185 protein-coding genes, 1 tRNA gene and 1 pseudogene (1 of these 187 cut by a window edge) are annotated in these 230,686 nt (G+C 64.2%); 98 read left to right on the plus strand and 89 right to left on the minus strand.

What is annotated here, in order from left to right; genetic code table 11:
• Positions 1-183: 183 nt before the first annotated feature.
• The gene (locus AC1TPF_RS05290; RefSeq protein ID WP_482136166.1) at positions 184-1,035 is read left to right on the plus strand and encodes an alpha/beta fold hydrolase; all 852 of its coding nucleotides are present in this window, start codon (positions 184-186) and stop codon (positions 1,033-1,035) included.
• 207 nt (positions 1,036-1,242) lie between these two features.
• Entirely contained in the window at positions 1,243-2,160 is a 918-nt protein-coding gene (locus AC1TPF_RS05295) for a L,D-transpeptidase (protein WP_482142966.1), read from the plus strand.
• Between the two features lie 76 nt (positions 2,161-2,236).
• Here the strand turns inward: AC1TPF_RS05295 and AC1TPF_RS05300 are convergent, their stop codons facing one another.
• Together AC1TPF_RS05300 and AC1TPF_RS05305 are read right to left on the minus strand one after the other, a co-directional pair.
• Positions 2,237-4,243 (minus strand): M13 family metallopeptidase, encoded by a 2,007-nt coding sequence (locus AC1TPF_RS05300; RefSeq protein ID WP_482142967.1) that lies wholly within the window; start codon positions 4,241-4,243, stop codon positions 2,237-2,239.
• A 31-nt stretch (positions 4,244-4,274) separates the two neighbouring features.
• Positions 4,275-4,952: a PAS and ANTAR domain-containing protein gene (locus tag AC1TPF_RS05305; RefSeq protein WP_482136163.1), complete on the minus strand. Its 678-nt coding sequence runs from the start codon at positions 4,950-4,952 to the stop codon at positions 4,275-4,277.
• A 416-nt stretch (positions 4,953-5,368) separates the two neighbouring features.
• Here AC1TPF_RS05305 and AC1TPF_RS05310 point away from each other — a divergent pair, with 416 nt between their 5' ends.
• The 3 genes from AC1TPF_RS05310 to AC1TPF_RS05320 all read left to right on the plus strand — a co-directional run bounded on the left by AC1TPF_RS05310 (position 5,369) and on the right by AC1TPF_RS05320 (position 8,190).
• A complete protein-coding gene (locus AC1TPF_RS05310) occupies positions 5,369-6,280 on the plus strand; it encodes an ABC transporter permease (protein ID WP_482142969.1) in 912 nt (303 codons plus the stop codon).
• Positions 6,281-6,350: 70 nt separating this feature from the next.
• On the plus strand, positions 6,351-7,409 hold the full coding sequence (locus AC1TPF_RS05315) for a taurine ABC transporter substrate-binding protein (protein WP_482142970.1): 1,059 nt from the start codon (positions 6,351-6,353) through the stop codon (positions 7,407-7,409).
• Positions 7,375-8,190, plus strand: coding sequence for an ABC transporter ATP-binding protein (locus AC1TPF_RS05320; protein ID WP_482142972.1), 816 nt, complete (start codon positions 7,375-7,377; stop codon positions 8,188-8,190). Before AC1TPF_RS05315 ends, AC1TPF_RS05320 begins: the two co-directional genes overlap by 35 nt.
• A 6-nt stretch (positions 8,191-8,196) precedes the next feature.
• Here AC1TPF_RS05320 and AC1TPF_RS05325 read toward each other — a convergent pair whose 3' ends face one another.
• Positions 8,197-8,967, minus strand: a complete 771-nt coding sequence (locus AC1TPF_RS05325) for a pirin family protein (protein ID WP_482142974.1) — start codon at positions 8,965-8,967, stop codon at positions 8,197-8,199.
• A 171-nt stretch (positions 8,968-9,138) separates the two neighbouring features.
• On the opposite strand from AC1TPF_RS05325, the gene AC1TPF_RS05330 reads away from it, so the two are divergent.
• The gene (locus AC1TPF_RS05330) at positions 9,139-10,782 is read left to right on the plus strand and encodes an NTF2-like N-terminal transpeptidase domain-containing protein (protein ID WP_482137278.1); all 1,644 of its coding nucleotides are present in this window, start codon (positions 9,139-9,141) and stop codon (positions 10,780-10,782) included.
• A gap of 7 nt (positions 10,783-10,789) precedes the next feature.
• Here the strand turns inward: AC1TPF_RS05330 and AC1TPF_RS05335 are convergent, their stop codons facing one another.
• The 3 genes from AC1TPF_RS05335 to AC1TPF_RS05345 all read right to left on the minus strand — a co-directional run bounded on the left by AC1TPF_RS05335 (position 10,790) and on the right by AC1TPF_RS05345 (position 14,183).
• Positions 10,790-12,148, minus strand: a complete 1,359-nt coding sequence (locus AC1TPF_RS05335) for a phosphotransferase family protein (RefSeq protein ID WP_482142976.1) — start codon at positions 12,146-12,148, stop codon at positions 10,790-10,792.
• The gene (locus AC1TPF_RS05340) at positions 12,148-13,419 is read right to left on the minus strand and encodes an acyl-CoA dehydrogenase family protein (RefSeq protein WP_482136157.1); all 1,272 of its coding nucleotides are present in this window, start codon (positions 13,417-13,419) and stop codon (positions 12,148-12,150) included. Before AC1TPF_RS05340 ends, AC1TPF_RS05335 begins: the two co-directional genes overlap by 1 nt.
• 188 nt (positions 13,420-13,607) lie before the next feature.
• A complete protein-coding gene (locus AC1TPF_RS05345) occupies positions 13,608-14,183 on the minus strand; it encodes a TetR/AcrR family transcriptional regulator (RefSeq protein ID WP_482142977.1) in 576 nt (191 codons plus the stop codon).
• A 142-nt stretch (positions 14,184-14,325) separates the two neighbouring features.
• On the opposite strand from AC1TPF_RS05345, the gene AC1TPF_RS05350 reads away from it, so the two are divergent.
• Positions 14,326-15,162 (plus strand): alpha/beta fold hydrolase, encoded by an 837-nt coding sequence (locus tag AC1TPF_RS05350; RefSeq protein WP_482142979.1) that lies wholly within the window; start codon positions 14,326-14,328, stop codon positions 15,160-15,162.
• A gap of 9 nt (positions 15,163-15,171) precedes the next feature.
• Here the strand turns inward: AC1TPF_RS05350 and AC1TPF_RS05355 are convergent, their stop codons facing one another.
• Positions 15,172-15,912, minus strand: a complete 741-nt coding sequence (locus tag AC1TPF_RS05355; protein ID WP_482142980.1) for an SDR family oxidoreductase — start codon at positions 15,910-15,912, stop codon at positions 15,172-15,174.
• Positions 15,913-15,995: 83 nt separating this feature from the next.
• On the opposite strand from AC1TPF_RS05355, the gene AC1TPF_RS05360 reads away from it, so the two are divergent.
• On the plus strand, positions 15,996-16,892 hold the full coding sequence (locus tag AC1TPF_RS05360; protein WP_482142982.1) for an RNA polymerase sigma-70 factor: 897 nt from the start codon (positions 15,996-15,998) through the stop codon (positions 16,890-16,892).
• 10 nt (positions 16,893-16,902) lie between these two features.
• On the opposite strand, the gene AC1TPF_RS05365 is transcribed toward AC1TPF_RS05360, so the two are convergent.
• Positions 16,903-17,301 carry a DUF3054 domain-containing protein gene (locus AC1TPF_RS05365; protein WP_482136152.1) on the minus strand — a complete coding sequence of 133 codons (399 nt, stop codon included), beginning with the start codon at positions 17,299-17,301 and terminating at the stop codon, positions 16,903-16,905.
• Between the two features lie 30 nt (positions 17,302-17,331).
• Entirely contained in the window at positions 17,332-18,471 is a 1,140-nt protein-coding gene (locus tag AC1TPF_RS05370; RefSeq protein WP_482136151.1) for a lysylphosphatidylglycerol synthase transmembrane domain-containing protein, read from the minus strand.
• Positions 18,472-18,608: 137 nt separating this feature from the next.
• Here AC1TPF_RS05370 and AC1TPF_RS05375 point away from each other — a divergent pair, with 137 nt between their 5' ends.
• From AC1TPF_RS05375 to AC1TPF_RS05395, 5 genes are all read left to right on the plus strand, one after another.
• Positions 18,609-19,871, plus strand: coding sequence for an AI-2E family transporter (locus tag AC1TPF_RS05375; RefSeq protein ID WP_482136150.1), 1,263 nt, complete (start codon positions 18,609-18,611; stop codon positions 19,869-19,871).
• 8 nt (positions 19,872-19,879) lie between these two features.
• Entirely contained in the window at positions 19,880-21,103 is a 1,224-nt protein-coding gene (gene macS, locus AC1TPF_RS05380; protein ID WP_482142983.1) for a MacS family sensor histidine kinase, read from the plus strand.
• Positions 21,103-21,777, plus strand: coding sequence for a response regulator (locus tag AC1TPF_RS05385; protein WP_482136148.1), 675 nt, complete (start codon positions 21,103-21,105; stop codon positions 21,775-21,777). The genes macS and AC1TPF_RS05385 overlap by 1 nt, the downstream gene beginning before the upstream one ends.
• A gap of 322 nt (positions 21,778-22,099) precedes the next feature.
• Positions 22,100-23,899 (plus strand): DUF2339 domain-containing protein, encoded by a 1,800-nt coding sequence (locus tag AC1TPF_RS05390; protein ID WP_482142985.1) that lies wholly within the window; start codon positions 22,100-22,102, stop codon positions 23,897-23,899.
• 135 nt (positions 23,900-24,034) lie between these two features.
• Positions 24,035-24,691, plus strand: coding sequence for a TMEM175 family protein (locus AC1TPF_RS05395; protein ID WP_482136146.1), 657 nt, complete (start codon positions 24,035-24,037; stop codon positions 24,689-24,691).
• Here AC1TPF_RS05395 and AC1TPF_RS05400 read toward each other — a convergent pair.
• Positions 24,679-25,326, minus strand: coding sequence for a TetR/AcrR family transcriptional regulator (locus AC1TPF_RS05400; RefSeq protein ID WP_482136145.1), 648 nt, complete (start codon positions 25,324-25,326; stop codon positions 24,679-24,681). The genes AC1TPF_RS05395 and AC1TPF_RS05400 overlap by 13 nt on opposite strands.
• A 65-nt stretch (positions 25,327-25,391) precedes the next feature.
• On the opposite strand from AC1TPF_RS05400, the gene AC1TPF_RS05405 reads away from it, so the two are divergent.
• Positions 25,392-26,771 (plus strand): DHA2 family efflux MFS transporter permease subunit, encoded by a 1,380-nt coding sequence (locus AC1TPF_RS05405; protein WP_482136144.1) that lies wholly within the window; start codon positions 25,392-25,394, stop codon positions 26,769-26,771.
• Positions 26,772-26,858: 87 nt separating this feature from the next.
• Here AC1TPF_RS05405 and AC1TPF_RS05410 read toward each other — a convergent pair whose 3' ends face one another.
• The 3 genes from AC1TPF_RS05410 to trmB form a co-directional block, all read right to left on the minus strand.
• Positions 26,859-30,221 carry an MMPL family transporter gene (locus AC1TPF_RS05410; RefSeq protein WP_482142986.1) on the minus strand — a complete coding sequence of 1,121 codons (3,363 nt, stop codon included), beginning with the start codon at positions 30,219-30,221 and terminating at the stop codon, positions 26,859-26,861.
• A gap of 110 nt (positions 30,222-30,331) precedes the next feature.
• Complete coding sequence (locus tag AC1TPF_RS05415) at positions 30,332-31,075, minus strand: NYN domain-containing protein (RefSeq protein WP_482136142.1); 744 nt, start codon at positions 31,073-31,075, stop codon at positions 30,332-30,334.
• Entirely contained in the window at positions 31,072-31,905 is an 834-nt protein-coding gene (gene trmB, locus AC1TPF_RS05420) for a tRNA (guanosine(46)-N7)-methyltransferase TrmB (RefSeq protein ID WP_482144033.1), read from the minus strand. The genes AC1TPF_RS05415 and trmB overlap by 4 nt, the downstream gene beginning before the upstream one ends.
• A gap of 126 nt (positions 31,906-32,031) precedes the next feature.
• Here trmB and AC1TPF_RS05425 point away from each other — a divergent pair, with 126 nt between their 5' ends.
• The 6 genes from AC1TPF_RS05425 to AC1TPF_RS05450 all read left to right on the plus strand — a co-directional run bounded on the left by AC1TPF_RS05425 (position 32,032) and on the right by AC1TPF_RS05450 (position 40,722).
• Positions 32,032-32,892: a hypothetical protein gene (locus tag AC1TPF_RS05425; protein ID WP_482142987.1), complete on the plus strand. Its 861-nt coding sequence runs from the start codon at positions 32,032-32,034 to the stop codon at positions 32,890-32,892.
• Entirely contained in the window at positions 32,883-34,292 is a 1,410-nt protein-coding gene (locus AC1TPF_RS05430) for a hypothetical protein (protein ID WP_482136140.1), read from the plus strand. The genes AC1TPF_RS05425 and AC1TPF_RS05430 overlap by 10 nt, the downstream gene beginning before the upstream one ends.
• 90 nt (positions 34,293-34,382) lie before the next feature.
• The gene (locus AC1TPF_RS05435) at positions 34,383-34,745 is read left to right on the plus strand and encodes a DUF6802 family protein (RefSeq protein WP_482136139.1); all 363 of its coding nucleotides are present in this window, start codon (positions 34,383-34,385) and stop codon (positions 34,743-34,745) included.
• Between the two features lie 489 nt (positions 34,746-35,234).
• Entirely contained in the window at positions 35,235-37,064 is a 1,830-nt protein-coding gene (locus AC1TPF_RS05440; RefSeq protein ID WP_482136138.1) for a phosphoenolpyruvate carboxykinase (GTP), read from the plus strand.
• Positions 37,065-37,402: 338 nt separating this feature from the next.
• Complete coding sequence (locus AC1TPF_RS05445; protein ID WP_482136137.1) at positions 37,403-38,185, plus strand: ABC transporter ATP-binding protein; 783 nt, start codon at positions 37,403-37,405, stop codon at positions 38,183-38,185.
• Positions 38,185-40,722 carry an ABC transporter permease gene (locus tag AC1TPF_RS05450; RefSeq protein WP_482142988.1) on the plus strand — a complete coding sequence of 846 codons (2,538 nt, stop codon included), beginning with the start codon at positions 38,185-38,187 and terminating at the stop codon, positions 40,720-40,722. Before AC1TPF_RS05445 ends, AC1TPF_RS05450 begins: the two co-directional genes overlap by 1 nt.
• A gap of 98 nt (positions 40,723-40,820) precedes the next feature.
• On the opposite strand, the gene AC1TPF_RS05455 is transcribed toward AC1TPF_RS05450, so the two are convergent.
• Positions 40,821-41,591, minus strand: coding sequence for a class I SAM-dependent methyltransferase (locus tag AC1TPF_RS05455; RefSeq protein ID WP_482142990.1), 771 nt, complete (start codon positions 41,589-41,591; stop codon positions 40,821-40,823).
• Between the two features lie 91 nt (positions 41,592-41,682).
• Here AC1TPF_RS05455 and AC1TPF_RS05460 point away from each other — a divergent pair, with 91 nt between their 5' ends.
• A complete protein-coding gene (locus AC1TPF_RS05460) occupies positions 41,683-42,837 on the plus strand; it encodes a glycosyltransferase family 4 protein (protein WP_482144035.1) in 1,155 nt (384 codons plus the stop codon).
• Here AC1TPF_RS05460 and AC1TPF_RS05465 read toward each other — a convergent pair.
• From AC1TPF_RS05465 to AC1TPF_RS05475, 3 genes are read right to left on the minus strand one after another with little or no spacing between them, the layout of a single operon-like run.
• A complete protein-coding gene (locus AC1TPF_RS05465; protein WP_482136134.1) occupies positions 42,827-43,276 on the minus strand; it encodes a nuclear transport factor 2 family protein in 450 nt (149 codons plus the stop codon). The two genes, AC1TPF_RS05460 and AC1TPF_RS05465, sit on opposite strands and share 11 nt — an antisense overlap.
• Positions 43,273-45,003 (minus strand): MmpA family trehalose lipid delivery protein, encoded by a 1,731-nt coding sequence (locus AC1TPF_RS05470; protein WP_482142992.1) that lies wholly within the window; start codon positions 45,001-45,003, stop codon positions 43,273-43,275. The genes AC1TPF_RS05465 and AC1TPF_RS05470 overlap by 4 nt, the downstream gene beginning before the upstream one ends.
• Before the next feature lie 52 nt (positions 45,004-45,055).
• Positions 45,056-46,450: an aminotransferase-like domain-containing protein gene (locus AC1TPF_RS05475; protein ID WP_482142993.1), complete on the minus strand. Its 1,395-nt coding sequence runs from the start codon at positions 46,448-46,450 to the stop codon at positions 45,056-45,058.
• Here AC1TPF_RS05475 and AC1TPF_RS05480 point away from each other — a divergent pair.
• The 3 genes from AC1TPF_RS05480 to AC1TPF_RS05490 are packed head-to-tail and all read left to right on the plus strand — an operon-like array spanning position 46,449 to position 49,641.
• Positions 46,449-47,456, plus strand: a complete 1,008-nt coding sequence (locus AC1TPF_RS05480) for a DMT family transporter (protein WP_482142994.1) — start codon at positions 46,449-46,451, stop codon at positions 47,454-47,456. The two genes, AC1TPF_RS05475 and AC1TPF_RS05480, sit on opposite strands and share 2 nt — an antisense overlap.
• 5 nt (positions 47,457-47,461) lie before the next feature.
• Positions 47,462-48,664 carry a lipopolysaccharide biosynthesis protein gene (locus AC1TPF_RS05485; RefSeq protein WP_482142996.1) on the plus strand — a complete coding sequence of 401 codons (1,203 nt, stop codon included), beginning with the start codon at positions 47,462-47,464 and terminating at the stop codon, positions 48,662-48,664.
• A complete protein-coding gene (locus AC1TPF_RS05490; RefSeq protein ID WP_482142998.1) occupies positions 48,661-49,641 on the plus strand; it encodes an LLM class F420-dependent oxidoreductase in 981 nt (326 codons plus the stop codon). The genes AC1TPF_RS05485 and AC1TPF_RS05490 overlap by 4 nt, the downstream gene beginning before the upstream one ends.
• A gap of 78 nt (positions 49,642-49,719) precedes the next feature.
• Here AC1TPF_RS05490 and pgfA read toward each other — a convergent pair whose 3' ends face one another.
• Positions 49,720-51,084, minus strand: a complete 1,365-nt coding sequence (pgfA, locus tag AC1TPF_RS05495; protein ID WP_482143000.1) for a cell envelope lipid trafficking protein PgfA — start codon at positions 51,082-51,084, stop codon at positions 49,720-49,722.
• Between the two features lie 124 nt (positions 51,085-51,208).
• Between pgfA and AC1TPF_RS05500 the strand changes: the two genes are divergently transcribed.
• Positions 51,209-52,459 carry an acyltransferase family protein gene (locus tag AC1TPF_RS05500; RefSeq protein ID WP_482136127.1) on the plus strand — a complete coding sequence of 417 codons (1,251 nt, stop codon included), beginning with the start codon at positions 51,209-51,211 and terminating at the stop codon, positions 52,457-52,459.
• Here the strand turns inward: AC1TPF_RS05500 and AC1TPF_RS05505 are convergent.
• From AC1TPF_RS05505 to AC1TPF_RS05515, 3 genes are read right to left on the minus strand one after another with little or no spacing between them, the layout of a single operon-like run.
• A complete protein-coding gene (locus tag AC1TPF_RS05505) occupies positions 52,367-56,551 on the minus strand; it encodes an alpha-(1->3)-arabinofuranosyltransferase domain-containing protein (RefSeq protein WP_482143002.1) in 4,185 nt (1,394 codons plus the stop codon). The genes AC1TPF_RS05500 and AC1TPF_RS05505 overlap by 93 nt on opposite strands.
• Before the next feature lie 29 nt (positions 56,552-56,580).
• Positions 56,581-56,781: a DUF2613 domain-containing protein gene (locus AC1TPF_RS05510; protein ID WP_482136125.1), complete on the minus strand. Its 201-nt coding sequence runs from the start codon at positions 56,779-56,781 to the stop codon at positions 56,581-56,583.
• A complete protein-coding gene (locus AC1TPF_RS05515) occupies positions 56,778-57,353 on the minus strand; it encodes a universal stress protein (protein WP_482136124.1) in 576 nt (191 codons plus the stop codon). Before AC1TPF_RS05515 ends, AC1TPF_RS05510 begins: the two co-directional genes overlap by 4 nt.
• A gap of 89 nt (positions 57,354-57,442) precedes the next feature.
• Between AC1TPF_RS05515 and AC1TPF_RS05520 the strand changes: the two genes are divergently transcribed.
• Positions 57,443-58,636 (plus strand): glycoside hydrolase family 3 N-terminal domain-containing protein, encoded by a 1,194-nt coding sequence (locus AC1TPF_RS05520; RefSeq protein WP_482136123.1) that lies wholly within the window; start codon positions 57,443-57,445, stop codon positions 58,634-58,636.
• Positions 58,637-58,716: 80 nt separating this feature from the next.
• A complete protein-coding gene (locus AC1TPF_RS05525; RefSeq protein WP_482136122.1) occupies positions 58,717-59,313 on the plus strand; it encodes a TetR/AcrR family transcriptional regulator in 597 nt (198 codons plus the stop codon).
• Between the two features lie 81 nt (positions 59,314-59,394).
• On the opposite strand, the gene AC1TPF_RS05530 is transcribed toward AC1TPF_RS05525, so the two are convergent.
• Together AC1TPF_RS05530 and AC1TPF_RS05535 are read right to left on the minus strand one after the other, a co-directional pair.
• On the minus strand, positions 59,395-60,270 hold the full coding sequence (locus tag AC1TPF_RS05530; protein WP_482143004.1) for a MaoC/PaaZ C-terminal domain-containing protein: 876 nt from the start codon (positions 60,268-60,270) through the stop codon (positions 59,395-59,397).
• Position 60,271: 1 nt separating this feature from the next.
• A complete protein-coding gene (locus AC1TPF_RS05535) occupies positions 60,272-61,642 on the minus strand; it encodes a 3-oxoacyl-ACP reductase (RefSeq protein WP_482136120.1) in 1,371 nt (456 codons plus the stop codon).
• Positions 61,643-61,831: 189 nt separating this feature from the next.
• Between AC1TPF_RS05535 and AC1TPF_RS05540 the strand changes: the two genes are divergently transcribed.
• The gene (locus AC1TPF_RS05540; protein ID WP_482137275.1) at positions 61,832-63,157 is read left to right on the plus strand and encodes an acetyl-CoA C-acetyltransferase; all 1,326 of its coding nucleotides are present in this window, start codon (positions 61,832-61,834) and stop codon (positions 63,155-63,157) included.
• 165 nt (positions 63,158-63,322) lie between these two features.
• On the opposite strand, the gene AC1TPF_RS05545 is transcribed toward AC1TPF_RS05540, so the two are convergent.
• A complete protein-coding gene (locus AC1TPF_RS05545) occupies positions 63,323-64,126 on the minus strand; it encodes an S-methyl-5'-thioadenosine phosphorylase (RefSeq protein ID WP_482136119.1) in 804 nt (267 codons plus the stop codon).
• Between the two features lie 67 nt (positions 64,127-64,193).
• On the opposite strand from AC1TPF_RS05545, the gene AC1TPF_RS05550 reads away from it, so the two are divergent.
• From AC1TPF_RS05550 to AC1TPF_RS05600, 11 genes are all read left to right on the plus strand, one after another.
• Positions 64,194-65,072 (plus strand): siderophore-interacting protein, encoded by an 879-nt coding sequence (locus AC1TPF_RS05550; RefSeq protein WP_482143006.1) that lies wholly within the window; start codon positions 64,194-64,196, stop codon positions 65,070-65,072.
• Between the two features lie 183 nt (positions 65,073-65,255).
• Positions 65,256-67,034, plus strand: coding sequence for an ABC transporter ATP-binding protein (locus tag AC1TPF_RS05555; RefSeq protein WP_482143007.1), 1,779 nt, complete (start codon positions 65,256-65,258; stop codon positions 67,032-67,034).
• Positions 67,031-68,824, plus strand: a complete 1,794-nt coding sequence (locus AC1TPF_RS05560) for an ABC transporter ATP-binding protein (protein ID WP_482143009.1) — start codon at positions 67,031-67,033, stop codon at positions 68,822-68,824. The genes AC1TPF_RS05555 and AC1TPF_RS05560 overlap by 4 nt, the downstream gene beginning before the upstream one ends.
• Before the next feature lie 239 nt (positions 68,825-69,063).
• Positions 69,064-70,356, plus strand: a complete 1,293-nt coding sequence (locus tag AC1TPF_RS05565; protein ID WP_482137274.1) for a lysine N(6)-hydroxylase/L-ornithine N(5)-oxygenase family protein — start codon at positions 69,064-69,066, stop codon at positions 70,354-70,356.
• The gene (locus tag AC1TPF_RS05570) at positions 70,346-70,600 is read left to right on the plus strand and encodes an MbtH family protein (protein ID WP_482143010.1); all 255 of its coding nucleotides are present in this window, start codon (positions 70,346-70,348) and stop codon (positions 70,598-70,600) included. The genes AC1TPF_RS05565 and AC1TPF_RS05570 overlap by 11 nt, the downstream gene beginning before the upstream one ends.
• Entirely contained in the window at positions 70,600-71,007 is a 408-nt protein-coding gene (gene panD / locus AC1TPF_RS05575) for an aspartate 1-decarboxylase (RefSeq protein ID WP_482136114.1), read from the plus strand. The genes AC1TPF_RS05570 and panD overlap by 1 nt, the downstream gene beginning before the upstream one ends.
• 70 nt (positions 71,008-71,077) lie before the next feature.
• On the plus strand, positions 71,078-72,022 hold the full coding sequence (locus tag AC1TPF_RS05580; protein WP_482136113.1) for a methionyl-tRNA formyltransferase: 945 nt from the start codon (positions 71,078-71,080) through the stop codon (positions 72,020-72,022).
• A 136-nt stretch (positions 72,023-72,158) separates the two neighbouring features.
• Positions 72,159-73,169: an ABC transporter substrate-binding protein gene (locus AC1TPF_RS05585; protein WP_482143012.1), complete on the plus strand. Its 1,011-nt coding sequence runs from the start codon at positions 72,159-72,161 to the stop codon at positions 73,167-73,169.
• A gap of 175 nt (positions 73,170-73,344) precedes the next feature.
• Positions 73,345-85,239: a non-ribosomal peptide synthetase gene (locus AC1TPF_RS05590; RefSeq protein ID WP_482143014.1), complete on the plus strand. Its 11,895-nt coding sequence runs from the start codon at positions 73,345-73,347 to the stop codon at positions 85,237-85,239.
• A gap of 29 nt (positions 85,240-85,268) precedes the next feature.
• Positions 85,269-94,247, plus strand: a complete 8,979-nt coding sequence (locus AC1TPF_RS05595; RefSeq protein WP_482143016.1) for an amino acid adenylation domain-containing protein — start codon at positions 85,269-85,271, stop codon at positions 94,245-94,247.
• 161 nt (positions 94,248-94,408) lie between these two features.
• Positions 94,409-95,308: an AMP-binding protein gene (locus AC1TPF_RS05600; protein WP_482143018.1), complete on the plus strand. Its 900-nt coding sequence runs from the start codon at positions 94,409-94,411 to the stop codon at positions 95,306-95,308.
• On the opposite strand, the gene AC1TPF_RS05605 is transcribed toward AC1TPF_RS05600, so the two are convergent.
• Positions 95,286-97,190 carry a hypothetical protein gene (locus AC1TPF_RS05605; RefSeq protein ID WP_482143020.1) on the minus strand — a complete coding sequence of 635 codons (1,905 nt, stop codon included), beginning with the start codon at positions 97,188-97,190 and terminating at the stop codon, positions 95,286-95,288. The two genes, AC1TPF_RS05600 and AC1TPF_RS05605, sit on opposite strands and share 23 nt — an antisense overlap.
• A 73-nt stretch (positions 97,191-97,263) precedes the next feature.
• A complete protein-coding gene (locus AC1TPF_RS05610) occupies positions 97,264-98,418 on the minus strand; it encodes an isochorismate synthase (RefSeq protein ID WP_482143022.1) in 1,155 nt (384 codons plus the stop codon).
• A 102-nt stretch (positions 98,419-98,520) separates the two neighbouring features.
• Between AC1TPF_RS05610 and AC1TPF_RS05615 the strand changes: the two genes are divergently transcribed.
• Entirely contained in the window at positions 98,521-100,266 is a 1,746-nt protein-coding gene (locus AC1TPF_RS05615) for an ABC transporter ATP-binding protein (protein ID WP_482143024.1), read from the plus strand.
• A complete protein-coding gene (locus tag AC1TPF_RS05620) occupies positions 100,263-102,062 on the plus strand; it encodes an ABC transporter ATP-binding protein (RefSeq protein ID WP_482143026.1) in 1,800 nt (599 codons plus the stop codon). The genes AC1TPF_RS05615 and AC1TPF_RS05620 overlap by 4 nt, the downstream gene beginning before the upstream one ends.
• Here AC1TPF_RS05620 and AC1TPF_RS05625 read toward each other — a convergent pair.
• Complete coding sequence (locus AC1TPF_RS05625; RefSeq protein WP_482143028.1) at positions 102,034-103,317, minus strand: serine hydrolase domain-containing protein; 1,284 nt, start codon at positions 103,315-103,317, stop codon at positions 102,034-102,036. The two genes, AC1TPF_RS05620 and AC1TPF_RS05625, sit on opposite strands and share 29 nt — an antisense overlap.
• Before the next feature lie 86 nt (positions 103,318-103,403).
• Here AC1TPF_RS05625 and AC1TPF_RS05630 point away from each other — a divergent pair, with 86 nt between their 5' ends.
• Entirely contained in the window at positions 103,404-104,045 is a 642-nt protein-coding gene (locus AC1TPF_RS05630) for an MSMEG_1061 family FMN-dependent PPOX-type flavoprotein (protein ID WP_482143030.1), read from the plus strand.
• 49 nt (positions 104,046-104,094) lie between these two features.
• The gene (locus AC1TPF_RS05635; RefSeq protein ID WP_482136102.1) at positions 104,095-104,871 is read left to right on the plus strand and encodes an SDR family oxidoreductase; all 777 of its coding nucleotides are present in this window, start codon (positions 104,095-104,097) and stop codon (positions 104,869-104,871) included.
• Between the two features lie 28 nt (positions 104,872-104,899).
• Here AC1TPF_RS05635 and AC1TPF_RS05640 read toward each other — a convergent pair whose 3' ends face one another.
• Entirely contained in the window at positions 104,900-106,036 is a 1,137-nt protein-coding gene (locus AC1TPF_RS05640; protein ID WP_482143031.1) for a DUF222 domain-containing protein, read from the minus strand.
• A gap of 125 nt (positions 106,037-106,161) precedes the next feature.
• Positions 106,162-108,720, minus strand: a complete 2,559-nt coding sequence (locus tag AC1TPF_RS05645) for a hypothetical protein (protein WP_482143033.1) — start codon at positions 108,718-108,720, stop codon at positions 106,162-106,164.
• Positions 108,721-108,873: 153 nt separating this feature from the next.
• Here AC1TPF_RS05645 and AC1TPF_RS05650 point away from each other — a divergent pair, with 153 nt between their 5' ends.
• Positions 108,874-109,485: a hypothetical protein gene (locus AC1TPF_RS05650; protein WP_482143035.1), complete on the plus strand. Its 612-nt coding sequence runs from the start codon at positions 108,874-108,876 to the stop codon at positions 109,483-109,485.
• A gap of 57 nt (positions 109,486-109,542) precedes the next feature.
• Here the strand turns inward: AC1TPF_RS05650 and AC1TPF_RS05655 are convergent, their stop codons facing one another.
• The 3 genes from AC1TPF_RS05655 to AC1TPF_RS05665 form a co-directional block, all read right to left on the minus strand.
• Positions 109,543-110,424 (minus strand): DMT family transporter, encoded by an 882-nt coding sequence (locus AC1TPF_RS05655; RefSeq protein ID WP_482143036.1) that lies wholly within the window; start codon positions 110,422-110,424, stop codon positions 109,543-109,545.
• A gap of 36 nt (positions 110,425-110,460) precedes the next feature.
• Positions 110,461-111,315, minus strand: a complete 855-nt coding sequence (locus AC1TPF_RS05660) for an HpcH/HpaI aldolase/citrate lyase family protein (protein ID WP_482143038.1) — start codon at positions 111,313-111,315, stop codon at positions 110,461-110,463.
• Between the two features lie 79 nt (positions 111,316-111,394).
• Positions 111,395-113,227 (minus strand): acyl-CoA dehydrogenase, encoded by a 1,833-nt coding sequence (locus AC1TPF_RS05665; RefSeq protein ID WP_482136096.1) that lies wholly within the window; start codon positions 113,225-113,227, stop codon positions 111,395-111,397.
• A 223-nt stretch (positions 113,228-113,450) separates the two neighbouring features.
• On the opposite strand from AC1TPF_RS05665, the gene AC1TPF_RS05670 reads away from it, so the two are divergent.
• The gene (locus tag AC1TPF_RS05670; protein ID WP_482136095.1) at positions 113,451-114,182 is read left to right on the plus strand and encodes a GTP pyrophosphokinase; all 732 of its coding nucleotides are present in this window, start codon (positions 113,451-113,453) and stop codon (positions 114,180-114,182) included.
• Positions 114,183-114,189: 7 nt separating this feature from the next.
• Here AC1TPF_RS05670 and AC1TPF_RS05675 read toward each other — a convergent pair whose 3' ends face one another.
• Positions 114,190-114,966 (minus strand): deoxyribonuclease IV, encoded by a 777-nt coding sequence (locus AC1TPF_RS05675; protein WP_482136094.1) that lies wholly within the window; start codon positions 114,964-114,966, stop codon positions 114,190-114,192.
• A gap of 130 nt (positions 114,967-115,096) precedes the next feature.
• Between AC1TPF_RS05675 and AC1TPF_RS05680 the strand changes: the two genes are divergently transcribed.
• On the plus strand, positions 115,097-116,494 hold the full coding sequence (locus AC1TPF_RS05680; protein ID WP_482136093.1) for a WS/DGAT/MGAT family O-acyltransferase: 1,398 nt from the start codon (positions 115,097-115,099) through the stop codon (positions 116,492-116,494).
• On the opposite strand, the gene AC1TPF_RS05685 is transcribed toward AC1TPF_RS05680, so the two are convergent.
• Positions 116,491-117,393 (minus strand): alpha/beta fold hydrolase, encoded by a 903-nt coding sequence (locus tag AC1TPF_RS05685; protein WP_482136092.1) that lies wholly within the window; start codon positions 117,391-117,393, stop codon positions 116,491-116,493. The genes AC1TPF_RS05680 and AC1TPF_RS05685 overlap by 4 nt on opposite strands.
• 106 nt (positions 117,394-117,499) lie before the next feature.
• On the opposite strand from AC1TPF_RS05685, the gene AC1TPF_RS05690 reads away from it, so the two are divergent.
• On the plus strand, positions 117,500-117,784 hold the full coding sequence (locus tag AC1TPF_RS05690) for a hypothetical protein (RefSeq protein WP_482136091.1): 285 nt from the start codon (positions 117,500-117,502) through the stop codon (positions 117,782-117,784).
• 1 nt (position 117,785) lies between these two features.
• Here the strand turns inward: AC1TPF_RS05690 and AC1TPF_RS05695 are convergent, their stop codons facing one another.
• Both AC1TPF_RS05695 and AC1TPF_RS05700 read right to left on the minus strand, forming a co-directional pair.
• Positions 117,786-118,901, minus strand: coding sequence for a DNA adenine methylase (locus AC1TPF_RS05695; protein WP_482143039.1), 1,116 nt, complete (start codon positions 118,899-118,901; stop codon positions 117,786-117,788).
• Positions 118,902-118,958: 57 nt separating this feature from the next.
• Positions 118,959-119,174, minus strand: a complete 216-nt coding sequence (locus AC1TPF_RS05700) for a hypothetical protein (RefSeq protein ID WP_482136089.1) — start codon at positions 119,172-119,174, stop codon at positions 118,959-118,961.
• A gap of 169 nt (positions 119,175-119,343) precedes the next feature.
• Between AC1TPF_RS05700 and AC1TPF_RS05705 the strand changes: the two genes are divergently transcribed.
• The gene (locus AC1TPF_RS05705; protein ID WP_482143041.1) at positions 119,344-120,471 is read left to right on the plus strand and encodes a phosphatase PAP2 family protein; all 1,128 of its coding nucleotides are present in this window, start codon (positions 119,344-119,346) and stop codon (positions 120,469-120,471) included.
• On the opposite strand, the gene AC1TPF_RS05710 is transcribed toward AC1TPF_RS05705, so the two are convergent.
• A complete protein-coding gene (locus AC1TPF_RS05710) occupies positions 120,459-121,484 on the minus strand; it encodes an EamA/RhaT family transporter (protein WP_482143042.1) in 1,026 nt (341 codons plus the stop codon). The genes AC1TPF_RS05705 and AC1TPF_RS05710 overlap by 13 nt on opposite strands.
• 113 nt (positions 121,485-121,597) lie before the next feature.
• On the opposite strand from AC1TPF_RS05710, the gene AC1TPF_RS05715 reads away from it, so the two are divergent.
• Positions 121,598-122,764 carry an ATP-grasp domain-containing protein gene (locus AC1TPF_RS05715; protein WP_482137273.1) on the plus strand — a complete coding sequence of 389 codons (1,167 nt, stop codon included), beginning with the start codon at positions 121,598-121,600 and terminating at the stop codon, positions 122,762-122,764.
• A gap of 6 nt (positions 122,765-122,770) precedes the next feature.
• On the opposite strand, the gene AC1TPF_RS05720 is transcribed toward AC1TPF_RS05715, so the two are convergent.
• The 6 genes from AC1TPF_RS05720 to AC1TPF_RS05745 all read right to left on the minus strand — a co-directional run bounded on the left by AC1TPF_RS05720 (position 122,771) and on the right by AC1TPF_RS05745 (position 127,304).
• A complete protein-coding gene (locus AC1TPF_RS05720; RefSeq protein ID WP_482143044.1) occupies positions 122,771-123,604 on the minus strand; it encodes an alpha/beta fold hydrolase in 834 nt (277 codons plus the stop codon).
• Between the two features lie 18 nt (positions 123,605-123,622).
• The gene (locus AC1TPF_RS05725; protein ID WP_482136085.1) at positions 123,623-124,435 is read right to left on the minus strand and encodes an acyl-CoA thioesterase domain-containing protein; all 813 of its coding nucleotides are present in this window, start codon (positions 124,433-124,435) and stop codon (positions 123,623-123,625) included.
• Positions 124,425-125,675, minus strand: coding sequence for an MFS transporter (locus AC1TPF_RS05730; protein ID WP_482143046.1), 1,251 nt, complete (start codon positions 125,673-125,675; stop codon positions 124,425-124,427). Before AC1TPF_RS05730 ends, AC1TPF_RS05725 begins: the two co-directional genes overlap by 11 nt.
• Positions 125,672-126,331: a GntR family transcriptional regulator gene (locus tag AC1TPF_RS05735; protein ID WP_482143048.1), complete on the minus strand. Its 660-nt coding sequence runs from the start codon at positions 126,329-126,331 to the stop codon at positions 125,672-125,674. Before AC1TPF_RS05735 ends, AC1TPF_RS05730 begins: the two co-directional genes overlap by 4 nt.
• Positions 126,332-126,392: 61 nt before the next feature.
• Entirely contained in the window at positions 126,393-126,830 is a 438-nt protein-coding gene (locus tag AC1TPF_RS05740; protein ID WP_482143050.1) for a hypothetical protein, read from the minus strand.
• Positions 126,831-126,947: 117 nt separating this feature from the next.
• A complete protein-coding gene (locus AC1TPF_RS05745) occupies positions 126,948-127,304 on the minus strand; it encodes an SH3 domain-containing protein (RefSeq protein WP_482136081.1) in 357 nt (118 codons plus the stop codon).
• A 154-nt stretch (positions 127,305-127,458) separates the two neighbouring features.
• Here AC1TPF_RS05745 and AC1TPF_RS05750 point away from each other — a divergent pair, with 154 nt between their 5' ends.
• Positions 127,459-128,865, plus strand: coding sequence for a YibE/F family protein (locus AC1TPF_RS05750; protein ID WP_482136080.1), 1,407 nt, complete (start codon positions 127,459-127,461; stop codon positions 128,863-128,865).
• Between the two features lie 22 nt (positions 128,866-128,887).
• Here the strand turns inward: AC1TPF_RS05750 and AC1TPF_RS05755 are convergent, their stop codons facing one another.
• From AC1TPF_RS05755 to AC1TPF_RS05765, 3 genes are read right to left on the minus strand one after another with little or no spacing between them, the layout of a single operon-like run.
• A complete protein-coding gene (locus AC1TPF_RS05755) occupies positions 128,888-129,880 on the minus strand; it encodes a fumarylacetoacetate hydrolase family protein (protein ID WP_482136079.1) in 993 nt (330 codons plus the stop codon).
• The gene (locus tag AC1TPF_RS05760) at positions 129,877-130,872 is read right to left on the minus strand and encodes an MBL fold metallo-hydrolase (RefSeq protein WP_482136078.1); all 996 of its coding nucleotides are present in this window, start codon (positions 130,870-130,872) and stop codon (positions 129,877-129,879) included. Before AC1TPF_RS05760 ends, AC1TPF_RS05755 begins: the two co-directional genes overlap by 4 nt.
• A 28-nt stretch (positions 130,873-130,900) precedes the next feature.
• Entirely contained in the window at positions 130,901-131,929 is a 1,029-nt protein-coding gene (locus AC1TPF_RS05765; RefSeq protein ID WP_482136077.1) for an ABC transporter permease, read from the minus strand.
• A gap of 112 nt (positions 131,930-132,041) precedes the next feature.
• On the opposite strand from AC1TPF_RS05765, the gene AC1TPF_RS05770 reads away from it, so the two are divergent.
• Together AC1TPF_RS05770 and AC1TPF_RS05775 are read left to right on the plus strand one after the other, a co-directional pair.
• Complete coding sequence (locus AC1TPF_RS05770) at positions 132,042-132,632, plus strand: TetR/AcrR family transcriptional regulator (RefSeq protein ID WP_482136076.1); 591 nt, start codon at positions 132,042-132,044, stop codon at positions 132,630-132,632.
• A 41-nt stretch (positions 132,633-132,673) separates the two neighbouring features.
• Positions 132,674-133,264, plus strand: coding sequence for an HdeD family acid-resistance protein (locus AC1TPF_RS05775; protein WP_482136075.1), 591 nt, complete (start codon positions 132,674-132,676; stop codon positions 133,262-133,264).
• Here the strand turns inward: AC1TPF_RS05775 and AC1TPF_RS05780 are convergent.
• Together AC1TPF_RS05780 and AC1TPF_RS05785 are read right to left on the minus strand one after the other, a co-directional pair.
• Entirely contained in the window at positions 133,258-134,064 is an 807-nt protein-coding gene (locus AC1TPF_RS05780; protein ID WP_482136074.1) for a lytic transglycosylase domain-containing protein, read from the minus strand. The genes AC1TPF_RS05775 and AC1TPF_RS05780 overlap by 7 nt on opposite strands.
• 288 nt (positions 134,065-134,352) lie before the next feature.
• On the minus strand, positions 134,353-135,024 hold the full coding sequence (locus tag AC1TPF_RS05785) for an acyl-CoA-like ligand-binding transcription factor (RefSeq protein ID WP_482136073.1): 672 nt from the start codon (positions 135,022-135,024) through the stop codon (positions 134,353-134,355).
• 125 nt (positions 135,025-135,149) lie between these two features.
• Between AC1TPF_RS05785 and AC1TPF_RS05790 the strand changes: the two genes are divergently transcribed.
• Together AC1TPF_RS05790 and AC1TPF_RS05795 are read left to right on the plus strand one after the other, a co-directional pair.
• Positions 135,150-136,097 carry an AAA family ATPase gene (locus AC1TPF_RS05790; RefSeq protein ID WP_482136072.1) on the plus strand — a complete coding sequence of 316 codons (948 nt, stop codon included), beginning with the start codon at positions 135,150-135,152 and terminating at the stop codon, positions 136,095-136,097.
• 69 nt (positions 136,098-136,166) lie between these two features.
• Entirely contained in the window at positions 136,167-137,087 is a 921-nt protein-coding gene (locus AC1TPF_RS05795) for a vWA domain-containing protein (RefSeq protein WP_482136071.1), read from the plus strand.
• A 1-nt stretch (position 137,088) separates the two neighbouring features.
• Here the strand turns inward: AC1TPF_RS05795 and AC1TPF_RS05800 are convergent, their stop codons facing one another.
• Complete coding sequence (locus AC1TPF_RS05800; RefSeq protein WP_482137272.1) at positions 137,089-137,853, minus strand: DUF1542 domain-containing protein; 765 nt, start codon at positions 137,851-137,853, stop codon at positions 137,089-137,091.
• 164 nt (positions 137,854-138,017) lie between these two features.
• On the opposite strand from AC1TPF_RS05800, the gene AC1TPF_RS05805 reads away from it, so the two are divergent.
• Positions 138,018-138,584, plus strand: a complete 567-nt coding sequence (locus AC1TPF_RS05805; RefSeq protein ID WP_482136070.1) for a DUF4334 domain-containing protein — start codon at positions 138,018-138,020, stop codon at positions 138,582-138,584.
• A 6-nt stretch (positions 138,585-138,590) separates the two neighbouring features.
• Here AC1TPF_RS05805 and AC1TPF_RS05810 read toward each other — a convergent pair whose 3' ends face one another.
• Positions 138,591-139,775, minus strand: a complete 1,185-nt coding sequence (locus tag AC1TPF_RS05810; RefSeq protein WP_482143052.1) for a DUF4185 domain-containing protein — start codon at positions 139,773-139,775, stop codon at positions 138,591-138,593.
• 232 nt (positions 139,776-140,007) lie between these two features.
• Between AC1TPF_RS05810 and AC1TPF_RS05815 the strand changes: the two genes are divergently transcribed.
• Entirely contained in the window at positions 140,008-140,649 is a 642-nt protein-coding gene (locus tag AC1TPF_RS05815) for a nucleoside/nucleotide kinase family protein (RefSeq protein WP_482136068.1), read from the plus strand.
• On the opposite strand, the gene AC1TPF_RS05820 is transcribed toward AC1TPF_RS05815, so the two are convergent.
• The 3 genes from AC1TPF_RS05820 to AC1TPF_RS05830 all read right to left on the minus strand — a co-directional run bounded on the left by AC1TPF_RS05820 (position 140,646) and on the right by AC1TPF_RS05830 (position 142,358).
• A complete protein-coding gene (locus tag AC1TPF_RS05820; RefSeq protein ID WP_482136067.1) occupies positions 140,646-141,152 on the minus strand; it encodes a hypothetical protein in 507 nt (168 codons plus the stop codon). The genes AC1TPF_RS05815 and AC1TPF_RS05820 overlap by 4 nt on opposite strands.
• Positions 141,153-141,430: 278 nt before the next feature.
• Positions 141,431-141,895 (minus strand): DIP1984 family protein, encoded by a 465-nt coding sequence (locus AC1TPF_RS05825; protein ID WP_482143053.1) that lies wholly within the window; start codon positions 141,893-141,895, stop codon positions 141,431-141,433.
• Positions 141,896-142,112: 217 nt separating this feature from the next.
• The gene (locus AC1TPF_RS05830) at positions 142,113-142,358 is read right to left on the minus strand and encodes a hypothetical protein (protein ID WP_482136065.1); all 246 of its coding nucleotides are present in this window, start codon (positions 142,356-142,358) and stop codon (positions 142,113-142,115) included.
• 187 nt (positions 142,359-142,545) lie between these two features.
• On the opposite strand from AC1TPF_RS05830, the gene AC1TPF_RS05835 reads away from it, so the two are divergent.
• Both AC1TPF_RS05835 and AC1TPF_RS05840 read left to right on the plus strand, forming a co-directional pair.
• On the plus strand, positions 142,546-142,863 hold the full coding sequence (locus tag AC1TPF_RS05835) for an antibiotic biosynthesis monooxygenase family protein (protein ID WP_482143055.1): 318 nt from the start codon (positions 142,546-142,548) through the stop codon (positions 142,861-142,863).
• Positions 142,864-143,244: 381 nt separating this feature from the next.
• Positions 143,245-143,769, plus strand: coding sequence for a CarD family transcriptional regulator (locus AC1TPF_RS05840; protein ID WP_482143056.1), 525 nt, complete (start codon positions 143,245-143,247; stop codon positions 143,767-143,769).
• 41 nt (positions 143,770-143,810) lie between these two features.
• Here AC1TPF_RS05840 and AC1TPF_RS05845 read toward each other — a convergent pair.
• Positions 143,811-143,884: transfer RNA gene (locus AC1TPF_RS05845), tRNA-Gly, on the minus strand.
• Positions 143,885-144,009: 125 nt separating this feature from the next.
• On the opposite strand from AC1TPF_RS05845, the gene AC1TPF_RS05850 reads away from it, so the two are divergent.
• Complete coding sequence (locus AC1TPF_RS05850) at positions 144,010-145,782, plus strand: HNH endonuclease signature motif containing protein (protein WP_482143058.1); 1,773 nt, start codon at positions 144,010-144,012, stop codon at positions 145,780-145,782.
• Between the two features lie 100 nt (positions 145,783-145,882).
• Complete coding sequence (locus tag AC1TPF_RS05855) at positions 145,883-146,521, plus strand: class I SAM-dependent methyltransferase (protein ID WP_482143060.1); 639 nt, start codon at positions 145,883-145,885, stop codon at positions 146,519-146,521.
• An 11-nt stretch (positions 146,522-146,532) separates the two neighbouring features.
• On the opposite strand, the gene AC1TPF_RS05860 is transcribed toward AC1TPF_RS05855, so the two are convergent.
• A complete protein-coding gene (locus AC1TPF_RS05860; protein ID WP_482143061.1) occupies positions 146,533-147,411 on the minus strand; it encodes a sigma-70 family RNA polymerase sigma factor in 879 nt (292 codons plus the stop codon).
• A 97-nt stretch (positions 147,412-147,508) separates the two neighbouring features.
• On the opposite strand from AC1TPF_RS05860, the gene AC1TPF_RS05865 reads away from it, so the two are divergent.
• The 3 genes from AC1TPF_RS05865 (at position 147,509) to AC1TPF_RS05875 (ending at position 150,054) form a co-directional block, all read left to right on the plus strand.
• On the plus strand, positions 147,509-147,970 hold the full coding sequence (locus AC1TPF_RS05865; protein WP_482136059.1) for a carboxymuconolactone decarboxylase family protein: 462 nt from the start codon (positions 147,509-147,511) through the stop codon (positions 147,968-147,970).
• A 25-nt stretch (positions 147,971-147,995) separates the two neighbouring features.
• Positions 147,996-148,574: a dCTP deaminase gene (gene dcd / locus AC1TPF_RS05870; protein WP_482136058.1), complete on the plus strand. Its 579-nt coding sequence runs from the start codon at positions 147,996-147,998 to the stop codon at positions 148,572-148,574.
• A gap of 76 nt (positions 148,575-148,650) precedes the next feature.
• Positions 148,651-150,054, plus strand: a complete 1,404-nt coding sequence (locus AC1TPF_RS05875; RefSeq protein WP_482143062.1) for a UDP-glucose dehydrogenase family protein — start codon at positions 148,651-148,653, stop codon at positions 150,052-150,054.
• 4 nt (positions 150,055-150,058) lie between these two features.
• On the opposite strand, the gene AC1TPF_RS05880 is transcribed toward AC1TPF_RS05875, so the two are convergent.
• The gene (locus AC1TPF_RS05880) at positions 150,059-150,820 is read right to left on the minus strand and encodes a MerR family transcriptional regulator (protein WP_482143064.1); all 762 of its coding nucleotides are present in this window, start codon (positions 150,818-150,820) and stop codon (positions 150,059-150,061) included.
• Positions 150,821-151,138: 318 nt separating this feature from the next.
• Between AC1TPF_RS05880 and AC1TPF_RS05885 the strand changes: the two genes are divergently transcribed.
• The gene (locus AC1TPF_RS05885; protein WP_482143066.1) at positions 151,139-152,413 is read left to right on the plus strand and encodes a hypothetical protein; all 1,275 of its coding nucleotides are present in this window, start codon (positions 151,139-151,141) and stop codon (positions 152,411-152,413) included.
• Between the two features lie 45 nt (positions 152,414-152,458).
• Here AC1TPF_RS05885 and AC1TPF_RS05890 read toward each other — a convergent pair whose 3' ends face one another.
• Complete coding sequence (locus AC1TPF_RS05890; protein ID WP_482136054.1) at positions 152,459-153,067, minus strand: TetR/AcrR family transcriptional regulator; 609 nt, start codon at positions 153,065-153,067, stop codon at positions 152,459-152,461.
• Positions 153,068-153,185: 118 nt separating this feature from the next.
• Here AC1TPF_RS05890 and AC1TPF_RS05895 point away from each other — a divergent pair, with 118 nt between their 5' ends.
• On the plus strand, positions 153,186-154,790 hold the full coding sequence (locus AC1TPF_RS05895; RefSeq protein ID WP_482136053.1) for an MFS transporter: 1,605 nt from the start codon (positions 153,186-153,188) through the stop codon (positions 154,788-154,790).
• Between the two features lie 3 nt (positions 154,791-154,793).
• Here AC1TPF_RS05895 and AC1TPF_RS05900 read toward each other — a convergent pair whose 3' ends face one another.
• Genes AC1TPF_RS05900 through AC1TPF_RS05915 form a run of 4 tightly spaced genes read right to left on the minus strand, consistent with a single transcriptional unit; the run spans position 154,794 to position 160,162 of the window.
• Positions 154,794-156,323 carry a flavin-containing monooxygenase gene (locus AC1TPF_RS05900; protein WP_482143067.1) on the minus strand — a complete coding sequence of 510 codons (1,530 nt, stop codon included), beginning with the start codon at positions 156,321-156,323 and terminating at the stop codon, positions 154,794-154,796.
• A gap of 30 nt (positions 156,324-156,353) precedes the next feature.
• Positions 156,354-157,472 (minus strand): PDR/VanB family oxidoreductase, encoded by a 1,119-nt coding sequence (locus AC1TPF_RS05905; RefSeq protein WP_482143069.1) that lies wholly within the window; start codon positions 157,470-157,472, stop codon positions 156,354-156,356.
• A complete protein-coding gene (locus tag AC1TPF_RS05910) occupies positions 157,469-158,344 on the minus strand; it encodes a metal-dependent hydrolase (RefSeq protein ID WP_482143070.1) in 876 nt (291 codons plus the stop codon). The genes AC1TPF_RS05905 and AC1TPF_RS05910 overlap by 4 nt, the downstream gene beginning before the upstream one ends.
• 24 nt (positions 158,345-158,368) lie before the next feature.
• Positions 158,369-160,162, minus strand: coding sequence for an SDR family oxidoreductase (locus tag AC1TPF_RS05915; protein WP_482143072.1), 1,794 nt, complete (start codon positions 160,160-160,162; stop codon positions 158,369-158,371).
• A 279-nt stretch (positions 160,163-160,441) separates the two neighbouring features.
• Here AC1TPF_RS05915 and AC1TPF_RS05920 point away from each other — a divergent pair.
• Positions 160,442-160,675 (plus strand): annotated as a pseudogene (locus AC1TPF_RS05920) (hypothetical protein); the annotation flags it as partial.
• Positions 160,676-160,755: 80 nt separating this feature from the next.
• Here the strand turns inward: AC1TPF_RS05920 and AC1TPF_RS05925 are convergent.
• Complete coding sequence (locus tag AC1TPF_RS05925; RefSeq protein ID WP_482136047.1) at positions 160,756-162,009, minus strand: pyridoxal phosphate-dependent aminotransferase; 1,254 nt, start codon at positions 162,007-162,009, stop codon at positions 160,756-160,758.
• A gap of 232 nt (positions 162,010-162,241) precedes the next feature.
• The gene (locus tag AC1TPF_RS05930) at positions 162,242-165,607 is read right to left on the minus strand and encodes a (Fe-S)-binding protein (RefSeq protein ID WP_482143074.1); all 3,366 of its coding nucleotides are present in this window, start codon (positions 165,605-165,607) and stop codon (positions 162,242-162,244) included.
• A gap of 195 nt (positions 165,608-165,802) precedes the next feature.
• Between AC1TPF_RS05930 and AC1TPF_RS05935 the strand changes: the two genes are divergently transcribed.
• Positions 165,803-166,408: a SanA/YdcF family protein gene (locus AC1TPF_RS05935; protein ID WP_482143076.1), complete on the plus strand. Its 606-nt coding sequence runs from the start codon at positions 165,803-165,805 to the stop codon at positions 166,406-166,408.
• Here the strand turns inward: AC1TPF_RS05935 and AC1TPF_RS05940 are convergent.
• Positions 166,350-167,612: an acyltransferase gene (locus AC1TPF_RS05940; RefSeq protein WP_482143077.1), complete on the minus strand. Its 1,263-nt coding sequence runs from the start codon at positions 167,610-167,612 to the stop codon at positions 166,350-166,352. The genes AC1TPF_RS05935 and AC1TPF_RS05940 overlap by 59 nt on opposite strands.
• Positions 167,613-167,714: 102 nt before the next feature.
• Here AC1TPF_RS05940 and AC1TPF_RS05945 point away from each other — a divergent pair, with 102 nt between their 5' ends.
• The 3 genes from AC1TPF_RS05945 (at position 167,715) to AC1TPF_RS05955 (ending at position 169,532) form a co-directional block, all read left to right on the plus strand.
• The gene (locus tag AC1TPF_RS05945; protein ID WP_482143078.1) at positions 167,715-168,488 is read left to right on the plus strand and encodes a TSUP family transporter; all 774 of its coding nucleotides are present in this window, start codon (positions 167,715-167,717) and stop codon (positions 168,486-168,488) included.
• Positions 168,489-168,637: 149 nt separating this feature from the next.
• On the plus strand, positions 168,638-169,048 hold the full coding sequence (locus AC1TPF_RS05950; protein ID WP_482143079.1) for a helix-turn-helix domain-containing protein: 411 nt from the start codon (positions 168,638-168,640) through the stop codon (positions 169,046-169,048).
• 19 nt (positions 169,049-169,067) lie between these two features.
• A complete protein-coding gene (locus AC1TPF_RS05955; protein WP_482136041.1) occupies positions 169,068-169,532 on the plus strand; it encodes a VOC family protein in 465 nt (154 codons plus the stop codon).
• 28 nt (positions 169,533-169,560) lie between these two features.
• Here AC1TPF_RS05955 and AC1TPF_RS05960 read toward each other — a convergent pair whose 3' ends face one another.
• Complete coding sequence (locus AC1TPF_RS05960) at positions 169,561-171,714, minus strand: acyltransferase family protein (protein ID WP_482143081.1); 2,154 nt, start codon at positions 171,712-171,714, stop codon at positions 169,561-169,563.
• Positions 171,711-173,891 (minus strand): acyltransferase family protein, encoded by a 2,181-nt coding sequence (locus AC1TPF_RS05965; RefSeq protein WP_482136039.1) that lies wholly within the window; start codon positions 173,889-173,891, stop codon positions 171,711-171,713. The genes AC1TPF_RS05960 and AC1TPF_RS05965 overlap by 4 nt, the downstream gene beginning before the upstream one ends.
• A gap of 214 nt (positions 173,892-174,105) precedes the next feature.
• Here AC1TPF_RS05965 and AC1TPF_RS05970 point away from each other — a divergent pair, with 214 nt between their 5' ends.
• Entirely contained in the window at positions 174,106-175,302 is a 1,197-nt protein-coding gene (locus AC1TPF_RS05970) for a hypothetical protein (RefSeq protein ID WP_482143083.1), read from the plus strand.
• A 62-nt stretch (positions 175,303-175,364) separates the two neighbouring features.
• Complete coding sequence (gene map, locus AC1TPF_RS05975; RefSeq protein ID WP_482136037.1) at positions 175,365-176,132, plus strand: type I methionyl aminopeptidase; 768 nt, start codon at positions 175,365-175,367, stop codon at positions 176,130-176,132.
• A 101-nt stretch (positions 176,133-176,233) separates the two neighbouring features.
• On the opposite strand, the gene AC1TPF_RS05980 is transcribed toward map, so the two are convergent.
• Positions 176,234-177,112: a universal stress protein gene (locus tag AC1TPF_RS05980; protein WP_482136036.1), complete on the minus strand. Its 879-nt coding sequence runs from the start codon at positions 177,110-177,112 to the stop codon at positions 176,234-176,236.
• Between the two features lie 98 nt (positions 177,113-177,210).
• Positions 177,211-178,683: an MFS transporter gene (locus AC1TPF_RS05985; protein ID WP_482136035.1), complete on the minus strand. Its 1,473-nt coding sequence runs from the start codon at positions 178,681-178,683 to the stop codon at positions 177,211-177,213.
• Positions 178,684-179,094: 411 nt separating this feature from the next.
• Here AC1TPF_RS05985 and dnaK point away from each other — a divergent pair, with 411 nt between their 5' ends.
• From dnaK to AC1TPF_RS06010, 5 genes are all read left to right on the plus strand, one after another.
• A complete protein-coding gene (dnaK, locus tag AC1TPF_RS05990; protein WP_482136034.1) occupies positions 179,095-180,942 on the plus strand; it encodes a molecular chaperone DnaK in 1,848 nt (615 codons plus the stop codon).
• Positions 180,939-181,556, plus strand: coding sequence for a nucleotide exchange factor GrpE (gene grpE, locus AC1TPF_RS05995; protein WP_482136033.1), 618 nt, complete (start codon positions 180,939-180,941; stop codon positions 181,554-181,556). Before dnaK ends, grpE begins: the two co-directional genes overlap by 4 nt.
• Before the next feature lie 107 nt (positions 181,557-181,663).
• Positions 181,664-182,860 (plus strand): molecular chaperone DnaJ, encoded by a 1,197-nt coding sequence (gene dnaJ / locus AC1TPF_RS06000; protein WP_482136032.1) that lies wholly within the window; start codon positions 181,664-181,666, stop codon positions 182,858-182,860.
• Between the two features lie 80 nt (positions 182,861-182,940).
• Complete coding sequence (locus AC1TPF_RS06005; RefSeq protein WP_482137271.1) at positions 182,941-183,300, plus strand: heat shock protein transcriptional repressor HspR; 360 nt, start codon at positions 182,941-182,943, stop codon at positions 183,298-183,300.
• Positions 183,301-183,379: 79 nt separating this feature from the next.
• Positions 183,380-184,621, plus strand: coding sequence for a DUF7159 family protein (locus AC1TPF_RS06010; RefSeq protein WP_482143085.1), 1,242 nt, complete (start codon positions 183,380-183,382; stop codon positions 184,619-184,621).
• Between the two features lie 39 nt (positions 184,622-184,660).
• Here AC1TPF_RS06010 and AC1TPF_RS06015 read toward each other — a convergent pair whose 3' ends face one another.
• Positions 184,661-185,815, minus strand: coding sequence for an FAD-binding oxidoreductase (locus tag AC1TPF_RS06015; protein ID WP_482136030.1), 1,155 nt, complete (start codon positions 185,813-185,815; stop codon positions 184,661-184,663).
• Positions 185,816-185,997: 182 nt separating this feature from the next.
• Here AC1TPF_RS06015 and AC1TPF_RS06020 point away from each other — a divergent pair, with 182 nt between their 5' ends.
• Positions 185,998-187,194: an amidohydrolase family protein gene (locus tag AC1TPF_RS06020; RefSeq protein ID WP_482136029.1), complete on the plus strand. Its 1,197-nt coding sequence runs from the start codon at positions 185,998-186,000 to the stop codon at positions 187,192-187,194.
• A 1-nt stretch (position 187,195) separates the two neighbouring features.
• On the opposite strand, the gene AC1TPF_RS06025 is transcribed toward AC1TPF_RS06020, so the two are convergent.
• Positions 187,196-188,917, minus strand: a complete 1,722-nt coding sequence (locus AC1TPF_RS06025; RefSeq protein WP_482143087.1) for an NAD(P)/FAD-dependent oxidoreductase — start codon at positions 188,915-188,917, stop codon at positions 187,196-187,198.
• Positions 188,918-189,039: 122 nt separating this feature from the next.
• On the opposite strand from AC1TPF_RS06025, the gene AC1TPF_RS06030 reads away from it, so the two are divergent.
• The 10 genes from AC1TPF_RS06030 (at position 189,040) to AC1TPF_RS06075 (ending at position 198,916) form a co-directional block, all read left to right on the plus strand.
• A complete protein-coding gene (locus AC1TPF_RS06030) occupies positions 189,040-190,461 on the plus strand; it encodes an LLM class flavin-dependent oxidoreductase (protein ID WP_482136027.1) in 1,422 nt (473 codons plus the stop codon).
• 40 nt (positions 190,462-190,501) lie between these two features.
• Positions 190,502-191,260 (plus strand): SDR family oxidoreductase, encoded by a 759-nt coding sequence (locus AC1TPF_RS06035; protein WP_482136026.1) that lies wholly within the window; start codon positions 190,502-190,504, stop codon positions 191,258-191,260.
• A 153-nt stretch (positions 191,261-191,413) separates the two neighbouring features.
• Complete coding sequence (locus AC1TPF_RS06040) at positions 191,414-191,803, plus strand: SHOCT domain-containing protein (protein WP_482136025.1); 390 nt, start codon at positions 191,414-191,416, stop codon at positions 191,801-191,803.
• 200 nt (positions 191,804-192,003) lie between these two features.
• Positions 192,004-193,065, plus strand: a complete 1,062-nt coding sequence (locus AC1TPF_RS06045) for a glycosyltransferase family 2 protein (protein WP_482143089.1) — start codon at positions 192,004-192,006, stop codon at positions 193,063-193,065.
• Positions 193,066-193,181: 116 nt separating this feature from the next.
• Positions 193,182-194,273 (plus strand): NAD(P)H-binding protein, encoded by a 1,092-nt coding sequence (locus AC1TPF_RS06050; protein WP_482143091.1) that lies wholly within the window; start codon positions 193,182-193,184, stop codon positions 194,271-194,273.
• A complete protein-coding gene (locus AC1TPF_RS06055) occupies positions 194,258-194,974 on the plus strand; it encodes a CPBP family intramembrane glutamic endopeptidase (protein WP_482136023.1) in 717 nt (238 codons plus the stop codon). The genes AC1TPF_RS06050 and AC1TPF_RS06055 overlap by 16 nt, the downstream gene beginning before the upstream one ends.
• A 49-nt stretch (positions 194,975-195,023) precedes the next feature.
• Positions 195,024-195,452, plus strand: coding sequence for a type II toxin-antitoxin system Rv0910 family toxin (locus AC1TPF_RS06060; RefSeq protein WP_482143093.1), 429 nt, complete (start codon positions 195,024-195,026; stop codon positions 195,450-195,452).
• Between the two features lie 225 nt (positions 195,453-195,677).
• A complete protein-coding gene (locus AC1TPF_RS06065) occupies positions 195,678-195,983 on the plus strand; it encodes a GlsB/YeaQ/YmgE family stress response membrane protein (protein WP_482136021.1) in 306 nt (101 codons plus the stop codon).
• A gap of 8 nt (positions 195,984-195,991) precedes the next feature.
• A complete protein-coding gene (gene ggt / locus AC1TPF_RS06070) occupies positions 195,992-197,953 on the plus strand; it encodes a gamma-glutamyltransferase (RefSeq protein ID WP_482144037.1) in 1,962 nt (653 codons plus the stop codon).
• A 12-nt stretch (positions 197,954-197,965) separates the two neighbouring features.
• Positions 197,966-198,916, plus strand: a complete 951-nt coding sequence (locus AC1TPF_RS06075; RefSeq protein ID WP_482136020.1) for an aldo/keto reductase — start codon at positions 197,966-197,968, stop codon at positions 198,914-198,916.
• 82 nt (positions 198,917-198,998) lie between these two features.
• On the opposite strand, the gene AC1TPF_RS06080 is transcribed toward AC1TPF_RS06075, so the two are convergent.
• Positions 198,999-199,802, minus strand: coding sequence for a FadR/GntR family transcriptional regulator (locus AC1TPF_RS06080; RefSeq protein WP_482136019.1), 804 nt, complete (start codon positions 199,800-199,802; stop codon positions 198,999-199,001).
• Between the two features lie 94 nt (positions 199,803-199,896).
• Between AC1TPF_RS06080 and AC1TPF_RS06085 the strand changes: the two genes are divergently transcribed.
• From AC1TPF_RS06085 to AC1TPF_RS06105, 5 genes are read left to right on the plus strand one after another with little or no spacing between them, the layout of a single operon-like run.
• Positions 199,897-201,045, plus strand: coding sequence for an acyl-CoA dehydrogenase family protein (locus AC1TPF_RS06085; RefSeq protein WP_482136018.1), 1,149 nt, complete (start codon positions 199,897-199,899; stop codon positions 201,043-201,045).
• Positions 201,042-202,013 (plus strand): acyl-CoA dehydrogenase family protein, encoded by a 972-nt coding sequence (locus AC1TPF_RS06090; RefSeq protein WP_482143095.1) that lies wholly within the window; start codon positions 201,042-201,044, stop codon positions 202,011-202,013. The genes AC1TPF_RS06085 and AC1TPF_RS06090 overlap by 4 nt, the downstream gene beginning before the upstream one ends.
• A 32-nt stretch (positions 202,014-202,045) precedes the next feature.
• On the plus strand, positions 202,046-202,825 hold the full coding sequence (locus tag AC1TPF_RS06095) for an enoyl-CoA hydratase/isomerase family protein (RefSeq protein WP_482144038.1): 780 nt from the start codon (positions 202,046-202,048) through the stop codon (positions 202,823-202,825).
• Positions 202,825-204,039 (plus strand): acyl-CoA dehydrogenase family protein, encoded by a 1,215-nt coding sequence (locus AC1TPF_RS06100; protein ID WP_482143097.1) that lies wholly within the window; start codon positions 202,825-202,827, stop codon positions 204,037-204,039. Before AC1TPF_RS06095 ends, AC1TPF_RS06100 begins: the two co-directional genes overlap by 1 nt.
• Positions 204,039-205,130: an acyl-CoA dehydrogenase family protein gene (locus AC1TPF_RS06105; protein ID WP_482143098.1), complete on the plus strand. Its 1,092-nt coding sequence runs from the start codon at positions 204,039-204,041 to the stop codon at positions 205,128-205,130. Before AC1TPF_RS06100 ends, AC1TPF_RS06105 begins: the two co-directional genes overlap by 1 nt.
• Before the next feature lie 7 nt (positions 205,131-205,137).
• Here AC1TPF_RS06105 and AC1TPF_RS06110 read toward each other — a convergent pair whose 3' ends face one another.
• The 5 genes from AC1TPF_RS06110 to AC1TPF_RS06130 form a co-directional block, all read right to left on the minus strand.
• A complete protein-coding gene (locus AC1TPF_RS06110) occupies positions 205,138-206,856 on the minus strand; it encodes a class I adenylate-forming enzyme family protein (protein WP_482143100.1) in 1,719 nt (572 codons plus the stop codon).
• A 38-nt stretch (positions 206,857-206,894) separates the two neighbouring features.
• A complete protein-coding gene (locus AC1TPF_RS06115; RefSeq protein ID WP_482136013.1) occupies positions 206,895-208,085 on the minus strand; it encodes a MaoC family dehydratase in 1,191 nt (396 codons plus the stop codon).
• A 15-nt stretch (positions 208,086-208,100) separates the two neighbouring features.
• On the minus strand, positions 208,101-209,084 hold the full coding sequence (acuI, locus tag AC1TPF_RS06120; protein ID WP_482143102.1) for an acrylyl-CoA reductase (NADPH): 984 nt from the start codon (positions 209,082-209,084) through the stop codon (positions 208,101-208,103).
• Between the two features lie 105 nt (positions 209,085-209,189).
• Complete coding sequence (locus AC1TPF_RS06125; RefSeq protein ID WP_482143103.1) at positions 209,190-209,945, minus strand: SDR family NAD(P)-dependent oxidoreductase; 756 nt, start codon at positions 209,943-209,945, stop codon at positions 209,190-209,192.
• On the minus strand, positions 209,942-211,465 hold the full coding sequence (locus AC1TPF_RS06130; RefSeq protein WP_482143104.1) for a class I adenylate-forming enzyme family protein: 1,524 nt from the start codon (positions 211,463-211,465) through the stop codon (positions 209,942-209,944). The genes AC1TPF_RS06125 and AC1TPF_RS06130 overlap by 4 nt, the downstream gene beginning before the upstream one ends.
• Before the next feature lie 74 nt (positions 211,466-211,539).
• Here AC1TPF_RS06130 and AC1TPF_RS06135 point away from each other — a divergent pair, with 74 nt between their 5' ends.
• The 5 genes from AC1TPF_RS06135 to AC1TPF_RS06155 all read left to right on the plus strand — a co-directional run bounded on the left by AC1TPF_RS06135 (position 211,540) and on the right by AC1TPF_RS06155 (position 216,901).
• Positions 211,540-212,697 carry a CaiB/BaiF CoA transferase family protein gene (locus AC1TPF_RS06135; protein WP_482136009.1) on the plus strand — a complete coding sequence of 386 codons (1,158 nt, stop codon included), beginning with the start codon at positions 211,540-211,542 and terminating at the stop codon, positions 212,695-212,697.
• Complete coding sequence (locus AC1TPF_RS06140) at positions 212,697-213,959, plus strand: acetyl-CoA hydrolase/transferase family protein (protein WP_482143106.1); 1,263 nt, start codon at positions 212,697-212,699, stop codon at positions 213,957-213,959. The genes AC1TPF_RS06135 and AC1TPF_RS06140 overlap by 1 nt, the downstream gene beginning before the upstream one ends.
• Positions 213,959-214,723: an enoyl-CoA hydratase/isomerase family protein gene (locus tag AC1TPF_RS06145; protein WP_482143107.1), complete on the plus strand. Its 765-nt coding sequence runs from the start codon at positions 213,959-213,961 to the stop codon at positions 214,721-214,723. Before AC1TPF_RS06140 ends, AC1TPF_RS06145 begins: the two co-directional genes overlap by 1 nt.
• 87 nt (positions 214,724-214,810) lie before the next feature.
• On the plus strand, positions 214,811-215,038 hold the full coding sequence (locus AC1TPF_RS06150) for a hypothetical protein (protein ID WP_482143109.1): 228 nt from the start codon (positions 214,811-214,813) through the stop codon (positions 215,036-215,038).
• 114 nt (positions 215,039-215,152) lie between these two features.
• Positions 215,153-216,901 (plus strand): HNH endonuclease signature motif containing protein, encoded by a 1,749-nt coding sequence (locus AC1TPF_RS06155; protein ID WP_482143110.1) that lies wholly within the window; start codon positions 215,153-215,155, stop codon positions 216,899-216,901.
• 16 nt (positions 216,902-216,917) lie between these two features.
• Here AC1TPF_RS06155 and AC1TPF_RS06160 read toward each other — a convergent pair whose 3' ends face one another.
• From AC1TPF_RS06160 to AC1TPF_RS06220, 13 genes are all read right to left on the minus strand, one after another.
• A complete protein-coding gene (locus tag AC1TPF_RS06160) occupies positions 216,918-217,526 on the minus strand; it encodes a carboxymuconolactone decarboxylase family protein (RefSeq protein WP_482143112.1) in 609 nt (202 codons plus the stop codon).
• A complete protein-coding gene (locus tag AC1TPF_RS06165; protein ID WP_482143114.1) occupies positions 217,526-218,269 on the minus strand; it encodes an SDR family NAD(P)-dependent oxidoreductase in 744 nt (247 codons plus the stop codon). Before AC1TPF_RS06165 ends, AC1TPF_RS06160 begins: the two co-directional genes overlap by 1 nt.
• On the minus strand, positions 218,266-219,099 hold the full coding sequence (locus tag AC1TPF_RS06170; RefSeq protein ID WP_482136001.1) for a TauD/TfdA dioxygenase family protein: 834 nt from the start codon (positions 219,097-219,099) through the stop codon (positions 218,266-218,268). Before AC1TPF_RS06170 ends, AC1TPF_RS06165 begins: the two co-directional genes overlap by 4 nt.
• Before the next feature lie 45 nt (positions 219,100-219,144).
• The gene (locus AC1TPF_RS06175; RefSeq protein WP_482136000.1) at positions 219,145-219,705 is read right to left on the minus strand and encodes a nuclear transport factor 2 family protein; all 561 of its coding nucleotides are present in this window, start codon (positions 219,703-219,705) and stop codon (positions 219,145-219,147) included.
• Between the two features lie 41 nt (positions 219,706-219,746).
• Positions 219,747-220,607 carry an SDR family NAD(P)-dependent oxidoreductase gene (locus AC1TPF_RS06180; protein ID WP_482143116.1) on the minus strand — a complete coding sequence of 287 codons (861 nt, stop codon included), beginning with the start codon at positions 220,605-220,607 and terminating at the stop codon, positions 219,747-219,749.
• A gap of 9 nt (positions 220,608-220,616) precedes the next feature.
• Positions 220,617-221,153, minus strand: a complete 537-nt coding sequence (locus AC1TPF_RS06185; protein WP_482143118.1) for a nuclear transport factor 2 family protein — start codon at positions 221,151-221,153, stop codon at positions 220,617-220,619.
• 2 nt (positions 221,154-221,155) lie between these two features.
• The gene (locus AC1TPF_RS06190) at positions 221,156-222,592 is read right to left on the minus strand and encodes an aldehyde dehydrogenase family protein (protein ID WP_482135997.1); all 1,437 of its coding nucleotides are present in this window, start codon (positions 222,590-222,592) and stop codon (positions 221,156-221,158) included.
• Positions 222,593-222,643: 51 nt separating this feature from the next.
• Positions 222,644-224,350: a thiamine pyrophosphate-binding protein gene (locus tag AC1TPF_RS06195; protein WP_482135996.1), complete on the minus strand. Its 1,707-nt coding sequence runs from the start codon at positions 224,348-224,350 to the stop codon at positions 222,644-222,646.
• A complete protein-coding gene (locus tag AC1TPF_RS06200; protein ID WP_482135995.1) occupies positions 224,340-225,269 on the minus strand; it encodes an SDR family NAD(P)-dependent oxidoreductase in 930 nt (309 codons plus the stop codon). The genes AC1TPF_RS06195 and AC1TPF_RS06200 overlap by 11 nt, the downstream gene beginning before the upstream one ends.
• Positions 225,266-227,101, minus strand: a complete 1,836-nt coding sequence (locus AC1TPF_RS06205) for a flavin-containing monooxygenase (RefSeq protein ID WP_482143119.1) — start codon at positions 227,099-227,101, stop codon at positions 225,266-225,268. The genes AC1TPF_RS06200 and AC1TPF_RS06205 overlap by 4 nt, the downstream gene beginning before the upstream one ends.
• Before the next feature lie 49 nt (positions 227,102-227,150).
• Entirely contained in the window at positions 227,151-228,536 is a 1,386-nt protein-coding gene (locus AC1TPF_RS06210) for an aromatic ring-hydroxylating oxygenase subunit alpha (protein WP_482135993.1), read from the minus strand.
• A gap of 85 nt (positions 228,537-228,621) precedes the next feature.
• Positions 228,622-229,485 (minus strand): SDR family NAD(P)-dependent oxidoreductase, encoded by an 864-nt coding sequence (locus AC1TPF_RS06215; RefSeq protein WP_482135992.1) that lies wholly within the window; start codon positions 229,483-229,485, stop codon positions 228,622-228,624.
• Positions 229,486-229,493: 8 nt separating this feature from the next.
• A protein-coding gene (locus AC1TPF_RS06220; protein ID WP_482135991.1) for an SMP-30/gluconolactonase/LRE family protein crosses the window boundary here: on the minus strand, positions 229,494-230,686 show its 3' portion. Its footprint extends 400 nt past the window's final position; only the last 1,193 of its 1,593 coding nucleotides appear in the window; the start codon falls outside the window, past its right edge; the stop codon is at positions 229,494-229,496.

Consider the following 230,686-nt stretch of genomic DNA (forward strand, 5'->3'; position numbering starts at 1 on the left):
GACGATCCGTTGTGAATGGGCGTAGATGTCGCCCCTTGTACTGAACACAACGTGGATGGACGAAAGGCGATGCGTTACCGACCAATAGATGAATCGGGCATGGCCATGACACGGACAAACTCCCGAGGTGCGAATCTGCACCCAAGTGGCCCATGAAAGTGGAACACGTTCTAGTCTGATTCGGTGGACGTGACCTATGAGAACAGCAAGCGAGAATTGCAGACCGACGCCGGGGTGTTGCGCTATCACGAGGCGGGCTCCGGGCCGCCGCTGATCCTGCTCCACGGGTCGGGTCCAGGCGTGACCGGTTGGCGCAACTACCGGGGCAACATCGATGTCTTTGCGCGAACCCACCATTGCTACGTCTTGGAGTTTCCTGGATTCGGGGTCAGTGATCCGGTCAAGGGTCATCCGGTCCTGACCGCAGGCTCGTCGGTGATCCGGTTCATGGACGCCCTCGGTATCGAGTCGGCACCGATCATCGGCAACTCGATGGGCGGCGTCGTCGGCATCAACCTGGCCATCAAGAAACCGGACCGGGTCAGCAAGCTGGTGACCATCGGCGGTGTCGGGCCAAATGTCTTCAGTCCCAGTCCGAGCGAGGGCCTGCGGTTGCTCCAGGAGTTCACCGATGCGCCCGACCGCGAAAAGTTGATCCGCTGGCTGACCGGGATGGTCTACAACCGTGATCTGATCACCGAGGAACTGATCGAAGAGCGCTGGGAAGCGGCGATCAATCCGGACGCGCAGGCGACCGCCCAGATGATGTACGGCTCGGCGGCTTTCGAGATGCAGCAACAGTTCATGGCCGCCTCTGACACCCCTCCGTACTGGGCGATGATGCACAAGGTGACCTGTCCGACCCTGCTGACCTGGGGACGTGACGACCGGGTCAGCCCGCCGGACATGGCGATGCTCCCGATGCGGCTCATCCCTGAAGCCGAGCTACATGTTTTCCCCAAATGCGGGCACTGGGTCATGATCGAGGCCAAGACGGCCTTCGAGGGAGCGGTTCTCGATTTCCTGTCGCGCTGAGGTTGGCTGTCTTTATCGTCCGCTGAAATGCGGTACACCAGCGTATTCAGCAGATTCATCGGCATTCCACGATCGATATCGTCGTGGTTGGGTGACTTCGTGGTGAATGGTTGTGCACTGACGTATCTTGGGCAGTCTGGCGCCGATCGACGTTTCCGGCGCGGTGGGGACGCTCTGTCGCACGGGGGATGACCAAAGGGACGTTGCATGCAGCTCGGCATGATCGGTAGGCGCTTCGTGGGGCGTCTGGCATTTGCCTCTGTGGGTTGCGCCCTGGTCGCCGGCGGTTCGGTGGTGTCCGTACAGGCCGATCCGATCTGGCCGGGTGGCCCGGATATCCCCGGGTTGTCCACGCCGAGCACCCCGGTGCCCGACTCGGCGGATACGAAACCGTCCGAAGGGCAGCCCCTGGCACGGGCCAATTTCTCCACTCCCGCCCTCGATCCAGCCGACGGTGAAACAGTCGGCATCGCAGCGCCGGTCATCATCTCGTTCACGGCGGCCATCGACGACAGGAAAACCGCCGAGAAGGCGATCCGGGTGTCCACAGAACCTGAGGTCGACGGCACCTACCGCTGGGTGGGCAACAAGGAGCTGCGCTGGAAGCCTGCGGGATTCTGGCCGGCCGGAACCAAAGTCAAAGTGCAGGCCGGAAGTGCGGCCTCAGGCTTCACCATCGGAGACGAGTGGGTCGCGGTCGCCGACGACAACACCCACCTCATCACGGTGACCGTCGCCGGCGCGACGGCCCGCACCATCCCGACATCGATGGGCGCCAACGAGAATCCGACACCCAACGGCACCTACACGGTGGGCGAACGCTTTGCCGACATGTACATGGACTCCTCCACGGACGGTGTGCCGGTCAATTCGCCTGGTGGCTACCGCACCTACGTCGAGTACGCGGCCCGGCTGTCGAACAGCGGCATATTCCTGCACGCGGCGCCATGGTCCGTCGGCCAGCAGGGCAACACCAACGTCACGCGCGGTGGCATCAACGTGAGCACCGACGACGCCAGGTGGTTCTTCGAGAACGCACCCAAGGGTGCCCCGGTCATCGTGCAGAACACCGTCGGCGGAACGGTCGATCCCACCGACGGGCTCACCGACTTCACCGCTCCCTGACCCCGATGATGTGGCCTTTTGGCGAACAAACCCGCAGGTCAGCGTCGCCAAAAGGGCACATCATCGGGGTGCGGGGCTACCAGATGTGGACGCGTTCCGGCTCAGGGAGATAGAGGGCGTCGTCGGTCTTGACGTCGAAGGCGTCGTAGAAGGCGTCGATGTTGCTGATCACGCCGTTGCAGCGGAACTCCGGCGGTGAATGCGGATCGATGGACAGCCGACGGATCGCCTCTGCATCTCGAGTCTTGGTGCGCCACACCTGCGCCCACCCGTAGAACACGCGCTGCAGACCGGTGAGGCCGTCGATCTCGGGAGCCGGCTTTCCGTCGAGTGCGATTTGGTAGGCCACCAGTGAAATCGACAGCCCGCCGAGGTCGCCGATGTTCTCGCCGATCGTGAACTCGCCGTTGACCTTGTACTTCTCGTCGAGTCCCTTGGGCGTGAAGTGGCTGTACTGCTCGATGAGTTTCTTTGTCCGGGTGCTGAATTCGGCGCGGTCGGCGTCGGTCCACCAGTCGATCAGGTTGCCGTCGCCGTCGTACTTGGCGCCCTGGTCGTCGAAGCCGTGACCGATCTCATGCCCGATCACCGCGCCGATCCCGCCATAGTTGGCGGCGTCGTCGGCCTCCGGGTCGAAGAACGGTGGCTGCAGGATTGCCGCCGGGAAGACGATCTCGTTCATGCCCGGGTTGTAGTAGGCATTGACGGTCTGCGGCGTCATGAACCACTCGTCGCGGTCCACCGGTTCGCCGATTTTGGCGAACTCCCGATCTTCTTCGAAAGCGCTTGCGCGGGCGATGTTCCCGAAGAGGTCATCGCGCTCGATGGTCAACGAGGAGTAATCCCGCCAGGTGGCCGGGTACCCGATCTTGGGCGTGAACTTCTCGAGCTTCACGAGGGCCTTCTCGCGGGTCTCCGGGCTCATCCAGTCCAAATCGCTGATGTTACGGCGGTAGGCCTTCACCAGGTTCTCGATGAGCTCGTCCATCCGGGCCTTCGCCTGCGGTGGAAAGTGTTTGGCGACATACAGTTTGCCGACAGCGAAGCCGAGGCCCTGCTCGACCAGGCCGACACCGCGCTTCCAACGGTCGCGGATGACCTCGGAGCCGGTCAGCGTCTTGCCATAGAATGCGAAGTTCTCGGCGACGAACTCATCCGACAAGTACGGTGCGGCCGAGTGCAACAGCCGCCACTGTGCCCAGAGCTTCCAATCGGCCAGATCGCGCTCGGCGAAAAGCGCCGCGACACCAGAGATGAACGAGGGCTGCCCGACGACCACTTCGCCGAACGTTTCGGAGGCCGGGGTGCTCAGCCCGGCGGTCCAGGCGTCGAGATCGAAACCGGTTGCCTCGGACTTGAATTCGGCCAACGTCCGCAGGTTGTATGTGAGGTCGGCGTCACGACGCCGGACGACATCCCAGTGCTGGGCGGCGATTGCCGTCTCGAGATCGACAACGGTCGCGGCGGCACCTTCGGGATCGTCGAAACCGGCCAGTTGCAACATCTTTGCCACGTGCTCGCGGTACGCGGCGAGCGACTCGGCATGGTTCTCTTCGCGGTAATACGATTCGTCGGGCAATCCGAGCCCGGACTGCGTGATGTGGATGAGATAGCGGTCGGACGCCTTGGCATCTGTGTCGACGTAGTAGCCAAGCAGGCCACCGATGCCCCGGCGCTGCTGCGCGCCGATCAGGCGGGCGAGCTCGGTGCGGTCGGCGGCCGCGGACAGCGCGGCGAGATCGGCCCGGATCGGTTCGATGCCGAGCGAGTTGATCCGTTCTTCGTCCATGAAGCTGGCGTACAGGTCGCCGATCTTCTGGGCATCACTGCCGGGTGCAGGCGAGGACTCGGCGCACTCGGTGATCAGGTCGCGGACGTTCTCCTCGGCGCGATCACGGAGCACATGGAATGCGCCGTCCACGGCGCGATCGTCAGGGATCACGTGGTCGCGTAACCACACGCCGTTCACATGTTCGAAAAGGTCGTCTTGCGGTCGCGCGGAATCATCGACCCAGCGCAGGTCGATTCCGGACCGGGGATCCGGTGAGTCGGTGGCGGCAGCGGTCTCGGTTGATGAAGTCACCAGACCATCCTGGCATCTTCGGACCGGTTCGTCAGCTGCCGTTGATCGCAGTCCCCTCCTCCAGGTGTGCGGTGAGCAGCAGATGGTCGAATCCGCGACGGCTCTCGTCGCTGATCGGAACCGCGGCGACCACTGCATCGACGATGTTCTGGGCCAGCGCGCGGAGTTTGGTGTTCGTCTGCTGCGAACGCCAGGTCAGCACTTCGAACGCCCGATCGTCCGAGATCCCGTAGGTGAGCATCAACATGCCTTTGGCCTGCTCGATCACCGCCCTGGATGCCGCAAAGTCCTTGACCGCGGCGTCCATCGTTTCTTTCAACTCTGTTTTGTGTGATTCCGTAAGGTCCACATAGAAACCTTCGGTGCCGATCAGCTTTCCGGATGGGTCTGTCATCCGGTCGCCGATCACGAGTACGTGCCGAACGTGTCCGCTGCGGTCGATGATGCGATGCCGGCTGCTGAACGCCTTGCCTTCGAGAAGTTCTTCGACGACGTGCTCGACGCGCTGACGGTCGTCCGGGTGTTTGTGCGAAAGCAGCAACTCGGTGGTCGGGGTGACCTCGCCGGGGCCGTAACCGTGAATCGCGGCGACCTCGTCGGACCAGAACCACTGCTGCGCTTCGATGAGGAAGCGGAAGCTGCCCGCAGACTGAATGACACCCCCGAGCACTTTTCCAACTTGCTCGGCGCCGGTGCTGTCGCTCTCCATCACTTGCTCCCTCGTGACCAATAGCAGTGGTTGTCGGCCACCTGACAATCGTCCAACGGACATGACCCTCTGGCAACGCAGCCCGCGTATCCGACGAGCTAAGGATCATGTAACACGAAGCTGCGATCTCAGGAGACGACGGCCCGCCGCATATCAGCTATGAACCTACCGGTAAAGGTTTGAACCTGGACCAAATCCAAAGCCGCGGCGGCCGGATCTGCCGGGCTAACGTGACGCGGTGTTCATGACAACCCTGGTGCGCCGGCTCTCGGTGGACCTCTGCCGCATCGGCTCGCAGAGCTGTTGTCTGTGAGTATCTTTCCGTAGGTCACCCGCTCGGAACCTTCGGTGTGATCCGGAGGTCGATCGAACTTCCGTCGTGCGCACCGTCGGCCTTGGCGCCGTCGGCCTTGGCGATGACTTCTTCTTCCTTCTCCACCAGCCACCAGGGGTTCGTAGTGTCCGTAGTTCCCGCCATCGAGAAGCCGTCGCATACGGCCGGTGCGAATGCGCCGCCCTCACACCGTCGTGGGGCGCGGGTCCGGCCGCTGCTGTCGCGGGTCGGATTGCCCATCGTCTCGCTGGTCGTGTTCGTGGCGCTCTGGCAACTCGTGGTCAGCCTGAAACTGTGGAACGAGACCCTGGTGCCGCCGCCGTCCGCGGTGTGGGACGCCTTTGTGAAGACCTCGACCACCAATGACGGGGTGCGGGGATACGCAGGCAAATACCTGTGGGAACACCTGCTGATCAGCCTGGAACGAATCGGATACGGCATAGCCATCGGCATCGTGGTGGGAATCGCCTTCGGCCTGCTGATGGGCACCTTCAGCAAGGTTCGTGCGCTGTTCGAACCCTGGATCACGTTCCTGCGCACACTTCCGCCACTGGCCTACTTCTCCTTGTTGATCATCTGGCTCGGTATCAACGAGGAACCCAAGATCACGCTGCTGGCGATCGCAGCCTTCCCGCCGGTTGCGGTGGCGACCACATCGGCTGTCCTGGCCGCACCGCAAAGTCTGGTCGAGGCCGCAAAAGCGCTGGGAGCCAGCAGGTTCGATGTCATCAAAGACGTGGTGGTGCCCTCGGCGCTGCCGGAGACGTTCACCGGTATCCGGCTCGCGGTCGGCGTTGCATACTCATCTCTCGTCGCGGCCGAACTCGTCAACGGACTCCCCGGGATTGGCGGAATGGTCAGGGACGCATCCAATTACAACAACACGCCGGTGGTACTGGTCGGGATCATCGCCATCGGAGCCTCCGGTCTGATCATCGACGGCCTGCTCCAGTTCATCGAGCGCAGATCCGTCCCATGGCGCGGCCGGGTCTGATTGTCACCATCCCCAGGCGTACTGCACTTCTTGCACAACGAACTCCCACTAGAGAAAGAACCAACCTCCCATGAGTCGCTTCCCTGTATCTGTTCGCCTGCGTGGTCGGCCGTGGGTGGCGCTTGTCGCCGCGTTGTCGGCGCTGACTCTCACACTCGGTCTGGCCGGCTGCTCCGACGACAGTGAGGGTGGCAAAACGATCACCATCGGCTACCAGTCGTTCCCCAGCGGCGATCTGATCGTGAAGAACCAGAAGTGGCTCGAAGAAGCCCTTCCGGACTACACCATCAAATGGACCAAGTTCGAGTCCGGTGCCACGATCAACCAGGCCTTCATCGCCAACTCGATCGACATCGGCGCCATCGGATCGAGCCCGGTCGCCCGTGGCCTGTCCGGAACTTCGCCGATCGAGTACAAGGTGGCGTTTGTGCTCGACGTCGCCGGTGACAACGAAGCACTCGTCGCACGCGATGGGACCAATATCAACAGTGTTGCCGAGCTGAAGGGCAAGACCATCGGCACGGCCTTGGCATCCACCGCTCACTACAGCCTGCTCGTCGCGCTGGAGCAGGCCGGACTGTCGGCCGACGACGTCAAGATCGTCGATCTGCAGCCCCAGGCCATCCTCGCGGCGTGGGAACGCGGCGACATCGATGCGGCCTACACCTGGCTGCCGACCCTCGACGAGCTCCGCAAGACCGGTAAAGACCTGGTCACGAGCCGGGCGATCGGTGAATCGGGTAATCCGACCCTGGATCTGGGTGTGGTCTCGAACAAGCTGATCAGTGACAACCCCGAGGCAGTCGATGCGTGGCGCAAGGTGCAGGCCCGCGCGCTGGACCTGATCAACACCGATCCCGCGGCCGCCGCCGAGTTCGTCGGCCAGGAACTCGGAATCAGCGCCGACGAGGCCCTCGGTCAGCTTAAGCAGGGCGTCTTCCTGACCCCCGCGCAGATCGCGTCGCCGCAGTGGCTGGGCACACCCGGAGCGGTGGGGAACATCGCCAACAATCTGCTCAGCGCCGCGGAGTTCCTGTTGGCGCAGAAGCAGATCGAGAAGGCTCCGACCCTCGAAGAGCTTCAGCAGGCGATCTATGTGGAAGGTCTGCCGGGTGCCCTCGACCAGTGATGAACCGTCGGCGCCTGCGATCCGGCTGGACAACGTCGAGCATCGTTACGGCACCGGGGCCGATGCGGTGACCGCGGTGGGTCCGGTGTCGCTGGATGTGCCTGCCGGGGAGTTCTTGGTCCTGGTCGGGGCATCGGGATGTGGCAAGAGCACGTTGTTGCGACTGATTGCCGGCTTCGAACAGCCCACCGAAGGTGAGATCGACGTGCTGGGCCGGGCGCCGGTCCCTGGGGAATCGGCCGGTGTCGTGTTCCAGCAACCCCGGTTGTTCCCGTGGCGAACGGTCGGCGGCAACGTCGATCTGGCGTTGAAGTACGCCGGAGTGCCGAAGGCCGAACGGACCACGCGTCGAGACGAATTGCTCGAGCGGGTGGGTCTGGAAGGGACCGCCCGGCGCCGGATCTGGGAGATCTCGGGAGGTCAGCAACAGCGGGTCGCGATTGCCCGGGCGCTCGCGGCAGAGAATCCGCTGTTCCTCCTCGACGAGCCGTTCGCGGCTTTGGACGCGCTGACACGTGAGCGGTTGCAGGAAGACGTCCGGTCTGTCAGCACGGACACCGGCCGGACGTCGGTGTTCGTGACCCACAGTGCAGAGGAAGCGGTGTTCCTTGGCTCGCGGATCGTGGTGCTGACGAAACGGCCGGGCAAGGTCGCCCTCGACCTGAAGGTGGATCTGCCCCGCGGTCGGATCGAGGGCGACGAGCTCCGGAACTCGAGTGAATACAATGCGCTGCGTTCGGAGGTCAGTCACGCGGTGAAGGCCGCTGCAGTCGCCGTCTAGGCCGGGTCAGCCACCCAGGGCGCGGTGCATCTCCCAGATGAGAACCTCGGTGGCGGTGATCGCGGTGAGTCGTTCGCCGCCGCCACCGGTGATCCGGACCGTGTCTCCGGTGTGGAGGTCGTCGGCGACGGCTTCGAGCCGGGCCGACCCGGAGGCGACGAACACATGACCCCAGGGGAGATCGGGCAGGGTCACCGATTGACCGGCATCGAGCCTGGCGACATGGAACGCGACCGAGCTGTTCGCGATCCGGATCGCCGAATCGTAGGCGGGCATTCCCGAGGCCACGGTCACCAGCGCTCCGGACCGTAACTCGTCGGTGACGTCGAGTTGTTCGTAGCCGGGTTCGGTGTCGGGGTCGTCGGGCAGGACCCACATCTGGATGTAGTGCACCGGGGTGGCGCCGGTCGCGACCGGGCGGCCGGCGCGGATCAGCCCACCCTGCCAGGTGTCGTTGCGCTCGGAATGCGTGACACCGCTGCCCGCGCTCATCCGTTGCGCCAGACCTGGATAGATCACACCGGAGTGGTCCATCGAATCCTGGTGGACCAGTGACCCGGACAGAACCCAGGTGACGATCTCCATGTTGCGATGTGGGTGGGTGTCGAAGCCTTGCTGTGACGCAACGGTTTCGTCGTTGTGTACCAACAGGACACCGTGATGTGTGTTGTCCGGATCGTAGTGGTCGCCGAACGAAAAACCATGCCGCGAATCGAGCCAGTCGAGACCGGTGAAAAGTCGCTCGTTCGCACGAAGAGGAAAATATCTGGAGCTCACCTTTCCAATACTCCGCCACCGTGGACTGATGGTGCAAAAATAGAAATCGGCGTCTGATGCAGCCGGGGCGCACGTGAATTAAGGGTAGTTGCGAGATCGTTACGACCTCGTAAGCAAGTTGAGTACCACATTCGTGACCTTCACCCTGTTACAGGAGTGAAAATTGTGACTATGCGTCGTTCCCCCGGCCGCCTTGCGGCCGCATCCATTTTTGCGCTTGTATGCGCACTTGCCGTTGCTTCCTGTGGCAACCTCGGCAAGTCCACCGACACCGGGGCCGGAGCGATGCTGAGCGACTTTGCCAAGGCGATCGAAGACCAGGATCCCAGTGCCACCGCCCTGCTGACATCGTCGCCTGAATTGGCCATGAAGTCGTACGAGGCAACGTTCGACGGGATGGCCGCGGAGAAGGTCGACGTCGATATTCAACGCGCCGAGGAATACTCGGATGGCACCGCCACCTTCGAGGCCAAGACCACCTGGACCCTCGGGGAGGACCGCGAGTTCCAGACGACCACGCAGGGTTCGGCCCGAAAGCTCACTCCGGGCTGGCGGGTGCAGTGGGAACCGGGACTGCTCACCGAAGACCTGCCTGCCGGCGGCAGCCTGCGTCAGGTCCGCACCGATGCCACTCCGGCGCCTGCGGTCCTGGACCGTTCCGGCAAGCGGATGCTCACGTTGCAGACGATCAACAACATCGTCCTCGACCCGGCCGCGACCGGTGATGTCCCAGGCTCCGTCGCGAAGCTGGCAACAACCATCGAACCGCTGGCACAACTGGTCACGCCGGAGGTGATCAACCGCCAGCTGGCCGACGCCGGTAACAAGCCGGTAACGGTTGTGTCGGTTCGTGACTCGGACATGATTGCGCTGGCAGGCGACCCGGCGGCGATCCCGGGGGTGACGATCGGCAAAGAACCCAAGCTGGTCCTGCTCGACCGGCGGCTCGATTCACCGGTCTTCGACGGTGTGCGCGACTATTGGCAGGCAATCCGTGATGCCACCTCGGGCTGGGCCGTCCAGACCGTTGTGCCCGGGCAGGCGCCGGTGCAGCTCGCCGGTGAGCAAGGACCGCCCGGACCCGACGTGACCACGAACATCGATCCGAACATCCAACTCGACGCCCTCGACGCCGTGGTCGAGGTGGCACAGCCGGCATCGATTCTGGTGGTGGATGCGAACACCGGACAGATCCGGGCGGCGATGCGCAACGACCAGGCAGAAGTCTCGGACATCAGGATCGACAAGAAGTACACCCCGGGCACAACTCTGGGCCCGGTGGCCGACGTGATCAACCGCGAGGCCGGGTCCGACGACGCCAAGGCCAGGCAGTTGCTCGCCCCGCTGGGTCTTGCCGTCGACTTCACTGTCGCCGGTGTTCGCCCCGCGGGCACCGGTGGTGAGCAGGGCACTGTCAAGCCGATGACCTTCCGGTCCGAGGATCTGCGGGTATCGGCACTGAACATGGCGACGCTCGGCGTGGCCGTGGCCCGCACGAGCTCGGTGGCCCCATCCGTCATCGCAGGCGTGCCCGGACAGGTCGAAGGCGGTGAACTCGGTGCCGTCGATCCCGAGGTTCTCGCTGCGGTCGAGGGCGCCATGAAGGCCACCGCCGCCGACGGCAATGCCAGTGACCTGGTGAATGCCCCCGGTCTGCGAGCGCTGGTGGGAACCAATGGACCCCAGGGCCCCGGCTGGTTCGTCGGGATCCAGGGCGACCGGGTGTTCGTCGTCTACTGCGAAGGTGAGCGGTCGGGTAGTGCCGCACTTGCTGTGGCGCAACGCTTCCTGACCCCGCGGCCGCATCCGCAGTAAAACGCTCTCACAGCTCCAGATACCGCGGATTGGCGACCATCAGCCGATCGGTGACAGCGGTCCGCACCACCGCGATGATCCGCGGGTCCTGCGGGTTGGCCTCACCTGATCGGATGGCCAATGCCAACTCGGTCTCGGAGTCGAAGCCCAGCTCTGCCAGTGCGGCTCGCTGACGGTCGAAAGGGGCCGAGCCGGCGTTGAGTTCACGTTCGACGATGTCGAGGACGTTCGCGGCAACGCGGGCCTGAAATCGTGTTGCGTCCCCGACGTCGTCTCCGGCCATCACCGCGGTGCGGAGGAACTCGGACACCGCATTGACCAACTCGGCGGCCGTGGGACGCCCGTAAAGGTCGGGTTGTGTTGTGGGATCGGGTGAATAGGTCGCGGTGGCAGGACGGCCGAGCGCCAGCAGGATGTCGTGTTCCTGTTCGCAGACGCGTCGGCCGATGGCCGCGAGTTCAACCGAACGCTGCCTGCCGGACAGGTGCCTTTCGGCCATCTGCGCACAGACGATGCTCCACCAGACGGTGCGATAGAGCTGCCACCACCGCACCGCCTCGATGTCCGGTCGTGCTCCGGCGATTTCCGCGTAGCCGTCGAGCAGCTCGTCGACGGTCCCGAATCCGCCGACCTCCGGTGCGGTTCCGAATCGCCAGCACTTGACCAGCAGCCAGCCGAGATCTTCTCGGGGGTCGCCGATATGGGTGAGCTCCCAGTCCAGGACCGCGGCGAGCCCGGTGTCGGAGATGAGTAGGTTCCCGTTGCGGAAGTCGCCGTGCACCACCGTCTCGGGCACCGGGTCCGGTTGGTACAGCGCCAGCGCGGCCAGCGCGATCTCGGTGACCGCAGACGGGGTGTCGAGGTCGAGATACTGCTGCCGTAACTCGTCGAGTCCGCTGCGGACTCCGGTCTGCAGGGTCGGCACCGTCGACAGCGGGATCGAGTGGATACGGGCCAGGGTGCGGCCGAGTTCGGTGGCCAGGCCCGCGCGCGCCCCGGCGTAGCGCTCGTCGCGCAACAGCTTTCGTGGGATCGTCTCGCCGTCGATGTACTCACAGATCAGGTAGGGCGCGCCGAGCGCCTCGGTGTCGTCGGAGAAGTCGATCACCCGCGGTACCCGGACACCGGCCTTCGCAGCGGCCGAAATCGCCTCGGATTCGCGGCGCATACCCAGTGGCCCGTGCATGGCATCGGGTTGACGTCGCAGGATCAGTCGTTGCACATCCGTTCCACGGTGGCAGGTCAGCGACCAGGTCTGCATGTTGGCGCCTGCGGTCAGTCTGTGCAGATCCTCGACCCGAACGTCGTCGTCGAAGACCACACTGAGTCGGGCGGCGAGCAGCTCGCCGATATCGTTCTCCGACATCAGCTCTGGTTCGCGGGTCGGTTGCGGCGCGGACCGGCATAGCCGAACAGGTAGCCGGCGATCTTACGGATCTGTACCTCGTCGGAGCCCTCGGTGATCCGGTATCGGCGGTGGTGTCGATAGATGTGCTCGAAGGGCAGGTGCCGGGTGTAACCCATGCCGCCGTGGACTTGGATGGCCTGGTCCGCGGCGTCGCAGACGAGCCGGTTGGCGCGATAGTTGCACATCGACACGCGGTCGCTGATCTCCGTATGCGGGATCCGGTCCATCTCCCAGGCGGTCTTGCGGACCAGTCCGCGGACCATCTCGGCCTCGGTGTGTAGCTCGACCAGCGGGAACTGGATCGCCTGCCGGCTCGACAGTGGAGCCCCGAAAGTGATCCTCTGCCTGGCATATTCGACGCTGCGGTCAATGCAGTACTGGGCTGCACCGACTCCCGAGGCGGCCTGGCGGATCCGATTCTCGTGTACAAACGTCTGGGCAACCGCGAGCCCTTCGCCTTCTTCGCCGAAGATCGCTGACTCCGGTACCTCGACGTCGGTGATGGTGACCTCGGCGTGGTCGGTGGGCATGTTGAACGTCCACCACTGGAAGTCGACCGAGAATCCGGGGGTATCGGTGGGTACGAAGAAGGCGGTGATCCCCCGTGCATCGCCGTCTTTGCCCGATGTCCGAGCGAACACCACGTCGTGGGTGGCGTTATGCATGCCCGAGTTGAATCGCTTGCCGCCGTTGATGATCCAGGAATTGCCGACCTGATGGGCGGTGGTCTCCATCCAGGTGGCGTCACTGCCGTGATCGGGTTCGGTCAGCCCGAAGCCGATCCGGGCCTCGCCGCGGATCATCGGCTCGAGGAACTCGTCCTGCTGCTCTTTGGTGCCGTGGCCGAGCAGCATGTGCGCAAACGGGAAGTTACCCACGATCGATGATTCGTTCTGCAGGTCGTTGTGCAATCCGAGTCCCTTGTGCGCCAGGTGTTCCCGGATGACCGCCATGTCGAAGTTGCTCCCACCGCGGCCACCGATCTCGGTGGGCAGTGCGTACCGTAGCCAGCCGGCCTCGTCGGCGAGTCGGCGCATCTGGCCGAGCAGCTCTTCCCACTCGGGGCGTGGCACACCACCGCCCTCGAAATCGGTGCGTGCCCACTCGCGGCGGTGGTCGAAGAAACGGACGTTGTCGTCGGCCTCCTGGAGTGGCCGAATCTGCGTGTCGATGAACTCGTCGATCTCGCGCAGAGTGCTGGTGATCGCCTCGGGTACGGCATAGTCCACGGCTGGATCCTTCCCGTTGACGGTTTCCGGTGAACAATTGTTCACCAGTGACCGTAACGGGTTTCGGGGATCGCCCGCAGGCGATGGGCGACACCGACGTGGGTACCGGGGTGTTCGCGACTGCGGCGATTCGGAACGGCGGCGACCCCCGATGGGCCGGCCGGTGAGGACGATGTGACCGCGCGCTATCAGGCTGTCGCACAAGCGGGTATGGCGTGGTCGATGAGGACCTCGGCGGCGGCACGGGCGTGGTGTGCGACTTCAGGATCACCGCAGATCGCCGACATCGCCTGAGCCCCTTCGGCAAGGATGGTGAGTTGGATACCGAGCGATCCTCCGCCTCCGGCCTGCTCGACTAGGTTTGCCATCAGCCTTTGAAACGCCTGCTTGTGCTCGCGGGCCGCGGCGGCAACGGCCGGGAACGTCGCACCGAGTTCACCGAAGGCGTTGATGAAACCGCATCCCCGATAGTCGTCTTGGCCGAACCAGTCGAACAAGAAGTCGTAGATCGCAAGGATCTTGTCGCGCGGAGTGGGGACCTGGTTGGTTGCCTGGGCAACGCCGGACTCCCACATCTTCCGGCGGTGATCGAGCACCGCGAGCACCACATCGTCCTTGGACGGGAAGGTGGCGTAGAGCCGTTTCAATGAGACCTGGGCTTCCGCCCGGATCTGCGCCATCGTCACAGCCTGGATGCCATGGCTGTAGAAGAGCCGGTCCGCGGTTTCGATGATCAGCTCGCGGGACTTGTCAATGTCTTTCATCGGTACCGCCTTGCGTGGAGAACGAACATTCTCTAGAGTAGCAACAACAACGGAGAATCATCATTCTCCGTGGGTTTGAGCTCCAAACTGCCTGTCCCGCTTCATCCCTGCTCGTCTCACTGGAACGCTGAAAGGCGATGACATGCCGTACATCACTGTTGGAACCGAGAACGCCACGAACCTCGACCTCTACTACGAAGATCACGGCACCGGGCAGCCCGTTGTGCTGATCCACGGATTCCCCCTCGACGGGCATTCTTGGGAGAAGCAGAGTGCTGCGCTGCTCGATGCCGGATACCGAGTGATCACCTACGACCGTCGCGGCTTCGGGCAGTCGAGCCAACCGACAATCGGATACGACTACGACACCTTCGCCTCGGACCTGAACACCGTCTTGGAAGCACTGGATGTGAAAGATGCAGTACTGGTGGGATTCTCGATGGGCACAGGGGAGGTTGCCCGATACATCGGCAGCTATGGTTCCGGACGGGTCGCCAAGGCCGCATTCTTGGCGTCGCTCGAGCCCTACCTGCTCAAGACCGACGACAATCCCGACGGGGCCGCTCCGCGTGAGTTCTTCGAGGACATCGTCGCGTCCATCAAGAAGGACCGCTACGCCTACTTCACCGAGTTCTACGCCGGCTTCTACAACACCGAGGAGTTCCTCGGTACCCGGCTGAGCGAGGAAGCGCTGCAGAATAGTTGGAATGTCGCCGCCGGATCCGGGGCCTTCGCGTCGGCTGCTGCGCCGTTGACGTGGTTCACCGATTTTCGCGACGACATCCCGAAAATCGATGTGCCAACGCTGATCGTCCACGGCACCGCAGACAACATCCTGCCGATCGACGCCACCGGACGTCCTTTTTCGCGGCTGTTGCCCGAGGCGGAATATGTTGAGATCGAGGGTGCGCCCCACGGTCTGCTGTGGACGCATGCGGATGAGGTCAACGGCGTGTTGCTGAAGTTTCTGGCGCGCTGAAGGAGTTCCTCAGCGATATTTCTCGCTGAGGTATTGCTCAAATGTCATCTGACCGAAAGGCGTTCGGGGAACCAGGTTTTCGCCGTCGGCAAACGCTTTGAAGAGTTTGCCGGGCAGGCGCAGTGGTACGGCAGGCCTGCGGGAACCGCGGGCGTCCTTCCATGCGGCGTGTAGATCGGCGGCAGTCCGTTTCTCCGGTCCGCCGATGTCATCGACCCGTCCTGACGGCGCTTCGGCGGCGAGGTCGACCAGCCGCGTCGCGACGTCTTGCGGGGCGATCGGCTGAAACCGGATCGACGGGGTGATCAGAACCGGCATGAAGCGCTGGGCGTTGAACAGGCGCTCGACGAACGGATGGAACTGGGTGGACCGCTGCAACGTCAACGGCACGCCGGAATCCAGCGCCAGCGTTTCGATCGCGAGGCGCTGTCGATAGAAACCCATGGGGATCTTGTCGATACCGACGATCGACAGCAGCACCACGTGCCGGACCTGAGCGTTCTCCGCGGCGGTCAAGAGGTTCTCGGCGATCTGAATGTCTTTGGCGCCGTTGGTTGTCGCCAGGTGGATGACGGTGTCGACACCCGACATCGCGGTAGAGATGCCGGTGCCGTTGAGGAGGTCTCCGGTGGCCAGCCCCGGCCCGCTCCGGCGGCTCAGCGCCCGCACATCGTGGCCGTCGGCCCGTAACTTTGCGGTGGTGGGGGTTCCGATCGTCCCGGTGGCCCCGGTGATCAAATAGGTTGTCATCGTTCGATCCTCTCGCCGGCTGCGTTGCTTGGTAATAGTTGAGACCGATGGGGGTTCGCGTTTGTGACGAGAATAGGTTCGAAGTGACGCACGACACGGCATTGATCGCATTCGAGAAGCTCCGGCCACGACTGTTCGGGGTCGCCTACCGGATGATGGGGTCGGTCACCGAAGCCGATGACGTGCTGCAGGACGCTTGGTTGCGATGGCAGGGCGCCGACCGGGACTCGGTGCGCAGTCCGGAGGCGTTCCTCACCACGACGGTCACCCGACTGTCGCTCAATGCACTGACATCCGCGCGAGCGACCCGCGAAACGTACGTTGGCTCGTGGCTTCCCGAACCGGTCTCGACCGCCGACGACCCGTCTCTAGGCGCTGATCGGGCAGAGGCACTCGAACTGGCGGTGGTGATGTTGCTCGAACGGCTCGAGCCCGCCGAGCGGGCGGCCTACGTGCTCCGAGAAGCTTTCGACTACCCATACCGGCAGATCGGGGAGGTGCTCGCGGTCAGCGAGGCGGGCGCCCGTCAGCTCGCGCATCGGGCCCGCGGTCATATCGCGCGGGAGCGCGCAACCGAGATCGATCCGGGCGAACGAAATCGCATCATGACGGCATTCGTTGCCGCCGCGACCTCCGGAGACCTCACCGCACTCGAATCGGTGTTGACCCGAGACGTCGTCTCGGTCAGCGACGGCGGCGGCGTTGTCAGTGCGGCCAGGATGCCGGTGGTCGGCCGGGCCAAGGTCGCCAGGTTTGTGCTGGGGGCGATCGCGAAGTTCGCAACCGGTTCACGCCCGGTGCTGGTGGAGGTGAACGGAAGCCCGGCAGTCCTGACGGTGCGTGACGGTGCACCGGACACGCTGCTGGCGTTCGAGGTGGGACCCGAGGGAATCAGCAGGTTGCTGTTCGTCCGCAATCCACACAAGCTCGAACGGCTACGAACGTTGATCCCGCGCGAACGAGGCCCGGACTCGGTGTGAGGCCGCCGATTCAAGCGGTGACGGACCGTCGGCTCAACCTGATCCGGACACCACGCCATCCGAGCAGGAATATGCCCAGCACAATCGTGGCGACGATGATGAAGCTGAAGGCCACACCCTGATGGAACTGCTGACGCAACAGCATTCCGATGGCCACCGCCCCGATCCAGACCAAGACCCCGTCCGGGACCAGACGTTCGGGCCGGAAACCGTAGGTGTGGCCGTGGTCGGACCGCATGTGTGCGTAGAGATAGGCCAGCGACCAGCCGATTGCCGCACCGAGTGCAAACGGCCATGCGGTGCTGAAGACGCCCTGGACGGAGAGTCCTTCGTCATGATTCATCCGGCCGATGAAGGCGAAGACAACCACCGCCAAGAGATCTGCAAAGGCGGTGAACAATCGGCGCATACCCGCCACGTTAGCGGGCGCGCGGCGCGTTCAGCGAACCGCGTCGGGCGGCGTATCGCCGTTTTCGGAGCTCTCGCCTTCTGCCGACGCCGACTTGTTGCGGCCGAGTTCGGCGTCTATCTCGGCCTCGATCACTTTTTCGACCTCGTCGGGACTCTCCAGGGAGCGGTACGTGGTGCGGAACTTCACGAAGATCACCACCCAGCCGACCAGTGACACCAGGAGATAACTGATCATCCGGTAGACCAGCACGGCGGTCACCGCTTCGCCGGCACCCATGCCCGCCGAGGTCAGCGCGGGCACCAGAACCCCGTCCACCACACCGAGGCCACCGGGGAGCAGCGGGATGGCGGTACCCACGGCCTTGGAGGCCGCATACGCCACCATCAGTCCCGAGATGCTCGGCTGACCGCCGACGGCGTAACAGGCAAAGGCCAGACAGGCGACGTCGGCGACCCAGTTGAACAGCGACCAACCGAAGGCGATCGACGTTTCCTTGGGTTTGAGCTGGACGGCTTTGAGCTGCCGCAGGATCTCCTGCCAGCGTTCGACGCCGTGGTCGGACGCCTTGTCGCGCATGTTGTTGATCCAGCGCAGCAGCGTGATGCCGAGGCCCTCGATCGAATGAGGGTGCCGGGCGATGTACTGGGCGACGATTGCAAAGGCCAGGAAGCCGCTGATCGAGAAGATGATCGAAAACGGGCTGGTCTGGGCACCAGCCAGCAGGGCGCCACCGAGACCGAGGACGGCGAGTCCGACGCCCATCAGCAATCCGGACATCACCACCTGCCAGGAGGCGATCACCGGGGTGGCGCCCCATCTGCGGGTCTCGCGGTAGGTGAAGGCCGGGGAGAGGACCTGGCCACCGGGCATGGTTTGGCTCAGTGAGTTCGCGGCCAACACCACCGACAGCGACTGCCACTGTTTGACCTTGAGGCCTGCCGACCGCAACAACGCACGCTGGACCTGGGCGAAACTGTCCATCGACAGCATCGCGGCCAGAATGCACAGCGCAACCCACTCCCACTCGATCTCGTCGAGGTGGAACCAGGTCTGTTTGAGCTTGGGCCAGATCAGATAGGCCTCGACGCCCAGGATCACCAAAACGAGTGCGAGTGTCAGCCATCGCACCCACCAAAAGCGGCGGCGGGTCCTGTTCGTCGCCGTCATGGTCTGCAGCCTATCGGTCCAGAGTGTCCGACTTGGTGACCAGGAGGCATGAAGTTCTCAACTGACCTCCGACAGACGGTGTCGTCTAGCGCGGTTGTCCAGCGCGCAGCGGGCACGTTCAGTCTAATGTTGCGCTGGTGAGCGAGGCGAAAAACTTGAGTAGTAGTGACGTAGTCGACAGCCACCCGGCCGACCGCCTCAATGTGCACCCCGTTGTCCGCGCTGCGGCCGAATGGTCCTGGCGACTGTTGGCAATCGCGGCCGGGCTGTTCGTGGTGTCGCTGGTCGTCTCGGAATACAAAGAGGTGTTCGTACCGATCGGGCTTGCGGTGCTGGGTACTGCGTTCCTTGTCCCGGTGGTCGATTGGCTGAACCGCCGCGGCATTCCTCGCCCGCTCGCGGTGCTGGGGACGTTGCTCGTCGCCATCGGATTGCTCGTCGGGGTCATGGCCTTTGTTGTCCAGCAGTTCATCGACGGGCTTCCGGAACTGACCGAGCAGATCACCAAAACCATCAACGAGAGCCGCGGTTGGCTGGTCGACGGACCACTCAATCTCGCCGATGATCAGATCGCGCATCTCGGCGATGATGCGATCAAGGTTCTGAAAGACAACCAGGACAAGGTGACCTCGGGCGCTTTGTCGACCGCCACCACGGTCGGTGAGATAGTCACCGGCGCGTTCCTGATGCTCTTCCTGATGATCTTCTTCCTGTACGGCGGTGGTCAGATCTGGCGCTTTTTGACCCTGGCGGTCCCGGTGAAGTCTCGCGAAAAGGTCTGGGAGGCAGGACGAAACGGCTTCGGATCGCTGGTTGGATATGTGCGGGCAACCGTGGTTGTCGCGGCAACGGACGCGATCGCGATCGGAGCCGGACTCGCAATCCTGCAGGTTCCACTGGCATTGCCGCTGGCTTCGCTCGTGTTCATCGGCGCATTCATCCCGATCGTGGGTGCGCTGGTGACCGGCGGCCTCGCGGTGCTGGTCACCCTGGTCACGCAGGGTTGGGTTGCCGCCTTGATCGCACTCGCCGTGGTGGTCGGCGTGATGCAACTGGAAGGTCATGTGCTGCAGCCGTTCTTGCTCGGACGGTCGGTGCGGTTACATCCGGTGGCAGTGGTGCTCGGTATCGCCGCGGGCCTGATCACGGCGGGCATCGTCGGTGGTCTGCTGGCCGTTCCGGTCATCGCATTCGTGAACACCGCGGTTCGCACGTTGGTGGCGAAATCGCATCTGGTCGAATCCGATCCCGATCTTGCAGAGTTCGCCACGGTAGCCCGTGGCGAACACAATCGGATGTACGAGGCCGCTCCGGACAAGCCGAAGTGGGACGAACTCGATGCCATCGACGGTGATTCGATACCGGATGACAAGCAGGACAACACAGGCGATCCCAGCTGAGGGTGCCCGTGATCCGATCCTCGAGTACACCACTGCGATCAGCGGACACCGATGACGATCCAGTGGCGCCGCTGTGGCGTGGTGCGCAGGTCTTTCGTCTCCTGAGTTACCTCTACGCCTTGGGCTTTCAGCTCGCTGTCCACGAGGACTACGAACGGGTGGGCTGGAGCTGGTTCTGTTTCGCACTGCTGACGCTGTGGACGGGTGCCAGTACCATCCTCTATCTGAAGGGTCCCGGGCGCCGCTGGTTCTGGGTCGCCTGTGACCTGGTGGTGGCCTGCGGTCTGATCGTCGCGACCCGATGGCTGGCCTCGGCGCAGTGGGCCGCGGACAACCAGTCCTTTCCGACGACGTTGTGGGGGACGAATGCGGTTGTCTCCGCGGCGATCCTGGGCGGCCCGGTGGTGGGTGCGGTCTTCGGGCTGGCGGTCCGGGTGGCCAGTGCGGTGGCCAAGGGTGGCTACGACCTGAACGTCGGTCGCGATGCGACCGTGGTGGTGCTGTTGGCGGTGGGTGTCGGGGTCGGGCTTGCCGCCAATTCGGCCCGTCGCAATCATGAGCGGATCGGCCGCGCCTTGCGCCTGGCTGCGGCGGCGTCGGAACGGGATCGGCTCAGCAGACAGGTGCACGACGGGGTGCTGCAGGTCCTGGCCCTGATTAGCAGGCGGGGAGCCGAGATCGGCGGAGAGACAGCTCAGCTCGCTCAGATGGCAGGCGAACAGGAGCGCTCGTTGCGCCGACTGATCGCGGATATCGAACCGCCCCTGACGGGCCAGAAGACGGCCGAGGTGGATCTGCGCATGCTGCTGCGACCCCACGCCGATGATCTGGTGACGGTCAGCGAACCGGGGGAGGCGGTGCTGCTCGACCACTTTCGGGCCATGGAAATCGAGGCCGCGGTCGTCAACGCGCTCGACAACGCGCGGTTGCACGCCGGGCCGGGGGCGCGTACGTACGTCCTCGTCGAAGATCTCGGTGACGAGGTCGTGGTGAGCGTCCGCGACGACGGAGTCGGCATCGAGGAGGGGCGGCTCGGTGAGGCCGCCGTGCAGGGCCGGATGGGTGTGTCGCGGTCGATCGTGGAACGGATCGAGGCACTTGGCGGTACGGCAAAACTCGACACCGGTCCCGGTGAGGGAACCGAATGGGAACTCACGGTGTCAAAGGAAACGGGTTCTGGGAAGCCGGGTTTCGACAAGCGCGCGGACAACAAGAGTGAGGGGCGGTTCTGATGGCCGATGTGGGAGATCCGGGAGTGCTGCGGGTGATGGTGGTCGACGACCATCCGATGTGGCGCGACGGTGTTGCGCGCGACCTGGCCGACGCCGGGTTCGACGTCGTGGCGGTTGCCGACAGCGTGGCCGCTGCGGTCGCACGCGGGCGCGCGGTTCGACCGGATGTGGTGCTGATGGACATGCAACTGCCCGACGGTAACGGGGCACAGGCCACCGCTGAGATCCTCGAGACCTCGCCCCACACTCGGGTGTTGGTGCTCTCGGCGTCGGACGAACGCGACGACGTGCTCGAGGCGGTCAAGGCGGGCGCCAGCGGCTACCTGGTCAAGAGTGCGTCGAAGGAAGAACTGTTGGCAGCGGTGCGGTCGACGGCAGCCGGACAGGCGGTGTTCACCCCGGGTCTGGCCGGCCTGGTGCTCGGCGAATATCGGCGCATTGCCCGCGACCCCGATCGGGCCATCGATGCGCCTGCGCTCACCGACCGCGAGACCGAGGTGTTGCGGTATGTGGCAAAAGGGTTGAGTGCCAAGCAGATAGCTTCGAAACTCACGCTGAGTCACCGTACCGTGGAGAACCATGTCCAGGCGACATTGCGCAAGCTGCAGCTGGGCAACCGGGTCGAGTTGACCCGCTACGCCATCGAACACGGCCTCGACACCGAACCGGGGTAAGTCCTCTCGCGGTAAATCCCCTCGCGGTAAATCCCTAGGTGAAGTGAGTAGTGCTACTCATCCGCGAGGACGCCCGCCCCGCGACGATCGATACATGACCCAACCGAACGAAGCTGTCATCAGCCGGCTGTCCACTGAGTTCCACTCATTGTCGAATCAGTTTGCTCGTGTGTCGGGCGATCTGAACGAACTGCACACTGTGCTCACGCAGCTCAAAGAGCAGCCCCAGCCGCAGCCACAGCCCCAGCCCCAGCCACAACCGCAGCCGCGGCCGCAGCCACAGCCACAACCGGTCCCGCCGTTTACGGCACAGTTTCCGCCGATGCCTGCGCCGCAGGCCTGGCAGCCGCATCCGATGGGGCCCGCGGCGCATGGATATGGCGCACCTCAGCCACCGAAACCTCAGCAGGCACCGAAGCCGCAACATGCACCGGCCGGTTCCTATTCATCGGCATACGGTGCCGCTGCCCCTCGCCGACCCGGACCTCCTCCGCCGTCGAAACCGACGCTGTGGCAGCGGATGACCGCCGAATCCGGGGGCGGTCTGATCGGAAAGATCCTCGCTGTCGCAGGTGTGACGGTGACACTGATCGGCGTGGTGATGATGCTGGTACTGGCTGCGCAGGCGGGCATCCTGCGGCCGGAGATCAGAGTCGCCGCCGGCGGTGCGCTGGCGATCGCGCTCATTGTGATCGCGATTCGGATGGCCGAGCGTCCCGGTGGCCGGGTCGGCGCAATCGCCCTGTCAGCCACCGGTATTGCGGCGGCCTACTTCGACGTTGTCGCGGTCACCCGGATCTACGATTGGCTGCCCGACTACGGTGGCCTCGTGCTTGCCGGCCTGGTCACGTTCACCGGACTGTTGTTGGCCCGTCGCTGGGATTCCGAGCATCTGGGGTTGCTGGTACTCGTGCCGGTCTTCGTCCTCGCTCCCGTCCTCACCGCGGGACCGTCGCTGTTGCTGGTCGGATTCATGCTGGCCATGACGATCGGATCGTTCCCGATCCAGCTCGGAAAGGACTGGATCTGGTTTCATGGGGTGCGTGCCGCCGCAAGCACGTTCGTGTTGCTCGCCTGGATCGTGGCAAGCGTTGTCGGGGACGACAAGCACCTCGTGCTCGGGGCCGTCGCAATGGCCGTCAACGCCGCATTCGGGATCATCACCTCGGTGGTCCTGGTGCGTGGCACCAAACTTCCGTCGCTGACGTCGCTGCTCGGCTGTGCCACGGTTCTTCCGGTCCTGTTGTCGCCCATGGTGTTCGACCGCCCGGTTGCCGCGGGCCTGATCTGGGGCGTGGCCGCACTGTTGCTCGCGGTGGCGTTGGCGGATCGTGAGCAGCAGAGCATCGGCCGGTACATTTACGTGACGAGTGCTGCATTGGTCGCGGTCATCGGAGTGGTGGTGGCCTTCGAGGGTCCGGTGATCGCGCCGGTGCTCCTCGCGATGTCGATTGTGATTGCACTAGCCGCTCGACACGATCGGGTCGGCCGGGTGATCGCCACGACGATCGGGGTTCTCGGAGGTTTCAACTACCTGGCCATCTCGCCGCCGGAGCAATTGTTCGAACCTTCTGAATTGGCTGTGCCCCAATCCGTGTCGGTGATCGTGGCCAGCATTCTGGTGATTGCTGCCATGTGGACCCTGATGTGGTCGTGGTACCAGGCCGCCGAACGCCATTCGGCGGAGAATGTTCAGACCTTCGGGATCCTCGTCGCGCTGGCCTCGCTGTACGCGGTGACCGCATTGACGGTGAGCGCCGGCGTCGCTCTCGGTGGACCCTCCGGAGGATTCCTCGGTGGTCACGTCGCCGCAACCATCTGCTGGATGATCGTCGCTGCCGGACTGCTGGTCATATCCATCTCGATCGCCAAGGGACGCAGGATGTTCGGTGGCATCGGACGAAATGTCGCAGTGACGGCCGGACTGTTGCTGACAGCGGCGGCAGTGGCCAAGTTGTTCCTGTTCGATCTGGCCACTCTCGACGGGATCTTCCGCGTCACTGTCTTCATCGTGGTCGGTCTGATCCTGCTGGCGCTGGGTTCCGGCTACGCCCGGGCGCTCGGTCAGGGTGCGACCTCTGCCGGCGATCAGCCCCGCAATCCCGTAGGTGCGCAGCACTGATCTTGTGGAATCCGTAAATCCACCCGTTCCAGTCAAAACCACACGTTGCATCATGTGGATTTGGCGGGAACGGGTGGGTTTTGTGGTCAGAAGGCTTGCCTGCGAACGCCCGGGGAAACGACTAGCTTCGAGAAGGTGACCGCCGAACCAAGAGGGACCGACAAAGGGCTTGACCGCCTCGTGTTCTTCACCGATGCCGTCCTGGCGATCGCGATCACTCTCGTGGTGCTGCCTCTCGTCGACGAGGTGCGTGACCTCGACGGGGCATCGGTCGCAGACTTTCTCGCCGACAACCATTCCCGGCTCATCGCCGCCGCCGTGAGCTTCATGGTGATCGGCGCATTTTGGCGGGATCACCACCGCTTATTCGAGCGCGCGACCGGATACACGCCGTTGCTCCTGCGCGTGAACCTGATGTGGCTGGCGGGTGTGGTGAACATACCGCTGGCCACCGTCCTCTATGTGTCCGCATCCTCGGGTGATCGGGGGGCGATTGCCTACTATCTCGGCACGGTTGCGTTCACGATGATCATGACGCGCGTCGAAGAGATGATCCTGGCGCATGCCGGATTACTGACAGACCCGGGTCTGACCGCGAGTCAGATCGTGTCGAAAGTGCTGCCCCTCATCGTTATTCTCGTGGCGATGGGAGTCGCGATCGCGATCCCGCGCCTCGGGCTGTGGCCGGTCCTGGGTCTGATCGCCGCCGGGCCGATCACCAAGCTCTCCGACAAACTGCTCGGCTCGCGGGATCTCTCTCCGCCGGTGGGGGATACCGGTCAGCGGGCGTAGGCCCGCAGGAATGTATCGAGGCCGGAAGTCACTGCGCGGGTGAAGTCGTCGTCGCTGATCGCCAACGTTCCCAGTCGACTCATCTCGGGTAGTTCGGCGCTGATCAGGGCAAGGAATTGCCGGGCGGCCAGAGCGGGGTCGGGAACGGATAAGTGGCCGGCCTCGCCGAGTCGGGCGAGCTTGTCCGCCAGCAAGGCGAGCACCGGCGCGGCGGCATTGTCGAGAACGTATTGATAAACCGACGGGTCTCGGCCGACCGCCGCGTGCAGCTGTCGGTTGAGTGAGATGGAACAGTGGCTGCGCTGGCATTCGGCCAATTGGAGCGCGGCCTTTGTCAGGACCTGCCGCCACTGCCTGCAGTCGGGATCGATCTCGAGGACGGCTTCTGTGGTCCGAACGTTCAGGGTCTGGGCGGCGAACGCGACGTGATCGCGAAACAGCTGTTCCTTGCTTCCGAAGTGGTTGTAGATCGTCGGCTTCGATACCCCCGATTTGGCCGCAATCGCGTCGATGCTGGTGCGCTCGTACCCCTCGTTGTCGAAGATCTCACCCGCCGCTCGCAGGATGGCCTCACGTTTGTCCGGGCGCAGCCGGCGGGTCGCGGACTGCTCGCCGGTGACCTGCGTGGATGTCATGGTTTCTGATTCTACCTGCACCAATCTCTTGACTACACTAAACGGTTTAGTTTAGTTTTGTCGCCATGACCATCGACATGGAAAAGCCTGGGGCCGGAACGACGGAAAAGGCTCCGATGCTGATCATCGTGCTGTTGGCGCTCGCCGCCTTCATGGCAGTACTCGACGGCGCGGCCGTCACCACCCTTCTCGACCAGTTCGGCGAGTCGTTTGATGCACCGATGACGTCGGTGGTGTGGGTCGTCTCGGGCTACCTGCTGGCGGCCGCGCTGGTGCTGCCCATCTCCGGCTGGTTGCTGGAAAGAATCGGCGGGCGGAAGCTGATCGTCGGTGCGCTGGTGCTGTTTGTTGCCGGTTCGGTATTGACCACAGCGGCCTGGTCGATCGAGAGCCTGATCGCCTTCCGGGTTATCCAGGGCTTCGGCGGTGGGCTCCTCGAACCCACGTCGCTGAGCCTGGCCGCGGCGGTTGCCGGCAAGGAACGCATGGGCAAGGTGATGGGATTGCTCTCGCTGGTGATCAACTTTGCGCCCATCGCCGGACCGCTGCTCGGTGGTTTCCTGGGTGGCCCGGACACCTGGTACTGGATCTTCTGGATCAACGTACCGATCGGTGCCGTGATCGTGGTGGGTGCGGTGACGCTGCTTCCGAAACGGGCTCATGATGAGGTGGGCACCGCCGGCCGACCCGATATCCGTGGCCTCTTGCTGTTGTCGCCGGGCTTTGCCGCCCTGCTCCTCGCGGTAGAGCAATCGGGGAGTGGATCGCCTTGGCGGATAACGGTTCCCGCGCTTGTGGGGGCTGCCTTGCTGGCCGGCTACGTGTGGCACGCGCTTCGTGCACCCAAGCCGGTGATCGACCTCCGGATGCTCACCCGATCGCGCGGCTACGCGGCGAGTCTCGGTGTGATGGCCATGGTGGGCTTCATCATGTATTCGCAGCTGGTGATGTTGCCCGAGTTGGCCCGCAACGAGTTCGGGCGCGACGGTGCGATGGCTGGAATCATCGTCGCGTCCCTTGGCGTCGGACTGTTGTTCGGCATGAGCGTCTCCGGCGCAATGAGCGATAGGATCGGCCCGCGTCCGCTGGTGTTCGCAGGTGGTGTGCTCACGGCGGCACTGATGTTGTTGGTGGCGTTGACCATCGATGTGATCGCGCTGCCGGTGTTGCTGGTTCTGTACGTGCTGATCGGCGTCACCTTCGGATCGGTTGCCTCGCCGACCTTTTCCAACGTCTACCGGGTGGTCCCGGAAGGCGCAGTGCCGCAGGCCACCACGTCGCTGTTCATCACGGTCCAGCTGACCGCGGCCACCGGTGCGACCCTGATGGGGTTGTTGCTGTCGGAGTCGTCGACCAACTGGTCCTTGAACTTCGGTGTCCTCGCCGCTGTTGCGGGCACTGCCGGATTGATCGGGCTGCTGCTGCCGAAACGAGTGACGCAGTAGGGAATGTTGCCGCGGGAACCGGAGAAACATCGCGAAACCAGAACAGGCCGACCGTTCGGTGGACGGCCGGCCTGTCGGAGGTTTCGATCAGTTGTCGGAGTCGTTGCCGCGACGGAGTAGATCACGGACGCTGATCTGCCCATCGCCCCGACCGCGAGCGCGTCGCCGTCCACTCGATGAGTCCTGCGACTCAGCATCTTCCGGCTGCGCCTGCGGCTGTTGCGGTGCCGGAGTCGGTGCGCTCGGCTGCGGCGGCTGCCCGTTCCGCCTCGGCGGAGCCGACTGCTCCGGGGTCCTTGGCCGAGCGGGCTGCTCCGGGTTCCTCGGCGGTACCGACTGCTCCGGATTGAGCGATGCGATCAGTGGTGCTCCGCCTTGCGGTCCCAGTTCGGGCCGACGCCGCAACGGGCTGCTCTGCTCCCCGTCGTATGGGCTTGTCGTGGTGGGACCACGACCTGAGGGATCCTGCCGTCCGGCCGGAACCGTGCGTGGACCCGGCCCCGGCCCCGGACTCGGGTTCCGGGGTTCGGCGGGCCGACTGTTCGGCCCGGTCGTGCCACCGGACTGGAGCGGCGTAGGACGGGGTGGACGACCCGGCTGACGGGTCGGTTCGGATCCGGTGGCCGGGGCACCGTTCACCGGTACCGCCGGACCGGTTCCGGAACCGCCGGCGCCGGGGGTATCGGTGCCGCCCAGGCGGATTCCGCCTGCGCCGAGACTCCAACCACCGGTATCGGGACTGTTCCGGCGGGCATTCTCCCGACTCGGTGTCCGGGGCACCATCGGATCGGAATCGGGTGCCGGACGACTCGGTGAACGTCGGATCGGCCCGCTGACCGGAGGATCGGACGGCCGCTCGGGGCGGTGTGCCGGACCGGAGTCGTTCCGCGGTGCGGGCATCCGGCCGGTGGGTATCGAAGCCGGATTCGGCCCGCTTCGAATGGGTGTCGCGGCGGTGGAACCAGGCGGCTGCCGGGGACCCGACGGCCGATCCGGATCGGATTGGCTGCCACCACGTCCCGCGCCGGTCGGTGCGACCGGTGGACGCGGGCCCTGCGGTGGCCGATTGATGGGCCCGGACGCCTTGGTGAGGCCGGCCGAGGCACCAACCGCAACCGGTTTACGGCCGGTGGTCGACTTCGAGCCGAAGGCCGAGGTCGGTGCTTCGGCGACAACGGTTCCCGCACTGCGGGCGCCGCGTGCGACCTGAGCCGAACGTCCGGCACCGATGTCGTCGTCGAGGATCGTCTCTCCGAGCCCGATTTTCTCCTGCACCTTCTTCATCCACTGCGGAGCCCACCAGCAGTCGTCGCCAAGCAGCTTCATGATCGCCGGGACTAGCAGCATGCGGATGATGGTGGCGTCCAAGATCAACGCGGCGATCATGCCGAACGCGATGTACTTCATCATCACGATCTCCGACAAACCGAACGCTCCGGTGACCACCACCAGGATCGCGGCGGCAGCGGTGATGATGCGCCCGGTGTGGGCGGTACCCCGTCTGATCGCCTCGGTGGTGCTGGCGCCCTTCTGTCTCTCCTCGACCATCCGGGAGAGCAGGAACACCTCGTAGTCGGTGGACAGGCCGTAGATGATCGCGATGATCAACACCAGGACGGCCGACATCAGCGGCCCAGGAGTGAAGTTCGCGAGCGATGAGCCATGACCATCGATGAAGATCCACGTCAGGATGCCCAGCGTGGCACCGAGCCCCAGCGCCGAGACCAGTGCTGCCTTGATCGGCAAGACCACCGAGCCGAACGCCAGGAACATCAGCAGGCTCGTCACAAGGATCAGCATCACCACCATCAACGGCAGATCGGAGAGCAATGCGTTGATCGAATCCTGGGTCAGCGCCGGGGTTCCGGCGACATACATCTGCAGACCCTGGGTATCGATCGCCCGGAGTTCGTCGACGGCCTCACCGGCGGTGTTCATGTCGATAAGTCCGGCCGACATCTCGACGAGGTTGCCCTCGGCAAGTGCCCCGTCGAGGGTGAACTCCTTGGTGAATCCAGGGATCTCGTTGGCCTGGTCGGCGATCGCCTGCAGTTTGGCCGCGTCGTCGTTGCTCTCGGGGTCGTAGAGGATGACGAGCTTGATCTCTTCGGTGCGCTCGGTGGGGAAGAACTCGTCGAAGTGCTGCTGCGCGATGCGGTTGTCGTTGTTCGGCGGCAGATATTTCTCTGTGATGCCGCCGAACTGGATGCCCGCAAACGGAATGATCAGGGCCAGGAGCAGTAAGACCACCGGGATCGCGGTCTTGAGCGGATGCCGCATGACCCAGCTGGCGAGCTTGCCCCAGAAACCGTCCTCGACCTCTTTTTTGGTCTTGGTCCGGCGCAGGAAGGAGAAGCCCCACATGTCGATCCGTGGACCGAGGATCGACAGGATCGCAGGCAGGACCGTGAGGGAACAGACCGCGGCGAGGGTGACCGACGCGATGGCACCGTAGGCCACCGACTTCAGGAAGCCCTGCGGGAATATCAGCAGACAGGCCAGCGCGGCCACGATGATCGTCGCCGAGAAGACCACCGTCTGTCCTGCGGTCATCACGGTTCTTCGGATCGCGCTCGGGGTGTCATAGCCCTCCGCGAGTTCCTCTCGGAACCGGCTGACTATGAACAATCCGTAGTCGATGGCGATGCCGAGCCCGATCAGCGTCACCACCGATTGGGCGAAGACGTTCAGTTCGGTGACCTGGGCCAAGATTTTCATGATGCCGAGTGAGCCGGCGATCGTCAGACCACCGACCACCACCGGCAGACAGGCGGCGATCACCCCGCCGAAGATGAAGAACAACATGACCGCAACCAGCGGCAGCGCGATGATCTCCGCCCGTTTGATGTCCTCGTCCATGCCTGCCGACATCGCGCCTGAGACTGGTTGCAGCCCGGCCAGCTCGAAGGTGGTGCCCGGCAGGTCGTACTTCTCCGCAAGATCGTCGAAGAACGGTGCGACGGTCTTGTAGTTGTTCAGGATCGTGGTGTCATCGTCACCGCGGATACCGATGCTGATGAAGGCGTGTTTCTGGGAGTCATCGAACAGGCGGTCCCGGATCTGCTGCTGAGCTCCCTTCTGGAACTCGTTCGTCGTCGCGGTGAACGGATCGATGATGCCGGGATCGTTGCGATCGATGATGTCCGGGTACTGCGCCACCAGATCTTCGACGATCTGCTCGACCTTCGCCCCGAAGGCGGGATCGTCGACCTGGGTCCCGGCAGGCGGCGTGACCAGAAGGATCACGTCCGACTTGTGGTCACGGCCGAGGATCTCGTCACGCAGCTGCGAGCCCGCGACGGACTCGGAGCCGGGATCAAACCAACCGGACTGACTCAGATGCTTGTTCAGGTCGAGGCCGTAGAGACCGAGACCGGCCATCAACGCGACCATCACCGCGATGACCGCAAAGCGCATCCGGTACACGAAGTTGCCTATGGCACCAAACACCGCAGCGTCCTTTCTGTACTCAGACCGTCATTGTGGTCACGCAGATTCTCATCGGCGCATAGGTGGTCACGTCGTGGACCGGGCTTGCACACCACTGTGGATAGTTGCTTTCAGTTCTGGCGGCCGGACAGCAAAGCTGTGAGCGGCCGGAAGGGAGCCAACCAGGCGCCTTCCTCGGGAAGCGAATCCAGATTGATCCGCGGCAAGGGCTCGCGGAACACACCTGGGATGTCCTCTAGGTCTACAAACTCCAAACTCTCCGACGTCAGTGCCCACGCGGCGTGCTCCCGGAACCCGAGCACCTGAACAGGCACACCATCGGAGGCAACGTCGAGCAGCAGCTCCCGGAAGGCCTGTCCGTCCGCCGATGCGACGATCAGACCGGCCAGCCCGACCGTGTGCCTCCGCAGCTCGATGTGGTCGAGCATGTCCGAGTCCACGTCGCTGTCTTCGTCGACCTTGGGCTTGGCAAAAACAGCAAAACCAACATTACGCAACGCTTCGACCCACGGCCGGACCACTTCGGCGGTCCCAGGGGCGATGTTGGTGAAGACGGTGGCTTCGGGGATCGGGGAGTACCCGGACTTGGGCCGGTCCTCACCCTCGGCAGCAACCCGTGGCACCGATGCGGAGATTTCCGCGGTCCGATTGAGTAGCCACCGGCCCAGAGCGTCGAATCGAGGGCGGTGAGCTGCGGTGGGACGGCCACCGAGGATCGATCCGAGCCCCATGTCGAGGTTCGGTGCGTCCCAGATCAGCAGGACGCGCGATTCCTGGCTGGCCCCCGAGATGGTGTGAGCGACCGAATTGTCGGGTCCGCGGGCGGCGTCATCGCCGTACGACGCGGGGCTCATCGGGGCACCCGTGTGAGAACGAACTCAGTGACCGGGCGACCTTCGACCGCGGCCCGTCCCTCGAACTTGGTGACCGGGCGCTGCGTGGAGAACGGCACCTTCTCGTCGGTCGGGACCAGCAGGCTCTGCGCGGCGAGGACCGCGGCGATCGATTCGGCGTACTCGGCGTGGTCGGTGGCGATGTGCAGTGCTCCACCGTCCTTCAGGACGTCGGCGATCAGTTCGATGGTCGTCGGTTGGAGTAGTCGCCGCTTGTGATGCCGGGCCTTGGGCCAGGGGTCGGGGAAGAACACCCGGACCCCGGTCAGAGATGCCGGTGTGAGCATGTTCTTCAGGACGATGATGGCGTCGCCACGGATGATCCGGATGTTCTCCAGTTCGTCCCGGCCGACCGCGCCGACGAGCTGGGCGATACCCGGTCGGTAGACATCGACCGCGATGACGTCGTTCTCGGGTTCCGCCGCCGCCATCGCGGCTGTCGAGGTACCGGTTCCGCAGCCGATCTCCAGGATGAGGGGTGCGCTGCGGCCGAACCAGGCGACGGGATCGATCTGGTCGGTTTCACTGACGTCACGCCCCACGGTTGGCCACAGACGCTCCCAGTTGGCCTGTTGAGCCGGAGTCAGACTTCCGCGCCGGGTCCGGAAGCTGGTCACGCGGGGGTAAAGCCGGGCGCGTTCGCGGAGCTGGGCATCATCGGCTACCGAGTCGGAGGTATCGGCGATCTCCGATCGGGTCACGGCGGAGACGTCGGATTCGGTATCGACGCCCTGGTCGGTGTCCGCATTCGGGTTCGAGCGTGGGCTGGTCACCGGCCCATAGTCCCGCATTCCGCACGGATGTGACAGCAGGGGTTGACCAACCACCTGCCGATTGTTACCTGCAAGTGACCGGAACCATAGCGTTGCGGGGCGCGTCTGACCTGTTGGCGGCGGGTTTTTCTCCGGGAGGGTGAATTGGATCAATCAGATCTGCGAGTCGGGGATGCGGCGTATGCCGATCTGGCGGTTCGGCTGGAGGGGTTGTCTGCGCGGATATCGGGCGCAGTTGACCTGAATCGGGCCGTCTCGGAACTGCGGGGTCCGCTGCGGGTTGCGGTGACCGGACGCTTCGGTACCGGCCGTGACACGCTCGCCGGGGCCCTGCGCCGCCGCTTCGACATCAGCCCGATCGGGCCCGGCGACGACGCCGACGACGCCGATGCCTGGTTTCACGTGATCGCGGGCTGGCCCAGAGCCGATGATGTCGCGGCGCTGGCGGGCCGCGACCCCCGGCGCAGCCTGGTCCTGCTGGGTAAGGCCGACAGTCTCGGTTCGTGGCCGGCCGCGCGTGCTCGGGCCGCCGAGTGCGCACAGGAGCTGGCCAGGCCGGTGATCCCGGTGATGCCTCTGCTGGCCATCGCCGACCTCGGTGACGAGGAGATCGACATGCTGGCGGCGATGGCCGAGGCGAGCGAACAGGTGCCGCCGATGCAGGCCACGTTCATCGACGCAGGCGGACCGGGGCAGCGGCTGCAGCGGATGGCGCTGCTGCGGCGTCTCGACGCCTACGGCATCGCAGCCACGATCGCGGTGTTGAGCAATGCGCGCTGCTCGGCTGATGAACTCTCCGAGCTGCTCACACAGCGCAGCGGGCTCGACGCGCTGGCAGGGCCGCTCCGGGCCTTTGCCTCAGTGGCTCCGGCGGTGCGGTTGCGCCGGGTGGCCGCAGCGCTTGAAATCCTTGCCGCGCAGGGTGTTCTGCGCGATGAGATCGAGAATCTGTTGTCAGGGTCGGTGCTCGCCGGTGCGGTAGGGGAGGAATTCATATGGACGTGATGCAGATGCGATCAGTCATCGCCGAGGTCGCCGAGCTGACCGGAAGCGGACTTGCCGGCATCGACGCGACCGATGTGGTGGTCGGGGGCACCGGGAAGGTCGGGGTCACGTCGGTGACGAGGGTGCTCTGTGACCATGGCGTGCCTGCGCGGGAGTGGTCCGAATCGGGGCGACGGGCGGCGGTGGCGTTGCTGATCCTCGATCCGTCGTCCGGGGTGTCCGACACCGAGGTCGAGGTGGTGCGCCGGCTGTGTGAGTTGGCGTCGTTGGTGGCCGTGGTCTGCAACAAGATCGATGCCTACTGGGATTGGCCGACCTTGCTGAAGTTCAACCGGGGCATCGTCGACCCCGATGGCCGCATGCCGATCTTCGCCGTGTCGGCGGCCGCGGCGCTGGCCGGCTACCGGGCCGAATCCGGTTTCGACGAGTTGATCGAGTGGCTGCACGACCAGGTCGACGGCCCGGCCCGCCCGGAACGACTCGAATCCCTCGAGGCCGAACGGCATCTCGACGACCTCATCTCCGAACTCGCGACAGAGCGCGGCGATCCGGCTGCTGATCTGTTGGTGCAGCGCGCGAGCGTGATCGCGTCCCGCGATCGTGGCCGGTCCGACAGGTTGGCGGCGGTGCGCGGAGGTGCGAACCAGATCCGGGCCGCGGCGCTCACCGAACTCGACGGAGCGGCCCGCGACCTGTCGAGCGATGCCGCCGCCCGCGCAGCCGCGCTGAGCCGATCGGGTACGGAAGATTTCGCGCAGTGGCTCGCGGGCCGGCTCACGGCCCTGGGGGATCGGGCGCAACAGCGTTTCGACGAGGACCGCAGCGCGCTCGAACATCGGGCGTTACTCGGACTCGAGGAGGTGGGACCGCCGCCGGACCGACCTCCCTTGTCGCTTCAAGTGCCGCCGATACCTCCGAAGCGTCGCGGTGTGGAAGAGGCGTTGCTGGTGGTCTTCGGTGCCTCGGCCGGACTCGGCCTGGGACGACTGCTTGTCATGCCGCTCTCTGCCGTCCACACGTTGCAATGGATCGCGATGCCGCTGACGCTGGTGCTCGGGGCGGCGATCGCGGTCGGATTGGTGCGGCTGCGCCGGCTGTCGGCGCTACGAACGTCCATGTCTGCCTGGGCGGCTGAGGCGATCGCCACCACTCGGGGCCGTATCGAACAGGATGTCTCGCGACAGGTGCAGGCCGCCGAATCGGTGATCGGCGGCCGGCTGGCGCGTTACTACGAGCGTCGCGCGCAGATGGTCTCCGACCGAGTGGCCGAACTCGACGCACAGATCCGGGCCGGACGTCGCGCGGCACCCGAAGCGCGTGAGCGTGACCTGCGTCGACTCGCTGCGGCGGTGGAGGCTCGCGACCGGCTCGACGAGGTTCTGGTCGCCATCGGTCACTGATTTCACCGCCGCGGAACCGGTCGCCGGTCGGATGCGTCCAAGAGATCGGACCCAAAGACGACGCAGACCACTACAACGGGGGTGGATGAGATGGACGGCGAGTTCGGATCCGAATTCGGTGACGATCCGGTGGATCGGGGGCCGACGTTTCACCCGGTCGCCGCGATCACACCCGACCTCGATGTGGGCAGCGACGCATATGACAACCTCTGGATCGTCGAGAACGACAGGGTCTGGGACCTCGGTCCCGCTGATCTGGACACCGACGCCGACGGTGTGGCCGACTCGCTCACACGCACCGGACCGGAGGGGATGACGGTGTACACCGACAGCGATCGCGACGGACAGGTCGATCTGATCACCGAGGTCAACCGCGACGGTGGTTACCGGACGTCGAGACTTGATCCGACCAGCGGCCAATGGACGGCCACCGACAGCGGCAGGCTCGAATAGTTATTTGTGCAACGAAGCCATTGTTCGGGTGTGTGAAAAGCCGATATGCGGGATCATAAAGCCAACCAAGTTTAGTTGCGTGAAGTAAGTTCGGCGACATTCTGCAACCGTTTGAACGAAACGGAACGACCCTCTGGCCTCCTGATTCATGGCGACAACCATTTCGTCCCCACCGGGTGGGTACAAGACCGCCGCCAGGTAGCGGAGACCGCGCTTCACGTGCGAAATTGCCGACCGGCCCGTGAATTCTTGCAGACAGCGGTAAGCTCGAATAGCCGATTTCGCGATTATTGTCACAGCTGTAACTTGGACCTCGACCAAGTGTTTGATCACTTTGCGTGATGAGATGTGCCGTAACGCACGCACCCGATTGACCAGATCGGGTGCGGTCGAAGTAACCTGACAACGCACCCCACGGAGGGGCTGACCGGCGCAGACGCACACCTTGGCGTTACCGACACCGGCCGGTCACCAGCAGGAGAGATAACAATGACTTCAGCGACAATTCCTGGTTTGGACCCCGACAGCGCTCCCACCTCACACTCAGAGCTTCTGGCCTGGGTGCGGGAGATCGCCGAACTGACCCAGCCCGACCAGGTTGTCTGGTCTGACGGCTCCGACGCCGAGTGGGATCGCCTCACCGCTGAGCTGGTGGCGGCGGGCACTCTGACCAAGTTGAACGAAGAGCGCAAGCCCAACTCGTTCCTGGCCCACTCGGACCCCGCCGACGTCGCGCGGGTCGAGTCGCGGACCTACATCTGCTCGAAGAACGAGGTCGACGCCGGCCCGACGAACAACTGGGTCGACCCGACCGAGATGCGCGCCACGATGACCGACCTCTACCGCGGCAGCATGCGCGGTCGCACCATGTACGTCATCCCGTTCTGCATGGGCCCGCTCGGTTCGGACGACCCGAAGCTCGGTGTCGAGATCACCGACTCCGCTTACGTGGTGCTCTCGATGCGGATCATGACCCGCGTCGGACCCGATGTGGTTGCCGCCCTCGGCGAGGATCGGTTCTTCGTCAAGGCGCTGCACTCGCTCGGCGCCCCGCTCGAAGCCGGTCAGGACGACGTGCCGTGGCCGTGTAACTCGGAGAAGTACATCACCCACTTCCCCGAGGACCGCGAGATCTGGTCCTTCGGATCGGGTTACGGCGGCAACGCACTGCTTGGCAAGAAGTGCTACTCGCTGCGCATCGCCTCGGCGATGGCACACGATGAGGGCTGGCTCGCCGAGCACATGCTGATCCTCAAGCTGATCAGCCCGGAGAACAAGGCCTACTACATCGCGGCCGCGTTCCCGAGCGCCTGTGGCAAGACGAACCTCGCGATGATCCAGCCGACGATCCCGGGTTGGCGTGCCGAGACCCTGGGCGACGACATCGCCTGGATGCGTTTCGGCGAGGACGGCCAGCTCTACGCCGTGAACCCGGAATTCGGTTTCTTCGGTGTTGCACCCGGCACCAACTACAGCTCCAATCCGAACGCCATGAAGACCATCGAAGAAGGCAACACGCTCTACACGAACGTGGCGCTGACCGACGACGGTGACATCTGGTGGGAGGGCCTCGAAGGCGAGCACAAGCACCTCATCGACTGGCGCGGCAACGACTGGACCCCGGATTCGGATACGCCGGCTGCGCACCCGAACTCGCGGTACTGCACGCCGATGGCACAGTGCCCGATCATGGCTCCCGAGTGGGACGACCCGCAGGGTGTGCCGATCTCGGCGATCCTGTTCGGTGGCCGTCGCAAGACCACGGTTCCGCTGGTCACCGAGGCCCGCAACTGGCAGCACGGTGTGTTCATGGGCGCCACGGTCGGCTCCGAGCAGACCGCAGCGGCAGAGGGCACCGTCGGCGCGATCCGCCGCGATCCGATGGCCATGCTTCCGTTCCTCGGATACAACGTGGGCGACTACCTGAATCACTGGATCAACCTCGGCAAGAACGCCGATGAGTCCAAGTTGCCGAAGGTCTTCTACGTCAACTGGTTCCGTCGTGGCGACGACAAGCGCTTCCTGTGGCCAGGATTCGGTGAGAACAGCCGCGTGCTGAAGTGGATCGTCGAACGCATCGAGGGCAAGGCAGGCGGTGTCGAGACCCCGATCGGGATCGTGGCAACCCCCGAGTCGCTCGACCTCGAAGGACTCGACGTTTCCGCGGCCGACGTCGCCGAGGCCCTTGCGGTCGACAACGACGAATGGCTCGGCGAGATCCCGTCGATCGAGGAGTGGTTCAACTTCGTCGGCGAGAAGCTGCCCACCGGTCTCCAAGATGAGTTCGACGCCCTCAAGCAGCGATTGGGCGCCAAGTAGTCCGAGGATTCCTCAGACGCTTTTGTTTTCGCACAAGCACCTACAGGCACAGCCTGTAGGTGCTTGTGCATTATTGAGGGTGGATCGTTAATCGGTTGCGTGTGATGATCGGATCGTCCTTAACTTGTCAGGACGCATCGAGGTCGGGCGCGAAGGCGGGCCCGGCAAGGATGTGGGGGGAAAGATCAGGGTGGTCCCCGATGATTCGGAGGCGCCGCAGCAGTCACTATTTGTACTGCCCGACCTGCCGACATCGTTTCCGCCGGTTTCCGCTCATCGCGGGCACCGGCGACGCCAGAGTTTGTGCACCACTGACCGACATCGAGAAAGGCCAGAACATGACTGCCCCACCGACTGCAGTTGCAGCCCGCGCGACCGACTTGAGGAAGGTGTACGGCAGTGGCGACACCCAGGTGGTCGCGCTCGCGGGCGTCTCCGTGGACTTCGTACGTGGTGAATTCACCGCGATCATGGGCCCATCGGGTTCGGGCAAGTCGACGCTCATGCACTGTCTGGCGGGCCTCGACACCTCGAGCAGCGGCTCGGTGAGTATCGGCGATACCGATCTGTCCGGACTCTCGGACAAGCAGATGACGATGCTGCGTCGTGATCGGATCGGGTTCGTGTTCCAGTCGTTCAACCTGGTGCCGACCCTCACCGCCCGGGAGAACATCACGCTGCCGATCGACATCGCCGGTCGCAAGCCCGACCAGGAGTGGTTCGACACCGTCATCGGCCGTCTCGGCATCGGCGATCGCCTCGACCACCGTCCCAGCGAACTGTCCGGTGGGCAGCAGCAGCGTGTCGCCTGTGCGCGCGCACTGGTCGGCCGCCCGGAGATCATCTTCGGTGATGAGCCGACCGGTAACCTCGACTCCCGTTCCTCGGGCGAGGTGCTCAGCATCCTGAGGGCCTCGGTCAATGAGTTCGGACAGACCGTGGTGATCGTGACCCACGATCCGCGGGCGGCCTCCTACGCCGATCGCGTGATTTTCCTCGCCGACGGTCAGATCGTCCAGGAACTGCGGAACCCCGACGCCGACGAGATTTTCGAATACATGAAGAACCTCGACGAGACCCCGTCGACCGGAGGCTTCGCGCAAGCTCCCCGGGAGCTGTGATGGCCTCGAACACCATGCGAAAGGTGTCGCTGAGAAATCTTGCGGCACATAAGCTCCGGCTCGTCCTGACGGTTTTGTCGGTGGTACTCGGTACCGCCTTCGTGGCCGGGTCGATGGTCTTCACCGCAACGATCTCTTCGGCCTTCGACGGCATTTTCGACAAGGTTGCGCTCGGGGTGGACACCCAGGTCTCGCCCAAGGATTCCAACTCGTCCGGCGTCCCGGATTCGGTGCTGACCCAGTTGCAGGACAACAAGTCCGAACTCGGTATCGCCAAGATCCTGCCGACGTATTCGGGGCCGGCAACCATTGCCAAGAAAGACGGCAAGGCGTTGCAGACCGGAGGTGCGCCGAGTATCGGCAGCGCGTTCGTGCCGCCGGATCAGCGGTTGTCCGATGTCGAGAGCGACCTCATCGAAGGTCGCGCACCCGAGGCACCGAACGAGGTGGCCCTCAACAAGTCATCCGCCGCCGACGCCGACCTCGAGGTGGGTTCGACCACCAAGGTCGCGACCAGCCGGGGCAGCGATGCGCCGGTGGAGGTCACGATTGTCGGAATCCTCGATGTTCCCGGCGCGACAAGTGGTTTCACAAATGTGCAGTTCCTCGAGTCGACGGCTCGGGACTTGTTCACGGATGGTTCGCACGCGCAGTCGATCGATCTGCAGGCGGTGCCCGGGGTCAGCGCTGACGAGCTCAAGTCGCGGGTCGCCGGTCTTCTCGGCGACGACTACAAGCTGCGTACCGGCGACCAGGTACGGCAGGACGAGAAAGACAACGTCAACCAGTTCCTCGATGTCTTCAACTACATCCTGCTGGCGTTCGCCGCCATCGGCCTGATCGTGGGAACGTTCATCATCTACAACACCTTCTCGATGATCGTCGCGCAGCGGGTGCGAGAGTTGGCTCTGCTGCGGGCGATTGGCGCGAGCCGGAAACAGGTCACTCGGTCCGTGTTGCTCGAGGCGTTTGTCGTCGGGTTGATCGGCGCGCTGGTCGGGTTGGCCGCCGGTATCGGTATCGCGGCGTTGCTGCGGGCACTGACGGCATCGACCGGTCTGCCCAGTACGTCGCTGCAGGTCGGGCCGTCGTCGATCATCGCCTGCCTGGTGGTGGGTATCGGTGTGACGATGGTGAGTGCGTATGCGCCGGCCCGGCGGGCCTCCAAGGTGTCGCCGGTCGAGGCGATGCGGGAGAGTGCGACCGACGGTCAGGCATCGCTGAAGGTGCGCACGATCATCGGAATCGTCTTGGGGGTCATCGCAATTGTGTTGCTGGCCGTCGGCGCGTCCGGGGAGGGTGGCAACGCGGCCGCCACGGTCGGCCTCGGTGCCTTGGTGATGATCTTCGCGGTGGTCTTCGCGTCTCCGGCGCTGTCGCGGCCGGTGGTCCGGGTGCTCGGCGCGGTACTCGCCCGACCGTTCGGGAAGATCGGGCAGCTGGCCCGGACCAACGCGGTCCGTAACCCGAGGCGCACTGCGGCAACAGCTTTCGCGCTGACACTGGGACTGATGCTGGTTGCAGTCATCGGTACCCTCGGTTCGACGTTCAAGGGCACCATCGACGATGCGATCGACACCGGACTTACCGCGAACCTGATCGTCTCGGGTTCGCAGGGAAGTGGCTTCTCCCCCTTGGTGAGTGAGGCGATCCAAGATATCGATGGGGTCGAATCCGTTGTCTCGTTCGGTGCGATCCAGGCGGAGGCCGACGGTGATTCGGTGTTCGGCTATTCGCCGAGCGGTGACATGTATTCCGTGACGCCTTACAAGATGGTGGAGGGTTCGGCCACGATCGAGCCGGACGGCATCATCTTCAGTGAGCGCGTGGCCAAGGAGAACGGTTTCAAGGTCGGCGACGTCATCGAGTTCAGCAACTATGACGGAACCGTTGTCCCGGTGACGGTCACCGGTATCTTCGAAGACAATCCGCTGATCGATCCGTGGGCCATGGGCAATGACGCCTATCAGAAGCTGGTCCCGGAAGCCTTGCGGCAGGACGTGTTCGCGGCGGTCAAGACCGTTCCGGGCGCCAACGTCGACGAGATCAGCGATCGGATCGAGGATGTCACCGCCGATTACCTGACGGTGAAGGTCCAGACCCCGTCGCAGTTCAAGGGCGAGCAGTCGTCGCAGATCGATCAGATGCTGAGCGTGCTGTACGCGATGCTCGGCCTCGCGCTGGTGATCGCGGTGCTCGGCATCGTGAACACCCTGGCGTTGTCGGTGATCGAACGCAAACGGGAGATCGGCATGTTGCGGGCGATCGGTATGGCCCGGTCGCAGGTACGCCGCACCATCTACGTCGAATCGCTGCTGATCGCGATCTTCGGTGCGGTACTCGGTGTGGTGCTCGGTGTCGCGTTCGGTTGGGCGCTGGTCCGGACCCTGCGGTACTGGGGCCTGGGGGATCCGGTTCTGCCGACGGGTCTGATCATCATCACCCTGATCGGGGCGGCCTTCGTGGGTGTGGCGGCCGCGTTGTGGCCGGCGTCGCGTGCGGCCAAGACCAAACCGCTGGAGGCGATCGCCGAATAGCCATCTCGGGCAGTGGGTCATCAACTGATCCGCTGTGCCCAAGCCCCTGTGCCGTATCCCGGTGCAGGGGCTTGGTGCATTTTCCGGCAACGGTCGGGTCAGTTCTTTCGAAGCATCAGGACGAGGTTGCTGCCCAACAACTCTCGCACCAGCGGTACCCGCATCACCCACCACATCCGGCCGGGCAGGTAGCGCGGGAACGCGGCGAGCAACGTGGCCTGTTGCCCCGGGACCGACCGGGCCCAGCGCAGGCCGTCGGCCGCGGTGACCTTGAACAGCGACGTGCCGTAGAGGTTCTTCGGGGGATGGCCGTGTTTGCGGGTGTACCGGCGAGCGGCCCGGGCCCCACCGAAGTAGTGGGTCAGTCCCATCTCGTGGCCGCCGAACGGGCCGTACCAGAGTGTGTAGCTCAGCAGCACCAGTCCGCCGGGTTTGGTGACCCGCAGCATCTCCTGCGCCATCGTCCACGGATCACGCACGTGTTCGGCCACGTTCGACGAGTAGCAGATGTCGACACTGTCGTCGAAGAGCGGCAACGCCATGCCCGAGCCCCGGACACTGGCCCGCTGGGGGAGCCCGGCCGCGTGCATCTCCGTGGGGTCCGGTTCGACGGATACGTAATCGGCGCCGCGTGATCGGAAGACCTCGGCGAAGTAGCCGGGCCCGCCACCGACATCGAGCACGGTCAGTCCATCGAGTCCGGCGTGGTTGACGTCCAGATGCAGGGCCTCGATGAGCTCGACGGAGTCGTCGGCAAGGGCGCCATAGAACCGGTCCGGATCGGGCTGTTCGTACCGGAAATGATTCAGCAGAGCAACTGACCGCGGCAACGTTGCCCGCTTCTGCGCTCGGGAAGTGGCAGCGTTCACCGGCCAAAGGATACGGGTGGTGGTGCGCAGGTCGTGGCCGCTACCCTGTCTTGAAGTGAAAACCAACGACGACAGCACACCTGTTGCACCTCTGCGTGAGGTGCTGTTGCTGTGTTGGCGCGACAGCGACCATCCGCAGGGTGGGGGCAGCGAGCGCTACCTGGAACGGGTCGGCGCCGAACTGGCAGGCCAAGGTGTGAAGGTGACGTTCCGGACCGCGGGTTATCCGGGGGCTCCGGCCACCGAATCGCGGGCCGGGATGACGGTGTCGCGGGGCGGTGGACGCCTGAGTGTGTACCCAAGCGCGATGGCGGCGATCCTGGCCGCGCGTATCGGCCGTGGCCCGCTGGCCGGGATCAACCCCGACGTCGTGATCGATACCCAGAACGGGATCCCGTTCTTCGCGCGCTTGGTGAGCCGGGCGCCGGTTGTGGTGCTGGTGCATCACTGCCATAAGCGACAGTGGCCGGTGGCCGGTGCGCTGATGGGCAAGGTCGGCTGGTTCATCGAGTCGTGGTTGTCGCCGCGGGTGCATCGCGACGCCCAATATCTGACCGTCTCCCTGCCGTCGGCGGAAGATCTGGTGTCGATGGGTGTGGATGCCGAGCGGGTGGCCGTGGTGCGCGCCGGGACCGATCCGTCGCCTGTTGCCGTGTCTGCTGATCAGGTCGACACCGATTCGCGTCGCCTCTGTGTGCTGTCGCGGTTGGTGCCGCACAAGCAGATCGAACACGCACTCGAGGTGATGGCCCGGATCGCGGTGACCCACCCCGATGTGATGCTGGATGTGATCGGCAACGGATGGTGGTCGGAAGAATTGCGGGCCAAGGCATCTGAACTCGCCATCGACGATCGGGTGGTGTTCCATGGACATGTCAGCGAGGAGCGCAAGCACCAACTCCTGGCCGGCGCCGCGGTGCACCTGATGCCCTCGCGCACCGAGGGCTGGGGTCTGGCGGTGATCGAGGCCGCCGGGTACGGCGTCCCGACCATTGGTTACCGGTCGTCGCGTGGTCTGACGGACTCCGTGGTCGATGGAGTGACCGGGGTGCTGGTCGACGACATCGACGAACTCGGCACTGTGACAACGCAATTGCTCGACGAGCCGGCGCGGCGCCGCGATCTCGGCAACAAGGCACGCGAGCGCGCGGGCGGATACTCGTGGGCGGCGGCAGCGGCCGGTGTCGATCAGGTACTTGCCGCGGCAGTGGCAGGCAAGCCGATCTCCGGACTCGTCAAAGATTGAGTGCCGCTCCGGGTTTGCAGTTGAAGCTCGGGATGTCTTCGAGTGAGAGTGTCGCCTCGTAGGTGCGTTTGTAGCCGGTGGCGCAGATTTTCCAGCCCTGCTCGGTTCGGCGGTAGCGGTCGCTGTAGAAGGCCGCGCCGAACAGCATGAAGTTGAAGTCGGCCACGATCACCCGATCCTGCAGGTACCACTGGCCGGTCGCCTCGTCGCCCTCCACCGTGATCTCCGGATGATCGGCGCGATGTTCGGTGATCACCGCAGGCCCCACCGAGGAACGCATGAAATCCACCAACGTGGTGCGGTCGCTGAACGACAGGCTTTCGCCGTATTCGCCGGTCACATCGGTGGTGAGGGTGCTCTCGAAGTCGTCCCACGCCTTGGTGTCCAGGGCCCGCAGATAGCGGTACTTGACCTGCTTGATGGCTTCGATGTCATTCACTGGCTGACCTTCTTCCGGCGGCTTGATCGGTGCGCCCATTGCAGCACAAACACCACAAAGCCATTGGCGATCAGCACAATCCACAACAAGTGGGCACCCCAGACCAATGCCAGGTCGACGGTGGAAGCGGAGATCGTCCGGGGATCCTCGATCCGGTAGACGCGCAGGTCGCTGCCGTCGAAGACCTCGGTCGCCGCGGCCAGTGTCCGCTGGGCCGGTGCGTCGGCGTCGAGTTGCCCCTCGACGAGTATCCATCCGACACCGAGCTCTGCGAGTTCCTCGGGCGGGGCACCCGAGCGCAACGCGGATTCCGCGTCGGTGGCCCGCGATTCGGTGCGGTCGACGACCGTGCCGCCGACGACGAGCTCGCCGGTCTGCAACACATCGGCGCGCAGCAGCCGGGGCGCGGGGTCGAGCGAGACATGGCCGGTGAACTCATAGCGCCGGTTCATGCCGGTCGGCAACAGCAGAACGTCGCCGTCGTCGGCTCCGATGAGGTCGGCGACCTGCTGCCAATCATCGGGGTAGGTGCTCACGCTGAGCTTGTTGCCCACGCCCCACGCGAGGTCGGGCAGCGGTGCGACGATGAGCACCGCGACCACCACCGCCGCGAAAGCCCGTGGGACCCATCGGCCGCAGGTCTGCACGGCTGCCGCGGCGGCGAGCGCATACAGGGGGACGACCAGGGCGATCCACTTCTGGGTGTCGCGCAGCAGTCCCGCACCAGGGATGGTGTCGACCGCCCACTCCAGGATCGCAATGCCCGGATCCGTCGCGGCCAGGCCGATCAACACGATCGACGTCACGGCGAGCCCGGCAGCGCCTGACACCACCGGATTACGCCGACGTCGGTACAGCGCGGGCAGGCCCGCAGCGACGATCACCAGCAGCGTCACCGTCGCGACGGCGGCCCAGGGAGAGGTACGGCTGGCCGGCACCGCGTCGGCGTTCCAGATGCCGCCGAGCCCGAGCAGCGCGCCGAAGGTTCCCAGACCGGGTTCGGCGCGGGCGGCGAAAACCGCCACCGAAGCGGAGTCCGCGGTCGCGGCACCAGAACCCACCAGCGACGCCATGATCCAGGGCAGAGCCGACGCCGACCAGATCGCGATGGCAATCATGCCCGTCCTGGCGGCAATCCGGCCGGGGGAGTCGATGACAACCGGGATCAAGAGTGCGGCCACCAGGGTGAACAGGGCCAGCATTGATCCGGTGGGCGTCAGTCCGGCCACCGCGAGCCAGGCGGCCAGCATCGACCATCCGGTGAAGTCTGCGCGACGACGAACCCGATTGACGCACACGAAGATCCAGCCCACCGCGGCGTAGCCGAACAACAGGCTCCAGTGCCCTTGCAGGAGGCGTTCTGCGACATAGGGATTCCAGATGGCGATCGTGGTGCCGACCAGCATGCCCGGCAGACCGGCGCCCGGCAGCGCAAGCCGCACCAGTCGGCCGTATCCGACGCCCGCAACGACCAGTGCCAGCGTGGTCAGCACCTTCACGACGATCCCGCCGTCGACCACGTGGGAGATCATCGCGATGAACCAGTCCTGCGGCACCGCCCGCGGGGCACCGACACCCAGACCCATCGCCGAATCGGTGAGATGGGAACGGGGCGTGCTCACCATGTCCGCGATCAACAGGTAGCCGGGTCGGAAGATGGGTGCGGTGATCGCCAGCGAAAGCGTGGCACTGGTCAGCCACAGCGTGATCCAGTGCCGGCGGGTCATGAACGGACCCTAACGGACTCATGAGCGGGCACCCAGATCCGGTGACGCCGGATCAGGAAGGGGGCAGTACCCGGGCCAGTCGGGACACTGCCTCGCCGATCATCGGGGCCGGTGTCTCGCCGTAGGTGAGGCGCAGATGGGAGTGATCGAAACCGGCGGGGAACCAGGGGGTTCCCTCTCCGACCAGGACACCCTCGGCGTACGCGGCAGCGGCAACGTCTCGGTCGTCGATGCCTGCGGGCAGGCGGACCCACAGGTGGATGCCGCCGTGGGGGACGGCGGGTATGCCGACCTGCGGGATCAGCCGGGTCATGGCCGAGACCAGGGCGTCCCGGCGCTGCCCGAGTGTGCGCCGGACCAGCTGGTTGTGCCGCGGCCAGGCCGGGGAATTCAGGAACTCGACGGCGGTCTCCTGGATCGGACCCGACACGTAGAAGTCGTCGAGGGTCTTCGCCGCCCGCAGCCGGGCCAGCGCCGGACCCCGGGCACACAGTGCGGCCACCCGTAGCCCCGGTCCCACCGGTTTGGAGAGCGAACGAACATGCACCACATGGCCACCGGGGTCTGCGCTGATCAGCGGCGGCGGAGGCTCGTGGTCGATGCCCAGGTAGCGGGCGTAGTCGTCCTCGAGGACAAACAGCGAATGTTGTTGTGCCAGGGCCAGAACGTCCTCGCGCCGGGATCGGGACAGCGTGACACCACTGGGATTGGCAAAGGCGGGCTGCAGCACCACAAGCCGGCTGCCGGTGCGTTCGATGGCGTCGGAGAGAAGGTCGGTCCGTATCCCGTCCGCGTCGGTCGGTACCGGAATCACCTCGGCGCCGTGGCTGCGCGCGATGGCGATTGTGCCGGTGTACGTGGGGCTTTCGACGATAATGGGTTCACCGGGACGTACGAGCGCCCGGATCGCCACCGACAACGCGCTCTGCCCGCCCGCCGTCACGATCACCTCGGAGGCGTGCACACCGTCGATCTCGGAGGCGAACCATCGGCGTAGGTCTTCGCTGCCCTCGATCGGATAAGGGCCCCAGCTCGGGGTGCGCTTGATCGCCCGGGCCATCGCGGCGTCGAGCGCGGCCCTGGGGAGCAGTTCGTCGTCCAGATATCCGCCTTTGAGGCGGATGACGTCAGAGCCGGGGATGCGCCACAGGTCGAGCGTCCGCGTGAGTTCCGGCGGGATGCGGCTGCCGAGCACCGATTCCTGCCAGGAGGTGTCTGTGGGAGCGCGCGGCGGTGAGGCGGCGGCCACGAACGATCCGGCGCCGGGACGGACGTCGACCAGGCCTTCGACGGCCAGCTCGCGGAGCACCCGCTGCACCGAGTTGGGAGAGACCCGATGTTCTTGCTGCAGCGACCGCACCGAGGGCAACTGTGTGCCGGGGCCGCTCCCGGCGATCAGCGTGCGCAGACTATCGCGAAGCACCGATACTCCGCTATCGTTGAACATGAGAACCAAGGATAACAGTTCGGCGAAAACGCCGATATCGGATAACGCACGCCGGTCACGTGTACTCCCGGCCGGAGTGCTGCTCGGCGGTCTGGGTGTCCTGGCCTTCAGTTTCTCGCTACCTGCCAACAAACTCGCGGTCGCAGGCATGGACGCGTTCACCGTTACCGCGGTGCGCGCGGCGCTCGCCGGACTATTGGCGGTGGCCTATCTGTTCTGTGTGCGGGCGCCCGTGCCCGGCCGTCGCGATCTGGCCGCGCTGGTCGGCTCGGGTCTGGGTGTGGTGGTCGGGTTCCCGCTGTTCTCCTCACTGGCCCTGGAACGTATGGATTCGGCAACCGGCGCGGTCATCATCGGCCTGCTGCCCGCGCTCACCGCGATATTTGCCGCGCTACTGGGTGGTGAACGCTTGCCGTGGCTGTTCTGGTCGGCCACCGGTGCCGGCGTTCTCGTCTTGATCACGTACCTTCTCGCGACCAGTCCGTCTGGCCTGGCCGGATTCACGCTGGGCTGGGGTCACCTCTGGATGTTCCTGGCCGCCGTCAGCGCCGGGTTCGGGTATGCGGTCGGTGGGTCGGTGGCCAAGCGGATCGGTGGCGCGCAGAGCATCTCGTGGTCGCTGGTCCTGTTGTTGCCATTGTCGATACCCATCGCGCTCGTCGCGGTGATGAACGGACCGATCTCGCTGACCACCTCCGTCGTCGCCGGGATGCTCTACATCACGGTGATCTCGCAGTTCCTCGGATTCTTCGTCTGGTACGGCGGTCTGGCCCGCGGCGGTATCGCCCGGATCGGGCAGATCCAGCAGATCCAGCCCCTCCTGACGATCGTGTGGTCGGCACTGTTGCTCGGCGAGCGACTCGACGCCTGGATCTACCTGGTCGCAGTCGTGCTGAGCCTGCTGGTCTGGATCGCCCAGCGGGCACGACTGCGGACGGTCGAAGTTCATCCGAATACGGCTGATACCAGCCCTTCGCCACGAGCCGAGGTGGTCCTGAGACACTGAACGCCATGGCGAATCGGATGGCTGGTGTCGGGGGTGTCGCGGTCGGCACGATGGTCGCCAACATCTGCGGATACCTCATTCACCTGCCTGCCGCCCGCTGGCTGACCGAGAGCGACTACGGCGAGTTCGCGGTCCTGCTCCAGGCGATGCTGATCCTCGGCGTCCCGGCGTTGGCGCTGCAGGTGGTGATCGCCCGGGAAGTGGTGCGGGGCCGGGCAACTGCCGATCTGATCTCGATCACGTTGCGTACCACCGCCGCGGTGCTGATCGCCGCTGTGATCGCGGTTCCGGTGATGATGGCGATCGCCGACACCGGACTTGCCGCCACCATCGCCGCGTTCGCCACCGCCCCGCTGCTGGTCCTGATCGCTGCCGGTCAAGGGATTCTGCAAGGGCGGCAACACTTCTCGGTCTTGTCCTGGGTGCTGGCCGCGGTGGGCATCTTGCGGACCGTGCCGGGCATCGTCATCCTGGCGGCCGGTGGTGGCGCTGCCGGAGCGCTGACCGCCACCGCCGGTGGCGCCGCGTTCGCCGCCGCGGGGGTCTGGGTCGCGGTGACGCGGACGGACGCGGTCCCGGCATCACCTGGCGCGTCCGCGCAGGCGCTGGCATTGAGCATGGTGTTGCGGGCCTCCCAGGTGCAGCTGGTCCTCATCGCACTGTCGTCAGCCGACCTGCTGCTGTCCCGGCCGGTGCTCGGGGAGCAGGATGCCGGTGTCTATGCCTTCGGGACCATCGCGACCAAAGCCGCATTCTGGCTACCGCAGGCGATCGGGGTGGTGCTGTTCCCGCAGTTCGCCGACTCCGCGAAGTCCCGCGACGCGTTGAAGACCGCGGTGGTCTGGCTGGCCGGGATCGGTGCGGTGGTGGTGGCAGGCGCCGCCATCTGCGCGCCACTGGTCCCGGTCCTCGTCGGCGACGAGTACCGCCCGGTGGTACCGATTCTGTGGGTGTTCGCGCTCACCGGGAGCGCCCTGTCGATTCTGCAGGTGGGCCTGCTCGCCGCGATCGCCGCCGACCGCACCCTGGTGGCCGCCTTGAGCTGGGTGGTGCTGGTGGCCGAGATCGTGGTGATCGTGGTGTGGGCGCACAGCATCACGACACTGGCGGTGACCGCCGCGACCTGCGCGGTGGCCGGGACCGCGCTCACTTTTGGTGCGCTGACAACACATCGAAGGATCGGCAACAGTCGTACTGTGGATGCATGAGCATTCGACTCGGTTATCAAATCCCCAACTTCACCTATCCCGGTGGTGTCGCCGAACTCTTCCCGACGGTCATCGCGCAGGCCCAGGAAGCCGAAAGTGCCGGTTTTGACACGGTTTTGGTGATGGACCATTTTTACCAATTGCCGGGTATCGGTGATCCGGACGAACCGATGCTCGAGGCCTACACCACCCTGGGTGCCCTGGCGACCGCAACGTCGAAGATCAACCTGTCGACCCTGGTCACCGGCAACACCTATCGCAATCCGGCGATGCTCGCCAAGACGATCACCACGCTCGACGTGATCAGCGGCGGCCGCGCGATCCTCGGAATCGGTGCCGGCTGGTACGAACTCGAGCACTACGAGATGGGTTACGAGTTCGGCACGTTCACCGAGCGGTTCGAGCGTCTCGAAGAGGCACTGCAGATCATCGAGCCGATGCTGCGCGGCGACAAGCCCGAACTCGACGGCAAGTGGTACCAGGCCCACGGCACCCGTAACCACCCACAACTACGTACCGACCTGCCGATCATGCTCGGTGGTGGTGGCGAGAAGAAGACGTTCGGGCTGGCGGCGCGCTACGCCCAGCACCTGAACATCATTGCGGCGGCGGATGAACTACCGCGCAAACTGGAGGCGCTGGCGAAACGCTGCGAAGAGGTCGGCCGTGATCGCAGCACGCTCAAGACGAGCTTTTTGGCGACCGTGATCCTCGACCCGGACGGCGACAAGGCCCGCGAGTCCCTCGTCGACATGATGAAAGCCCGCGGACTCGACGCCGAAGATGTCGGCGCCGAAAAGTGGGCCGAGGCCACGGACCGTTTCTTTGTCGGCTCACCCGAAGAAGTTGCGGTGCAGATCAAGACCCGGGTGCTCGACGTCGGCATCGACGGCATCACCATCAACATGATCTCCAACGGGCACGTCCCGGGGATGATCACCCTGGCGGGAAAAGCCTTGTCCCCGTTGGTGAACTGAACTTCCCGCAAAACCACACGGTCCAGTCATTTCCAGCAGTTGCAACAGCTGGAGATGACTGGACCGTGTGGTTTTGTCTCAGGAGCGGCCGGGCGGTGACCAGTCGGTGAACCCGTCACCGTCGTCGCGCACGATCGGGATCTGCCGGGTCTGATCCGGATCGTAGGGCTGCTGCTCGTACGGCTGCTCGTACTGCTGCTCCGGGTACGTGGATCCCCGGTGCGCGGAATCCTCGGGGCGCGGCTGATAGGGCTGCTCGCCTGAATCGGTGGGCCCGTCCGCGGCAACGGCCGGCTTCTGGCCACCGCCGGAACGGAACAGGAGCCAGACGCCCAGCGCGAGCAGGACAGCGCCGACGATGCCGAAGACGATCGGGATCCAGCGACCCCACAGCGTGATCGGATCACTCAGACTCTTTGCGTCCGAAGCCAATTCCTCTTGGGTGTCCTGGTCGTACGAGAACACGACGTCCAGCGCGGTGAGGCGGTAGTCGAGCATCTCCTTCGGCGAATCCTCGCTCACGTTCAGCTTGAAGTCCTGCCGAATGTGTTGCTGCTCATTGAGAATCGTGCCGCTGGCGGGATCGACGTAGAGGTCGCGGGTACTGGACTGCATCAACGAGGCCGGCAACTTGTCATTGTTGCGGTAGCCGGGGAATCCGCCGTACCAACCCGACGTCTGATCGAGGGACGTGCCGGGCAGCTGCTGGTCATTGGCGTCGACCAACGTGCTCAGGTCGACTTCCGGAACCTCCTGGGTGAAGTGATAGGCCTTCACGCCGTGGATCTCGGTCTTGTCGTCGACGTACGTCAGCGGGTTGGTGGTCCGGGTTGTCAGGTCGAAGTACTGATACTTGTCGCTCTTCTCGACACCGAACGGGAAGCGGTACTGCAGGCCGGTGCGATCGGGGAGGCTGACGCTGTTGTCGCTGGCGTCGACCTTGACCTCGGATTGTCCGCCACCGGAGATTGCCGGTTCCGCAGTTTCCCGGTTGGTGGTGACGAGGTCGCGCGTCGCGGTCAGCAGCGAGGACATGCAACCGTCCGCAGCACCCGTCGCCGACGGGGTGATCGTCTCGTCACCGCTGGTGTACGAATCGATCCTGGTCGACTTTCCTGCCTGGAACGTGGCGATGTTGCTGTCGGCCGGATCGACCACGATCACACGCTGCTGCTGCGTGAGACGGGCGTCCGAGACCTCCGCGCGGGCCTCATCGACCGAACAGCTGTTGAAGATCTTCGCCGGCTGGGAGTCGCTTCCGGACACCGTGGCCTGCGGCTGGCTTGTCGCGACGCTGGTGATGTCGAGGTCCATCGGGGTCTTCTTGAGCGTGTCGACATAATAGAGCGGCAGCGCGATAGCGGCCACCAGCAACAATGCTCCAAAGAAGATCGCGACCGGACCAGCGAGATCCTTTGCTGACATCCGTGGCTGAGGTGCCATCCGGCGGTTCTCCTTCAGATCTGAGCGGCAACGCTTACGGCACAGCGAGACTAACAGTCGCGGCACTCACCTTCAGTGCCGTGAAGCCGCGGTCGCCCGGTACGCCGGGTACTTTGGGCTCATCATGAGCTCTCAGCGGCCGGTCGCCGGTTTCAACCGAGCACTCGAAGGCATGCGTGCGGTCGCCGCCGTCGGTGTCATCGTCACGCACGTCGCTTTCCAGACCGGCTCGGTGGATGGAAGCGTGTTGGGAGCGGTCTGGGGCCGGTTCGATATGGCGGTGGCCCTGTTCTTCGCGCTCTCCGGCTATCTCCTGTGGCGTCCGCATGCCGAAGCCGCCAGGGACCCGCGCCGGAAGGTGCCCTCGACCTGGCGATATCTGCGGCACCGGGTGGTCCGGATCTGGCCCGCGTACGTGGTGGTCGTGGTGGTGGTCCTGTGCCTGCTGCCCGATGCACGGCCGGCGAGCTTCACCGTCTGGATCGCCAACCTGACACTGACCCAGGTCTACGTGCCGTTGACGCTGACCGCAGGCCTCACCCAGATGTGGAGCCTGTCGGTGGAGGTCAGCTTCTATCTGGCATTGCCGTTGATCGCCTGGTTGATGGTGCGTCTGCGCGGGAGCTCGGCGCGGTGGCGGATCCCGGTGCTCGTGAGTACCGGAGTGATCAGCCTGGGCTGGGCCTGGGTCGCCGATGCGCTGCCACTGGCGGCCGGAGTGGAGGCCAAGAACTGGCTGCCCGGACACCTGCCGTGGTTCGTATGTGGTCTGGTTCTGGCCGAATTGGGAACAACGAGTGCGGGCGGGATTCGCGGGCGCCTCGTGCGTCTGGGTGGTCGGCAGTGGCTGATGGCCGGTGTGGCCACGGTGGCCTTCGCGCTCTCGTGCACAGAACTCGCCGGACCGACCGGATTGGCCCCGCTCGAGCCGTGGCAGTTCGCGGTCAAGATGGTGTTGGGTGTGATCATCGGGTTCGCGTTGATCGCCCCGCTGACGTTGAATCCCGCCCGGAGCCACCGATTCCTGGACTCGGCGCCGATGCAGGCGCTGGGCCGATGGTCGTACTCCATCTTCATCTGGCATCTGGTGGTGCTTGCCTGGGTCTTTCCCCTGGGCGGGATCGTTCCGTTTTCCGGGTCGATGTTCGTGGTGTTCACGTTGACCGTGCTGTTGACCATCGGGGTGGCGGCGGCCAGCTACGCCTGGATCGAGGAACCGACCCGGCAGTGGTTGCGCGACAGTGAGGCTCGGTCGGCGCAGGCAGAATCCCGGCGCAAGGCGCTATCGGCGGAGCCGGGACGTCAGGCGGATCAGCCATCGCGGCACGTCGATCGCGAGCCACGCGACCAATACGACCGCCAGCAGAGCCGGTAGCTGAACCCACCAGTCCCAGCCGGTGTAGCCAAGCGACGACCGCCACGGGCCCGAAGCCAGACCAAAGGTCGCCAGCAGCATCATGATCGCGACAAGGGCCGCACCGGAATTCCGTCGTCGGGGACGGCGCACACGTAGTGCCGAAGCGGTCACACCGGCGGTGACAACGGCGCAGACGCCCAGCCCGATCGGCCCGGTCAGCAGGTAGACGGCACCGGCCAGCAGCAACGGAGCCGCGACGCCGGCCCGGATGGGCTGCGCCGCAGCTGGAATGAGCGCTGGCGAAACCGACGCGGGGGTGCGACGGGTCGGCAGCAACGTGGCGATGAAGAGCAGCGCGACGAGCGCCAGGCCGATCCCGATGGACCACCGATATGGCTGGTCGAGCGGGAACGTCAGCGAGATGGCGCCCGCGTACCCGGCCGGGATGATCCAGCCCTGCTGCCAGCCGTTGACGGTCAGCGGCTTCAGAGTGGTGTCGCCGGCGCGGGCCTCCCAGCCGGGGTTCGCGCTCTCGGGAACAATCAGAACCCGCTCGTCGGATGCGGCGGCCACCTCGACCCGACGATCGGTCGCGTCCCAGCGGGTGACGGTGGTGGGCTCGGGGACGGCGCGCGGGATCTGCGCGGCCGTTGCGGTCAGCGTCACCGCCGAGACCGAGAACGCGTCGCCGGGGTTGACCGCGAGCTCCTGTTCACCGGCCGGGAGTGCGAGGGCCGTCGAACCGCAGAGTGTGGCCGGGATCGGCGCGCCGGACCGCAGTGCTGCCGCGGTGGTCTTCAGTGAGAAACGGGCGGCGGTCCCGGCGATGGTGAGTCCGGGGCCGTCGAAGCAATCGATCTCGATCGGCCGGTCCGGGTCTGTCTGGGGTATGTCGGTGCCGAGGACCTCGACCTCCGCGATACCGGTCGGGGCCAGGTCGGCAAATCCGAGGCTGTTCGCGTCAAGGATCTCCTGCTTTTCCAGGATCACAATCGTGATCGCGGAGGTCTCATGGGGATCGAGCCGGATGACGCCGTCGTCGCCGACCTCCCGAACCTGTCGCCCGTTACCGAGGTCGACGCCGACCAGCAGCGGATCGGCGGGGAATTGCCGGGGTGGCACGGTGATCTTCAGCCCGTCGACGACCTGCGGTGTCGGCAGTTGCAGGCGGAGTGTGGGACGGGCGTCGCCGCCCTCTCCGGCGCGGGCGATCCAGCTGGTACCCGGGTCTGCGTCGACGGCGGCCGGCGGCCCGCCGCGTGGGTCGACGATGGCCGATTCGCCGGTCGCGGTGACCTCGGTCGGATCGGAGAGCAAGGCGGTCAACGCTTCTGACGGACGGGCGGTGACCGTCACCGACGGTTCGACCGACACCGGGGACGGGACCGACAGCACCCGGCCGAAGGTGCCCGGCTCCTCGGTGGGCAGGCTCAGCGAATCCGAGCAGAGTGTCACGTCGCCGTCAGGGACGCAGGCCGCGCGGCCGGGCAGTTCGGGACCGAGGTCCCACTGTGAGACCTGTTGTCCGGCAACCAGTTCAGGAAGGACGATGCGGTGGCGGATCGGGAGGACCCGGTCGGCCGCAGCATCCCGCAACTCGACCTCGGAGATCACGAATTGATTTCCGGCAGTGTGGTTCTCGGTGTCGACGGCCCGGATCTGTACCCATCGGGTCGGTCCGCTCGGCGGCACGACTCTGGTCACGGTTCCGGGTGAGACCCCGGAGGCGACGGTGCTGCCTGCTTCTGTGGTGATCAACAGTGTGGAGACGCCTGGACCCAGGGCTGTGCCCAGGGTGATGTCGAGGGCGAGTCGCTCGCGGGGCTCGGTGAAGTCGAGTTGTAGCCACTGTCCTACCGCGGAGTCCAGGCCGCGGCTGACCCAGCTGGTGTTCGGATTCTGATCGAAGGCGGCGGCAGGTGAGCTGCCAGGGGAGCTCTGCCCCAGTTGTGTTGCATCGGAGGCTGATCCGGATGCGCTGACCGAAATCTGATCGGATTGGCCGTCGAGCAGCCAGTCACCTTGCACCAGGGGCTGGCCGTCGACCGGATAGTCGGCCACGTCGTTCTGTGTCAGTCGGGGATCGTCGGGGGTGCGGATGCCGGAGCTGTGGTCGTCGACCCGGCCGAAGTCGACTTCCCGGTTGGTTGGGGTGTCGGTGACGACCATCGGGACCTCGGGCAGGCCGGCCTCCTGCGCATCCGACTGCAGGACAATCGGGCCCAGAGGTGGCTCGTCGGCGATTGCCGCGTTGTTCTGTAGCTGGGCAAGGGATTCGGGGCCGCCGGAGACACGCGGCATCGAGTCCAGTGGGACGGTTGCGGCTCGGGTACCCGGGAATGCGACGCTCGAGTCGACTTCGAAGATCTGGATTGCGGGCAGTTTTGGTCGCAGGCCGCTGTCGGAAACGATGTCGTCGTCGATGGTGGCGGCTCCGACCTCCGGGCCGAAAGTTGCCACCGGGATCATGCCGGGCGATCCGGCTATCGCGTGCTGCGCCAACACCGGGCGGGCCGAACGGGAGGAAGAGGGATCGAGGTCGGCACGCACGACCACGTACGAGATCCCTTGTTGCGCCAGGGTCGCGGCCAGACCGGGCATCGGCCTGCCCGCGGCGATCGCCCGCTGCACCGAATCCATCGCCCGGATGGCGCCCGGTGGGGTCAGTGGGATGGCGTCGCGGACGGCCCAGGGCTCATCGGCGAGCACCTGCAGCGGCTCGTCGCGGGTCAACCCCCAGGTCTGGTTGGCAAACGGGGAACCGGGAACCACCAGGGCCCGACGGCTTTCGTCCGCGCCGTGGTCGTCGAGCCAGTCGGCCGTGTCTTTCCAATACGACGGGATGGCGCTGTAGCTGCCCGGCGCGGCGAGCGATCGGGTCCAGACCATCGAACCGGCGGCGAGCAGGGCCACCAGCACCACCACTGCGGCCGCGACCGGCTTCGATCGCTCGGGGTGCGCGAACGCCGCCCGCATGCCACGCCATCCGACGGTCGCAGGGGTCGGAACCCGGGCCAACAGGTGTGCGATGCCCAGGGCCAACGGGATCCTGATCAGCGGTTCCCATTTGTGGACGTTGCGCAGGGGGGCGCCGGCGCCGTCCAGGAAGCTGCGAACCGATTCACCGATGGGCGATCCGAGTTGCCCCGGGTAGCCGAGGCAGATCAGCAGCAGGCCGATGAGCAGGATGACGGTCAGCCGTCCGCGGGCAGGCATTGCCCGCATCGCAAGTCCGGTGAGTCCGGCGGCGGCCAGAACACCCGTCGCGACGACTGCGGCGGGCTGTGAGACGAGCCCGGCTCCGGCGACCCGCTCCGGAGAGACGAATGGGGTCCAGGCGCTGGTGCCGCGGAGAACCTCGGTCAGTGACACCCATTCGGTTGTCACACGGGATGATTCGATGAAGTCCAGGAACGGGGGGCTGACCCGCGACAGGATGAGAAGCGGCACGACCCACCACAGGCAGGCCATCGCACTGCCGAGTAGCCACCACAGTCCGAAACGCCACCAGCGCGCGGCGTTTTTGCGCAACGGTGTGTGCAACAGCCACCAGATGATGGCCACCGACGCCGCGGCCAGGGTCGCCACCGCGTTGACCGCGCCCATCAGGGCGAGGGCGCAGGCGGATTCGAAGGCAAGGCGGCGTGGGGTTTTCGTCGGAACCGCATGATTGAGTGCCATCACCACCGGGGCGAGGACCCAGGGTGCCAGCATCATCGGCAGTGTCTCGGAAGAGATCGAGCCGATGGTTGTCAGGACTCGGGGGCTCGTCACGAAGACGACGGCCGCGAAGATCCGGGACCACCGCGAGCCGACCCCGAGCGCGTCCGCGAGGCGCACGAACCCCACGAAACCCGCCCAGAGCAGCAGTGCCCACCACAGACGTTGGGTGATCCACGCCGGCAGCGACAGCAGATCGCCGAGAGCGAAAAACGCGCCGTGGGGAAAGAAGTAGCCGTAGGCCTGGTTCTGTACCTGCCCGAGAGGTGCGATCGACGACCACAGATGCGCCGCCCGACCGAGGAATCCGAGTGGATCTCCGGTCAGGTCGAGCTTGGTGTCAGCCGATATTAAGCCGGGGGACTGGAGGAACGACGCGAACAGCGCCACGAGAGCTGCGTACAGCAGTCCTCGTTTGGTCAGTTTGTGACTCCGGCGTTGTCGCGGGTGCCGTAGTCGACAGTTCCCTCGACAAAGCCGTTTTCTGCGTTGAAGCTGTTCACATCAGTGGCCGGCGAATCTTCGGACGACAGCACGCCGCCAAGGAAGACAGCGGCAATGGCAAATACAACGCCCAGAACTCCGGCGACAGCGCCCGCAATCAGGCGGTTGTTCATCATGTGTGCGAAGTTACCATCCTGGCCTTCGACCTACGTAGTGCCCGTGCATCTTCGTTCCGCCGATCGCATCCGGCCGGGACCACCAGCACTGGACGATGGCAGTGCTTGAGGACGTGCTCGGACACGCTGCTGTGCAGCAGTGCGCGCAGTCCGGAGGCGCCGCTGGTGCCGGTGACGAGAATGTCGACCTCGAGTGTGTCGGCGGCGTCGACGAGTGCGGCCCACACGGTCGAGTCGACCTCGGCGAGGCGGCCCTGCGCCTGCAGGCCGGCGGCGATGGCGCGCTCGACGCCCTGGGTGTTCCGGTCGCGGGCCTCGTCGTGCAGTGCGTCCTCGATGCCCTGATCGACCACGGAATGCAGCACGGGCTGCATTCCGCCCGAGAGTGCCGATAGCCGTGCGCTCTGGTGTACGCCCGACTCCCATGCGGTCACCACGAACGCCATGTGTGACTGCAGGAATCTGCCTGCATAGTCGATCGCCCGATTTGAGTTCTCGCTGCCGTCGTAGGCGATCATGATCGTGTCTTGTCCGGTATGTCCCGGTTTGACGTTGGTTTGCTGCCCGGACATGGTTGCCTCCTGTGCAAGGTCCTCCGCTGTCGAGGATACCGGTTGAATGTAACGGACATCACACTGCGATACCGTGCAAGACTCGGTTTATGTATGTCGAACACCGCCCCCGCCGTGCCTTGGCCGCCCTGACGATCACCGTCGGGTTGATGGTGGCCGCCTGTAGCGGGTCGGACGACAAACCCGAGGAGCTCCTGAGCTCGGATTCCGGGACGTCGGCGAGCTCGGTCGCGCCCCCGGCGACGTCGGGAACGCCGATGGTGACCCCGGCCGTCTGTGGGGCGTCCGAGCTGGAGTCCATGCCGCTGCGTCGCAAGCTGGCCCAGCTGCTGATGGTCGGTGTCACCGGTACCGACGATGCCCTGAACGTGGTCACCACCGAACAGGTCGGTGGGGTGTTCATCGGTAGTTGGACCGACTTGTCGATTCTGTCCAGTGGTGGCGTCGGCGCGATGCAGCAGGCCGCGGACTTCCCGGTGATGGTTTCGGTGGATCAGGAAGGTGGCCGGGTCTCGAGGCTGTCGTCGCTGGGCATCGATTTCCCCTCCGCCCGCGAAATGGCGCAGACGATGACCCCGGCCCAGGTTCAGGAGCTGGCGACATCCCAGGGACAGGCGATGAGTGAACTGGGCATCACGGTCGACTACGCCCCGGTGGTCGATGTCAGTGCGCAGTCTGCCAACGAGGTGATCGGTGACCGCTCATTCAGCGATGATCCGGAGACGGTGACCATCTACGCCGAGGCGTTCGCACAGGGTCTGAAAGACGCGGGCATCATGCCGGTGTTCAAGCACTTCCCCGGTCACGGCAGCGGTTCGGGCGACTCACACACCGGCACCGTGGCCACGCCGCCGCTCGCGGAGCTCCAGACCAGCGATCTGGTGCCGTACCGCACCCTGGTCACGGATCCGGGGGCTGGCGTGATGATGGGACACCTCATCGTCCCGGGACTGACCGGACCGGACACCCCGGCCAGCATCAGTCAGCCTGCGATCTCGCTGCTGCGTGACGGCACCGGTTACGGCGCACCGCCTTTCGAGGGGCCGATCTTCACCGACGACCTGTCGGGGATGGCGGCGATCTCGGCGAAATACGGCATCGAGAAGGCGGCCACGTTGGCGTTGTCGGCAGGCGCGGACATCGCCCTGTGGCTCTCGACGAACGACGTCCCGGCAGTCCTGGACGCATTGACCGAGGCGGTGGGCAGTGGAGAGCTGTCGGCCGATCAGGTGGATGACTCGGTGGTCCGGGTGTTGCGGGCCAAGGGTGTTCTCGACTGTTGAGACGGCCGTGCGCCTGACCGCGAGAGAACTTACCGACTGGTAAGGTGGTCGGGATCAGAAGGTCTAAGGAAGTTGGTGTCGTGGCCGGAGGAACCAAACGCTTGCCGCGCGCCGTCCGCGAGCAGCAGATGCTCGACGCCGCGGTGCACGTCTTCGCTGCGAACGGCTTCCGCGAGACGTCGATGGATGCGATCGCCGCCGAGGCGGACATCAGCAAACCCATGCTCTACCTCTATTACGGCTCCAAAGATGAACTCTTCGGCGCCTGCATCAACCGTGAGGGTGCCCGGTTCATCGAGGCGATGACCGCCGGCTTCGATCCGAATCTCAAGCAGCACGATCAGGCCCGCACGGTCATCTACGACTTTTTGCACTACGTCCACAACAACAGGGAGTCGTGGCGGGTGCTCTATCGCCTGGCCACCGGACAGGCCAAGTTCGCCGGTCTCGTCGCCGCCAGCCGGGCCCGGCTGATCGAGATGGTCGCCGACCTTCTCCGCCGCGGCACCACCGTCCCGCATCCCAGTGACACCGATTTCGAACTCATGGCCGTGGCGCTCGTCGGTGCCGGTGAGGCCGTGGCCGACCGGATCTCCGAAGGCGACATCGACCTCGACTCGGCCGCCGACCTCATGGTCTCGATGGGTTGGCGCGGCCTCGCCGGAGACCGCCCCTAACCCCCGATGATGTGCCCTTTTGGCGAACAAAACGCCTGGTCGGCGCCGCCAAAAGGCCACATCATCGGGGGTTGGGGGTAGTCAGCGGAGGGTTGCGGTGAGGTGCGGGTAGCCCTTTTTCGGGTTCAGGACAGAAATGTCGAAGCCGCTCTCTGCCCGTTCGGTGTAGACGTTCACCTTCGCAGGCAGGATCAGGGGCTTGCCGAACTTCACGTTGTAGGTGACCCGGTCGGCGAGTTGGCCCTCGGTGTTCGCCACCACCCGCGCGGCCGTCCACATCCCGTGGGCGATGGCCCGCGGGAATCCGAAGGCCTTGGCGCTCAGGTTGCCGGTGTGAATCGGGTTCCGGTCGCCACTGGCCGCGGCGTATTTGCGGATCTGTCCCAGATCGGCCACCAGGGTGGCATCCGGCGGCGGTGGCCGGTGCTCGGCCGGTGCCGGCGGACGCGGACCGTCGGACAGGCTCGTGTGCTGCTGGCTCAGGAACGTCGCCGTCTGTCGGGTGACCACTTCGTTGCCGACCGAGAACTCGGAGATGACGTCGACGAGCATGCCCTTGCGATGCTCACGCAGGTTCTCCGCGTGGGTCTCGATGGTCAGTGGCTCACGGACGTTGATCGGGCGGAACCGCTCGATGTTGTTCTCCATGTGCACCGACCCGATTGCGGTCAACGGAAAGTCCTTGGCCACAAGGAGTTTCATCACGAGCGGGAACTGCAGCACGAACGGGAACGTCAGCGGCAGGGTGTCGCCGTATTGCTGACCGGTGCACGCGCAGTAGTCGCGCAGCTGGTCGAGGTCGACCTTCACGTCCGGCAACCGCAGTGTGGTGTCGGGCAGGACGGCATCAGCGGACACCCGGCCGGACTTGCCGACCACTGGGAGCATGGCGGTCACGGCCCGGCGATAGATGTCGCCGGTGGATGGAAACTCGTGCAGGGTAACGGTATTCGGCATCTCAGGCCCCCAGCATGCTCTGACCACAGACGCGCACCACGTTGCCGGTGACAGCGCTCGACGCGGGGTTGGCGAAGTAGGCCACCGTCTCGGCGACGTCGACGGTCTGCCCGCCCTGCTGCAGCGAGCTGATCCGGCGTCCCACCTCGCGGGTGGCCAGCGGGATCGCGGCGGTCATCGCGGTCTCGATGAATCCGGGGGCCACGGCGTTGATGGTGATCTTCTTGTCGGCCAGGATCGGCGCATAGGCGTCCACCAGGCCGATGACACCGGCCTTGGAGGTGCCGTAGTTGGTCTGCCCGCGGTTGCCCGCGATACCGGCGATCGACGACACGTCGATGACCGAGCCGCCTTCGCGCAGTGCGCCTGCCTCGAGGAGGTCGTCGACAAGCTTTTGTGGCGCAATGAGGTTGACGCCGATGACCGAGCTCCAGCGGGCGTCATCCATGTTGGCGAGCAACTTGTCGCGGGTGATGCCTGCGTTGTTGACGATGATGTCGAGGCCGCCGTGACGCGCCAGCACATGCTCGGCGATCCGCTTGCCCGCATCGTCGGCGGTGACATCGAGCGGCAGCGACGTGCCGCCGACCTTGTTGGCGGTGTGCGAGAGGGCGTCGCCTGCGGCCGGGATGTCGGCGGCGATGACGTGGGCGCCGTCGCGGGCGAGGACCTCGGCGATCGTGGCGCCGATACCGCGGGCGGCACCGGTCACGAGCGCGACCTTGCCCTGCAACGGCTTGTCCCAGCTGGCCGGGGCGACGGCATCCTTCTCATCGACGCGGATGACCTGGGCATCGACGAACGCGGACTTGGCGGAGAGCAGGAAGCGCAGTGTCGACTCGAGCCCGGACAGTCCGGTCGTGGCATCGGGCGAGACGTAGACGAGCTGAGCGGTCGAGCCCTTGCGCAGTTCTTTGCCAAGGGAACGGGTGAAGCCTTCCAGGGCGCGCTGGGCGATGTGCTCGTCGGGTGTCTTCGCCAGTTCGGGGGTGGTGCCGATGACGACGAACCGGGCGCAGCTGCCACTGGCGCGCATCGCCGGACCGAAGAACTCGTAGAGCTGCGACAGCTCGGACGACTTGGTGATCCCGGTGGCGTCGAGGACCACGGCGCCGAGTTTGTCGGCGCCCCGGCCTGCGGTGTTATTCGTGATCAGCTCATAGCCGCTGTCCGGGTCGCCGAGGATCTCGCGCAGCGGCTCGATCAGCCTGCCGTTGCCGCCGAGCAGGACCGGACCGGTGAGTGCGGGTTCGCCTGCACGGTATCGACGCAGATGGGGCGGTTGCGGCAAGCCGATCTTTCCGGCAAGGAATGATCCCGGGCCGGAGTTCACAAACGTCGAATACAGGTCGGTGGTTCCGTTGGAAGGCACGTGCACTCCTTGGGTTCTCAATCGGGGTTTCAGACGGCATCGGTGTTGTTTGCGCCACCCGTTGGGGGGTAACCCCCGGGGCGGAGTCGACAACGAACTTACTCGGGAGTAAGAATACGCCATAAGAGCCATCCACAACTTGGGAGATCCGCAGTGGCAACGAACAACGGTGCAACGAACAACGGGCCGATCAACGGCTCCGCAGATACCAGTGGTGCCGGCGCCACATCACGGAAGACCCGCAGCGTGCGGCCGGTGGCTATCGTCGGCGGCAATCGGATCCCGTTTGCCCGTCAGGACGGCGCCTACGCCAAGGCGAGCAACCAGGACATGTTCACCGCCACGCTGAACGGGCTGGTCAGCCGCTTCAACCTGCAGGGTCAGCGACTGGGCATGGTCGCGGGCGGAGCCGTGCTCAAGCACTCCCGCGACTTCAATCTGATCCGCGAGTCGGTGCTGGGATCGGCACTGTCGCCGTACACGCCGGCGTTTGACCTGCAGCAGGCCTGCGGAACCGGACTGCAGGCGATCTCGGCGGTTGCCGACGGCATCGCCACCGGCAAGTTCGACGCCGGTATCGGCGGCGGCGTCGACACCACCTCGGACGCCCCGATCGGTGTCTCCGAGGGCATGCGCCAGGCGATGCTGGCCGTGAACCGGGCCCGCAGCACGGGCGCACGGCTCAAGGCGATCGCCAAGCTCCCGACCTCCCTCGGTATCGAGATCCCGCGCAACGGAGAACCCCGCACCGGGATGTCGATGGGCGACCACGCGGCCATCACCGCCAAGGAATTCGGCATCAAGCGCGAAGATCAGGACGAACTCGCCGCGGCCAGCCATCAGAAGATGGCCGCCGCCTACGACCGCGGGTTCTTCGACGACCTGATCACGCCGTTCCAGGGTCTGACCCGCGATCAGAACCTGCGTCCGGGCAGCACCGTGGAGAAGCTGGCGACACTCAAGCCGGTGTTCGGGGTCTCCCTCGGTGACGCAACCATGACGGCGGGCAACTCCACACCTTTGACCGACGGCGCCTCGGTGGTGCTGCTGAGCACCGACGAGTGGGCCGCGGAGCAGAAGCTGCCGGTGCTGGCCCACCTGGTCGACGTCGAGACCGCTGCGGTCGACTACGTCAACGGCCCCGACGGTCTGCTGATGGCCCCGACCTACGCGATCCCGCGGCTGCTCGAGCGCAATGGCCTGACCTTGCAGGACTTCGACTTCTACGAGATCCACGAGGCGTTCGCGTCGGTGGTGCTGTGCACGCTGGCCGCGTTCGAATCCGAGGAGTACTGCAAGGAACGCCTTGGACTGGACGGCGCGCTCGGCAGCATCGACCGGTCGAAGCTGAACGTCAACGGCTCGTCGCTGGCCGCCGGTCACCCATTTGCCGCCACCGGCGGACGGATCGTGGCCCAGGCTGCCAAGCAGATCAGCGAGAACGGTGGCGGCCGTGCGCTCATCTCGATCTGCGCCGCGGGCGGACAGGGCGTCACGGCCATCATCGAGGCCTGAACCACCGCCGTCAGAGGCCACCAAACGGGTCTTTAAGAATTGCTCGACGACTGTGTAACGCCGCACAGAACCCCGGCGATGAACCTGATGACTCCGGTTGAGCTACATGACCCCCGACCCTGTAGCTCAACCGGCGTCGCATTCTCCCGAGCGATCCGCGCGGGGTCAGGAGATCGGGTTCATCACGGACGCGATCTCGTGTTCGCCTTGCGCACAACGGCATTCCGGTTGACGGGCGGCCTCACCGATCGCGGCGGTCAGCACGTCCCGCATCAGGCTCAGCCCCTCCTGGAAGACGGCGAACACCTGTGAGGCCATCACCCCTTCGCCTTCGACCAGTCCCGCGTCGGTGTCGGTGACCAGGGCGACCGAGGCGTAACACATGTGTAGTTCACGGGCCAGCACCGCTTCGGGCTGACCGGTCATGTTGATCAGGGTGAATCCCTGGCCTGCGTACGCACGGCTCTCGGCGCGGGTCGAGAAGCGCGGCCCCTGGATCACGACCATCGTGCCGTCGAGAACGGCTTCGGGCGCTGCGGTGGCCACTGCCTGGCGCAGGGTCGGGCAGTAGGGGTCGGCGAATGCGACGTGGACGGCCGGTCCGTCGAAGAAGGTCTGCGCCCGTCCGGAAGTGCGGTCCACGAGTTGATCGGGGATCACCATGGTCCCGGGTTCCAGATCGGGGTTCAGCCCGCCCACCGCGCAGGGCGCAAGAATCCGGCGCACACCCACCGACCGCAGGGCCCACGCGTTGGCCCGATAAGGAACGGTGTGCGGTGCGTATTCGTGGGACAGGCCGTGCCTGGGAAGAAATGCCACCGGCACCCCGCCGACTTCACCGATGGTGATCGCGGCGCTCGGATCGCCGTACGGGGTGTCGACGGTGACCTGCCGCGCACCGGGTTCGAAGAACGAATAGAAGCCGGATCCGCCGATGATCCCGATGCGTGGCTGAGTATTTGCGTTCATGAATCCAAGCCTGCCTCAGATGTTTGGGTCTGTCGCATCCATCACTGCTTAGGCTAGCCTTCGTTGCATGGGCTATTCGCGCGCAACAGTGGTCGAGACCACGATCCTGAATCCTCGACTGCTCAGGATCCGGTTGGACGTTCCCAACCTCGCCGACATTGCACTACCCAAGCTCGCCGACGAGGTCGTCGGGATCTATTTCCCGGCAGACGGCCAGGATTCACCTCCCGACATGGAGTGCCGGGACGGCGTCTGGGGCCACTACGACGTCGATCCGATGCCCGAGGGACGCAACTACACGGTCCGCGGCATCGAGCCCGGCACCAACGTGATGACCGTTGATTTTGTTGTCCATGACCACGGCGTTGCCACGATGTGGGCGCAGCGTGCGCAGGTCGGCGACGAGGTGGCGATGGCCCATGGCCGCGGGTGGTACTGCCCCGAACCGACCACCGATTGGCAGCTGTTGGTGGCCGATCTGGCCGGGTTGCCCGCGTTGGCACGTATCGTCGAAGAATTGCCAGACGGCGCGCGAGCCACGGCAATCGTGGAAGTGGTCGATGAGAGCGATCTCGACTATCTGCCGTCGCGCGACGGCGTCGACGTCATCACGCTGATCGGCAGCGGCAATGGCAACGGTGAGAGCCGCCTGGACGTGGCCGTCGAAAAGTTCGAGCATCCCGAAGGCCGTGGCTACTGCTGGTTTGCCGCCGAGGCCAAGGCGTCGAGGGCGGTGCGCAAACATCTGCGCCGCCAGTTCGGCTGGCAGACCGAGCAGTGCGACATCATCGGGTACTGGCGTTTTGATGGCGAGAAGTGGGCGCGCAAGTTCTCCGAACAGGGCGCGCAAGCACTCGATTTCTACACCAAGGCGCTCGCCGAAGGGAAGAGCCCGAAGGTGGCCAACGAGATATACGACGATGCGCTCGAGCGAGTCGGGTTGTAACAAGGCACGTTCGCCCCGCGCCCCGGGACGATTGTGCGCCGCCGGGTGGTACTAGGGTGTCGCCTCGAGTGCAGATCGGCATCTCACGCGCGCGGACGACTCACCAGCGCAGATGTTCGATCTGCGAAACGACTGATCTGCGCGACGACCGATCTGCGCGACAACTATGGCCGGAGGCTTCGGGTGGATTCTGACAGGTATGACCCCGGTACCAGGTTGCCGGTGTTTCTCGTTCCACCCGCAGAACCGGTTCGTGGCAAAGAGATTCGCGTCGATGCGGACACGACACCGCGACAGTTTGCCCTCCGCACGATTTTCGGTGCGGGTAGGTACACGATCCCGGCCGCGGTCCTGATGGTCGGCCATTTTGTCGGTGAGGCGCTGGTGCCGGTGATCATGGGTATCGCCATCGATCGGGCAGTGGCCACCGGGGACGTCGGATCGCTGGTGATCTGGCTGATCGCATTGGCCGCCGACTTCGTCCTGTTGTCCTATACCTGGCGGTTCGGTGAGCGGCTCGCCGTCTATGGGCAGACGATGGTCGAGCACCAGTTCCGGATGCGCGTGACCGATCGCATCCTGAATCCGAAGGGGATGGCGGCCCCCGCCCGCCTGCCGGGTGTGTCACTCAACATCGCGACCTCCGACGTGAACCGGCTGTCGATGGCGGTCTTCATCGCGGTGTTCCCGATCGGCGAGATGGCCGCGGTGCTGGTGGCAGGCGGTGTGCTCCTGTTCATCTCGTGGCCGCTGGGTCTGGCGATCCTCGTCGGGACCCCGGTGCTGCTCTGGATTCTCGATCTCACCGGAGGCCCGCTGCGAGCGCGGACCGAGCAGGAACAAGAGGTGGCCGGGGAAGCGGCCGGGACCGCCACCGATCTGGTGGCAGGCCTGCGCATCGTGAAGGGTCTCGGCGCCGAAGCCGAGGCCGGACGCCGCTACCGCGCGGCCAGCTCGCGTGCCCGTGACGCCGCCATCCGTGCCGGACGCACCCAGGGTGCGTATACGGGTGTGATGCAGATGGTTTCGGCGTTGTTCGTGGTGGGTGTGTGCATCGCGGCGGGGCTGATGGCACTCGAGGGGAAGGTGAGTCTGGGTGAACTCATCACCGTGGTCGGGCTCACCCAGTTCATGATGGGGCCGCTGAACAACCTGGGCACCAATTTCGGCCGGGTCTGGAACAGCGCGGTTCCCTGCGCAAAACGGGTGCTGTCGGTGTTGCAGGCGGAACCGGCGACCAGGACCGGCGACGTCCGCGATGCTGCCGGGGCGCTGTCGTTCCACCACGTCACGATCGGTCCGGTCGAGGATCTCGACCTGACGCTGCCCACCGACGGTGTGGTCGTTGTTGTCTGTCCTCCCGAGGTCACCGAGGCCATCAGCGCGGTGCTGTCCAGGAAAGCTCATCCCGACTCCGGGCAGGTGACGGTCGGCGACGTCGATCTGTTCGATCTGCACGGCGACGTGAGCGGTGAACTGATCCGGACCGTGCCGCACACCCCGGACCTGTTCGAGGGCACGGTACTGGAGAACATCGGCGCCGCGGTGCCGGACGGGCCCGACCGCGATTCGCGGATCACGAGAGCGATCTTCGCGGCCGCCTGCGACGATGTCGCGGACGTACTGCCGAATGGTTTGGAGACCCCGGTCGGTGAGGCGGGCCGGATGTTGTCGGGTGGTCAACGTCAGCGGGTGAGCCTGGCCAGGGCCTTGGCCGCGGACTCGGCGATCCTGGTGCTCAACGATCCGACCACCGCGGTCGATTCGGTCACCGAGGCGACCGTTGTCTCCCGCCTGCATCAGGCGCGGGCCGGCCGGGCAACCGTGGTGTTCACCAATTCGCCTGCGTTGCTCGAGATTTCCGATCAGGTGGTGATCATCGAAGACGGGCGACTGCGCTACCAGGGCGCCTTGGCGGACGCCGAGTCGATGCTCGCCGGAGCGCTCGGGGGCGGTCGGTGAGTACCCCGATGCCGAACGCGAAACTCCTGGTCACCGATTTTTCGATGACGATGCGGTATCTGCGGGCGCAGTTACGCAGGCATACCGCGCAACTGTTACTTCTTGCGGTGGTCATGACCCTGGCCGCCGGACTGGGTCTGGTCACCCCGCGTTCTCTGGGCACGATCATCGACATCGTGAACGGCGACAGCGGTAATGGTGACGCCGCCGAGATCTGGCGGCTGGCCGCCATCATGGCGGCCTCCGCGGTCGGCGCCGCGATTTTCGCGGCTTTCGGAGTCGTGTTGTCGGCCAGGATCTTCGAATCGATCCTCGCCGATCTGCGCGAGGAGATGATCGCGGCGTCACTGACGTTGAAGCTGTCGCGGATCGAGGGCGCAGGCAGTGGTGACCTCGTGTCACGGGCAACGGCGGATGTCAGCACGGTGAGTGAGGCGATCAGCAAAGCCGTGCCCGCGGTACTGACCGCGGTCTTCACCATCGGTGTCACATTTGTCGGACTGGCCGCCCTCGACTGGCGATTCCTGATCGTGATCCTGTTGGTGATCCCGGTGTACGTCAACGGGATCCGGATGTATCTGCGGCACGCCCCTGCGCTCTATGCGGCGCAGCGCGAGGCCACCGCGGACCGGGCGCATCACGTGCTCGGTGCGATTCATGGGCTCGAGTCCGTGCACGCATTCCGGTTGTCGGCTTTGCTGAACCGGCGGATAGATCGGCACTCGTGGGAAGTGGTCCGTTGGTCGATCCGGGCGAGCGTGCTCTTCAGTCGCCTGGGTGTCCGGGTGAATACGGGCGAATTCGTCGGTATGACAACCATTTTGATCGTGGGATTCTTCCTGGTCGACGGGAACTCCCTGACCATCGGTGCCGTCACCGCGGCAATGTTGTTCTTCCTGCTGCTCTTCGATCCGATCGGCATGCTGCTGTTCGTTGTCGATGACCTGCAGTCCGGCGCGGCAGCGCTCGGCCGGATCGTCGGTGTGATCGAAGAATCGAAATCGGTCGAGGACCCCATCGTGCCTGGCCCACCGAAACCATCGGCACCGCTGCTCGAGCTGGAGGGCATCAGTCACGGCTATTCGGCCGAACACGAGGTGTTACACGACATCTCGCTGACCTTGGTCGACGGTGAACATGTCGCGGTTGTCGGGCCGTCCGGTGCCGGAAAGACCACATTGGCGACGATCGTGGCCGGTGTTCATCGGCCGACGGCAGGCCGGGTCCTGCTCGAAGGTGTGGACATCGCGTCGGTGCAGCCGTCGGAACTGTCCCGTTCGATCGCCCTTGTCACGCAGGAAGTCCATGTCTTCGCAGGCACACTGGCCGCCGACCTTCGGATGGCTGCACCCGAGGCCACCGACGAGGATCTGTCCGCGGCACTCGAACTCGTCGGCGCCGGTGGGTGGGTGCGCAACCTGCCCGACGGCATTGGGACGGAGGTGGGTTCGGAAGGACATCAGCTCACTCCGATGCAGTCGCAACAACTCGCGCTCGCGCGGCTCGTACTGCTCGATCCCAAGGTCGCGATACTCGACGAGGCGACCGCCGACGCCGGCAGTGTTGGTGCGGGGGTGCTCGAGGAGTCGGCGCAGGCGGCGCTGAAGGGACGGACCGCGTTGATCGTCGCGCACCGTCTGAGCCAGGCCGCCCGTGCCGACCGGATCGTGTTCATGGAGCGTGGCCGGATCGTGGAGGTGGGCACGCATGCAGATCTGGTGGCGCGAGGTGGTCGCTACTGCGAGCTCTGGAACGCCTGGTCGCGGGGACGTGGAGTGCCGGGTGAATAGTGGCGAACCAAGCTGGCCGGTATAAAGCCTAATTGAATTGAATTACCATTGGTAGCAATATCAGGCTAGGCTAACTTTGTAGTTTTAATGGCCGACACGGGCCCTGCAGATCGATCAGCAGGGGCCACAGGTAGGAGAGTGCTCATGGTCCACGACGTGTGCAACAGATGCACCGGTACCCGACGGGATCCTGCGAGACGGGAACAGACGTCGGCCGTTCGGGGATCGGTGGCCGATTCATGAAGGCCGACTTCGACGTCGTGGGCGTGGGTTTCGGTCCTTCGAATCTTGCCCTTGCGATTGCGCTCGAGGAGCACAATCGGAACCTTGATCCCGCCGACCAGATCACCTCGTGCTTCATCGAGAAGCAGAGCCGATTCGGATGGCACCGGGGGATGTTGTTGCCGGGGACCACGATGCAGATCTCGTTCCTCAAGGACCTGGTCACCCAGCGGGACGCCACGAGTCGCTATTCCTTCCTCAACTATCTGTCCCAGCGTAACCGGTTGACGCATTTCATCAACCAGCAGAGCTTCTTTCCCACCCGGATCGAGTTCCACGACTACCTCGAATGGGCGGCGGGGCAGGTGGATGTCCCGGTTCTGTACGGGGCCGAGGTGACGGGCGTGCGCCAGATCTCAGATGCGTTCGAGGTGTGCATGAGCGACCGCGCGCCGGTCACCGCGCGCAACGTGGTGGTCGCGGGCGGTCTGCGGGCCAAGCTCCCCGACGGCATCGCCTCGAGCGCTCGGGTATTCCACAATCATCGGCTCCTCGACCATCTGCGTGTCCTGCCGACGCCGACGCACCACCGGTTCGTGGTGGTCGGGGCCGGGCAGAGTTCGGCGGAAGTTGCTGCCTACCTCCATGATTCATATCCAGAGGCGGAAGTTCACGCCGTTTTCGGGAAGTACGGCTACACGCCGGCCGACGACAGCCCCTATGCCAATCGCATCTTCGATCCGGAGGCGGTGGTCGAGTTTCACAGTGCCTCGGCCGAACTCCGCCAGCAACTGCTCGACTATCACCGCGCCACCAACTACTCCGCGGTGGATCTACCGCTGATCGAAGAGCTCTACCGGCGGGAGTATGCCGAGCGGGTCTCCGATAGCCGGCGATTGTTTGTGCACGGGGCATCCGAGATCGCCGACGTGAGGGACTACGGGGATGGCGTCACCGTCCGGATCGGTCACCGGACGACCCGGGACCACACCGAAATCGATTGTGATGCGATAATATTCGCGACCGGATTCCAGCCGGTGGCCCTCGCGGAGCTACTCGGTCCGCTGGCGGGTGAATGTCAGATCGACGGGCAGGGCAGACCGCTCATCGATCGCGAATACCGCATCGTGACCAATGATGGGGTCGAAGGTGACATCTACCTTCAGGGCAATACCGAACACACGCACGGACTGACATCGACCCTGCTCTCGAATCTTGCTGTGCGATCAGGCGAATTGGTGAATTCACTGGCCGGGCGACCGCGTGTCGGTGATATGGACACGGAAGGGGTGCCCACTCTTGTCAACTAATCCTTTTGATGACGAAGACGGAAAGTTCTATGTGTTGGTGAACGACGAGGAGCAATACTCGTTGTGGCCGACCTTCGCGACGGTTCCGCAGGGCTGGACAATCGTGCACGGAAGCGACGCGGGGACGTCGAGGCAGTCATGTCTCGATCACGTGGAGCAGCAGTGGACCGACATGCGACCGAAGAGCCTTCGGGACGCCATGGACCTTGTGCCCGCGCAGGTTGCATCGAGTCAGGTGATCTGATGTTGCGCACTCTTGTGAACGGAAAGATCCACCGCGCCACCGTCACCCAGGCGGATCTGCATTACGTCGGATCTGTCACCATCGACGAGACCCTGTTGAAGGCGGCGGACCTCGTCGAGGGCGAGAAGGTCAGCATCGTCGACATCACCAACGGATCGCGGTTGGAGACCTATGTCATCACCGGCGCCGCGGGCAGTGGGGTCATCTGCATCAATGGTGCGGCGGCCCACCTGGTGGACCCGGGCGATCTGGTGATCATCATGTCCTTCGTCCAACTCGACGAGGCCGAGGTCCTGGTACACCAGATCAAGGTTGTCCATGTCGACGAGAGCAACTCGATTGTGGCGCTGGGAAATGATGTGGCGCAGCCGGTTCCGGGGGCAGTTGATCAGCGCTCGTCACGGTGACACAGTGGTACCCGCAGTAATATCCGTCCGACGTCGATGAGACCGGGGCGAACCCTATGGAAGGTGAACGATGCGTGTCGTGATGTTCGGATATCAGACGTGGGGGTACAAAACCCTCGAGGCGCTGATCGGATCCGATCACGAGGTGGCCCTGGTGGTGACCCACCCGGTGAGTGAGCAGCGGTACGAGTCGATCTGGGCTGATTCCGTGGAGGACCTGGCCCGGTCGAACGGGGTCGATGTGGAGCTCGCCACCCGCCCGACGGCAGAGCTGATCGAACGCGTGAAGCTCGCCGAGCCCGACATCATCGTGGCCAACAACTGGCGAACCTGGTTGCCAAGAGAGCTTTTCGACCTCCCGCCGCACGGCACCCTGAATCTGCACGATTCGTTGCTGCCTCGGTTCACCGGCTTTTCCCCGGTGATCTGGTCGATGATCAGTGGGGCATCCGAGACCGGGCTGACGGCACACCGGATGGACGACGATCTGGACACCGGAGATGTCTTGGTGCAGAGGTCGGTTCCGATCGGGCCAACCGACACCGCAACCGAACTCGTCGGTGCCACGATCGATCTGATTCCCGAGGTGCTGCTCGATGCGCTCTCGCAGATCGAGTCCGGGACTGCGACATGGACGCCACAAAACCTCGACGATCGGACCTTCTTCCACAAGCGGTCCGAGCGTGACAGCCTGATCGATTGGTCCTGGCCCGCAGAGGATCTCGATCGGCTCGTCCGCGCATTGTCCGACCCCTATCCGAACGCGTACACGTTTGTGCGTGGTCAGCGCATCCGAATCACCAAGGCGCGGGTATCGCGGGGCATCTACGGGGGTACACCCGGCCGGATCTTCATCAAGGAGGGTGACGGCATGGTGATCGTGGCCGGCCCGAACGCGCATCGGGGCCAGAACCATGGTCTGGTGATCGAACGCGTCCGTACCGATGACGACGTCGAACACAACGCTCTGGACTTCTTCCCGCACGGTGGCGGGTACTTGTCCGACGACGCATAGATCAACCCGGCGGCTTCTCCGCGTCAGCCATTTGAACCTATACAGAGACTTCCTAAAAAGGTACTATTCGCGGAGATCATCTGGATAGCGCAGGGCACGACTGGGCTCTGCCTGCAAGTAAAGGAAGTCGCACAAAGTGAAATCCAATAGTCGAGCCACGGGTGTGGCGGGCCGGGTGGCGATCCTGGCATTCGCCCTCATGCTCCCGGCCGCCTGCTCGAGCGACTCCGATGCCAGTTCGTCGGACGAATCAGCCGTGACGGTCACCGGCGCATACGGCGAGACCGTCGTCGAAGAGACGCCGCAGCGCGTGGTTGCGATGTCGGCCACCGATGCCGATTTCCTGCTCTCCGTCGGAGTGACGCCGATCGCGATTCCGAGCATGCCGCAAACCGATGCGGCGACCAACGGAACGAGCATCTACCCCTGGGCAGAGGGTAAGTACCCGGCCGATACACCGAAGATCGCTGCGCCTGCCACCGATTTCAGCATTGAAGCGGTCGCGGCGCTCGATCCCGATCTCATCGTGGCGACCGGTTTCTGGGGCCTCGACGAGACGTCCTTCGCGGCACTGTCCGAGATCGCTCCGGTGCTGCACTTCGACACCGAGGCCAACGCTGATCCGTGGCAGGACAACGTGCGCAAGATCGGCCAGGTAGTCGACCGCGCCGACGAGGCCGAGGCGAGCATCTCCTCCGCCGAGGCGGCCGTCGCGACCGCCAAGTCCGACAACCCGGTGTTGGCGGGCAAGACCTACAACGCGATCATCTCGCCGTCTGAAGATGGTGTGTACGTGTTGTGTTCGACAGAAGACAACATGGCACGCGTGATGGCCGACCTCGGGCTGGTGCTCAGTGACTACGCGCAGACCGTCGAATGTGACGGCGGAAAGGGTGAGGTCTCCTGGGAGAACCTGCCCAATCTCGACGCGGATCTGCTGTGGGTGATCCCGGATACCCCCGATCAGGTCCAGGTCCTTCAGTCGCAGCCACTGTGGCCGACGCTGACCGCCGTGTCCAAGGGTGCGGTGGCCGTGGTGCCGAAGACCGAGGGTGTGCCGTTCGCCCTCGCGTTCCCGTCGCCGATCAGTCTTGAGTGGGGCGTGAACCAGCTGGCTCCGCAATTGGCAGCTGCTGCAAGCAAATAGGCGATTCGCGTCAGTTTGAATCCATGTGAGCCACCCCGGCCCGGCCGGGGTGGCTCACGGCGTTTTCGGGGCATCCGATCAACCCCCGGCACTTCATATAGCCTAAACTGATAGGCAAGTATGCGTGAGGTCGTGCAGATAGTCCGACCGGGGTGCCACGGAGGGTTCGGTTCTGATGACTGACACATTCGAAACAACCACTGCAGGCGTTGTGCCGGCGACGCTCGGCAGTGAATATGCCGGTGGCACTGTCGATCTGCTTGCCGACGCCGATGTGGATGCCGGCTTCGGCCAACCGCCGGTCCGCCTGTCGATTGCGGTATCGGGCGTGCACGGTCTTCCGGAATCTGCTGTCGAATGGGCCGTTCGACGCTGGTTCAGTCACTACTCGGGCCTGCTGCGTGCGTCGGGGTGCGCGTCGCAGCCCGCATACCGGGTGAGCACCGTCCGGGGCGATCTGAGCACCCCGGACCCTGATGCCATCGTCGACGCGACCTGTCTGATCGACACCGTCGGCGGTGTCCTGGAACTGACAATCGATGTCACCACCAACGATCTCGACGAGGTATGGATCTCCGGCGCCGCCGGCGTCATCCGGCGCCTGGCCCACGACCGACTCGAGAATCGGGGGAGCTCCGTTGCTCTCGGCAATGGCCGGGCCGTTCTCGCGCAGTACCTCCTCGAAGCGGAGTCGCCCGAACTGCTCGAACGTGATCATTGGGCCGAATTCGCCACCGAGCTCGAGGAACTCGCGCCTGCCACCATCGGGATCGACCCGGCAGGCCGTGAGACCGGCACCGCGCACACTGATTGCCTGCGGCTCCGAATCGACGCTCCGGTGGCGGATTCCGGTCTGTCGTCGAGGGTTGTGGTGGTCGGATCGGTGCTACGGGCCCTGGTGGATTCCGGCGTGCTCGACGGAGACACCGCCGACGGCGTGCTCATCGACGTCGAGGAACCCGCCCGGACGCAGCGCTGGGCACTGATCCCGGGCCGTATCCGTCGTCGATTCCCGCTCTTGATCCCGGGCGATCTCGTCGCTGCCGCTGCTGATTCCACGGTTGGTTCAGCGGCCGAGTACCTCGCCGGCCTGGCCGCGGTGGTGGATATCGACGGCCCGACCGCATCGGACCATGGCGCGCTGCGGTTCGCGAATCCCTTGGCCGAAGGCATGTTCGACGACCTTGCCGAAGCCGACATCCTGGTCTCGATCCGCTTCGGTGACGCACTGCCTGCCTCGGATCGCCGCGATGGCGATCAGATGGCGTTCGGGCGGTACGCGGTGGTGGCGACGGTCTGGATCGGTGCGACGGCGATCGACGGGCGACAACCGGTGGTCGTCGACGTGGCGATTCGCCCCGGTGCCCAGCCCGGTGCCGGCGATATGGCTGCGTCCATGGCTGCCTCGCTGGGTGTCTGGGGTGCCGGACATCTCGGTGATGTGGCAGGTGTGGGGTCTGCTTTTGCGGCCGATCCTGCGATGGCGTCGCTGGTGTCCGTCGACGACGAGACCAGCGCGCGCATCGAGGCGTTGTTCGGGCCACCGCGAGATCTGTTGCCCGTCTCGGCACTTCAGGAGGGTCTGCTCTTTCACCTGCAGTCCGCGCAGGCATCGCAGGCAGGTGACCTGTACGCATCACAGTTCCATCTGACCATCGACGGTCAGGTCGATGCGGCCCGGATGCGGGCGGCGGTGCGTGCGCTGCTGTTGCGTTACCCGAACCTGGCTGCGGGCTTTGTCACGCTCGGAGATCGCACGTTGTCCGTGGTTCCGTCCGTCATCGAGGTCCCCTTCCGTCACCTGCGTCGCGATGTGTGGGGGCGGGACTTCGACACCGTCGTGCAGGTCTTCGAACACGAACGGGCGCAGCCGTTCTCCGCAACCGCGCCGCCGTTGATCCGGTTCGTGCTGATCGAGGTCGCGCAGCGCAGTTCGGTACTGTGTGTGACTTTTGAGCACATCCTTGCCGACGGATGGTCCGCGGGCCTGATGATGGATACGCTCCTCGACCTCTACACCGACCCGTCGGGGAGTTCGCTGCCCGAGGTGGTGTCCTTCCGGACGTACCTGCAATGGTTGGCCGGACGGGATCTGTTGGTGGCCCGCGATATCTGGGGCCGTCAACTGTCGGGATTCGATGAGCCGACCCTGCTGCGTCCGGACGCTGCGGCAATCGCGGCGACCACGGCGATGGCCAGGGACCACCACGAAGACCTCTCGCGATCGCTCAGTGATGACATCCGGGCCGCTGCCGCAGCGACCGGTGTCACCGTGAGCACGTTCCTGCAGGCGGCCTGGGGTATCACCCTGTCGCGGCTGGTCGGCAAGGACGATGTCGTCTTCGGGACCACTGTGTCCGGTCGGCCCGCAGACCTCGACGGGGCGGAATCGATTGTGGGGCTGCTGTTCAACACCGTTCCGGTGCGGATGACGCTGCGTCCGGATCTCACGGTGGCACAGGCACTGGGCGACCTTCACGCGCGCAACATGGACGTCCTCGAACACCCCTACATCGGGCTCGGTGACATGCAGGCCATGGTGGGTCTGCGAACGTTGTTCGACACCCTCTTCATCATTCAGAACCATCCGGGACGCCGGGAGGGACAGACCTACGGTCCGGCAGGTGAGATGCGGGTCGCCGATGCCGCGCTGACCGACTCAACCCACTATCCCGTCTCCTTTGCGTTGTATCCCGGTGAGCAGATTCACGTGCGGTGCGCCTACCGTGGCGACCTGTATACGGCCGAACAGGTTGCGGTGCTGGTGGATCGGCTACGGGGTGTTCTGCAGGACATGTCCGCGAACACCGCGTCGTCGGTTGGCAGTATCGCGGTGGCGACCGACAGCGAATACGCGCTGGTCACTTCCGAATGGAATGCAACCACGCGGGATGTCGAACCCGTCACCGTTGCAGAGCTTTTCGATGCCGGTGTGGCCCGGACGCCGGATGAGGTCGCTCTGCGCTCCGGCCGGATGCGTCTGACGTTTGCCGAACTCAGCACGCAGGTCCACCAATACGCTCGTGCGCTGCGGGCCCGCGGTGTGGCCCCGGAATCCCGGGTGATCCTGATGCTTCCGCGGGATGAGCGGATGATCATCTCGATGTTCGCGACCTTTGCGGTCGGCGCGGCATACGTGCCTGTCGATTCGGACTATCCGATCGACCGGATCGGATACATGATCGAGGCCGCCGCACCGACCCTGGTCGTGACCACCACCGACCTCGCGACCCGACTGGGCTCGGTGGATTGTGCCGTCCTCGACCTCGACGACACAGACGTGATCGCCGAACTCGGTGCGTATGCGGCCGGACCCCTGTCGGCCACCGAACTCGGTACGCCGGTACATCTGGACAACCTCGCGTACATCATCTTCACCTCAGGCTCGACAGGTCGCCCCAAAGGTGTTGCGGTGCCGTACCGCGGCCTGACCAACATGTACTTCAACCATGCCGAGCGCATCTTCGATCATGTGGTGGCCGGGCAGGGTGGACGCCGGATGCGGATCGCCCACACCACCTCCTTCTCCTTCGACGCCTCGTGGGAGCAACTGTTCTGGATGCTCGCCGGACACGAGGTGCACGTGATCGACGAGGACATGCGCCGGGATCCGACCGCGTTGCTGGCCTACTACGACCGCGAGGTGATCGACGGATTCGACGTCACGCCCTCGTATGCGATGTATCTGATCGAGCAGGGGCTTCTGGAGCGGGATCGTCCGCGTGGTCTGTCGGTGTCGGAGACTGCTGCCGGCGTCGTGTTCGTCTCGCTCGGCGGCGAGGCCGTACCGGATGTGCTCTGGACCGCGCTGCGGGAAGCGCCCGGGGTGGAGGGCTACAACCTTTACGGCCCAACCGAATACACGATCAATGCACTGGGAGCCGATGTCGCCGACAGCACCGTGTCGTCGGTGGGGAACCCGATCTTCAACACACGCGCACACATCCTGGATTCCGGACTCAATCCGGCCCTCCCCGGAGTTGCAGGTGAACTGTATCTTGCAGGCGCGGGGACAGCGCGTGGCTACTTCGAACAGCCGTCGATGACCGGCCACCGATTTGTCGCCTGCCCCTGGGGCGATGGTCAGCGGATGTACCGCACCGGCGATCTGGCGCGGTGGCGTGTCGACGGCAGCATCGAATACCTGGGCCGGGTCGATGACCAGGTGAAGATCCGGGGTTATCGCATCGAGCTCGGGGAGATCGTGAACGTCCTGCTCGATGCGCCGTCCGTCGCGCAGGCGACCGTGGTCGTCCGGGACGGTGCCGCGGGCCCGATTCTGATCGCGTATGTGGTTGCTGCGGAACATGATCAACAGATCGACACCGATGCTCTTCGTTCGCACGTCGCGCAGAGACTGCCGGACTACATGATCCCGTCGGCGTTCGGCGTGATCACCGAGATACCGCTGACCATCAACGGCAAGGTCGATGGCAGGGCGCTCCCGGCAGTGGACACCGGTGAGGACGTCTACGTGGCACCACGCACGGTGACCGAAGAGGTTGTCGCCGAGGTCATCGCCTCGATCCTGGATCTCGACCGGGTGTCGGCCGATGACGACTTCTTTGCGCTGGGCGGCCACTCGTTGTTGGCGATGCGGGTGGTGTCGCGGGTCAATAGGGCACTGGATTCGGCGTTGTCGTTACGGGATGTATTCGATAGTCCATCGGTGGCAGGCATTGCGGCGGTGGTTGATTCCGATGCTTCCGGTGTCGGGCGCCTTAAAGTGGCCGACGTGGCGTGCGCAGATGTGGTGCCTGCGTCATACGGCCAGCAGGCCCTGTGGTTGATCGGGCAGGTCACCGGCGCCGGCTCGGTGTACACGATTCCGGTGCTGCTCTCGGTCGGTCCCGATTTCGATCGGGCGGTGTGGTCTGCGGCGTTGACGGATGTGGTGACACGTCAAGAGGCGTTGCGGACCCTGCTTGTCGACGTCGGCGACGGAGTCCTGGAACAGCAGCTGGTTGCCGCCGACGAGGTCGATTCGTGGCTTGTTGTCGAGAACATCGACGTAACCGGCAGGGCGGCCTCGGATGTGCCGCAGCAGGTGCAGGGCTGGGTCCGGCAACCGATGGACGTGGGCCGCGACTTTCCGGTGCGCGCTGCGGTGTTCTGCGGTGGATCCGATGGGATCGCTGCGGGCGCGCCCGTGGTCGCGGCACTGGCGATACACCACGCGTTCATGGACGAGTGGTCGTTGCCGGTGTTGTTGCGCGACCTCGGTGTTGCGTACGCGGCACGCAGCCGCGGACGGAACCCGGCATGGGAGCCGTTGGCGGTGTCGTACGGGCAGTACGCGCTGTGGCAGCGGGAGCTGTTGGGTGAGGGTGATGTGGCGGGTTCGGTTGCCGCGCAGCAGCTGAGCTATTGGGCCACGCATCTGGCGGATGCGCCGGATGTGTCGATGGTGGCGACGGACCGGCCTCGGCAGGCACTGGCGTCCTATGACGGCTTCTCGGTGGAGTTCTCGGTCGATGACGCTGTGACGCAGAGGCTCCGGGCCTTGGCGGCGTCGTCGGATGTGTCGATGTACATGCTGGTGCAGGCGGCTGTGGCGGTGACGATGAGTGCCTTCGGTGCCGGCGATGACGTGGTGCTGGGGTCTCCGGTGGGTGGCCGCGGTGACGAGGACCTCGATGATCTGGTCGGCTATTTCGTCAACACCTTGCCGATGCGCCATCGACTGGACGGCAACCCGGCCTTGGTCGAGGTGCTCGATCGGGTGCGTGAGGTCGTACTCGGTGGCTTCGCGAATCAGGATGTGCCGTTCGACCAGATCGTGCAGTTCTCCGAGGTGACGCGCAGCAGCGCGCACAACCCCCTGTTCCAGACGTTGGTGACCTATCGGGCCGCCGGCGTGGTCGGGTCGAGTGCTGATTCGCTTGCGGCAGCAGGATTCGGACCTTATGCCGAGCGGGTCGAGATCGGAACGGTCAAGACTGACCTCGATATCGACATCGCAGATGGGGTCGACGGACTGACCGGTGTCATCGCCTGTGCGGCAGCGCTGTTCGATGAGTCGACGGGCAGGCGATTGGCAGACGGTCTGTCGCGAGTGCTGGCCGCATTTGCCGACGATCTCACCCGTCGTCTTTCGGACCTCGCGGTGGTGAGCTCATCGGATCTCGGACACATCGAACGCTGGTCGCAGGGTGGAGCTGTACCCGCCGATCGTGACGCGACGCTCGATGTGCTGGTGGCCGATGTGGTCCGCACGCAGCCGGACGCGATTGCGGTCCGCGGCGGTGGGAGGGAGTTGTCCTACCGGGAGTTGGGTGGGGCCACAACGCGGTTGGCGCACCGTCTGATCGCCGACGGGATCAAACCCGAAGACCGTGTCGCAGTATTCGTCCCGCGATCGATCGAGATGGTGACGGGGTTTGTCGGCGTACTGGTGGCCGGAGCGACCGTGGTCCCGGTGGATTCGTCGTATCCCACCGAACGCATCCGGATGATTCTGGACGACTGCCGTCCGGCGATGGTGTTGACCACATCCGGATTGGCCCGGGCCATCTCGGAGATCACCGGAAAACTCGGTGTACGTGTGATCTGTCTGGATGAGCCCGACCAGAGTTCCTCGGAGACTGCCGGTCTCGGCACTGGGCAACCGGCGCTGCGCTCGTCCAACGCCGCCTACGTCATCTACACGTCCGGGTCCACCGGCCGTCCCAAGGGCGTCGTGGTCGATCATGCGGCGATCATCAACCTGATCCGGTGGCGGCAGTCGGAGTTCCCCCTCGGCGTCGGTGAGAGTGTGTTGCAGAAGACGTCGGTGGGATTCGATCCGGCGATCCCGGAAATCTTGTGGCCCTTGGTCGTCGGAGGCACGGTTGTCCTCGCCGATGACGGCGGGGACAAAGACCTGACCTACCTCGGCCGCGAGCTGAACGCCGGCGACATCACCTTTGTCGAACTCGTCCCGTCGGTGATCGCCGCGATGATCGAACTGGGCATCGACCTGTCCGGCTCCGGACTGAAATACCTGTCCGCCGGTGGCGAGGCGTTGTCCGGGGCTCTCCGTGAACGCATCGCACAGGCCTGGGGTGTGCCGGTCTGGAACACCTATGGTCCGGCCGAGGCCGCGGTGGAGGTCACCAGCTTCAGCGGCGATACCGACAGCCGGGGTGCGATCCCGATCGGCTCGCCCGTCTGGAACACCCACGTACTGGTGCTCGACGATCTCCTGCGGCCGGTCGCCCCTGGGGTGACGGGCGAGCTCTACGTGGGTGGAGCGCAACTGGCCCGCGGCTACCTGGATCGCCCTGACCTGACCGCCGGACGATTTGTCGCCTCCCCGGCAGGTGCCGACGGCGAGAGGGTCTATCGCACAGGTGATCTCGTGCGATGGACCGAATCCGGTGATCTGGTCTTTGTCGGCCGGGCCGACAACCAGGTGAAGATCAACGGGTCCCGGGTCGAACTCGGTGACGTCGAGGGCGCACTCGGGTCCATCGCCGGCGTCGCGAACTGCGCGGTGACCGTGCTGGATACGCCGAACGGAGTGTCCCGCCTGATCGCATACGTGACCCCGGCCGGGCGCCGGACGATCCACGACCTCGACCCGTCGGCGATCCGGAACGCACTCTTCGATCACATCCCGGCGCACATGGTTCCGGCAGCGGTGATCGTGGTGCAGACGTTGCCGCGCACCGCAAACGGAAAACTCGATCACAGTGCGCTACCCGCACCGGAGGATTCCGCGGGCACCGGGCGGCTGCCCGAGACCCCGACCGAGCAGCTGATCGCTACCGCGTTCGCCGATGTGCTGGGCGTGGATCGGGTGGCGGCCGACGACGACTTCTTCGGTCTTGGCGGTCATTCACTGTTGGCGATGCGGGTGGTGTCGCGGATCAACGGCGCGCTCGGGTCGGCGTTGTCGCTGCGAGATGTGTTCGACCGTCCGTCGGTGGCAGGGCTTGCCTGCGTCCTCGATTCGGCCGCCGATGGGGCGGGCCGGATTCGGCTCGCCGATGTGGCGTGCGGCGAGGTCGTGCCTGCTTCCTTCGGTCAGGAAGCGCTGTGGCTGATCGGGCAGGTGACCGGTGCGGGCTCGGTCTACACGATTCCGGTGGTCCTCACGGTTGGTGCTGATTTCGACGAGAATGCATGGTCGGCGGCGTTGACCGATGTGTTGATCCGGCAGGAGGCGTTGCGAACACTGCTCGTCGACTCCGGCGAGGGTGTGTTGGTGCAGCGGGTTGTCCCTACCGATGGCCTCGGTTCGTGGTTCGGCGTTGAACAGCTGGATCTTTCGGGCTCCGATGTCGATGGTACCGCGAGCACTGATGCTCATGCGCGGGTCGAATCCTGGGTGCAGCGCCCCGTCGACGTTGGTCGCGACTTCCCGGTGCGTGCTGCTGTCTTCGCGAACGTCGACAGCAGCGCGGATGACCGGGTGGTCATCGTGGCGCTGGCAATCCACCATGTCGCGGTTGACGAGTGGTCGCTGCCGGTATTGCTGCGCGACCTGGGTATGGCGTACTCGGCCCGTCGCCATGGCCGCGCTCCGGTCTGGGACCGTCCGGTGGTGCCATACGGGCGGTACGCGGTGTGGCAACGGGAGTTGTTGGGCGACTTCGATAATCCGGGATCGGTCGGTCACGAGCAGTTGGTTCATTGGCACGAACATCTCACCGGTGCGCCGGAGGTGTCGATGGTGGCGACGGACCGGCCGCGCCCGGTGGTCGCGGCGTTTGACGGATTCTCGCTCGAGTTCGACGTCGATGACACTGTGACGAAGGGTCTTCGGGAGCTGTGTGCGTCGTCGGGCGCGTCGATGTACATGGTGGTCCAGGCCGCAGTCGCCGTGATGATGTTCGGATTCGGCGCCGGTGACGACGTGGTGCTGGGGTCGCCGGTGGGTGGCCGTGGTGACGAGGATCTGGATGACGTTGTCGGCTATTTTGTCAACACTCTGCCGTTGCGTCATCGGCTGGATGGGAACCCGACCCTGGCCACGGTGCTGGCCCGCGTTCGGGAGGTTGTCCTGAATGGTTTCGCGAATCAGGACGTGCCGTTCGGCCAGATCGTGCAGGACTCCGACGTGAGGAGGAGTAGCGCCCACAACCCGTTGTTCCAGACGCTCGTGACGTATCGGGTTGCCGGAGTGCTCGACTCGAGTGTGGAGTCACTGCTGGCAGAGGGCTTCTCGCCGTTTCCCGACAGGGTGGGGATCGGGGCTGTCAAGAGCGACCTCGAGGTCGACATCGGTGAAGCCGGTGACAGTCTCGTCGGCACCATCTCGTGCGCGTCCTCGTTGTTCGACGAGGTCACCGCACACCGGTTGGCCGATGGAATGCGTCAGGTGCTGGCGGCTTTTGCCTGCGATGTGGATCGGCGGCTGTCGGATGTCGCGGTAATCGGTTCCGCGGAGTTGGTGCAGATCGACGGCTGGTCGCGCGGTGAGATGTTACCCCTTGATCACGATGTGACCGTGGACGTGCTGCTGGCCGAGGCCGCGCGGACGCATGCCGCCGTGCCCGCGGTTCGCGGTGGTGGGAAGCAGTTGTCCTATGCGGAGTTCGATGGTGCGGTGAACCGGCTGGCCCGGTTCCTGCTGGCGCGGGGTGTGACACCGGAGGCCCGGGTGGCCGTCCTGCTGCATCGCTCCGTGAAACTCCCTTCGGTGTTGAGCGGAATCGTGCGTGCTGGTGCGACGTTCGTTCCGGTCGACCCGTCAAACCCGGCGGACCGGATCGAATACGTTCTCACACAGAGCGGTTCGACCATCGTTATCGTCGAATCCGCCACGCGCGCCGCGTTGGAGGGGGTGGCGATCGGTGACGGCGTCACGGTCATCGACCTCGGAAGTCCGGACGTGCAGGTGCAACTCGCGCGGTTCGGCAGTGCCCCGATCGATGACGAAGAGCGTCCTCGCCGGATCCTGGGATCCGATGCGGCCTACGTCATCTACACATCGGGATCGACCGGCAGGCCCAAGGGCGTGGTGATCGAGCACCACGGGTTCGTGAACTTCCTGCGGTGGAAGCAACAGGTCACCGGTATCGAACCCGACGAACGAGTGCTTCAGAAGACGCCGATATCATTCGACGCTTCACTCTGGGAGTTCTTCGTGCCGTTGATGATCGGCGCAACGGTGGTGATGGCGGATCCGGATGAACATCGGGATCCGGCCTACCTGGCGCGGATCATCGCCGAAGAGCAACTGACAACCATCGAGTTCGTCCCGTCGATGCTCGACGCACTCCTCGAATACGGTCTCGACGACGTGGACATGTCGAGTCTGCGGCGGATCTTCTGCGGCGGTGAGGCACTCTCGGTGGCCACCGCGTCCGCGGCACTGGCAAGATTCGGTGACATCCTGTTCAACCTCTACGGGCCCACCGAGACCACGGTGGGAATCACCTCGCAGAAGGTCAGTTCGGCGTTGCTCGAATCAGGGGCACGTTTCGGCGGTGGATTACCGATCGGCGTGCCCGCCCACAATTCGCAGGCCCTGGTACTCGACCGGTACCTGTCGCCGGTCCCGGTCGGTGTGGTCGGTGAGTTGTACCTCGGCGGTCCGCAGCTGGCCCGTGGCTACCATGGCCGAGCGGACCTGACCGCCACCGCGTTTGTGGCAAGTCCGATGCCCGGCGCCGCGGGGGAGCGGATCTACCGAACCGGAGACCTGGTGCGGTGGAACAAATTCGGATCACTGGAGTACCTGGGACGGGTGGACGATCAGATCAAGATCCGTGGATTCCGGGTCGAGGTCGACGAGATCAGAACAGTTCTCGAGCAGCATCGGGGTATTCGGTCGGCGGCCGTGGTGGCGCGTGACCGGAGCGGCGTCACCTCTTCGGACCGCTACCTGGCCGCCTACTACTGTGTCGAGGCGTCCGGTGGACCCGAGTTCGCCGCCGCTGATCCGGCAGCAATCGAACGCACACTGCGAGCACATCTGTCGGCGCGACTGCCCGACTACATGGTGCCGTCGGCATACGTCTCACTGGAGGCCATACCCGTCACCGTCAACGGCAAACTCGATCTGAAAGCGCTGCCGGAGCCGGGCAACTCGAACGAAGGCGGCACGGAGCCGGCCACCGATCTCGAAAGGGCTGTGGCACAGGTAGTGCGAGAGATTCTGGGTCTCGACGCCGATCAGACGCTCTCGCTGGAAGACGACTTCTTCCGGCTCGGTGGGCATTCGCTCCTGGCCGCGCGCCTTGTCACGCGACTGAACCGGGACCTCGGCAGTTCGCTGACCATGCAGAGTGTGTTCTCCGCCCCGTCGGTCGGCGCGTTGGCGCAGGCCCTCGACCCTGACTGCGCCACCGGATCGGACACAGATCCGGTGCTCCTGCGCCTGGCCGATACCGGCACCGGGCAGCAACCGGTCATCGCCGTGCATGCGAGCTCAGGTTTCGGGACCGTCTATTCGACGCTGACGTCGTACGTCGAATCCGGTAGAGGCCTGGTGGCGCTGCAGGATCCGTCTCATGCCGGCGATCAGCTGGACTTCGCGACCCTCGACGAGCTGGTCGACTTTTACACCGGCTCCGTGCTGGCGTGTGCGCCGCAGGGGCCGTACAACCTGGTGGGATGGTCGTACGGAGGCCACATCGCGTTCGGTATCGCGCGTGAACTCGAAGCGATGGGCAAAGAGGTTGCGACCGTGACGATCCTGGACACCCCACCGGTGACGGAGTCGACCGTGATCGTCTGGGACGACGAGGAACGGGAACTGCAGGTGCGGACCTCGTTCGCACGCTTCGCCGAACTGCCCGATGTCACCGGACTGTCCCGCGCGGAGATCCAGGAGCTCAACGCCGCAACAACCGGTCCGCTCTCGAATCTGGGTGACCGCGAGGCCTTTGCGTTCATGGATTCGTTCGAGCGGTGCCTGCGGCTGATGGAGGCCCGGCCCACCAGAGGCGCGCTCAAGGCCCGAGGTCTGCTCGTCCTCGGCCGGGAGCACGCGGACTCGACCCGCCAGACCACCGAGCAGTGGAGCCGTCACTTCCACGAAGGCGTCGAGGTCCGCATTGTGGACGTCGACCACGAGGACATGGTGTCAGCCGCAGGCGTCTCCGAATGGGCGCCGTGGTGGGCGCAGCACCTTCGCTGAACTCGTAATTCGACCTAGGAGATATGAACATGTCAACGTCGACAGTCACCGGAATCGAACTGCTGCGAGCTCAGCAGGGTGTGTGGTTCGCCCAGCAGCTGATGCCCGACAGCGCAGTGTTCAACATCGGTCAGGCGATGTGGTTGCACGGGGAGCTGAACGCGCGGGCGCACGAGGGTGCATGGCGGCAAACGTGGAGGGACGCCGAAGTACTGCGTTCCCGCTTTGTCGCCGACGGTGACAGCGCGTTGGCATGCCCCGACGATCGGGCAGCGCCGTGGAGCGTCATCGACCTGTCGTCCGATGCGTCCGGCGCAGAGACAGCCGATAGCCGGGTCCGTCGCGCGATGGAGGCAGAACTGGCGGTCGCCCGCGACCTGCACGGTGCCGATCTGGTGGACTCGATACTGTTCGATCTCGGTGAGAACCGGTGGGTCTGGTTCTTGCGCATCCATCACATCCTCATCGACGCCTATGGCCTGTCGCTGGTCTCGAAGCGCGTCGCACAGGTGTACACCGCACTCGTTGCGGGCAAGCCCGTGGAGGATTCGTCGTTCGCCGCGCTGACCACGGTCGCGGAGGCAGCCGAGCGATCGCCCGATGTTGTTGCCGCCGACCGGGACTTCTGGTCGACGACGGTCGGCGGGCGTGGTGTGAGCCGGTCACTGGCCGGTGAATCGGTGTCGCTCGCATCGGTCAACCCGAGGTTCGGGTTGCACGCCCGCCGCGTGGTGGCCGACCAGGTCATCTCCGACATCGAAAGCCTCTGCAAGGCCACGGGTTCGACGTGGGCGGAGGTGGTGATCTTCGGCTGGGCGGCCTATACCCGCCATCTCATGGCGTCCGACCAGGTGATTGTCGGTATGCCGATGATGGGGCGACGTGGCCCGGCCGCGCTGCGCACGCCGATGCTGGCCGCCAACATCCTGCCCCTGCACCTCGACCTTGACGGCGGGGCAACCATCGCCGATTCGGTGAAAGCGGTTGTGGCAGGGCTCAAGCAACTACGGGCCCATCAGGAGTACCGGGTCGAGGACATCGCCCGCGACAACGGGTTCGTCGGCACCGATATGCAGCCGGTCGGCTCGCTCGTCAACATCAAGGCCTTCGACTACCGATACGAGTTCGGCGCCCTTGACGTCGTCCCGGAGAGCGTCGCCACCGGACCGGTCACCGATGTGGCGTTGTCGGTGTACAACGACCCGATCCACGGCTTCGTATTCGACTGTGACGCCAACCCGGACCTCTACACACCGGAAGCACTCGAAGCCCTGCTCGACCGGTTTGCGGACTACTTCAGCCGGATCGCGGCCGCAGGCCCGGCGACCCGTATCGGTGACGTCACCACTGTCACCGAGGCGGAAATCCGCTGCATCGCAGAATGGTCCGGATCCGGCCGCCTGCCGACGACCGAACGTCCGGCCGTTGCCGACCAATTCGCCTCGCGCGCCATCGAGTGCTCCGGACGCACGGCACTGATCACTCCGACCGGGGAACTGACCTACTCCGAGCTGGCCCGCGACGCGGCTCGCCTGGCCCGGATGCTGTCGGCCGAAGGGGCAGGCCCGGCGAGCCGAATTGCTCTGTTGCTGAACCGCGGAACCGAACACGTCATCGCGATGCTGGGTGCACTCACCCTCGGATCGGCGATTGTTCCGGTCGATCCGAACTATCCCCGGGCCCGGATCGGCTACGTGCTCGATGATGCGCTGCCCGACGTGATCGTCACCAGTGGGCAGCTGTCGGTGCAATGGGCAGACCTGCTGGGCTCCCGCGGCACCCGTGTCATCGTGCTCGACGACCCCGAAACCCGCTCGCGCATCTCGGAATTCTCGGGTGACCGGATCGAGGTGGGTGAACTCGGCCGGTCGGTGGAACCCGACATGGCCTACCTCATCTACACGTCCGGCTCGACCGGGCAGCCCAAAGGTGTTGCCGGAACGCACAGAGCGCTGGCAGACCGGATCGGATGGGCGGCCACGGCCTGGGGCCCGGTCGATCCCGGTCGCCGCGACGTCAGGATCGCCAAGAGCTCGGCCGGATTCATCGACGGCACCACGGAGTTGCTTGCCGCGTTGGCCGCGGGGGCCACGGTGGTGCTGGCCGATGATCAGATCGCTTCCGACCCGCGGGCCCTCGCCGAGGCGCTGGACACGCATCAGATCACACAGCTGACCGCGGTGCCCTCGCTGTTGCGCTCGATGATCGATGTGGCAGGCGACAAGCTCTCCGGTGTCGAGCGATGGATATCGAGCGGTGAAGACCTACCGGAATCGCTGACCGCGGATCTGCTTCGGGTGGCGCCGAATTCGGTGGTCATCAATTCCTACGGATCATCGGAGGTGGCCGGCGATGTGGCCTACGCCGAACTCCGCGGGTCCGGGTCGGTGACGATCGGCAGGCCGGTCCCGGGCACCACCATCGAAATCCTCGACCGTTGGCTGGCACCGGTGCCCCCGGGTGCCGTTGGCGAGATCTACGTCGGCGGCACGCAGTTGGCGCGCGGATACTGGGGCCGGGCCGGGCTGAGCGCGGAACGATTTGTTGCCGCGCGGCAAGGGGCCCCCGGCACCCGGATGTACCGCACCGGTGACCTTGCGCGCTGGACCACCGACGGTGAACTCGTCTATCTGGGACGCGCCGATCAGCAGGTGAAGATCCGTGGATTCCGTATCGAACTCGGTGAGATCGAGTCGGTCCTCGGCGGACTCGACGGGGTGGCGACCGCAGTGGTGGTCGCACATCCCCAGAGCGACGGTGGGCGTGTTCTGGTCGGATACGTCACCGCCGAAGGCGTCGGAGATCTTGATCCCGCCGCGATGATCACCGAGCTGTCATCGGCCCTGCCTGCGTATCTGGTCCCGGCAGCGGTGGTGGTACTCGACGAGTTGCCGGTCACCACTTCGGGCAAGCTCGACCGGGCCGCATTGACGCTCCGCGACTTCCGGCCCCGGCGTGCCGAGACCACCGCGCCGTCGACCCCGACGGAAACGCTGCTGTCGGAATACTTCTCAGATGCCCTCGGTGTCGCGGATCCGGGAACCACCGAGAACTTCTTTGCCCTCGGTGGTCATTCACTGTCGGCAACCAGGGTGCTGGCGCGGATTGCGGGACAGACAGGCGTTGCGCTGTCATTGCGGGACGTTTTCGACAACCCGAGCATCCGGTCCCTGGCCGTCGTGGTGGAACGCAAGCGTAGTGCCGGGGGTTTTGACGCCGCACCGCCGATCCTGCCCCGAGCGCAGTCGGGCCCGGCGCCGTTGTCGGCATCGCAGGCGCGCCTGTGGTTCCTCTATGAGCTCGAAGGCCCGAGCCCGGTCTACAACATCGTGATCCCCCTTCGGGCGCACGGTCGGCTCGATGCCGATGCGCTCCGTGCTGCCCTGCGCGAGTTGTTGTCCCGGCACGAACCCCTGCGCACCGTCTTCGTGGACACGGCGACGGGCCCGGTTCAGAACGTGCTCGCCGTCGACGAGGCGGATCAAGGCGTGGCGTTCACCGCCGGTGATGACGAGTCGGACTTCGTGGATCGTTGCCGTGGGCATCGCTTCGACCTCGGATCGCAGATTCCCATCAGGGTGTCGGTGCTGGAACGCTCGGACGGCGACTCTGTGTTGTGCATTGTTTTGCACCACAGTGCTTTCGACCAGTGGTCGGTCCCGATCCTGTTCACCGACCTCGACCGTGCCTACCGGCGGTTCCTGGGTGAGGCTGTCGGAGAGCCCGAACAACTCCCGGTGCACTACGCGGACTACGCCCAGTGGCAGCAGATGATGCTGGGCGGGGGAGCAGGCGGTACGGAACCGGTGGAGGTGATCCGGCGCCAACTGGCCCACTGGAACAGGCAACTGTCGGATTTGCCGGACGAACTGCCGATCCTCACCGACCGGCCACGGCAGGCCGTGGCCGGCCAAGAGGGCTTCACCGTCAGCCGGGTCCTCGACCCGAGAGTGCTGCGCGCGATCAAGTCGGCCTGCCGCCGGTACGAGATCACCGAGTACATGTTCGCGCAGACCGCGATCGCGCTGGTGCTCGGACACTTTGGCGCGGGCGCCGATGTGCCCATCGGTACACCGGTCTCCGGTCGCGGACAGCCGGGTATCGAGCATCTGGTCGGGTTTTTCGTCAACACACTTGTCGTCCGGAACAACCTCGACGGTGATCCCACTGTCGCGGAACTGTTGCAGCGGACAAAAGCGCTGGTTCTCGACGCGTTCGAGAACCAGGACGTGCCGTTCGAAAGGGTGGTGGATCAACTCAATCCGGAGCGGATCGCTTCGCGACACCCACTGTTCCAGACGATGGTCGTCTACCGGAACGCGCGTGGACTGCCCGCCGACATCGGCGACGTGCCGATCGAGCTGATCCACACGCCGGCCACCACCGCCAAGTTCGACCTCGAATTCGAACTGGTGGAGCTCGATTCGGGGGCGTTGACCGCCGACGTCGTCTTTGCTGCGGACCTCTTCGACCGTGGTACCGGGGAGCGCTACGCCGATACCCTGGTGCGGGCGCTGCAGCAGCTTGCCGGTGCCGCCACCGAGCGGATCAGTGACCTCGACATCGCCGACCATCGGGAGCGTGCGCTGGTACAGAATTGGTCGTGTGCACCGCGGGTGGACGTGCGTGCACACACCATCGACGGGTTGTTTGCCGAGCAGGCCGCCGCGGACCCCGATGCGGTTGCGCTGTCACAAGGGCAGGTCCGGTGGACGTATCGGGAGCTGTCGGAAGCCGGTAACCGCCTGGCCCGGTTGCTGATCGCCCGCGGTGTCGGTGCGGGGGACCGCGTGGCCGTACTCGCGCCACGGCGGCCGGAATTGGTGATCATGGTGCTGGCGACGCTGACGGCAGGTGCCGCGTATGTGCCGGTCGACCCGGGCTATCCAGCAACCCGGATCGATCATCTGCTCACCGACAGCGATCCTTCGGTGCTGCTGGTCCACGGCGAGGACGAGCGCCGGATCGTTGCCGATCATGCGGCTCTGTGCATCGTGCTGACCGATACCGAAGTGACAGAGCAGCTTCAGGTGCTGCCGGCGGATCCGGTTGCCGATACCGAACGCCGTCGCCGGCATGTGAACACGGATCCGGCATACATGATCTACACCTCCGGTTCCACCGGCACGCCCAAAGGTGTGGTGGTGCCGCACCGAAACGTGATCGCACTGCTCGACGCAACCGGCGACATGGATTTCGGTGGGCAGGACGTCTGGACGCTGTTCCACTCCTACTCCTTCGACTTCTCGATCTGGGAGATCTGGGGTGCGCTGTGCACCGGTGGACATCTTGTGGTTGTCGACCAGGGCACGTCCCGGGACCCGGCGGCATTCGGTGATCTCGTGCGCCGGGAACAGGTGACCGTACTCAATCAGACGCCGTCGGCCTTCTACGCGTTTGCCGATGCCGAGTGCGAGCGCACCGGTGATACCTCACTTGCCCTGCGTACCATCATCTTCGGTGGTGAGGCGCTCGACTTCCGGAAGCTCCGCCGATGGTACGAATCGCATCCGGAGAGCACGGCGAATCTGATCAACATGTTCGGGATCACCGAGACGACGGTGCACACCACCGTCCATCGGCTCAGCGGAGATTCCGAACCGCGGGCCAGTGTCATCGGCCGACCGCTCGACAACCTGAACACGTACGTGCTGGATCACCGCCTGGCGCCGGTTCCCCCTGGCGTCGTCGGTGAACTATATGTCGCCGGTGTTCAGGTGGCACAGGGCTATTGGAATCGTCCCGGTCTGACCGCAACTCGGTTCGTGGCCAACCCTTTCGATGGCGGTGGCAGTCGCCTGTACCGCACCGGCGACCTGATGCGCTGGAACTCCGACGGGCTACTCGAATATGCCTCGCGTGCGGACGATCAGGTCAAGATCCGTGGATTCCGAATCGAACTCCATGAAATCGTGGCGGCGCTCGAAGCGCACCCGATGGTGAAATCGGCGGTGGTTGTTGTCGCCGAACGTGAACGTGGCGGGTCTCCGGCGGAATACGTGCCGGAGAAATACCTGGTCGCGTATTGGGTGGGCGCAGATCAGGGCCGAAGTGACCTGGCCGGCGACATCGACAAGATTCTTCGCGAACACCTGGAGGCCTCGCTTCCGGCGCACATGGTGCCCGGTCATGTGATCGGTCTGGATGCGTTGCCGCTCACCACCAATGGAAAGCTCGATCGACGGGCGCTGCCCAACCCACAGGACGTGCTGCAGGTCGGTACCGATGCGCGTGGACCGGAGGGACCGATGGAGGTCGCTGTGGCAAAGGCTTTCGAAACCGTCCTCGGGCTCGACTCCGTGGCGGTGGACACCGACTTCTTCCATCTCGGCGGTGACAGCATCGCGGCGCTCGCGGTCGTCCGGCACGCCCGGACCCACGGCGCCCTCACCAGCCTCCGGATGGTGTTCGATCACCGGACGGTCGAAGACATTGCGGCACAGGCTGACCCTGTCGACGGTGCCGATACAGCAACGGATCGGGTGCACCTGACCCACCGTCCGACGTCGTTGATGCCCATCATGCACCGGCAACTGGCCTCCGTTTCCGATGGTGTCGGAGATGATCAGTCGAGGGTGCGGCAAACACTTCTGCTCACCGCACCAACCGATGTCGATCTCGTGCGGCTGCGTGAGGCACTGTCCGCGACCATCGCGATCCACGGCGCGCTGTCGCTCCGCGTCACCCGCGATGATGGGCATCCGTCGGTGCATGCGGGGGATCCGTACCCGGTGCTTACGGATATAAGAACCGTTGATGCCCAAGGACTGTCGAGCGATGAGTTCACCGACCTGATCCGGGCGGAAGAGGAGAAGGCGGCGCAGGAACTCGATCTGGGGGACGGAGCCCTGACCACCATGGTCCACTTCGACCGTGGCGGAGGCGAGGGTGTGGTGGCCTGGGTGGTCAACCATTTTGCGGTCGACTTCGTGTCCTGGGAGATCCTGATCGCCGACCTGTCGCAGATGTACGAGCGCCCAGTGCTCGCAGAGGAGGTGGACCTTTCGTATTTCGAGTGGATGGAATACCTCAACACCGATTCGACACTCGATCGGTTCCGTCCTCAGTTGCCGTACTGGACCGAGTGCATCGGGGCGGTCGGTTCGAATCAGGTTGTGGCAGAGACGGACCGGATCGACAGGGTCGCACATACCGGTACGTTCGGCGAGGCGGCCTCGGCCGCCGTCGCCGCTGGTGTGGCCGGGCGCGACGGATTCGTCAACTCGGTGCTTTTGGCGGGATTGGCACTGGCACTGGGGATCCGGAGCCAGCGCGACGGGCAGGAGCCCTGGGCCGGTCTTCTGGTCGACGTCGAAGGACATGGCCGGGTGAGCCGACCGGACGCGCCGCCGACAGAGGGTGCGGTGGGGTGGTTCACCACCGTCAAGCCGATCGCACTTCGGGTTCCGGACGACTTGTCCGGGCGTTTGTTCGATTCGCCGATCGTGGGACTGGATGCGCTCGATGCCGTCGACCGCGCCCTCGATCAGGTTCCCGACGACGGGCTCGGTTACGGCATCCTGCGGTACCTGGACAATCAGAGCCGGGAGATGTTCGACCAATTGCCCACCGCAGAGGTCCAATTCAACTATGGCGGGATGACTACCTCGTCGCCGCAGGCGCGGGTGTGGACGACACCGCCGGGGCTCCCACGCCTGATCGCGACAGATCCGGCACGCCCGGCGCATCCGTTGGTGGTCAACATCGTGGGCCGTCGCACCGCAGGCGGCGTGGAGTTCCACTATTCACTGGAATCCGATCGGGTGGAGTACGGATCTGCCCTCGCCGAGATCGCCGAACTCTGGGAACAGGCCGCTCTGGCCCTGATCTCTGTGGCGGATCTCGAACGTCCGGCGGCGCGTGATGAAGCCGTGGTGGCCGTGGTTCCGACGGCAAATCAGCATCGGCTCCGGGCATCCGATGTGGATGTCGCCGGATTCGCCCTCACCGAGGTGATCGACCTCGCGCAGGCCCCCGGCCGCGGCCACCTCGAAGTAGCGTTGCTGGAGCAGGTGCACCGATATGATGCGCTGCGCCAACGGGTCCGGGCCCGGGGCCGGGTATTGCTCGCCGAGGTGCTGCCGGTATCGGCCTCTGCCGTTGCCGATGCCATCTCCTTCCACACCCTCGACATGTCCGCCGATGCCGCCATCGCCCACGTCGCGCATCAGATGTGTGGCGAACTCGATGCCGCCGAGGGTGTGATGTGCAGGGTGGCGGCGGTTGCCTCGTCTGCTGGACACCACCTGGTGGTCGCGGTGCACGGGACGGCCGCCGACAATCGATCCTTGCACACGCTGGCGACTGCACTCGCCGCCGGGTCGCGGGTGCTCGAGCCCGCCGATGCCGGAATCTCCTTGGTGGACATGGCCGTTGCGTTGAATGATCTATCCCAGTCACAGCTGGCCACGGACGCGATCGATGACCTGTGCGACCCCGGATCCGCCGCGGGGCAGGCCCTTTCGTCCGCCAGTACCGGGGACCGGGCGCAGACCTTTACCCGCGAGGTGCCCACCCGTGCTGACGCCGCAGTGGTGGAGGCGGCATTCCTGCAGGCTGCAGGGCAGGCGGCGGACCGGGGCGAATTCGGTTCGGCAGTGGACGTCGATGCCGATCTGCGACTGCTCGTCGATGCCGACGACCGGAACGGTCACGACGCATTCGGCTGGTGGACGGCAACCGGAACGGCGGCGTGCGGCGGCGCGCCTGCGGACCCGGCAGCACGGGCCTGGAGTCCGTTGGTCCGCTTCGGAACACGTGAGGGCCGCAAGAAGGCGAAGAGATATGCGGCGTCGCCGATATTGCTCACCAGGAAATACGGAGTAAGCGCGCGGCCGAGTATACGCGAAAGTAACGACCTCTTCTATCAAATGGTGTTCAGCTACCGCATCCGAGAAGAATCGCTTGACCTCCGGGTTTGTGGAGCTCAAAAGGATATCGACGCTCAATTCTTGGATGCGTGGGCATCCGCCATCATAAACCGCACCTCGGATATGTCCGATATTTAGTTTGAGTTCGCAAAACATAGATAAGCATTCATGTAAATCGAATAGGGAGGCTGGCGCCCCAGATAAGATAAGGCTACCCTCATGAAGTTGGTGAGTGGCCCGTGTCTGGTTGGCACGACGTCGAGCGCGCCGACGCCATACCGACGGGAGGAAATTGCCGCATGCTCGCTGTTGCGCCGAATGCGATGTTCGATCACGTTGTGTGTGCCGATCCGCAGTTGGAGGCCATGGTCTGCGGTGACGACGTGGTGGATTTCGAGCGGCTGGACGAATCCGTCGACTGGCTCTGTGAGGATTTATCCGCATGCGGCCTGCGGTCGGGCCATCGGGTGGGACTCTGTATCCGCGAAGGATGGCAGTTCGTGCTGGCGTTGCACGCCTTGATGCGCATGGACGCCGTGATCGTCCCGCTGAATCCTCTCGACGACGAAGCGCTTGTCGGCGCACGCGATCTCGACCTTCACTACGTCGTGTCCCACGTGCTGGAAAACGACCTCGTCGAGGACGTGGCCACGCTGGTCGGTGAACGCGATTGCGCCCCGATGTTCAGCGTCGCCGATGAGTTCACACTGATCGGTGTCGGGGACGGTCCCATCGACCGAAACGGCGGATTTGTACTCGGCGGGTCCGATCGGTCGATGTGGAGCTGGCTCCGTTGTGGCGAAGCGGTCGACGAGGTCCGCAGGGGGCTGGATCTGGATTCGCAGGCTCAGGTGATGCTCTGTGGAAGTTGCGAGAGTGCAGCGGCGGTCATGGTTATTCTCGCTTGTGCCAGCGCCGGATCCTGCTTGCAGATCGCTCCACCGGCGGTGGATGCGAACACCTGGCCGGGCATCGGAAACGGGCAGGCATCAGTCCTCTTTGCGCCGTCTGCATCTGTGTGCGCATTCATCGAGCGAGCACCACAACAGCTTTGGCGCAGCCTTCGGGTGGCGCTTGAAATGCGGGACGCCGTGCCGGAGGTGGTCGAACGCCGGTATGGCCTGGTTCGCCAGTGCGTCGGGAACGTTGCGATCTACGAGGCGGAGAACTGCCCGATCAGATTGAGGTCGGTTTCGTAGCGTCTGCGCCAGGGGGCCCGGTCGCGAGATTCACCAGTTCGGCCAAAGCGTCTTCTCGGCGGTGCCGGAGTGTGTCGATCACCGCCGCGATATCCGAGTCCTCCGGCAACCACAGGGCCGACACCAGGATCTCTCGCAGGTGTGCAACATCCGCGGTGCGCCCATCCGGACGACCGAGCATCGCCAGGATCTGTTGTGCCGGTTCGGCTCCGACCGGGGGGCGATACGGCCGGACATCGAACTGCTGGGGTGCGAACTCCAGGAAAATCTCGTCACCCTCGGTCAGGCCGAGGTCGTCGATGAACCGTTTGACGGTGCCCAACCGGCCTTGCACCGATACCCAGATGATCGATTGCGGACCAAGTCTGGACGGCAGCTGCAGCGGGTTGCCCGGTCCGACGCCCAGATGCCCGGCCAGTGCGGACGGGATGTTGAACGCCGACCCCTTGATGTGCGCCTTTGATACCACCGAGCGCCAGCGGACGATGTCGCCGTCGCGGTACAGATTTCGGGTCTTCGCAGGCGATTTGCGGTTCACGTAACGCTTTTCACGCCGGGCGACGACATCGTCGCGCGTGATGAACTCCCCGGCCCCGGCGTATGCGCGGATGGATGATTCGGTGACGTTGTACTTGGCCATGATCCGGTCGATCAGATCCTCGATGCCGATCTGGCCGCCGACCTCGTCGAGTATCGCGCCGATCTGCCGGTGGACGGGAAGGTAGCGTTCTCCGCCCCAGCGGGCCAGACCGTATGTGGTGCGGTCGGTCTTCACGATCCGATCGTCGGTGGCGATGGCGTTGCGGATGCTCGAGCGCGACCGCGGAGTGTCCGCCATGGAGTCGACGATCTCGTCGAAGGTCAGCGAGGTGCCCGCGATGGACAACGTGGCCGCGACCAGATCGCCGGTCGCGGTCGAGGCGGTCACCACGTGATCGCCGATCACGGCAAAACCGTTGCGGCCCAGCCAGCGGGCGGTGGTTTCGACACTGAGCATCAACGCCCCGGCCACTGGGGCGAGCGGTACCACCGACTCCGGTCCGGCGTGTTCGTCGAGGATCTCCCGTACCCGGGTATTCGCCTCTTGCACACTACCTTTGACGATCCAATCGTCGGTGATGTGGAGTTCGGCGGACCCGGCGCCGAGGATGCGCCACAGTGGGATCTCCAGGGTGGGGAACTGCAGTCCCAGCTCGGGGATGTCCGCGATCACGTCGGAGATGTCGGCGATCGGGTTGGCCCTGGCGGCCATCTCAGACAGCAACGGGCGCAGCATGGTCGATGCCTCGACCATCTCGGCCAATTGCAGGCGCAGGCTCCGGTCGAGCTGGTTGACCCGCTCACGGGACAGGCCTATCTGGGTGGCCAGATGGGCTTGCGTGCGTGGCCGCGAGGTGACGATACGTTCACCGAGGATGAGACGGTCGCGGTCGTCGAGGCCGTCGACGAACTCCCGCACGCGCCGGTCTTCGGTCAGCGGGACCGGCAGTGCGTCATCAACCGGCGATGGATCGCCGGCAATTGCGGTGGTCGCGATGAGGTTCCGGACGATCTCGGCTACCGCGCCGCGGTCGATACCGGGGGATTCGAGTAGCTGGTTCACCGTCCGATGGAGCCGTTGGTCGGTGTGTGCGCCATGGGGGAAGTCGGAGGCGAGCAGGCGATCTGGCCGGTCGGCGACATACCTGGCCGCAACAAGTGTGCAGAATGCGTCGAAGTTTTCGCTGGTCAGACTCTCCGCCGGAGACGCGCCGATCCACGCGTTCGGGATCAGTTCGTTCTCCGACAGGATCGATGGACCGGACCGATAGTCATCGAGCCACGGCAGAAGCTCAACCCAGCGGCGGTGTGCCAGCGGGCGAACTGCATTCGCGGCGGGCATCAAGACGACCTTTCGGGTGCAGCGGTTATGTCGAGCAGCGTGGTCAACGACAACTCAGCCGCGACACAGCAGTTTAACCGACACCCAACGCCGTGAGGATGGTGCGGAATTTTGCGGACGTCTCGGCCAGTTCCTGGTCCGGGTCGGAGTCGGCCACGATACCGCCGCCCGCCGAAGCGCGGATGGTGCGACGGTCGGCCTCGAGTTCGGCGCATCGGATGCTGACCAGCCATTCTCCGTTGCCGGTGGCGTCGCACCATCCGACCGCGCCTGCGTAGAAACGCCGGTCCTCCTCGGTGCGCAGGATGTGGTCGCGAGATTGTGCGGTGGGTGTACCGCAGATGGCGGGCGTCGGGTGCAGGATGCGGGCCAGGTCCAGTGCCGTGATGGACGGATCGCGGATCTGGCCGGAGATCTCTGTTCCCAGGTGCCACATGGTCGGCGTCTTGGTGAGGGAGGGTGTGGCGGGCACGATGACGTCGCCGCACAGTGGGCGCAGCCGTTCGGCAAGCGCCTCGACGACAAAGGCGTGTTCGTGCTGGTCTTTGGCCGATGCGGACAGTCGCCGAGCCTGCTCTCGATCGACGTCCGGATCAGCCGACCGTGGTGCCGAGCCGGCGAGCGGATGGCAGGTCACCGTCGAACCCGTCCGGCGGACAAGCACTTCCGGGCTGGACCCGATCAGGAGATGGCCGTCGAAGGCGGGCCCCGCAGGTGAGAGATCGGCAAGGAAACCGTTGTGGCCGTGGTCGGCGTCGACCAATCGGCCGAGTAGCGCGACGGGATCGATCGGCGCGCTCGCCCGTAACACCAGTGTTCGGGCCAGAACCACCTTCGACAGTTCGGTGGCCGGATCGGTCAGAGCGCGCAGGGCCTGGCGCACGCGTCGGACGTGTTCTTCGGGTGCAGGCACCGTGGTGACGATCTCCACCGGCGGAAGTGCCCCGTCCGGTGACTGCCATTGCTGTGCGGTGTGGGTCACCTCGGTCGGCGCCAACAGGGCGGCGGGCCGCTCGGTGTCGAAGGGGAGTGCACCCACGATGTAGTTGTGGTCACCGCGTTCGAGCGCCTCGCGGGCCTCCGCGATGCTGTCGTAGCGGGCGCTGATACCGGTCGCCAGCAGGTGATAGCCCGGGCGTGAGAGCACAAACGCCGGAGTCGTTTCTGCCGTGGCGCCGATCGTCGTGGCCTCCGGCTTCGAGCGTGTACCGGCGGATGTGGTGGACATGGTCTGACTAACCCCTTAAACGCTTGTCGGCTGTGAACAGCCTAATGCTTCCGGCCATACGCCAGTAGAAATAGCCTATCCGAATGATGTAGTTCTTGATAGGTGTCCTCCTTAGCGCCCCCCAGACCACCCGCTCGGCGTCGGCTACCGGTCTTCTTCGATGCGCCAACCGGACCGGTCGACTCGACCTGGATCGAGGTCGACGCCACAACGACCCCGCGGCAATTCACCCTGCGGACGATCTTCGCGGCCAAACGGCGCACCCTGCCCGCGGCCGGTCTGATGATCGGTCACCAGGTGGGTGAAGCGCTTGTCCCGGTGGTCATGGGTCTGGCGATCGATCAGGCGATCACCGACCACGACCTGACCGCTCTGGTGATCTGGCTGGTGGTCCTCGGCGGCATCTTCGCGATGTTGTCGTTCTCCTTCCGCTTCGGTTCCCGGATCGGATTCCTCGGGATGCAATCGATCCAGCATCAGCTGCGCAGCCGGGTTACGGCCCGGATCCTCGATCCGGCCGGGATGGAAGGTCCCCCGGCGATGTCCGGCATGTTGCTCTCGATCGCGACCGCGGACGTGGCGAAGCTGTCGGCGGCGGTGGCGGTGGCGGTATATCCGGTCGGACAGCTCGCCGCGGTTCTGTTCTGTGGCGTTGTGCTGCTGTGGATCTCGTGGCCACTGGGTGTGGCGATCCTGATCGGTGCCCCGGTCATCCTGCTGGTCCTCGACCTGTCCGGTGGACCGCTGCGCAGGCGCAGCGAGCATCAGCAGGAATTGGCAGGCGAAGCCGCTGCCACGGCGGAGGATCTGATCGCCGGGTTCCGTGTCGTCAAAGGTATTGGCGCAGAGGCGCAGGCGCGGCGCCGGTATGACGAGGTCAGCTCGCGCGCGCTCGCCGGGGTCCTGGCGGCGCGTCGATCCGAGGGTTGGTACCTCGGTGCGATGGAGTGGGTGTCCGGCCTGTTCGTGGTGGCTGTCGCCATCGCGGCAGGCCTGATGGCGGTCGATGGGTCACTCAGTGTCGGCGAGCTGATCACGGTGGTCGGTCTGACGCAGTTCGTGATGGAACCACTCAGCGATCTGGGCGCCGGCTTCGGGAAGATCTGGTCGGCGGGGATTGCATCGGCCGAACGTGTTCTCAAGGTTCTGCAGGCACCGGCGGTGACACCTGCGTCCGTGTCATCTGCTGGAGAAGTGGTTGTTGCACAGGGCGTCTCGGTTCGCTGCGACGGGCTGACCCTGGATCCGATCAGGGCGCTCGACCTCGAACTGCCCGACCGCGGGCTTGTTGCCGTGGTCGCCGATCACGAGACGACCGCCGCATTGACCGCGGTGCTGGCGCGGTTGCGCCGACCACAGGCCGGAACCGTATGGGTCGGAGGCGTCGACCTGTTCGACCTCGATGATGTTGCCGCACGGCACAATGTCCGCGTGGCCCCGCATGTCACCGATCTGTTCGAGGGCTCGGTGCTGGAGAACATCTGCGCCGATGTCGCCGAGTCGCCGGACCGGGAGGCGGCGGTCGCGCGGGCCGTGTTCGCCGCGGCCTGCGACGACATCGCCGAGGTCCTGCCGCAGGGCCTGCACAGCCCGGTCGGTGAGGCAGGTCGCCGATTGTCCGGTGGTCAGCGTCAGCGCGTGGGACTGGCCCGGGCGCTGGCCGCGGAATCGGCGGTGCTGGTACTGGTCGACCCCACAACGGCGGTGGACTCTGTCACCGAATCCCTTGTTGCCGAACGCATCGCGAAGGCGCGCGCCGACCATACGACGATTGTCTTCACGCGATCTCCGGCACTGCTTGCGGTCGCCGATCAGATCGTCATCCTCGATGAGAGTGAGCAGGCATGAGTGCGCCGACAACCGTGCCGATGACCGTGGCGCGGCCACGGGCGGTCTGTGGCCGGATGGCCGCGACCGTGCAGGGCCGATGGTGGTTCCTGACGGCGGTGATCGTGGTGCTGATCGGCGCGGCCGCGCTTGGTCTCGTCACGCCGTGGGCTCTCGGTCGAATCGTCGACATCGCCATCGACGACAGCGGATTTCGTCAGGTGTGGCAGCTCGGTGGACTGATGATGGCAGCGGCGATCGGGTGTGCGGTGCTGACCGGACTCGGCGTGGCACTGTCGTCGCAGCTCTTCGAGACGATGCTCGCGCGGCTGCGTGAACAGATGCTCGATGCGGTGCTGCGGCTGCCGCTGGCACGCGTCGAGTCGGCAGGTAGCGGCGATGTCGTCTCCCGGGCCACCGACGACGTCAGTGTCGTGAGCGATGCGATCTCCAGAGCTGTTCCGGCACTGTCGACCTCGGGTTTCACGATCGTGCTGACCGGAATCGGCCTGGCCGTACTCGACTGGCGGTACCTCGTGGTCTTTGTGGTATTGATGCCCGTGTACGTGGTCGGGGTGCGGATGTATCTGCGCGAGGCACCACAGGTCTATGCGGCCGAACGGGTGGCGATGGCAGAACGCGCCCACCACGTCCTCGGTGCCATCCGCGGCCTGGAAACCGTGTACGCCTTCGGGTTGTCGGCGGGGCTGGGTGCGCGGATCGCGGACCGGTCATGGGATGTCGTGCGCTGGGCGCTGCGTGCCCGGATCGTGCAGAACCGGTTCTTCGGCAAGATCAACCTGGGTGAATTCCTCGGGATGGCAACGATTTTGATCGTCGGATACAACCTGGTGGGCGCCGGGATGTCGACGGTGGGTGCGACAACCACCGCCATGCTCTTCTTCTTGCGGCTGTTCGGGCCGATCTCGGCCCTGCTCCTGGTGATCGACGATCTGCAGTCGGGTGCGGCGTCCCTGGGACGGATCGTTGGCGTCATCGAGGAGGCCGAAGGGTATGCGCCACCGGCGCCGGTGGCACAGAACACCACAGGTCGTGCCGAACTGTCTGCAGAGTCGGTGAGCTTCGGATACTCGGCGGAACATCCGGTGTTGCAGGACATCTCCATCCGCCTGTCTCCGGGCGAGAAGGTGGCGGTGGTGGGGGCATCCGGTGCGGGCAAGACCACGTTGGCATTGCTGCTGGCCGGCGTGCATCCGGTCACCTCGGGCCGGATCTGCCTCGGCGGGACCGACGTTCGCGATCTCGAAGGTTCCGATCGGGCCCGCCGGATCGCGATGGTGACCCAGGATGTCCACGTCTTTGCCGGTCCATTGGCCGCGGATCTGCGGATGGTCGCGCCGGATGCCAGTGATTCGGCGCTGAGGTCGGCGCTGGAGGTGGTGTTCGCCTGGGACTGGGTCGGTGCGCTCGACGACGGTATGGACACGGTGGTCGGCGCGGGCGGAGTCAGGCTCACGCCCGTACAGGTGCAGCAGGTCGCATTGGCCAGGTTGGTTCTGCTCGACCCGGAGGTGGTGATCCTCGACGAGGCGACATCCGACGCAGGCAGCTATGGCGCCGAGGCGCTCGAGAGATCCGCCCAGGCCGCCATCGCGGGACGCTCGGCACTGATCATCGCCCACCGGCTCAGCCAGGCGGCGATGGCCGACCGGATCGTCCTGATGGACCGGGGCCGCATCGTCGAGTCCGGGACGCACGCAGACCTGGTTTCGGCAGGCGACCGCTACGCACGGTTGTGGTCCGCCTGGTCCCGGGACCGCGACGGCGCTATCGCGTCGGGCCCGACGAGCCGGTGACTGATGACCCGGTGACCGACGAGCCGGGGGCCGGGGCGGTACCCGCGGCCAACGCTCGGCGCAATTGATCGGCCACCGCGGTGGGATTCGCCGAGTTCTCATTGGTCAACACCGTGACCGCCCAACCCGTCGTCGGCACGAGCTCGGTGACACTCTGGGATCCGCCGGTTGTGCCGTCTTTGTACGCGTAGGGCAGGGGGTTGGCATTCGACGCCGGGTACAGCTGCCAGGCCATGCCCATCTGCATGCCGCCGGAACCTCCGGGCGCCACGCGGTTGAGTGTTGTCTTCAGGGTTGCTGCCAGCGGATTTCCGCCTAGTCCCATCGACGCCTGCGCCCACGTCGCCATGTCCTCGGCGGTGCTGACCAGGCCACCGGCGCCTGCGTATGCCTCGGTGTTGTTGTGGTAGCAGACAGGCTGTCCGCCGCTGTACGGCACGGCCAGATCGGGATTCGGCCCCGGCTCCAACTCCGTGGCGGACATCCCGAGCGGGCCGGTCAGTTCGTTTGCCACAGTGTGTCCGTAGGGCTCACCCGCGCCCGGCTTGAACCCGCCGCCGACAATCGATCCGAGCAACCCGAACCCCCAATTCGAATACAGCCAATCCGTACCTGGGGTGTGGATCAGGGCGTCGTAGTTGTTGTCCAAACCCGCTGCGAGCTTGGTGATGTCGTAGTTCATCTCGGCATAGCAGCCCGGACCGAGATTCATCGCATCCCGCTTCAACCCCGACCGATGGGTGACCAGCTCGCCCATGGTGATGAATTTGCCGTCTGCTCCCGGCAGAGTCAGGTCGGCCGTGGCGGGCAAGCGACTCTGAGCGCGGTCGGGCAGCGCCACCTCGCCGGACTGAACCCGCAAGGCAAGTAGCGAGGCAGTGAAAGTCTTGGTCTGTGAACCGATCTCGAACTGGGTCTGCGGTCCGACGGGCAACGACTGAGCCTTGTCGGCGTCGCCGAAGTAATAGGTGGTCGTGATCGATGCACTCGGGTTGCCCGGAGCCGGTTTCACGATCGCGATCGCAGCCCCTGTTGTGTCGGTCAATTGCGAACCGACAGCGGCGATGACCGCCGCCACTTCCGCGGCATCGCCGGGACGAGAACCAGGGTTGAAGGTGGTGGGCACCGCGTTGGCGGCCGGTGCGACGATGCCACCGAGCGCCAGTGACGCACACACTGCCACCGCTGCCGGAACCCATTTCCCGCGCCGCATCATTTCGGACAAATCGGTCGACAATGAGCGGCGCAAATTCATGTCGTGAGATTACTTCACGACTTTCCGGCAGGCAGGATAACCAACCCCACTGGCCTGCGGCTCGGAACCTGGTGTCTGATGGGAGCGTGACGACCCAACCCGCATCGAGCTCAGGCGACACCCACGCGATCACCACCCCGGCGGACCTCGAGCGGGTGCTCGGAGTGGCCCACGAAGGTGTCCTGAACAAGCACACATCGTCGATGACCCCGTTGATCGTCGAGTACCTCGAGCGCGCAAGGTTTTTCGTGTTGGCCACGGCGGACGCCGACGGCAACTGTGATTGCTCGCCGCGCGGCGACGTCGACTCGGCGGTACTCGTCCCAGACCCGCACACCCTGGTCCTGCCAGATCGGATGGGCAATCGCCGGGTCGACTCCTACCGCAATATCCTGGCGAATCCCCACGTCGGGGTGTTGTTCATGGTTCCGGGAATCGACGAGGTGGTCCGGGTCAACGGTCGGGCGAGGTTACGCACCGACCCAGATCTGCTGGATGCCATGGCGATCAAGGGCAAGGCGGCGACACTCGCCGTCGTCATCGACGTCGACGAGGTCTACGTCCACTGCGCCAGGGCGATCCTGCGGTCGGATCTGTGGAATCCCGAGCGGTTCGCCGATCCGGACGACGTCCCGACGGTTCGCGACATCTACGCCGAGCAGCACGCGGAAACCGTGCCTGCCGACGAGCCCCGCCGACAGGAGCTGTACCGCTCGTATTTGTACTGATCGCGATTGACCCTTGAACCGAACAAGCGCTCGGTCATAGGGTGCGAGGATGGAAATCAACGGAGCAAGCGCAATTGTGACGGGTGGGGCATCGGGTATCGGTGCTGCAGTGGCGCGGCAACTCGCCGCACTGGGAGCCAAGGTGGTGGTGGCCGACGTGCAGGCGGATAAGGGGGAGGCCCTGGCCAAAGAGATCGGCGGAGCCTTTGTCAGCGTCGATGTCACCAAGACCGAGCAGATCGAAGCGGCGGTCAACAAGGCCCTCGAACTCGGACCGCTACGGGCGCTGGTCAACTCGGCGGGTATCGGATCAGCGCAGCGCACCATCGGGCGGGACGGCGAGTTCGCCTCCGCGCATGACATCGATGTCTTCCGGAAGGTCATCAACATCAACCTGATCGGCAGCTTCGACGCCACCAGGTTGGCCGCCACCGCGATGAGCCGCGGCGAGCCGACGGAAACGGGCGAGAAGGGCGCGATCGTGTCCCTGGCCAGTGTTGCCGCGTTCGACGGCCAGATCGGCCAGGCCGCGTACTCGGCGTCCAAGGGCGGCATCGTCAGTCTGACCCTGACCGTCGCCCGCGACCTCGCGGCCGCAGGCATTCGCAACAACACCGTCGCCCCGGGTCTGATCGAGACCCCGATCTACGGAACAGGTCCCGAATCCGAGGCGTTCAAGGCCAAGCTCGGTGAGAGCGTGTTGTACCCGCGTCGCCTCGGCACCCCCGACGAACTCGCGTCGATGGTCATCGAGCTGATCACCAACTCCTACATGAACGGCGAGGTCGTCCGCGTCGACGGCGGCGTGCGGTTGCCACCGAAGTAGCAAGCGGACTACTGAAGGGACGCTGCGATCATGGCGCCGGCGATTCGTCGGCGCCATTGTCGGCCCGGAAACGAACCCGATTTCGGTTACGTTCTCGCTCCTGTTGTCGGCGTTTGTATTTGGCTTCGGTGCGGGGTCTTCTTTTTGGTGGTTTGTCCGGTGCCCGCTGTCGTGGTGGCGGTGATGTCTCGTCCCAGATGATGTGTCGTAGTGCTGGGAAGAGATCGTCGCCGGTCCAGGCTGGTTTGTTGCAGCCGGGCCAGGTGCAGTAGCAATCACGGATGCGGATGAATGCATCGAGGACTGCGGACGGTCGGTAATGGTCACCGGGTTTGACGACCGGTAGTGGAATTGTTTGCAGCCGTGATTCTTTGACCCGCGTCCAGTCGTCAGGCTTGACGCCCGCCAGTCGTGGATCGGGTGGGCCCTGCATCGGCACTGTCTTCTTCGCTGCGCGGCGGGCCTTGCGGTTCGGGCCGGCCGGTGGGGTCGGGTACTGCTGTGCCACAGCATCGTTGGCTTCAGGATCGCCGGCCGCTGCGGGTGCCGACTCAGGTGCTGGTGCGGGTTTGGTTTTGTTGCCGAGCGGTCGGACTGTGGTGGCGTCGTGGTCGGCCAGGCAGGGGTGTTCTGCGTCTTCCTCGCGCACCAGGGTGGGGTCGCGGCGAAAGATGGTGGCATCGATCATGTCCCGCATCGCTTTCGCCGACCACGACCCGCGGCGACGCAGGTTCTCGGCGATGTCTCGGTCGATGTCGGCGGCGTGATCGGTGCCTTCGATCAGATCCGTGCGGGCGACGATCGCCGCTATGTGATGCGCTGCCGCCAGACCGTACTTGAGGGCTTCGGCCACGTGCGGAAGGCGATCACGCAACGCCAACGCACACGTCAGATGATTTTCAGCGACCGTCTGACTCATCCGCTGCGCCAACGCCAACCGGGCCGCGCACTGGGTGTAGGCGTCCTTCAGGAAGTCCGAGGCGTCGAGGCTCTCGGCATCGAGTTGCCGATGCAACTCCGCCGCATAGGCGTACCGGGCCCACTTCAAATACCCCTGCCCGGCCATCGCACGCTCCACCGAATCCAACAAATCGTTGGTGCCCAACAATATCGCCGGTTCTATCCCGGTGATGGCGGGGTCCACGCTGGGCCACGGTTCGAACATGCTTCTAGTCTAAATGTGGGGTCTGACATTGCTTTTCATCGCCCGAACCCGGAGACCTTACCGCCCACTCATCGAAATAAGGTCCCGGTCAAGGGTTTTAATGGCCCGTCAACTGTGGCGTGCGCTCACTGAGGGAGGTTGCATGCGATGGCGGCATCGTCCACCTGATGCGTCGTCGGCCCAAAGTATCGGGGACTCATGAAGTCGTACAGATTTATTCCCAACTGATTTCGTCCAGTTCCGAACATCGTGTTGGCGACGCCTGGCGGGATGAAGTCTGAGTGAAAGTTGTCGACATCTGCTCTCGGCCGTTGGACTGTGAAGAACATGTTCCATTCCTCGGCTTCTCCGCCGGCGCTGAAACTCCAGGTCGCGCGCATCTGAGCGTTGCGGGGCATTGTTGACCAGGGATGGCGCTGTACGTCCCCGCCGCCGGACTCTTGGTGCTCGGCACAGCTCAGGCCGTTCACGTCTCCGGGACCGCGCGGAGGAGGTGTCCCACGCATCAACCAGGGATAGGTCGTCGAAACGAACGCGGTTGCGAACCATGTGCGCAAACCGGTCGTCATTGTGCTCAGCAGCTCACCGGGATCGGTTGGCGCGACCCAATGTTCAAGGGCGATCTCCGTGTTTGCGGCGTCGAGTTTGCCGTAGTCGGAGGCCATGATCAGGGCGACTGTGGTGAATCCGTATGTGGAGGCAGAAAGTGAATCCTCGACTTGCTGTGCCAGTCGATCGGATCTGACCCGGGTTTTGTTCGCCAGCGCATTCGTGTTGGCGTCGCCGCTGGCATAGGAGCCGAGCCCGAGGAGCGTCGAAATCGGCCCCCACACCGCCTTCAGCTCCGGAGCCACCAGCGTCACCACACTCATGACCACATTCGTCAGCTTGACACCGTCGGCGAATGCAGTGCTGGTTGCCGGTGGCGCCACCTCGTTGGCCATGTCGCTACCGATCTTGTTGACACTCAGTTTCGCGTCACCGCGAACCAGCCCTACGGAGTTCTGCACGTTGTCGTAGTAGGTCTTGACTGTGACGTACGAGGTGACTTCCTTTCGAAGTTGCACGAGGGCCGCATCGAACTCCGCGGCGGTGAAGGCGTACGTGGCCCCGTCGGTCGGCATGGTGACCGTGCTCAAGAGGTTCTGTTTGATGGATGTCCACGCGGCGTTGTAGTTCGTTCGATACTTTTCTCGAATGTTGCACGTGACGACGGTCGTTGACCCGCACCCGGGTACGTTTGCTTTCCATCCGATGTAACTCTCCGCGGCGGCGTTGATCGACGGGAAACTCGGGGCTCTGTCGGCCCCGCCCTGGTACGCGGGCTGGTACATGATCTCGCTTTGCCGTAGGTCGACGCCGCCGAGAGGACCCGATTGCAATGGTAGATACGACGAGTCGTGACTTCGTGCGATCAATCCCATGGCAGGACCGGGCTTTCCGAGGATCGATCCCCTCTCTACGACGGATGACCCGGCGGCCAAGCCGCCGATGAGGGTGTAGTCGCTCGTACCGTCGAGACTGAGGAAGGAGAGCCTCGAGCCGCCGAATTTTACGATGGCATCGGCGCCTTCCTGCCAGGCTGCGGACGGTTTGGGGCGGCCGAAACTCTGGATCATGACCAGATACGGTCGCCCGGCCGCGTCGACCTGGTTCGCGACCGCGACGAGTTTGGTGGTCAACTCGCGATCGCCTGCATCGTTGTTGGTGACAACGGTGGCGTTGAACGTGGGTTCGAGAGATTGACCGTCGAAGCCGCGAATGACGAAGCCGTTCGGGCCACTCGGCGTCGACGGATAGGTGGCGTTCCCAAGTCGCATGGTCACTGTCGGCCCGTCGGTGGTCTCCTGACGAGTCGTGAACGACAGCGGTGCGGGCGGGGTGAAATCGTAACGCTGACCAGCGGCACTCCACCGGAGCAGTCCGGTGATGTTGGCTCCGTCGCGGTCGCCCACGTCGACACCGACTCTGGTGTACGCGGTGCCCTCATCCGCGCCGGTTTTGCCGATCATCGAGAAAGGTGTTCCGGTCTCCATCCGACTGAGGTCATTGACCGTCATCGGAGTCGATCCGAGAGCGCGGACGAGTTCGCCCACTGCAGGTTCGCGGCCGGCATTGGTGATGCCCCGGTGACCGCTGACGATGACGATCGTGTCAGCCCTGTCTCGGTAGGAATTGGTGATGCTGATGAGTGTCCGCAGACCGACGATGTTGTTCGGGGCGGTTCCGGAGTTGAGTGGCTGGCGGGTCTTGGCATCCAGGACAGCGATGAGCAGGTTCTGGCGATCGGCCGCGAACGGCATTCCCTCACCGTTGACGATGATGGACGCTGCAGGGTTGTCGGAGAGGGTCTCGATCGGCACACCGAGGACGGGCTCACCGGCGTTCGGCGACAACAACCGCAATCCGCCAGGGCCGGTCGAGCCGGGTTCATTCGGGTTCGGACCGGACGATCCGCCGTCGGATGAGCCGCCGTCCGAGGAGCCGCTGTCGGAGGAGCCTGAGTCGGATGAGCCGCCATCCGAGGAGCCGGAGTCCGACGATCCGGCGCCGGGCAAGTCGATGGAGAACGGAGGTTCCGCACTTGCCGTCCCCGCGTTGCCGAGAGATGCGACAGCGATAGCTGCGACGAGTAGCAACGTGCCGGTTCGAGCCCGGGCACGATTGCTGCGGGTTGAGAACACTGTCTGACTCCTTCACAGGCATGCAGGGATGACGACGGCCATACCTGCTCCGAACCCTAGGGAAGGAGTGCAATTTTTTTGCAACGCAACCTGATCGGCGCGTGGCTGCCCGAGAGTTGCAGAATTCGTGCAGTGCAATGCCAGGGTGAGCGCATGATGATTTCTCGTCTCCGACGGCTCGCCGTCGTCGCTGTGATCAGCGCTGCCGTATCGACCGGTCTCGTTGTGCCTACCGCAACTGCGTCGGCGGAACCCGTCCTGGGTGCGGAGTGGAAACGGTTCAATATTCACATTCGCTCAAATGACGGCGGTGCCGGCGGAGTGCACTGCGTGAAGAACCAGCCCTTCGGGCGCGACGGCAGTCGCTGCGATGCAACTGGATATTACGACGACAGCTCACCCGTGGGCTTCCGGAAGGTGAATGGCGGGGTTGTCTACGACAGTGACGGCAAGGGTGGGACCTACCTGAAGTTCTACACCACCGCCGGCGAGGTGGTGGAGGGCAACATCCCGTCGCGCGGATCGGGTGATTTCACCATTTCGAGCTTCAATTCCCCGGCGTTCGGCACCTTGGCCCGAGTGACGCAGAAGCTGTATTTGGACGTGGAGACCACCGATAACGGGTCGACCACCGGTGACCGGTGGGTTGACTTCTACCTGCGCGGCCAACTGGTGGTGACGACTCCACTCGGCGAAGGTTTCGATCCAGGCGATTTCTTCGACGATGTTCTCGGCGGCCTCAAGGGAGCATTTGGTAGCAGCTGAGGGATGGCCAACTGCGCCAGCAGATTCGCGACATCAGAGGCTCGTGTTTGCAGCAGCTCACACTGCGTTCGCCGGCTCGGGAACCGCTTCCTCGTCGGCGGCACTGCGAGCCAGAGCGATCGCGGCGGCGACCGTGGCGGCAAGGGCCACCACCAGGACGGCAGCGACGACGTGATCGGCGTGGAGGTATTCACCGAGGACGACAAATCCGAGCAGGGCGGCGACCATCGGTTCCATGACGGTGGTCGCCGGAAGCGAGGCCTGCAAGGCGCCGATCTGAAAGGCCGACTGCTGCACGGCAATCGCGACGACCGCCACCACGATCAGGGCGTACAGCTCGACCGATGTCAGGAGCGGGACGATCCCGCGGCCGGCCAGGTGCACGACGCCCTTGGTCAGTACCGCTGCGACACCGAAAAGTGATCCGCCGGCGAGACCGAGCAGCAGTGCGCGGCGCGACCGCGAACCGGTGCGGGACAGCAGCAGACATGCTGCGACGAACGGGAGCCCGACGACGCAGATGATGATCCAGTGCTCGGTCTCCGCGCGTTCGACACCCGGCCGAGGGTCACCTACCACCACGAGGATCGCGATCGACACCGTCAAGGCGGCCGCCCACACCCAGTCGCGGGCGCGAACCGTCCGCCCGGAGAAGCGTGCGCTGATCGGGAGCGCGAACAACAGAGACAGCACGAGCACGGGCTGGACCAGCAGTAGCGACCCGAGTCCGAGCGCCGCCGCCTGCAGTGCGTAGCCGCCGAAGCCGACCAGGGTGCCGAGCCACCACTCCGGTCGGCGCACCAGGGTGGTGATGGGCCCGAGCGCCCCGACGTCGTCGTCGCTGATCACCGACGCCGACCGTTGGCGCACCACAGTGCCGATCGCAATACACAGTGCCGCGCCCAGTGCGCACACTATTGCCAGGAGAGAGTCGCTCACGGTGGGAATCTATCCCGACCAGATGAACCGCGGGCATCACACCGGTGAGATGCCGAATTCGCCTGCGAGCTCGGCAATTCGCTCGGCGCGTTTGAGGCGGGGGAGATCGCTGCCGTCCCGAACGACGCGGCCTCGGGTCTCGAAATCGATGAGGAACTCGGTGGCCCAGGCCGCGTCGGCCGGGCTCGGGCCGATGACGGTATTGATCACGCCGGCCTGTTCCGGTACCAGGCAGAGCTTGCCGGAGAGCCCGAATGCGACTGTGGTGACGGTCTTTTCGCGCAGCACGGTGTCGTCATCGGTGACGGCCGGCCCATCGATGGGCCCTGGCAGCCCCGCCGCTCGGCTGGCCACCACCAAACGCGAGCGGGGATACGCCATCACCAGATCGTCCGCGGTTGTGGAGGTGTCGAGGCGGTAGTCGCCACTGCCGAAGGCGAGGCGCAGCACCCCGCGGCAGTGGGCGATGTCGGCGGCATTTTCGATCCCGATGGCCGACTCGATGAGTGGGATCACCGGGGTGCGCCCACCGAGACGCTGGAACGTCTCGTCCACCTGGTCGGGATGCTCCGTCTTGGCGAGCACGACTCCGGCGAGCCCGGGTACGTCACGGAGCGCGTCGATGTCGTCTGCCCAGAACGTGGTGGTCCGACCATTGATACGCACCCAGGCCGTCGATGCGCGGAGCCAGTCGACGACGCCGCTGCGTGCGGCGTCCTTGTCCTGCGGGCCGACGGCGTCCTCGATGTCGAGGATGATCTGATCGGTCGCTGATCGGGCGGCGATCAGGTACGCCGAGCGGACTGACGCATTGACCAACAGCCACGAGCGAGCGAGTTCAGGTGATACGGGACGGGAAGCTGTGTGGGGATCCAGATCGGCTTGTGCCATGGCGCCAGTATGTCGTGGTCACCGGAAACGAAAAGTGGGCCGCCCCTGAACTGGTGCGACCCACTCTCTCGTCAGTTGGCTAGAACGAGGCTTCGTCCAGCTCCATGATGTCGTTGTCGACCTTCTCGACGATGCCGCGGACGGCGGTGAGCTCGGGCAGCATGTTCTTCGCGAAGAACGTCGCCACGGCCACCTTGCCGTTGTAGAAGGCGGTATCGGCTTCGCTGGTCCCGGCGTCGAGTGCGCTCAGGGCCACATCGGCCTGACGCAGCAGGAGCCACCCGATCATCAGGTCGCCAACGCTCATCAGGAATCGGACGCTGCCGAGTCCGACCTTGTACAACTCGGCCGGCTGTTCCTGCGCGTTCATCAGGAAGCCGGTGAGGGTGGCGGCCATGACCTGGACGTCATCGAGGGCGGTCTTCAGGAGCGCCTTCTCGGCCTTGAGACGGCCGTCGCCCGAATCAGACTCGATGAAGGCGCTGATCTGGCCTGCGACGTGAGCCAGGGCCTGACCCTTGTCACGAATGATCTTGCGGAAGAAGAAGTCCTGCGCCTGGATGGCGGTGGTTCCCTCGTACAGCGAGTCGATCTTGGCGTCGCGGATGTACTGCTCGATCGGGTAGTCCTGCAGGAAGCCCGAACCGCCGAGCGTCTGCAGCGATCCGATGAGCTGCTCGGAGGCCCGCTCGGAGCCGACACCCTTGACGATCGGCAGCAGCAGGTCGTTGACGCGGTACGCCATGTCCTTGTCGGCGCCGGAAACGGCCACGGCGGCCGCTTCGTCCTGGTGCGAGGCGGTGAACAGGTACACCGCGCGCAGACCTTCGGTGTACGCCTTCTGGGTCATCAGCGACCGACGTACATCCGGGTGGTGGGTGATCGTGACACGCGGGGCGGCCTTGTCGGTCATCTGCGTCATATCGGCGCCCTGCACGCGCTCCTTGGCGTATTCCAGCGCATTGAGGTAACCGGTCGACAGCGTGGCGATTGCCTTGGTGCCCACCATCATTCGAGCGTGCTCGATGACGTCGAACATCTGCGCGATGCCGTCGTGGACCTCGCCGACGAGCCAGCCCTTGGCCGGGACGCCGTGCTGGCCGAAGGTCAGCTCACACGTGGACGAGACCTTGAGGCCCATCTTGTGCTCGACGTTGGTGACAAATGCGCCGTTGCGCTCGCCGAGTTCGCCGGTCTCGGGGTCGAAGTGGAACTTCGGTACGAAGAACAGCGACAGGCCCTTGGTGCCCGGACGCGCGCCCTCGGGGCGGGCCAGCACCAGGTGGATGATGTTCTCGGTCATGTCCTGGTCGGCCGAGGTGATGAAGCGTTTCACACCGTCGATGTGCCAGGTGCCGTCTTCCTGCTTGATCGCCTTGGTACGAGCGGCGCCGACATCGGAACCGGCGTCGGGCTCGGTCAGGACCATGGTGGCGCCCCAGCCGCGGTCAGCGCTGATCTTGGCCCACTTCTTCTGCTCGTCGGTGCCGTTGTTGTAGAAGATGTTGGAGAATCCGGCGCCTGCGGCGTACATGAACGCGCCCGGGTTGGCGCCGAGGAGCAGTTCGCCGATCGCCCAGTACAGCGAACGGGGGGCAGGTAGGCCGCCGAGTTCCTCGTCGATGCCCAGCTTGTCCCAGCCGGCGTCGGTCAGGGCCTTGTACGACTTCTTGAACGACTCGGGGACGGTGACGCTGTGGGTCTCCGGATCGAAGACGGGCGGGTTGCGGTCGGCGTCCGCGAAGGACTCCGCCAGCGGGCCCTGGGCGAGGATGTTGACCTCGCGCAGCATGTCGATGGCGGTCTCTTTGTCGAGATCGCCGAAATCTCCACTACCCAGTACTTCTTCGAGCTTGAACATCTCGAAGAGGTTGAACTGGAGGTCGCGGAGATTGCTCTTGTAATGCCCCATTGCAGAATCCTTTGCAATCGTCGAACTGCTTTTGATTGTGGTGAGTACTCGGTTGGTGGACTGCACAGTAAGTTACTCACCAGTAACAACCCGAATATACATCCGCTTACCACGTCGCACAAACGCTCGGCGCATCAGTGAATGTGATGGATGGCACATCAAAGGCCGGATGTAGAGATGGCTCACCGGTGGCGTGTTCGGCAGATCGGGCACCATGGATGGCATGTCTGACGCGGTAAAAAGCAGTGAAGGTGTGCAGAGCGAACGGTCCGGACCCCTGGTGCAATGGTTGGCCGAGGCCGGACCGGAACGCGATCTCGCGCCCGCCGACCTCGTCGAGATCGGTCAGAACATGCAAAAGTTCATGCTGCCGTTTCAGTTCGCGATCAAAGAGATCGTCACCAAGCTGGAGATCTTGCGCGATGAGTTCGCCTACCTCAACGACTACAACCCGATCGAACACATCAGCGCCCGGGTCAAGAGTCCCGAGAGTCTGCTCGCCAAGGCCCATCGCCGCAACATCCCGATGAACCCCGAAGCCCTCCAGGGTCAGATCGACGACATCGCCGGAGTCCGGGTGTCGTGCACGTTCATCGCCGATGCCTATCAGCTCACCGAGCTGTTGTGTGCGCAACCGGACGTGAGAACCCTGCATACAAAGGACTACATCGCCCATCCGAAACCGAACGGATATCGCGGACTGCACACCATCGTCGAGACGCCGGTCAACCTGAGCACCGGCCAGTTGCCGGTGAAGGTCGAACTACAGATCCGCACCATCGCGATGGACTTCTGGGCCAGCCTCGAGCACAAGATCTATTACAAATACGACCGCACCGTGCCCGCCCATCTCCTCGACGAGCTGACCGAGGCCGCCGAAACCGCCAACATCCTCGATCAGAGGATGCAGGCGATCCGGCGGGAGATCCACGGCAGTGGAAATCGCGAGCTCTGACGATGTGTCAGGCCAGCGCCTCGCGCAGATAGATCAGATCGTCGGCGAGACCTTCCTCAGGTGTCTCGAGGATCACCGGGGCGCCCGCGGCCTTCACCACCGCGACCAGGACATCGGGGTCGATCTTGCCGTCGGTGAGGTTGGCGTGGCGGTCGCGGCCGGAGCCGAACTCGTCGCGTGAATTGTTCAGGTGGATCAGGTCGATCCGCCCGGTGATGGCCTTGACACGCTCGACGATGTCGACGAGGTCTTCGCCGCCCGCCCACGCGTGGCAGGTGTCGAGGCAGAAGCCTGCGTCGTCGTACTCCCCGACCGCATCCCATAGTCGTTTGATGTTCTCCAGGGTGCGGGCCATCGCATGCTCGCCGCCTGCGGTGTTCTCGATCAGGATCGGGACGGGAAAACCAACGCCTTTTTCGTTGGCCCGCTCGAAGAGCTTGCGCCAGTTCTCGTATCCGTCCTTCGCGTCCTCGTCATCGCGGAGGTGGCCGCCGTGCACCACCAGCCCGAACGCGCCGAGGTCGGCTGCGGCCTTGGCCTGGTTGATCACGGCCTGCCGCGACGGCATCCGCAGCCGGTTGTTGAGGCTGGCCACGTTGATCATGTACGAGCTGTGCACCACCACATCGATCGGGGAGTTGCGGATTTGTTCTGCCAGCGGATGGGGTTTCGGCTTTTCCCAACCCTGTGGATCGGTCACGAACATCTGTAGCAATTCGGCGCCGAGTTCCTCGGCGCGGCCGATTGGATCGCTGTCTTGTCGTACGTGGACACCTGTGCGCATGACCACAGCTTAGGAGGCTCAGCCTGATAAGAGTGTTTTTCCTCGGCGATCCCGGGGTATTTGCCGTCGATTAGGGGCAGAGTGGAGATCCGTAAGACCCTGTCGGACGAACTGTTTTGGGGGAGTAAACGTGGAACGTTTGAGTGGTCTCGACGCCTCATTTCTCTATCTCGAATCACGAGCGCAGTTGATGCACATCGTCGGGCTGATCGAGCTCGACCCGGATACCGTCGAGGGCGGGTATTCGTTCGAGAAGATGCGCGATGTACTCGACCGGAGGGTCGCCGGACTCCCGACATTCCGTCGGAAGCTTCGGGATTCGATCCTGAACATCGACCATCCGGTGTGGGTGGAGGATCGGAATTTCGACATCGAAAGTCACGTCCACCGGGTGGCCGTCCCGCCTCCTGGCGGACGCCACGAACTGGCAGATTTCTGTGCACACATCGCAGGCGTACCGCTCGATCGCAGCAAGCCGCTGTGGGAGATGTGGGTCATCGAAGGGCTGGTCGACGGGAAGATCGCGGTGCTGCTCCGGATGCATCACGCCAGTGTCGACGGTGTGAGCGCTGCGGACCTGCTGGCCAAACTGTGCACCATCACTCCTGACGAACCCGAGCTGGATGAGGAGGCGCTGGCCCAATCAGCCGGGGATGCCTCGCTCGCCGGCCTTGCGGTCGACGGTGTGCTCCAGGTCGCGCGCAGGCCGCTGAGTTTCGCGCGACTGCTCCCCAAGACGGCGCAGGTGCCATTCGACTGGATCTCGCGGGCGCGCCGCAACGAGGCGATGCCGTTACCGTTCCGGGCGCCGCGGACGCCGTTCAACAAGTCGATCACCGGTCATCGGAGCCTGGCGTACACGCAGGTGTCGCTGACGGACGTCAAACGCATCAAGGATCACTTCGGCGTCAAGATCAACGACGTCGTCCTGAGCGTCTGCGCGGGGGCATTGCGGAGCTACCTCGACGATCTGGGCGAACTCCCGGACCAGCCGCTGGTCGCGATGGTCCCGGTGTCGGTCCACGGCGACAACGACGACGACCTGGTGACGCAGGGCACCAACAAGGTCACCGGCATGTTCACCAAACTCGCCACCGACATCGCCGATCCGATCGAACGCATCACCACTGTGGGCGACCAGGTCCGCAAGTCCAAGGAGCACCACGGCTCGATGGACTCGAACCTGTTTCGGGGCTGGGCGCAATTCGTGCCACCGGCGACCATCGGCATGGCGATGCGGCTGTATGCGTCACAGGAGCTGGCAGATCGGCATCCGGTGATCTACAACCTGGTGATCTCCAACGTGGCCGGACCCGACTTCCCGATGTACTACCTCGGCGCGAAGATCGAGGGGATGTACCCGTTGGGGCCGGTGTTCCACGGTGCAGGCATGAACATCACCGTGTTCTCGCTGGACGGCCAACTCAACGTCGGTGTCATCGGCTGTAAAGAACTCGTCCCTGATCCGTGGCCGTTGATGCAGGCCTTCGAAGACGAGGTGAAGGCACTCCTGGAAGCCTGCGACTAGCTCTCGACCGGCGCGAGAACGCGCGCGGAGACTTCTCTCGCGGCCGCCATGAAGACCGGGATGAATTTGGGGGCCTCGAGGACACAGCAGGCGTGGCCGCCGTCGACTTCGAAGACCTTGATGCCGGGGATGTTGTCTGCGAGCAGCTGTTGGCGCCAGCGTGGGATCACCCGATCCTTGGTCGAGATCAGGACAGCGCTCGGCACGTCGATCTCGGACAGCCACGGGCGTGAATCGAATTTGGCCATGCCGTCGCCGAGTGGCCCGAGCCGAGAGAGTGGCGTCGCCAGGAATTGCCGAATCGCCCACAAAGAGTCCGGGACCGTTCGATCGTCGAGCTTTGCGGCATTGGGTTGCACGTGGGGCGGATGGATGACCTTCATGATCCGGCCGATGTTCGCCATGCTGGTCTGGCGTTTGGGGTCGTGGCTGCCGAAGAACGGGCCGGTGGAACACAGGATCAGACCGTTGACGCGGCCCGGGTGCCGCCGCCAGGCCAGCTGCGCCACACCGCCACCCATCGAGAACCCGGCAGCGGTGAAGGTGTCGATGCCAAGGACATCGGCCAGTGCGACCACATCGTCGGCGCAGTCGTCGAGATCGAACCGACCGTCGCGGATGCCGCGTCCGTGCCACCGCTGGTCCAGCGTGATGACCCGGAACTCCTTGTTGAGCTCGGGAATCAGCGGATACCAGCACAGCAGCCCGTTGGTCATGACCGAATGCAGCAGGAATATCGCCGGTTTGTCTTTCGGCCCGGAGTCGGTGACGTACGTCGAACCGCGTCCGGGCAGGTAGACCATGTGGCCGTCGGGGAGGTCGTGGACCGGATAGGGGTCGATGATGCGCTCGGCCCGGCGCAAGATCGCATTGCGGACCCTGGTCAAAGAACTCTCCATCTGTTCGACGGTACGGGGGAAATGGTCCTGCCGCCGCTTCTACACGGAGCGTAGGATCAGGAAAAAGTGATATGGATCACGGTCGGGCGGAGAGTAAGGAGATGTCATGCATTCAGGAACCTCACTACACGTTCGCAGGCTTGCGGTCTGGCCGGCCGGCTGGCTTGCGTACTTTTCCGGCTTGGCCGGCGCGGCGGCCGCGGCTTTGACGATCCTTGCGATGGCGAGTGAACACTATGTGGAAGGTGCCGTCGCCGGCGCCTGTGTGCTGGGCCTCGTCGTGCTGGCGATCGTGTCGATGCGCGCGATTCCGCGGATCTCCGACGAGCACACCCACGACATCGAGGCACGGCGAGATCACGCGGTGTACCGGGCCCGTTATCCGCTGTAGATCAGGACCGCTCCACGAGGTAGAGGTGCTCGGTGACGTGCGCGCTCCTGCCACGGAGGTTGCGACTGCCGCGAAATGTGTTGTAGCGCTGGGTGAATTCGGTGACGACCCCGATGGGCTCGAGCATGTCACGCATCTGTTCCGGGGCGATGTAGCCCTCGTCGTTGAACGAGATCAGCAGATACCTGGCGTCGAGTTCGTCGATCAGTGACCCCAACAGCCCGGCGGCGGTCGATCGCACGTTGTAGCCCGAGCGGTTCCAGTCGCCGGGGATGCCCGAGACCGGACTCATACCCGTTGGCACGCGATTGTCGGCGATCAGGTTGAGCATGAAGTAGTTCGAGCCGTAGGGGTGCTGGTTGTACGGCGGGTCCAGGTACGCGACGTCGACGCCTCCGACCAGTGCCGGTAACTTCGCGGCGTCGGTCTGCAGTACCCGGCGCTCGCAGTGGTGCGTGCTCAGGACCGGCGGGCGCAGGGTGATCGTTCCGGTGATGCGGCTCAGGGCATCGGCGCCACTGCCGCCGAATCGTCCGATCCCCGTCTCGCGGTCCTTGTAGAAACCCTTGAACACCCCGGAGGTGTTGGCGTGGACCGAGGCTGCCGACAGCAGCGGTCCGAGTAACAATGTGCGAAGCGGTTCGTCGAGTTCGTGGATGAGATGGATGTAGGAGTCCAGTCGGCGCGCGTTGTCGCTGGTGTAGAAAACCCGTTCCCCCGGGGCGATCTGGTTGTCATCCGCCGGTGCGTAGTGCTCGGCGATGAAACCATCTGTCCGGTGGCCTGATTCGACGACCTGATTGATCTCGTGGACAGTCTTGGCGAGCAGTTCCGGATCCATCTCGCAGGCATTGGTCAGGTAGCAGTCGCTGATCACCCGGGCATAGCTCTCCAGGTCATTGGCGATCACCATGCTCGACCGGGCCTTCGCGAGCCGCGAGACCACACCACTTCCGGAGAATGCGTCGAGCGTGACAAGCCGCCTGCCGACCTGCTGCTGTACCTGGGCCAGCGCCTCGTCGATGAGGACCAGTAGTTGGCGTTTGTTGCCGATGTAGGTGATCAGCTGTGACGTGCGGTAGGCGGTTTCGGTCTCTCCCGCGTCGGCCGTGTCCACAACTGCAGAGCGTATCGAGGACGGTTCGCACATCGAACAGGCGTCCGTTGCGATGGCTCAGTCGTCCAGACAGATCTCGGTTTCGATGGTGATCGGAACACCGGTGGCGATGAGCAGCCGGCACGGCGCCTCGGAGTCGCGGTAAAGGCTCAGCCACTGGTGGCCCCGGCTGCCATCGGCGTAGACCGCTTCCAAGGTCCGGTTCAGGCGTGCTTCGGCTTCGTTGTTGATGATGTAGCGCCGATCGCCGTATCGCAGATACTTGTTGGGCACGTTGCCTCCGGAGTCGAGTCGGTTGCGTGTGCAATCAGTGTGACTCACGCCACTTCTGGTGAAGGCCGGTTTGGACCGAGCCGACCCGGGAGATGAACGTCTGGTTCCGGGCAGGAACGTTTTCGCGAATTCTTGGCCAACAGTAGGTCTCTGGTGACAACGTGGCTTCATGGGCACGCGTGAGGCCGATCGGTCCGATGTGGCGATCGCCGGTGGGCCGCTCGCCGATCGGTCTTGGCGTACGCGGCTCAGTGGTGTGAGGCGAATCCGCCTGACCGATCCGAGACTGTGGCGTGCGGTTGCGTTGGCGGCGTGGTTGGCGGTGGTGATCTGGCACATCGCTTACCTCGGACTGGCCTTCGACCGGACCCGGCTGTTGCTGCTTCTGTGTGCCGGGCTGGCGGCGGCCAGCATCGGACGCCGACGCGTCATCACGGTGGTCATCGACTGGCTGCCGTTTGCGTTGATCCTGCTGCTCTACGACTTCACCCGCAATATCGCCCAGTGGCTGGACATGCCAACCCAGTGGGCGCTGGCCGTCGATTTCGATCACTGGATGTTCGGGGTGAACCCGACGGCGTTTCTGCAGAGTCACCTGAAACAGGCCGACCCGCCGTGGTGGGAGGTGATCACCAGCATTGTCTACATGTCGTACTTCATCGTCCCGTATGCGGCGGCCGCGCTGCTCTGGCTCCGCGACCGTCACGCCTGGCGACGGTATGCGGTGGGTTTTCTGCTGACGACGTTTTTGGCGCTGGTCGGGTACACACTGGTGCCCGCCGCGCCGCCGTGGGCCGCCGCCCAGTGTTCGTCCGCCGAGGTGACCGACAATCCGCGGCATCCGGACTGTATGGACCGCGCTCCGTATGAGGGTGGCGGCATGCTGGGCGACGTGACGCCCGAACACGAGGGCGCGGCGCCGTACGTGGAACGGATCTCGGCCAGGGGCTGGGACGTCCTCGACATCCACGCGGCGTCCGGGCTGCTGCGACTCGGTCAGGCAAAAGCGAATCTGGTTGCGGCCATACCTTCGCTACATGCCGGCCTGACGATGTTTCTCGCCCTGTTCATGTGGCCAAGGGTGGGCGCGCTGGCCCGAACATTGTTCGTGGGCTACGCATTTGCGATGGCATTCACCCTCGTCTACACGGCCGAGCATTTTGTGATCGATATCCTGCTCGGCTGGGGGCTCGCGGTGTTCGCGGTTGTTGTGGTCGGTTGGGGAGACAAATATCTGACTGCCCGAAAAATGAACAAAGAAGAGGAGTTTCTCGGGCGTTTGAGTCAGGTGCCCTGATCGCGCAGAGCATCCGTGGCATCGGTGCCCGAATCCGTGGACGAGGTTGTGCTGTCGGAACCTGCGGGGCCCGCAGCGGTGCGCTTGGACCGTCGCAGACTCCAGCCGCCCGGATCGGGCTCGGCTTCGCCGAAGTGGTCGGCGTCCACGGAGCTGTACAGCGCCACCAACATGGCCCCGACCACGGCACCGATGAATCCGAGGAACGCGAGCCAGGCAAGTCCGGGTTTGGCGGTGTCATCCAGAAACACCACGCCGATGATCCCGGGGCCTGCGGTCTCGCCGACCACCAGAAGTGCGGTGACCCCGTTGACCTGGCCGAGCTGCAGGGCCACGGTTTGGACGTAGAAGCCCACCGCGCCCGCGACCGCGATCGTCCAGGCGGCCGGATCTGTGAGCAGTTCGACGATGTCGAAAGGATGGACCCCGCGCAGAATGCGGACCGAGATCGCGATGATGCCGAACAGGAGTCCGGCAGCGGCTCCCCCGACGATGGCCCCGCGTTTACCGAGGCGGTAGACGGCCAGCAATGCCACGATCGCCAGGAGGCACGTGGCAGCGAACAGGCCCCAGTGGAAGCTGCTCTCTTCGTCGCCACCACTCTTGTGTGACGACGACACGCCAAGGGCGCACAGCGAGAAGACGACCACGCATATGGCAACCCAGTCGCGGCCGTGCAAACCGATGCCGAGGATGGCGGTCCCGAGCAGGGCGGTCACGATCAAGTTGGCCGACACGATCGTCTGGGACAGGAACAGCGGGAGGAATCGGGCCGCCACCGCTCCGGCACCGAAGCCGATCACCACCAGGGATGTTCCGATGATGAACTCACGTGTCTTGAAGGTGTCCAGGGTCGAGGCGACCGAGGGGCCGCCTTCACTGGTGACCTGATCTTGCTTGTTGGCATCGCGGGCGGCGACGGCCGCTTTGCGGGCGCCGAAGGCCCGTAGGACGGTCGATACGCCATATGCGACAGCGGCAGCGCTCGCGAAGAGTACGCCGATCAGGAACATTCGGACACCTCTCCCTCGCAGCACGGCGGCATACACCATGCGACTGTTATGCAGCGAATTTTAAGCTACCATGCTGCGAGTGCAGCCATTTCCCGGTTTCCCTGCGAGGTTCGATGTCCGATCGTAGCGGTAAAAAGGTCCTCATAACGTTTGGTCGGTCGTTTCTCACACTCGATCTTGCGAGATTGATGAATGCCGGTGGGCACGATGTGTACATCGCCGATTCGGTGCCATTCCCGATCACTCGTTTCTCCAATTCGGTGCAAAAAGTATTTCGGGTACCACGGCCGAAATTTGAGCGGAAAGAGTATGTCGCGGAAATTGCGCGACTGGTTCGATCCGAATCCATCGACATGGTCATACCGGTGCACGAGGAGACCGACTTCCTGGCGATGGCGCGTGATCAGTTCCCGCCGGAATGTCGTCTGCTGTTGTCGGATTTCGAGACCGAGTACCGGCTGCACAACAAGTTTGAGTACCAGGTCCTGCTCGATGCCCTCGGTGTTCCGACACTGAAGTACGCACAGGTGCGATCTGCGGAAGAGTTCGCAGCGCTGGATTTTGACAAGCCCTTTGCGCTGAAGCAGGTCTACTCGCGGGGTTCGCAGCAGGTGTACAAAGTGACACCGGGGCAAATGCCGGAAGGTCTCGAATTCGACCCAGACAATCCGTGGCTGGCCCAGGAGTGGCTCAAAGGCAACAAATATTGCACGTATTCGATCTGTCATGAGGGGCGGATTTACGCGCACGCGATTTATCCGGTTCGTTATGCGATTGATGGGCACTCATGCCTTACCTATGAGTCGGTTGAGCACCCTGGAATCACAGAGTGGGTGACCAAGAGGGTGAAAGAAACAAATTTCACCGGACAAATCGGATTCGATTTCATCGAAGATTCGTCGGGCGTTCTGTTCACCATCGAATGCAATCCGCGTTCTACCAGCGGGATCCTCATGTTCGAGCCGCACAACCGTGTCGACCTCGCGTTCTTCGGTGAGAACGAGGAGGTCATCACCCCCGATGTGGGTGTCCGGAAGATGGTCGGCCCCGGAATGCTGCTCTATGGCTGGCGCAAGTCGGCGCTCGAAGGAAACACCTTGCGCGGCTTCTTACGGGATTTCCGGAACACCGACGAGATCATCACCCGTAGGGACGACATCGGGCCATTTCTGGGTATTCCGTTTGCGCTGGGAAACATCCTCCGGGACTCGGTGCGGTACCGGGTGGGTCTGGCCGAAGGGTTCATGCACGACCACGAGTGGGATGGTCAGCCGCTCTGAATTGACTCAGCGTTGGTGGGTGCAGAACTCGGTGATGCGCTCGACACTGTCGCCCGGTCCGGTGAACAGCCCGCCGTGGCCGGCCCCGTCGATCTGGGCGAACTGCGAGCCCGGGATCAGTCGCGCGGTTGCCTCGCTCTGCTCCGGCGGGAAGAACACGTCGTGTTCGAAAGCGAGAACCAGGGTGGGGATGTCGATCGCGGCCAGATGCTCGGCGATCGGTTCACCGGCCTTGATCCATTCATGCGAGGCGGTGAGTTGGCCGGCAAATCCCTCCGGGCTCGTCCAGCCGCCATCGGAGTTGGTTAGCGCGTCACGCCAGCCGGCCACCGTGTGCGGATCTTGTAGGAGTGTGGTGTGCAACGTGGTCATGAGTTGTTCGAAAACCAGTACCGCGCGCGGAATCTCACCGATCTGCTCGATGAGGGCCAGTTCCATCTCGCCGACCAGGGCGCCGATCGGACTCGGTTGTAGGCCGGCGAAAAATACTGCCGCACTGATCAATTCGGGTCGAGTGCGCAGCATCATCTGAGTTGTGTAGCAGCCCATCGAGAATCCGACAACCATCGCCTGCGGGACGTCAAAGTGGTCGAGGAGACCGCAGGCGTCGTCGGCGAGGTCGGCGACGGAATACGGCGAGGGTGGCGCGGACGAGGGTGCCAGTCCCCGGCCGTGGTAGGAGATCACGCTGAATCCGGCGCCGACCAGTGAGTCGACGAGCCCGCAGATGTCCCACACGAGCGACGGCATCCCGAGCCCGCCGTTGAGCAGGATGGTGGGACCTTCGCCGACGCGCTTGCAGCCAAGGACAACTCCGGTTTCCAGCGTCAGCGTCTCCATGGATCGCGCCTTTCGGTCCTACAGCAGTCCCTTGCGCGCCGAGAAGTCGATCTGCGCCGCAGCATTGCTGACTGCGGTGACCATACCGGTTCCGAATGGTCCTTTTCGGTCATACAGCGTTGCGGTTCCGACGGAGATCCCGTCCGCCGTGATGTGGGTGTCGGCCTCGATGCCGAGTTCGTGTCCCTCGGGTATCCGCGACAACGCCATGGTGAGGTCGCAGTTGATGTAGCCGATGCCTTCGGTACCCAGATTGGTGACAAGGCTTGTCGACTCGGCGCACTGGACGGCGTGGACGAGGCGTGAACACGGTTCTCCGGGAAGCACACCCATGCCGGTGCTCCAGGCCCGCTTCCGTGCGACGTTCTGGTGCCCGCCGATGCTCTGGGTCCATGCGCTGCCGTCGGTTTGCACGTACGGGTGACGGGGTTTGTTGTCGAAGGCGTTTTCCGGCGGTGTGAAGGTGGACTCGGGACGCCACTCGTTTCCGGGCGGAGGGGCCGACCGGCGCAGGAACACGACGGATGCCCGGGCCACCATCGTCTCGCCCTGCATCACCTCGGCGTCGGCGACGACGATCCGGTGACCGGACCGGACCTTGCGGGTGTTGACCACCGTGGGCTCGTTGCGTGCCGACTTGAACAAGTCGATCGTCATGCGTGAGGGCACGAAGTCGGGATCGGCGTAGTCGCGTTCGAGGGCGTGGGCCGCGGCGGCGCAGACTGCGGGACCGTTCAATGAGTTCGGACCCCATGCGCTTCGCGCCCATGTTGTCGGGATCAGCGTGGCGCCGTCGGCGTCGAGGGTGAAGTAGCTCGGGTCAGACACCATTTGATAGTTGCAGACCTGCGGAGATCTCGTTGCCCTGGGTATCGGGGACCACCGGCGGCGGGTTCTTGCGGGACTGGCGCGTGATCGTCGCCAGAGTGAGTGTCGCGGCGATCGCCCCGAATCCGAACATCTGTGGATACGTGACCGCCGGAATGTATTCGTGCAGGTAGGCGAGGGTCGCGGGGATGGCGAACCCCAGATAGGTGAGTGCGTAGTAAACCGCGGTGAGGCCGGCGAGGTCGCGTTTGCCGGCGATGCGCTGGACCTCGGAGAGTCCGGCGACCAGTGCGATGCCGTACCCGGCACCCAGGATCACCGACGCGATCAGTACCGCCCAGATGGTCAGCAGCGCTGCCGCCAGTGCGGCCGCGCCCATCCCGACGATCATCAGGAGCAATGCCACCTGGCTGGCCCGGGCCGAATCGGGCCGGTCGATCCGGCGACCGGCCGATTGGATGGTGAAGCCGCACGTCAGTGTGACTGCCGAGATCAATGCCGCAAAAGCCATCGGAGCCGCATCGACCTCGGGCGCGATCAGGGTCGGCAGGATCGCCTGGCATCCGATGGCGGTCCCGAACACCCACGGCGCCAGCGGGACCACGACCAGCAGGAACCGGCGATCTCGGAGCGACGGGATCCGCAGGTCGTGGCGCAGCCGCGTCTTCTCTGTTGCTGGACGTCGCGTTTCCGGCACCGACCACATCCAGGCCGCGGCGATGAGGCAGACCGCTGCGTTCACCACGTACGACGAGCAGTGTGGCCATGGACCCCACTGCGCCATCGTTCCGGCGAAGGCCGCTCCGATGCCGAAACCTGCGGTCAGGCTCATCGCGGCCCGGCGGCCGTCGTTACCGGTGCCGGCGGGATCGAATGGGGGACTGGAGAGTTCCTTGAGCCAGCTGGTGCCGACCGCCATCGCCAGTCCGATGGCGATGCCGCTGAGGATGCGGCCGACGGTGAGCAGTGGGACGGAGTCCGATGCCAGTGCCAGTACCAGTGATCCGGCGGCGGCGATGAATGCGGCCGGACGCATCAGAGGACGGCGGCCGAACCGGTCGGAGAGTGGGCCGCCGATCAGTAGCGCGGGCACCATGCCGACCACGTAGGCAAAGAGCAAGACGTCGACAGTCGGACCGGCCATCTCGTACTCATGCTTGTAGAACACCAATAGGGGCGTGAATTCGTTTCCACCCCAGGCGATTGCAAACATTGCCGCGGAGACTCCGCGCCAGTCCCTCATGACGGCGTGCCGTCGGGAGGCAGCGGCGTCCGGAGATCGTGGACCGCACTCAGATGCGCGGCCAATGATCTCGCGAATCCATCGGCGTCGCCGGCTTCGATGAGTTCGGTGAGCTCGGTGTGGTGGGACATGATCCGCTGCATCTGGGCGCGATCACGTTGGACGGAAGTACTCGTCATGCGGAGCTGACGATCCCGGAGGGTGTCGTAGAAGCCTTCCAGTAGCGGGTTGCCTGCAGCCTCGACGAACATGCGATGAAATGCGGCATCGGCGATGGTGAACTCGTCGACCTCATCGGCGTCGGCGTGAGCGGCCTGCCTGTCGAGTGCATTGCGGAGATCTGCGACCAGGGATGCGCGATCGCGAGAGGCGAGCATCCGCACGGCAGCGGTCTCGACGACAAACCGCGCGGTGATGACGTGCTCGGCCTCGTCGACGGGAACCGGCACGATCAGGGCACCCCGCTTCGGATAGAGCTTCATCCAGCCCTCGGTCTCGAGGCGCAGAAACGCTTCGCGGACCGGGGTGCGAGAGGTTCCGAGCGTGGTGGCGATCTCGCCTTCGCTGATCAGCTCACCGCCGGCCAGCGTTCCGGCCAGGATCTGGCCTTTCACCTGTTGATATGCGCGCTCCGAGGCGGACAACTCCTTAGACACAACTTGTATCTAAGCATCGGACCCGCGGAACAGCTCAACCCGGGGTGCCTGGGCGGGGGTGTCAGTGAGCTGCGGGTTTCGTGGTTTCTGCCTGATAGCGGACGACGGCGTCGCGGAAGGACAGCGCCTTGCGGTGTTGGCCGTCGGCGGTCAGTGAGTCAGCGGCGCGCTCGCACAGTTCGGCGGCCTCGTCGGGACGTCCGAGGCCGTCCAGGGTTCGCGCCATGTGTTCGACGACGTCGAGGGTGTCGGGGTCGATCGGTCCGTGGGTGAATGTGTACTTCGCGAGTAGTTCGCGGCACTGCGGTTCGCATTCGGCCCAGAGCCCCAGCCGTACCTGGCACCGGATCACGGCATGCAGGTTCGAGAGGCATTTCAGTGAATAAGGACCTTCACGGCGGCAGCGGATCTCTTTCAGAACCGAGAATTCCGCAAGCGCATGTTCGTATTCACCGGCTTCGAAGAGCTCGGTGGCCTCGCGCTGCATTTCATCGAGCACACGTTCACTCTGGCGTATCCGGTGTCTCGCTGCGGCGATTCACCGATATCCGCTCCCTGAGATGAGGTTGTCGATGAGGTGGTCGACGCCGGACCGCCGGTCGGGGCCCGACTCAGGTCAGCAGCGCGTGTTGCTGCTGGTGTTGAGGTAGACGTGTGAAATCCAGCCCTGCTTGTGGGCGTCGTCGAACTGGACGTGTACGAACTTCTTGCCTGCGGCGTTGATGATGTAGCAGTCGAAGTCCAGGAAGACACCCCCCGGAACACCGGTGACGACGTTGCAGGTGTTGTCCGGTCCGGTGCGTAACACCGCATTGTTCGACTTGGCGGTGCCTTTGCCAGTGTCCTTGTCGGACCAGGCGTGCGTGCAGGAGATCGGCGTTGGTTCGGCTTGCGCTGGGGCGGAGGTCCCTCCGATGAGACCCGCCGTCACCACGGGGATTGCTGCCGCTGCGACGGAGAATGAGCGTTTCATGGTGACATATTCCTTTCTTGTGGTATATGGATGAGCCATTTCCACGGTAGGCCCGATCTCGCCGGGGACGGTAGGCCTCGTCTGTCGACGAGCCGGATCGAACCCAAGACGTGACGTTCGGCGAACGCGTGGGCGCGACCACTAGGGTGACCGGGTGAGCCGACCCTCTCGTCGCGACGAGTCGCACCAACATCATCACCACCAGCTGGGCCCGGTGGACCTGCATCCGAACGTGGCGAAGGTGGTCATCGGGCTGCTGGTCGCATCCGCGATCGCGGTTGTCCTCGGACTCGTCCTGCTCTGGCCCGGCGACCGGGATCACGACATCCCGGTGAACTTCCAGTCGGTCGGTGGTGGCTCCATCCAGGTCGAATCGGGGCAGGTGGTGGCACAGGCCACCTCCGATTGCCTCAATCGGCAGTCCGGGCAGGTGTTCGCAGGCGATGCGGCGGTCGCGTCCGTCAACGACGGTCCGTGCATCCAGAACACCGTGCGGCTGACGTCGGGGCCCAATGAGGGCGCCAACACACTGATCGAAGTCCCGACGCATCGGGTGCAGGCCGGGATCGCGCAGGATTCGGGCAGTGATGAGCTCACGGCGCAGCAGCTTGCGCAGCCGTTGCCCGGTCAACCGGACCTGAAGGTCGGCGACAACATCAAGCTGTCGCGTTCGGCCGGTGTCGACGGGACCGACACCTATTCGTTCTTCGACTACGGCCGCTCGACGTCGATCATCGTGTGGGCGTTGGTGTTCGTGTTTGCGATCGTCCTGGTGGCCTCGTGGCGGGGACTGCGGTCGGTGATCGGACTCGTCTTCGCCTTCGCGGTGCTCTTCGGATTCACGCTGCCCGCGATGCTGGACGGAAAGTCGCCGGTCGCGGTGGCGATCGTGTCGTCGGCGGCGATCTTGTTCGTGGTCATCTATCTCGCGCACGGCCTGAGTCTGCGGACCAGTGCGGCGTTGCTCGGAACCCTGGCGTCACTTCTGTTGGCAGGTTTTCTGTCCTGGCTGGCCATCGAGACGATGCACATCTCCGGCATCTCGCAGGAGCAGACGATCAATCTGCAGATCTACAACAACGCCATCTCGGTGAACGGAATCCTGTTGGCGGGATTCATCATCGGTGCGCTCGGTGTGCTCAACGACGTGACCATCACCCAGGCGTCGGCGGTGTTCGAGCTCTCCGCGGCCGACGGTGGCAATCGGTTGCAGACCTTCACTGCCGCGATGCGGGTGGGCCGAGACCACATCGCGAGCACCGTGTACACGCTGGTGTTCGCATACGCAGGCAGCACACTTCCGCTGTTGCTGCTGTTCTCGGTCTCCGGTCAGACTCTCGGGACCTTGATGACCACCGAATTGGTGGCGATCGAACTTGCCCGAAGCTTTGTCGGTGGTATCGCGATTGCACTGTCGGTTCCGCTGACCACCGCGGTTGCGGTGATGCTGTCCACCAGGCCGACCGGTGACAACAGCAAGAACAACGACAGCAACAGCAGCAACCGCCTGCCACTGGACAAGCCCGAACCGGAACACGGACGGCACTGGTTGCCCGAGTAGGTCTTCACCGGACTGATCCGTCTCAGCCCGGGTATGCCACCGTGTTGGTCACCGAACCGATCCCGTCGATCGTCAGGGCCACCTCATCGCCCGGGCGGATCCAGCGGTCGAGTTCGAGGCCGCATCCCGACGGCAAGGTGCCGGAGGTGATCAGTTCACCGGCGTGCAGATTCTCTGACTGACTGGCCCAGGCGACGACTTCACCTGGGCTGTAACGCAATCCGTGAGTGCTGGTGGCTGACCACAACTCGCCGTTGACGCGGACCGAGGCGGTGAGTCGGTCGATCTTGGGCAGGATCTCGTCGGCGGTGACCACCACCGAACCGATAGAGCTACCAAAGGTTTTGGTTTTCACCACGGGTCCGAACACGCCGCGCCGATGCTCGTCCCACTGCACGTCGCGTGCACTGAAGTCGTTGAACACCACAAATCCACCAATCGCGGCAGCCGCAGCTTTGGGCGTGGCATCGCGAACGGGATGGGCGATGATCATGCCGAACTCGAGTTCGTAGTCGAGTTCGGTGGTGTAGGCGGGCCAAGGCATCGGTTCACCGTCACCGATCACCGTCAGATGATTGCCGGTGTAATAGACGGGGTGATCGTAGAATGCGGCACCCGGTCGTAGCAGTGGAAAGACCCTGCGCGTCAAGCGTTCATAGGTCCGGATGATCGGCCGACTGACGGGGAGGTTGCGTTGGACCAGGCCGTGTGCGGCCTTGATCCAGTGTTCTTCCCACCCGAGAAAGCAGCGTAACGAGCTGGGGTAGTAGGGGATGGCCGGTGGCGGATCAATGGAGATCCCGATACCCGCATTCGCGGCCTGATCGACGATGTCGATGATCTTGGCGCGGGATTGCACGCCGGCAGCCAGGAGTGCCAACAGATTTGACTGCAGATGCGTGAGTTCTTCGAGTCCGTCCCGGGCCCCCAGTGCGGCGCGCAGACTGATCCAGTGCCCCGACGGCTCGTGCAGGATCGCCAGTGACGAGGGCCCGGGTAGGCGGCGGATCTTCATGACTGCATGGCGTGCTGGAGTTTGCCGGCGTCGGCAAAGGCCCGGGCCCGGCGAACGATGGTGGGCGGCGCGGGCTGCGCGCCATCGAACAATCGGTAGAAAGTGCTGAGATTCAGCACGATGCGTTCGGGAGAGCCCCATTGCGAGAAGGGGACGAACTCGGGGGAACGGATCAATTCACGGGCCGCTGCCAGTGGTGCCCGCCCGGCGGCGTGGTTGTCACGGGCGGCCTGCGACAACCACATCCAGTAGTCGCGCAACAGCTCGATCTCGGCGCGACCGCAGATCGGGCCGTGTCCGGGAACGTACGTCGCGCCGTCGAGTTGGAGTAGATGGTCGATTGCGGTTATCCAATTAACCAGCGGCCCATGCCAGATCACCGGGGTGGTGCCGATGAACAAGAGATCGCCGGTGAAGACGACACCGGTGTCGCGGATGTGGACGATGAGATCCCCGGGTGTGTGCGCAGGCCCGAAGTTACGTAGATGAGCGACGCGGCCCCCGACCTTGATGTCTTCGGTGTCGGAAAAGGTGTGGTCGGGCAGCCGCGGTAGCCGCTTGGGTAGGTCGGCGCCGCCCGTCACCTGATGCATGTATCGGCCGAGATGTCCTGCCGGACCGGGTATCGACCGGCTCAGCTTGCCGATCGAGGCGAACGAGGCCACCGCCCCCGGTGGTGTGTCATCTTTCATCGCAGCCAGCGCGGCCACCGACGTTGTGATGCGTGTCGTTTCGGGAAGTGTGTTGTTGCCCCACCAGTGGTCACCGTCGGAGTGGGTGTTGACCGCTTCGGTGATCGGGACATCGCTCACCGACGACCACGCTTCGACGTTGGCCTGCGCCCGGCCACGGTCCCAGACCGTGTCGATCACCATCGCTGCGTCGTCGCCCACCACCAACCCGGTGTTGGTCTGCCCCCATCCGCCGGGTAGGTGCATGAAAGCGTATGTTCTGCTGTCGATTTGGGTCAGTTGGTTGTGCCGAGTGGGCATCGGTGTTCCTAAGTTGAGGCCTTTCGACTCACTGTACCGAGCGAGGGCTCGCTTTTGTTGGCTCTGGGGAGACTCCGGAATCGACCGTGGCGAGGGCGCCGAATGTCTCGTCGTCGGCGGACGGAGTCCGCTTGTGCGCGAGGAGTATCAGGCCTGCACCGATCGCGGTCCAGCACAACAGCACGATCACTGCGTGGATGCCGCCGTGGCCGTCGAAGAAGGCAAGCGAACGAAGGAGCGTTCCCGATGCGCCCGGGGGTAGCAGTTGGCCGAGTTCGGCCCACCCCGAAGGCAGCCAATACGGGCTCGTCGCGATGCCCGACAACGGATTGCCGACAATCATCATGACGACTGCCCCGGCGCCGAATCCGACCATGCCGACATTGGCGGCCAGTCCGAGCAGGGTCAGGCTGATCGCAGACATCCCGAGCGCGATCCCGAGCGATACCGCGACGAAGTTGCTGTCGAATGTGCCGACGGCAAACCGCAGGATCAGTCCGAGCGCGAATCCGGCGAGAACTGCCATGCCGACCGCGGCCGCACCCTGATGGCGAGGTTTTCCCGGAAGGAGTTTGCTGAAGGCGACGGCGGGGATGATGCCGCCGAGCACCAGTGGCAGTGCCAGCCCGGCGATGCCGGTGCCCTGCGGATCGTCCGCCGTGGTGGCGACGACATCTTCGACCGGCACCGCCACACCGCTCGCCGTCGATATCGCGGTTGCCACGGCCCGCAGGGTCTGGGCGATCTGTGCTCCGCCCGCCGATGTCACGAACACCGTCGTCGGCCCAGTGGCGGTGACGGCGATGCCACCGACAACCTCCCGGTCCTCGATGCCGGTCCGGAGCTCGTCGACCGAGTCGTAGTGGCGGAGATCGAATGTGTCCGCGGACTGTGCCCGCAATCCATTCTCGATGGGCGTGCTCGCCGTCACCGGTCCGGCTATACCGATCGGAAGATCTTGTGCTCCAGAGTTTTTCATCGGCAGGACAAAAGCGAGCGAGATCAGTGCCAGCACCCCGGCCAGTCCGATCATCGCCCCTACGATCTTGCGGTTCATGGGAACCCTCCACCTGTCATATGTGGAGGAATATCCTCCACTTGATATGGAGGATATTCCTCCGTATAGAATCTGCTGTCAAATGCGGTGTCGCGAGGAAGGGGGCGTCTAAGTGAGGGCGGATGCGGTGCAGCGGCGGGCCAGATTGATGGACGCCGGACGGGAGATGTTCGCGGAAGTCGGCTACGACGTGCCACTCGAGGCGATTGCCGAACGTGCCGGGGTCGGTATTGCCACCCTCTACCGGAACTTCCCAACTCGCCACGACCTGAAAGTCGCGTTGTTGGAGGACGGATTGGTCCGGGCCCGCGCGACCCTCGAAGCGTTGATCGAGGACGTCGACGCGAATCCGGCAGAGGCGCTGGTAAGGCTCAGTGGAATGTTCGTGTCACTGCGATTGGGCTCGCTGATACCGATCATCGTCCGCGATGTCGACGTGTTGCCGCAGCATCTGATCGACGAACGTCACGCAAACCTTGCCATGCTGGGCGAGGTTCTCACTCGGGCCAAGGCCAAAGGTGTTGTGCGCAAGGATCTCACAGAGCTCGACTTCTTCGCCGGACTGGCATTGATCACCCGGCCCCAACCGTCGCTGGAGGCCGACCCGATGGTGGCGGGCAACACCACGGTTGATGTATTGATCCCGCGAGTACTGGCCATCTTCCTTGCCGGGCTCCGGCCGGATGGCACAGACTTGCCCTGAATTACCGCGTCACCAGGAGTTTCGCGGGGTAAGTTCCACCCATGACGAACATTGTTGTCACCCAGTCGTTTCCCGATCAGCTGCGCAATGCGGTGCGGGCCGGGCTCATCGCCACCGCGGCCATCGGGATCATCATCGGCATCGTGGCCCTCATCTGGCCCGAGCCCACACTTGTCGTGGTTGCGGTCCTCTTCGGGATCACCCTGATCTTCACCGGCATCTACCGCCTGACCATGGCCTTCTCGGCAAAGCTGCTGCCAACCGGGCTGCGGTTCTTCCTCGGGCTCATGGGTGCGATCATCTTGATCGCGGGCATCGTGTGCCTGTTCAACCCGGCTGAATCACTGGTCTTGCTGGCCATCGTGATCGGTATCTCGTGGATCTTCCAGGGGATTCAGGAGATCGCCGCCGGACTCGGCGGTGCCCTGTACGCGCCCAAATGGTTCCTCATCGGGTCCGGCGTGATCTCACTCATCGCCGGCATCGTCGTGCTGTTCCTGCCGGGCGCCGCGGTCACCACGTTCCTCATTGTCGGCGCGATCCTGCTCATCATCGTCAGTGTCGTCACGCTGCTGACCCTGCCGCGAGAGACGACCACACCTGCGGCCTGGCCGGCACCTTCGAATCAGTAGCCCTCGGCCCAGCCACGCACCTTGGACACGTAGTCCATCGAGTTGTTGTAACGCAGGACGGCTTTGACGACCTGGGCCGGATCCCGGAGGTCGAGACCGTCGTCGCAGAGGTAGTGGCCAGTGGTCAGGGCCGCGTCAAAGAGGTTCTGGGGGTCGGCGACGCCGTCGCCGTTTCCGTCTGCGGCGTAGTGATTCCAGGTTTCTGGAAGGAACTGCATCGGTCCTACCGCGCGGTCGTAGTAGGGGTTTCCGTCGAGTTTGCCGCCGTCGGTGTCGTGGATGACGTTGTTGCCTGCCAGGCTGCCGTCCAGCACCGGACCGAGGATGGGCGTCTCCAGGAGGCCCGTCGGATCGGCTTTACCGTTGTTGGCGTGGGTCGATTCGACGCGGCCGATTCCGGCGATCAGCTGCCACGAGACACCGCAGCCGGGAAGTTCCTTCGCCAGCTTCGAACCGGCGGCGTGATACGCCTCGTAGTTGATGCGGGGGATCTGGCCACTGGTCACACTCGCCGGGACCACTTCGGGTGCGGTCGCGGGGGCCGGTTCGGTTTCAGTGGTGACCTGCTCGACGACCGGGGTTGCCGCAGGTGTCACTGATTCGGTGGTCGATGCCGATCTCACCGCGGCCGATGCGGCACTGTCGGCCACCTGCTTCGTCGGTTCGCCCGTTATCTGCTGACCCGCATGGGCACCGGCTACTGCGGTGATCAGTCCGATGGGGACAAGGGTGGCCAGCGCGTACGGCGAGCGCCACTTCGTTTTCAGGGTCGACGTCTTTGGTGCCGAATGCTTACCCAAGACGATGAACCTCCTGTAGGGGGCGTTCGCCCGTTGAGTCCGCGCCGACGCTACACCAGAATTGGCCCCCTTCGTTATCGTTCCGTGATCGACCGCCGGGGGGTGCGTTGCAGGATCGAGACCCGTCGCAGGTCAGACATTTAGCAATGCGAAGAATGTGACCTCGGTCACGATATGTGCGTGTCGGGTGCCCACATGCGGTGATATTTCAGGGGGTCGATCGAGGCTCTCGGCCCCCTCAGGGGCCGAGACCGGGGTCGACCGGAGACCCGGGTTCGCCTGCGGATCTCACCACCCGGAGTGAATGGCTGGTTCCCTGGACATACAGATCGACGGCACGGTGGCCGGAAGCTGTGTGGTCCACTCCGATCCCGGATCCACCGGGACCAGCAGCCTGATCGTCGACCGAAGACAATCGGCGAGTGTGGTTTCGGGGTGCGCTATCCAGTATTCGTGCGCGGCCATGATGGCGGCGGTTGTCGCGTGGGCAAACGTCAGCGCCGCCAATTCGTTCGCGGGCCAGATGCCGCGCCGCTCCAGAAATGCGATCACCGACTCGTGGATCCTGCCGTACATCCTGGCGGCCTGGGTGTGGACTGCAGGCACGGTGAGGATCAGTTGGGCGCGGTGCCTGGCCCATCGCTCATCGGCAGGGCGACACAGCAGTGCCGCAACGACTGCCGATTCGAGCACCTCGCGTGGTGGGTAGATGCCTTCGTCGGCGGCGAGGAAGGCGTTCAGGCGGTCGATTTCGGCATCCGATTCAGCCCAGAGCACATCGGCTTTGGTTGGGAAGTATCGGAAGAATGTTCGGCGGCTGACACCGACTGCGGCGGCGATGTCCTCGACGCTGGTGCGCTCGAAACCCTGGGCGATGAAAAGCTCCTGTGCGGCGGCCGCCAGTTTGCGAGCGCTGGTCGTGGCCGGTCTCCCGCCCTTGTCTATCGTCGCTTGTTCCATGACGTTCCCCCCGGGGTTTGTATGGCTGTGTGCCATGGTCTCACCTACGTGGCCCGAAAGCGATGGCAGCTGAGCTGCGTACAGCGTCCCTTGTCGTCGGTGCCCGTCGACCTTAGATTGATGGCATGACAAGAGCTCTCGTAGATGTGGCCGCAACCGCTCAGATCCGGGCCAGGATCGCCGAGCAGGTGGTGGGACGCGAGCGTGAGGTCGACCTGTTGCTGGCAGCGGTGTCGGCCGGACGGGACCTGATGCTCGAAGGTCCTCCCGGGACCTCGAAGTCGACGTTGCTGGGAACCATCACGGCGGAGTGGGACATCCCGCTGGTGTTCGTGGAGGGCAATGCCGATCTGACCCCGAGTCGGCTTGTGGGACATCACAATCCTGCGCGGGTTCTGCGGGAGGACTACTCGGCGGACAACTTTGTCGAGGGCCCTCTCATCGAGGCGATGCGGACGGGCGGGTTCCTGTACATAGAGGAATTCAACCGGGCGCCGGAGGACACACTCAACACGTTGCTCACAGCCATGGCGGAACGGGTCATCACGATCCCTCGGGTGGGCAGCGTGAAGGCGCTCCCGACGTTCCGCGTGGTGGCGTCGATGAATCCTTACGACAACATCGGCACCACCCGGTTGTCGACGTCCGTGCACGACCGGATGTGCCGACTGGTGGTGACCTATCAAGACGCTGTGGCTGAACGCGAAATCGTGAAGCGCCGAACCGGAATCGATTCGGCTCGGGTGGTTGCCGATGCCGTTGCGGTCACGCGGGCCACCCGCGAGCGCGACGACATCCGCCAGGGGAGCAGTGTGCGTGGTGCCATCGACGTTGCGTTGCTGGCGTCGGAACTGGCGCAGATGCGTGGGATCACGCTGCCCGCGGTGGACTCGGTGGAGCCGCCGAGGGGCCTGCCGGAGGGTTACACGAACACAATGCTCGACGCGATGTTGGTGGCGTTGTCCGGGCGAATCCACCTTGACGACACCGCCTTCGAGACGCCGGAAGCGGTGTTGCGCGAGATCTGGCAGGACCATTTCATCCTGATTCCGGCGGCTGCCGAACCGGGTTGAAGAGCAGTTGCGGCCGATAGCCCGCTGTCGCGGCGGTCGAAGAGTGATCACGGCCGGGATCGCGCGCACATGCGGCCGTTGCGTCGTAAACCCAAGGTTCTCGACGAGGAACCCGCACTGCTCAAGCCGTCGGCCGGAGGTGGCGGATTCACGTTGATCCCCAAGGGAACAGAGCGCGGTAAGCCGATGCAGTTGCCCGGTTCGTCAGCGCCGGGTGCCACCGACGACGAGGGTGATCTGGTGGACTCCGACAGTGTTTCGGTCGTCGACGAGATCGGTAGGCGGCGGGCCAAGCAAATTGCTCGGAGGTTGGCGCTGGCGCAGCCGATGCGGCAACGTCGCGCCCGGCGGGCCAGTACCGGCGCGCTGACCACGATGCGTTGGCGCGGTGGTACCGACGAGATCGATCTGGATGCGACGCTGGTGGCGATCGCCGGTAATCCGTTGCCCACCGACGACGACATCCTGGTTCGTGAACGGGTCCGTAACCGCCGCTCGATCGTTCTGGTTGTCGACATCTCGGGGTCAACCAAAGGTGAGCAGGTGCGCACCGCGGCGGCGACGGTCGGCGCGATGGTCGGTGAACTCGCCCGTGATGATGTTGCGGTGGTGGCCTTTTGGTCAGATGCCGCGGTCCTGGTTCGGTTGGGGGAGCGGGTCAGCGCGGAGACCGTGCTCGATCAGTTGCTGACATTGCCGACCCAGGGACTGACCAACGTCGCGTTCGCTCTCGAGGTGGCGGCGCGGGAGCTGGCCGGGGTGCCACCGGCGGATGCGCGGGTACTGCTGCTCAGCGACTGCGTCCACAATGCGGGTCCTGATCCGCGCGGTGTCGCGGCGCGACTGCCACGTCTGGACGTCCTGCTCGACACCTCAGGGGAGGACGACGTGGACCTGGGCCGGGACCTCGCGACCATCGGCCGGGGACGATGCCGCCTGATCCGGGATCATCACGATGTGGCGCCTGCCTTGACGTCGATCTTCGGCTGACTCAGAAGCCTCCGAAGTCTCCGCCGCCGCCGAAGTCTCCGCCCCCGAAGTCCCCGCCGCCGAAATCTCCACCCTGATCGCCGCCGCCGAAGTCCCCACCCTGATCGCCGCCTTGGTCCCCGCCCATGTCACCGCTCTGGTCGGCGTCCATGCCGTCTTGATAGCCGTCGCCGTAACCGCTTTCGAAGGCGTTGCTGTCGTAGTTGACGCCGGCCATTCCGGAGAACATCGCGTTGAACAGGAGGACCGATCCCAGACCCCAGGCGCCGGCCACCAGCGCCGGTTTCCACCACGGCTCGGAATACCAGCCCGCGGGCACCGGTCGGCCCGCGACGCGTCCACCCGGGTAGTAGTTGGGCGTCTTGTCGGAGGGGTTCGGTGAGGCCGCGATGTGCCGGCCCTCGAACTCGATGTCGCGGTCTTCGCTGACGGCTCCGGAGGTCTTCTGGCCGTCGAGCGTCGCGATCTCGGGTCCGGGATCCATGTCCATGGCCAGGCGGGCCGCGCGAACGTAATAGAGGCCTTCCAATGCGGTTTGTTTCGCGAGAAGTGCCTGTTTGGGGGTGGTGGCCTGTTCGATCTGTGATCCGGCCGCATTGAACCGTTCCGAGGCATCGGACATGGCCGATTTGGCCGGTTCGTTGGAGCCGATGAGGCTGTAGACCTGACCGCCGAGTCGTTCGATGGCCTGGCGCGCATCGGCTTTCGCGTCGGCCAAAGAGGTCTCTTCGTTGCGGCGGCGCACGGAACCCTGATTTCGGGACATGGCAACGAAGCCCACGATCACAGCAATGACGGCGATGACCAGGAATATTTCCATGATCGCCCCTTTCGATTCTGAAATCGGACAAAGTCCAGCGTACCTGGCAATCTTCCGCGGATCCCGGACAAACGGTTGGCCGGAGCGCGAAGGCTGGCTAGATTGTCGGAATGTCGATCGCAGAGAACGTCATCGCCGAGCAGAAGGCCACCACCGAGCAGGCGCAGGCCGTCTTCGACGACGCCCCACCGGTCGACCCCGACTTCATGATCGGAACCTGGCGGGGCGCGGAAGTCCGGACCGGTCATTGGATGGACGGAATGCTCGCCGCCAGTGGGTGGTGGGGCAAGCAGTTCGTCGATGCCGAAACGGTGCATCCGTTGCTGTTCCCGACCGCCGACGGGCAGGCGCTGTGGGCGCTCGACCCGCGCCGGCTGCCGTTCAACCTGCTCAAGCGCGCGCCACTGCCGTCGCTGGAAGGGCGATCGCTGGCCGGCCTGGTGACGGCCTCGCGTCCGGTGATGGGAACCAAAAAGCCCAAGGCGCGGCTGCGGACCACCGTGTACGGCGGCGTGGGTTCGGCGACGATGGTCTACGACGCGCATCCCATCAACGACGTGTTTCGCAAGATCAGCGACGATGTGGTGATCGGCCTGATGGATCAGCGCGGGGCGCCGCCCTACTTCTTCTCGCTGCAGCGCGACGAGTCTCTGCCGGTGCTCGCGCAGGGGCGTTAGGGGCGGTCAGACCCGGTCGAGGTCGGTGCGCAGCAACATCACGTTGTAGTGCTTCCACACCGATGCGGTGTAGTAGAGGTACTTCCCCGACGACGAGGGATGGATGTAGGGCGCATAGATGCCGCCGAGTCCCTTCGCGGGAGCCAGGAGTTTCGGTGCGCTCCAAGGACCTTCGGGTTTCTCGGCCGTCCGCATCACGAGTCCGCCTGCACGGTCGCTGGTGTGCAGCATCACGTACCGCTGGAGGTGGTCGTTCCACGCCACCGACAATTCGCTAATGGGTTGTGGTGCAACGTTTGCGAGGTTTCCGAACTCCGTCGACCAGCGCTGGGCCACGTTGTTGGTGTAGTACTCGTACTTGTTCACGTCGAGAATGTTCTCCGGCAGAAACCTTGCCAGATAGGCGGAACCGAACCGGCCGTTGGGGGTTCCGTACTGATAGATGTAGCCGTCGTTCCCTTTGGTGTAGGCGTTCATCTGGAACTTGCTGTTGTCTTGACGGACTTGCCCGATGCCGGGAATGGTGATGTCGGCGTTGACACGAATGGTGTTGGTGTCGGGGGCCCAGGTCTGACCGTTGTTGTGCGAGACCGCGATCGCCGAGAAGTTGGTGGCCCACTGGCCGGGTTCGCCCCAGGCGCGCACCGACATGTAGTTGATGTACTGGGTGTTGCCGATGGAGATCGCGGCCGTGGGAATGCTGGTCGCTTCGATGTAGCTCACGCCGAGCGCGGGGATGAGTTCACCCGGAACCGCGCTCGAAATCGTGATCCCGTCAGAAGGGTCTGTGTCATCGGAACGGAGCAGCACATTGTGCCGCCACTCCTGCCCGGGGACCGAGCAGTTTCCGAAGGTGTCACCGAATGCCATCAGGATCTGTCCGGATCCGTTGTCCCAGCTGATCCCGAGGTCGGTGCCCGAGATGGCGAAACGGTCGTATGTGTTGTTCTTGCTGCGGGGACCGGTGACCCATTCGACAGCGTTGGTGTTGGCGCTCGCGATGACCGGGAGCGCCCCTTGCGGACCCTTCGGCGGTTGTCCGCCACTGCTGCCAAAGGCGCTGCTTCCGCTACTTCCGTTGCCGCCGTTTCCACATGGTTGCGCGACGGCGGGGGACGCCAGCGCGACGAGTCCGGCGGCAGCGAGTGTCACCACAGATATTCCGATCGTGACCGAGCGGAATGCGGGCATATTGGCTCCTTGTGCCGGACGCACATACGAAGTGACCAGTGTTGCGTGCCGATTCTGGATTTCTCAGTGTTGCAGAGATCTGCAGTGATATTCGGCGGTTTTCCCGAAGTCAAGCGGCATGCGACCACCCGTTGGATGGCTTTGGCGGTGTCGAATGCCCGGTCGAACAGCTTTCCCACCAGGTACGGATACGGCGATAATCGGCTTCGGTAATCGATGAGAGGCAGCGAATGTGATCACTGAGACGGACGAGTTGATCGAACGCCTGGAGGCGCTCCGGCGACGAAACGATCGCGTACTGGTCGGTGTGGTCGGCGCCCCGGGGAGCGGTAAGAGCACAGTATCTGCCGCGGTGGCGGATCGACTCGGCGGTGATGCCGTTGTCGTCCCGATGGATGGATTTCATCTCTCGAACTCTGAACTTGCCCGCTTGGGTCTTGCCGACCGCAAAGGTTCGATCGACACCTTCGACGGGTTCGGCTATCTCCACCTCATCAAACGTCTGCGCGACGTCGGTGAACCCGCGGTCTATGCCCCCGACTATGTCCGCGGTGTCGAAGAGTCGATAGCGGGTTCCATCGCGATCCCCGCCGAGGTTCCGGTGGTCATCACCGAGGGCAACTACCTGCTCGATACCGACGAGCCGTGGCGACAGCTGCGCTCACTGCTCGACGAGATCTGGTTCGTCGAAGCACCTCGAGAGGTTCGCTTGGAGCGATTGGTACAGCGGCACATGAGTTTCGGAATGGACGAGGCAGCGGCGCGCGCGTGGACCGGGGGTCCGGACGAGACCAACGCGGTGAGGATCGAGGCGCTCCGCGATCAAGCCGATCTGATCATCGATGTGATGCGCTTTGCCGAAACGCTGGACTAACCACCCTCGATGGCGAAACCGACTCGGCGGAAGTATTCTTCGAATCCCTCGACGTGATCGCCCAAGTGGTGGATGAGTTTTGCGGTGTCGTGTTCATGCTGGGTGGTCACCAGGCCACGGATCTCCATGGCCCAGGGCAGTACGGCGCGTCCGCCGTCGGCGACCACGTAGTTGAACCGGTCGACGAGTGCACCGCACCAGAAGAAGTCGGCGAAACAGAGATTGACAGTCTTGTCGGAGAAGATCTTTGACCACTCGAAACGGCGAGCGTGGCTCTCGTCTCCGGCGTGCTCGAAATCCAGTCCCATGCCCCAGGCGATCGTGATGTTGATGTTGGGCTTGTACGAGGCGGTTGCGTAGTGACTGTTGACCTCGATGCGGTAGCCGTCGGGAGTCACCCCGCCGTCGAACCAGTTGTGGTAGCTCGGTCCCTGATGCTTGATCACCTGCCAGTCATCTGGGCCCGAGTTCTGGATGATTTGACGGAATTCCTCGAGATTCAATGCGCTTCCCTTCGTCTGGTCGAAGGATAGCCCGCCGACGCGCATCCGAATGCAGTTCCCCTTGCCCTACCCTCCCCGATGGCAATCAGCACGTGGTGATGTGTTGTGCGCTTTGCACATTCACCTGTGCGGTGTGCTGGGCATGCGATGTGTCTGAGGGAATCGAACCCTCGGCGCCGCCCACAGCACCGCCAGGAGCGACGGATCCGCCGCCGCACGGTGTGTGCTCGCCTTGCAATCGGGTACCTGCTGCATTCGATCTCAGTCGATTTCCAGCTCTAGCCGATCAGATCCGTGGACCAGTTGGCCTGCTGGACCTGCAGATCGACCTCGCGGAGTTCGCGAGCGAGGTTGTCGGCTCGCTCGCGAAGAGGCCGGACCGTCAGCGCCGAGACATACATCAGTTCTGAACGGAGTTGCCGGTAGGCCTGCTGATTCTTGCCTGCCGCCGCGTTCGCCGAACTGGTGATCAGCGCATGGCGCAGACGCAGGACATCACGCCGCGCCAGCGCGTCGGTGATGGTGCCGTTTCCAAGAGGCGTCGCCGAGTTGGTGGCGTTGATCTTTCGGATCAGCAATTCCAGTTCACTGAGTGCGTTTTCGGCCTCGGCCAGTAGGTCTGCGGCGTTCTCGGAGGGTGGCTCACCCTCCTGGTATCGAGCGTTGTCGGCGATACGGGCACGCAGTTGCTCAACACGCCGACTTGTATCGGTGCGTCGGGCCAGCGCTTCTGCCAGCTTCATGGTGTCCTCCTTCACCTTCTCGGAAAATCGTTGTGAGCGTCAGCAATACAACGGGACCCTCACCGTGGCCGCAACTGATTTGTTTGCGGCCGTCTTTCGAAACGACGGTCGGGCAGTGTTGACGCAACATCGATTACGCGTGATGTGAAGTCGAGGATGGAAATCGGACCCGGGGGCCCGGTCTGGGTTGGGCGGCAGGGGTATTCGCCAGCCGGGCCTATCGGCTACGGAAGCCGGGGTTGTCCAGGCCGCGGACAAGATCGCATGGCCAAGGTGCGGAAGGGTTGTGACGCCCCAGGCAGTCGGCGCCATACACCCCACCTTCGGGCTGGTGGGCCTTCAACTTCCGCTTCGCGGCCTTCTCGGCCCGCACTGCGTCGGCTGAACGTCCGGCACGAACAGTCTGGCTCTGCCACCACGCACTGATCGAACCGTTCTTCTGCGCCACGAGGTCATCTGCCATGGTCGAGACTCTAGTCTCGGGGGCCTACGGGCCTCCACGGGCAGGTTCATCATTCAACAACAGGTTGTGCTTGTCATCACAGGACCGGGCACCTAGCGTTGTCGCCAGCGGGAGCTCATACGCCACGGATCTCCCCGTCGACGGCCTGCTTGGGGTCGCGCCACCACGTGGCACGGCAGGAGACGAGATGACCGTCGAATACATCCGCTACCGAATCGAAGATCAGCAGCGCCGTATCGAGTTCGAGAATGACTACGCCGCGGCCGCCGAACAGCTGGCAGCCGCCCCGCAGTGCCTTGGATGGGAGCTGTGCAACGGCGTCGAGGAACCGGAGCGCTACATCCTGCGGATTGAGTGGACGTCCGTGGAGGACCATCTTGGCGGTTTCCGTTCCAGCTCCCTGTTTCGGCAGTTCCTCGGCCACATTCGCCCCTACATCGGCGACATCGAGGAGATGAAGCACTACGAGCGCACTGGCGTCGTGTCCGTAGCAGCGGCAGGCTGACAGTCCAAAGGCCGCAACCGGAAGGATCTTCGGCGCCGGCTGCACGATATCTCCTGGCCGACTTAGGATTCAGAAGGTGTGTACGTGTGAGTCGCGTACTTGTGTTGTAGCACTGGATGTCTCGGCACAACACAGATGCGCGGGTGGCGCGTGAGCAAACTCACGGTTCCGTCCTGCGATTGCAGGAGGACAATGGAAGTGTCGGCTCGCGGGCTCCGATGTGCTCATCGGTATGAGCGCAGTGTCCCGTGGTCGCGCTGCTTGACCGATCGTCCGTTGTGGTGGTCAGGCGGCGTGATGATCGTCAGGTAGAGGGTATGCGCCCCGGGGGGTGCTTGCGGTTGAGCGCGACGCCAGCACGATCAGAAGGATCACATCACTATGCAGTTCTCTGCCGGTCAAGTTGTTGTACACCCGCACCATGGACCCGCCACGGTCGCCGAAATATACAGTCGCCCAATCCGGATGACGCCAACGCAGTATCTGCGGCTCACCATTCATCATTCCGATCTCACCATTGACCTGCCGGCCCTGCAGGCCGAGGAGCTTGGCGTCCGGCCGCTCTTCGACGCCGCCGGACTCGCGCGACTGATCGAGGTGTTGCGCGCGCCTACCGGCGACGAGCAGTTGTCGTGGACGCGGCGGTTCAAAGAGAATCAAGAGAAGCTGCGGCGCGGTGACCTCTTTGTTGCCGCCGAGGTCGTCCGGGACCTGGCCCGGCGTGAACACAACAGTCATGTTTCGGTAGGCGAGAAGGCAATGCTCCGGTCGGCGCGCGGCCCGGTGGTCACCGAGCTGTCCCTGGTCTTGTCGATTCCCGAGGAGGAAGCCGAAGGCCTCATCGACGCCAATATCTTCGAATCCGAATCGGTTCCTGAGCGACGGGTGCTCGCCGAGGCGGGCTGACTCGCTGGCTTGGCTTGGCTTGGCTTGGATCGGACGTCCGGTGGAGCCGATGACGGGAATCGAACCCGCGTATGCAGCTTGGGAAGCTGCCGTTCTGCCATTGAACTACATCGGCGTGCGGCCTAGAAGGCTGCGAGAGCGATATTAACAGGCATTGGTGCCGACGCTGTGCGCACGCCCCAAAACCGGCCGCACGCTGCATAAACCGACTTGTCGGTGGCTTGGTCCAATCTCGAATGCATGTTCGATAGAAGCGATGAGAAGCCGGTCGGGATCCCCGAGTTCGGTCCCGTGGCGTCGTTGAGTCCGAACGAACTGCTGCGCGACGCCGAGCAGGCGCTGGTGGTGCAGGCTCGGATGGAATGGGAGCGTTACGCAGTGGCTGCCGAACTGCATCGTCAGTTGGTGCAGCCCTATGCCGGCACCGAGGCCGAGATGCGGGCGACCGATCCTTTTGCGGTGTGCGCGGCCAGGATTGGGGCGGCGCAGATGAGCACCCAGTATGCAGCCGAAATCCAGATCAATCGGGCGCTGGCGTTGCGTGATCGGCTACCGCTGGTCAATCTGGCGTTGAAGGACGGAAAGGTGGCCGCGCACCATATTCCGGCGATCATCACCCGGACCGAATTAATCGAGGGTTCAGAGCATATGGCGGATATCGATCGCGATATCGCTGAGCATCTGCGTCGTCGGGGGACGTGGTCGAAGAAACGGATGCGAGACATGGTCGATGCCAGCATCTTCCGCCGCGACCCGGACCTGGTCCGCAACAAACGCGAGGACGCGAAAAACAATCGGGGTATCTGGGGCACAGCGGCCGAGTACGGCATGGCCACGATCGACGCGCATGGCACCGCGGAAGAGATGGCCATGATCATGGCCCGCCTGGAGAAGCTCGCGATGGCGGTGTGCAAGGCTGATCCGCGGCGCAAGGCCGACCGGTTGGCCGATGCGCTGTTCGCGACGGTGATGGGCCGCGAGTTCCGATGTGAATGTCCGAACGACCCGAAGTATCCATGCACCGCTGACATCTTCACCATTCCTGCTGACCAGTTGATTTCGGGTGTGGATGTCAAGATCGTCCTGCATGTGATCGCCGATCAGGCCACTGTCGACGGCACCGCAAACAATCCTGGATTCATCGCGGACCAGGGTGTCATCTCGGGTGACCACGTCCGCGACATCGCCGCCCGCCCAGACGTCGTCGTACGACCGATCGGCAACAAGGCCAAGCAGGCCAAGACCGAGCACACCAAGACCAAGGACACCAAGGCTGGGCAGCCCGCCGGCTGCACGCCCCACCCGAACCGTAAGACGCGGCGATCGAAGAAGGCCAAGCGGGCGAATAAGCCCAAGAAACTCCATGTGCAAGCTCCGCCCATCCCAGATATCGCGGACTGTCCAGACTCGGCGAAGGACGTCAAAGCGCCTTTCGTGCAGACAGTTCCACTCCCAGCAACCCAACCCGGCGATGATTACCGGCCGTCAACAGTGCTCGACAGTTACATCCGGATTCGAGACGCCTACTGCATGTGGCCCGGATGCGATGAGAAGGCCTGGGACGCCGACCTCGATCACACGCACGAATACAACCATCAATGTCCAGACGCCGGTGGTTGCACGCATCCGTCAGAGATGAAGACGCTGTGCCGGTTTCATCATCTGATGAAGACACACACCGATTGGCTCGACGACCAGTATCCCGACCCGAAGTCCGGGTGCCCCCGATTGGTGTTCACCACCCCGGAACGGCGGGACTACGACGGGCCCGCCTGGAGTGGCGACGATTTGTTTCCCGCGCTACGGATGATCGTCTTCGACAAACACCGCGCTCCGTCACGTCGGCCGCCACCGCCACCGCCACCGCCACCGCCAACGTCACCACCAACGCCGCAGCAACACCGCACGCAACCGCGTACCGCAGCCAAACACGCACGCCGCCAACAAGAACGATTCCGCAATCGCCGCCGGCGCGAAGACCAAGAGCGGAGCATCCCGCCGGCGCCGTTCTGATGGGGATGAACTGCGCATGCGGGGAGTGAACTGCGCATGCGGAGACTGAACTGTGCGTAAGTACGTGCGTGGGCCCGCGGGTCCGGGAAGGATGTTCGCAATGACGCAACCTGGTTATGACGCTCTCGCGCAGGTCTACTCCGAGACCTTTCCGACGGCGTACCAGTCCCCGCTCGAGCAGCACACGGTCGCGGCCTTCGCTGACCTGGTGTTGCAGGGTCAACGCGCAGGCATCGTGGTGGATGTGGGTTGCGGGCTCGGTCACGTGGCTGCTGACCTGTCCCGCAGGGGCCTGGAGGTGATCGGAGTCGATCCGAGTCAGGAAATGTTGCAGATCGCTCGTCGCAACCATCCCGAACTCCGATTCGTCCACGATGACGCCGAGCTGAGGTCGGTGGAGTTGGCAGACGAGCGTGTCATCGCAATTCTGGCGCGTTACAGTCTGATTCACGTACCGCCGTCAGAGATCCCGGCAGTATTCGCCAGATGGGCAGCGAGAATGGACCCAGGGGCGCTCGTCGCGGTCGCCTGCCAGGCCACCGACGACGTGGATGCGGTCGTCGAGTTCGATCATGCGGTGGCACCGGCGTGGCGGTGGCACCCGAACCGGCTGGCAGAAGCACTGTTTGACGCCGGCTTTGATGAACTGTGGCGCACCATCAACCGCCCCGACGCCGACTATCGATTTCCCTTGTTTCACGTGGTTGCACGCCGAAGGGAACAACGTCCGAGGGGATAGTGACCGACGGGTCAGAAGACCCCCGAGAAATCCATCCGCGCAATCCGTTCCGGATCGGAAACGATGTTCATCGCGAGCACGCGATTATTGGCAACGGTGAACGATGCGATCGCGGACACCTCGTCGCCGGCGAACGACAGCACACCGATGCCGTCGTTCACGCGCACCATGTGACTGCGTGCGTTCGCAGCCCGGTAGATGATCGCGCCGCGGGCCACCTGATTGACGCCCACCAGCTCCATCGGAGCCTTGTCGGCCGCATGATCGTTGCGCAACACGATGTCCGGGTCGAGCACCGCCATGAGTGCGTCGAGATCGCCGCCACGAGACGCAGCAAGAAATGCCTCGACCACCCTTCGCTGTTCCGAATGCTTTGGCGACCGGGGCGTAGCACCCTGCACGCGAGTACGCGCGCGACTGGCCAGCTTCCTGGCCGCAGCGGGTGTCTTGTCGACGATCGGCGCGACTTCCTCGAACGGCATCGCGAACAGATCGTGCAGAACAAATGCCAACCGCTCACTCGGCGTGAGCGTCTCCAACACCACCAGTAGCGCGACACTCACCGAGTCGGCCAGCATGGCTTGGCCTTCCGGGTCGTCCGCCGAGTCGAGCGGAGCCACAATCGGATCGGGCAGATGCACGATCTCCATCGATTCTTCATGGCGGGTCCGTCGCGACCGCAACATGTTCAAACACACGCGTGAGGTGACCGTGGTGAACCAGCCGCCGATATTGGCGATGTCATCGGTGTCGGCGGCGGCGACCTTCAGCCAGGTCTCCTGCACCGCGTCCTCGGCCTCGGGCAGCGACCCCAGCATTCGATAGGCAACGGCGCGCAGGTGTCCACGATTGGCCTCGAACTCGGCGAGCAAAAAATTGGTGGTGTCCATCGGTCACATTTCCCTTCCCTCGGGTGTCAGAGCTATGAACCGCCCGACACCGCAGATGTGACATGCACATCGGCCGGGCCGATCCGAGGAGCCGAAAATGTCCGCACGTATGACCAACCCAGCCACCATCCTGCCGCAGGCCGTCAAGGCCATCCCGCATCTGCTCGGTGCGATTGACCAAGGCGGTGTCTCGCTCACGTTGCGCGAACTCATCATGCTTCGCGCCAGCCAGATCAACGGATGCGCGGCGTGTGTGTACGGCCACGTCGCGGCCTTGCGAAACGAAGGCGAATCCCAAGATCGCATCGACACTGTCGCGGTCTGGCGGGAATCGCCCTTCTTCACCGACGCCGAGCGGGCCGCCCTGAACCTGACGGAATCAGCCACCCGGCTCGCCGATTCGCCTGGCACAGCCGTTCCGGATGCGGTCTGGGACGAGGCCGCCGACCTCTTCGACGAAAAGGCGATGGCGGGGATCGTCCTGGCGATTGCAACCATCAATTTCTTCAACCGCATCAACGTGACGATTCAAGAACCCGCAGGCACAACGTGGAGCTGACTCCGGGAGCGGCTAACCTCGTCCTGTGCTGCTCTCCGACCGCGATATCCGTGCCCAGATAGCTGACGGCCGGTTGGCCATCGATCCGTTCGACCCGACGCTGGTCCAGCCGTCCAGCATCGACGTCCGGCTCGATGGTCTTTTCCGGGTCTTCAACAACACCCGCTACACCCACATCGACCCTGCTCAACGGCAGGACGAGCTGACAACGCTTGTCGAGCGAACCGAGGGTGAGCCGTTTGTGCTGCACCCCGGCGAGTTCGTCCTCGGGTCGACGCTCGAGGTCTGCACCCTCCCCGACGACCTCGCAGGCCGCCTCGAAGGCAAGTCGTCGCTGGGTCGACTGGGGCTGCTGACGCACTCGACGGCAGGTTTCATCGACCCCGGCTTCACCGGACACATCACGCTGGAGCTCTCGAATGTCGCGAACCTGCCGATCACGTTGTGGCCGGGCATGAAGATCGGGCAGCTGTGCCTGATCAAGCTGTCCAGTCCGGCGGAATCGCCGTACGGCAGCGCCGCGGCCGGATCCAAGTACCAGGGACAACGCGGCCCGACCCCGTCCAAGGCCTACCTGAACTTCCCCCAGAAGCAGAACGACTGAAGGGTTCCGCTGACGGTGGCCGACGCGCCACCTGATCGATGCCTGATGGCCAACCGCGTTCAGTACCCACAGGGGTATGAACGTCACAGTATTTGGATGCGGCTACCTCGGAGCCACCCACGCTGCGTGTTTGGCCGAACTCGGGCATGACGTACTCGGCGTCGACGTCGATGCGGCCAAGGTCGCCGGATTGCAGAACGGTGACCTCCCGTTCTACGAACCTGGGCTGTCGGATGTGCTGCGGCGCAACCTCGCCGCCGGGCGCCTGCAGTTCACCACGGACTACGACAGGGCAGCGGCCTTTGCCGATGTGCACTTCCTGGGCGTCGGCACCCCGCAGAAGAAGGGCGAATACGCGGCAGATCTGCGCCACGTGTACGCCGTGATCGACGAATTGGCGCCGCGGCTGCACGGTGACCACCTGATCATCGGCAAATCGACCGTTCCCGTTGGCACCTCGGAAGAACTGAAGCGTCGCGCGCAGGGTGCGGCAGGCAGTGGTGCCGAGCCCGGCAACGGCACCGAGATCACGATTGCCTGGAATCCGGAGTTCCTCCGCGAAGGCCATGCCGTCGACGACACTCTGCGTCCCGACCGGATCGTGTTGGGGGTCGACGCCGCGGGTACCGCAGACGCCGGTGCTGTCGAAGCGAGGGTGCGCGAGCTCTACAGCACGATCCTGGCCGCCGGGACCCCGTTCCTGGTCACCGACCTCGCGACCGCCGAACTGGTCAAGGTTTCGGCGAATGCCTTTTTGGCAACCAAGATCTCGTTCATCAACGCCATCAGTGAAGTATGTGAGGCAAGCGGCGCCGACGTGACGATGCTGGCCGATGCCATCGGGTTCGACGATCGCATCGGGCGCCGATTTCTCAATGCGGGTCTGGGATTTGGTGGTGGTTGCCTGCCCAAGGATATTCGTGCATTCATGGCACGTGCCGGTGAACTCGGCGCCGATCAGGCCCTGACATTCCTGCGTGAGGTCGATTCCATCAATATGCGACGCCGCACCGCGATGGTCGAGCTGACCACTTCGATCTGCGGTAACACGCTGCTGGGCAAGAATATTGCCGTTTTGGGTGCGGCCTTCAAGCCGGAGAGCGACGATGTTCGCGACTCGCCTGCACTCAACGTCGCCGGACAGCTCCAATTGAAAGGGGCCACGGTCAGTGTTTTCGACCCGAAGGCAATGGACAACTCCCGCAAAGTCTTTCCGACGCTCACCTATGCAAGCTCGGCACACGATGCCTGCCTGCAGGCCGATGCGGTACTGGTGCTGACCGAGTGGACCGAGTTCGTCCACATGGACCCGGAAGCGCTGAAACCGCTCGTCCGCAGCATGAACGTGATCGACGGCCGACGATGCCTGGACGCCGGTGCGTGGCGTCGGGCCGGCTGGACGTATTCGAGCCTGGGTGGCCCCGTCCGTGACCTACCCGCCACGCCGCTGCGTCCCGCATTGGCAGGACGGCGATCATAACGGCTTATTCGGGGTCTTTGCGCCCGCGTTCTTTGTGGCCGCGTTCTTTGTGGCCGAGGTAGTCGTCGAGTTGCTCGGCCAGATCGCGGTCCAATGCGCGGTCGAGTGCATTGTGAGCGGAAATCGTTCCGGCCTGGCGCATTTCGCGGACCAACTCGACGGCCCACTCGGATTCGGAATCGGTCTTCGGAATCCATCCGTCGCCGTGTTCTTTGGCCATGACCTTGCGTCCGGCCGAGATCAGGGTCGATGCGACCTGGGCCATGTCCGCTTCCACCTGGCCGTACACATCGAGGAGCATCGACAGGGACAGCCCGAGCTTGGTGAGTCTGCCGAACGCTCGCACCGTTTCGCGGTCGAGCAGCGTGTAGCCGTCATCAGTGCGCTCGATGAGCCCGTATTCGATCAGCTTGTCGTAATGAGTTGGGTTGCCGGAGTTGAGCAATGCCTTGAGGCCCTCGGCGGAGATCGCCTCGGTGTGCGCCTTCGACCACGGCTCGGTGACAACCTCGCGAAGACCGAGGACGTCGGCCAGGTCGTCGCCGCGTTGCATCCCGTGCAGGAAGTCGCCGATGTGCCGGATGGTGAATCCGCGGTGCAACAGGTCATTGATCACCTTCAACCGGGCCAGGTGACTGTCGGAGTAGATCGCGATGCGGCCACGCCGGGTGGGCCTGGGAAGCAGCCCCCGGTCCTGGTAGCCGCGGACATTGCGGGTGGTGGTTCCCGCGGCTCGCGCCAGGTCGTCGATCCGGTACTCGGTCATCAGGCCGCTTTCGATCGAGCTGCATATTCGGATTCGTTCACGACAGGTCGAGGGTTGATTCTAGCGGAGCAAAACGGCACGTTCACAAATGGCGCAGTCCACCGTGACACATCCCGAGCTTGTGGAGTTGAACGCGATAGCCGACCGATTGCGGCTGCAAATGCAACAATGTTTCCTGGTTCGGCGACTTGAGTTCGCACGGCAAGACGCCATCGGCTGATCTGACTACAGATTTGATCAGAGTTCGTCGCGGCGAAGGTCCCGTAGGCGACAGTGTCGATGGCTCAGGCAGAATGGCGACCGACAACGTTCGCAGAGGTGAGTCGGTCACGGCGGGGGGCAGTGGTGGATCACGATCCGGGAGAGGCGCTGGCACCGGGCCGGGTGGTCTGGCTCGACGCGGCAGTACTCGCGGATATCCGGGAGCTGCTCACAGCCACCCTTGGTGCCCTCGGGCCGGCCTTTGTGCTGGTAGAGGTCGACGACGGTGGTGTGCGCGGGGCGGCTGTGAATGCCGAGACCGGCCAGCGAATTGTCGAACTCTACGACAACACCCTCGACTCTGCATGTTTCGATCGCGCGATTGCCGACCACCTGGTGCGTACCGGCAAAACCGAGATGCCCGCAAAGCCCGAGTGGGCCCGCGAGCTGGTCGGGCTGATGCCGCAGGCCAGAAAGGTGCTCGGAATCGCCGAGGCCACCTTTGTGATGGGTGAACAGGACGTCGGCCTGCTCCGGGTCACAAAGGCGGATGTCGAAGAGGCCTTGAACCCGGCTGCGGTCCAGGCTGTCAGTGTGGCTCGGTCGGTGTCGTTGGCCTCTCCCAGCCAGATCTGTGCAGTGGTTGTGATGTCCCACGTCGAATGGCCGGGTTTGCTCGGCGAGATGTCGCGGGCTTTCGATGGCCAGTTGCCGGTGCTGCAGATCGGCACGACGCCGAAGCCGACCCGCGAGAGTAGGCATTCGCATTCGTCGGCAGACAATCCCGACGTCGTGCCGGCGGTGACGCCCACCCCGACCTCCACCTCGACTCCGACACCGGCACCGGCACCGTTCTATGCTCCGAAAACACGCACCGAACCGGCGCCGATGCCGGTGCAACCGCCGGAGCCCGTGAAGCTCAACGACTCGCTCCCGGACCCGCTGCCAGAACCGTTTCCCGGACCGATCACGGAGCCTGCCCCGCTGTTCGATGCGCGGGCAGCGGACCGCCGACACAAACAGAACCGATTGGTGATGGCAGGCGCCGCGACGATTGCGGCGGTGATCGTGGCCGGCGGAATCACCGCCGCTGTCGGTCCGTGGCGGGAGGACACCACCGGCTTGGAGTCGCAGCGTTATCTGACGACACCGAGCACGAGCGGCAGCACCACAACCACCACCAAGGCGCCGGCCACATCGACGACTTCGTCCACCCCGTCGACGCCCGCGATCCCGCCGATCGACACCAAGGCCGCGCTCGCCCCGATCGTCGTCTACACCACGCCGCCGCCGCCGCCACCACCGACCACACGGCGGGTCACGCCGCCACGCCCGAGGCAGAACACGATCCCGAATCCGATCCCCGGGCAGCCCCCGATCGTTTTGCCCTGAGGGTCCCGTCGTTTGGACTGAGGGTGACCTAGGTGTTCTTCCCAGCTAGGGCGCGACACCCCGGCTGATCAGGTCAAGGGTCTGCTCGTAAACGAGGGGCCAGTGCGAATTGGTGCCGGAAGGTCCGCCGCCGTCGAACTCCCGGCTGTCGAGTTCGAGGCTGACGGCGCCGTGCACGCAGGCCCAGATCTGCAATGTCAGGATCATCGGATCGCCCGCTCGGATGGTTCCGGCGGCCTGTCCGTGCCGAACGATCTCGGTCAGCGCATACAAGGCGGTCTCCGCCAGGTCACCTTCCGGCTTGCACTGGCCGGAGAACATCAGGCGGTACAGGGTCGGCGACTGCAGGGCGAACTCGCGGTACGCCACACCAGAACCTCTGAGCCGGGCTCGTGGGTCGGAATCGGCCGCACCGCCGACCATTGCGCGTAGCCGCTCAAATCCTTCGGTGACCACTGCGGTCAGCAGTCCGGCTTTGCCGTCGAAATGGTTGTAGACACCCATCGGTGCCACTCCGGCCTCGGTCGCCACTGCCCGAACCGTCAAACCTTTTTCGCCGTGTTCGTCCAGAACGCGCAGCGCGGCGGCCAGCAGCAATCCGCGCACGTCACCGGCCGGAGTTCTTGTTGCCGGTCCCGACGATCTGACAGCCACGACGTCGATCCTTCCATAAAGGTTCTGGAAATCCCTTGACACCGTTGTAGCACAGTGTTCTTCTTAAGTAGAACAGTGTCCTACAACAATAGATCAACCTTCTACTCGAGGAGTATCGATGAGTGATCGGACCCTGGTTGCGCCGGCGACATCGCCGGCAACCGACAAGCGCTGGTGGGCACTTGTTGCCCTCTGTGGCGCCGTGCTGTTGGTGATGATCGACAACACGATCGTCAACGTGGCACTGCCGACCATCAGCCGTGACCTCTCCGCTGACAACTCAGGTCTGCAGTGGGTCGTCGACGCGTACACGTTGACCTTCGCGGGACTGCTGCTGACGGCAGGCCACTTCGCAGACCGCTTCGGTCGTCGCCGACTGCTGGTGATCGGTGTCCTGGGGTTTGCCGCGGTCTCGGTGGTTGCCGCCGAATCGCAGACGCTTGGGCAACTCATCGCCACCAGGGCCGGTCTCGGATTGTTTGCCGCGATGGTGTTTCCGGCGACCCTGTCATTGCTGATCGGACTGTTTCCCGACCTCAAGGAGCGCGCGATCGCCGTCGGCATCTGGGCCGGTACATCCGGTATCGCGGTGGCCATCGGTCCGGTCCTCGGTGGCTGGCTGCTCGAGCACTACTCCTGGTCGTCGGTGTTCTGGGTCAATCTGCCGATCGCGGCCGCGGTACTCGTCGGTGTTGCGCTCGTGGTGCCCAGTGGTGGCAAGTCGCAGTCTGGTTCCTTCGATGCAATCGGTGCGATCGCGTCCATCGTGGGTGTCTCGCTGCTGGTGTACACCGTCATCGAAGGGCCGAACCACGGCTGGGGATCGGTCACGACGATTGCCGGATTCATCGGTGCAGCAGTCATTCTCACGCTCTTCGTGCTGCGGGAACTACGCGCGGCGCATCCGATCCTCAATGTCCGGCTCTTTGCGAACAGGCACTTCTCTGTTGCTTCCGGGTTGATCGCGGTAGCGTTCTTCAGCCTGTTCGGATTCATCTTCCTGATCACCCAGTACTTCCAGGCGGTCAAGGGTTATGGCCCGCTGTCGGCAGGCCTTCACACGCTCCCGTTTGCGGTGGTGATGGCGGTGTTCTCGCCGCTGGCAATGATTCTGGCGCGGCGCCTGGGACCCGGCCGGGTTGCGGCCCTCGGTTCGGCGACGATGGCATGCGGATTCGCATTGGTCCTGTTGGCCGGACGGGAAGCTTCGTACTGGGGCCTGATCATCTGGTCGATGAGTTTGATGGCGATGGGGCTGGCGCTTGTTCAGGGCCCGGCGACCAACATCATCACCAATTCTCTGTCCCCGGAACAGACCGGCGCCGGATCGGCGGTCAACGACGTGACCCGGGAGATCGGCGGAACGCTGGGCGTGGCAGTCCTCGGTTCGATCCTCACCTCGATGTACACCACCGGAATCGGAACCCAACTCGACAACGTCGGCCTGCCGCCGGAAGCTGTTGATGCAGCGAAGAACTCGGTGATGGCCGGTGTTCAGATGGCATCCGACATCGGCGGTCCATCGGGTCAGCAGATCATGGTGACCATTCAGGACGCATTTGTCGACGGGCTGCACACATCTGTCATCGCGGCGATAGCCGCCGCCGGCCTGGCGGCGCCGATCGCATGGTTCACGCTGCGGGGCAAGCAACTCGGTGATGCCGTGGTGGTTGAGAGCGTCGTGGACGAGGATGCGGAGTCTGAGATCGTGGAGTCCCGCTGAACGTCAGGCCGAGTATTCGTAACCTTCTTTGAGGGCCTTGCGGAGTGAGAGTGCAGACTCGATTCGGGTGGTCGGCCGAAGGTAGGGCGAATCGCCCTGGGCGTTGATGTAATACGTATTCGACCCGGCGCAGCGCGGACTTGCAAAGACCGTGTTGCGCACCTTTTTGCGCATCTTCTCCACGAACTCGGTGGTCTGCGCGTCGGTGGCACTGACCCGCGACGAACCTGACTGCACGGCCTTGGCCACCACCTGCACCGCGTGGGTGACACACAGGTCGATGGTGTCGAACCAGGAGAACCCGATGACACCGTACGGACCTGGCGCGAGGAACAGATTCGGGAAGCCCGGTACCGTGATGCCCTCGTAGGCATGCATCCGCTCGGAATCCCATGTCTTGGCCAGGTCCTGGTTGCCGATCCCGGTGATCTGGTAGGGCAGGTCGAAGATCTTGAACCCGGTTGCCAGGATCAAGGTGTCGATGTCAAGGGTGCGGCCGTCGGTGAATTCGATTCCGGTACTGGTGATCCGGTCGATCGATGCGGTTTCCAGATCGACGTTGTCCCGGTTGAACGTGGGAAAGTAGTCGTTGGAGAAGGACGGACGCTTGCACGCGTAGCCATAGTGCGGGGTGAGTTGCTCGCGCAGACGCTTGTCCTTCACCTGGCCGCGCAGATGCCGTTGACACAACTTCTCCACGCCACGAGTGATGGCCGGTAGTTGTTTGTTGTAGACGACGCCGACCGTCTCGGAGATCTCGAATGTGGTGTCTATCAGAAAACGGGGCAGCAGTTGGAGTTTGGGGACCCGCCGGTAGATGTTGCGGAGGAATCCGGGGATGGGCGCATTGGGCTTGGGAAGGACCCAGATCGCGGTGCGTTGCAGCACGGTCAGATGCTGCACCTGCGGTGCGATGGTGGGGATGATCTGGATCCCGGTGGCACCGGTGCCGATGATTCCGACCTTCTTGCCGGTCAGGTCGTAGTCGTGATCCCATGATGCCGACCGCAGAACCTTGCCCGAGAAGTTGTCCAGACCAGGCAGATTTGGGGTGGCGGGCGTCGACAGTGCGCCGTGGCAGGAGATCAGGAACCGTGCGGTGACCGTGTCGCCGGAGGCGGTGGTGATGGTCCACAGATCGGTGGCCTCATCGAAATCGGCTGCCGTGACCGGTGTTCCGAAACGGATGTGCCTGCGGATGCCGTAGCGCTCGGCGATGTCGCGGGCGTACTGCAATAGTTCTGAGCCGGGGGCGAATACTTGCGACCAGTCAGGGTTCAGCGCGAACTTGTACGAATAGGTGACGGACGGAATGTCGACCTCGACGCCGGGATACTGATTGGCGAGCCAGGTGCCGCCGACATCATCGTTGCGGTCGAAGATGACGTAATCGTCGATACCGCGTTCCTGCAACTTGATTCCGGCGGCAAGCCCACCGAACCCGGCACCGATGATCGCGACGGTGTGATCAGGTGCGACGTTGTGGTCAGGTGCGACGGAGTGGTCAGGTTGTGGGATGTCGGCTGACGCCATGGGAGTCTCCTGGGCTGGAATGGTTGAAGTCTAGAGATCGAGGCGAAGGTGGTCGCCCGCGGCGCGGGAGACGCAGGTGAGCATCACGCCCGCTTCTCGTTCGGGTTCGGTCAGGATGTTGTCGCGGTGATCCACCTCGCCCGCGAGTACCCGGACCTTGCAGGTTCCGCAGAAGCCCTGCTGGCATGAATAGGGAACGGACGGAAGCTCGCGCCGGATCGCGGCCAACGCGGATTCTGTTGCACTGACCGGGATCTGCAGTTCGTTCGAATTGAGACTGACCGTGAACGGCCTCCCATTATCCACCGGTGGTGGACTGAACCGCTCGAAGTGGAGTTCTACGTCGCCACGTCCGAGTAGTTCGGTGCGGATCGAGTTGAGCATCGGTGGCGGGCCGCAGCAGTACACGGCGGTCCCGGCCTGCATCGGCCCCAGCAGGTCTGTGGCGGTGGGCAGTCCGTGCCGGTCGTCGGTGCGGACCGTGACCTTGTCGCCGTAGTCGGCGAGTTCTGACAGGAACGGTAGCGAATCGGCACTGCGGCCGGTGTAGACCATCGACCAATCCAGTCCGAGACGTTGCGCCGCGCCGAGCATGGGCAGAATCGGTGTGATCCCGATGCCGCCTGCGACGAATCGCAGTTTCTTTGCCGGTGAGCCATGGCCAGGTGCGGCAAGCGGAAATGCGTTGCGCGGACCCTTGATCCGGACCGAGGAGCCCACGTCGAGGGTGTCGTGGACCTCGATCGATCCGCCGCCACCCTCCGGGATTCGCCGGACCGCGATGCGATACCGGTGGCGGTCGGCCGGGTCTCCACACAGGGAGTACTCCCGCATTCGGCCCGACGGTAACAACAGGTCCAGATGTGCCCCGGCATACCAAGGCGTCAGTTCGCCGCCATCGGGTGCGGCCATGGTCAGCGCGACCACGTTGTTGTCGTGCGCGACCACCTCTCGGCCGACGACTTCCAGCGTGGTGACGCGACCGGTCTGATCGGGAATGTTCAGGTGAGTAAACCTGCCCCACAACGGAAACCAGACCTTACCGATGGCGCTGGCAACTCGCATCGCGGGATCGTGCTGATACCGGCCCCGCAGATGTGGAGGCGCGGTGGTCATCGTGGTGGTGTGCTCGAGGCGGCGCTGATTCACTTGTGCGCGGCCCTTGCTGCCGGTGACGACGCGAGGTAGGCGACGGCCTGTGCTGTGGATCCGACCTGGGTCGGTCGGAAGGACGGTTTGAAGTAGGTGAAGGTGGCCAAGACGATCGATCGCACCGTGGGTAGCAGTCCCATGCGTGCGCCTCGGAAGTATCCGAGCATGGTCTTCGCGTAGCCGATCTTGCCGGTCGGATCATTGACCGCCAGGAATCGGGTGCCCCGGTGGATCACGAACAACAGAGCAGGCAGTACGGCGAGCATCGCCCGGCCGCGCTTGAGGTAACTGTCACCGAAGTAGGTGGCCACGTCGTGGGCCACCTCGCGGTGTTCGACCTCTTCGGCGCCGTGCCAACGGAACAGATCTGCCATCGCCGGGTCGGCGTTGTACTCGGTCCAGGTGTTGTTGAGCGAGAAGTCGCCCAGGATGGCGGTGTAGTGCTCGATGGCCGCGATCAGCCAGAGGCGCTCGACCAGATGTTTGTGCCGCACTTCGGCATCCGGATGCTGCGATGGCCCGAGCACCTTGCGGAACACCCATTCCATCTGCTTCTGGAAGGGTGTTGGATCGAAGCCGCGCGCTTCCATGAACTCCCACAGCACGCGGTCGTGGGTTTCGGCGTGCATCGCTTCTTGGCCGATGAATCCGCGCATGGCCGCTGCGAGTTCCTCGTCCTTCACCAGCGGCACGGCCTCGTTGTACGTCTGGACGAACCAGCGTTCTCCCTCTGGGAGTAACAGGTTGAGCATGCTGACCACATTGGACGGGACCGGGTGGCCCGGAATCCAGTGCAGAGGTGTGTCCTTCCAATCGAACTCGACATTGCGGGCATGGAGTTCGATTGGTCCCGGATCGAAGTTGTACATTTCATCCTCCCGAAAACGCTGGTGCTAAAAGAGTTTGGTGCGTGCCATCCGGCGTGACAGGGCAGGAACAAAGCGGTAGATGCGGTAGCCGACCTTTGCTTCAATGGTCACCGGAACCACGGCCTTGTTGTCGGCGATGGCGCGGAGGATCGCAGTGGCCACCCGATCAGGGGTGAAGCCGCGTCGTTTGTAGCGTCCACTCATCTTGTCCTGCAACCGCTTCTCGGTATCTTCCGGGACACCGGCGAACTCGGTGGCGGCAACGATGTTGGTGTCGACGATGCCGGGGCAGATCGCCGATACGCCGATGCGGTGCTCGGCCAGTTCCGCACGCAGCGATTCGGAGAACATCAGGACGCCGGACTTGGTGGCGGCATAGCCGCCCAGACCTTGCTGCGGCATGAACGCGGCGGCCGACGCGAGGTTGACGATGTGCCCGCCGAGGCCGCGTTCGACCATCTTGCGGCCGAACACCCGGCTGCCGGTGATGACACCCATCAGGTTGATGTCGACGAGGCGCCGGATCTGTTCGTCGGTGGCGTCGAGAACGTGTCCGGCCAAACCGATTCCGGCGTTGTTGACCACCACGTCCGCGACACCGTGCGTTTTGGTGATCTGCTCACCGAACTCGGTGAACGCGCTGGTATCGGAAACGTCGAGTGCGTAGGCATGTGCGGTGCCGCCGGTGGCGGTGATCTCCGCGGCGGTCTCTTGGGCGGCGTCGAGATTGATGTCGGCCAGCACCACTTCGGCACCGTTCTCGGAGAAGAGGTAGGCGGTCTCGCGTCCGATGCCACTGCCGGCTCCGGTGATCACTGCGAGTTTGCCGTTCAGCGATCGATGCTCGCCCTTCTGGCGGGTTCGCGCGATGGTGGGTGACATCTCGTCTCCTCGGATCGACTCGATGAACTGAGTTGCGATGTCGGCCAGATATCCCGGGTTGGTGTAGGGCAGCCAGTGTCCGGTGGGAGTGTCTGTGCGCCACAGTCGATCCGTGAACTTGTGGGTATTGGTGAAGATCGCGCTTCGTAGGGCCACATCGCGGGTGTTGACCACTTCGAACACCGGAACCCGGGTGCTGCGTGGGTCGGGGTTGGTGATCCGCTCGCGGATATTGGCGCGGTAGTAGCGCAGACCGGACACCGCGTCGGCGCGGAATGTGGGCGCCAGGGTCATGTTCTTGGGGTCGGTGCCTTCGAGGCCGGTGAGGAATCGACGCCAGACCGGAGCGTGTAAGCCGATGCCGAACAGGACATTCGGCACAACAGGCAGCTGGAAGATGACGGTGTAGGCCGACGAAACGGCCTGAGACAGGGCCTGGCCCAACGACTTCGGCGTGGGATGGCGTAGGCGTTCGTGGGCCCACAGGCCCAGGTGGTCGAGGTTGGGGCCGGACACCGAGACAAACGAAGCAATGCGGACTTCGGCACCGGGCGTGGTGACGGCCTCCCACGTCTGTACCGAACCCCAGTCATGGGCGACAACATGAACGGGAGTTTCCGGGCTCACCGCGTCGATCACCGCAAACAGGTCGGCGGCGAGCTCAGGTAACCGATACGATGCATCGCCCTGCGGGTGGTCGCTCTCGCCATAGCCGCGGGTGTCGTAGGCGACCACGTGATAGCGCGATGCCAGGTCTGCCGCGACCAATGTCCAGAGGAGGTGGGTGTCGGGCCACCCGTGCACCAGGACAACGGTCGGTCGGTCGGTCGTGGGCTCGCCCGACTCGAAAACCGCCAGTCGGACCCCGTCGCGGACAACCGTCCGTCGGCGCCATACAACCGGTGGTGCGGACCCTTCGCTATCGATAGCGGTCATCAACTCCCCTTTGAGTTCGCTGTGATGCGTTAGACGTTACCAGCAGTCACATATAAATCAACCCGCCCTGACCTGGGTATCTCCTCGAAACTGCAGTTATGAAGAGGTCTTCTCGGCTGATTCCTTCACAACTGCAGACTCAAATCGTCGGGAGCCCCGTTGGCCGAGTCCGCGTCCAAAGATCATGGGGGAGCTGGATGGGCCATCTCGGGCAGGAACTCTGTTGCGCGCGGGCTTCTGACCCCGCATGAGCTCCGCAAGGATTTCGTGGCGGTCTATCGCGGGGTGCGCCAGTTCCATGCAGTGCTGACACTGGTCGACAGTGGAGCGGAATCGCCCCCCGAGACCCGAACTCGATTGTTGCTCATCAGATCTGGGCTACCGACGCCCGAGACTCAGATCGAGATCGTCGACGAGTACGGGCACGCATACATCCGTCTCGACATGGGCTGGCGTAAGTGGAAGGTCGCGGTCGAGTACGACGGCGAACATCACTGGACGAGGTCCGCCAGGCCTTATGGGAGGCATCGAGTCTGCAATTGTGAAGGACTCTTCTCGGCCGACGCCTTCACAACTGCAGATTCGATCACCAACTACTGCTTGTAGCTCGCCAGGAAGTTGCCGAGGCGGTCGATGGCGTCAGTGAGGTCGCGGGCCCAGGGCAGGGTGACGACGCGGAAGTGGTCCGGGCTGGGCCAGTTGAAGCCCGTTCCCTGGACAACCAGGATCTTCTCGCGCAGGAGGAGGTCGGTGACGAACTTTTCGTCGTCGTGGATCTCGTGCACCTCGGGGTCGATCTTCGGGAACGCGTACAACGCGCCCATCGGCTTCACGCAGCTGACGCCGGGGATCTCGTTGAGCTTCTCCCAGGTGATGTTGCGCTGTTCGAGTAGGCGTCCACCGGGGAGGACGAGGGCATCGATGCTCTGGTAGCCGCCGAGCGCCACCTGGATTGCATGCTGGCCGGGCACATTTGCGCACAGGCGAGTCGATGCGAGCATCTTCATGCCGTCGACGAAACCCTTTGCGTGATCCTTGGGCCCGGTGATGGCGACCCAGCCGGCACGGTAACCGCACACGCGGTACGCCTTGGACAGGCCGTTGAAGGTGAGGCAGAGCAGGTCTGGCGCGAGCGAGGCGATGTTGATGTGCTTGGCCTCGTCGTAGAGGATCTTGTCGTAGATCTCGTCGGCGAGGATCAGCAACGAATGCTTGCGCGCCAACTCGACGATCTCCGTGAGGACCTCGCGTGAATAGACCGCGCCCGTGGGGTTGTTCGGGTTGATCACCAGCAGTGCCTTGGTGCGCGGGGTGATCTTCGATTCGATGTCGGCGATGTTCGGGTTCCAGCCGTTTTCCTCGTCGCACGCGTAGTGGATGGCCTTGCCGCCGGACAACGCTGTCATCGCGGTCCACAGCGGATAGTCCGGCGACGGGATCAGGACTTCGTCGCCGTCATCGAGCAGCGCCTGCATGGTCATGGTGATCAGCTCGGACACACCGTTGCCCAGGATCACGTCGTCGACGTCGAAATAGGGGAAGTCGGGCAGGAGCTCGTAACGCGTCACCACGGCCCGGCGGGCCGACAGGACGCCCAGCGAGTCGCTGTAGCCCTGCGAGTAGGGGAGAGCGTGGATCATGTCGCGCATGATGACGTCAGGGGCCTCGAAGCCGAACTGGGCGGGATTGCCGATGTTCAGTTTGAGGATTCGATGACCCTCCGCCTCGAGGCGGGCCGCGTGGGCGGTGACGGGTCCGCGGATCTCGTAGGCGACATTGCGAAGCTTTGCCGATTGCTCGAGTGGTTTCAGGTCGCGGTAAACATGCGAAACGTGTGGTCTGCTCACGTCCTTATGGTGCCAGTACCGGGCAAGTGGGTTTCAGGCTGCGAGGGGATTGCCCTCGAACTGGTCTCTTTTTTGCCCGGCAAGCCCCAAAAATTGCAGCTGGAACGGGTATTGGGCGCCGACGCGTTGTATCGAAAACGGCAGCGGCCGCCGACTTGGCGTTGTATTTCGCCAAGACCGGCGGCCGCGACCGCGCTCAGTGTGAAGTTTCTCTAATTTTGACCCGGGTAGGTCAGCTCTTACCCGGCCGCTTCTTGCCTGCTGCGATGCCGAAGCCCTTGGCCTTTGCCGGTCCGGATTCGCTGAGCGTCCGCGCCTCACCGTTTGTCGATGGGGTCTCCGTCGACATCTCCTGAGTGGGCTCGGTCTGAGTGGGCTGGGCCTGAGTTGGCTCGGGCTGAGTTACCTCGGGCTCAGTCGTCTCAGGCTCGGCTGCCTCGGTCACGGCGACCTTCGCGTCGACCGTCTCCGGTTCCGCAGCTGGTGCTGCTGCGGCAGGCTTCGGCGCTCCGGGACGTTTTGCGCCCGGACGCTTGGCCTTCCCGCCGATGGCCAGACCCTTGACCGGAACCGTGGGCTCCTTCGGAGTCTCGGTCACGGCTTCGGTTGCAACTTCTTCCGGTGCGGCTTCGGCAGGAGCCGGTTCCGCGGCCGGTTCGGCTGTTGGCGCTGGCGCGGCCTTGGCTGCGCCCGGCTTCTTGGCTGCGCCGCCGGGACGCGGTGCTCCCGGACGCTTGGCCCCGGGCGAGCCCGGCCTTTTTGCACCGCCGCCGATGGCCAGACCCTTCACGGGTGCAGCTGCCGGCTTGGCCTCTTCGGGAGTGGCCTCGGCTACCGGTGCTTCAGCAGGTTCTGCCGCTGCGGGCTCGGCTGCTGCGGGCTTGGCTGCGCCCGGCTTCTTGGCTGCGCCGCCGGGACGGGGTGCACCCGGACGCTTGGCGCCGCCGCCGATGGCCAGACCCTTGGCAGCGGGTGCTGCGGTTTCGGTTGGAGCGGTCTCGGCTGCCGGTGCCTCGGCTGTGGGTGCCTCGGTTTCGGCTTCCGCTGGTGCTGCTGCCGCAGGCTTTGCCCCACCTGGTTTGGGAGCTCCGCCGCCGGGCTTCTTCGCGCCGCCGCCGATACCGAGTCCACCTGGCTTCTTGGCTGCGCCACCGGGCTTGGGGGCGCCTCCACCTGGTTTAGGTGCACCGCCGCCGGGCTTCTTGGCTCCGCCGCCGATACCCAGGCCGCCGCCGACCTTTGGCTTCTCGATGGTGTCGGTCGAGGCGGTGGCTGCAGCTGCGGGCGCTGCGACCTTGGCCGGCTCAGGTGCCTTCTGGACTTCGGGCTCGATCGTCGGAGCAGAGAGGCCGAGCGAGGCGGCTCCGAGGAACCGTCCACCCCGCTTGATCTCGGGAGCACCGCGCTTGACGGACTCCAGGATCAGCTGCGCGACGTCGACAACCTCGACCTTGCCCTCGTTCTCGGTTCCTGCTGTCTGTGCGGTGACACCGTCGGTCAACATCACCTTGCAGAACGGGCAACCGGTGGCAACCTTTTTGGGGTTGGTGCCCAGGGCCTCGTCGACCCGGTCGATGTTGATGCGCTTGCCGATGCTCTCTTCCATCCACATGCGGGCGCCACCGGCGCCACAGCACATCGACCGCTCGCCGTGGCGAGGCATCTCCTTGAGAGTGGCGCCCGAGGCGGCCATCAGCTCGCGGGGAGCGTCGTAGACCTTGTTGTGGCGACCCAGGAAGCAAGGATCGTGGTAGGTGATGTCCTCGTTGACCTCGGCGACCGGGATCAGTCGCTTGTCGCGGACAAGTCGGTTCAGCAGCTGCGTGTGGTGCACGACCTCGTAGTTGCCACCCACCTGCGGGTACTCGTTGCCAAGGGCGTTGAAGCAGTGCGCACAGGTGACGACGATCTTCTTCTTCTGCTGCGGGGCGGTGGCGAAGAGCTCTCCGAGCATCTCGATGTTCTGCTGCGCCAGCATCTGGAACAGGAACTCGTTGCCCGCGCGGCGAGCGGAGTCACCGGTACAGGTCTCGCCCTCACCCAGGACCAGGAAGTCGACGGCTGCGATGTCGAGCAGCTCGGCAACTGCCTTGGTGGTCTTCTTGGCGCGGTCCTCGTAGGCACCGGCACAACCGACCCAGAACAGGTACTCAAAGCCTTCGAAGCTCTCGACGTCCTTGCCGAACACCGGGATCTCGATGTCCATCTCGTCGATCCACTTGGTGCGGTCCTTGGAGTTCTGGCCCCAGGGGTTGCCCTTGTTCTCGAGGTTCTTGAACAGTCCGGCGAGTTCGGTCGGGAAGTCCGACTCGATCAGCACCTGGTAGCGGCGCATGTCGATGATGTGGTCGACGTGCTCGATGTCGACGGGGCACTGTTCCACACAGGCGCCACACTGGGTGCAGCTCCACAATGTCTCGGTGTCGATGACGGCACCGGTGGTGCCCTCGCTCTCACCGACGAGCTTGCGCTCGGCCTCGGTACGGGCGGACTCGGGGATCGCGTCGAGCTTGTCCTGCAAGACGTTTCCCTCGGCGTCGACCAGACCCACCTCGTCGCCGCCCAGGTCTTTCTTTCCGCCGGCCAGCAGATACGGCGCCTTGGCGTAACCGTGGTCACGCAGCGACATGATGAGCAGCTTGGGTGACAACGGCTTTCCGGTGTTCCAGGCCGGGCACTGGCTCTGGCAGCGACCACACTCGGTACACGTGGTGAAGTCGAGCCAGCCCTTCCAGGAGAAGTCCTCGATCTTGCCTGCACCGAACGCGTCGACGTCGGGATCTGCGGTCTCCATGTCGAGGACCTTGCCGCCCGACATCATCGGCTTGGCCGCACCGAGTGCAACGCCGCCGTCGTCTTCACGCTTGAAGTAGATGTTGAAGAATGCCGCGAACCGGTGCCAGGCAACGCCCCAGGTGATGTTGCGGCCGACGGCAGCGAGCCAGACCATGCCGCTCATCAGCTTGATCAGCGCGAAGATCGAGACCATGACCGCGCTCGCGGGCAGGAGCTTGGCGACCTGCATGGTGAAAAAGTCGGAGCCGGCGTTGGCGTGGCCGTAGGTGGCGATCTTGCCGGCCTTCACGAAGATCATGCCCAGGCCCTCGAGCAGGACGACGATCTCGACGAAGTACGCGGCACTGAAGTTGGAGCCACCGAACCGGGAGAGGCGCTCGGGCACGCGGGGGTGATTGATCTGTCGGATGATGATCAGCACGACGATGCCGATCACGGTGCCCAGGCCCAGGATCTCGTCCAGCAGATGCCAGGCGAAGGTGTCACCGAAGATCGGCCAGTGGAATTCCGGGTTGAACGTCTGTCCGTAGGCCTCGAACCACAGCAGTGATCCGAGTAGGAAGCCGATCATCACCAGCCAGTGCGCCCAGCCGACGGTCCGGAACTTGTTCATCCGGGTGTGCGCGATGAATTCGACCATCATCGTCTTGAAGCGCGGGATGAAGGGGCGCCAGCGATCTGGCGCCGGCTGACCCTTCATGATCGTCCGGAAGATTCGGCCGACTCCACGGAGGAATAGGGCCCAACACACGAGGCTCAGGAGCGCCCCGATGGTTCCTAGGGTGATCGTCGTGGCATTCACGGCGTCTCGACCTTTCTCTTACCGAACTCCCCGACTTCCGTTGCAGCTACTTCGAAACAGAAGGCGGGCGTTCACCGGGATGGCAGTACACAGCGCAGAGTGCACGCAGTGTTCTCCGATAGGTACGTTAAGGCTTGGCTTCACAGCACTATTGCGCAGGTAGACCTAAGTTACTAATCGGTAAGGTTCATTGTGATGTCTGCCATAAATCGCGTCAGAATCCTTGCGTTGATCGGTGTGGTCGCCATCTCTGTCCAGTTTGTCATCGCAGTGGCTGCCACGTGGATTTATGTGATGGCGTTCGACCGCGAATTCTCGGCCCCTGACGCACCGTCGGCGCCCATTGCCCTGGTGCTGGGGTCGAAGGTTGATGATCAGGGGCCCGGCTCGTATGTGCGGGGCCGCCTCGAGACCGCCCTCGAGCTGTACCGAACGGGCCGGGTGGAGCGAATCCTCAACTCCGGCAACGGGCGCCCCGAGGCCGGAAACGAACCGGCTGTGATGCGGGCCTACCTCGAAGAACATGGCGTCCCGGCCACCGCGATCGTCGACGACCCGGAAGGATACGACACCGCGGCCAGCTGTCGTCGGGCCCGGGACGTCTTCGGCTTCGACGACGTTCTCATCGTGACGCAGGACTTCCACCTCGGGCGCGCGATCGCGCTGTGCCGTGATGTCGGGGTCGATGCTCGCGGGGTCTACGCCGACTGCGATTGCGTGGTGTGGACGGTGGCCCGGAACGTCATTCGCGAGACATTTCTGGCGCGGCCGCGGGCGTTGTTGACGAGCCTGACGAACTAGGCGGTGTGCTGGTGAATTGAGCTGGCAGCGGAAGGCGTGGGCGTCCGGTCAGGTAGGACGAACCGGGGAGGCGGCGCAGGATCTCGACCAGCAGCAGCGAACCCGCGATCGTGCCGAAGTACATCAGCATCGGGGCCCACGGGGAGCCGAGGGTGTTGATCCACGGTTGTCCGTTCTTCTGTGGGTGCAAGATCGCGAAGATGACGATGGCGTGGCACAGGAACACGCTGAACGACCGGTTCGATGCGTACTTGACCAACCGGTCGAAACCGGGCGTCTGTAGCCGGTACGTGTCGGTCCAGTGCTGGCCCAGCGCGTACAGGCAGGTGATGGCCACGACCAGGAAGAGCAACAGCGTCGGCTGGAAGGCGGCACTTGCGTACATGGGGATCTGGTCCAGGCCCCACACGCGTCGCCAGAACGCGACGAGCGCGAAACCCGCGGTGAGCAGCAGGGCCGCGAACAGCCACGAGCCCTTGCCCTGCAGCCAGAGCCGGATCTGCTCGCGATGTACCGCGGCGACCGAGCCCAGGAAGATGAAGAACTGGTACGGGACGAATGTGGCGTAGTAGTGCCACCAGACGCCGGCCCAGTCGGCAGGCGGCTCCCAGTACGTGATGATCGAAACGATCGCGATCTGGGCCGCAAAACTGGCCGCGAGCAGCGCCGCGTGGTGGTTCCTGGTCGCGCGGACAATCCACAGGACCAATGGGAACAGCAGGTACACCTGCAGCATCACGAACAGGAAGTACATATGGAAGCCCGATAGGCCCCACTTGAGCAGATCCCAGAACTCGTCCAGGCTTCCCGGAACCTCGCCGAGGCGGCCGCGATCCCACATGTCCTCGATCACCCAATAGATGAATGACCAGATGAGATACGGGATGATCACGAGCTTGATCCGACGACGCCAGAAGTGGACCGTCCGGAAATCAGTCCGATCGAAATTCTGATACATCAACACGAACCCGGTCAGCGCAAAGAACATGTTCCGGGTGAAATGCAGCAGCAGCGTCGTCGAATTCACCGGCATGCTGTTGAACTCGTCGGTCGTCGCGGTGAGGCAATGCACGAAGATGACCAGGGAAAATGTGGCCGCGCGGATCAGGTCCACGTGATGGAGATAAGCGCGGCGAGTCCGCGGGCGACCCGTCTCGGTGACGGTCGTCGCGATCGCGTTGCGCGTGGAGTTCTGGGAAAGCATCGCGTACAGCATGCCGTAACCATCTGTTCACTTGCTAGACGGGAGATCCGGATCACAACGGCGTGCGATCTACGGTGCAGTGATGCATGACAGGTGGGCGCGATGATTCCGGACTGGGATGTCCTGGTGTTGTTGCTCGCGGCGGCGGGGGTGGCAGGCTGGATCGACGCTGTCATCGGCGGTGGCGGGCTGATCCTCATCCCGGCGATACTGATCGCCTTTCCGGGCGCGGTGCCGGCGACGGCGCTGGGAACCAACAAGCTCGCGGCGATCGCGGGGACGAGTGTGGCCGCATTCAACTATTCGAGAGCGGTCACGGTTCCCCGCAAGCTGGCGCTGGTGTCGGTACCGATCGCGTTTGTCTCTTCTGCTGCCGGTGCGCTGTCGGCGGCAGCGATCTCGGCCGACGTGATCCGGCCGTTGGTGATCGTGCTGATGCTGGCGGTGGGGATCTTTGTCGCGGTCCGGCCCTCGTTCGGGAGTAACAGTGGCCAGAGTCCGCCGCTGACCGGCAAGCAGATGATCGGTGCGTGTATCACGTTTGCCGTGATCGGTTACTACGACGGCATTTTCGGTCCGGGGACCGGCATGTTCCTCATCATCGCGCTCACCGCGTTGTTGTCGCGCAACTTCATCGAGAGTGCGGCGCTGGCCAAGATCGCCAACACTGCCACCAACCTCGGAGCACTCGTGGTCTTTGCCATCCATGGAAACATCTGGTGGGCACTGGGTTTGATGCTCGCCGTTGCCAACGTCATCGGATCGATTCTCGGGTCGCGGACGGTGCTCAACCGCGGCACGGGCGTGATTCGGATCGCGCTCCTGTCAGTGGTGGTCGTGATGTCCATCAAACTCGCGTGGGATCAGTGGTCCTGAGACCGTCGGATGTGCCCGAACTTGTTGTGGCAGTGTTCGAGGAGAAACCGTAGAGGCGCAGGTGTTCGCTGTCGACTTAGGCTGGCGCCGCGTCAATACAACGTCGTCTGACGTGCGGGTCAACGGACCACTAGGCTGCTGGTGTGTCGATGAGCCCTGCTGAAGATCAAAATCGGCGCCTGCTGCGCGCCCGAGACACGATGGACCGCCAGTACGCGAGCGAGTTGGACATCGCGAAGCTGGCCGCCATCGCGTACATGTCGCCTGCCCATTTCATCCGCACCTTTCGGGCGACGTTCGGTGAAACACCCCATCGGCACCTGCAACGGCGACGGATCGAGCGGGCGATGGCGTTGCTACGTGGTCCGGACGCATCGGTGACGGACGTCGCGCGCAAAGTCGGCTTCGAGAGCCTTGGCACGTTCAGCCGGACCTTCCGAGCCATCACGGGTAGCTCGCCCAGTGAATTCCGCGCTCGCGCACAACCGTTGCGTGTGCCGGTGTGCTTTGTGAAGACCTGGTCGAAACCGAGCAGTTTCGGAGAAGCGCCAACACACTGACGGGCTCTACTGTTCACCTATGTTCAACAAAATCGGAATCCACTCGGTCATGGTTCTCAATCAGGATGAAGCGCTTGACTTCTACGTCGGCAAGCTCGGCTTCGAAGTCGCGGACGACGTCGACATGGGTTTCATGCGGTGGCTCACCATCGCACTGCCGTCCGACCCCGGCCGGCACATCCTCCTCGAGGTTCCTGCACCGCCTTCGATGACCGAAGACGTGGCAGCGCAGGTTCGTGACGTCCTGACCAAAGGGGCGCTCGGGATGGCCGCCACCCTGACCACGGACGACTGCCACAAGACCTACAAAGAACTGTTGGCCAAGGGTGTGGAGTTCACCGAGGAGCCGGCAGAGCAGCCCTACGGTATCGACTGTGCACTGCGCGATCCCTTCGGTAACCACATCCGTATCACCCAACCGGCCGCCGCTCCGGTCGAGATCACAGATGCGGACATCGCGCGGTGGGCAGGCACCGAGAGCTAGTCAAGCAGTCGGATCGCCACCGACCGGGTCACCACCAGCCGGGCAGCGCATCCCGTAGGCCGTCGGACATGGCCTGGGTCAAGCTCGAGACGAAAGCCGTGGTCAGGTGGTGATAGTCGTGCCACACCAGGATGTTTCCGACGATCGCCGGACAATTGGTGTCGTCGCAGAGGGCGTCGGAGAAGTCGAGGAACGACATGTTCGGGAACTGCGATCGGATGGCGAGGGTGGGATCCTCCGGGGACAGCGCCTGCTCGCGATCGACCCCGCAGTCGATGGCTGATCTGCCTTCCGCGAGGCACTCCGGCGGAGTCAGCTCGGGGCCGAGCGCCCATGGGGTGTCGCGAATCGCGATCACCTGCTGACCGCGGTCGCGGAACTCGGTGAAGATGTCGAGGTAGTCGGACGGGATGTAGTCGCCGGAACCCTCGCCGTCGGTGGGGCGGGTGCTGGTGGTGAAGACGACGTCGGGTTGGTCGACGGCAAGCTGATCCATCACCATCCGCGACCACTCGTTGCATTGTGGGTACTCGTCGCCGATCGGGGTGAGGATTGTGTCGGTGATCAACGGGCAACCGACCTTCAGGTAGGTCGTCACCCGGAAGTTCTGCTCCCGGCCGATCGCATCGAGAGCGGTCAGCCAATGTTCGGAGTGTGAGCCACCGACCACTGCGATCGTCCGGGTGGCATCACGAGCGCCGTAAACACCCACCCGCACCGAACCATCAGTCCATCCGGATACAACTCCATCGCCCGACGAGATTGGCCAATCATTCTTGACGGCAAGTGCATTCGGTTGCGGACTGACTCTCGGAACCGCTGCGTTGCCCCAAAATGCCCGGGCGCCCGGATACAGCTCCGGGTCCAGGTTCTGTGCGTCGATGATCAGGTTTGCCGAACGGGACTGCCATTCATGGATCGCCAGACCGGTGCCGGCGGTGAGGACCACGAGCACACACGTGAGGGCCGTGGCATAACCCGGTACCAGTGTGCGGCGCCCGTTGATCCGCGCCGGCTTGACCTTCGCGCGGCCGGCCCGAAGTGGCACTTCGATGAATTTGGTTGTCAGATAAGCGAGTACCACCGACACCGCGACGATCCCGGCACCCTCGAGGAGCGAGACGTCGCTCTGATAGCGCCAGGCCAAATAGAAGATCAAAACGGGCCAATGCCAGAGGTACAGCGAGTAGGCGATGGATCCGAGCCAGACGAGTCGAGGATGGGCCAGCCACGAACTCACCTGTGCCGGCTCGGGTATGGCGGACGGATTGGGCACGGCCGGAGCGGTGTGAGTCGATCCGATCCAGATCAGCAGCGCCGTCGCTCCCACGGGTACCAAAGCCATCGTCGACGGATACTCGTCGACGCCGGAGATCCACCATCCACAGCTGACGATGAGAACCAGTGCTGCGGCGCCGGTCACATTGCGGATCCACTGCGCCAACGCAACACGGGGCATCCACAACGCCAGGAGGCCACCGAGTAGCGGCTCCCAGGCCCGGGCAAAGGTGTCGTAGTAGTTGAACGGCTGGTTGATTCCGTGTCGATGTGTCGCCCAGGCGAACGATGCCAGCGCCGCGAGGGCGATGACGCCGGCCAGTGCGCCGCGTATGACCGCTGGGCGCCGGAAGGTCTCCGAGCGGACACCGATCAATCGGACCGCTCCGCCGGCCAGCAGTAGTGCCACCAGCGTGGCGGCAAAGAACTGGCCCTGCACCGACATCGACCACAAATGCTGCATCGGGCTGTTTGCCGAGTCTGCGGCGGCGTAGTCCTGTGCGGCCAGCGCCAGATGCCAGTTCTGGAAATAGAGCGCCGAGGCGATCACCTCGTCGCCCAGCCCTTCCCAGCGGGCCCGCGGCAGCACGGCCACGGCGAGCACAACGACGGCGACCAGCACGGTGACCAGCGCCGGTACCAACCGTCGGGCAAGGCGCCACAGCCGGCCGAGCGGATTCAAGGCTGCGGCCCACGTCGAGCCCGATCCGGCGGAATTTGCCAGGATGTGTTTGAGCAGCGATGCCGCAAAGAAGTAGCCGGACAGGGTCAGAAAGACGTCAACCCCGCCGGAGACCCGATTGAACCAGATATGGAAGACGACCACGAGCGTGATCGCCAGCCCGCGCAAACCGTCGAGATCGAACCGATAGCCGCGCGCGGCCCCGGCCTTCTGCGTACTCACCACCAGCCGGACAACACCTTTTGCATGTCGGTGCCCAGCGCCGGGATCAGACTCCGCACAAACGTGGCACTGAGGTGGTGGAAGTCGTGCCACACCAGGATGTTTCCGACGACCGCCGGGCAGTAGGTGGCGTCGCACATCGCGTCGGTGTAGTCGAGAAAGCTTATGTTGGGGAAGTCGCCTGCGATGGCCAGTGCCGGATCGGTCGGCGCCATCACCAGCGACCGCTCGACGCCGCAGGCCGACGGTTTCTTACCCAGCGCCAGGCACTCCGGCGGGCTCTCTTTGCCGACAGTCCATGGATTGTCGCGGACCGCAATGACTTTCTGGCCGCGGTCGCGGAACTCGCTGAAGATGTCGATGTAATCCTGCGGGACGAAGTCGCCGGTGACCTCACCTTCGACCGGCCGAGTGCTGTTGGTGAACACCACATCTGGCTTGTCGATGGCGAGACGGTCCATCACGTCCCGCGACCATTCGTTGCACTGGTAATACTTCTGTCCGAACCAGGTGAAGACGTGCTCGGTGGTCAGCGGACACCCGACCTTCAGATACGTCGTGACCTTGAAGCCCTGCTGTTTGCCGACTGCGTCGAGCGCCGTGATCCAGTACTCGGCATGCGACCCGCCGACGAGAGCGACGGTCCGCTGCGCGGTGGGGTCGCCGTAGACCCCGACATTGATCGAACCGTCCTTCCATCCGGAGATGACGGAGTCGTATGACGTTATCGGCCAATCCTTGTCGGCCACATCCGGAGTGGGCTCTGCCTCGACGTGGGGAACAGGTGTGCCGTCGAGGTAGGCGCGGGCTCCCGGGTAGAGCCGGGGGTCGAGGTTCTCGGTGTCGATGGTCAGGTTCTTGACGTGGTTGTTCCACGCGACGATGCCGACTCCGGCGACGGCCGTGAGAACGACGAGCGTCGACGTGAGAACCGATGCGTAGCTCAACCATTGCCGGCGGCGCTGCGCGTCCACGGGGGCCTGGTTCGATTGACGCAGTCGCTTTTCCTTGGGTTGGCGCAGCGGCTTTTCGATGAACTTGGTTGTCGCCCATGCCAGTGCCAGTGAGGCCGCAATGATGCCTGCCCCTTCGATGACGTTGACGCTGTCCTTGTAACGCCAGGTCAAGTAGAAGATCAGCAGCGGCCAGTGCCAGAGATACAGCGCGTAGGCGATGGAACCGAGCCAGACGATCGAGGGGTGGGCCAGCCAGGAGCTGACCGCGGCGGGTCCGGTGATGTCGGTGGGTGCGGTCTGCCGTGAGCCGCTCCAGATCAGGAGCAGCGTGGCGCCGACGGGTACCAGTGCCATCGTCGACGGATACTGCTGGACTCCGACGATCCACCAGCCGCACGTGATGATCAGGCCCAGGGCGACGAGTCCGAGGGTGTTGCGCAGCCACTGGGGCATCCGGACCCGGGGCATCGCGACCGCGAGCAGCCCGCCGGCGATCGGTTCCCAGGTGCGGGCAATGGTGTCGTAGTAGTTGAACGGCTGATTGATGCCGTGGCGATGGTGCGCCCAAGCAAACGACAGCAGTGCGACCCCCAGCAACGCCGTGCCAATGATCGACTTGATCACCACTGGTTTGCGGAACGTGGGAAATCGCATGGCCAACACCTTCAGGACCCCGCCGAGCGCCAGCGCCGCGAGAAGGGTGACCACAAAGAACTGCCCCTGCACCGACATCGACCACAGATGCTGCAGCGGACTGTTCGCCGAGTCGGCTGCCGTGTAGTCCTGGGCGGCGAGCGCCAGATGCCAGTTCTGGTAGTAGAACGCCGACGCGATCACTTCACTGCCCAAAGGCGCCCACCTGGTCCTGGGCATGAGGATCAGGCACATCACCACGATGAACACGAGCACCGTGAGCAGTGCTGGCAGCAGTCGTCGGGCCAGGCGCCACAGCCGCGGCCCCGGGTTCAGGGTGTTCGTCCAGCCGGCGGTGGCAGGGGACGTCGCGAGGACGTGCTTGAGGAGCGAAGCGACAAAGAAGTAACCCGACAGGGTCAGGAAGACGTCAACTCCGCCGGAGACCCTGCCGAACCAGATGTGGAAGACCGCCACCAGAGTGATCGCGATGCCGCGTAGGCCGTCGAGATCGACTCGGTATTCGTTGCCAGGGGCGGTATGAGGAGAGTGTGATGCGACGGACAGGTCGGTCACGGTCGCACTCACGCGGCAGATTCTTCCAGATGGGACGCCAAAACCCGGCGTCGACAACCCGGTTCTATGAGTCAGATCTCCCTACTTTGTCGTGACACCACCGTTCGGACGGCGTTGTCCGGGCCCGGGGACCGTTATGTGCACTTTTGGGTAATCGGGCGATTTGGGATTCGCGGCCCTGACCGGACTGTAATTTCGATTCAGTCCAGCAGAGAGGCGGTCCGCAATGTCGCGAGGCGCAAGAGCAGGTTCGCAGAAGTCCAAGAGCGCTCGCCGCCAGAAACAACGGGCCGGGGTGGCCACTGCGGCTCTGATGACCGCGGCGATGGGTGCCACTGTCACCTTCGGCGCCGGGCAGGCGTCGGCGTTCGAGTTCGGGCCGCTTGTCGAATGCGCCGGTGGGAGTGGCGTAGCCACCGGCAATCTCGATTGCACGGGGAGTATCGATCCGCCGGTTGGGGAATTGTTGCCGCTGCTCGGCTTGCCGGTCGACCTCAACAGCACTGCAGCCGCGCGCAAAGACCTGCGTTTGCCCATCTTCGGCACGCTCATTCTGGGCGGTACCGAAGCCAAGATTTCCGGACCGGGTCTGGCCTACGCGGACTCGCAATTCGCATCGGCAGGCAGCACCGCTGAAGCGAATGCCTGGGGTTTCTTGTCTGCGGCGGTTGCGGTCAACCTTCCGCAGTTCAGCTTCAAACAGGAGCCGGGCACCACGAAGGCGACGTCGCTGCCGCTCGGCGTCACCATTGCGTTTGCTGGTGCCGGCGACGCTTCTGCTCTTGCTCTGGGTGGGTTCGCGACGGCGATCGGTGATGTCCCGCTCGGACTCGTCGAGAACGTCAGCTGCATGGCGATCTTCGCCCAGGCCTCCCATTCAAGTGTCGGCAGCTGTGTGGGAGTGCTGTTCATCTTCAGCGTGAGTCAGGAGGCCGGTTCACCCGAGTACGTCTACGCGATCGCGGACCCGACATCCCTCGAGTTCTTCAACGACGACGCGGGCTTGATCCCGCTGCCGATCCCGAACTTCGATCGCGACATTCTGCGGGTCGGTGTGGGCGGACCGTCGGGCATCCGGGTCGAGACCGACCTGTTCCAGTCGTCGTCCGGATCCTCATGGTCCGGATCCTCGACGTCCGGGTCCTCGTCGGGGTCCGCCAGGACGGCAGCGGCACCGGTTTCGTTCGAGGCGCCCGCTGAAGACGTAACAGCTGCGGACCGGGAAGCGGCACCGGCAGAGTACGTCGGGAAACACCGGGCACCCGATACCGCAGACAGCCCCGATACCGCCGATACCCCTGACGCCGCAGGTCCTGACGGCAAAGCAAGCGCCGAACCGGAAACCCGCTGGACCGAACCCGAGACCCAGGCGCAGGCCACGTCTGCGGCCGCCTCGTCGACGGATGCGGTCGACGCAGAGTAGGCGTCGTCCCCCGGGCTTCGTAGTGGAGGATTATGGCGGGGGACGGCGAAAGGGGCGTGGCAATGGTGCAACTCAAGTCACCGGGTGAGATCGAGATGATGCGCGAGGCAGGCCGGGTGGTGGCGCGGGCGCTGAGCGCGGTTGAGGCGCACGCCGCTGTCGGTTCAACTCTCAAAGAACTCGACGATGTGGCAGCTGCCGTCATCTCCGGGGCCGGAGCGAAGTCGCCGTTTTTGAACTACCACCCGAAGTGGGCTCCGTCGCCGTTTACCGGAGTCATCTGCGCCAGCGTCAACAATGCGATCGTGCACGGCATCCCCGATGGGCGAAAGTTGCGCGACGGCGATCTGGTGAGTATCGACTGCGGGGCATTCCTCGACGGCTGGTGTGGTGATGCCGCGGTCAGTTTTATTGTGGGTGAAGCTGATCCGGCCGACGTGGACTTGATCGCAGCAACCGAGGCCGCGCTGTTGCGCGGTATCGAAGCCGCCCAACCCGGCGGTCAGATGGGCGACATCGGGCATGCGATCGAAGGACCGGCTCGCGCAGCCGGATACGGGATGCTCGAAAACCACGGCGGTCACGGCATCGGCAAGGCGATGCATGAAGCCCCACACGTCCCCAATGAGGGACGGGCGGGCCGCGGTATGAAACTTCGTGTCGGACTGGTGATCGCGATCGAACCGATGCTGATCCGTGGTGGCGACGACAGATACGTTCATGCCGCCGACGGGTGGGAGCTGCGAAGCGCATCCGGTGCTCGCGCCGCCCATTGCGAGCACACGATTGCGATCACTGCAGACGGACCGCGGATCCTCACCGTTCTGTGATCTGACTGCGCTGTGACTCGTAACCCGACCACACACCACTTACCGAACTCGGCCCCGCGCACTCCGTAGAGCATGCGGGGCCGAGTGCAGTACGCGGAAGATCAGCTGTTGTGGGAGTTGATGATCAGGACCGGGCTCGGCGCATGGTGCAGCACCGTCTGGCTCACAGACCCCAGCAGCAGGCCGGTGAAACCGCCGCGTCCACGACTGCCGAGGACCAGGAGCTGGGCTCCTTCGGCGGCAGCGGTCAGCAGCTGGTGTGCGGGTCCGTCCGCGGCGACAACGGTCGAGACCCCGACGCCGGGGAATCCGACTGAGTGGGCCGCAACTCGTTCGGCGACAAGCTTGTTGGCCTCGTCCCGGACCTCTTGGATCATTTCGTCGGTGATTCCGACCCCGCCGAACGTGTTGGTGGCCATGTCCGTCCAGGTGTGGACGACGGTGAGGCTGGTTCCCCGCAGTGCGGCCTGCTCGAACGCTGCTGTGAGCGCACGATCGGCGATCTCGGAGCCGTCGATGCCGACCACCACCGGACCGGTGCCCGGGGCATGGGCGATGACGGCCACCGGACTGGTGGCGTGCGCTGCCACACCCGTGCTGACAGATCCGGCGATCAGGCCACGGACTGCACCGAGGCCGCGGCTACCCACGACAACCATTGCGGCGTCGGCCGATTCGTGGGTCAGCACCGAAGCGGGGGACCCTGGGACGACCCGGCCGGACACCTGCACCGACGGGGCGGTGGTACGGGCCAGCTGCTCGGAAGCTGCGACGGTGTCTTCGGCAGCCTTCTTGAGAATGGCGACGAGGTCGCCGGTGTATGCCAACGACGACGCAGCGTATCCGCCGAGCTGTGGTTCGTAGACGCCGACGACAACGAGGTCACTGCCGGTCAGCTGGGCGGTGTTCGCGGCCCATACAACGGCTTGATCCGAGCTTTCAGAACCGTCGACTCCGACGATCACAGGTGATTTCGACATTCTCGCCTTCTCCTCTTGATTGTTCTCGTGACCCGATGACGCCCGAAGGCGCTGCAGCTGCAGCGCCTTCGGGGGATCGGATTGCTATCCGGTGATGCTCACTTGGACGATGTGAGTGCAGCCTCGTGATCGGCCGCGGCATCGGAAACCTCTGCGGCGCTCGGTGCCCGGAACTTGGGCAGGAACGCGGTGATGATCAACGCTGCGATCGCCGAGCCGGCAGCCAGTGCCATGACGATCCGGAATCCGTCCTCGGAGGGCAAGGACGCGGAGCCGAGTGTCATCGTCATGTTGGCGATGATGACGCCGGCGATGGCGCTGGCGAACGAGGTGCCGAGTGAACGCATCAGGGTGTTGAAGCTGTTCGCCGCACCGGTCTCGGTGGGCGGAACCGCTGCCATGATGAGAGCGGGCATCGCGCCGTAGGCCATACCGGTTCCGGCGCCGATGATCAGGGCGATCACGATGAGCTGCCAGATCGAGTGCATCGCAACAACACCCATGCCGTATCCGAGTGCCACGATCACGGCACCGATCATCAGCGTGATCTTGGGGCCGACGGCGTTGGTGATCTTCGATCCGATCGGCGAGATCAGCATCATGATGATGCCGGACGGTGCCATCACCAGACCCGAGACGAGCATCGATCCACCGAGTCCGAAGCCGGTGGCCTCGGGTAGCTGAACGATCTGAGGGAAGACCATCGTCTGGGCGAACATGGCGAACCCGAAAACGATAGACGCGGCGTTGGTGAGTAGGACCTGCCGGCGAGCGGACACCCGAAGGTCGACAAGCGGTTTGGCGGTGCGGAGTTCCCACCAACCCCAGACGAGGAATGCGATGAGCGAAATGACAAGCAGGGTAATCGTCTTGCTGTTGCTCCAGCCCCAGTCGGAACCCTTCGAGATGGGCAGCAGCAGCGCAATCAAGGCAATGGCGAGGGTTATCGCACCGGCGAAGTCGAACTTGCCGCCGGTGCGTACCGGAGATTCGGGGACCATGCGGACGACCAGTGCGGCTGCGACCAGGCCAAGAACTGCGGAGACCCAGAAGAGCATATGCCAGTCGGCGTACTCGGCGATGATCGCGGCGATCGGAAGTCCCAGTGCGCCACCAACACCCAGCGAAGCGCCCATCATGGCAACTGCGCCGGCAAGCTTCGCAGGCGGCAGGATGTCGCGCATCACGCTGATACCCAGCGGGATGAGGCCCGCGGCCAGGCCCTGCAGGCCACGGCCGACGATCATCGGGATGACGCTCGAAGAGAGTGCGGCGACGACGGAACCGACGACGAGCAGCGCGATGCTGATCAGCATCATGCGCCGCTTGCCGAACATGTCACCGAGGCGGCCCATTGTCGGAACTGCCACGGCAGCGGCCAGCAGGGTGGCCGTGACGGCCCACGCGGTGTCGGACGCCGGTGCGTTCAGGTATTCGGGCAGATGCGGGATGATCGGGATGACCAGCGTCTGCATCAGAGAGGCCACGATGCCGGCGAATGCCAGCACTGCCACGATCGGCCCGGTTGGTGGGGTCTTCGCCAATGACGGCGAATTGGTGGGTGTGGACATCAAAGGCTCTCCATAGGCTTACGAACAGTTTGTGCAGATTTAAGTCACACGATTTAGTTAGCGTAGGGCAACCATGTGGCATCCGCAAACCCCGGCGCGCTATTCGTGACAGACCTCACCCGTATCCGATTCGGGTGATCGGAAGCACTCGGTGATCGGGCGTGATCATCCGAGGGAGCGTCACACTTGAGTCGACAAAGCTCAACTTTTTTGCGAGGTTGGGAACACATTCGCGATGCCTGCGGTTACAAACCACGTGAGACTTGAGCGTCTCCGACTCAACCGGACTTGACTGAGACGTCGAGACTCGGTAGAAGTTGAGTCGATCGCGCTGAGGTTTCAGTTACAACCACAAACGTGAACGTCCGTGCGCCGCGCTGCTGCGGATGCACTGCTTATAGGAGGCAAGAAATGGCTCGTGCTGTAGGAATCGACCTGGGCACCACCAACTCGGTGGTGTCAGTGCTCGAAGGTGGAGAAGCCACCGTCGTCGCCAACGCCGAAGGCGCCCGCACCACCCCGTCGGTGGTCGCATTCGCGCGTAACGGCGAGGTCCTGGTCGGACAGCCGGCCAAGAACCAGGCTGTGACCAACGTCGACCGCACCATTCGTTCCGTCAAGCGCCACATGGGCGAAGACTGGACCACTGCGATCGACGACAAGAAGTACACCCCGCAGGAGATCAGCGCCCGCACGCTGATGAAGCTCAAGCGAGACGCAGAGGCCTACCTCGGCGACGAAGTTGTCGACGCCGTGATCACCGTGCCCGCGTACTTCAACGACGCCCAGCGTCAGGCGACCAAAGAAGCCGGCCAGATCGCCGGCCTCAACGTCCTGCGTATCGTCAACGAGCCCACCGCGGCTGCGTTGGCGTACGGCCTCGACAAGGGTGAAAAAGAACAGACCATCCTCGTGTTCGACCTCGGTGGCGGCACCTTCGACGTGTCCCTCCTGGAGATCGGCGACGGCGTTGTCGAGGTCCGTGCGACCTCCGGCGACAACCACCTCGGTGGCGACGACTGGGATCAGCGTGTCGTCGACTGGCTGGTCGACAAGTTCAAGGCCCAGAACGGCATTGACCTGACCAAGGACAAGATGGCCCTGCAGCGTCTGCGTGAGGCTGCCGAGAAGGCGAAGATCGAACTGTCCTCGGGACAGAGCACCTCGATCAACCTGCCCTACATCACCGTCGACGCGGACAAGAACCCGCTCTTCCTCGACGAACAGCTCACCCGTAGCGAGTTCCAGAAGATCACCGGCGATCTGCTCGAGCGCACCCGTGCGCCGTTCCAGGCCGTGATCAAGGACGCCGGCGTTTCGGTTGCCGACATCGATCACGTTGTGCTCGTTGGTGGTTCGACCCGTATGCCGGCCGTGACCGAACTGGTCAAGGAGCTCACCGGTGGACGCGAGCCCAACAAGGGCGTGAACCCCGATGAGGTCGTGGCCGTCGGTGCCGCACTGCAGGCCGGTGTGCTGCGCGGTGAGGTCAAGGACGTGCTGCTGCTCGACGTGACCCCGCTGAGCCTCGGCATCGAGACCAAAGGTGGCGTCATGCACAAGCTCATCGAGCGCAACACCACCATCCCGACCAAGCGGTCGGAGACCTACACAACGGCCGAAGACAACCAGCCTTCGGTGCAGATCCAGGTCTATCAGGGTGAGCGCGAGATCGCTGCGCACAACAAGCTCCTCGGATCGTTCGAGCTCGCCGGTATCGCTCCTGCCCCGCAGGGTGTCCCGCAGATCGAGGTGACCTTCGACATCGACGCCAACGGCATCGTGCACGTCACCGCGAAGGACAAGGGCACCGGCAAAGAGAACACCATCCGTATCCAGGACGGCTCGGGCCTGAGCAAGGACGAGATCGACCGCATGATCAAGGATGCCGAAGCTCACGCAGACGAGGATCGTCAGCGTCGTGAAGAGGCCGAGACCCGCAACCAGGCCGAGTCGCTGGTGAACCAGACCGAGAAGTTCCTCAAGGACTCCGACGACAAGGTTCCCGCCGATCTCAAGACCAAGGTCGAGGGCTCGATCGAAGGTGTTCGCGAAGCGCTCAAGGGCAGCGACCTCGGCGCCATCAAGTCGGCCGTCGAGAAGCTGACCACCGAGTCGCAGGAGCTCGGTCAGGCCATCTACGCCAACGCCGCTGCCGAAGAGGGTGCACCGACGCCAGGCGGCGCCGATGACGTCGTCGACGCAGAGGTTGTCGACGAGGGTGTCGACGGCTCTGAAAACGCCGGAGACAACAAGTGACCCGTCCCGAATCCGAACCGGTGACCGTGACCGACAAGCGGCGTATCGACCCCGAAACGGGTGAGGTGCGCCCCGGCGAGAACACGGACGCTCCGGAGACAGAAGGGGCGCAACCGGATTCGGTGGACACAGTGGATGCCGCAATCGATGAGGTCGCTGCTGACGCGGCGGGCTCGGACAAGGAGGCTGAATTGCTGGCCGACTTGCAGCGCGTTCATGCGGAGTACGCCAACTACCGCAAGCGTGCCGAACGGGAGAAGGTCTCGGCTCAGCAGTACGGCAAGGGTGACCTGATCAGGTCGCTGTTGCCGGTGCTGGACGACCTGGACCGGGCGCGGGCACATGGTGATCTCGAAGCCGGACCTCTGCGTGCAGTGGCCGATAAGATCACCGAAACGCTCAGTTCCGCCGGCCTCGCGGCCTTCGGAGCCGAGGGCGACGAGTTCGACCCCGCATTGCACGAGGCCGTGCAAAACGAGGGCGAGGGCGCTCGCCCGGTGATCGGGACCGTGTATCGCCAGGGCTTCCGCCTCGGTGATCGCGTCCTGCGCACGGCGATGGTTGTTGTTGTCGACGGGCCGGCGCCCGCAGACACGACGCCGCCACAGGATTAGGAGCTGACCGGCCCAGGCACTTCGAGTGCCTGGGCCGGCATCTTCGGCACACAATGAATACAACGCAAACGAAAACAGCGAAGATCTACAGAAGGAGGTGACGCCTGGTGGCCCCACAACGTGAGTGGCTGGAACAGGACTTCTACAAAGCGCTGGGCGTCGCGCCCGGCGCGTCCGCCGACGAGATCAAGAAGGCCTATCGGAAGCTGGCACGGGAATTGCATCCCGACGCCAACCCGAACGACGCCGCGGCAGAGGAGCGATTCAAGCTCGTCTCCGAGGCGCACAGTGTCTTGTCCGATCCGGCAAAACGCAAAGACTATGACGAGACCCGGCGCATGTTCGCCGGAGCACGTGGACGTGGCACCCGAGCCGGCGGCGGGGGATACCCCAGTGGCTACGGCGGACAGTCCGGTGGCCAGGAATTCAACATCAACGACCTGTTCGGTGACGGATCGGGCGGAGGATCCGACGCGAACCTCGGCGACCTGTTCGGCGGGTTGTTCAACCGCGGCAGTGGTGGCGGATCGCGGGGGACACAGACCCGGAGTCGACGCGGCAACGATCTGGAAACCGAGACCACGCTCAGCTTCAAAGAAGCTGCGTTGGGTACCTCGACCACCCTCACGATCACCAGCTCTGCACCGTGCACCAGCTGTCATGGCAGCGGTGCCAAGCCGGGCACCAGCCCGCGGGTCTGCCCGACCTGTAACGGCGCCGGTGTGGTCAGTCGTAACCAGGGCGCATTCGGATTCAGCGAGCCCTGCACCGATTGCCGTGGCACCGGTTCGCGGATCGACGATCCGTGCCCCGATTGCGAAGGCAACGGCGCAACCATCCGGACCCGTCCGATCACCGTGCGGATCCCGCCGGGTGTTTCGAACGGTGGCCGCATTCGACTGGCAGGCCAGGGCGAAGCCGGTCTCCGTGGCGCCCCGTCCGGTGACCTCTATGTCACCGTCAACGTGGCACCCGACCGCACCTTCACCCGTAGCGGCGACGACATCAAGGTGACGTTGCCGGTCAGCTTCTCGGAGTTGGTACTCGGCGCCACGGTGTCGGTGCCGACGCTCGAGGGCAGTGTCGGGTTGAAGATCCCGCCGAACACCGTGGACGGACGGACCCTCCGGGTTCGCGGACGCGGTGTGGCCAAGCGGACCGGTGGTGCCGGTGACCTGTTGGTGACCGTCAAGGTAGCCGTCCCGCCGACGTTGGACGACGCCGCGATCGAGGCGTTGAACAAGTACGCCGCCGCAGAGAAAGCCAGCGGGTTCGACCCGCGTGCAAACTGGGGTAAGTCATGACCGAGCCGCCGCCGGAGGATCGAGACAGAGAAACCCGAGACCGGGAAGCCCGAGACCGGGAAGCGACGGAATCGGCACGGATGTTCGTGATCTCGGTGGCGGCCGAGCTCGCCGGGATGCACGCCCAGACGCTGCGGACCTATGACCGTCTCGGACTGGTCACCCCGGAGCGGGCGGCAGGCGGCGGTCGCCGCTATTCCAGCCGCGACGTCGAACTCTTGCGTGAGGTGCAGCGCCTGTCGCAGGACGACGGTGTGAACCTCGCCGGGATCAAACGGGTCATCGAACTGACCAATCAGGTGGACGCGCTCCAGAGCCGCGTGCGCGAACTCGAAGCCGAGCTCGCGCAACGTTCGCCGCGCAGAGGTGACCTCGTCCCTGTCCCTCGCACCAACGCTCTCGTAGTGTGGAAACCGCGACGAGAACGCGGCAATCGATAACCCGCCGGAGTGTGGATCAGTTCCACCGGGCTTCGCGTCCACAGGTAACACGAGCAATCAGTAAGGCGATATATAAGCCATGAGCCAGGTAGTCGGGATATCTGTCACCGACCTGGAGATCGCGTCGGTCGTGGCCGACGCGAGCACCGGCGAGGTGCTGGCCCGCAACTTCCTGGAGCTGCAGCGTTCGGCCCCCGACGACGTCTTCGACGCGATCTACCAGCTTGTGCAATCCGCGCCGATCATGCCGGGGGCGATCACGATTGCCTGTGCCGACAGCGCGACCACCCTTGCCATCGGTGACATCATCGACTCCGGTCGGCTTCCCGCACATCTGATGCCGCCGCAAAGCGCTGCCGGGGCTGCATCATCGAATACCGCATCATCGACAGCGGACTGGTTTGCCCGGACGACGGTGGTGGGGTCTCCGGTGGCCTACGCGGAGATCGCGGCAGTGATATTCGGCGCTCGCGGTCTGGTGCTCGTCGCCGACCTCGACCGCTCCGGTGCACTGTTCCCCGGACAGTCCGTTGCGCTTGTCGACACCAACACCCGCGTGGTGGTCGGGGCCAGCGAGATCTCCGGTATCGGGGCGCGTCCACCGGTCACCGAACCCGATGGAGCACAGCTCGTCGGCGATGCGGTGGGGGTCATCCCCTACGCATCCGGTGCGTTGCAGGGCATTGTGGTACTCGGTCCCGGTGCAGCGATTCCCGGTGTCGCGCCATCCCTTGAATACGCACTGCAACTGCCGGTGCAGGTCACCGATGACGGGCAGTACGCAACTGCCTACGGCGCCGCGATGGTCGCAGCTGCCGCGACCGGCGGGAGCGACAACAACCGTTGGGTGCTGTTGTCGGCCGCGGCTGCGGCCGCTCTGTTGGTGGCGATCGGTGTGATCACCGCAGTGGTGATGACCGGCAATTCCGGAGAACCCACCACCGCCGTCGAAGACCATTCGACCTCTGCCGAGTCGACGACCACGACAACGAGTACGACCACGACCACCACGAAGAAATCCACACCTGCGACGACGACTACCTCGCCCACACCCGTGCCCGAGACCACAACGCAGGCTCCACCGGTGATCGAGGAACCGACCACTGTCACCGTGGTCCCACCACCGACGACGATCACGCAGACCCCGCCGTCGCCGTCGCCGTCGCCCCCGCCGCCGAGCGAGACGACACCGCCGCCCAGCGAGTCGCCCTCGTCGCCGAGCGAAACGACACCGTCGACAAGCGTGCCGGGAGAAGATGGGGCCCTGCTACCGCCGCTCCCGCAACTCCCGCAACTACTACCACCGCTGGTCCCGCAGTAGCGGATCGGTCTGGCTCAGCCCAGGTCGGCCTGCGGTCGTTCAGTACGGGTCGTGCTGGATGCGGCTGGCCGGGATTCCGGCGATCAGGAATCGTCGACGGGTGTTGACGAGCATCTCGGGGGATCCGGCCATCAGGACTTGGTGTGAGGTCCAGTCTTTGCCGTACGCGAGGACAGCATCCGACAGCTGTCCCTGGATGCGTTCGAACGTGATCCGCCCGGAATGTTCGCTCGACGTGCTCCACCAGGGGTCGTCGGTGTCCTCGACCACCGTGGTGACCTTGAGCCATGGGTTCATGGCGGCGATCTGCCACAGCCGCGACAAGTCATATAGGTCGGCGGGGTACCGCGAACCGTAGAACAGGTGCACCGCAGGCGGGGCGACGAGACGGGACAGATCGATGATGATCGCGCGCAACGGTGCCAGCCCTGTTCCGCCCGCGACCATCAGCACGTCGTTACCGGTGGGGTCGACATGGAGGGTGCCGTGACTCTGTGCCAGATTCCAGACGTCACCGACCTGGGTTTCGGTGACGACCGAGTTGCTGACGGTTCCGCCGGGGATCGCGCGGACATGGAACTCGAGTTCGCCGTCGGGATTCGGAGGGATCGACGGTGACAGGTGCCGCCAGATCCGCGGCCACTGGGGGATCTGTACTTCGAGGTACTGCCCGGCCGCATATCGAAGCGGCTCGCCGGTGCGTAGCCGGACCACTGCGAGATCTCTTGACAGTCGATATTTTTCGGCAACGGTGGCAGGCCAGGTCGCCGGACCCTTTGCAGAATGCGCGGCGCCACGCATGACGCCTGTCGTCAGCATCAACGCCTGAGAGACGACGTTTGTTGCTTCCTCGTCCCAGGCCTCACCCATGACCGATGCGATCTCGCGCATCAGCGCGACGAAGAACTCGTTGTAGTTCTCTTCTGTGACACCGTATTTCCGGTGATCGCGACCGAGCTGGCCGAGAAACTCCAGCAGCAGTGCGTGATTCTCCCGGTCGGGGACCGCTTCAAAGACATAATCGATGACCCGGAACAGGGTTTCTCGCTGCCGTGCCATATTCGCCGGAAAGAGTTCACGGAGCGCTGGATTTGTTGCGAATAGTCGGTTGTAGAAGTTGGCGGTGAATTTTTCCGGATCCCGAGCCAGCACATCGCGCACCTGCAACAGCACGTGCCGCGTATGGGTACCCACGCTCAGCCCCGGCCTCTCCGTTTGATTTGCCTACAATTGCCAGGTGAGAGGCATGCTCGACGGTTGCGCACCGCGCAGTTCATCGAGCGAATCTGGTCGGCCTCGCCACCCTGGCCACAGTTTATTGTGTTTTGCTCCCACTTACGATCAAGTGATGGCAGTCAGCTGGGTACAGTCTTCTTATGGCAAAGGAGCGCGCCAGTAATTATGTGCGCGACAGGGCGCTCGCCGGTCCTACCGAATGGTCCGGGGTTCAGGCGCGGGTAGCGGCCGCCGGTGATTCGGGCCTACTGGGGCGGGTTGTTCCCAGCATCATCGACACACACGTCCATCATTGGGATCCGTTGCATTCTCCGTGGGAGTCCACGCGGCGAGCCCGGCTCTCTCGGGCCGCCCCGGTGCTCGGCAAGGCCATCTTCCGGTATGCGGTGGCGCAGGGCGATCGTGAACTCGTCCTCGATCCCCGGATCGTGGCGCGGCCGTACCTTCCGAAGCACTATTACTCCGACTTCCGAGGTGCGGAACCGACGGCGGGTGTCCCGGTCGAATCAGTGGTGTACATGCAGACCGATTGGGTCTTCGATGAACCCTTCGGTTCAACCGATGAAACACGTTGGGTGGCAAACCTTCCGTTCGGAATAGACGGCGCCCCCGAACTCGCTGCGATCGTCGCCAGAGGCGATCCGCGCCATTCGACGTTCGGGCAGCTCATCGATCGGCATCTCGATATCAGCGACAAGGTTCGCGGTATTCGTTGTGTGTCGGCCTGGCACCCCGACCCCAAGGTTCGCAGCTGGGTCGAAGCCGAGGGCGTGTTGATGGACCCGGAATTCCTGGCCGGATTCGCCGCGGTTGCAGAGCACAAACTGGTATTCGAGGCTTGGGTGTATTCGCATCAGCTCCGAGACGTGCGGGCCTTGGCGCGCGAGTTCCCGGACACCACCATCGTCCTCAACCATCTCGGGACCCCGGTCGGGCTGTTCGGTCCGATGGGGCAGACAACCGGCAGTACCGCCGCGCAGCGGCACGAGCTGTTGCGGGCCTGGCGCGAGGACATCTCGGCTTTGGCGAGTTGCCGCAATGTGGTTGCGAAGCTGTCGGGTATCGCGTTCCCGTTGCTGGGCTACGGCCATCAGCGTTCCGGGAACATCGGCACCCAGCAGACGCTGACCAACATGACCGGCCCGCTGATCGAACACGCGGTGACGGCGTTCGGGCCGGACCGGTTGATGTTCGGGTCCAACTACCCGGGCGACAAACCGAACGCGACGCTGCAGATGATCGTCGGGAGCCAGCTGGAGGTCCTGGAACCCTACGGCGGCAATCTGCTCCGGAAGGTATTTCGCGACAACGCCCGGCGCGTGTACAAGTTGGGCTGATCTAGTGCGCCGGTGGCAGGTTCTCCAGTCGGAGTTGCTGTAGTCGGTCGTGGACCAGCGGAACCGCGGAGGCCCCTTCGCCGCTCGCTGCCGCCACGCGCTTCATCGATCCGCTCCGGACGTCGCCGACGGCGAAGATCCCCGGCACCGTGGTCTCCAGGAACGCCGGTGGCAGGCCACCCCGCCAGTACTCCTTGGGAATGAACCGCCCGGTCATGAGAAAGCCGTGCTCGTCGCGCTTGACCTGTGGTGGGATCCAGTCGCACGTCGGTGCCGCTCCGAGGAGCAGGAACAGGCCCGACGCGGTGATGCGCTGCGATGAGCCGTTCTGGTTGTCGCACAGCTCCAGCCATTCCAGGTGGCCTTCGCCGCCGCCGTCGGTGACCTCGGTGTGTCCGCGCACCGTGATGCAGGGACTGGCCTCGATCTCCCGGATCAGATAGTCCGACATCGTTTCTGTCAGCGATTCACGGCGGATCGCGATCGTCACCGACCGGGCGAACCGCGACAGGTGCATCGCTGCCTGTCCGGCAGAGTTGCCGCCGCCGACCACCACGACGTCGCGGCCGGTCATCTCGCGGGCCGCGCTGGTGGCAGCGCCGTAGTAGACACCCGATCCGACGAGGTCTTCGCAGCCGCGGACACCGAATCGGCGATAGGCGACACCGGTGGCGATGACGATCGTGCGCGCGCAGATCCGCGCCTCGTCGACCATCACGTGGTGATGGTCGAACCGCGAATCGATCTCGACCTCGGTGACGCCGCGACCGCAGAAGAACTGCGCCCCGAATCGGCCGGCCTGAATCCTGGCCCGTTGTGCCAGCCGCATACCGGAGATCCCGCGCGGGAAGCCGAGATAGTTGCGGATCATCGAACTGGTTCCGGCCTGCCCGCCGATTGCACCGGTCTCGATGACCGTGGTGGACAGACCTTCGGATGCGCCGTAGACGGCCGCGGCCAGGCCCGCGGGACCGGCGCCGATCACGAGCAGGTCGGCGACCGTGCCTTCGGGGATGTTGTCGGGGGTGCCGTAGATGCTGGCGGCGACGTCGCTGACCGTCGGCCGCGACAGTGGTGGTTTTCCGGGGTGATGCAGGATCGGCAGTTCGGAGTCGCCCGTCACCGACTGGAGGATCTCCCGACCGGCGGGGGACTCGGGGTCGTGGATCTGGACGGGCATGCCCATCCGGTCGAGGAAGTCGCGGATCTCGGCCAGTTCGGGCGACGGACCGTCGGCGACGATCTGCAGGAACGCGACCTCGGGTGCGGCGACCGACCAGCCCCAGTCCGACAGGTACTCGACGATGGCCGCGTGGAACTCTTCGTCGCGCTGGCCGCGGGGGATACCGAGGTAGGTGTCGTAGCGTCCTTCGGCGACGCCGGCTCGTAACTCGTCATACGAGGTCCCGAACCGTATGGCCGGGATGAGGGCGACCCTCCTCGCGCTGGGTACGACGAACCGCAGCTTCTGGAGCAGGTCAGAGCCCTGCCATGCACCGAGCTGTTCGAGCTCGACAAGGATCAATGCCACTGGGACATCTTGTTCCACAAGGCTTTTGACGATATGGAGGCAGGCGTCGCCGCTATCGGCGTATTTCACGGTGTAGTCGCGGCCGTAGCGGCTGCGGATCTCGTCGATGACGGTGTTGCGCGATTGTTCGGTGGTTGCCAGCACAATCGCAGGCGTCAGACGGTCATTGGGATCGGGCGCGGGCGAGGTCACCTCGTCAAATCTAGCGCGGTGTTCAGCTCAGCGTGGGCCTAAGTGTTTCCGGCGCCGATCCGACGGGGAGAAAATCGAGCCGGCCGACATCGGCCGTGTACGAGTTGAGAGGTCGGTTACTGATGTCCCGCAAGATCAGGTTCAACGCGTTCGACATGAATTGCGTCGCTCATCAATCGCCCGGCCTGTGGCGGCATCCGCAGGACCGGTCGTGGGATTACAACACCCTCGATTACTGGGTCGACCTGGCGAAAGTCCTGGAGGCCGGTGGTTTTGACGGCCTCTTCATCGCCGATGTCCTCGGCACCTATGACGTCTACGCCGGCACCGATGAGGCGGCGATTCGTCAGGGCGCTCAGATCCCGGTCGCCGATCCGCTGCTCCTGGTTTCGGCGATGGCCCACGCCACCGAGCATCTCGGTTTCGGGATCACCGCGGGCACCGGGTTCGAGCACCCGTACCCGTTTGCGCGTCGGCTCTCGACCCTCGACCACCTGACCCGCGGCCGGATCGGCTGGAATGTGGTCACCGGTTACCTGCCGTCGGCGGCCCGGAACATGGGCGAGGTCGATCAGCTCGAGCACGACGCCCGCTATGACCATGCCGACGAATACCTCGAAGTGCTCTACAAGTTGTGGGAGGGCTCTTGGGAGCGTGATGCGGTGCGTCGCGACAAAGACCATGGTGTGTTCGCCGATCCGGCGAAAGTTCACCACATCGGCCATCGCGGTGAGCATTTCAGCGTGCCGGGCATCCATCTGTCGGAGCCGTCGCCGCAGGGTTCGCCGGTGATCTATCAGGCCGGGGCGTCACCGCGCGGAGTGCGGTTCGCCGCCCAGAACGCCGAAGCCGTCTTTGTCGGCGCGCCCACCAAAGAGCTTCTGCGCACACTGGTTACGAGTATCCGTCAGGAGCTGGTCGCCGCCGGACGCGATGCCTACGACGCCCGCATCTACACGCTGCTGACCATCATCACCGACGAGACCGAGGAAGCCGCGCAGGCGAAGGCGGAGGAATATCAGCGCTACGCCAGCGCCGAGGGCGCCTTGGTGTTCATGTCGGGCTGGATGGGAATCGACCTGTCGGAGTACGACCTCGACGAGCCGATCGGCAATGTCCACAGCAATGCGATCCAGTCGGCCGTGGCCGCTTTCAGTCAGGCCTCCGGCGACCTCAAGGAGTGGACGGTGCGGGACATCGCGGCCTGGGGCGGCATCGGCGGTATGGGCCCCGTGCTGGTCGGGTCGGGTGAGAGTGTCGCCGCGCAATTGCTCGAGTGGGCAGAATTCACCGATGTCGACGGTTTCAACCTCGCGTATGCCGTGACCCCGGGTACGTTCACCGATGTCATCGACCATGTGGTCCCGGCTCTCGAGGCCCGCGGTGCGTATGACCGCGAGTATGTGCCGGGTACGTTGCGGCACAAGCTCTTCGGCAAGGGCGATCTGTTGCCCGACCACCACCGCGCCGCCACCTACCGGGTGGGTGGGGTCAATTCCACCATCGACGACTCGGTGCGTGAAGGGGTTGGTGCGCAAGGCTGATTCCCGCACTTTGTGGGGGCAGGCTTGATATCAACAGAGCATGACTACCGATCTGTTCGACGTCAGCGGAAAAACTGCCCTTGTCACCGGAGGTACCAGCGGGATCGGAGCGATGATCGCCCATGGTCTCCACGAGCGTGGGGTCCGGGTGATCATCGCAGGCCGCAAGCCCGACGCGCTCGAGAAAGCTTCCGACGCAGGGTTGATCGCAATCGGCGCCGATCTGTCGACACCCGAGGGTTGCACAAAGCTCGCGCAAGATGTGCTGGGTCAGGTCGATTCGCTGGATATCCTGGTCAACAACGCCGGAGCGACCTGGGGTGCCCCGGTGGATGAGTTCCCGGCGTCCGCCTTCGACAAGGTTCTCGGACTGAATGTCCGTGCGCCCTTTCTCTTGACGCAGGCTTTGTTGCCTGCGCTCGATCGGGCCGCCACGCCGCCGGACCCTTCGAGGGTTGTCATGATCGGAAGCATCGACGGGATCCGGGTGCCGCAGACCCCGTCGTATTCGTACTCGGCGGCCAAGGCTGCGGTCCACCAGCTCACCCGTCATCTGGCGAGCCATCTGAGTTCCCGGAACATCACCGTAAACGCCATCGCGCCAGGACCTTTCGAATCCCGCATGATGCGGGCGATGTTGGATGAGCGACGAGACGAGATCGAGTCGGGTACTCCACTGGGCCGCATCGGCCGTCCTGACGACATGGTCGGCGCCGTCGTCTACCTGACGAGCCGAGCGGGTGCCTATCTCACCGGTGCGGTGATTCCCGTTGATGGTGGTATATCCACCACGCGTTGACCGATTTGTTGCACAGCGTTCGCCATTTGATTAGCCAAGCTTTGAATAGGGCACAAATCCGCTCGCGTTATAACCTGGATTTCGATCGCTGACGTGCGATGATTCATTGGTCGCCGATAGCCGGCGATCTGCCGAGCAAGGAGCACGCGGGCTATGTGGGATTCATTCTGGGACTTCATCTGGTACACGTTGGTGATTTTCGCCTTCATTGCGTATTTGATGATTCTTTTCAACGTTTTGATAGATCTGTTTCGTGACCACAAGACGTCCGGTTGGGTCAAGGCGGTTTGGATTCTCTTCCTGGTCCTGTTGCCGTACATAACCCTCTTCGTCTACCTCATCGCGCGTGGTCGCGGAATGTCTGAGCGGGCGCGCGATGCCCAGCTCCAGGCACAGAAGCAGGCAGAGACCTACATCAAGCAGGCGGCCGGAACCGCAGGGCCCGCAGATCAGATCGCGTCCGCGAAGGCGCTACTGGATGCAGGCACGATCACCGAAGATGAGTTCCAGCACCTGAAGGCAAAGGCACTCGCGGCGGCGTAACCTACCCGCACCAACCACCTCGACTCCAGGCACCGAACGCTCAGCGCGTTCGGTGCCTGGAGTGTTTGTGTGACCGCTGCGCGGCGCCCGCAAAGCGGCGTCAACCATCGCCTTCACGTGTCTTGTAGTATTCCGACCGATGAGTCAGGGCTCTATCGGCCGCGGGGCAAGGGCCTGACCGGGGGATGGGAGCCGAGTGCATGGCTGAGCGCCTGAAGCCGAGATTGCTGACCGGTTCGCCAACGGTTTCGGTGGTGATTCCCTGTTACAAATACGGAAAATACCTGCCCGACGCAGTGAGATCTGCGTTGGACCAACCCGGAATCGATGTCGATGTGTTGATCGTCGACGACGCATCGCCTGACGACAGTGCGGCTGTCGCACAATCGTTGGCGGCCGGTGACTCTCGGGTGAGTTGTCTGGTGCATGAGACCAACCAGGGACACATCGCCACGTACAACGACGGACTCAGGGTCGCACGCGGAAAGTACGTCGTGCTGTTGTCAGCCGACGACCTGTTGCCGGACGGCGCGTTGACTCGTGCGGTCGCACTACTCGAAGCCCGCCCGGATATTGCCTTCGTGTACGGGTTTCCGCAGTATTTCGAAGACGCCCCACCTCCTGCGACCAGTGCCGTGCGCAGTTGGACGGTATGGTCGGGGCCCGAATGGATCGAACGGGTCTGTCGGAGGGGGAACGGACTCGTCGTCAGTCCTGAAGTGGTGATGCGCCGTACGGTCATGGATGAACTCGGGGGCTTTGATCCCGATCACCCGCACGCCGCGGACTTCAAGATCTGGTTGCACGCTGCACTGCGAGGTTCGGTCGGCCGGGTCAACGGGAGTGATCAGGCGTTCTACCGTGTGCACGGCCAGAACATGCACCTGACTGATTTCAAAGGCGATCTCACCGATCTTCGGGAACGCCGCCGTGCGTTTGCGACTTTTTTCGAAGAAGAAGGGGCCGTGATCCCCGAGGTCGCGGTCCTGGAAGACACGAGCAGACGGGCGCAGGCCAAAGAGGCGGTGCGCCGTGCCAACCACGAACTCGACTGCGGAGCAGATGATTCGGACGGTCTGCTTGCCGAATACACTCGGGTTGCCGCGGAGTTGTGGCCACCGGTGCGCCAGACACGTGAATGGCGTGCATATCAACGGCGGTTGGACGGGCGGTCCCATCGGATGGATCGGGGGCTGGCGAAGTTGGCCTGGGAGCTGCGTTACCGCATCGGGTGGCGTCGGTGGCGCCGGTTCGGGACCTGACGGATCCTTCGAGTTCTGCGTTCGGTGGGTTCGGATGCTAAGCATGAGGGCACATCCGCTCCAGTACAGGGGCCCCGCCATCGAAAGACCGCGCAGATCCAACGGACGGCCATGACATGCGAATACTCGTACTGGGAGCAACGGGCTACATCGGTGCCCGACTGGTCACGGCGCTGCTCGCGGCCGGGCACGAGGTGGTGGCCGCATCGCGGAATCTGAACAGGCTGAAGCAGTTCGGGTGGTTCGACGATGTCCGCACCGTACAACTGGACGCAATGGATCCCGAATCGGTGCGCGCCGGACTGAAGGCGGCAGGTCCGATCGACGTCGTCTACTACCTGGTGCACGGGATCGGACAGAAGAACTTCCGCAGAGACGACGAGTCGGCAGCACAGAATGTGGCTGCGGCGGCGCGTGATCATCAGGTGGGACGCATCGTTTATCTCGGCGGATTCGTACCTCACGGCGACGAACTTTCGGAGCACCTGGAGAGCCGGGCCGAAGTAGGTCGCGCGCTCGACATCGAGGGCGGCCCCGAATTGGTCTGGCTGCGGGCCGCGGTGGTGATCGGTGCCGGTTCGACGTCGTTCGAGATGGTGCGCTACATGTCCGATCGGCTTGCCGTGATCCCGCTTCCGTCGTGGGTCGACAACCCGATGGATCCCATCTCGGTACGCGACGCCGTCCATTACCTCGCAGCCTCTGCGTTTGAAACGGTGCCGCCGGGGTATTACGACATCGCCGGCGCCGAGAACTCGTCGTATAGTTCACTGCTGTTCGCATACCTGCGTGCGACTGGGTTGCCGCGGGTGGGAGTGGTGATGCCAGGCGTCGATGTCCGGCTTGCCGGTTTCTTCGGGGGTCTTCTGGTTCCGGTGCCCAGTGGCCTCGCCTCGGATCTGGTGCGCTCACTGGATCATCCGATGAAAGCCTCGGAGCACACGATTCGCGACCATGTCCCCGATCCGGCAGGAGGGCTGTTGACCATCCGAGAAGCGGTGCGTCGGTCGGTCGAAAGCCCGATGCCGCGGCCGGTGGACGAACTGGCAGACATCCATCACCTCGCCGACACCGACCCCTCCTGGGCAGGTGGGGATCTGATGCGGGTGAAAAGGGCTGTGCGCGACCGTGTTGTCGCACCGGTCCGGACGGTGGTGGGGGCAGTGGCAGGCACCACCGGCCTCGACAAGTTGTGGCGCGCGTTGTGATCGCGTTGCCCGAAAAGCTCGAGTTCCTGGTCGGCACAGTCCAAGACGATTCCGTCGAACCTCCGGAGTCGCGGCGGGCCATGCTGTGGCGTCGAATCGTCGTTGCCGTCGTCCTGATCGTCGGCAGCGTGTTCCTGGGTATTTCACTGTCGATCAAACCGGGCGACTCAGCTTTCTATCCCATGACATTTGCGCTCGCCGCGGTGTGGATCGTGGGCGCGCTGTTGTCGGGCCGCTTACGGCTCGGTGCGTACCCGCCACCGCGTGGTGGTCCGGTGCGTGCGGCCGGGATCGGGGCTGCGGCCGGTCTCGTTCTCGGTGCGATCTTTGTGGTTGGTGGTCTCCTGACGAGGGAGATCCCACCGCTGCGCGACTACATCGCCGACGTTCTCGATCATGCCGACAGCGGTGGTATCGCGCTGGTGCTCGCGACCGCGATCGTCAACGGCATCGCCGAGGAGATGTTCTTCCGGGGTGCTGTCTACTCCGCGCTCAAAGGTTATGCACCGGTGATCTTCTCGACGGTCATCTACGTGATCGCAACGCTTGCCAGCGGCAATCCGATGCTGGGTTTCGCGGCGATTCTGCTGGGGCTGGTCTGTGCCCTCGAACGTCGGGCAACGGCCGGCGTCCTGGCGCCGATCTTCACCCATGTTTTGTGGACCATTGTGATGGTTCTGGTTCTGCCACAGCTGTTTTGATACCGGTTCCCGGCGCCCGGGACGACAACGATGATGGAGAGGTCCTTTTATGGCTGGTGTGGATGTTTCGGTGCGGTCCGATCTGAACCCGGATGCCGCGTGGGCGATGGCTTCGGACCTGAGTCGGTTCGACGAGTGGATGACGATCTTTGCGGGATGGAAGAGCCCGGTGCCGGAAGAGGTCGAGCTGGGAACGAAGGTGTCGTCCCTGATAAAGGTCAAAGGTTTCCGGAACACGATCCATTGGACGGTTACGCGGTTTGAGAAACCTCAACTCCTCGAACTCTCCGGGCGTGGACGTGGTGGTGTTCACATCGACATCGAGCTGAAGGTGACTCCTGACGGTGACGGCTCTGTCTTCGACCTGGGCGCATCGATCAGCGGTGGCGTGTTGAACGGCCCGATCGGCAACCTTGTTGCCAAGGTCATCGATTCCGACGTTCGCAATTCGGTGGCAAACCTGGTGGCGCTGCGCTGAAGTCGCACGTGAACCCGGTGTCGGTGGTGTTGACGCGGGATGTGTTCAGGCTGGAGAGCCGACCGGATCTGCCAGTCGTGGGACGGATGACGAACGCGTAGACCAGACTGGAAGCACTGTTCGCCGGCCCGAGGTTTACGATTCTCGGTCAGCGGGCAGTCCTCTTGGGAGGGATGGTCGCCCGCGGTGGGCAACCAGAAGCCTCTCACCGAAGTAGGGAGAATCGTGAGTACCACGTATCAAGCAGTCGAGGTCTTGGCCGAGCGGTCGACCACCACCACATCAGTCGGAATCATCGGCTACATCATCATCGGCGGTCTCGCCGGCTGGATCGCCAGCAAGTTCATGGGCACCGACAAGGATATGGGCATCCTGCTGAACATCGTTGTCGGTGTGATCGGCGCTTTCCTCGGTGGCTTCCTCCTGAGTTTCGCCTTTGACACTGCAAGTGGAGGATGGTTCTTCACATTCCTCACGGCGCTACTCGGTTCGGTGATCCTGTTGTGGATCGTGAAGTTGGTCAGAAGGTAGAACCGCTGGTGGTACGGGTCCGTCGGGTCGCCGGCGTCACGGCGGCGGTGGTCGCACTTTCGCTGACGGTGTCCTGTTCGACGCCGTCGAACGAAAACGCACAGTCCGCTGACGTCTGCGCCATCCCGACGGACTCGGCAACCACTTCGGTTGCCGCTGCGGCATCGCCGGCCCCGGGTGCCACAGCGGCGCAGGATATTTCGACAAATCCCGAGGTTGCCACCGGCTATCGCAGCGATATGGTCGCGGTGCACACGAACTCGTTCGCCGCGGCCACCGCGAATCCGTTGGCCACCGAGGCCGCCTGCGAGGTGTTGGCCGACGGGGGAAGCGCGGGTGATGCACTGGTCGCCGCCCAGATGATGCTCGGTCTGGTGGAGCCGCAGAGCTCGGGTATCGGAGGCGGCGCTTTCGCGTTGTATTACGACGCGAAAGACGGATCGGTACAGGCCTACGACGGTCGTGAGGTGGCGCCGGCCGCCGCCACGGAGAACTACCTTCGCTGGGTTGACGATGCCAACCGGACCCAACCGGTGCCGAATACGCGTGCGAGTGGCCGATCCATCGGCGTGCCGGGCGTGTTGCGACTCCTCGAAGACGTCCACGATGAGCACGGAAGCGCGGACTGGCAGAGCCTGTTCGGATCTGCGACGCGATTGGCCGACAGTGGATTCGAGATCAGTCCCCGGATGGCGGCAGCCATCGCTGCATCGACCACAGAACTGGCCGCCGATCCGGCCGCCCGTGAGTACTTCTTGAATCCCGACGGTACCGCCAAGCCTGCCGGGACCGTGTTGACGAATCCCGCATACTCGAAAACTCTGGGCGCTATCGCGTCAGAGGGCGCAGACGCGTTCTACACCGGTCCCATCGCGGAATCCGTTGTTGCGAAGGCGGGCTCGACCGAGAACGGGATGACACCGTCACTGATCACACTCGAGGACCTTGCGAACTACGACGCAAAGGTTCGTGAACCGATATGCGTCGGGTATCGCGATAACCAGGTGTGCGGAATGCCGAACCCGTCCTCGGGCGGTCTGGCCGTGGCTTCCACGCTCGGCATTCTCTCGAACTTTCCCCTCGACCAGTACGGTCCGACCGCAGTCGACGCCAATGGTGGCGAGCCCTCTGTTACGGGGGTTCATTTGATCGCCGAGGCTGAGCGTCTGGCCTATGCCGATCGCGACAAGTACATCGCCGACTCAGATTTTGTGCCGCTACCGGGTGGGAACTCAGATGCGCTGCTCGACCCCGCGTACCTCAAAGACCGTGCTTCGCTGATAGATCCGGAACGATCCATGGGTACCGCTACCGCAGGTGCATTCGACACCGGTGAACCCATGGGCTGGTATGCCGGAGTCGAGCACGGCACCAGTCATGTCTCCGTTGTCGACAAGGATGGCAACGCGGCGTCGATGACGACCACGGTCGAGTCGGCGTTCGGGTCATTCCACATGGTCGATGGCTTCATCTTGAACAATCAGCTCACCGACTTCTCGGCGGAACCTGCTGACGGGCAGGGCCTTCCGCTGGCAAATCGGGTGGAACCGAACAAGCGACCGCGTAGTTCGATGGCGCCGACGCTCGTCTTCGCTGGGCCGCAGGACGATCAACGTGGTCAGCTCGAGATGGTACTCGGATCACCAGGGGGCTCGGTGATCATCCAGTTCGTCGTGAAAACACTGGTGGGACTCATCGATTGGGGACTGGATCCCCAGCAGGCCGTGTCAATGGTCGACTTCGGTGCCGCGAACACCCCGAAAACCAATGTCGGCGGCGAGCATCCGGGTATCGACACGGCAGACGATGGTGCCGCAGATCCTCTGATCCTTGGCCTTCGGCAGCTGGGACATCAAGTGGACGTCGCTGATCAGTCCAGCGGCCTGAGCGCGCTGGTGCGGACTGATCAGGGTTGGTCTGGCGGAGCCGACCCGCGTCGCGAGGGTATCGTCCTGGGCGACCCCCAATGACCTGGAGATGCCATGACTCGGATCGGACGCTCTGACCTCGACGTATTCCCGCTCAATCTCGGCGGCAACACCTTTGGCTGGACCAGTGACGCGGACACGTCGTTCGCAGTGCTCGACGAGTTCGTCTCCGCGGGTGGGAACTTCATCGACACCTCGGACAGCTACATGGCCTCGATTCCGGGCAACTCGGGCGGCGAGTCGGAAACGATCCTCGGGCAGTGGTTCACCACACGTGGCAGGCGAGACGACATTGTCCTGGCCACCAAGGTGAGTCGGCATCCGGAATTTCTGGGATTGGCACCGGACAATATCGCCAAGGCAGCAGAGGCATCCCTGCGCCGCCTGCAGACCGACCACATCGACCTCTACTACGCGCACTACGACGATCCCAGTGTGCCGCTGGAGGAGACGCTGGGCGCGTTCGATGCGCTGGTTCGAGCAGGCAAGGTCCGACATCTCGGCATTTCGAACTATTCGCCCGAGCGCATCTCGGAGTGGTTGTCGATCTGCGAAGCAAATGACTTTGCGAAACCGGTTGCCCTGCAACCGCACTACAGTCTGGTTGCCAGAGAGCCCTTCGAGTCGGAACTGCGCCCACTTGCCGAGCGGTTCGACCTGGGTGTGATGCCCTACTGGGCTCTCGCCAGTGGCTTTCTCACCGGCAAGTACCGGACGCAGTCCGACGTGGACGCCGCTGCGCGCAGCAAGATCGTCGACCGCTACTTCAACGCCGAAGGTCTGGCCGTGGTCAACGAGCTGGCGGTCATCGCGCAAGCTCGGGGCGTGGAGATCGCCAGTGTCGCCCTGGCGTGGACACGCCAACAGCCGACCGTGGTCGCGCCCATCGCCAGCGCGCGGGTCCCGGGGCAATTGGGCGCTCTGTTGGCATCGGTCGACCTGGAACTGACTGACACTGAACTACTTCAACTTGATGCTGTGTCTGCCAATGTGGGTCAGGGCTGACCGTCCCTCAGTAAGGGTTTGAAGGTCGTGTCACTGCAAGCTCTTTGAAGACTTCGCAGTGTGAGCTGCCCCGTGGGCAAACTCAGATGCGGGACCGCCGGCTGGACTGGATGGTCTGGCGAGACATGGCTGCCGACGCGTTGACAACCCGATCGCCATAGCGCTCCAGCACCAGTGCCTGTGTTGCCGCGAGGTGGGCGCGGGCAAAGCGGGCGGCCTCGTCGGCCCGTCCGGCTGCGATCTCTTCCACGAGGCGGCGATGGGCGTGGACCGCACCTTCGGCCTCGATCTGGGAGGGGTATTCGCCGTGCCGGGTGCGGGCTTCCGCCCAGGCTTCTTCCTGTGCCGACCACAGTGCGACGTAGCTGCCCACGGCGTAACGGATGGTCGCGTTGGGGGTGAACGCCACGACCAGGTCGTGGAAGTCGCGGGCGGAGTTGGTGAAGTCGACGCCGCTGGTGATGTGTTCGACGGATTCGTCGATGGCCTTGGTCAGGGCCGGGACCACAACCTCGAGGCGGTCTTCGCGCTTGGCGCATTCCGCGGCGCACATGGGTTCGAGCATCTGTAGCCCGTCGGCGAGGTCTTTGAGGGTGACGCGGCCGGCCTGCAGCGAAAGCCCGAGGTGGTAGGCAGCCGAGGTCTCATCGGGGCGGTGGACGTCCGCGCCGCCGACGTTGCCGCGGCGGACGGTGACCAGGCCTTCGGTCTCCAGGATGCGCAAGGCCTCGCGGATCGAGGGGTAGCTGACACCGAAATCCTTGACCAGTTGTTCCTGGGTCGCGAGACGGTAGTTGTCGTCGGCGAGGATGTTGTCCCGCAGCTCGTCGGCAACGGTTTCGGCAATCCGACGCTGTGGAACGCGGCGGCTCTGGGCAGATGTCACGCTCGCCACCTTATATTCACTCGGCCAGCTTAATCTGACGAGACTTACCATTCAAGTATTCCAATCCTTATGAGGATTGAGTTACCGTGCTCGCATGGACTTCACGTTGGGTGAGGCGGCGAACGCGCTCCGCGACGACCTTCGCTGGCTGATCAAGGAAAATGTTCCGGCAGAGTTTCGGGGTGCGTTCACCGATGACCCGGACGATCTCGAAACCGCGCAGGCCTTCTGTCGCTTTCTGGCTGATCGTGACCTGCTGTGTATGGCCTGGCCCGAGGAGTTCGGCGGGCGGGGTGCCTCGGTCTGGGAGCAGACGGTGGTCCGCGAGGAGATGTGGGCACATCACGAACCGCGCGGTGCCCAATACATGGGCGTGAACTGGGTCGGGCCGACAATCATGCGCCACGGGACAACGCAGCAGCAGCAGTTGCATCTCCCGCCGATCGCGCGCGGCGAGGTGATCTGGTGTCAGGGGTTCAGCGAGCCGGGGTCCGGCTCTGACCTGGCCTCATTGCGCACCGCAGCGCGACGGGAGGGTGACGGGTGGAGCATTTCCGGACAGAAGATCTGGACCTCGTACGCGACCATGGCCCAGTGGTGCTTCCTTCTCGCCCGCACCTCGTCGGGTGAGCGAAAGCAGCACGGTCTGACGGTCTTCCTGGTGCCGATGTCCGATCCGGCCATCGAAGTCCGGCCGATCCGCGCGATGTTGGGCCCCCATCACCTCAACGAGGTCTTCTTCAACGACCTCAAGGTCACGCAGGCCCACGTCCTCGGAACGGTGGACGAGGGATGGAAAGTCGTCCAGGAGGTACTCGCGTTCGAGCGGGTGGGCATCGCCAGGTACGCCCGATGCGAGCGGTTGCTGCAGGAAGCACCTACGGTGCTGGGCGATGCGTGGGATGACCTGCCTGCCGAACTCCACGCCCGCTGGGCCCGGATGTTGGTTCATTGTCGACGGGCCAGGCTGCTGGCGTATCGGGTGGTGTCGATGCAGAGCGAAGGGCGGGTACGCCCGGCCGACGCCGCGCTGTACCGGATCGCGGTGACCACACTCGACCAAACCAGCGCCAATGTGCTGACCGAGCTGGCCACATACGCGCCCCTGACGGGTGAAGAGGCAGAACGATTCCGGCTGGACGTGCAAGCGCACTGGAGTTACTCGCAGGCGGCGACGGTTGCGTCGGGCAGCATCGAGATGCAGCGAATCCTGCTTGCCCGCAACCTGCTGGCGGCATCATGAACATCGACTTGAGCCCGGAAGCAACGGAATACGGCACTGCGGCGTTGCGCGCGTTCGAAGCCGCCGGCGGCGACCGGCTTCTCGAAGGAGCAGAGGTCGATCCGGCGGGTCGGGAACGACCCCTGGAATCGGTTTTCGCGGGCCTCGGTGCCTGGGAGCTCAATCCTCGCGGAGATGCCGATGAACTCGAGGCGGCGGCTGCGCTGTGTCGAAGTGCCGGCTATTGGGGTATCCCGTATCCGGTGGCAGAGCGTCTCGCCAGGCCGGTTGACCTCGATGTCGACGGATTGGTGGTTGTTGCCGATCATGGTCCGGCAGCTGCGATCGCCGACATCGAATTGCGATGGTCTGCAGTCGCATTGAGTGGTGTGCGCAGCTCCGTCACCGTGCTGCCTGCGATAGCGCCGCCGCGCACATCGGCTTTTGTTGCACCGCTGGCACTCACGTCGATCGACAAGAATGGCGAGAAGGATCTGGCGCTCGGGCTGGTGCTGCCCTGCTGGACGCTGTTGGGCATGCTCGACCGGGCTCTCGAACTCACCCGAGCGCACGTACTCATGCGTGAACAGTTCGGCCGACCGCTGGCCCAACTCCAAGGTGTCCAGTTCCAGCTCACCGATGCGGAGGTGGAGCGCAGTGGCGTGGAAGTCCTTGCCAAGTACGCGTTGTGGAGCATCGAGGCGCGGCAGGCCGAGGCCGTCGACGATGCACTGGCGCTGCGGTTGGCCGCAGTGGAGGCGGCAGACGTCGTGTTCCGCGTCGCTCATCAACTGCACGGGGCCACCGGCTTCTGCGACGAGACCACCCTCTCGTGGCTCTCGCGGTACAGCCTGCCGTTGCGACGACTACCGCTGGGTCTGTCCGCAACCGGCGCCGCCCTCACCTCTCGCGTGGGGCGCAAAGGCCTGACCGGCCTGTTCGGCAACACTCTTGCCACGGTGCCCGAGCCGGTGGCGATCATTCAATGAAAACCCGTTCAGTGAAAACCATTGGGGGACCGGTGAAGTACGATCTGCCCGACGAATTGACGGTGACCTGCGAAGGCCCGGTCCGGACGGTGACCATCAATCGTCCCGATGACCTGGGTGCGGTGAACAAGAATCTGCACTGGGCCCTGGCCAACGTCTGGCGGCAGATCGCTGCTGACCGCGACGCGGCCGTCGTGATTCTCACCGGTTCCGGCCGGGCGTTCAGCGCCGGTGGGGATCTCGCCTGGATCACCTCATTTCTCGACGACCCCGCCGGCCGCGATGAGAGCATCCGCGAAGGTGCCGAGATCATCGATGAGATGCTGCGTTTCCCGCTGCCGATCATCGCTGCCGTCAACGGTCCGGCCGTGGGCTTGGGATGCAGCATCGCGGTGTTGTGCGACATCGTCCTGATCTCGGAGAAGGCCTATCTCGCCGATCCTCACGTGGCGGTCGGCCTGGCCGCCGGTGATGGGGGAGCGGCATTTTGGCCGCTGCTCACCCCGATCTTGAGGTCGAGGGAATACCTGTATACCGGCGACCGGATCCCGGCGGCCACCGCGGTCGAACTCGGGCTCGCAACCCGTGCCTGTGCCCCCGACGAACTCGCCGATCAGGCAGGCGCCCTTGCGAAGCGCCTGGCCGCGCAACCCCGCGAGGCGCTGCAAAGCACAAAACGGATTGTGAACATGCACTTGAGCCAGGCTTTGGCCGGACCTCTGCAGGCCGGGTTCGCCGCTGAAGTCGTCACGATGCAGACCGAGGAACACCGCAACCGTCTTCTGGCACTCGTGGAACGGGCGCGCACCTGATGGCAGCAGAGCGCAGTGACTTTCGGAACGGGGACTTTCGAGCGACGGTCCGGGACTGGTGTGTGACACACATTCCGGCGGACTGGCGGGCGGCGCAGACCGGTGTCTCGGACGAGGTGTTCGTCCGCTTCCAGAAGCAATGGTTCGCCGAGCTGAACGAGGCCGGCTACGCCGTGCCGCACTGGCCGGCGCAGTGGGGCGGCGGCATGACCGTCGAGCAGCAGGTGGTGCTCTATCAGGAACTCGCCGCCCACGACGCACCACGACTGGTGTTGCCATTCGTCTCGATCCACCACGCGGCGTCGACGCTGCTGGCCGCGGGTACCGAGAAACAGCGCGAACGTCACCTCCCGGCGATCCTCGGCGGCGAGATCTGGTGTCAGGGATTCTCCGAACCCGGTGCGGGTTCAGATATGGCCGCGCTCAAGACATCCGCCCGCAGAGTTTCTGATGGCGTTGGGGGCGACAACTACATCGTCAACGGCCAGAAACTCTGGGCAAGTGGTGCGCTGCACTCGGATTGGTGTCTGCTGTTGGCCCGGACAGATCCGGATGCCCCCAAACGGCGCGGTATCTCGTACTTCTTGCTCGACATGCAGACACCCGGCGTCGAGGTCCGGCCCATCCGGCAGGCGACCGGCGAATCACACTTCTGCGAGATTTTCCTCAACGATGTGGTGATTCCGGCCGAGAACCTCGTCGGGCCGGAGAACGCCGGCTGGCAGGTCGCCCAGGAGACTCTCGGTGCCGAACGCGGAATGACGATGCTCGAATTGTCGGAGCGCCTGGCGCACGGCGGGTTTCGGTGGTTGGTGGAAGAGTGTTCCAGACCCAGACGAAACGGATCTGTGCCAGTGGATGATTCGCTGGTGGCGGATCGGCTGGCGATGCTGGAGACGAAGATCGAAGGACTGCGCCTGCTCTGCTCGGACTTTGCCACCAATGATCACCCCGGGCCCGCGGATGCCTCGATCGTGAAGTTGTTCTACAGCGAGTTGCTGCAGGAGCTGACCGACTTCGGTGCCGAGGTCGCCGGGCTGTCGGCACAGACCCATCTGCGCAAACCGCTGTCAAGCGGATGGGAATCGGGTTCCTGGGTCCTGGATTTCATCGGATCGTGGGAATGGACCATCCCAGGCGGGACCAGCGAAATACAACGAAACATCATCGGCGAGCGAGGCCTCGGCCTGCCGCGAGAACCGGCAGGAGCCTGATGCCCACCGATAACCTTTCCGAACTGCACGGGGAACTGCGCGCGGTGGCACGCGATCTGCTTGCCAAAGCCGAGGTGGGTACGCCGGTCGACTGGCAGTTGGTTGCTGGTTCCGGGTGGCTGGGATTGGAGGCTGCCGAGGACTTCGACGGTGCCGACGCGACCTTCGCCGAGGTTGCCGTCGTGCTCCGAGAAACGGGCCGAGCGGTGACGACCGGCCCATACCCGGCCGTCGCAACGCTGAGCCTGGGACTGCTGGAGTTGCTGGCGCCGGCTCCTGAGCGCGACCAATTGTTGCGCGACACCGTATCTGGCGATGTGGTTCCGATCGTTGTGGTCGAAGGCGAGAACAACCTCGACGAGGTTGATCAGACCCCGTTCCGGATCACCCGCAGCGAGGCCGGATGGCAGCTGAACGGTGAGGCCGACCTGGTCCTGGGCGCACCTCATGCCGACCGGCTACTCATCCCGGCATTCGATCCGGATGAACCCGGTATGACCGTCATCGTGGCCCTCGATCGCAACACCGCCGGATTGACCATCGCCGATCAGCCGGTTGTCGATCTCACTCGCAGCTTCGGTCGGGTGACCGCAGCGGACGTGGTGGTGTCGGCGGATTCGGTGTGGCAGTTCGAATCCGAAGGCGCAGAGGCATTGCGTCATCTTCACGATCGCGCCGCGCTCGGTGTGGCCTGTGACAGCCTCGGGCTCAGCGAGGCAGCAATGGCGGCAACTGTCGATTATGTCGGGGTGCGAGAACAATTCGGCCGCAAGATCGGCTCGTTCCAGGCCGTCAAACATGCCTGCGCAGACATGCTTGTTCAGGTGACGGTCGCGCAGAAGCTCGTCGACGCGGCCGTACGTGCGCTCGCTGCCGACCAGCCGGGCGCCGCGGTGGCCGTTGCGATGGCCAAGTCGTTCACCGGCGGCATGGCCGTCGAGGTGGCGGGCAGTGCGATGCAGCTCCACGGCGGAATGGGTTACACGTGGGAAAGTGGCATCCACGTCTACCTCAAACGGGCCATCCTGAATCGATCACTATTCGGTTCGCCCGCACAACACCGCGAGGCGCTCGCAGCCAGACTCCGATAACCCCACATCAGCGGGGTGCGGGGGTGAGCCTCTTCGCTGCGAGATCGCGGATATCACTGGTCTTGATCTTGGCGCTACCGGTCAGAGTGATCTCGTCATCGGTGAAGAACAGAACATGCCGGGGCACTTTGTAACTGGCCAATTCGCCCTTGATGTACGCGCGGATCTCATCGGGCTTCAGATCTGCGCCGGCATGCGGAACGATGCATGCGACAACCACTTCGCCGAGCGTGTCGTGGGGGACACCGACGGTGCGGGTGACCTTGACCCCGGGATGTGCCACCAGAACCTCATCGACCTCGAGGGGTGAGACGTTGGCGCCGCCGGTCTTGATGATGTCTGTGAGGCGTCCTTCCCAGAACAACCGGCCTTCGCCGTCGACATACCCACCGTCGCCGGTGGGGAAGAAGCCCTCGTCGTCGACAGACTCGCTCAGTGGTGTGCCGAGATAGCCGAGCATCAGTGTCGGTCCCTTGACGCAGATCTCGCCCCGCTCGCCCACCGGCACGGTCTTGCCGGACAACGTGTCGACGATCTTGAACGTCACGCCCGGTAGGGGTTTGCCGCTGCTGCCACCGGCTTGTTCCTCGGTGGTGTTTGCCGGGTAAATGGCTGAGATCGTGAAGGTTTCGGTGTTGCCGTAGGCATAACCGGGTTCGATCCACTCCGCTGTGACCGACGGATGGCGCGCCACCGGGGTGCGATGGTCGACAAATCGCAAGCTGCTCAGATCTGCGGTGGCCCAGTTGGGTGCAGATTCGAATTGCGCCCACTGATGCGGCCAGGCGAACGGGAAGTTGACCTTTTCGGACTCGATGAGCTCCAGCGCCTCGGTCGCATCGAAGGTCGTCTGCAGTACGAGTGAGCCGCCGCTGGACAGCGTATTGCCCAGTGCCATCGCAAAATTGCCGGACCAGAAGAATCCGTTCGCGCTCCAGCACCGGATGTTGTCCTCCGGGCCGAAGTGGTAGAGCTGTCGGAATCGCCACAGCTGAATGGACACCCCGCGATGGGCGCTGAAAATGCCCTTCGGTTTGCTGGTTGATCCCGACGAGAAGAACAGCACCGCAGTATCGCTCGGCTTCACCGCTGCGGCCGTTGCCTCGACCAGCTCCCGCGGTGAGGCCTGACCACGGGCGACGAAGTCATCCCAGGTCTCGATCGCACCCGGTAGATCGGAACCATCGCCAACCGCTGCAAGGTGACGCAGGAAAGGGTATTTCGACGAATGGAGTTCGCCGGGGGCCGCGTCGTTGATCGCAGGTTCGAGCGCGGTCAACACACTCGCGTAGTCGGTTTTGAGCACCTTGCGGTCGAACAACAGCACTGAGACGCCGGAGACCCCGAGTAGGTGGTCCAACTCGGCGGCGGTCGAGAACGTGCTGAGGGTGACGGCCACACCGCCGGCGAGTGCGGTGCCGAACACCGCGGTGATCCACTCGGGTCGGTTGGTCATGAGTACACCGACACGACCGTCTTTGCCGATGCCGGAGGCATGGAGCGCCCGGGCCACCTCGACCGCACGTTCCCACAGCTCGGTGTAGGACCAGCGGATGACACCCTCGGGGGTGTGCATCACCAGTGCCTCACGGTCGCCGTACAACTCGGTCACCTCACGCAAAAAGCCCGGCATCGTGAGTGTGCCGAGGCCGGGCTCTTCGCTCAGCGGTGGACCAGATACCACCGACGTTGCGGCGGTCGATTCGGTGGTGATCTGAGTACTCAAGGCTGACCTCGTTGTCGTCTTTGTCGCGGCTGGGTCTGTCAGAGCGGTAGTTCGACCTCGGCGGTGCAGGTCACCAGTGTGGTGCCGTCCTGGCTGGTGAGCTTCAGCTTGATCTGGACAAGCGGTACGCCCCACTCGGAGTCGGCCTTCTTGTCCACGATCTCGGCGTCGAAGTAGGTCACATCTCCCTCGAATGCGGGTCCGCGGAAATCGGCCTTGGTGTGCCGGACCATGCCGTCATGGCCGGCCCAGTTGGCGAGGAAGTCGGTGCACCAGGCACCCATCGTGGCGCCGTACCCGTAGGCGCGTGCCATGCCGACCTCACCGGCCTTGTCGGCGTCGATGTGTCCACGCGAGGGGCCGACATATAGGCCGTCCCGTTTGCGTGGATCGATCTTGGCGCCCTCCTCGTCGAAGCCGAAGCCCTCGACCCACCCCGGATCCTGATAGACCCAGGGATCGTCGACCCCTTCGGGTGCAACCCATTGGAAAGTGCCCCAGATGTTGAACAGGAAGGCGCGGTATTCGGTGGTGAAGCTCGCGATGGTGTGTGGACCGATCACCCGGCGGTGGAGTTTGTCGCCGACGTTGACCTCATCGAAGTGCGGTGAGACGCCCAATCGGTTGGACATGAGCCAGTCGTCCCGGAGCTTTTCTACTTCGAGTAGCTCGGCATTGGTCCACTTCTTGACCACGCCGATCTCGTTGTCGTACATACCGCGCTTGGTGGCCTCGGCCGCGAGATAGCGGATGGCGGTCGACCGCTCCCTGGCGACCAATGCCCCGTGCTGATTCTTGTGGGCGGTGTCGCCGCGGGAGAACATGGTGGGGCCGGCAAACTTCGTCTCGGCCACCTTGTAGTCGTGAAACCACCTGTCCTGGAACAGTTTGTCGCCCGGTCGCACGGGTGTGCCGTAGAACCACCATTCCTCGCCACCGAAGATCAGGTGGCTGTTCGGGATATGCCCCACACAGGCAGGCGCCGCCCCGTGTCCGTAGTCCAGGCCCACCGCGATGGACTGCGGTGCCACGAGCCCACCGAACTTCGAATTGCGCGCGAACTCCTCATCCCAGTGCAAGGGGTTCGGGTTGTCCATCGCCATCACCCATCGGCGGATGTCCGAGGTGCTGCAGGGGTCCCAGAGTTGCCCGCCGCCAACGGGTTTGCCCACCCGGTGGTCGACGTCGGTCAGGTCGAGCTGGACGGCTTCGGTCTCGCTAGTGGTCATGTGTGTACTCCTGTTTCAGCGATTGACGTCGACAACGATGCGGCCACGCACGGTGCCGTCCATCAACTGGTCGGCTGCTTTGATCGATTCCGCAAGGGAGATCTCGGTGGCGATCGACTCCAGGGCGCCTGGATCGAGGTCGCGGGACAGGCGGGCCCAGGCGGTGATCCGTCGCTCGATGGGTGCCATCACGCTGTCGATGCCCAGGAGCGATACCCCACGCAGGATGAACGGCGCGACCGATGCCGGGAAGTCCATGCCCTGGGCGAGACCGCAGGCGGCAACGGTGCCGCCGTAGCGGGTCTGCGCGCAGGCGTTGGCCAGGGTGAAGCTGCCGACCGAGTCGACAACACCTGCCCAGCGTTCCTTCTGCATCGGCTTGCCCTTTTCGGAGAGCTCGGCCCGATCGACGACGGTGGATGCTCCGAGCGCCTGGAGATACTCGACCTCGGAGGTCTTGCCGGTGGAGGCGGCCACGGTGAAGCCAGCCTTGGTCAACAGTGCGATCGCAACGCTGCCGACGCCGCCGGTGGCTCCGGTCACCAGGATCTCGCCCTGCTCGGGGCGCACGCCTGCGTTGACCAGCGCCTCGACGCAGAGGCTCGCGGTGTAACCGGCGGTGCCGATCGCCATGGCCTGCTTGGCGGTGAACTCGGCGGGCAGCGGTACCAGCCAGTCGCCGTTGAGGCTGGCGCGCTGGGCGAAGCCGCCCCAGTGGGTTTCACCGACACCCCAGCCGTTGAGGACGACCCGATCGCCCGTGGACCACTTGCTGTGCGAGCTGGCCGTGACGGTGCCTGCCAGGTCGATGCCGGGCACCATCGGGAATTTGCGGACCACCGGGGACTTGCCGGTGATGGCAAGTGCGTCTTTGAAATTGAGTGAGGAGTAGTCCACGTCTATCTGGACGTTTCCCTCGGGAAGCTCGGATTCCTCGACGTTTTTGAGGGCAACGGATTGCCCTGCTTCGCCCTTTTCGATGACAACTGCCGAAAACATGAGAGAAGTAGTCCTTTCAACCGCCCCAAGTGGGGCAACAATGTGGCCGACATTACGTCAATCCTCGTAAGGATTGCAATGCTTACAGGTGCTAATCGCCGGGAGTCAGCGTGCTGTCCATCCGCCGTCGACCACGATGGTCTGGCCGGTGACATAACTCCCGGCATCGGAGGCGAGCCAGAGCACGGCGCCGACAATGTCTTGCGCGGAACCTTCTTTCGGTAGGGGTGTGTTGCGGCGTAGGTACTCCGAGGCCCGCTCGCTGGTGTAGAGAGGGCCGGTGATCTCACTGCGGAAGAAGCCGGGTGCCACGGTGTTCACCCGGATCGAGTGCCTGGCCCACTGCACCGCGAGTTCGGCCGTCAGCCCGGACAGCCCGGCCTTGCTTGCGGCATAAGACGCCTGCGGGATCCCGGGGATGCCGACCTGGCCACTGATCGACGAGATGTTCACGATCGAACCGCCGCCTGCTTCGACCAGGTGGGGAAAAGCGCTCTGGGCCAAGAGGAAAGGTGCCATCAGATTCAGGCCGAGGGTCTGCCGGATGGCCTCCAGCGGCTCGGACTCCGCCTTCTCCTCGGTGAACATGCTGCCTGCGCCGTTGATGATGATGTCCGGTGGTCCGAGTTCGTCCACCACGGTCGGCACGATTGTGCCGACCTGTTCGAGGTCGGACAGGTCGCAGGCGACCGCAAGACCGTTGATCCGTTCGGCGACCGCGCTCAGCCTGTCTTTGCGCCGCGCCACCACCGCAACCCGGGCGCCGGCCTCGGTCAGGGTTTCCGCGACCGCAACCCCCAGTCCTGACGATCCGCCGGTCACGATTGCGACTTTGCCCTTGAGATTGAACAGCTCGCTCACGCGGTGGTTCCCTTCGAGGTGACCTGTCGGCTGGGAATGCGTTGTTGCTCAACGAACTCGGCAAGCCCGGCCCGCTGCACCTTGCCCATCGCGTTCACCGGCAGCGCATCGACCTGGGTCCAGGTCTCGGGGACTTTGTACGACGACACCTCGCGACGGCAATGCGCCGTGAGATCGTCGAAATCCAATGTGGAGAACGAACTCTCGACCACCGCCGCCACTCGCTGTCCCAGGCGGTCATCGGGGATCGGGTACACCGCCACCTTCTCGACGTCCGGGTGCGTGCTGATTGCTCGCTCCACCTCGAGTGGATAGACGTTGGCCCCGCCGCGGATGATCACCAGCTTCTTGCGGTCGATCACCGTCAGCCACCCGGAGCCGTCGACGGTTCCGATGTCGCCGGTCGGTAGCGGGCCCGGCGCTGCCTCATCGAGCCCGTCCGGACCCCAGTGCCCGAGCAGGGGTCGCCAGGCCCCGGCCCATTCTCCGCCGGGAGCAGCGGCCAACTTCAGCTCTCCGGATTTGCCTGCAGGCAGTCGATTGTTGTTGTCGTCGTACGCGGCGACGTCGAAGTGCGGCAGTATCTGCCCGCTGGCCCGCACTCGCCACTGGCCATCGGGTGGATCGATCGAGACGACAGTGGGTGCCTCGGTCAGGCCGTAGGTGACGCGGGGGATCAGTCCGTGGGCGTCGGCGAATTCCTGCCGCAGGGCGTCGGACGTGTCTCCGCCGCCGCTCCACACCTCACGCAACGAGCTCAGGTCGGCGTCGGGACGGCGGGCGAGGTCGTAGAGCTGCGCGGGCGCACCGTTCCACACCGTCACGCGCCGGGTGCTGATCCACTCGATGAGGCCATCGACATCACGACGGTTCATCACCACCGCGCACCCGCCGGCCTGGGCGGTGAGCAGTGTCGACAGAACCATGAGGTTGAGGATCGTCAGGGGGAAGCTGTCGCCCTTGCGCAGGTCGGGACCCCATCCGCGGGTCTTGTTGAGCACGGCACCGGGCAACAGGAGATTTCGGTGGCTGTGGACCACGGCCTTGGCGCGACCCGAGGTGCCGCTGGTGAACGCGATCCCGGCCGGTGAATCGATGTCCGGCTCCACATCCGGTGCCTCGAAGTCGCTGCGAAGCAACTCGGACCATCGTTCGGGCTCAACACATTCCGGGCCGGTCACCTTGCCATTCGTTCCCGACAGCACCGCAGTGGGTCCGCACAGGTCGATGATGTCCTGTTGCTCGCCTGCCGACAGTGCTTCTCCGACGCCGGCCCAGATCGCACCGATCCGCTGGGCGCCATGGAATGCCGCCACGATGTCGAGATCGTTGGGCAGGCAGGCGGTGACCCGATCGCCCGGACGTACGCCCAATGACCACAGTGCGCCTGCGGCCCGTCGGGCCTGATCATCGAGTTCGATGTACGTCCAGATGCCGGAGGCGGCCTCGACCGCGGGGGCATCCGGGCGCTCCGTGACCGCGCGGTCCAGGACGTTTCCGATCGGCTTGAAAATCTCCACCTGCTAGTCATACCACTATCCTTGTAAACATTGACCTGATAGCTTGGGTTCGTTGTCGAAGAGGCGGGTTAGGGATGAAACACACAGGTCCGTTGGTCGGCGTACGCGTGGTCGATCTGACGGCAATGGTCATGGGCCCCTACTGCACTCAGGTGATGGCAGACATGGGCGCCGACGTCATCAAGATCGAGATCCCGGCCGGGGACAACACCCGATACATCTCGGTGGGTCCCGAACCGGGCATGGGTGGCGTGTTCGTGAACGTGAATCGCGGCAAGCGCAGCGTTGTCCTCGATCTGCGAACCGACGAGGACAAGCAGGTCCTGCGTGACCTGATCAGCGGCGCCGACGTGTTCATCCACTCGATGCGCGGGACGGCGATCGCCAAACTCGGCTTCGACTACGACGCGGTCGCCGCGATCAACCCGTCGATCATCTACACCAACTGCTACGGGTACGGCCGCCGCGGCCCGGACGCGAACCTCACCGCCTACGACGACACCATCCAGGCCGAATGCGGACTGCCGTATGCGCAGGAGCAGCTCACCGGCGAGCCCGGCTATGTCGGCACGATCATCGCCGACAAGGTCGCCGGGATGACGGCGCTCTACGCCACCACGATGGCGCTGTTCCATCGCGAACGCACCGGCGAAGGTCAGGAGGTCGAGGTGGCGATGTTCGAGACCATGGCCGCGTTCATGCTGGTCGAACATGCCGGCGGTGCGATGTTCACGCCGCCCCTCGGACCGGCGGCCTATCACCGCGCGGTGTCGCCGAACCGAAAGCCGTACCGCACCAAGGATGGACACATCTCGGCGCTGGTCTACAACGACAAGCAATGGGACGCGTTTGTTGCTGCCGTCGCCCCCGAATGGGCGGGTGAGCATTTTGCCACCCTCGGGCAGCGCGCCGCGCGGATCAACGAGGTGTACTCGCTTCTGGGAGAAACGTTTTCAGAGCGCACCACCCAGGAGTGGCTCGACCTGCTGCGTTCGTTGGATATCCCGGCTGCGCCCGTCCGGTCACTCGACGAATTGTTCGACAACCCTCACCTGGAGGCGGTGGACTTCTTCGAAGAGGTCGAATCGCCTTATGGTTCAGTCCGTTTCCCCGGTCCGCCCACCTGGTTCTCCCGAACACCCGGACGGATCGACAGTGCGGCCCCCAGACTCGGTGAGAACACCGAAGAGGTCAAGGCCCAGGTGCGCTCGGCAGACGGGGCCTGGTCCTGATGGCGGCTTCCACGGCGATCGACCTGCAGCAGTATCTGCTCCCTGGCGATCGGATCGTGATCGGTCAGGCCTGTGGTGAACCCACGACACTCATCGAAGCCCTGATCGAGCAGGGTCACGAGGTGGGCGGGCTGTCGGCGTTCATCTCGACCAGCTTCTCCGGGCTCTTCACGCCGGAGACGGCCAAGAGTTTTTCGCTGTCGAGCATGGGTGCGATGGGCTCGTTGCGGGTGATGAGCAAGGCCCATGAGCTCGATGTCGTTCCGTGCCACGTCGGACAGATCGCCCCGATGATCGCGGGGGGTCACATGGGCTGCGACATCGCATTGATACAGGTCAGTCCCGCCGATGCGGAAGGCAACCACAGCCTCGGACTCATCAGCGATTACGTACAGGCCGCGGTCGCCAGGGCGCGCGTTGTCATCGCCGAAGTCAACGATCAGGTGCCGTACACCTGCGGCGAGAAGGTGCCCGCCACCGCGATCGATTACGCCGTGCACGTCTCGCGGACTCCGGTCGAGGTGACGTCTGCACCGATCAGCGACACCGATCTGGCGATGGCCGAACATGCGGCGGCGTTCATCGGTGACGGTTCGGTCATCCAGATGGGTATCGGCGCGGTCCCGGAGGTGATGTTGCGGCTCCTGCGCGATCGCCGCGATCTGGGTGTGCATTCCGGCATGGTCGGCGATGGGCTGGTGGACCTGATCGAGGCCGGGGCAGTCACCAACGCCCGCAAGCGGATCGACCGCGGCGTGAGTATCGCCGGTGCCCTGATCGGGACCCGGCGGTTGTACGACTTCGCTCATCAGAACCCCGAACTCCGGATGTGCAACACGGCGTACACCCATGAGGCGGCCGTGATGGCGCAACTCGACAACTTGGTGACCATCAATTCGGCGTTGGAAGTGGATCTGACCGGGCAGGTCAACGCCGAGCAGAGTGGCGCCGCCTATCTCGGCGGCACCGGTGGTCAGCTCGACTTTGTTCGCGGGGGCGCACGCTCGCCGGGTGGGCACGCGATCATCGCGCTCCCGGCAACCGCGAAGAAGGGAACGATAAGCCGCATCACTGCCCAGCTGTCGGGTCCGGTCACCACGCCGCGCAGTGATGTCGACGTGATCGTCACCGAGTTCGGCGCCGCGCAGCTACGTGGCCAGAGTTTGGCCGAGCGCACCAAACGCCTTATCGCCATTGCGCATCCGGACTTCCAGGAAGAACTCTCGCGCGAGGCGCACATCATTCAGCAGAGGGGATATTAGTGAGCGACGCCGTCCTGTTCGATGCCCGCGACGACGGGATAGCGATCATCACGATCAATCGTCCCGACACCCGTAACTGCCTGTCGCTGGAGGTTCGCGAAGGCTTGCGTGATGCCTGGGAACGTTTCGAGAACGACACCGCGCTACGGGTGGCGATCCTGACCGGCGCCGGTGAGACATTCTGTGCCGGAGGTGATCTCAAGGAGATGGTCGCGGCCGGGATTGCGGTGCCGCCACGCGACATGTTCGCGCTTCCCTATGACACCGTCGAACTGTCGAAACCGACCATCGCGGCGGTCAACGGATACGCCTTCGCGGGCGGCTGGATGATCGCGCAGGCCTGTGATCTGTGTGTAGCCAGCACCAGCGCGAAGTTTGCCGTCACCGAGGTGAAGGTCGGCCGGAGTTCACCATGGGCGTCGCCGCTGATCCACATGATCCCGCAACGGATCATGATGGAAATCCTGCTCACCGGAAAACCGATTACCGCGCAGCGCGCCTATGAAATCGGCCTGGTCAACCGGATCGCCGAGCCGGAGGGCTTGCTGAGCGAGGCGATCGCGCTTGCGAAGGACATCCTGGCCGGCGCGCCGCTATCGGTGAAGGCCGCGCGCGACACGGTGATGATCGCGACCGAGATGGGCCGGTCGGAGGCATTGGCCGCGGCCAGGGCCGCCGCCGAAGACTGCTACAACAGCGCAGATGCCCAAGAAGGGCCCGCTGCGTTTGCGCAGAAACGGGCCCCTGTGTGGAGCGGAGCCTGAAGCGCGGCAGTTGGTGACCCGTTGGAATCGCCACGGTGCCTTACGGCATGGGTACGCTCGTGGAGCACGGCAACCTGAGGGGTTGATATGTCAGAACCCGCAGATGAGGCGGCGCACACGGACGCTGACTTCGGCGAATCGCAGCGTGGATCGGTCGACTCCAATGTTCGGGCACGAATCTTCGAAGATCTTGCAACGGCCGACTATCGTAGAACCCTCGCCGGCCGCGGGATCACAACGGTCGCACTCGACGAAGCGGGGCGGCTCGTCAAACATCGACCGGACGGCAGCACGGCAATGCTCGACCGCGAGTGACACCTGAGTTGCGGTGTGGGCTATCAGGGGCAACGGACCCACCGGGCAGATCTATGGAAAGACGTCCAGGCTGGCTGAGAAGTGGTGTCGGACCCCTCATCTAGGCTCGCTTGTATGTTCGATGGGGAGATCGAAAATGCAGGTGGGGACGATGAAATCGGCCCTGTCGAGTCGCTGGGTGTCAACGAGTTGTTACGTAACACCGAACTTGCGATGGCCCAGCAGTCGCGGATGGAGTGGGAGCGATACGCCGCTGCGGCGATGCTGCATCGACATCTCGTCGAGCCCATCGCCGGGTCTGAGGCGGAGATGCGGGCTCTTGATCCGTTCGCCCAGTGTGCGGCGAGATTGTCTGCGGCGCAGGGGTTGACGCAACGGACCGCGGAGCTGCAGATCAATCGCGGGGTGGCGTTGCGGGATCGCCTGCCTGCGGTCAATGCGCTGTTGAAGGCGGGACGGGTTGCTGCACACCATGTCCCTGACATCATTGCCCGGACCGAGTTGATCGAGGGTTCGGCCCATATGACTGAGATCGATCGCGGTATCGCCGAGGCGCTGGGTCGGCGTGGGTCGTGGTCGAAGGGTCGGATGCGAGACATGGTTGATGCGATCATTTTCCGCCGCGATCCGGATCTGGTCCGCAACAACCGGGAGGATGCGAAGAAGAATCGTGGGGTGTGGGCCAACAACACCGACCACGGGATGGCGGTGATGGACGCGCATTCCACGGCTGAGGAATTGGCGATGATCATGGCGCGGTTGGAGAAGCTGGCCATGGCCACGTGTAAGGCCGATCCGCGGAAGAAGTCTGACCGGATGGCTGATGCGTTGTTCGCCACGGTGATGGGCCGTGAGTTCCTTTGTGAATGCCCGAACGACCCAAAACACCCCTGCACCGCTGAGATTGTCACCGTTCCTGCCGGCCAATTGGTTTCGGGTGTGGACGTGAAGATCGTGCTGCACGTGATCACCGATCACGTCACCCTCGACGGTCGCGCCGAGAATCCAGGATTTCTGGATGGTCACGGCGTGATCTCTGCCGATCACGTTCGCGATATCGCAGCCCGCCCGGAAACCGTGCAGCGGCCAATGGGCAACAAACCTGCGCCCGCACAGTCGGAGCAACCAGAACCAGTGCAGCCAGAACCAGCGCTGCCCGAGCAGGGGACACCAAAACCGAAGCGGCCGAACGTGTACGTGCGCCGACCTCAGAACCCTTCAGTCGAGAACCTCCCCGATGACGGCGGCGACAGTGCCGTCGTCACAGCGCCGTTTCCACAGGTGATTCCACTCCCGGCCACCCAACCTGGTGATCAATACCGGCCCTCGGTCGTCTTGGACACTTACCTTCGAATCCGGGACGTCTACTGCATGTGGCCTGGATGTGAGCACAAGGCCTGGGGCGCCGACCTTGACCACACCTGCGAGTACAACCACAACGAGCCTGAAGCCGGTGGTTGCACCCATCCGTCAGAGATGAAGACGCTGTGCCGTTTTCACCATCTGTTGAAGACGTACTCCGATTGGCTCGACGACCAATACCCCGACTCCGAGACCGGGCGGACCCGGCTGATTTTCACCACACCCGAAGGCCGCAACTACCACGGCCCAGGCTGGACCGGCGACGATCTGTTCCCCACCTTGAGGCTCATCGTCTTCGACAACAAAAGAGGCTCACCAAGCCGGCAGCCAACTGCATCGTCCGTCAAACCGGAAACCCGCCAACAGTCGCGCACCGCAGCGAAACACGCACGCCGTCAACAGGAACGGATGGCCAACCGCCGACAGCGTCAACTGGAAGAGCAACTCACTCAGAAACGCCGCGAGGAACGGGGACGCGACAGTCCGCCACCGACGTACTGATGTTCGTCCCGGCGACCTAGCGGGCAGCAGGTAGGAAGGGGCGCAACCCGTCCTCGGGTTCGATCCCGAAGGACCGCAACGACATTGCCAGCATCGAGTAGCAGCCGACGGTGAAGACCACGTCCATCAGTTTCTGCTCGTCGAACTCACCGGCGAGCACACCCCACGTCTGCTCGTTCACGATGCCGTCGTTCAGCAACTGGTCCACCGATTGCAGAAGGGCGCGTTCGATCGGAATCCATTCCGGGGCATCAGGACCGGTGGCGATCCGGGTGATCTCGTCGGCGGTCATACCGGCCCGGTCGGCGAGGATGACGTGCTGTGCCCACTCGTACTCGGCATTCCGTAGGTGCGCCACCCTCAATACCAGCAGCTCACGCTCGCGGACCGACAACGCAGACCCCGACAACAGATGTTTGTTGAAGGTCAGGAAAGCCATTGCCAGCGACGGGTAGCGGGCCAGCGTGCCGAGCAGGTTGTCGCCCGCTTGCCGACCCTCTTCTGGTCCGGCACTCGCGACCGATGAACGGAATCCGTCGACAAAGGCCTGCATCTCGGCGGACCAATCCGCTCTGCGGGCCGGCGGTATCCGGGGAACAACAGATACGCGTACATCTTCGGGCATTACGTGTTCCGCCCGCCGTTGACACCGATGATCTGTCCGGTGATGTAGCCGGCTTCCTCGCTGACGAGGAATGCGCACGTGGCCGCAATATCTTCGGGCTGACCGATCCGGCCGACCGGGGTCTTGGCAACCTGCGCCTCGACGTCGACCAACCCCGTATCAACGGTCCGGCGGAGCATCGGGGTGTCGATGAATCCGGGCGGCACGGTGTTGACAGTGATTCCGCGCCTGCCGAATTCGAGTGCCAGCACCTTCGTCAGTCCGACCACACCGGACTTGGCGGTCACGTAGCTGCCGAGACCGGGCGATCCGCTGTGGACGCTGGAGGATGAGATGTTGACGATCCGACCCCAGCCTTCTTCGAGCATCTCCGGGATCACCGCCTGAGAGCAGTGGAATGCGCTGGTCAGGTTGATTGCCAGCGCACGATTCCAGGTCTCGAGGGTGATGTCGAGGAACGGTTCGGCGACGGTCAGGCCGGCGTTGTTCACCAGGACCGTCGGACGTCCCAGCGTGGACTTGACCTCGGCGATGGCCGAGTCGATCCGGTCCCGGTCGGTGACGTCGACGGCGAGGCCGATGGCCTTGCCGCCGGCCTTTTCGATCTCGATCGCCGCGGCCTCGGCAGCGGCGCCGTTGATATCGAAGATGGCAACCAGATTGCCATCAGCGGCAAAACGTTTGGCTATGGCATTGCCGATCCCGGAGGCGCCCCCGGTGACAATTGCTGTGCGGTCACTCATTTGATCTTCTCCTGGCCTGCGACGGTGGATCGGTGCATTGTTCGTGGCTTGAGCCGGTCGAAGTCTCGGACGCGATGGACCAGGCCGGTGTTGTCCCAGAGCACCGTGTCACCCTCGGACCAGCTGTGCTGACAGACCAGGCCGGGTGCCGTGATGCGTTCTTGCAGTTCCTTCAGCAGTGCGCGGCCTTCGTCGATGTCCATGCCGACGATGTGGGATGCCGTCGCCCCCAGCACCAGTGAGCGCCGACCGGAATCGTGCTCCCACACCAGCGGATGTTCACGAACAGAGCGAGAAGCCCACTCGGTCACCTGTTCCGGTGTCGGATTCGGATAGGTCAGCCGCTGGATGGCCTCGAAGGTGTGGACCACCCGCAGGTCGGCAAACCGTTCCTTCTCCTCGTCGGTCAGCGCCTCGTAGGCCGCATAGGTACTGGCGAACTCGGTCTCACCGCCTTCGGCCGACGTCACCCGAGCGGTCAGCATCGATGTCTTCGGGGCGATCTCGTCGAGCAACCCGTCGATATGCCAAAAGCAGTTGCTGGCGAAGTACTCGGCGTTCGGGTTGCTGGGATCGAAGCTGATCTCCATCACCTCGGCGGTCTCCGGCGGTAGGTGGGAGAAGTTGATCAGCTTGCCCAGCTTGCGGCAGAACTCGACCAGTGTCTCATCGTCGGCGTTCAGCTCCGGAAACAGTAGTACGGAATGGGTTTCGAGGGCCTCGGCGACTTGATCGGCCAGATCGGGATCAGTGGTCAGACGAGCGGGGTCGACATCCAGCACCTTCGCTCCAACGGTGTCCGAAAGCCGCTCGACGGCAAGTGTGGTCATGGTCCTTCTCCTAGATACTGGGGGTTCGGTGAATCGGTTGCCGGATCAGGTGGGAATGAAGGCGGGCCGGATGTTCGACAGCGGACGCTGATACGACGGATCGCCGGTGCTGCGTGACGGGGTGCCGTTGAGAAAGACATCCGGAACATCGCTGAACGGGATGTCCATGGTCGGAACCAGGCCCGACCACTCGATCGCGTTGGTGCGCAAGGCGATCTTCCACTGCCCGTCGCGACGTTCGACCCGGTCGATGTAGCGCCCGCCGGCAATCCAGTTGCTGTCGTCGCGATTTCGGCCGACGAACAGGTAGTAGGTCTCGGTATGGGCCACATCGCCCTCGATGTCACAGGTGTGGTTCAGCAGGTTGTGGTGGGTGGCGATCTGGCCCTGCTCGTGCATGGGGGAGGCCCAGTCGTACAGGTCGGTCGGACCACCGACGAACTCGCCGGCAGCGATGGTGGCATCGGTATGAAATGCGGACAGGAACAGGTCTCGATCGAATCGGTCCATGCCCCGGGAGAACCGGGTCAGGGCGTCGAGGATCTCCTGACGGTCGATGAGTTCTTCCAGCTTTGCTTGCCGCTCCGGCGTGGCCAACGTGCTCACGATGTCCTCCAGTTCTGGTGATTGGTGCGATGCATTTGATGTCAGACGGGTGACCAGATCGGCGATCCGCGAGTGGAACGCAGCGATGGAATCGCCCTGCCGTCAATGTCTTTGATGCCGTAGTCGTCGCCGAGCTCGGCGGTGATGAAGGTTCCACCGCTGCGATCGAGGAGATCGGGATCGTTGAGCAGAGCCGCGATCACCCGTCCCGGATACTCGGGGGAGCAACCATTCTCGGGTCGGGTCGCGGCCTGTTCGCCGAGGTGCTCGATCGCAGCGAGATTTCGCTCCGCCCGCTCCGTGAATGTTAGCCCTTGCCACAGCGAGATCGACGTGATGCCAAATGGTTTCAACTCGACGGCCATGTCTCGCGACATGCGGTCGGCAGCCGACTTGGCGGTACCGAAGACGACCCCATAGGTGTAGGAGACCCCGGTGTATCCAGAGATGGCCACCATCAGGCCGGACTTCTGTGGCGCCATGATCTTGGCGGCGTGCCAGGCGGCGACAAAGTTTGATCGCACACCCACATCCATCATCTGCCAGTTGGACAGTGGCTTCTCCCAGAAGGGATCCGGATCGGTCAGATCGTCGGGCAGCGCGAAGGCGTTGTTGACCAGAAGGTCCAGGCGCCCCTGTTCCTGCCGAACCTGGTCGAACAGTGAGGCAACCTGGTTGTCTTGCGAATGATCCACCGCGACGGCAATACCTTTGCCGCCCCGGCGGTCACATTCCTCGGCCGTTTCGCCGATGGTCCCGGGCAACGGGTCCACCCCCGCCCGCACCGTGCGGCCGGTGACGTACACCGTGGCGCCCTGCTGCGCCAGCGCCAGCGCGATACCTTTTCCGATACCGCGGCTGGCGCCGGTCACAACAGCGACCCTGCCCTCGAGAGAGTTCACCGGAGACCCTCAGAGCCGATCGGCTGCAGCGAAGAAGTGCTCGCTGTGATCGCCGACCGATCTGGCGGTGTAGTGGTCACCGGAGAGTGGTGCACCCATCAAGCCCTGCGACCAGTCCGCCGACGCGCCGTCGTTACGGACCCAGTCATAGAGCATGGTGCGGTGCGCGATACGCCATTCGCCGCCCCGTTTTTCCATCCGGTCGAGATACCGCCCGCCGATCACGGCATCGCTTTCCTCGGTACCCATATTGACCCGGTGATAAGCCGATACATGGGTTTCGGACAGTGCCACATCGCCATTCAGCTCCGTCAATGTCTGCCCGAGGGTGTGCTGGGTGACGGTGATCGCCGGCGAGCCCGGCACCACCCACGCCAGGTATTCGTCGAAAGAGCCGGCGAAGATCCCGAAGTCGGTGGTGGCGTCCGGCCAGTAGGAGGTAGTGATCAGTTCCGCATCTCGCCGATCCTCGCCGCGGGCGACCCGGGCGAGGCACGTGCGAATTGCATGGTGGTCGAGTAGAGCCTCCAGATCGTTGCCGCTCATCGCTATTCGCCGTCACCCTCCGGCGCGTATCCCATAATGCCCTTGATCTCCAGGTAGTCGTGGAATCCGAACTCGCCCCATTCGCGTCCGTTGCCGCTCTTCTTGTAGCCGCCGAACGGAGCGCCGAAATCGAAGGCGGAGTTGATCGCCACCGACCCCGCACGAATTCGGCGGGCCACCGCGCGCGCGGCGTCGAGATCGGCGCCTGCGACAAATGCGGCCAGGCCGTATTCGGTGTCGTTGGCGATCTCGACGGCGTGGTCGACACTGTCGTAGCCCAGGATCGTCAGGACCGGCCCGAAGATCTCCTCGCGGGCAATTGTCATGTCGTTCTTCACATCTGCGAAGACGGTGGGCTGGACGAAGTAGCCCTTGGTGATCCCCTCCGGCAGGCCGGGGCCACCGGCAACCAGGGTGGCACCTTCATCGATGCCCTGCTGGATCAGTTCCTGGATCTTGTCGAACTGCGACTTCGCGACCACCGGGCCGATGGAGAAATCACCGTTCGGATCGCCCACGGTGACCGTGGCGGCCGCGGCCTTGGCGATGCCGATGGTCTCTTCCATCCGCTCGTTGGGCACCAGCATGCGCGCGGGCGCGCTACAGGTCTGTCCCGAGTTCAGCATCATGGTGACCACGCCGGTACTGACGTTGTCGGCGAAGGCGGCGTCGTCGAGGATGACGTTGGGGCCCTTGCCTCCGAGTTCCTGGGTGACCCGCTTGACGCCGGCCGCAGCATTTTTCGCGATCTCGATTCCGGCCCGGGTGGATCCGGTGAACGAGATCATGTCGACGTCGGGATGGCTCGAGAGCGGAACACCCACCCCCGGTCCGTCGCCCTGCACGAGGTTGAAGACACCGGCGGGGACGCCGGCGGCCTCGAGGATCTCGGCGAAGATCTGACCGTCGAACGGCGAACGCTCCGACGGTTTGAGGACCATGGTGCACCCGGTGGCCAGGGCGGGGAACACCTTGACCGCGATCTGATTCAGCGGCCAGTTCCACGGCGTGATCAGCCCGCAGACACCGATCGGTTCCTTCACGATGAGCGCGCTGCCCTGCTGCTCCTCGAAGGTGAAGCCCTTGAGGACCTCGATGGCGGTGCTCAGGTGTCCGGCACCCAGATTCACCTGGAATCCGCCTGCCAGCTCTTTTGGTGCACCCATCTCTTCGGTCAGGGCAGCACCGATGTCGGGCATGCGTTTCTGGTACTCGACCGCAATGTTTTCCAGCACAGCGACCCGTTCGGCGACGGAGGTCGCCGACCACGAGGGGAAAGCCTTACGGGCAGCGGCAACCGCCCGGTCGACGTCACCGGCAGAACCGGCGGCCACCGTGCCCGCGACCTCTTCGGTGGCGGGGTTGATGACGTCGAAGGTGCCCGACTGCGCCGGATCCACCCACTGGCCATCGATGTAGAACTTCAGATACTCACGCATGATTTCCCCAATTCATCGATATTGCCCGATATCTCTGTTGCGCTGTATGACTCACTGCTGACCTTCGGCGTACCAGGTCCGGAACTCGTCGTAGCTGGGCATCTCTTCCGAGTTGGCCTTCGGGTCGACGGCCACATGGATGACGCCTGTCTTGCCGCTGGCGTAGGCCCGCTTGATGGCGGGGGCGATGTCCTCGTCCCGTTCGACGTATTCGCCGTAGCAACCGAAGCCCTCGGCGATCTTGTCGAAGCGGGTTTCGGTGCTCCAGTGGACGCCGGTTTCCCGGGATCCATGACCGAAGGTGCGCTTGTAGACACCAACTTCCAGGCCCCAGGCGTAGTCGACGGCCACCACGCAGACCAGCGGAAGCTTCAGTCGGGCCGCGGTTTCGAGTTCTGCGATGTGGAACTGGAACGATGAGTCGCCGGTGATGAGCATCATCGGACGTTTGCCGCCATCGGCAACGCCTGCGCCGACGGCGTACGGAAGTCCGGTACCGAGGTGGCCGAAGTTCTGATTCCACATCACGTCATGCGGTTTGGCCTGCGAGTAGGTCCAGCCGAAGATGGTGGTGGCGCCGCCGTCGCGGACCATGATCCCGTCTGCGGGGAAGTCTTTGGTGGCCTCGACGATAAGACGCGCCGGATGCACCGGTGTCTGGCCTGACGGCGCCGTCTCGGCCAGCTCCGCGAGCTGCGCGGCGTCGCCCTTGATCCACTGCTCCAGCTCCGGTGTGGCGGTGCGGGGCGAATCCTTCAGAGCCGCAACGAGTTGGGGAACGATTGCACGAAGGTCGCCGACGAGGGGTACATCGATCGGCCGGTTGACACCGATGGCCGACGGGTCCTGCTCGATCAGGATCCAGCTGCGGTTCGCTTCGTTCGGTACCCAGTGGCGCCCGCGCCCGAAGTGGACGGGTTCGCCGAGTTCGGTACCGACCGCCAGGCAGAGGTCGGACTTGACCACGGCATCGACAGCCGACTTGGAGAAGCCGTAGGGGAACGTGCGGTCTTCGAGACCTTCGATGAACGACGTGCCACCCGAGGTCTGGATGACCGGGCAGGCCATCAGATCGGCGAGTTCCTTGACCGCGGCGCCCGCGCGCGAGGTGTGAACACCGTGTCCGACAAGCAGAACGGGCTGCTTGGCCGCGCCGATGAGTTCCTTGGCCTTGTCGATCCAGTCCTGGCCTGCGGTCTGACCCACGAGGCGGTACTTGGACGGGGGGAGGATCGGCCGGTCCTCGACCTCTTCGAGGATCACATTCTGCGGGTATTCGATGTACACCGGTCCCGGTGTGCCCGACAGGGCCTTGCGCAGGCCTTCGCGGATGATCTCGTCGGTCTGGTCGGCGTATTCGATGCTCGCGTTGTATTTGACGGAATTCTCGACCAGCGCGGTTTGCTGGACGAACTGGATCCGTCCGCGGCGGACTCGCTGTTCGGTGATCCGGGCCCGCTGGCCGCCGAGGAAGATGACGGGAGAGTTCTCGACCTTGGCGCACATGATGGCGCCTGCGAGGTTGGCCAGACCCGGGCCCAGGGTGCCGATACACACGGCGGCCTTGCCGGTCATCCGGGAAACGGCCTCGGCCATGAAGCCTGCCGACTCTTCATGGTGCGGGGCAACAACATTCCAGCCGCGTTCTTCGGCGAGGTGGAACAGGTGAACGAAGTTCGGATCGGGGATACCGAAGATCGTGTTGATGCCCTCGGCCTCGAAGAGGTCGAGAATTCGTTCGTAGACCTTAACTGACACGTGCACTGCCCTCCATGGCTGTCGTGAAGCTTTTCGTGATGTGTTCGATGTGACCCGACGGGACCACCGGCAGAATCCAGGGGTCGCTGGTGTCGCGGATGGTGGCGATCTGTTCGCCGACCTCCTCGATCGTCCAGGACGGTTGGTAGACACCCGGTGTTTCCGCGACAAACGCCCGCGCGATGCGGCCGGCGATCGCGACCAGCATTTCGCCGGTGATCGAACAGGTTTCGTGTGCAAGCCATCCCACCGCGGGGGCGGTCAATTCCGGGCCCATCGGCGGATACGCCGACGTGTCCAGGCCCTCGGCGAGCCGGGTCAGGGCGGCCGGAAGGATGACGTTTGAGGTCACGCCATGCTCGTGGCCCTCGAGTGCCGCAACATTCGAGAGCCCGATGATCCCGGCTTTGGCGGACCCGTAGTTGGCAACGTTCTTGTTGCCGTAGATCCCGCCGATCGACGAGGTCAGGACCACACGTCCGTATCCGGCCTCGCACATCAGCGGAAATGCCGGTCGCACAACATGAAACGCGCCCCGTAGATGCACGTCGAGGACGGCATCGAAATCCTCGTACGACATCTCCGTCAACGGTGCGTAGCGGTTGTTGCCCGCGTTGTGGATGAGGATGTCGATCTTGCCGTAGGTGTTGATCGCGGTGTCGATGATCGCTTTGCCGCCCTCGGCGGTGGCCACCGTGTCGGTGTTGGCGACGGCTTCGCCGCCCGCGGCTTTGATCTCTGCGACCACTTCATCCGCCGGACCGCTGTCGACGTCCTCGCCGCTGATCGCGCTACCCGGGTCGTTCACCACCACCTTCGCGCCCTTGGACGCGAGGAGCAGGGCGTACTCCCGGCCCAAACCGCGACCGGCGCCGGTGATGACGGCGACCCGATCGTCGAACCTGAGTTCGGTGCTCATTTGTCCAGCACCAGACCTTCCAGCTTGCCGGTGCTGCGCCACCCCTCCAATAGTTCGGTGAGCTCGTAGAAGCCGCCCCAGAAGGGATCTCCGAGGAATGAACGCCCGTTGGGTTCACCCTCGCTGTTGTAGTAGCCGGGTGTGCATTCGGTGGTGAATGTGCTGTTGTCCACCGAATACTGGCGGACGGTCTGCACCCAGCCGTCTTCGGCTTCAGGGGTCGGCTCCACATAGGTGGCGCCACGATCCTGTGCTTCCTTGACGATGTACGCGATGTGGTCGGCCTGCTGTTCGAACATCAGCGTCGTGGCCGCGGTCACGCCGCCCTGGATGAACCCGGTGGCGAAGTGATTGGGGAACCCGTTGGCCATGATGCCGTGCAGGGTGCGGAATCCCTTGCCCCAGTGGTCATACAGCGACGTTCCGTTCTTGCCGGCAAACGGTGCGATGTCGTACTGCCGGTCGAGGGCGGTGGTGATCTCGAAGCCGCTGGCGAACACGATGCAATCGAACTCGTGCTCGACGCCATCGACCATGATGCCCTTCTCGGTGATGCGCTCGACCCCCCTGGTCTCGGACACGTCGACGAGCGTGACGTTGTCGCGGTTGAAGGTCGGCAGGTACTCGTCGTTGAACACCGGACGCTTACACATGTTGCGGTAGTACGGCTTCAGGACCTCTGCGGTCACAGGATCTTCGACGATGGACTCGACGCGCTGCCGCAGCCGTTCCATCGACCGGTAGTCCTCGTCCTCCTTGAGTTCCATGAACCTTGCGGGATCCGCCAGTTCGGCCCAGCCCTCGAAGTTTTCGGTGGCGTTCAGTTTCGCGGCCAAGTTGCGGGCGACCTCGGTCCAGCCGTCGCAGATGAGGTCGGGCTCGCCGGGGTTGTAGAACGCGAACGCCGCGTTGTGGAAGTTGCGCTGACGTGCTGCACGCCAACCGGGTTCGAGGCTCTGCACCCATTCGGGGTCGGTGGGGTAGTTGGCGCGTTCGAAGATGTACGACGGTGTCCGCTGGAAGACGGTCAGGTGCTTCGCGCCCTTCGCCAGGTGCGGAATCGCTTGGATGCCACTGGAACCCGTGCCGATGACGGCGATCTTCTTGTCACCGATCTTGTCGAGTCCACCGTGGAGGTCGCCGCCGGTGTAGTCGAAGTCCCAGCGGGCGGTGTGGAACGTGTGGCCCTTGAAGTCCTTGATGCCGGGGATACCCGGGAGCTTCGGACGGTTGTAGGGGCCCTGGCACATGATCACGAAACGGGCGCGGATCTCATCGCCACGGTTGGTCTTGATCTGCCAGCGGTTGATCTCGTCGTCCCACTGCAGCGACTGGATCAGGGTGTGGAAGATCGCGTGGTCGTAGAGGTTGAAATGCTTACCGATCCGCTGCGCGTGTTCGAAGCACTCGTCGCCCTTGGAGAACTTCTCCTTCGGCATGTAGCCGGTCTCTTCGAGTAGTGGCAGGTAACAGTAGGCGTCGGAGTCGATTTGGATTCCCGGGTACCGGTTCCAGTACCAGACACCACCGAAGTCTCCACCGAGCTCGATGATCTTGAAGTTGGTGACGCCGGACTCCTGCAGACGGTGCGCGGTGATGAGTCCGGACAGGCCGCCACCGAGTATGACCACCTCGATGTCGTCGGTGATCGGTTCCCGGGGCGCCACCGGCGTGTACGGATCGCCCTCATAGAAGTCCGCGAACTCGCCCTCTGCCTCCAGATACTGCTGCTGTCCTTCCGGGCGCAGGCGCTTGTCTCGCTCGAGGAGGTACTTTTCCCGAAGGGCCGCTTTGTCGACGTCCGGGGTCTGCGTAGGTGCGCAGTTCTGCATGGTGATTCCTAAGCTCGAGGTTCGGGGACTTTGGTAGTGGTGGAGGGGATCAGGCCAGATCGGTGGGCGCGCCGGTGCCCAGGTATTTGGCGAGGTTGTGGTGCAGGTTGACGATGCTGCGCTCGCGATACGGGTTGGGCTTGGGGCCGGAGAACCCACGCGATTTCACGCCCTTTTGCATTGCGGCCATGTTGACGAAGTCCTGAGGGAGAACAGTGCGCCAGCCCGGGTCGTCCGGCGGCGCGTACTCCCACTCCGTCTGCGGCTCTTCGCCTTCCGGGAACAACTCGAAGACGGCAGCTTCGAAATAGCACTTGTCGGGGTCGTCGCCGTATGGCCGGGCGCTGTAGCAGAGCATGTTGTTCAGCGCGTGCCCGATCTGGAAGTTGGGGAAGATCTGCCAGGCGGTGCCGCTCTGGGAGACGGTCGCCGGATCGACGGTTGGCCAGATCACGCCACGATCGGCATCGTCTTTGCGGGCCGAGGCGAGCCAGTGCGCGAGTACCTCGCCCGGCGGGGTGCCCTCTGGCAGCTCGTCCACCAGCCGCTGCGCGGCGTCAACGAGTGTGCGGGTGGTGTTGGTGTTGGCGTTCTCCCAGGTGAAGTTCTGCAGGTCGATCGTCGAGATGCGGGCGTCGGGACCATCGGCCACCCGCAGCTTGGCCTGATTGTCTTCCATGCCCTTTGGTGCGTCGTAACCGATGTTGCTGTGTTTGCCTTGCGCTCTGGACCAGCCGAGAAAGGTTCCGTAGGCCCGGAACTCGGGGTGGGTGTAGGGGACGTGATAGGTCTCCATGAACGCTTCGAGTGCGATCTTCCAGTTGCAGTCGAAGACAAGCCATTTGCGCCACCGGTACCGCATGTTCTGGAGCTGGAACGGGTCGAGCAGGCTTGCCGCCGGTTCCAAGTAGTCCCGCAATGGTTCACAGTCCGGATCCATGTTGATCCAGATCCAACCACCCCAGGTGTCCACCTGAATGTTCTTGAGCCGGGCTTTCTCATCGGTCAGCCCGGTTGGCCAATCCGAACGCTCTGCCGCCCAGGTGTTCTGGCCGTCGAGGTCGTAGGTCCATCCGTGGAAGCCACACACGAAGGTCCGGCAATTCCCTTTGGCCTCATGCTTGCCGTCCGGGGTGTCCACGAGCCGGCGCCCCCGATGCGAGCACACGTTGTGGTACGCGTTGATCTTGTCCGCGGTCGACCGGGCGATGATGAACGAGTCATCCATGATCTCGTAGGTCAGGAAGTCGCCGACATTGGGGATCTCTTCGACTCGGCCAACCTGCTGCCACACCTTGTTCCACAGTTTGTCTTGCTCGGCGCGCAGGTAGTCCTTCGAGGTATACGCCTCAACGCCGATCTCGAGCGGGGTCACTGGGGGCTCGTCGTCGGTGGTGGTGACGATTCTCTGGATATTGTCGACTGTGTCGGTCATGACATTCTCCTGAAATATATTGTCGTGATTGCTTACTCGGAGCGTGTTGTCGGGCTCGTACTCAGTGCGTCTGCGACGACGAGGATCACTGCGTCATGGCGGCGCGGAAGTTCTCGTCCTTGAGGAACAGCGAGGTGTGGTCGGCGCCCATATGTGTCCACTTGAGGTTCAGGCCCCCATCGACGAGCAAGGTTTGTCCGGTGATGTAACTCGAGAGATCGGACAAGAAGAACAGGATGGCGCCTGCCTGTTCCTCCGGGCGGGCCCGGCGGCCCATCGCGATTGCGCGTCGGTCCCGCTCCGGATCCTTGTCGACATACATCTCGGAGGACGGCGTTGCGGTCACACCGGGCGCGATGGTGTTCACCCGGATGTTGTCGGTGGCCAGCTCGACGGCCATGGTGCGCGTGGCCGCCACCAGAGCCGCCTTGGCCGTTCCGTAGGCGATATGGAAAGGCGCGGTGTTCATTCCGCTGATCGACGAGATCGACACGATCGATCCGGGCAGTTCCTGTGCCTTGAGTTCGGCGGCGACCGCCTGACTCATGAAGAACATCGTCTCGAGGTTCTGGGTGAACAGGTCTCGCCAGTCGGAGCGGGTCACCCGGGTGGCAGGCATCCAGGTGGCCGGAGCGGCGCCACCGGCGACATTGACCAGTCCGTAGAGCCGACCCTCGGTCTGACGTGCGACGTCCATGACGGCGGCGATGCCCTCGTCGGTGGCGGCGTCGGCGGCGACCGGGATGACGGAGAGACCTTCGCCCACAAGGGGATCGATGTGGGTCTTGAGGTTGTCTTTCGATCGGCTCACCGCGATGACGGTCGCACCGGCCCTGGCGATCAGGCTGGTCACCGAGGTACCGATACCACCTCCGGCGGCGCCCGAGACGATGACGACCCGGCCGGTGAGATCGACGAAACCGTTGCTGTCGGTTGGGGAGTTCGCCATGGCTGTGATCAGGCCTCCTTGCGTAGTGCCAGCACGCTGCCCTCGGCGTCACCGGAGATGTAGATGGTGCCGTCGTGGCCGGCTGCGATACCGGTGAACGGACCCTGGGGTCCGGAGAACGGCACCAGGCCGAGCAGCGGCTTCGGAGTGACCCCGGGAGGAGCGCCGACCGGGAGGTCGGTCGCGATGGTCTGGCGACTCTTGGTTTCCAGGTCAAAGGCGATGAGTGTCTTGGCCCCGACGTCGACGATGTACAGCGTCTGTCCCTGAACCAGGAGACCGTGTGGACGCTCGAGTCCGTCGACAACGGTGTCGGTGCCCGAACCGGTCACCGCAACGACCTGTCCCGCACCGGATTCGGAGACCAGGAGAGTTCCGGAGGCAGTGAAGGCAACGCCGGTCGGATGGTCGAGCCCGCTCGCCAGGACTTCTGAACTGCCGGATCCGACGGAGTGCACTTCGCCGGCACCGAAGTCGGCGACCGCGATGGCGCCGGTACCAGAAACCGCCACACCGTAGACCTGATCGAGCCCGGTGACCAGGACTTCGCTTTCGGCCTGGGCGGCGTCGTACCGCGACACGTCGCCGTTGCCTGCAACGATGAACTGGTCCTTGCCGATTGCCGTCATGCCGCGGATGTAACCGGGGTAGCCGGGGCTGAAAAGCATTCCCAGAGTCCGCAATTCGCCGTCGGCCTCGAGTGCGAGCAGGAACGTTCCATCGGCGATGTACAGGGTGCCGTCCGGTCCCACGGTCAGGTCGAGCGGCCAGGTCAGGCCGTCGGGGAGTGCGGTGCGGGTCTCGCCGCCGCCGAGGATCTCGGTGATCTGACCGGTGAAGCCGGACACGAAGAGTCGATCGCCGACAAAGGTGAGGTTGTCGAGGCCGGGGCCGATCTGGGCGGACACCGTCTTGTCGCCGCTGCGGGGGTCGATCCGCAGGACCTGGCCGGAGCCGACCTGGGTGGAGATGATGAATCCTGCGGAGTCGAACTTGACCGCAGTCGGGCCACCGAGGTCGGCGGCGACGCGCTCGGGTTCTCCACCGTTGGGGTCGATCCGGAAGATCTCGTTGGTGGCGACCAGCGGGTAGTAGAGCATCCCGTCGGGGCCGACCTCCATGGCATTGGGCATCGGGAGGTTGTCGGCGAGCACCTTGGGGGCGCCACCGGCGGGGTTGATCTCCATCAGTCGTCCGCCGA

The organism is Williamsia sp. Y853 (genome assembly GCF_056786495.1).

Bases quoted from the DNA above. Each gene is read 5' to 3' on its own strand.
- AC1TPF_RS05295 (WP_482142966.1), top strand. From the start codon at position 1,243: ATGCAGCTCGGCATGATCGGTAGGCGCTTCGTGGGGCGTCTGGCATTT.
- AC1TPF_RS05305 (WP_482136163.1), bottom strand. From the start codon at position 4,952: ATGGAGAGCGACAGCACCGGCGCCGAGCAAGTTGGAAAAGTGCTCGGG.
- AC1TPF_RS05310 (WP_482142969.1), top strand. From the start codon at position 5,369: ATGACTTCTTCTTCCTTCTCCACCAGCCACCAGGGGTTCGTAGTGTCC.
- AC1TPF_RS05315 (WP_482142970.1), top strand. From the start codon at position 6,351: ATGAGTCGCTTCCCTGTATCTGTTCGCCTGCGTGGTCGGCCGTGGGTG.
- AC1TPF_RS05320 (WP_482142972.1), top strand. From the start codon at position 7,375: ATGTGGAAGGTCTGCCGGGTGCCCTCGACCAGTGATGAACCGTCGGCG.
- AC1TPF_RS05330 (WP_482137278.1), top strand. From the start codon at position 9,139: ATGCGTCGTTCCCCCGGCCGCCTTGCGGCCGCATCCATTTTTGCGCTT.
- AC1TPF_RS05335 (WP_482142976.1), bottom strand. From the start codon at position 12,148: ATGTCGGAGAACGATATCGGCGAGCTGCTCGCCGCCCGACTCAGTGTG.
- AC1TPF_RS05345 (WP_482142977.1), bottom strand. From the start codon at position 14,183: ATGAAAGACATTGACAAGTCCCGCGAGCTGATCATCGAAACCGCGGAC.
- AC1TPF_RS05350 (WP_482142979.1), top strand. From the start codon at position 14,326: ATGCCGTACATCACTGTTGGAACCGAGAACGCCACGAACCTCGACCTC.
- AC1TPF_RS05355 (WP_482142980.1), bottom strand. From the start codon at position 15,912: ATGACAACCTATTTGATCACCGGGGCCACCGGGACGATCGGAACCCCC.
- AC1TPF_RS05365 (WP_482136152.1), bottom strand. From the start codon at position 17,301: ATGCGCCGATTGTTCACCGCCTTTGCAGATCTCTTGGCGGTGGTTGTC.
- AC1TPF_RS05370 (WP_482136151.1), bottom strand. From the start codon at position 18,471: ATGACGGCGACGAACAGGACCCGCCGCCGCTTTTGGTGGGTGCGATGG.
- AC1TPF_RS05385 (WP_482136148.1), top strand. From the start codon at position 21,103: ATGGCCGATGTGGGAGATCCGGGAGTGCTGCGGGTGATGGTGGTCGAC.
- AC1TPF_RS05390 (WP_482142985.1), top strand. From the start codon at position 22,100: ATGCCTGCGCCGCAGGCCTGGCAGCCGCATCCGATGGGGCCCGCGGCG.
- AC1TPF_RS05400 (WP_482136145.1), bottom strand. From the start codon at position 25,326: ATGACATCCACGCAGGTCACCGGCGAGCAGTCCGCGACCCGCCGGCTG.
- AC1TPF_RS05405 (WP_482136144.1), top strand. From the start codon at position 25,392: ATGACCATCGACATGGAAAAGCCTGGGGCCGGAACGACGGAAAAGGCT.
- AC1TPF_RS05415 (WP_482136142.1), bottom strand. From the start codon at position 31,075: ATGAGCCCCGCGTCGTACGGCGATGACGCCGCCCGCGGACCCGACAAT.
- trmB (WP_482144033.1), bottom strand. From the start codon at position 31,905: ATGCGGGACTATGGGCCGGTGACCAGCCCACGCTCGAACCCGAATGCG.
- AC1TPF_RS05430 (WP_482136140.1), top strand. From the start codon at position 32,883: ATGGACGTGATGCAGATGCGATCAGTCATCGCCGAGGTCGCCGAGCTG.
- AC1TPF_RS05435 (WP_482136139.1), top strand. From the start codon at position 34,383: ATGGACGGCGAGTTCGGATCCGAATTCGGTGACGATCCGGTGGATCGG.
- AC1TPF_RS05440 (WP_482136138.1), top strand. From the start codon at position 35,235: ATGACTTCAGCGACAATTCCTGGTTTGGACCCCGACAGCGCTCCCACC.
- AC1TPF_RS05445 (WP_482136137.1), top strand. From the start codon at position 37,403: ATGACTGCCCCACCGACTGCAGTTGCAGCCCGCGCGACCGACTTGAGG.
- AC1TPF_RS05450 (WP_482142988.1), top strand. From the start codon at position 38,185: ATGGCCTCGAACACCATGCGAAAGGTGTCGCTGAGAAATCTTGCGGCA.
- AC1TPF_RS05470 (WP_482142992.1), bottom strand. From the start codon at position 45,003: ATGACCCGCCGGCACTGGATCACGCTGTGGCTGACCAGTGCCACGCTT.
- AC1TPF_RS05480 (WP_482142994.1), top strand. From the start codon at position 46,449: ATGAGAACCAAGGATAACAGTTCGGCGAAAACGCCGATATCGGATAAC.
- AC1TPF_RS05475 (WP_482142993.1), bottom strand. From the start codon at position 46,450: ATGTTCAACGATAGCGGAGTATCGGTGCTTCGCGATAGTCTGCGCACG.
- AC1TPF_RS05485 (WP_482142996.1), top strand. From the start codon at position 47,462: ATGGCGAATCGGATGGCTGGTGTCGGGGGTGTCGCGGTCGGCACGATG.
- AC1TPF_RS05490 (WP_482142998.1), top strand. From the start codon at position 48,661: ATGAGCATTCGACTCGGTTATCAAATCCCCAACTTCACCTATCCCGGT.
- pgfA (WP_482143000.1), bottom strand. From the start codon at position 51,084: ATGGCACCTCAGCCACGGATGTCAGCAAAGGATCTCGCTGGTCCGGTC.
- AC1TPF_RS05500 (WP_482136127.1), top strand. From the start codon at position 51,209: ATGAGCTCTCAGCGGCCGGTCGCCGGTTTCAACCGAGCACTCGAAGGC.
- AC1TPF_RS05510 (WP_482136125.1), bottom strand. From the start codon at position 56,781: ATGATGAACAACCGCCTGATTGCGGGCGCTGTCGCCGGAGTTCTGGGC.
- AC1TPF_RS05515 (WP_482136124.1), bottom strand. From the start codon at position 57,353: ATGTCCGGGCAGCAAACCAACGTCAAACCGGGACATACCGGACAAGAC.
- AC1TPF_RS05520 (WP_482136123.1), top strand. From the start codon at position 57,443: ATGTATGTCGAACACCGCCCCCGCCGTGCCTTGGCCGCCCTGACGATC.
- AC1TPF_RS05530 (WP_482143004.1), bottom strand. From the start codon at position 60,270: ATGCCGAATACCGTTACCCTGCACGAGTTTCCATCCACCGGCGACATC.
- AC1TPF_RS05545 (WP_482136119.1), bottom strand. From the start codon at position 64,126: ATGAACGCAAATACTCAGCCACGCATCGGGATCATCGGCGGATCCGGC.
- AC1TPF_RS05550 (WP_482143006.1), top strand. From the start codon at position 64,194: ATGGGCTATTCGCGCGCAACAGTGGTCGAGACCACGATCCTGAATCCT.
- AC1TPF_RS05565 (WP_482137274.1), top strand. From the start codon at position 69,064: ATGAAGGCCGACTTCGACGTCGTGGGCGTGGGTTTCGGTCCTTCGAAT.
- panD (WP_482136114.1), top strand. From the start codon at position 70,600: ATGTTGCGCACTCTTGTGAACGGAAAGATCCACCGCGCCACCGTCACC.
- AC1TPF_RS05580 (WP_482136113.1), top strand. From the start codon at position 71,078: ATGCGTGTCGTGATGTTCGGATATCAGACGTGGGGGTACAAAACCCTC.
- AC1TPF_RS05590 (WP_482143014.1), top strand. From the start codon at position 73,345: ATGACTGACACATTCGAAACAACCACTGCAGGCGTTGTGCCGGCGACG.
- AC1TPF_RS05595 (WP_482143016.1), top strand. From the start codon at position 85,269: ATGTCAACGTCGACAGTCACCGGAATCGAACTGCTGCGAGCTCAGCAG.
- AC1TPF_RS05600 (WP_482143018.1), top strand. From the start codon at position 94,409: ATGCTCGCTGTTGCGCCGAATGCGATGTTCGATCACGTTGTGTGTGCC.
- AC1TPF_RS05605 (WP_482143020.1), bottom strand. From the start codon at position 97,190: ATGCCCGCCGCGAATGCAGTTCGCCCGCTGGCACACCGCCGCTGGGTT.
- AC1TPF_RS05610 (WP_482143022.1), bottom strand. From the start codon at position 98,418: ATGTCCACCACATCCGCCGGTACACGCTCGAAGCCGGAGGCCACGACG.
- AC1TPF_RS05620 (WP_482143026.1), top strand. From the start codon at position 100,263: ATGAGTGCGCCGACAACCGTGCCGATGACCGTGGCGCGGCCACGGGCG.
- AC1TPF_RS05625 (WP_482143028.1), bottom strand. From the start codon at position 103,317: ATGAATTTGCGCCGCTCATTGTCGACCGATTTGTCCGAAATGATGCGG.
- AC1TPF_RS05635 (WP_482136102.1), top strand. From the start codon at position 104,095: ATGGAAATCAACGGAGCAAGCGCAATTGTGACGGGTGGGGCATCGGGT.
- AC1TPF_RS05640 (WP_482143031.1), bottom strand. From the start codon at position 106,036: ATGTTCGAACCGTGGCCCAGCGTGGACCCCGCCATCACCGGGATAGAA.
- AC1TPF_RS05650 (WP_482143035.1), top strand. From the start codon at position 108,874: ATGATGATTTCTCGTCTCCGACGGCTCGCCGTCGTCGCTGTGATCAGC.
- AC1TPF_RS05660 (WP_482143038.1), bottom strand. From the start codon at position 111,315: ATGGCACAAGCCGATCTGGATCCCCACACAGCTTCCCGTCCCGTATCA.
- AC1TPF_RS05665 (WP_482136096.1), bottom strand. From the start codon at position 113,227: ATGGGGCATTACAAGAGCAATCTCCGCGACCTCCAGTTCAACCTCTTC.
- AC1TPF_RS05670 (WP_482136095.1), top strand. From the start codon at position 113,451: ATGTCTGACGCGGTAAAAAGCAGTGAAGGTGTGCAGAGCGAACGGTCC.
- AC1TPF_RS05675 (WP_482136094.1), bottom strand. From the start codon at position 114,966: ATGCGCACAGGTGTCCACGTACGACAAGACAGCGATCCAATCGGCCGC.
- AC1TPF_RS05685 (WP_482136092.1), bottom strand. From the start codon at position 117,393: ATGGAGAGTTCTTTGACCAGGGTCCGCAATGCGATCTTGCGCCGGGCC.
- AC1TPF_RS05690 (WP_482136091.1), top strand. From the start codon at position 117,500: ATGCATTCAGGAACCTCACTACACGTTCGCAGGCTTGCGGTCTGGCCG.
- AC1TPF_RS05705 (WP_482143041.1), top strand. From the start codon at position 119,344: ATGGGCACGCGTGAGGCCGATCGGTCCGATGTGGCGATCGCCGGTGGG.
- AC1TPF_RS05710 (WP_482143042.1), bottom strand. From the start codon at position 121,484: ATGTTCCTGATCGGCGTACTCTTCGCGAGCGCTGCCGCTGTCGCATAT.
- AC1TPF_RS05715 (WP_482137273.1), top strand. From the start codon at position 121,598: ATGTCCGATCGTAGCGGTAAAAAGGTCCTCATAACGTTTGGTCGGTCG.
- AC1TPF_RS05720 (WP_482143044.1), bottom strand. From the start codon at position 123,604: ATGGAGACGCTGACGCTGGAAACCGGAGTTGTCCTTGGCTGCAAGCGC.
- AC1TPF_RS05725 (WP_482136085.1), bottom strand. From the start codon at position 124,435: ATGGTGTCTGACCCGAGCTACTTCACCCTCGACGCCGACGGCGCCACG.
- AC1TPF_RS05730 (WP_482143046.1), bottom strand. From the start codon at position 125,675: ATGAGGGACTGGCGCGGAGTCTCCGCGGCAATGTTTGCAATCGCCTGG.
- AC1TPF_RS05745 (WP_482136081.1), bottom strand. From the start codon at position 127,304: ATGAAACGCTCATTCTCCGTCGCAGCGGCAGCAATCCCCGTGGTGACG.
- AC1TPF_RS05755 (WP_482136079.1), bottom strand. From the start codon at position 129,880: ATGAAGATCCGCCGCCTACCCGGGCCCTCGTCACTGGCGATCCTGCAC.
- AC1TPF_RS05760 (WP_482136078.1), bottom strand. From the start codon at position 130,872: ATGCCCACTCGGCACAACCAACTGACCCAAATCGACAGCAGAACATAC.
- AC1TPF_RS05765 (WP_482136077.1), bottom strand. From the start codon at position 131,929: ATGAACCGCAAGATCGTAGGGGCGATGATCGGACTGGCCGGGGTGCTG.
- AC1TPF_RS05775 (WP_482136075.1), top strand. From the start codon at position 132,674: ATGACGAACATTGTTGTCACCCAGTCGTTTCCCGATCAGCTGCGCAAT.
- AC1TPF_RS05785 (WP_482136073.1), bottom strand. From the start codon at position 135,024: ATGGAACAAGCGACGATAGACAAGGGCGGGAGACCGGCCACGACCAGC.
- AC1TPF_RS05790 (WP_482136072.1), top strand. From the start codon at position 135,150: ATGACAAGAGCTCTCGTAGATGTGGCCGCAACCGCTCAGATCCGGGCC.
- AC1TPF_RS05795 (WP_482136071.1), top strand. From the start codon at position 136,167: ATGCGGCCGTTGCGTCGTAAACCCAAGGTTCTCGACGAGGAACCCGCA.
- AC1TPF_RS05800 (WP_482137272.1), bottom strand. From the start codon at position 137,853: ATGTCCCGAAATCAGGGTTCCGTGCGCCGCCGCAACGAAGAGACCTCT.
- AC1TPF_RS05805 (WP_482136070.1), top strand. From the start codon at position 138,018: ATGTCGATCGCAGAGAACGTCATCGCCGAGCAGAAGGCCACCACCGAG.
- AC1TPF_RS05810 (WP_482143052.1), bottom strand. From the start codon at position 139,775: ATGCCCGCATTCCGCTCGGTCACGATCGGAATATCTGTGGTGACACTC.
- AC1TPF_RS05825 (WP_482143053.1), bottom strand. From the start codon at position 141,895: ATGAAGCTGGCAGAAGCGCTGGCCCGACGCACCGATACAAGTCGGCGT.
- AC1TPF_RS05830 (WP_482136065.1), bottom strand. From the start codon at position 142,358: ATGGCAGATGACCTCGTGGCGCAGAAGAACGGTTCGATCAGTGCGTGG.
- AC1TPF_RS05835 (WP_482143055.1), top strand. From the start codon at position 142,546: ATGACCGTCGAATACATCCGCTACCGAATCGAAGATCAGCAGCGCCGT.
- AC1TPF_RS05840 (WP_482143056.1), top strand. From the start codon at position 143,245: ATGCAGTTCTCTGCCGGTCAAGTTGTTGTACACCCGCACCATGGACCC.
- AC1TPF_RS05850 (WP_482143058.1), top strand. From the start codon at position 144,010: ATGTTCGATAGAAGCGATGAGAAGCCGGTCGGGATCCCCGAGTTCGGT.
- AC1TPF_RS05855 (WP_482143060.1), top strand. From the start codon at position 145,883: ATGACGCAACCTGGTTATGACGCTCTCGCGCAGGTCTACTCCGAGACC.
- AC1TPF_RS05860 (WP_482143061.1), bottom strand. From the start codon at position 147,411: ATGGACACCACCAATTTTTTGCTCGCCGAGTTCGAGGCCAATCGTGGA.
- AC1TPF_RS05865 (WP_482136059.1), top strand. From the start codon at position 147,509: ATGTCCGCACGTATGACCAACCCAGCCACCATCCTGCCGCAGGCCGTC.
- AC1TPF_RS05875 (WP_482143062.1), top strand. From the start codon at position 148,651: ATGAACGTCACAGTATTTGGATGCGGCTACCTCGGAGCCACCCACGCT.
- AC1TPF_RS05880 (WP_482143064.1), bottom strand. From the start codon at position 150,820: ATGACCGAGTACCGGATCGACGACCTGGCGCGAGCCGCGGGAACCACC.
- AC1TPF_RS05895 (WP_482136053.1), top strand. From the start codon at position 153,186: ATGAGTGATCGGACCCTGGTTGCGCCGGCGACATCGCCGGCAACCGAC.
- AC1TPF_RS05900 (WP_482143067.1), bottom strand. From the start codon at position 156,323: ATGGCGTCAGCCGACATCCCACAACCTGACCACTCCGTCGCACCTGAC.
- AC1TPF_RS05910 (WP_482143070.1), bottom strand. From the start codon at position 158,344: ATGTACAACTTCGATCCGGGACCAATCGAACTCCATGCCCGCAATGTC.
- AC1TPF_RS05915 (WP_482143072.1), bottom strand. From the start codon at position 160,162: ATGACCGCTATCGATAGCGAAGGGTCCGCACCACCGGTTGTATGGCGC.
- AC1TPF_RS05935 (WP_482143076.1), top strand. From the start codon at position 165,803: ATGTCTGCCATAAATCGCGTCAGAATCCTTGCGTTGATCGGTGTGGTC.
- AC1TPF_RS05940 (WP_482143077.1), bottom strand. From the start codon at position 167,612: ATGCTTTCCCAGAACTCCACGCGCAACGCGATCGCGACGACCGTCACC.
- AC1TPF_RS05945 (WP_482143078.1), top strand. From the start codon at position 167,715: ATGATTCCGGACTGGGATGTCCTGGTGTTGTTGCTCGCGGCGGCGGGG.
- AC1TPF_RS05950 (WP_482143079.1), top strand. From the start codon at position 168,638: ATGAGCCCTGCTGAAGATCAAAATCGGCGCCTGCTGCGCGCCCGAGAC.
- AC1TPF_RS05955 (WP_482136041.1), top strand. From the start codon at position 169,068: ATGTTCAACAAAATCGGAATCCACTCGGTCATGGTTCTCAATCAGGAT.
- AC1TPF_RS05970 (WP_482143083.1), top strand. From the start codon at position 174,106: ATGTCGCGAGGCGCAAGAGCAGGTTCGCAGAAGTCCAAGAGCGCTCGC.
- map (WP_482136037.1), top strand. From the start codon at position 175,365: ATGGTGCAACTCAAGTCACCGGGTGAGATCGAGATGATGCGCGAGGCA.
- AC1TPF_RS05980 (WP_482136036.1), bottom strand. From the start codon at position 177,112: ATGTCGAAATCACCTGTGATCGTCGGAGTCGACGGTTCTGAAAGCTCG.
- AC1TPF_RS05985 (WP_482136035.1), bottom strand. From the start codon at position 178,683: ATGTCCACACCCACCAATTCGCCGTCATTGGCGAAGACCCCACCAACC.
- dnaK (WP_482136034.1), top strand. From the start codon at position 179,095: ATGGCTCGTGCTGTAGGAATCGACCTGGGCACCACCAACTCGGTGGTG.
- AC1TPF_RS06005 (WP_482137271.1), top strand. From the start codon at position 182,941: ATGTTCGTGATCTCGGTGGCGGCCGAGCTCGCCGGGATGCACGCCCAG.
- AC1TPF_RS06010 (WP_482143085.1), top strand. From the start codon at position 183,380: ATGAGCCAGGTAGTCGGGATATCTGTCACCGACCTGGAGATCGCGTCG.
- AC1TPF_RS06020 (WP_482136029.1), top strand. From the start codon at position 185,998: ATGGCAAAGGAGCGCGCCAGTAATTATGTGCGCGACAGGGCGCTCGCC.
- AC1TPF_RS06030 (WP_482136027.1), top strand. From the start codon at position 189,040: ATGTCCCGCAAGATCAGGTTCAACGCGTTCGACATGAATTGCGTCGCT.
- AC1TPF_RS06035 (WP_482136026.1), top strand. From the start codon at position 190,502: ATGACTACCGATCTGTTCGACGTCAGCGGAAAAACTGCCCTTGTCACC.
- AC1TPF_RS06040 (WP_482136025.1), top strand. From the start codon at position 191,414: ATGTGGGATTCATTCTGGGACTTCATCTGGTACACGTTGGTGATTTTC.
- AC1TPF_RS06045 (WP_482143089.1), top strand. From the start codon at position 192,004: ATGGCTGAGCGCCTGAAGCCGAGATTGCTGACCGGTTCGCCAACGGTT.
- AC1TPF_RS06050 (WP_482143091.1), top strand. From the start codon at position 193,182: ATGCGAATACTCGTACTGGGAGCAACGGGCTACATCGGTGCCCGACTG.
- AC1TPF_RS06060 (WP_482143093.1), top strand. From the start codon at position 195,024: ATGGCTGGTGTGGATGTTTCGGTGCGGTCCGATCTGAACCCGGATGCC.
- AC1TPF_RS06075 (WP_482136020.1), top strand. From the start codon at position 197,966: ATGACTCGGATCGGACGCTCTGACCTCGACGTATTCCCGCTCAATCTC.
- AC1TPF_RS06085 (WP_482136018.1), top strand. From the start codon at position 199,897: ATGGACTTCACGTTGGGTGAGGCGGCGAACGCGCTCCGCGACGACCTT.
- AC1TPF_RS06090 (WP_482143095.1), top strand. From the start codon at position 201,042: ATGAACATCGACTTGAGCCCGGAAGCAACGGAATACGGCACTGCGGCG.
- AC1TPF_RS06100 (WP_482143097.1), top strand. From the start codon at position 202,825: ATGGCAGCAGAGCGCAGTGACTTTCGGAACGGGGACTTTCGAGCGACG.
- AC1TPF_RS06105 (WP_482143098.1), top strand. From the start codon at position 204,039: ATGCCCACCGATAACCTTTCCGAACTGCACGGGGAACTGCGCGCGGTG.
- AC1TPF_RS06115 (WP_482136013.1), bottom strand. From the start codon at position 208,085: ATGACCACTAGCGAGACCGAAGCCGTCCAGCTCGACCTGACCGACGTC.
- acuI (WP_482143102.1), bottom strand. From the start codon at position 209,084: ATGTTTTCGGCAGTTGTCATCGAAAAGGGCGAAGCAGGGCAATCCGTT.
- AC1TPF_RS06135 (WP_482136009.1), top strand. From the start codon at position 211,540: ATGAAACACACAGGTCCGTTGGTCGGCGTACGCGTGGTCGATCTGACG.
- AC1TPF_RS06140 (WP_482143106.1), top strand. From the start codon at position 212,697: ATGGCGGCTTCCACGGCGATCGACCTGCAGCAGTATCTGCTCCCTGGC.
- AC1TPF_RS06150 (WP_482143109.1), top strand. From the start codon at position 214,811: ATGTCAGAACCCGCAGATGAGGCGGCGCACACGGACGCTGACTTCGGC.
- AC1TPF_RS06155 (WP_482143110.1), top strand. From the start codon at position 215,153: ATGTTCGATGGGGAGATCGAAAATGCAGGTGGGGACGATGAAATCGGC.
- AC1TPF_RS06160 (WP_482143112.1), bottom strand. From the start codon at position 217,526: ATGCCCGAAGATGTACGCGTATCTGTTGTTCCCCGGATACCGCCGGCC.
- AC1TPF_RS06165 (WP_482143114.1), bottom strand. From the start codon at position 218,269: ATGAGTGACCGCACAGCAATTGTCACCGGGGGCGCCTCCGGGATCGGC.
- AC1TPF_RS06170 (WP_482136001.1), bottom strand. From the start codon at position 219,099: ATGACCACACTTGCCGTCGAGCGGCTTTCGGACACCGTTGGAGCGAAG.
- AC1TPF_RS06185 (WP_482143118.1), bottom strand. From the start codon at position 221,153: ATGAGCGGCAACGATCTGGAGGCTCTACTCGACCACCATGCAATTCGC.
- AC1TPF_RS06190 (WP_482135997.1), bottom strand. From the start codon at position 222,592: ATGCGTGAGTATCTGAAGTTCTACATCGATGGCCAGTGGGTGGATCCG.
- AC1TPF_RS06200 (WP_482135995.1), bottom strand. From the start codon at position 225,269: ATGAGCACCGAACTCAGGTTCGACGATCGGGTCGCCGTCATCACCGGC.
- AC1TPF_RS06205 (WP_482143119.1), bottom strand. From the start codon at position 227,101: ATGCAGAACTGCGCACCTACGCAGACCCCGGACGTCGACAAAGCGGCC.
- AC1TPF_RS06210 (WP_482135993.1), bottom strand. From the start codon at position 228,536: ATGACCGACACAGTCGACAATATCCAGAGAATCGTCACCACCACCGAC.
- AC1TPF_RS06215 (WP_482135992.1), bottom strand. From the start codon at position 229,485: ATGGCGAACTCCCCAACCGACAGCAACGGTTTCGTCGATCTCACCGGC.